Here is a 230,686-nt window from a genome sequence, read left to right as displayed (position 1 = left end):
AGTTTCATTCTCACAGGGCAACTCATTTTATCAAATGGCAACGAATATGTTTACAGTCAGCGGCCGGTAGATTTTGCACACTGGTTTTTATTAGTAGGCGTTGTGCTTATGATCCCGCAAGTACTCTCTTTCCCAAAAAAGATCTTTAGCTACATAGGCATCCCACTCACATTAATAGGCATTGTTTGCACCATCGGGATGTGCGTGCTAGACTTTATATTCTGGAGTTTCCCCACTGATGCAATGCGACAGGATTTTGCTAATCACATTACCCAAGTACCCGCCATCTGGAAGGTTTTTGTAACCATCGGGCCAAGTTCTAAAGTTTTTAATCTAGGGTTGCTCATCTTAAGCCTTAATCATTTTAAAACCAAAAAACCAGGCATCCTCCTCCTACTCATCGCCTCGCTGGTCTTATGGCACCTCATCCCACTACCCCACAGATTGATCACCGGGTATGCACTCACGCTTATCGCCTTTATCCTTATCCTGTTTAACATAGATGTTACGCTTTCGCGAAAAGCAAACACACATCCCCGCAACACTTAACTACACAGTGTCTTTCTATAATTTAGTTTAACTTGTACAGCAATAAACTAACCACCCATGATAGGCATTCTCGTAATCCTTGCGATCTCTTGGCTACTGTTGTACTTTATTGAAAAGAAGCACATCACAGCATTGGGATTATTGCCTGTGGGTAAACGGCTCAAACAGTTTGGCATCGGATTTTTGATCACCGCCGTGCTTTGTGTACTCACCCAAATCTTAGAAGCATTTTTAAGAGAAGCCTCGTGGAGGGTTAACGAAGCCATCACACCGCAAGCTGTTTTACAGTCTATCTGGTGGGATCTTAAATCTGTACTTACTGAAGAGCTTCTCTTTCGTGGTGCATTGCTTTATATCCTCATACACAGACTAGGCAGCAAAGCCGCCATTGCGATATCTGCTATTGCTTTTGGGGTTTATCACTGGTTCTCATATGGCATGTTCAGTGTGTCGCTGGGGATGATCGTTGTGTTTTTAGGCACGGGGCTTATGGGCTTTGCATGGGCTTGGGCATTTGCAAAAACCAGATCCATCTTCTTACCGCTAGGTCTTCATCTAGGGTGGAATGTGATCTACAACACCCTCTTCTCAAAAGGTCCTTTAGGCGAAAGTATCCTTAGCCCCACCACTGGCGAAGCATTAACCGGCTGGCCCTCCTTCTTTAATTTTATCACCGGCTTAGTGATCGTTCCCATAATCGTGCTCCTTTATGTGCGGTATGGTATCAAATCACAAACCGCCCAGTAGAACACCAATAGATCAATACCCTTTTTCTCGCTTTCGCGAAAAGAACGCTCATAGCATATATATTATCATATTTCTCTAAAAACTCTCACCACAAATAATATCTATATTTTACGTTCAATAAAATCGAGAAATCCCTTTGGGTATTTTAAGTAAAGCTCGAAAGAAATTAAAACATTAAATTTGTTTTAAGTAAGAATCGCTCAGAATGAAACTAAAATCTATAAAATATACTAATACCCACCAAGAATGGGGTTTTGAAAAAATAAACTTCTTTGACCTTACTCTTCTTGTTGGTGTTTCGGGTGTTGGAAAAACACAAATATTACGTTCTATTCACGCGTTAAAAATGATTGCAACTGGCAGTAATGAAAATGGTGTAAAATGGGAAGTTGAATTCGAAACTTTAAAAGGTAATATTTATCAATGGAAAGGTGAATTTGAAAACCTTAAATCGACTGATGAGTTAACAGACTTATTTGACGCAACTGACAGAGATGCAATAAAGCCAAAGCTTATATTCGAAGAATTATTCTTAAATAAGAAAAAAATTGTAGATAGAAATCAAGAAAAATTTATCTTCAATAATAAGGATATGCCGAAATTGATTTCAACAGAAAGCGCTATAAATATTTTAAAAGAAGAAGATTTAATTGCTGATCTCCACGATAGTTTTAAGCTAATTATTTACCGAGATCACACTCAAAAAGAAGGGGTTAGATATAGTAGATTTAGTATTGAAAAGCTAAAGAAAAAGTACACTACTTTTCAAGAAATAAAAGAAAGTGATTTAGAAACATTTGATAAGCTTGGATTAGTCTATGACTTTGACGAACCCGTATTCCAAGAAATTAAATCCCGATTTATAGATGTTTTCCCGCAAGTTGAAGATATCAAAGTAGAACCAATAAAGGATAATGAATTATCTAATTTTATTTTTGAAGCTACTATAATTCAGATTAAAGAAATTGGTGTTCAGAAATGGATACCTCATAATAGGATGTCATCTGGAATGCTAAGAACGCTTCTGCATATTGCCGAAATGTACCTATGGAATGAAGGAACTCTTATTTTAATAGATGAATTTGAAAATAGTCTTGGTCTAAACTGTATAGATGTTTTGACAGAAGACTTAATATATGACGACAATAACATTCAATTTATAGCTACAAGTCATCATCCTTACATTATAAATAAAATTCCATTTGATTATTGGAAAATTGTAACTAGAAAAGGTGGTACAATTAAGACTTTTGATGCCAAAGAATTTGATATGGGAAAATCTCATCATGATAGATTCATGAGTTTAATAAATCACCCATTTTACAAACAAGGTATCTCATAAATGAATTTGTATTTTATTTTGGAAGGTGAAAAAATCGAAGTCTTATTGTATCCCAAATGGATTGAGATTATACTTCCTAACTATACTCAGGTGGATTTTGAAAAAGACGCCACTGAAAATTCTTATTATATTTTTACAGGTGGTGGCATACCCTCTATATATAATCATACGGTCAATGCTATTAAAAACATAAACGAAAACCCTATTTATGATAAATTAATAATCTGTTTAGATGGAGAAGAAATAGGGGTTGATGCAAGATTGGAAGAAATTCAAAATTATATAAAAGAATCGGGGGAAAAACTTAATGACAATTGCGAGATACATTTTGTAATTCAAAATGTATGTATTGAAACATGGTTTTTAGGAAATCGAAAAATTGTAAAAAAGGTTCCCGAAGGATTAAAATTAAGAGAATTCTTGGAGTTTTATGATGTAACGAATGAAGATCCAGAATTAATGGATAAAATAGATTTATATCGGAATAAGGCTCATTTTCATTACAGCTACTTTAGGGAGATTTTAAAAGAACATAATCTCACCTATAAAAAATCGAAGCCTAACGTAGTTATGGATAAGTCATATTTCTTGCAATTAGAGCAAAGAATCATAGAAACAGAGCATCTTCAATCTTTCAGACAATTACATGCATTATTATACAGTATTGCTGAGGTATAGCTGTGTTTACACACTTCTCCTAATTATTTTCTGTGATATTCTATCAGCGACAGCGCGGGAAGCTTTTCTAGCTTCCAGATTCCATCAGCAACAGCGCGAGAAGCTTTTCTAGCTTCCAGATTCCATCAGCGGCAGTGCGAGAAGCTTTTCTAGCTTCCAGATTCCATCAGCGACAGCGCGAGAAGCTTTTCTGACTCCCAGATTCCGTCAGCGACAGCGCGGGAAGCTTTTCTGGCTTCCAGATTTCATCAGCGACAGCGCGAGAAGCTTTTCTGGCCTCCAGATTCCGTCAGCGACAGTGCGAGAGAACCCTTCCGTCAGCGCTATGCGCTGCCACCTTCCCTTAATAAGGGAAGGAGTTTTATTTCTAATTTTAATAAAATATGCCTCCAGATTCCATCAGCGACAGTGCGGGAAGCTTTTCTTGCTTCCAGATTACATCAGCGACAGTGCGGGGAACCCTTCCGCCAGCGCTATGCGCTGCCACTACGCCATGGGCGCACAAGCTTTCCCTTAGCAAGGGAAGGAGCTTATATAGTAAATCTAAAATATGTAGTGCTTACAGCTCCCCTCCTTATTCAAGGAGGGGTGGTCCGCCATAGGCGGAGCGGGGTGGTTTACACGCATGAGTGAGACTACTTTTCGCGGAAGCGAAAATAAAAAACGTTAAGAGCTAATTAATAAGTATATTAGAATCAAAGTTTTAACCTGATCAATCAAGAAACATGACAAAACCTAACCCATTTACCCTTATCTCAAAATGGTATACGCGAATTACCCTTATTCTTTTACTTTTTATGAGTCAGTATACGGCTTTTGCGCAAACCGAATTTGAAGTGCCAGATAATGTGCTCTTAAATTACAGCTTTGAATATTTAGACGTTTTTGCACGGCCTGTGAGTTGGCTTCCTCAAAACACAAAAGATCAATATGTGATCAAAACATACAAAGATCCTTTTACTAAATTATCCTCGCTTATGATCACGCCCAGACCTAACGCAGCGGCAGATCGTGGTGCAGGTTTATGCAATACTGTGATATCTGCATTAGTTTTAAAAGGCAAAAAGAAAATCACGGTAAAGGCTAATATTAAGACTAAAGACCTTGCAGATGGTGTTGCCAGTTTATGGATGCAACTTAATGGCAGTGTCTCTATTCTTGCTGATGTTAATAGTGATGCTAAGAGCGCAAAAGGCACAACAGACTGGCAAACGGTGACTATAGAATTGCCTATACCAGAGGATGCTGTGGTGCAAATGGCAGTTTTTGGCTGTAAGATGACGGGCACGGGTGTTGCTTATTTTGATGAGTTTGAGGTTTTTCTTGACGGCGAAAGGGTGCGAGATATTATGTAACCTAGATCTTTAAAATGGGATCCTGAGAAAACAAAAAAATAAGCGCTACACGCAACCTTTAGAACTATGCCTCGTCTATTAGAAAAAACCAACCATGAGAAAAATTGTAGTTCTGTTGCTTATAAGCCTTGTAACCTTAAGTTGTACTAAGGATGATGACAGCCCAGTTACTGCTAATCTTACTGGCGAGTGGACATGGGTAAAAGCAACCGGCGGACTTGCTGGTGATACGCACACACCGCAGAGTACTGGGGAAATCATCACTCTTGTGATCTCTAATAAACATGTGGCTAGGTATATTAATGGCGAACTAGATTATGACCTGTCGTATACGCTAGAGATTAAAAAAGAGGATGGTGCAACCTTTAGCGTGATGCACATAGAAGACGGGCAGATCTCAAAGGCTATTACATTGCTTGATGGTGACGCATTGCAATTATCAGATTACAATGTTGCTGATGGCTATAGATATGATTATGTGAGGAAGAGGTAGTGTTTTGGCTTAAAGCCAAAAAAGGTGAAAGATTACGTGCAATCTTTCACCTTAGTACAGAGTATTCAGTTATTATTTATGATCTTCTAGCCACTCTAATCTGCGTTGATCTGGCAGGTGCTTAACCTGAAAATGCTCAAATGTAGCTTGAAAGCCATCGCCATCTGGGCTGGCGGCCATAAGCCCCACTTTTACAGGAATATTATCCTGTAAGTACGCATTTCTCATCATTGTATAGTTCTTATCATCAAAAGAGTAGAAGATCTCAACAGCATCTAACCTTCTTATGGCTTTGATCCAGACAAAGTCAGGTTTATCTTTTAGCTCTATCACACTCCAGTCGCTCGTAGTATGCGTTACCACCGCGCTAAGATTATATTTACCATCTACATACTCTATCCCAAACTTTATATAATTCTCATGATCTATACGCAGCATGAGTCCCATTTGATCAAAGCGCGCTTTATATGCTCCTGTTATTTTTGCTTTAACCTCAAATTCTCCGCCATAGGTAGCATAGTAAAAAGGTGCGTCATCTACAGTAAAGCCATAATGAGAGATACGCCAGTAATCACTTTGTGGAGTAACTGACATCACAAGCTTGTCATTCTTTATTTCCCATTCTTGTGGTTCATTAAACCATGTCATTTTTTCTAACCGTTGTGCATTTACATTGTGAAATAAAAAGGTCATTAAAGCTAACCCTGCAATACGGGATAATTTTCTCATAAAACTGTTTTTAAGGTTTTTCATACTTTGATATTACCTGCTTTTAACCACTTTAATTTTCTAGCGATGCAGGCGATGTATGCTTTTAATGAATAGACTTTAAAAGCATAACTTTACAAAAGTAGATTGCCTTAAAACAGAATTCAATAGTCATAAATAACCATATTGTGAATATAAAAGCTAAACTAGATAAGGCTTTACTTACCCAAACTTTTGCACAAGACAACACCTCTGCCCTACTTCTTAAATATCAAGCAATAGCAAAGGTGTATGCAGAGGTTGAAAATGCAATTGCGGTTCTCTCTGACCTTAAGAACAAAAAAAGCTCGATCTATTATGGTGCTATAAGTACGAGTATTATTAAGAAACCCAGCTTAGCAGCTCAAGAGATCTCATCAATATGGGAAGATGAAATACTTGATAATTTTCATCCAGACGATCTGATAAAAAAACAGGTTTTAGAGTATCATTTCTTTTACTTCTTGAAAGACAAACCCATCACAGAATGGACAAATTATTATACCGCCATTAACCTAAGAACAAAATCAGGGTCTGGTGATCATAAGGTGTTACACCGCATGTTTTATGCAATAGAGGGAGATACTGTGAGACTAGCCCTCTGTATCTATAATCTGGCAGGAAAAAGTTTGAACACCCTTATACATGACACCGGTGTTATCATAAATTCTACTACCGGAACAACCCACTACTGCAATGATTTTAAGCACGATATGCCTATCTCTTCCAGAGAAAAAGAAGTGCTTCTATTGATAGATCATGGTAAGATGAGCAAAGAGATCGCTACACAGTTCAACATAAGTCTAAATACTGTGAATAGACATCGTCAAAATATTTTGAAGAAACTAAGAGTAACAAACTCTATGGAAGCCTGCAGATTAGCAAAAGCTTTACATATCATTTAGGCTCGCAAACAGAGTGAATTAATAGGCGAAGCACATTATTCTTTTGGCTTAAAGTCAAAAAACAACACTACTACCCTCTCAGATCGCATTAAAAAAATTCAGGTATATTTAAAGCATGCTAAAAAGACTAAACCTGCTCTTTCTTGTATTGTGCATTAGTATGCTTTCTTGTAAAATGGAAGCTCAGGAAAAAGGTCAATCATCAGCCTTTGATTTTTCTACAGTAAAAGCATATCGCGATACTAAGCAGAACGGTACCGTTGTTAATGACTATTATGATGTGCTTACCGCAACGCAGATGCAAGCGTTGAGTAGTCAGCTTGTAACCTATGCTGATGAGACTACCCGGCAGATCGTTATCGTTACTGTAAATGATATCGCGACGTATACAAATATTCAAGAATTTGGTTCTGATCTTGCTAACTATTGGGGCGTAGGCAATGCCGAAAAAGACAATGGTTTACTCATAGTCCTATGCAACCCCGAAAGGAAAATTGCAATCTGTACGGGATATGGCACTGAGCAAAAAATAAGCGATCCCTATTGCAAAGAAGTGATCGATTCTATCATGATACCACAGTTTAAAAACGGGGATTTCTATACGGGAATTCAAGAAGGTGTTAATGCATTGATCAAAAAATGGGATGAATAGAATCAAGTTACCTTACCTCTGCAAACCCTTAATTTTACTAGAAAAAGGCACAAATGCCGTAGAAATGCCGCATAGAAACCATAAGGATATGAGGGGTATCTAACTACTTTTGACCCTCAATCTTTAATTAAAAAATCAATGAGCCAACTAGGAGAAAAAATTAGCATTGCGCGCAAAGCAAAAGGACTAACGCAAGAGAAACTTGCAGACATGGCAGGCATCAATCTTAGAACATTGCAGCGCATAGAAAAAGGAAAGACCACACCACATGGCGACACCTTAAATCGCATCGCAACAGCCCTTGAAATTCCATTAGAAGAATTAATGAATTATGGCGCCATGGAAAACACAACATATATTAAAGGCATGCATTTTTCAGTACTTACCATGTGTTTTATTCCCTTAGGGCATATTTTGCTTCCTCTTATTCTCTGGATGTTTAAAAAGAATAGCGTGAAGAATCTGGACTTCTTTGCTAAGAAGCTGCTTAATTTTCAATTAACGTGGACGCTTGTCTTTGTTCTTCCTGTTATCTTCGTTATCACAGGATTATCAAGCTATATAGGTGCCAGAGTTACCATAACCCCATGGACTGTGATCGTATTCTGGTACTTCGGATTTATAGGCGTCAATGTCATTTACACCACGATCGTAGGCATTCTTATACGCAAAGAAGTTAAGAACTATTTTCCTGTAGCAATACCATTTATACGATAAGCCCAACTATAAAAATCCAAGACACTTCATGCAAAATCTGAGCATTCTTCAAAGCAAGCTTAAAAGACATAAGATCAATCATACGGTTGAGAACAATACTGTAACCATTGGGAGTGCTAAGAAAGACTATTTTACATTCTGGGTGCTTGGAGTTTTTCCTTTAGCGGTTGGAGTGCTATTCTTGATCTATACACTTTCTCAGGGTTTGCTCATTAGCTCCTTTGGGGCAAAAGTGGGTGTCGCTATAATAGGACTTGCGAGTATGGGCGTCTTTAATCTCAACCGATTAAAAAGCAAAAAAACATCTAATAACAATGAAAAAGTAATAAGCGATAATTGCATCATATTGCGAGATGCTTTTGGTGAACATACATTTACAGCTCAAGATATTTATGGCTTTCACTATCAAGTAGAACAGATCACAAATGAGGTGTATGAAGGCAATATGTATCTTATAGATTCACAAGAACGCGCACATCAACTTCTGGGATTTGATGACGAACACGAAAGTTACGTGATCAATGATCTTAAGTGGTTTGCTGACTATTTCTCAAGTCATTTTAATGTAGCTGCAAAAGACTATTAGTAAATCACTACTCATCAATATAAAAAAGCCCCTCTGCATAAGATGGGCTTTTATTTTTTGGCTTAAAGCCAAAAAACAACACTTTTAATCTGCCACAAGAGTATATGGCGCATGCTTATTGATAAGTCCCTCAATATACTTTATAAGCGCTTTTACCATCTCCTCTGCTGCGTTCTCTTCTGCGCTAAAGGGAGTGCCATCAAAGTAACGCGGACTAGTACCCTCGCCATCTGGTGAACCGTGATGTTCATCAATACTTTTGCGCCATCTTTCAGCATGGGTGCGCCACTCTTCCTGATCCACAAGCTCTGGAGAACGGAACCAAACATTCCACGCCAGAATATTACCTGCATGCAGCATATTACCAGAGCCCAGATTGAAAACTTCCATAACCATCTCGTTAAAATCGTCTACAACAGTATGGTTTATCTTTTTGGGATTCCCTATCTCTACTTCCAGATTTCCTACCGTCCACGCAACATCTTTGTGTAAAGCAAAATCCGGATTATCGAATTTAGGGCTCACACCTTTAAGCAATGGAAATATAGGCTGATCAGGATTACCAGGAGCATAGGTGTTTAAACGGATCGCTGTTTGTTTACTTAACGGAAAAGGCATATCTAGATATTCTAGAATGTGTAACAAGAATGCAAGTTTATCGCTCTGTGCTTCATCTATAGAGAACCATATCTTAGGTTCAACGGTAATATCTGCCGCAAGCGTTCGGTTATCTTCATCAGCCCAGCCTCGTTGACCAGTAACTGTCACCTCTACATTAAGACAAACAGCATCACCCAGCCATACACCTTGTTGCGGGCAGATTATAGAATATACTCTTCCTGTATCTGTATATCCCAATCTTGAGATATAAGGCGCAAACATCTGGTAGCAACGTGAAGATTCATCCCCTAGTTGTGTAAGCCAACTAAACTCTGGCCACTCAACTGCCTGTTGTCTTCTAAGCAGATCTATATTTGCTAGATTATCTAGCATGGGTAATGAAGTAAGGTTAGGATCTGGGTACTCAAAGGCTTCGTTAGATTGCGCAAAGCCTCCTATCCATCCCGGCGGGATGGGTGCATTTTCTTTGGTTGTCATACATTTTGGTTTTTTGATTAGTTTGTTGCTATAACAATTTAAAAAGCAAATACTTACCCTAAAAAAATCATAACTACAACAAGGTATCAAATTATCTATCCCAACGACAACTCACTTTAATAAATATCACAAAAACAGGTGTTTACACGGGTTAAATCACAACCTTAAGGTATAAGAAATTAATTCAATTTTAGAGGTTTTGGCTTTAAGCCAAAAAATAACCCCTGACAGTCAGACTATCAGGGGTTAGCAATTGTGTTAGATCGTTATTTTATTGCTCGAGTTCCTTAGGTTTCACCGGTCTAGGTAAATAGCTCAAGAGACTATCTCCGTTTTGTGTAACTATGAAGATTTCTTCGCCATTTTTATTTTTTACTTTGACTATAGCCTTCGCATCGCCAGAGGCTTTAAAACCGCTCTTGTAAGTAGGTATAGAAATGAAATTGCCATTTCCATCACCTTGTAAAACCACACCGTTGCTAGCATCTAAGCGCCCTACAAAGGTCTCATTACCATAATCGTTACCTACCATAAGCACATCCAGATTTCCATCTTGATTGTAGTCGGTTATGGCGATGTCGTTCATAGGAGCCATTTGCGCTTCTGGCGGTAGAGCGACCATTTTAAATGTGCCGTCACCCAGATTCTCAATATAGCTGCTGCGGTCATAATTACCTTGAAGTGTAGTTACCCCTTGAAGTTGCTCCTCAGTAAAAAGATCTTGCTGCGTCACATTACCATATTCTTTATACAGATTAAACTTCTGTCTAAAAATAGGACTTTGCTGATTCATCGTAGACCAGAAATGCACCGGCACCGACTCATATTTACCATCCTTATTCTTGAGATGAGCAAAGTAAATAGGATCTATCGTTCCGTTATTGTCAAAGTCTTTAGCAAGCACCGTTACAGGTCTTTCTTTGCTAGGCTGATACATATTGTTAGCGCCTAAATTACCCGCAAGAAGATCAAGATCGCCATCTCCATCAAAGTCTGATGCGGTAACACTCTCCCACCAGCCCAGATATTCATCCAGACCTGTGCCTTGCATTTTAGTAAAACTAGTACCACCATTTACAAAAATGGTAACCGGCATAAGTTCGCCTACAACAATAAGATCTGCTTTATTATCGCCATTCACATCAGCCCAGGTGGCATCAGTGACCATACCTACATTGCGTAGTGCGGCAGCATAAGAATCAGTTACATCTTCAAGTTTTCCGTTGTTATTTTTAAGCAAGAAACTTTTTTCAATAGTAGGAAAAGCACCCATAGGCGTACGACCACCCACAAAAAGATCTGTGAAGCCATCACTATCAAAATCCTGCGCAACCACAACAGATCCACTTGCATTAACCTCTGGCATACGCTCTGGCGCAGCAGTGAATTTACCTTTACCATTATTGATCAATAACACATCCATCTGCTCTGTGGTCATATCCATAAACTCATTACTTCCAGAAACCAGATACATATCAAGATCACCGTCATTATCTAGGTCAAAAAGCGCAATAGACTCTTCCTCATGCGTCATATCTTCTGTTTTCGTGTAGAGTTCGCTTTCGCGAAAAGTACCATCACTTTCCTGAAAAAATATCACAGGCGAATATCTCGAAGCACTTCCTATCACAAAATCTTCAAGTCCGTTACCATCAAGATCACCCACAGCAACACATGGTCCGTTTTGAGAGAACTTATGCTGAATGGTTCGTTGCATATTAAAGTCGATTATATCGCGCTCCTGGTGCACCCATTTTAGCTTTAAGCTATCTGAAACACTTGAGAAGTTTTGTTTTTGCTTAGGTACAACAAGCGGGAATTTTAATTCGGTTACCACAGCATCACGAGCTTCATTGTGAGCAATTGTGATCGTTTGATCTGCTGGTATTCCTTCTTTCTTTACATATTTACCATCAGGCCATAAAACCTCAACCGAAGCGATATCACTTTCACTTCCTGTACCAAAATGCACCACAGGATCTACTGACGACATATAGCCACGAGAAAGGTATTGCTCGTGATATTCTGTACGCCCGTCCTGATACGTAAGAACAACTTTAGCTCCCACGCCAAATGCGTTATTTTGTGGTCCTTTTAAAGCCACACGCAGATAGTGATTATCAGACTTTGTGTTTAATGTGTTCTCAAAAACAAAGGCTTTATCGTTGATGTTATTCACCACATAATCAAGATCGCCATCATTGTCAAGATCTGCATACACGGCGCCATTACTAAACGACGGAATGCTCAATCCCCAATCTTCTCCCACATCTTCAAAATCCATGTAACCCGTATTGCGATATGCGTAATTAGGAATCTTTACAACAGGAATAGAATCTAGAATTTGTCCTGGCGGTGTAAATCTGCTTACTTCTAGTCTGAAATCTCCAAAATCTCTATCGGTTATGTCACGAGGAAATCCGTTTGTGATAAGTAGATCACGCTGACCATCATTATCTACATCCATGAACAATGGCGACCAACTCCAGTCTGTTTTATCAACGCCAGTAAGCATCCCGATCTCACTATATGGCACATCTGGGCCGTTACCCATTTGTAGCATGTTTCGGATGTATTGATACTCATAATCAAAACGCTCATTTAAGGAATTAAAGATATATGGGTTATCAGAGATAGTAGTTTTTTGGCGAAAGCTAGATTCTCCTAGCATATCAAGCGTCACTATATCAAGAAAGCCATCGTTATTAAAATCTGAAATATCATTACCCATTGAGAATTTACTCTGGTGACGAATTCTTCCTTTTATATCATTTTTAAATGTGCCGTCTTTTTGATTGATGTACAGCAAATCGTTTGTTACATAATCGTTGCTTACATATAGATCAGGCCAGCCATCCATATTGATATCTCCCACGCCTATGCCTAGACCAAAACCTTCTAATAAAATCCCTGCTTCTTGAGTAGCATCAGTAAAGGTACCGTCGCCATTATTCTTAAAAAAGCGATCGTTACTCATCGCTGAACCATCAGTAACCTTAGGTCTATAATTCGTGGGTAAACCTTCTCCTAATTCATCATTAAGCACATAAAGATCTAGATCTCCATCTAGGTCATAATCAAAGAACGTGGCGTGCATACTATTGCTGTTGTCATTAATGCCGTATTGAGTAGCCATTTCCTTAAATATTGGGATACCATCAGCGTTATTCCCTTGATTCACAAAAAGCATATTAGAGCGCTCATATCCACCTGTGCTTGCTGCACAGATATAAACATCGGGCAGTGCATCATTATTGATATCAACAATGGTTACGCCTGTGCTCCATTTGGCGGAAGCCTCAATACCTGCAACGGCAGAAATATCATTGAATTTAAAATTTCCTTTATTAAGGTAAAGCCTGTTTGCAACTTCATTACCTGTAAAAAACAGATCTGAGAGTCCGTCATTATTAAAATCTGCCACAGCTACACCACCACCGTTAAAGATATATTCGTCTGTAAGAATATTGAAGGTATCAGTCTCAATGATCCTATTTTCAAACTCGATGCCTGTATCGCTTGCAGGGTGCAGTTTAAAAAGTGTTTCTGGCTTTTCTTCTTCTCCACAAGAGACAAGAAATATAGTTATAAAAAGGGCAAATGGATACTTGATGAAACGCATGCTCATTTTCTTAAAATTTCTTTAAATGTATTTAAACTATACCATTTAACCACAACATTATCGTGGATGATATTAATTTTTTTTCGGCACAAAAAAGTAAAGGCCACAAGCAGTATAAAACTGCTCATGGCCTTAGATAAGCAAACTTGACTTAAACGTATTTTAGTATGCCGGATCCTGCGTTAGCGTTGGTGATCCATCTAAGAAAGATCTATCAATCGCCTCTGTAGGAATAGGATAGAATTCATTTTTATTTGCTGTAAATGTTTTACCTGCAAGATATGTTCTATGCTCAGCCTCACTTTGTAAGTAAGCATTAAGTACCTGTGCAGAAACACCCCATCTTTGAAGATCAAAGAATCTGTGACCTTCCATTGCAAACTCTAAACGAGTTTCAAAACGTACCGCTTTACGTGCCTCTGCAGGGTCTGTCCAAGGTGTATCATACGTATCGATAACATAATTAGCTGCAGGAGTATTAGGATTTACAGTAAAATCATTTCTTTCTGCACCTTGCGTAGCATCAGGAACAAAACCATCAGGATTAGCCGCTCTAGTTCTGATCTCGTTAACATAACCTCTTGCAAGATCTGGATCACCTACTTCAACTTCACATTCTGCTAACCAAAGTAAGATCATACCATATCTCATGATGCGGTAATTGTTTGCCGAAAGGTTACCCCATCCACCTACACCAAATGCCTCAACTTCGGCAACGTGCTTTTTAGATGAATAAGGACCTGCGTATGATACGTCACGAATAAAATCTGTATCGTGAATTTTAAATCCTTTAAAAAGAATTCCTGGACGTCCTAATGTGTGATCAATTCTAGGATCTAGCGGACCTGTATACTCAGTTTGCCAAGTAACATCAGAATCATCAAATGTGTCAGGCATTGGTAAACCATCTGCAGTAGTTTTGTAGGCATTCACAAGGTTTTGCGAAGCTTGGTAAAATCCGCAGCATCCCCAAGGATCAATATATGGGTGTGCAAGACCAACATCCTGATTAGAAGCATCACCATTAGAACTACTTATAGAATACTGGATCTCAAAGATCGATTCTTTGTTGTTTCTGGTTGCCACCAAAAAGTTATCCTCAAATTTATCTGCTAATTCAAAAGGTCCATTTTGAACGATATCAAGCAAGATCGTTCTAGCTTCGCTCAATACAGCTGCATTTGCGTTACCAGAATCATCCCATCCTTGATACATTTTGGCTTTAGCCAAAAAAGCTTTTGCAGCCCAGCTCGTAGGACGACCTACTTCTGTTTGAGTATCTGGAAGCATTGAAGCTGCTGCCTCAAAATCTGCCTCAATAAGTGGCCATATCTCACGATCATTAGGCACGAGCGTACTGGTTACATCATTAAGATTGAAATTCTCATCCGAAACGAACGGAGGCATACGCCACATTTTACGTGCTTCCATATGGAAAAATGCTCTTAGAAAAGTGGCCTCTGCAATAATCTGCTCTCTATCATCAGCGCTTATCTGATCATCAGTTAGGGCTTGAGCTGAAGTAATCGCATCATTTGCTCTAGCCACACCTTTAAAAAGTCCACGCCATTTATTTCTAATATGGTTATTAAAAGGCTGAAAATCGTAAGCCTCAATAAAGGATTGCTCTGGCTGGTCACCGGCATCTGTACCCTTCAAACCGTCATCTGAAGCCACACCACCAAAAACCCAGTTTTGTGCACCACTATTCCAAGCATCCTGACCGTCCAGACCAAGACCATTTAACATCTTATAAGCTCCAAGAAGAATACCTTCCACACCTTCTTGATTTGCCAAAGATGCGGTACTAAACTGCCCTTCTGGTTCTTTTGTCAAAAACTCATCGCTACATCCTGATAATACCAGAAGTACCGATAACATTACTATTATACTTTTTGTTCTTTTCATATTATCTTTTTTTAAAATAAGTCAATATTAAGTCCCAAAGTGAATATTCTGGATACTGGCATGTAACCACCATCAAAACCTAGAGTTGCATCAGCTCCTGTCTGGATCTCCGGGTTAAGTCCAGAATACTTTGTCCATGTAACAAGGTTTTGACCTTGAACGTAGATCTGACCTCCATTAAGACCTATAGTATCCATCCATGAGCTTGGGAAATTGTATGTAAGCTGGATATTCTTTAATCTTAAATAGCTACCGTCTTCAATAAAATAAGATGATGGCTGACTACTTTGTTGATCATTTGCATCCATTATAGGGCTAGTAGCTCCTGGATTTGCAGCTGTCCATTGAGACATTGGCGCCTCAGGGTTAGCCGGTTGCCATGCATCATACAATGCTCTAGTAGATTTGTTACCTTGGAAGGTGTTGAAATCTGCAAAATATCTAGTATAGTTGTAGATGTCATTACCATGCTGACCGTTAAAGAATACATTTAAACTCCAGTTTTTGTATGACATGTCAATGTTAAGGCCATAGGTGAAATCTGGGTGAGGACTTCCAATGATCGTTCTGTCATCACTTGAAATCTCTCCATCTCCATCAACATCAGTATACTTAAACTTACCAGGAGCATTATAAGATCCAAATGCTGGCCAAGCATCAGCTTCTGCCTGATTCTGGAAAATACCTTCTACCTGATACCCAAAGAATGAAGAAATAGGGAAGCCTGCTTGTGTAAGTGTAAGTGCAGTTACACGAGAAGCCGCTCCTAAGAAACGAGTATTCTCACCTGCATCAAGCTTATTTACTTCGTTCACATAACGAGAAAGGTTTCCATTTACGCTATAGCTAAAGTCACCAATATCGTCTGCCCATCCCAACTGAATATCAAAACCATTGTTTGTCATTTCACCTACGTTAAAAGAAGGAGGTGAAGCATCACCAGCCGTGAAGGTAATTGGTGTAGCGAAAAGCATATCAGTTGTTTTTCGCGTATAAGCGTCAAAACTAAACGTAAGACGATTATCTAGCATTGCTAAATCAATACCGAAGTTATGCGAAGTTGTTGTTTCCCACTTTGCGTTTGGATTACCAAATGATTGTGCATCATAACCTATAGTTGCATTATCTGGTGAACCATTGATAGGATAACCTGCATTAAATACATTATAACGGTATGTTGTATATGGGTTGTAATCTCCAATAGATTGGTTACCTGTCTGACCATAACCGTATCTTAGTTTTAGGTCGTCAATAATATCAACAGAATCCATAAAGCTTTCTTCAGACATTCTCCATCCTAAGCTCAACGCAGGGAACCATGCACTCTGTGAAGCTTGTAAGAATCTTGAAGATTCATCATTACGTATAGTTACTTTAAATAAGTACTTATCGTCATAAGAATAATCAAAGTTTCCGAATACTGAGAATAAAGCATAGTCATCAAAAGGATAACCATAGTTTGTAGCTGTTGCAGGATCACCAAGATTTAAATATCCTAGAATCTCATTTTCAAGAGATGTAAATCCATTTCTTGTCGCTCCAAATTCTTCACCAAATGATTCGATCGCTTCTGTACCTACGTACGCATTAAGCTTATGCTTTTCACCGAAAGTGTGATCCCAAGTCAATACATTACTCCAAACCCACTGGTAGTTATATCTATTACGTGCTGTAGAACCGTTTATAAAGTTACCCTCAACATATTCTGGTTGTGGTCTTCCTAATTCGCGGTTTCTTACGTTGCTATAATCAATACCTAAACTGGTTCTGATCTCAAGATCATCAAGGATATCAAATGCTGCGTATGCGTTACCAAAAGCACGCAGTCTATATCTTCTATTATCCTGACCTCTTGAAAGAAAAGCATATGGATTATAGTTATTACCTAGGTTAGCACCACGGCTACCGGCAAAATTTCCTGCGATATCATAAACCGGTAATAATGGGTGATGTTTATACGCACCTGATACGGCGTTTTGCTCATCGTTGTTGTTGAAAACACCTTTTCTGTTATCAAATGAAACTGTGAAGTTTTCACCGATAGTAAGTCTATCTTCAAGTGTTCTAAACTCTGTGTTTACACGAAGTGAAAGACGATCATATCCCACGAATTTAGTAATCGCATCCTGAGAGAAGTAACGTGCGTTCATCGCATAACGAGCACTCTCTGAAGCTCCTGAAGCTGTGATCTGGTGACTCTTCATTGGTGCGGTGCGTGTAACCTCATCCCACCAATATGTATCAGCACTTCTTGTGATCGCATAAATATTTGTAGGTGTTAATGAGTAAAGCGATGGGTCTGTACCCGCATCACCTTCATTTGCTCCACTAGGAAAAACATAATCAGGAATTGTTACTTCACCATTAGGTCCATAAGTATACTGCCCATGTGATGGAGTCTTACCTGCATAAAGATCAGAAAGGTATAAGTATTGTCCTAATTCGCGCGCGTTTAAAACTTCTACATCCTCTGCAGCTGATTGAATTCCATAAAATGTTTGATATCTAATGGTTGGTTTACCCAGTTTACCTTTTTTAGTAGTGATAATAATCACACCGTTTGCTGCTCTTGATCCGTAGATAGAAGCTGCAGATGCATCCTTTAACACTTGTAAAGACTCAATATCACCCGGGTTTAAGTTAGATTGTGATTGTGATGGCACTCCATCAATAATATAAAGTGGATTGTTATTACCGATAGTACCAAAACCACGAATCCTCACGGTAGCTTCACCACCAGGAGTTGCGTCGTTTACAATAGAGATACCCGAAGCTCTACCTTGCAGCTGTTGCGCAAACGTTGTAGCTGGCACCGCAAGTAATTCTTCTGTATCTACTGTAGATACCGCACCGGTAAGGTCTCTTTTAGATTGAGAACCATAACCTGTTACTACAACTTCATCTAGCGCTGCAGCATCTTCTTCCATTGTTAGGTTAATTTGAGTCTTCCCGCCTACTGCGATCTCAGACGTTTGAAAGCCAACGTAACTAAAAACTAAAGTAGCTCCATTTGCTACTTCTAATGTATACTTCCCGTCAAAGTCAGTTTGAGTTCCATTATTAGTTCCTTTTTCTAAAACATTTGCTCCTACAAGCGGCACGCCACCATTATCTGTAACGGTACCACTTACGGTTGTCTGAGCCCAGGCCGCACTTGACATGCATATAAAACCCAGGATCATTGATAATACTGTAAGTTTTTGTTTCATAATTTAGTTTATTGATTGGTATGATGATTTAGTTTTCTGTAATCCTGTAGCGGTTTTTCTTATGCTTTTCAGCGAAAGCCCAACCCATTTTCACAAGATCTATACATCTCATCTGCTTAATCAGGATAGAGGTAGTTTCTCTTCATGCTTTTTCCGTTTTTAATTAGTTTTCAATATGTTAACAAAAGTCTAATTTATCAATTAAAACGTTAAACCAAAAAGCTTTCAAATAATTTTTATAAAAAAACTTCAATCAATTAACTTAAAAAATGACATAAGTGTAAAATTTACTAGTCATTTTTAATAATGCTTAAAAAAGAATCAATTATTGATCATATGCGTGGATGTCAGTATTAGCAAGGCTTCGCAAACGTTGTAATTAAAAAAAGAAAAGAGAATTTTAAACAAGATCTTAAAGCTGATCTATATAATTCTTGATGTTAACAACTTGTGGATAGACAGCAATTTTATGTGTTCTGATTTTTACAGAATTACTGTTTTGAGATCCTTCTAATTGTATTTTCATGCTTTCAGAAGGAAATAAAGGCATGTGGCAAGCGATGCAATTTTCAGTATCACCGTTTACATTTTGATGAGCTTGTGTGAGCGTATTTTTGGCGGAAGCGTGACAAGAAATACAAACCGCATTAAAGGAAGATACGTCACCTCGCTGATCTTTGTGAGGATCGTGGCAAGTGATACAATCCATTGTCTCTGTAGCTTTAAAACAGGCGCTTTCTTGTAGTAACCCCACCTGATTACCATGCACATCAAGCGCAGCGTTGCTGGCAACTTGCTGATAATTTTTAGAATACTGTGCTAGATCATCGCCTATTTGATACTCAAACGGACTACCCTGAAGTTGGCGTACGCGTAAACCAGAATGGCACTGCGCACAGGCATCTACTCGCCTATCTCTAGCCATATTTGCATATCTAGTGATGAATTTGCCTATGTTTTCTTCTGGGTTTTCTTGATGAAAAGTAACATGTTCTTGCGCAGGATTGTGGCAACGTTCGCATTGCACGCCAAGAAATAATTGTCTACCCGTATAGCTATTGCTCATCCCGTTTTCGCGATCGTTTGTGGCGTAGGTTACATGACATTTTAAGCACTGATCTGTTACAGCACGCTCGTCTTTAATATAGAATTTAGAATAATTGGGGCTGTTGATCCACGCATGTTCTGGGACGTAGTACGAGGTTTGTAGCTGATAAAGTTTATCGCCATCCCAGCTTAAAAAAGATTGTCCTTTAACTCCAGAACCTATTGTGATCTGCATGGTATCTACAGACAGTTTTTCTCCTTCAGGAAAGCTATATGCTGTCTGGATCAAATGATCATCTTCCTCAGTAATAAAAAGCCTAGCGTCATAAAGTTTTAAAACATTATCCTCAATTGATGCGCCTGGCACGTTATCAGCATTTGCTAAATAAGATGTTTTAAAATGGGCATTTTTAATGTGCTGTTCATAAATATCTTCATGACATTCTGCACAGACCCTACTGCCCGCATACTGCTTACCATTATTATGTACCGGTAACGGCTGGATCTCTTCATAGCCAGAATTTTTATCCTTGCATGAAGTAAAACTCACAATAAGTAAAGCGATAAGTAAAAGTCTCAAAATGGTTGATTGATGTCCTTAAATATACACTTAATTAACAGGTAGCAAAATATTTAGGTCTAGAGGAAGGTTAATTTGGCTGTAGCCGAAAGAAATAAATTAATCACTCTTTAATGATTTGAACACAAATTAAAATGACTAGTTTTAATTCATAATCATTTATCAACCAAAACATTACCAATGACCGAAACAATCAACACACCGTTTCCTAAAGCATATCACGCAATTGACGAAGCCACAAAAGAAAATGGCTTCACCATGCCATCTGTACCGCTTGCGTGCTCGCTACTAGAAACCTTAGCCGCATCAAAGCCTGGCGGAAAATTGCTAGAATTAGGAACCGGCACAGGACTGTCTACTGCGTGGATCCTTCAAGGAATGGATAAAAATTCAACTTTAACCTCGCTAGATCATGATGAAGCTCTCCTAAAGATCGCAGAAGAATACCTAGGTCATGACGATAGATTAGAGTTGGTTTTACAAGACGGCGAAGCTTGGGTCAAAGCCAATCTAGATAAGCGTTACGACTTTATTTTTGCAGATACATGGCATGGCAAATACCTATTGCTAGACGAGGTTTTAAACATGCTTAATCCCGGCGGACTGTATATCATTGACGATATGTTACCGCAAGAAAATTGGCCAGAAGGTCACACCGAAAAAGCGATCAAACTAGAAGAATATTTAGAATCACGAGAAGATCTGGTGTTGACAAAATTAAAATGGTCTACCGGTATTATGATCGCTACAAAGAAAGAGAGTTTAGCGCTATAAATATCCTAAATTAATCATTCTCTATTCTTATACCTTTTATCAAGGTTAAAATTATATAGATAAATGAGAATATTCTTCATACAAACGGTTTTTTAATGTTCTACCTTCGCCTACTTAAATTAAGGTATGACATTTAAAAAGAGTTTGCTCTCGCTTGCTGTTGGTGGCTTCGGCATTGGTATGACAGAATTTGTGATGATGGGTATTTTACCTGATGTCGCTCAAGATCTTAGTATATCGATTCCAACTGCTGGGCATTTAATTTCGGCGTATGCCTTAGGTGTGGTGATAGGTGCTCCTATTCTAATCATGTTTGCCGGAAATTACCCTCCCAAAAAACTACTGCTCGTCTTGATGGCGGCATTTACAGTTTTTAATAGCTTATCCATTTTTGCCGCGAGTTATGAGATCATGCTACTTTCTCGTTTACTTTCGGGGTTACCACATGGAGCGTTTTTTGGCGTGGGAGCTGTTGTTGCTAGTAGGCTTGTGCCAAAAGAAAAAGAAGCAAGCGCTGTAGCTGTGATGTTCGGTGGACTCACGGTCGCTAATATTATCGGGATACCATTGGGAACCTATGTAGGACATAACATTTCTTGGCGGATCACCTTTATGATGGTTGTAGCAATTGGTATTTGTGCCGTTCTCGCAATCGCATTCTGGATGCCAGCATTGGAGAAAAGAGAAGCAAAAAGTCCTTTTGAAGAACTTAAAGTATTCACACATCTTGAGCCGTGGCTTGTACTTCTTGTTACGGCAATAGGTACTGGTGGCTTCTTTGCATGGTACAGTTATATCACGCCTTTGCTTACAGACGTGAGCAACTTCAGCGATAATGCGGTTACATTTATACTTATGCTTGCCGGTATAGGTATGACTTGCGGAAATTTCATAGGCGGGAAACTAGCAGATAAATTTTCGCCTGTAAAGGCATCAGGTATTTTACTTACAGTAATGACCATAAGTTTGCTTCTAGTCACACAGCTGGCCTCAACACAATGGACATCGCTGATCATGACTTTTATAACAGGAGCCGTGGCTTTCTCACTTGCCGCGCCCATACAGATGCTAATGATAAAAGCAGCAAAAGGTTCTGAAATGCTCGCCTCTGGAGTTAATCAAGCAGGGTTTAATATTGGTAACGCTCTGGGTGCATTTCTTGGCGGATTGCCAATTGCCGCTGGCTATGGCTTTACCTCGCCGCCATTTGTAGGTGCTGGTCTGGCGATCATAGGCGTTATACTTTCTTGCAGTATTATACTCTTGCGAAAAAAGAGAAAACAAACCGTATAAAAAAAGCAGCCATTGGCTGCTTTTTTAGTTTTTGATAGTTGTTTCGCTTACGCGGAAACTTTGCTTAAGGCCTCGCCTATCAATATGTTTCCTTCTAAGATCTCGAAGGTTTCATTGTTTGCGGTGTCGTCATTAAGCGCTGCGACAATTACTCTTGCCACATCTTCGCGAGTGATCTCTCCGGTTTCAATAAGTTTTTCAGCTATTTTGATCTTCCCACTTCCTGGATCATTTTTTAGTGTTCCGGGGCGTACGATCGCATGGATCAATCCGCTTTCTTGAAGATGTTTATCTGCTACTTGTTTTGCTTTAAGATAATGCTCTAAACTTTCAGAGCTGCTAGGATCATCTGCATTTATTGCGCTTAACATTACAAACTTCTTGATTCCGGCTTTAACCGAAGCGTCAATAAGATTGATCGCTCCGTTTTGATCAACTGCCGTTGTTTCTTCTTTTGGCGTATGCCCACCAGAACCCGCAGCAAATACTACTTTATCAATTTCTTTGTTAACCGCAGCATCTAGATTTTCTTCAAGATCTGCTAGTACGGTTTCAACACCTTTAATTTTAAATTGTTCTATTTGTTCTTCTTTTCGCACCATAGCGACAGGCTCAAAATACTGTGACTCCTGAAGAAATTGAACAATTATTTTACCCGTTGTACCGTTTGCTCCGGCTATTAAAACTCTTTCTTTATCTGTATTCATAACTTATTTTTCTTCTTACAATTTACAAATACACTAGCGGTAAAGCTGCTGGATTAACAGGGTTTAACTGCGTTTTTGTAATACTTTAAAGTATGGATGCTGTAAATGAATTATCGTATCTTACCAGTTCAATACTTTTGTGCTATGATCTATAGATTGCTGCTTTTTATCTGTACCGGTTTTCTTCTTTTTTCTTGTGATGAACCCAAAGAAATAAGCTCAATTAACCGTGTGAATTGGGAAAAAAGAACAGCGACACTTCCTAGTGATTCTTTAGCGCTAGGCAGTTCTTACCTATCAGTATATTCAGAGATCTATAGTCTTGATGAGCATGAAACGCACGATCTAACAGCCACAGTGAGCATGCGCAACATCAATAGTAAAGACACCATCTATTTAACTGATGCCAGTTATTACAATACGCATGGCGAATTGATAAGAAGCTATTTTGATCATCCTATTTTTATCGCTCCGCTTGAAACTGTAGAGATTGTGATCGATAAAATTGACAGAGAAGGTGGCACGGGAGCCAACTTCTTATTCACTTGGGCAACCGCTCCAAAAAGTGCAGAACCCTATTTTGAAGCTGTAATGATCTCAACTTCAAATCAACAGGGAATTTCATTTACTACACAAGGAATTAAGGTTGAGTGATTTTCGCTTTAAGCGAAAAAAAGATTTTGTTGTTTTACAAAATGTAAAGTATATTTGTCATTATAGAAAATAAACTTAACATTCATCATCATGAAAAAATTATTAGAATGCGAACAGCGCTCCCTTTCAAAATTTAAACTACTTCCCTACTCGTATAAGATCGTGGGTTTTATCGCCGCAGGTTTGAGCATCGTAAGCTTTATTGCAATCGCTCTATTAGACATAGACAATATGGTGAACACCATCACGTGGTCTGTGCTATTAATGGCGATGCTTTTGATCTCGGTTTCCCGCGAAAAAGAAGAAGATGAATACACACTGAGCTTGCGCAATAAATCATACATGATGGCCTTTATTGCAGGCGTGCTTTTTGCAGTGATACAACCGTATATAAACTTTGGCGTATCTAGTGTGGTTGATGGTAATGAAGCGACGTTTAGCGAGATGCCAAGCTATGTGATCGTGTGGTATATGCTGTTTGTGCAACTAGGATTTTATTATCTACTTAGAGCCGTGAGATAATGAAAAATACACTTAAAGTACAACGCGCCATTATGGATCTCACGCAGGATGATCTGGCAAAAAAAATAGGTGTTTCTCGTCAAACGATCAACTCTATTGAAAAAAACAGATATGTGCCGTCTACTGTGCTGGCGCTCAAAATGGCTAAGATATTCAACAAGCCGGTAGAAGATTTTTTTGAATTGGAAGACGGAGATTAGATAATTTTTGGTTTACATTTATATCCACATAAAAATTTAGTCCTTCATGGATCTCGAATATTTTGTGGATCAAGAATATGATTCACAAGACTATACAGCAACAGGCTTTACTCGCGGCGAGTATGAAGATTGCATATTTACAAACTGTAAATTTCAAGACACCTCATTTGCGCACTGCCGTTTTATAAATTGTGAGTTTCACTTTTGTAACATCAGCAATGTAAATTTCACTCACACTGCACTGCAAACTATCACATTTGACACTTGCAAAATGATGGGCGTGAATCTAGAAAAATGCGATCCACTTGCGCTTGAAGCTATCTTTCATGATTGCAAGCTTAACCACGCATCTTTTTATCACCTCAATCTCACAAATTGCGCTTTTGACGAGTGTATGCTAGAAGGTGCAGACTTTGTTGAAGCAGATCTATCAGGCATTAATCTTATAGATTGTAATCTGCGTGAAGCCATTTTTGAAAACACAAATCTGGAGCGCGCAGATCTCACTAATTCTCACGGATATTCTTTAGACCCTGAGCAAAACAAGATCAAAGGTGCATCTTTCTCCATGCCAGAAGTTCTTGGCCTATTACATAAATACAAGATCAAAGTAGATCAATCTGATGACTAACAAAGAGATCGCGATCACGTTTCTTAAACAATGCGCTGCTGGTGATTCTTTTGAGGCTTTCGCCAAATTTACTTCGCCTGCATTTAAGCACCACAATGCTCACTTTAAAGGCGATGCCAACACGCTTAAAACCGCAATGGCCGAAGCTGCAAAGCAACATCCCGATAAAGTTTTTGATATAAAAATGGCTTTAGAAGATGGAGAACTTGTCTCTATCCACTCACACGTGATCTTGAAAGATGATCATCCTGGTTATGCCGTTTCACACATTCTCAAATTTGAAAATAATGAGATCATCGAGATGTGGGATTTTGGTCAAGAGATCCCTGAAAACTCTGTTAACGAGAATGGGGTCTTTTAAAACAAAAAAGCGGAACTAAATATTTAGCTCCGCTTTCTTCTCTATAACTATTGTTTCGCTATTGCGAAAGCTTCTCTGCCGCCGCTTCGTCCATAAACCAATATAGATTCTGACTTGGTGGATTTACCAATGCTGCTGGATATTTTTTATATCCTTCCTTTTTATTAAGGATTTCGTCAACTTTCTCAGCCTTACCTGCTCCCGTTACAAGAAATGCAACCGCAGAAGCATTGTTGATCACTTTCCCCGTAAGAGAAACTCGTTTTTGCCCACTTTGTGGATGAGAAGCTACGATACAATTTTCATCTGCATCCCACATCTCAATATTCTCAGGAAAAATCGAAGCCGTATGCCCGTCATCTCCCATTCCTAATATCACAAGATCAAAACGCGGTGTATCACCTGCAACTGGCAGTGTTTCATTAAGCACTTTGCCATATCGCACAGCTTCCTCAGCAGGATCATTCTCACCTAGCACTCTATAGATATTTTCTTCAGGCACATTGATCTTAGAAAAAAGATGATCTACCGTCATTTTATAATTGCTCTCGCTATCTGTGGGCGGCACACAACGCTCATCGCCCCAGTAAAATTTAATTTTAGACCATTGCGCTTCCGCGAAAAGTTCTGCGAGATGATCAAACACGATCTTAGGCGTACTACCGCCAGAAAGTGCCACGGTCAATTCTTCTTTTTCCTTAAGCTGATCCATTAAGAACTCGCTGAATTCTTTGGCTACAGCCTGCTTATCTTTATATATGTTTAATTTCATAGCATTATGTTAGATGATACAAAAACCTGACTCATCTGTGAGGTGCTCACCAGGATTGCGCCAGCCATAGCTGTCTTCTATAAGATCGTCGCTATTGCGTGGTCCCCATGTACCAGCGGCATAACCATATGTATTTACCTTCTCGTTATTTTCCCAGTAATTAAGAATAGGATCTACAAAAGCCCATGCAGCCTCAACTTCATCAGCTCGAGCATAAAGCGTTGCATCGCCTTGCATCACATCAAGTAAAAGGCGCTCGTAAGCATCCATGATGTTACTTTCGGCAAGACTTGAGTAGTAAAAGTCCATATTCGCACGTTCTACTTTAAAGCCTTGTCCGGGAACTTTTACACCAAACTTTATCAAAATCCCTTCATCTGGCTGAATTCTGATAATCAACTTATTGTCTTTATTAAGATCTGTATTACCAAAAACCGCATGCGGCGGAGTCTTAAAGTGTATTACAACTTCAGTCACTTTTGTAGGCATACGCTTCGCGGTACGCACATAAAATGGTGTGTCTTTCCAGCGCCAGTTATCTACATAGAATTTTATCGCAGCGTACGTTTCGGTTTTTGATTCAGGATTTACTCCTTCTTCTTGACGGTAACCACTTACCTTCTTACCATCTATCGTGCTTGTCATATATTGACCTCTCAGCGTGTGCTTAAATAAGGTCTCATCATCGTTCATGATTCGCAAAGACTTCAAGGCTTTTACCTTCTCGTTACGAATTTCTTGAGCAGTGTTATTAATAGGCGGTTCCATTGCGATCAAAGAAACGATCTGCAATAAGTGACTTTGAAACATATCACGCAGCGCACCAGATTTGTCATAATATCCACCACGTTTTTCTACACCTACGGTCTCAGCATTTGTGATCTCAATATGATGAATGTAGTTACGATTCCATAGCGGCTCAAAGATCGAGTTGCTAAAGCGCGTTACTAGCAAGTTCTGTACAGTTTCTTTACCTAAATAATGGTCTATCCTGTAAATCTGTGATTCTTTAAAATACTTCTGTAATCCTGCATTAAGCTCTTGAGCGGTATTAAGGCTGTAGCCAAAAGGTTTCTCAACCACAATGCGCTTAAAGCCATCTTCTTCATCTGTTAACCCAAGATTATACAGATGTTTTGCAATGGTTTCATAAAGACTAGGCGGCGTAGATAGATAGAAAATAAAATTATTTTCAGTTCCGTGCTCTTCATTAAGCGCCATTATACGCTTATGCAAACCCTTATAATCAGTATCATAAGAGTCGCCTATATCTTCATAAAAGATCTGATCTGCAAACTTGCTAATGTAATCCTGATCTTCTTTCTCTAAAGAATCTTTAAGGTGATCACTCTCTGTAACCACTTGTTTTCTAAAATCTTCATCGCTAAAATTGCTTCGGCTTGCGCCCAAAACAACCAGATTTTCAGGTAAATGGTTTCCTTTATAAAGATTAAACAAAGCAGGAACAAGTTTTCTTGCGGTAAGATCACCTGACGCTCCAAAGATCACGAGCATCTGCTTTTTGGTTTTTTGATTTCGGTTTTGTGTTGGCTTTTTATCCTCCTGGTTGGCCATAAGTCGATGTTATCGATTAATTTTGAAGTATGAGGTAAAGTTAAGGCATAAAATATTGAATATGCCTTATCATATTCTTAACCTCTTTAAAAATTAATGCTAAGGTAAAACACAGTTATGCAAAATAAAGATTTTGACTTCGGGCTTATCGGGCTTGGAGTAATGGGACGCAATTTCATTTTAAATGTTGCCGATAATGGTTTTAGCGCTTTTGGCTACGACCTAGATAAAGAAAAAGTTGATGCTCTTAAAGAAGAAGGTAGCGCAGATCATGTGGTAGATGCTTCAACAGACATTGAGACTTTTGTTTCGGCTTTAGCTCAACCCAGAAAAATCATGCTTCTTGTTCCTGCAGGAAAAATTGTGGATGCCGTGATAGAAAATTTACTTCCGCATCTTGATAAAGGTGATATCATCATCGATGGCGGTAACTCATTCTATACAGATACAGATCGTCGTGAGGCTTACCTGCAAGAAAAGGGAATTAACTTCTTTGGTAGCGGAGTGTCTGGCGGTGCAAAAGGCGCTCGCCGTGGACCCAGCATTATGCCGGGAGGAAATGAAGAAGCGTATCAACACGTAAAACCCATTTTTGAAGCTGTTGCCGCAAAATATAATGGCGAACCTTGTGTTGCATATCTAGGGCCTAAATCTGCTGGTAACTATGTGAAAATGGTTCACAATGGTATTGAGTATGGTATGATGCAACTATCTTCAGAGATCTATGATATTTTGCGTAAAACTTGTGACATCAGCAATGCAGAGTTCCATGAGATCTTCTCAAAATGGAATCAAGGTCGTTTGCAATCTTTTATCGTTGAGATCACATCTGAGATCTTCACCCAAAAGGATGATCTTACAGACAAAGATCTTGTAGATATGATCCTTGACAAAGCAAAACAAAAAGGTACCGGTAAATGGACGTCGCAAAATGCGATGGATCTTGGTATTCCTGTGCCAACTATTGATATCGCGGTGAGCATGCGCGAGATCAGCGCACTTAAAGATGAGCGCGTAAAAGCTGACGAGATCTACGATCGTCCTTCTCCTGTAAAAATGAAAAAGGAAGATATGATCGAGCTTTGTGAAGACGCACTTTACTTTAGTTTTATCATGGCTTATGCGCAGGGATTACATCAACTTGCAGAGGCTTCTAAAGAATACGAGTACAACTTAAATATGGAGACTATCGCTAAGATCTGGCGTGCAGGATGTATCATCCGTGCGGCGATGTTAGAAGATATTTCACAGGCATTCAAGAAAGATCCAGATATGATCAATCTTCTTTTTGCTCCGGCTTTCGCCGAAAAGATCAAAGGCTCAGTTGCATCTGTACGCAAACTTGCGGCGCATTGTGCTGCTAGCGGTATTCCGGCGCCGGGAGTGTATAACTCATTGAACTATTTTGACGCCTACACTTCTAGTCATTTACCATTGAATTTGATCCAGGCGCAGCGTGACCTTTTTGGTTCACACACTTACGAAAGAATTGACAGAGAAGGAATTTTCCACACAGAGTGGAATGATGTTCTTTAGGCTTTCGCCAAAAAAATAAACACACAATAAAGCCGGTCAAGTTAGACCGGCTTTTTTTTATGCGACTTCTTTTCTTAAGACCTTCAACGGTGGACTTTTAATAACTTCCCAACTGTTACTCAACCCGATTGCCAATACCAAGATCACAATCGCCGGAAGCAATACAAAAAACGGAAAAAGCGATGGTGTAAAAGCACTGTCAAAAACAAGCCAAGCCAGCAACAAACTTCCCACAAGTGAAAGTAAAATTCCCGTAAGCGCTCCTAATATTCCTAGATAGGTATATTCTAATGCGAGTATTTTAAGTATTTGAGAACTTTTCGCGCCAAGCGTACGCAAAAGCACGCTCTCTTTTATACGTTGATACTTGCTCGTTCGTACGGCGCCTAGCAAAACGATAATACCTGTGAGAATGCTGAAGAACGCCATAAAATTGATGATGTAGCTTATCTTGGTCAAAATATCTTCGATAACGCTAAGCACTTGTCGCAGATCTAAAATTGAAAGATTAGGAAATGCGCTAACCAGTTTTCTTTGTAAGTCGGCAGAGACTTCTGAATTGGGCACTTTTGTAGTGATTACACCAAATTGCGGTGCTTTTTCCAAAACACCTTTTGGGAAAACCAAAGAAAAATTAAGCTGCATACGGCTCCAATCTACCATACGAATGCTTGTCACTTGTGTTTCCATGAGGCGGCCCTGCACATTAAAAACAACCTTGTCGCCTATTCCCACTTGAGCGTCATTCGCAAAATCACGACTCACAGACACCGGTATCACGCCATCACCATCAGAAGTTGCGATCCACTCGCCTTCTTCTAGACTTTCACTCTCTATCAAAGAATCGCGATACGTCACCCTAAATTCATGATTTAAGATCCAGCGGTGAATTGAATTTGTGGTGTCCTTTCTTATCTCATTTACAGATTTGCCTTTTAACTCCTGCACGCGCATGGTCACGATCGGGATCTCATTTAAAACCGGCAGATTCTCATCTGCAACAGTAGCGGCAACATCATCAATCTGATCGCGTTGCACGTCTAGCAAAATAATATTTGGGCTGTTTGCTTGTGAGTCTAATGAGGCTTGCGCCAAAAGCATATCCTTGGTAAAATATAGCGTGCTGATAAGAAAAGTTCCCACGCCAATTGCAAGCGTTAAAATAAGCGTTTGATTCTGCGGCCTGAATAAGTTCAAAAGACTTTGACGAGCCACAAAACCCCAATTCTTAGGAAAAAACCGCTGAATCATTTTGATAAACAATGAAGCGATCCCCGTTAGGATCAAGAATGTAACTATAATTCCTAACGTGAAATACAGCGAATATTCTAGATCTTCTAGCAACCACAAACTGAACAAAAAGATAAAAGCGACGATCCCTAATAAAACGAAAGTTGTTGCGCGTTTACTTTTTACAGAAGCCTGTTCTTTCACACGAAGTGCTTGCAAAGGCGAAATATATAAAGTGCTGATCAATGGGTGTAAGCCAAAAAGAACAGACATCAACAATCCTAGCACTATACCCACAAAAACACTTTGAAAAGAAAGCGTCACCTCAACGTCAATAGGCAAAAACTCAGCTAACAAATATGGAAAAGCTTGCTGCAAAACCAATCCTAGAGCAGAACCTATCAATCCTCCTATGATGCCCATCATAGCGATCTGAATAAGATAGATTTGAAATGTCTGTTTTTGCGTGGTGCCAAGGCATTTTAAAATTGCGATGTCTTTTAATTTACCTTTTATATAAATATTGATCGCGCTTGCGATCCCAACGCAGCCCAGAAGCAATGCGATAAAAGCAACTAGATTTAAGAATCTACCAAAATTCTCATAGCGTCTTCCTAGCCTTTCGCTGGTTGAAACATGCGTGTCAAGATCGGCTTCCTCATTATCTAGAATAGGATCAACGATTTCATCAAGTTGACGCATATCTTGATCTGGCTTAGCCAGAAAATAATATTTATAATCCACACGGCTTCCGCGCTGAACGAGTCCGCTTTGATCTACGTATTTTAATGGGATCATCACCGGCGGAGCGATAGAACTGAACATAGATGAACTCCCAGGTACTTCTTCTAATTCGCCTAAAATAGGCAAGGTAACTTCGCCAACTTTTATACTATCTCCAGCCTCAAGCCCTAGTTGCAACATCACCGTCGCATCTACTAATGCACCGTCATTTGCAAGATAACTTTTCGCGGCAGCGGAAGGCGTAGTAACAAGAGCTCCATAAAACGGAAAACCACCTTCCATCCCACGTACTTGCACTAGCTTTGTCGCCTCATTTTTAGGAAAAAGAGCCATAGACGGGAAACTGATCTCTCGTGCCTCTGCCCCACCCAGCGAGTCCATTATTTGCGTCACACGCTCATTTACCGGCTTGTCGCTATCAATGATATAATCTGACCCCATGAGCGATTTAGACTGTAACGCGATATTTTCTTTAAGGGTGTCCCCAAAAGAATCAATACTCACTACAGCTGCGATCCCCAGAACGATTGACGCCATAAAAAGCATCAATTTACCTTTACTCGCCCGCGCATCGCGCAAAGCCATTTTAACTAACCAAGAAAATCCTGCTTTACTCATCTACGCCTCTTGAAGGTTTACAATTCTGCCACCTTTAAGATTGAGAATTCGGTTTGTTTTCTTAGCTAATTCTGGGTCGTGCGTCACAATTATAAGCGTTGTTCCCATTTCTTTATTAAGGTCAAAAAGCAATTTCTCTATCTTTTCTCCTGTCTCAGCGTCTAGATTTCCTGTAGGCTCATCTGCAAAAAGGATTGTGGGATTGTTTGAGAAGGCTCTTGCCAAAGCTACGCGTTGCTGTTCACCGCCTGAGAGTTGGCTAGGATAATGATCAAAACGATCACCAAGCTCAACTTTCTCTAAAAGTTCACGAGCAATCTTTGAGGCATTTTTATTTCCTTGAAGTTCGAGAGGCACCGCAACATTTTCAAGTGCTGTGAGCGTAGGCAACAATTGAAAGTTCTGAAATACAAAGCCTATCTTTTGATTGCGTAGCAAAGCTCTTTCATCTTCGGTTAAGGTATTTATAGAAGTGCCATCAATGATGATCTCGCCATCGTCTGTGCGGTCTAAGCCGGCACAAAGTCCCAGAAGCGTGGTCTTCCCACTACCTGAAGGTCCCACGATAGAGAACATTTCGCCTTGAGCGACGTTAAAATTAATGTCATGCAGCACGGTAAGTTGCTCTGAACCACTCGCATAACCTTTACTCAGGCTTTTAACCTCTAAAATTGTGGACATTGTGGTAACTTTAAAATTAATTTCAGGAAAAATTCAAAATATAAAATGATTGCTAGAAACGCCCAGATGAAGACGAAAATCACATTTTTAATTTGTTGTTTTCTCGCTGTGTTCCTTACAGCATGTAAAGAGAACACGCAGAAAAATGACGAGCAAACCAGTGATTCTGTTACAGCCGAAGAAGAAAAAAATGAAGATGGTGGCGATGTTATTCTGTTTTTTGGCGACAGCCTTACCGCAGGCTACGGTCTTGAGGATACGAATGACGCTTTCCCGGCATTGATACAGCAGCGTTTAGATAGTTTAGATATGAATTATGATGTGGTGAATGCTGGCCTTAGCGGCGAAACAACCTCTGGCGGAAGAAATAGACTAGAATGGGTTCTTGAGCCTAATGTGAAGATCTTTGTGCTAGAGCTAGGTGCAAATGATGGTTTACGCGGAGTGCCCGTGAATGAAACTCGCGAGAATCTACAGGCGATGATAGATGTGGTAAAAGAAAAAAATCCTGAAGCCACAATTATTCTTGCAGGAATGCAAATCCCGCCAAACCTGGGCCCAGAATATACAACCGAATTTAAAGCGATCTTCCCTGAACTGGCTGAGAGAAATGAGGTTGCTTTAATTCCGTTTTTACTGGAAGATGTTGCTGGCATCCCAGAGTTAAATCAAGGAGATGGAATACATCCCACAGTTGAAGGTCAAAAGATCGTTGCTGAGAATGTTTGGGAAGTGTTGAAGACAAAAATTAAGGCCTAATCCAGCGAAGGAAAAGGCCTTGATTAAGATTTGAAATCGGGATTTAACCCTAGTCTTAAACTCGCATTACGTTAAAAATGCGCTGATTAAAACAAATTTTGCCCAACGAGCGTAAAAGTATATTAACGCTTAGTTCTGACAACGGGTGAAAACCCCTGAATTATTTATTAAAATCATTTATTTCTCCCCAAAATTTTTCGCAATCCTACTAATCCTCCGGCAATTAAACCATAGAGAAGGAAACCGTCTATCGGTGAATCCAACACTTCTGTGTCAAAAGGATCGGGTCCTATCTGCGCAAAGCCTTGTTGGTGGGTGATTACACACAAAATTAGGGTTAGAAATAAGGTTTTATATATATTAGAGTTTTTCATTGGATAACTAGTTTAAGATGATTTTGAAGGTTGATTGACTTGAACTATCACTTATTTTAAGCATATACGTTCCGTTTTGCACTGCAGGTCTATCAATCAATACTCTATTATTTGATTGAGTCTTAAATCTGCTATCCAATATTTTTCTTCCAGTTAGATCAAACACTTGAACATTTACCTCTTCACTCTGAGATTTTAGATAAACTGAAATAGTATTACCTGTTACAGGGTTAGGGTAAACAATCGCATTATTTAAATTAAAATCTTCAATGCTTAGTGAGCTACTTCCAAATTTGACGCTAAATCTATCTACGGCTTTACTTTCTTCAATATTAGGATCTACACTAAAACTGATTGTATTAACTCCTGGTTGTAAAACAATTTCAGAGTTTAAATACGCATCTATCAATGTAACTTGATGATCAAACTGACCAACTTTTATTTCAAATTCATAATCTAGATTACGATATTTTGAGATATTAAGCTGCAGAACTTCTTCTTCTTGAGGAAGTGCTCTTTTCTCACTTGCTAGTAAAGCATCTCCACTCAATATGGCCATCGTTTCATCAAGGTTATTGAACTTATAACCATCATTGGCTAGAATTTCATTTGATCCTCCTTGATAATATTTGGCGAAAGCCATATCTGCTAAGATCCTCTCATTCTTATCAAAAGTATAAAGCTTAAACTCTAGATTCTCTGTTTGAATTTGTTGAGAAGCATTTGCTCTTGTAAATACTGGCGCTGCTTTATCGCTCTCAGAAAAATTAAGCGATGTAGATGCATTTGTCAGCGTTTGAACAAATCCTGCAACTCCTGGTTCTAGGTATGCATCAGATGCTGTTCCCGTAGCTCCAAAATCACGCAGAACATATGCCCCTCTCGTATTTAAGAATGGATCCCAAATGTAATACATCTCATCATTGAGGTTTGTAGACGCTACCAAAACTGTACTCATATCTACGATGCTTTGATATGGATTACCAAAGAAATTAAAGTCATTTGCTACATTGCTCAAATCTGTTATATCATGATCTCCTGTAAGCATGGTCCCAATACTACGAATGGTTGTAACAGTAGGATTTGTATTGTTATCTGCAAGAGATATAGATCTATCGCCTCTTACAAAAAGCCTATAAGCTTTACCGGCAATGATCATATTTGCATTTGTGTTAGAAACAGCTCCCCAAGATTGATTAATATTATCATAATCAAATAATGAGGGATTTCCTGTGTCTGACTCATCAAAACCATTATCTCCTGTTGATGAACCCGTTATATGAACTCCGTAAGTAGGTGTAGGATCTTGAGAGGCACTAGTAGCTCCTTCCTGCCAATTTGCGTTAATCGATGTTGATGATGTAACTGCAGAAGAAACAAACCTAAATGCCCTACGTGGCTCAAATGGTGATGATGGGGAATTCCCAAAATATTGCTGTACAGTAATATCGCCACTTATCGAAGATGTAGGATCTACTGCGGCAATAGTACCTGTATTAGTAGCATTGTCTAAGAATACAAAAGACCCATTATTAGATATATTTCCATTAAGAGTTAATCTACCTCCTATATTTAAAGCAGCTCCAGAAGAAACGGTTATATCGTTGATCTGAATATCATCATTGAGAACAGCTGTACCGTCCTGAACTACAATATTATCCTCAGGAAGAGCAACTCCTGAAGGAGCTTGCGGTAGCCAACTACCACTTGCATATATAAAGTCTTGAGATGTACAAAACTGTAAATTATCTAGTGCTATATATATAAAACTTCCTGAAAGAGTTACCTCAATTTCATCAACACGTATTGTGCTATAATCAGAAGCTCCATCTGTAGCAAAATCTACTGTGATAAAACCATTCTGAGTGCCTGAAGACGTGGTTAAGTATGATGATGGAGTTATGCTATACAGTTCACTACCATTTAATTTACCTTTTATAGTAACAGTACCATCATCTGTAGGATCTTCTCCTCCATCTGCTGCTGAAGAAAGATAAAGAGCTAATGAATTCACTAATATATCATCAGAAACATCTATCGAATAAATTTTACCAGTCCCTTGATCATTGATATTACTCAAAAATCTATTAGAATCTCCTGCACCACCAGCTAGCAATTCTTCTACAGAAAAATTCACGCTGCTTGTACTAAAGTTTAATGATGTATTTGTAAATGAATTTTGACCAGCAGTCACTGTTTCAAAGGTTTCAACGTAACAATCTGAAACTATATGCTCCTCCCCTGTATACGGATTAACATTACTATTTCCTGACAAGTCCTCTATATCAGTTCCGCTTTTTAGATTTACTCTTAGGGTACCTTCACCAGTAATTGAATTAACTGTTACAGTATAAGAAGAACCAGAGCCTGACAGAGATGCTAGGTTAGCAGTTACACTCCCTGTAGTTACTAGTTCAAGATCATCTAAAGAAACATTTACCGCATCTTCATTAAAACTTAAGCTATAGATAACCTGCGTTGCGCTAGCTTCAGGATCTCCCACTAGAGCAAGTTGCTGCACTAAAGGTGGATCTGAACTTAGGACCTGATAGCAATGCTGAAAATCATCTACTGCTATATATTGAAAACTTCCTCCTAAAGTGAATTGTATCTCATCAACATTGATATCACTGTAATCAGCGCTTGGTGCTGTAGAAAAATCAATATGATTAAATCCTTCATTAGAACTTAAAGATGTATTAAACCCGCTACTTATGGTAAAAGTATATGCAGTTACACCAGCTAGTTTTCCTACAAAGGTTATAGTACCATCATTCGTTGGAGTAGATCCACTAGCATTTGAAGACAGATAAACATACAGATCTGACACTGTAAATGTATCTGAAGAAACCGTTGAAATGCTATATGATTTTCCTGTTCCTGCATCTGATGAATTACTCAAGAAATAATCTGAAGATCCAGATCCAGACCCTGCAAGATTTTCAATAGCAAAATTTGAAGTTCCTGTCTCAAAGTCAACGCCATTACTAGTAAAACTAGAGGCTCCTGCCGAAAAACTTTCAAATGTCTCTACAAAACATCTCCCTACGGTATGCGTATCACCAGAAGTAAAAGCAGGTGCCGGTGAATTACCTACTGCATCCTCAATGTCATTGCCTGATTTAAGATCTATACTTAAAGTTCCTTCTCCACTTACACTAGATACAGTAACAGTATATAAACTTCCTGAACCAGATATAGCAGTGATCGACCCTGTAACGCTACCCGTGGCATCTACAACAAAATCATCAGTAGTTACATTTAGAGCATTTTCATCAAAATCAACCAAAAACTGAACGCTAGTTGCTGTTGTTGTAGGATTATTTAAAACACTTATAGTAGTTACACTAGGAGGATTTGTCTCTACATATGCAGGACCAAATTCAAAATCATCAATCCCCATATAAGCAAAAGCTCCTCCTAGAGTAACTTCTAATTGATCTATATTAGAAGAAGTAAGATCACTAGATGGGTCTGAAGAAAAATCTACAGTTACATACCCATTATTACTACCTAGATCATTATTTAAATAACCCGTACTCTTCGTATAAGTAAAAACAGTAGAACCATTGTTTTTACCAGTAAAAGTAACCGTACCATCATTTCCTGATGGCATATAATTACTTGTGTTACTAGTAATATAAAGTTCTAAAGAATGCATGGTAAACTCTGAGGCTCCAGAGCTCAAGTCTATGGAGTATGATTTACCAGTTCCCTTGTTAGTAAAATTATCTAGAAAAGTTCTTGAAAGACCTGATCCAAGCGGTGCAGCCGGCGGACCTATATATTCTACTAACAAGCTGTTTGTTAGTGAAAAACTGTAACCATTTTCTGAAAATGTAGTTCCTTCATCGGTTTCCCCCTCAAATGTTTCTGTAGTGTTTTGGCTGTAGCCAAAAAAAACAAAACAGAATAAGGAGAAGCAAGAGAGTATTTTTCGCTTCATAGACTAGTTTCGAGATGGAAAAATACCTTGCAGAGCAATCACATAGTTTATAACTATGTAGGGCGGCATGTTATTAAAAGGTAAACTACTACCTGTATTACCCACTGTAGCTGAATTTAAAGAGGTTGTGGGTGTACCTGGAGCATATCCATTTACATCCGTAACAGATCTACCATCTGGTATTACGGGACTTGTAAGCATTGCACCAATTGTTGCATCATTTTGCGAAGCATCTGCGGTTCCTACATTAAAAGTATGAGAGTGAGAAGGTAAATTACCTACTGTTATTGTTGTAGTCTCGCTACCAGATTTCTGACCTATCACGTGGGGAGAAAGACCAGGCCCTGTGCCATAATGAATCGGCGCCCTACCTCGAAGATCAGGCAAAGCAAAAGTCGTTCTACCATCACCTCCATACATTGTACCAAGAAGTGAGAAAAGAGCTGTATTTTGAGATATTGCTAAAAGTTGGCCATTACAAAGTGCCCATCCGCGTGGTGCAAAATTGAATCCTACAGCCATAATTTGTCCTAGAAATGGTTCCATAATTTAAAATTTGATTGGTTGTTATTTGGTTATATAGTTAAATTGAATTGTATTACTTCTTGCTCGTCCTGCTTAGGTAAAAGATCAGCTCCTAGTTTTTGATTTTTTTCCCAATGCTCATGATCAATATGAGGGCCTGAACTTAGCAAGGTGAGCTTTGTAGTATAGCTTCGCCCGGCATGTTTTAATGAGAAAATAAGAAACGATCGTTCCTTTTTATTAACATCTAAGGTTAGGCGATAATTACCAATATCATCCGTATTCAATTGCGCTTTACTTGCTGAAAACCAACTAAAGCCTTTAGCAGGAGTAATTTCTAGTTCGCAATTAGATAAAGGAGCTAAAGAAATACGGTCGAGTACCCGTCCTTTAATTGTAATTTTCTCTTTAAGACCAGAAGAAATGTCTATAAAAGAATTCTCAACGCTAGGTTTTTCATCTTTAGCGAGTACTGATGGTGCTATTCCTAGTCCTAAAGTAGATGTAGCAAAAATGCCGATGAATTTGCGGCGAGAGTCGTTTTGTTGCATAAGCTGGATACTTTATTATTAACCCTTTTTTGTAAACAGTATACGCCCATTAAATGAGCATTCATCCATTTTACGGTTTTCCTCAAAACTACAATTTATTATCCCCCAACCACATAGGGGTTTTCACCCTTTTTTTGATTTTTTTTAAGAAATAAAAAAACCACTACAATTATACATTGCAGTGGTTTTCTCACGCTTTTCAACCCATCCTTGATGGATCATCACGTCAACCTTACTTCTTCTTTTGAGGAGCAGCAGGAGCTTTTTTAGGAGCTTGCTTAGGCTGTTTTTTAGACTTATCTGTTGCCATTATATATGGTATTAAAACAGTACTAAAGTATGTGAATTTTTAATCGGTTTTACATTCTTGATCTTTTGACATAGTTAATTTTTTAGTTAAATTTTTCCCGTACATTTATTGAATTTAAAGTCACAGTTAATGAGCAAATCAGAGAAGATAGAATCCTATTTTGAAAATGAAAAAACCTTTAAAAAAGAGCTATTACGCTTACGCGAAATCGTCTCTGCTACAGCACTTGTAGAAGACTTTAAATGGAACTCACCCGTTTATACCATAAATGGTAAAAATGTGTTGGGATTGGGAAGTCACAAACATCATTATGGTGTTTGGTTTTTCAATGGAGCTTTGCTTGATGATAAAACTGGCGCGCTGCACAATGCACAAGAAGGAAAAACTAAGGCGCTTAGACAGTTGCGTTATGACGACGACAATCCTATAAATGAAAATGTGCTGAGAGATCTTTTGGCGCAAGCCATAGAAAACCAAAAGCAAGGACGAGAGATCAAATCTGCTAAACCTGTAAAAAAAGTAACTGACTTACCCACAGAACTTAAAACTGCAATGGCTGAAGATGACTCTTTAAACACCGCATTTAAAGCCTTAACGCCTGGCAGACAAAAAGAATATGCAGAACACATAGGCAGTGCAAAACAAGAAAAAACTAGGATCTCTCGTTTAGAAAAAGTGATCCCGCTTATTCTATCAGGAAAAGGATTACACGATAAATACAAAAATTGCTAAGATGGCAGAGAATAAAACTAAACCTACAACAGCCAGCGTGCTTGATTTTTTAAACAGCGTAGAGAATGAAAAACGCAGAGAAGATGGGCTGAAACTTTTTGAGATCTTTAATGAAGTTCTTGATGAACCGGCGGTGATGTGGGGAGAAAGCATTGTGGGTTATGGCGAGTACCATTATAAATACGATAGCGGTCGTGAGGGAGATTTTTTGCTTACCGGCTTTGCTCCGCGCAAGTCTAATCTATCGGTTTACATCATGCCTGGTTTTAAAAGATATGCAGAGCTTTTAGAAAAATTAGGCAAGCATAGAACGGGCGCTTCTTGTCTTTACATCAACAAATTAGAAAATATAGATCAGGAGGTTTTAAAAACGCTCATCGCAGAATCTGTGCAGTACATGAAAGATAAATATCATTAAAATATTCTTTTGGCTGCAGCCAAAAAACTACATTCACCACTCATAAATACCAATTTACTACATGGATAATTTTCCATTTTTTAATCATCCCAGAAGACGCCAACTTCTAAGACGCGGAATATTTATTCTGCTAGCTTGGGTGCTTGTCTCTAATGTGATGTTTTTTTATGAGTTCTTATTGCTAGTTTCAAATAATGCGCTTACCTCGAGATTTGATTTTCACTCCATGTTTACTGCAAATCTTATTGTTGGTATTTCTGCAGGAGTTTTAGGCGGATTTTTCACGATCAATCTTATGGAAAATTGGCTTCGCTCTAATCCTTATTGGAAGGCGCTGGTTTATATTTTTCTCTCGTATACCGGCACAGCTATTGTTGTAACGATTCTGGGCGTGGGATATTTAAGAGGCACAGAATTAGATATTACTCCGCTTAATCCCAGATTATGGGAAGAGATCTTGAATTTCTTCGGGACGATGATGTTTTGGCGGTATTACACGCTTTGGTTGATCATTGTTATCTCAACTTTAATCGTGCTCATGGTAAATGATAAATACGGCCCCGGAGTTTTTGCAGATTTCTTATTGGGCAAATACTTCAGGCCAAAAAAGGAACGCCGCGTTTTTATGTTTATCGATATACGAAGTGCAACCACAATCGCCGAAAAAATAGGCGAAGAGCGTTACTTTCACTTTCTTAAAGACTTTTTTAATGATATCACGCCAGCTGTTATTTTCACTCGTGGTGAAATTTACCAGTACGTAGGCGATGAGGTTGTTGTAAGTTGGAAAGAAAAGCGAGGGCTTTATAAGACCAATGTTTTGCGTTGCTTTTTTGAAATGAAAAAGATCATCAAACAACGTGGTCATTACTATTTGAGTCAGTATTATGCGGTGCCAGATTTTAAAGTGGGCATTCACCTAGGCAATGTTATGGCAGGCGAAGTGGGTGTTATAAAAAGAGAGATCGCATTTTCTGGCGACACCTTGAATACTGCCGCCAGAATACAGTCGCAATGTAATGACTGTGACGTAGATATTCTAGCCTCAGCCGATTATAAAAACGCCATGCCATACATTCCGAAAGAGATCAAAACCCGCAGTTTAGGCCACTACGAACTCAAAGGGAAATCAGAAGATATTGAGCTTTTTACCTTTTCGATAGGTGAAGATCAATCTTCCTGAGCGATGATCTTGTTCTTCTTAAATGGTCGCACAATAAGGCGAGCAGCTTTGTCATAATTCCAATAGCTGTACACCCAGTTTGCGAAGGTTACCAGACGGTTTCTAAATCCTACAAGAAACCAAAGGTGAATGAACATCCATATAAACCAAGCTATAAATCCACCAAAATGTAGCTTTTTAATATCTACAACGGCTTTGTTTCTTCCCACGGTTGCCATGTTACCTTTATCAAAATACTCAAAAGGTTTCATAGGCTTCTCTTTTGCGAGCAGCTTTAGATTTTCGGCAAGTTGTTTACCTTGTTGTATTGCGGGTTGAGCAACTTGTGGATGACCTTTAGGGAATTTTTCAGTTTCCATATACGCGATATCGCCTATGGCAAAAACGTCTTGAAATCCGTTTACTCTATTAAAGCGGTCTACTTTATATCTATTTAATTTTTCAATTAAAGCGCTTGCTTCAAAGCCGTCAACTTTTGCTCCGGTTACACCGGCAGACCAGATAAAAGTCGCCGTTTCAAAATCAGGGCCGTCTTTTGTTTTTACAACTTGATTCTCATAACTCTGCACCATGGTGTTGAGATGGATCTGAACTCCCATTTTTTCAAGAAACTTCTGGGCCTGCTGTTGAGACTTTTTGCCGAAAGGCGGAAGAACTTTATCAACGCCTTCTAGAAGGTGGATCTCAATTTCATCTGTATTCATGTCTGGATAATCCTTTTGCAGAACATGCGCTCTTAGTTCAGCCAGAGCACCAGATAATTCTACACCAGTAGGACCAGCACCAGCGATTACAAAACGGAGTAATTTTTTGCGCTCACGGTGGTCTTCTGTTCTGTTTGCTTTCTCAAGATTTTCAAACATTAGACTTCTAATGTTCAATGCCTGCGGCAAACTTTTCATCCACACGGCATTTTCTTCTATGCTTTCGTTACCAAAGAAATTAGTCTTAGTCCCAGTGGCAAGCACGAGATAGTCATAATGCAAATTCCCGATATCCATGATCACCTCTTTAGCAGCGGTGTCTATACGATGAACTTCGGCCATTCTAAAGTGCATGGTTTTACCTTTTTTAATGATCTTTCGCAAAGGATATGCGATAGAATCTGGCTCAAGACCCGAGGTAGAAACCTGATATAAAAGTGGTTGAAAAGTGTGGAAGTTTCTTTTATCGATGAGAACGGTTTGATAAGGAGCTTTTATCAATTTTTTTGCGAGATTCATACCTGCAAAACCGCCTCCTATTATTACTATTCTGGGTAGATTAGTATCTGGAATATTCATGACTAAGCATTTGTAGTAAAGGTACGCCACAGCTATACGTACCCGAAATCTTTATCATAATTTTATCATCACAATTGTAACATATTTTACTTTTATCATACTTATTGAGTAACTAAACCAATCAGAGATTTTGAATCAAGCGCTCGAGAACAAATTTGTAGAGCTTCTGGAAGAGAATCAAAATATTGTGCATAAGATCTGTAGACTGTATACGCATGATCAAGAATCGCACAATGACCTCTTTCAAGAAGTAACCATACAATTATGGAAGGCATATCCTAAGTTTAGAGGAGATTCAAAATTTAGCACTTGGATGTACAGAGTTGCGCTTAACACAGCCATCACTTTATATCGCAAATCAAAGAAACGGGTAAAAACGCAGGATTATGATAGCGTGATGTACAGAATACCCAGCACAGATTATGATGATACTGAAGAAGAGCAACTTAAATTAATGTACAGCGCGATCAAACAACTCAACGATATAGATAAAGCCCTTGTATTTCTCTATCTGGAAGACAAACCATATAGCGAAATAAGTGAAATGCTAGGAATTACAGAGGTTAACGCCCGCGTAAAAATGAACAGAGTAAAAGGGAAATTAAAAGAACTTCTAAACATGTAGTACAATGAAAGAACTTGAGCTACTTAAAAACGACTGGAAGAAGCAGGAAGTAAACCTGCCTAAACTAGATACGACCACCATTAAGAATATGGTGCAAAGCAGATCATCATCGCTTACAAAATGGCTTTTGATCATCGCTATCATTGAATTTATTTTCTGGACGGCTCTAGGCGTCGCTACCTATAATGAAGAGTATTTTCAAAAATTTAGAGAATTACACATCTACGAACTCAATATCGTTTTATCTATAATCCAATATTCAGTAACGCTAGGCTTTATCTATTTCTTCTATAAGAATTACAAATTGATAAGCACGCAAGACAGCACAAAATCTTTGATGAAAAATATCTTACGTGTGCGTCGCACTGTTAAAGCGTATGTGGTTTTCAACCTTGTATTGATCTTCGTGATCTCATGTATTGTGATCGCTTCAATGCTCATGTATCATCCAGCTTTTGATAGTTTCAGGAATCCTGCTGGTCCAGAAGACGATAGTTTCTGGATGGTCTTAGGAATTATGGTGGTACTTATTTTAGTCATCCTAGGCGTATTCTGGGCATTCTATAAAATCCTTTATGGAATTTTGCTTAGAAGACTGCGATTAAATTACAAAGAGCTTAGTAAGCTAGAGTTTAAAGAGTAATACTTCTGTTTTTATTTGCCTTTCGGCGAAAAGCACACTGATTTAATAACGATTCTTTAAGGAAACGCTAGAGTTTTTTTAGCATGCTTTAACACGGTTTGCGCTTACATTTGTCGCAAACCATTACACATGCAAAAACGGCTACTAACCTCGCTCTTAATAGTTTTATTCTTAAACATCGAGCTTAGCGCGCAGGAGCTTACCACCTCCCAGATCAAAAATCAAATTGAAGCTTTTAAAAAAGACCCTCGAGGTCCGTATCTACGCATCCGCTGGTTTTGTGATGATGGCACAATGCGCGAGCCTAAAGACCCTTGTCCAGATGCCATAGGCGGGATTCAACACGCCAGTTACAAAGAGATTACAAACCAACTCGCAGAAGACAACAGGCTTTATTTTGGTGAGATTTTGGCTGCAGCCAACAAATCAAACTTCTGGGATGAGTCGCATGAACAAGACAGAATAAAGCAATACCAACTAGGAAAATACCTTGCCAATGTAGATAACGGTTGGGTTCTAGAGCGCGCACAATATTACCGCGGCGCTATACAGAGTGAAGACGAGCAAGCGTGGGGAATTGAGTTTTATGAGTGGTTATTGCAGGATGATGCACGTTTAAATGAGCATTACTATTTAATAAGACAATCGCTTAGAGATATTCCGCACGCTGGCGATGGTAACCTTGCGCAGAAGGTAAGAAGTGAATCTAAAGTTTTAGCAGAAGATTTTCCTGAGTTTATGGATGTGCGGGTAAAAATTCACGGGCAACCAGATAAAGGCGATATTAAGCTAGTTCAGGATTTTAAGGAAGATCATAATGATGAGCTTTCGCAAGAGCTAAAAGAAGATTTTGACCAGCTTATCGCTTCTCTTAAAGAATACTACTCGCCTATCGATTATAAAGCCATTGCAGATCAAGTTAAAGCAATACGTAGCAATGCAGAGATCAAGACACAATTATTAGATTTTGCCGCAAATACATCTCAAGATATTACGCCAGAAGAGGTTATACCTCAACTTAGTGAGATGCTTTGCAACATCCGTATGCAGATCGATCAAGTTGCAAGCGCAAAAGACAGACTTGAGCTTCTAGATGTAAGCATCAAACTCGAGGATATTTTACTAAAGCAAAGTCAAGAATGGCAACCAGAAGACCTTGGCGGTTTGCTTGATAAGATCTATCATTTAAGTTATGCCGCTGCAGGCACAGGACTTCTTGAAGTTTGGGAATGGGAAGCTGTTGCTCCTATCCTGACACCCCGAAATTACACAGATATTTCGGTTAGTGAACTTAACCAAGTTCTAAATACAGCACGCAACGTTGTGCAATGGAGCGCAGCGATGACAAAAGCTACTTACGACGCAACCATAGAGCGCTATGAAGCTTTTGAACCATTAGCTAGCGGATTCATTGACGACCGTGTACGCTCTTCAATTTCGCTTCCTTTAGGACAAACGGTAAGCGAACTCGCTAATTTCACTTCACGTGAAAATGATATAGAGAATGACGTGATAGGCATCAGCGATGCTGGTACGATTCGCGGTCTTAACCCGGGATATGCCATGGGTGAACTTGTGGTGGTAGAAGGTAATCCTGAAACCGTGGAAGTAAGCAGCAACAAGATCTATGTATTTAAACGTCCGCCTAGTGATCTTAAACCCGTAGCTGGAATCGCAACAGTAGACGAAGGCAACCTTGTTTCTCACGTGCAATTATTAGCAAGAAACCTAGGAATCCCAAATGCCGCTTTAACAGACGAGCACCTTTCTAAGCTTGCAAAATATAACGGCAAGAAAGTATTTTATGCAGTTTCTAACGCCGGCACAGTGATCCTTAAAGAAGCTGATGATATGTCTTCTCAAGAAAAGAAACTCTTTGACGAAACAGAGCGTAGTCGCGAGAAGATCGCAGTGCCAATTGAACAAATACGCTTAGATAAAAAAGAGATTCTAAACATGCGAGATATCGACGCTTCGGCAAGCGGTAAACTCGCTGGTCCTAAAGCTGCAAACCTTGGCCAACTCAAAAAAATGTTCCCAGATGAGGTTGTAGAAGGCCTCGTGATTCCTTTTGGGATCTTTAGAGCACATATGGATCTTAACATGCCAGGCGAAGGAAAATCCTATTGGGAATTTTTAAAAGAGACTTTCGCTTCCGCGGAAAACATGCGCAGCAGTGGCAAAAGCGAAGCCGATGTTGAAGAATACCAGCTAGGCCGTTTGAAAAAACTTAGAGAAGCTATCAAAAACATTCAACTTGAAGAAAGTTTTGTACAAAGCCTGAAGAGTGAATTTCAAAGCGTTTTTGGAAAACCCATGGGAGAAACTCCGGTTTTCTTGCGCAGTGACACAAATATGGAAGACCTCAAAGAATTTACAGGTGCAGGTCTTAACTTAACGCTGTTTAATGTTGTAGATAGCAACATGATCTTAAAAGGAATTAAGGATGTTTGGGCCTCGCCATACACAGAGCGTAGCTTTAAATGGCGTCAAAAATACCTGAGCAATCCAGAGAATGTATTTCCTTCGATCCTAGTGATTCCTAGTGTGGATGTAGATTACAGTGGTGTGATGATCACAAAAGGTATTAATGAAGGTACAGATGAAGATCTTACTGTTGCCTTCAGTCGTGGTGCCGGTGGTGCCGTTGACGGTCAGGCTGCAGAAACAAGATTAGTAACTACCATTGATGCAAAACTTTTGGCTCCAGCCAGAGAACCAGATTACATCAGATTACCAGCCAGCGGCGGTGTGAAAAATTACAGTACGACCTTTCATCAACCCATCTTGAATGAGGAAAATATTAAAGCCCTGAGAGAGATCGCACAGCAGATAAGAACTAAAATTCCGCAAGAAACTGGCTCACATTATGACGGTGCTTATGATGTAGAATTAGGTTTTCAGGATAATAAACTTTACCTCTTCCAGATAAGACCTTTTGTTGAAAATAAAAATGCGCTTAGCTCAGACTATCTTGAGTCCATTTCGCCTAAGCGAGATAACACAAAATACATAGAACTTACCACTACACTTTAAACAACTAACATGAAGAAAAAAATTATATACCTCCCTTTTTTACTGCTCTTAACAGCCATCATTTCTACTGCCTTTTACCCCATTGATGGTTATGAAAGCACAGGAATAGACAGACTTGCTTACTTACAAAAGATCGTGAGAGATAGCATACCGTATAATCGTATTCCGGCTGGGGCTTACGCCAAAACAGAGGATATAAAATTACGCCTCACAGGTTTAAAAGATAGTGCTGTGACGTATATGCATGACGACCCAGCATTACAGGAAAAGATCTCTGGGCTTTTTTATGGTTTAGACCAAAGTTATTCTCTCTCTGTAATTGACATGACAGACTCACTAAACCTGAAATATGCATCCCGTAATGAAACTCGCGGTTATCAACCAGGAAGTGTAGGAAAACTTGCGATTCTTATCGCACTTTTTGATCAACTTGAAAAATTATGTCCAGACGATTGGGACGCGCGTCTTAATCTTTTGCGCTACAAGAATGTAAAAGGTGGACCATTTGCGGTGTATGATCATCATACTATCCCGCTTTATGATATTGAAAACGACAGATTGACTAAAAGACAAACCAGCACAGAAGATGTTTTTTCTCTTTATGAATGGGTGGATCACATGGTTTCTGTAAGTAATAATGGTGCGGCAAGTGTAGTATATCGTGAAGCTTTGTTGATGAAAGTTTTTGGTAATGATTATTTTGATCTTACTGATGAAGAAGCGATGAACTGGTTTAAAGAAACTGATCGTTCTGAAGTTACAGATCTTGCTCATGAAGTTGTGAATCAACCGCTGCGTGAACTTGGTATTACAGAAGATGAATGGAGACTGGGTGGATTTTTTACCAATGGTGGTGAGCGCTACGTGGGCCGTAAAGGTGGAAGTATTGGTTCTCCTAAAGGTTTGATGAAATTCCTTATTTCTCTTGAGCAGGGAAAAGTTGTTGACTCCCTGAGCAGTCTAGAGATGAAAAGATTAATGTATATGACAGACCGCCGTATTAGATACGCACACAGTAGCCGTCTAGACTCTGCCCGTGTGTATTTTAAATCTGGTAGTTTTTATAAATGCGATCCTTCTAAAGGTGCTTGTGGTGATTATGCTGGTAACGTGTTTAACTATATGAACAGTGTGATCATTGTAGAACATCCAGATGATGGCGCAAAATATATGGTTTGCCTGATGACTAATGTTCTAAGAAAGAACTCAGCATCTGACCACATGTATCTTGCCAGCCGCATTGATAAAGCCTTAAGCGAGTCTGCCGGCCAATAAAGGTTTAAGTTTTTTAAGGGCGTGATCTGTAAATGTGATCACGTCCTTATTTTTTGCAGTAGCTTTAAGTTTATGCAAAGGCTTCAAGAACGATTCATCGCCCAAATATTGGATCAAATAAATCACAGGAAGTCTCACCTTCGCATCTCCTTCTTTAAGCAAGTAAAGCAAAGCATCATTAAAAGAAACATTGCTAGGATTTAGCAACTCGTTTTGTGCTCGCTGCGCATCTTCTACAATATCTGTCTCTATAATTGATAGCAAAGAGATTTTAAGCTGTGGCGAAAGGATGTTATCCAGAAATTCTATCGCATTTTGCTTTGTATCGCTCACACTGCTTTTTATTCCCGCGTAAGCGATAGACATATCATTCTTACTATAAAATACCCCTAGAAGCTTAAAAATAGTTTCTAAACGTTGCGCTAATTGTTCATTAAGCACATCTAGTAAAGCCTCTCTTGCAAGGTTTAATTCGGTGAGATCATCTTGTGGCAATCCGTCGTATTTTTCACTATCAAAGTCATGCTGAATCACTTCGCGCATTTGCAACACTTCTTTGTACTCATCACAGTATTTAAGAATGATCTTGTAGATGTTTTTTGGGAAGAAATTGAGTTTTGGTGCTTTACCTCTAAGTTTATTAAGTGACTTAGAAACAGAAAGCCTGATCTGCACGTCTTTACTTTTAAGCAGTTTGATAAGTATTCGTACAGAAGGTTGTGTTCTGAATTTTTCGATCACACGCGGAATGTACTTCTTTACATTCCCTTTTAATTGTTTTTCCGCTTCGCGACGCAGGAGTTCTTTACTTATGGATTCACCATAGGCTTTGAGGGCAAGAATGGCTTCTGGGCGATACATTTTCACCGTAAGGAAATCTATAAGCGCATCGATAAACATAGGATCTTTTGTGATCCCAGCGGCCTTGATGGCATGTAGAACGATCTCATTATCGCGGTTATTAAAGTTGGCCGAAATAAAGGAATAAAACTGCGGCATACGCGCGTAACCAATGGTATCCAGCAAAAATGCCAACTCCTCTACTCTATGCTCGCTATCTGGTAATTCTAGTTCGGCGAGCCATAATTCTATACGCAACTCAAGGTTATATCTAGATGCCATTAATGGGTTATACGCTGCTTCTTTAGCCAAACATAACAACGCGGCATGCGCTATATAATCACTGCTGTGGTTAAGATAGGAGTCAAAGATCCTGTCATCACTCAAGTCTGTATGCACGATGAGATAATTCATCGCGGCATAAACCACATCGTCATCTTTTACATGCACTAGCCGGCGAACTTCATCAAGCGCAGTGCCTTTAGGGTAATGGTATAATTGGCCGATCGCAGCGACTTTAACCTCGTGAGATTGATGATCCAGAAGCGCAAGAACTTCGTTTCTGAGTGATTTTGCATGAACAGAGATCAGATTATCAAGATAACTCACGATCTCTTCAGATTTACCATGTTTTAATATCGTACGTCCAACTTGCAGGCTAGATTTTTTGCGCTTAATGGGCACACCTTCGTGATTCTCGATCGCGGCTTTAAGGCTTTCGCGAAAGCTTTTAAAATATGAATCCCTTACTTTAAAAATTCCCACTAGCCACACAAAGATCAACAACAGAATAATAACCGTAACATACGTACTAGGCAGATTAAGACCTTTGATCACGAAGATCAAAAGACACCCCGCAAAACCAGTCGCAACGCTATCTACAACAACGTCTATAAAAGATTTAGTTCTATTTTTTATTGCGAGCGGCACCGGCACCATGGCAAGTTCTGTAGCGGCTTTGTTTACAGATTGTTTAAGACTACCATCTACACCTTTAATGATCACAAGAACCCAAAGTTCTGGATAGGTTAAAAATAATAGTGAGCCTAATGCAATGCCTAATGGCAAAATGAGTAATGAACTGTTAACGCCTAGTTTCTCAACCACGCGATTAGTAAGAAATAGCTGAATGAACAGTGAGATGAGATTAAAGGTTGAAAACCAAAATCCGAAAAATGAGGCTAGGTTGTCTGAATCTGGTATCGCTCTACTGGCAAAATCACTAAACTGAAAATCTACCAATTTTGCAACGATAACACCTACACCAATGATAAGCGCAAGAAAAGTAAGGTGCTTAGATTTTATTAGGATCCTGAATGCTGGTTCGTCAAGAATACTCTCAGAACCAGAAAAACGCTGTGATCTGCTAACTTTTCCTTCTCCGTAGATTTTCAACAAAATGGGTATACAGCAAAGAATCAAGATCGCAGCAACTACCAGCAAATAAGCATTACCAATAACGGGCGCTAAAATATTTGTGAGATAACCGCCGAAAATTCCACCGGCGATACCGCCTGCGCCTATAAATCCAAAAAGGCGTTTTGCCTCTCTTGCGTTAAAGACCATATTGGCTAGAAGCCAAAATTGACTTGCCGTGAGCACAGCAAATATCCCTGCGATCACATAAAAAACATACAGAACCCAACTACCCAACCAACCCATAAGCAATAGCCCGCCCAAAAAGACAAATGCTGTTGAGAAGAATATAAGGGTACTGATTATAATTCGCTTAAGCGAAAAAGATCTTACTGCTTTATTGTAAAAATATGAGGAAACAATTGCCGTTGCGGCGATGAATATAAAACCAAAGGCCAGGTTATTTGCACCTAGCCTATTGAGAAATAATGCGTTTACTGTAGGTTTTACGATAAGAAGTACCGTAATTATTAAAAATACATACAGCTGCATGTAAAAAGAGATGGTTATTTCACCATCTCTTAAATTGAATGTCTTTTTTAGAAATGTCTTAATCACTTGATTTGCCAGCGTCGTCTATACTAGCAATCAAAGTACGAGAATTTTCTAAAGCTTTCTCTACAGGAAATACTAAATTTCTTATAATTTGTTCCCCATTAGGATCTTCTACAAGAGCTACAAGGATGTATTTTCTACCATCTTCTCCCCAAACTAAAATTGAGTCTGAGTGATAGTTACTCCATGATCCAGATTTACGGAATAAACGAGCGTCTGGCGCAATTCTATCAAGCGTATTTACAAACTTGTGGTGTAGTGAAGGATTCTCCATAATGCTAAGCATCTGGTTACTTCTTTTTACATTAACAAGTTGACCAGTTACCATCTTGAAGTAAAAGCGGCAAACTTGCTCTGCAGTAGCAGCATGGCTAAGACCTTTCATAGGATCAGGATTGCGCGCTCCACCTGCAGCGTAGCGTTTTCCTACCCATAGACCACCACCATGAGCTTTATCATATAGTTTATATTTCTTGTCTTGTAATACACTAGAGATCTTATCATATCCCAGACGATCTATCATGCGAGTAGCAGCGTGATTATTAGATTTACTAATCATCGCCCACATATCGTCTTTAACTTCTCTAGTTTCTTTAAGCTCTCCTTTATCAATAGCATCCATAGCCGCAAGTAAGATCGCGATCTTAGGAAGACTAGCCGCATACATCATGTTCTCGCCATTAATGTCTGCGTATTGAATATTATTAGGATCATCAAGGCTTACAAGACCTACAGAAAGTTTTTTGCTGTCCATCAAACGCTTAAGATGCGCATTTGATGCGATTTGCTTATAAAGTTGCTTCTGTAAAGTTGCGTTACTAAAATTTTGAAGAGGCACATCAGAGCATGCTAGCAAAGGTTTTTGCTTTTCTTGTGCAAAACTCTGTGATGATATAGTGAATGTGAAAAAGGTTAGAAAAATTAGGGCAAAATATCTTTTCATAGTCAGTCTTTATTTTTTGTTTGGTTAACTCAACCTTCACAATTTTATTATGCAAAGGTTAAGAAAATTTTGTGCTTTTTTAAACATTTAACGTTTCGCACTATATGGTGCAAAGCCCATGCCAAAAATTAACTGATTTTAACATTTAAAATGTTAAACCTAAGAATGTTAATACTCCCACTTTCGTGTTTTGTTCAGCTCTTCCATTGCAGTGATTTCTTCTGCTGGGATAACCTTTAAAAATGAAGGATGTTGCTCTATCGCATACTCGATTTTTTCAACGATATCTTCTACCGTTTCATTTTCATAATCGATATCAAGAGGCTCTTTGATCTCCATAGATTGTAGAATGCCTCTCTTTTTAATTCTTATACCTTTTTTATCAAAAGATCTTCTAAAACCATCGATCACAATAGGCACGACAATAGGTTTGTATTGTTTGATAATGTGAGCTGTTCCTTTACGAATAGGTTTCCAAGGTTTTGTAGTTCCTTGTGGAAATGTTATCACCCAACCATCGTGAAGCGCTATCCCAATATTTTCAGTATCGCTTAAGTTTACCGGGCGGTCCACCTCTTTACCCTTTTCACGCCAAGTGCGCTGTACAGATACGGCACCGGCATACGCCAAAATCCTAGGCAGAAGTCCGCTCTTCATAGTTTCGCTTGCCGCGACATAATAGACATTCAATTTAGGATCCCACAGGTAACCTACATTTTTAATACTGTCAATTCTACCACTTAAGCTAGCATTAAATACATGAAACATTGCAACAACATCAGCAAAATACGTTTGATGATTAGAGACAAATAAAACTCCAGAATCCGGAAGGTTTTTAATAACCTCAGATCCTTCTATCTGTAATTCATTAAATCCTCTATAACGCCTATGCGTCATCGTACCCATAATACGAATGAGCCATTTCTTTAAAAACAGATAATGACCAAAAGGATTTTTCTTAAACATATTTATAAAGTGCTATTGCGCTTGAACAAAGGATTTGCTCTATTTAGAGTGTTGCAAGATACAAAAATTTAAGGCTATTGTGCCGCCAGAACTAATCGCTTCACCTCGTTGAGCATCATCGCTGTGGCTCCCCAAACTACGTGTTCATTTAATAAAAATGCTGGCACATCTATTTCTTCAGCGTAGGAAGTAGTATGATTTTGAGTTATTGTCTCCGCAAAAAGTAAATCCTCAATTTTAGCTTCGATCATTGCGGCGACTTCTTCTTCCTGTGGGATGAAGTGCGGAGTATAATTTACATATCCCATAAACGGTTGCACATAGAAGTTACTAGGCGGGATATATGTTTTTGTAGTTTGTTTAAAAACTACAATATCATCTTCAGCAACGTTGATCTCTTCCATGGTTTCACGACGCGCGGTATACTCAAGGTTTTTATCTTCTCCCTCTACCTTTCCTCCCGGAAATCCCACTTGATTGCTGTGAACTCCTTTATAGGTCTTTCTTAAGATAAGGGCGATCCTGCAGTTTTCTTCAGCATCAGGATAGAACAAAGCCATCACTGCTGCCCATCGCGGATTGCGTTTTTCAATGTCCATTTCGCTTAAAGCGTTGACTCTTTCTAACGGAGCCATCTCTAGCTGTGCTTCTTTCCCCGGAAGGGTCAAATTGCTTATTTTTGGCACTAACTCAAGAAATTTTTTAAACTGCATGAAATCTAAGTTTTTCTACACCTTGCTTCTTCTTTGCGCACTTACTATCGCAAGTTGTGAAGATAAAAAATCTACTCAAAAAGTAACTACAGAAGAAAAAGTAGCTGTAAAAAAAGACAGCACTCCTGAAGAAAAAAGCAAAGCGCAGAACGATAAACTTAAGAAGAAATTAGGCTCTATTATTGAGGATCAAAGCGAATTGATCCCATTTCTCACAGAATACGGCAAGAATAATCCTGAGACGTTAGTACGCATCAAAACCTCAAAAGGCGATATAGATGTTGAACTTTATAAAGACACGCCGCTACATAGAGCAAACTTTATATTACTAGTAAAACAGGATTATTTTGACAAAACCATGTTTCACAGAGTTGCTAAAGGTTTTGTAGATCAAGGCGGAAATAGCGACGATTATGGAACACCCAGAAAACGCATGCGCATAGGAAATTATCTTGTACCCAATGAAGCAAAACCAAATCATCCGCACGTACGCGGAGCATTTTCTGCTGCAAAATATACAGAGCAAAATATAAGTGAAGCTTCATCTCCTTTTGAGTTCTTCATCGTGCAGGCAGAGCGCGGAGCACATCACCTTGATGGCAAGCATACCGTTTTTGGCCGCGTAATAAAAGGTATGGACGTCGTAGATAAGATCAACGAGGTACCCGTTGATAAAAGTGAATGGCCTTTGAGCAACATTTACATCAATGTTGAGCTTATAAAATAGATGATCTATAATGATTATTTTTTGGCTTTCGCCAAAAGAAATCACACCATCTAAAGTCTAATTGTATAAATGTATTTTTTACAAGTAAAAAATATTAAGAAAAAGACTACTTTACTTAAATGATTAGCAATTTTAAACGTCAATTTTTATCATTTTAAAAGAAAAATATGCCTTTTGCTAGAAGAATTTATCTTTTTAAGTGTTCCTAATACTCTTAAAAATTTCTTAAAGCGTCATCACTCCCAAAAATAGAATGCCCATAGTGCTTAGTTCCTAGGCATTACAATGCTTCATAAAAAACTATAAAACAGTTTTTTACAAAACAATTCCTTTATTTTTAAGAATAATAAATTATTTTTAAAAAAATTTGAACGGATATAAGGCAATATTATTTCCTGTAAACTAATTTTACGTTCACTCAAACAGCTGATATACAATACAAAACATAGTACTTGTACTTTTTAATGTATTCAGTACGTTTGATAAAATAAGTTTAAGACCATTGTATAATTCACCCCTAAAACACCCCTAATAACGATGTCTTACATTCCTGTAACTGCAATTGGTAAAATTGCAGAAGAAATTGCTCACGTACCTGAGTACAGCAAGTTCTATGAGTACTGCCAGATGAAAAATGGCGGTCTAGAAAAACTTGCGTCTGTACCACTTTCTCAATTTATTGAGCAGGCAAAAAAATGGACGTTTGAAGCAAAAAAGCGCTTCTTTATGACCATGCAAGAAATTTTCACCAGACATAATGGTTTTGAAGCTAGTCCGTATCAACTAGAGCAGGAACTAAAGATCCCTATGCTTAAAGAGTGGATAGAAAAAGAACCTGAAAATCCAGATCCTTTATGTTGGTATGGTAGTGAAACTGGTTCTGTTCCTCATATTAACAAAGCTCTTGAGCTAGACCCTAATCATCAGCAATCTATCTTAACCCTAGTTCAAAGATATTTAGATAGACTTTGGACCGGTGCTCACCGTTTGCCTAGTCACTACTTGGGTTGTCCTGATAAGGATTTGGCTATAGCCAAAAGAGCTCAATCGCTACTAAACAAGTTAGAGTTTACAGAGATCAAGAACGCAATACAAAGAGAATTGAATGAATGTCTTGCAATTCTTCAAAACTACCTAACCTGGAAAGAAACGTCTTACACAGACTTTATCACCTGGGGTAGAGCGAATAACAAGTTGATCGCTAGCGACCACTTTTATGGCGAATTGCAGAAATGCTACGCTTCTTGATATAGTAAATGATTGATGTAGTATTTTTAGCCTTAAACGAAACGTATACATCAACCATGAAGACTAAACTACTACCACTTGCACTGGGCCTTCTGAGCGTTACGCTCTCTCAGGCGCAAGATGACACTGTCATTCAAAACATTATTAAAGAAGAGACTGAGAATTCTCAGCTCAAGAACATTGCACACGAACTTATGGACGTTGTGGGACCACGCCTTGTGGGAACTCCGCAAATGAAGCAAGCGCACGACTGGGCCGTTGCAAAATATCAAAGCTGGGGTATCAGTGCCGAAAATCAACAATGGGGAACCTGGCGCGGCTGGGAACGCGGCATCACGCATATTGATATGCTTGAGCCACGTCTTAGAACGCTAGAAGGTCGCCAACTCGCTTGGAGCCCAAGCACAAAAGATAAAGGGATCACTGCAGAAGTTGTAACAATACCTGCAGCGAAAGATTCTGCTAGTTTTAGCGAAAGCTTAAAAAGTGTAAAAGGTAAATTCGTTCTTGTTAGTCAGCCAGAACTTACTGGTCGTCCAGACGCTAACTGGGAAGAATGGGCTACAGAAGCCTCTTTTGAAAAAATGAAAAAAGACCGTGATGAAGCTAGCAAAGCTTGGCGCTCACAAATGGAAAAAACAGGTCTTAATCGTCGCACACTTCCACAAGCGCTTGAAGAAGCTGGAGCTGCTGGTATCATTAGCTCATACTGGTCTAATGGTTTTGGTGTAAACAAAGTTTTCTCTGCATACACTAAAAAAATTCCTACCATTGATCTTTCTCTTGAAGATTATGGCATGGTATATCGCCTTGCCGAAAGTGGTCATACTCCAGAACTTAAAGTCGTGGCAACTTCTAAAGATCTAGGCGAAGTACCAACTTTCAACACAATTGCGCGCATTGAAGGAAGTGAAAAACCAGAAGAATATGTTATTCTTTCTGCGCATTTTGACTCTTGGGATGGCGGTACCGGCGCAACAGACAATGGTACAGGTACACTTGTAATGATGGAAGCTATGCGCGTTCTTAAAAAAGTATATCCTAACCCAAAAAGAACGATCATCGTAGGTCACTGGGGAAGCGAAGAGCAAGGTTTAAATGGTTCTCGCGCGTTCGTAAAAGATCACCCAGAGATCGTAGAAAACGTACAAGCGGTATTTAATCAAGATAACGGTACGGGTCGCATCGCAAATATTTCGGGTAACGGTTTCTTGCATGCTTATGATTATTTAGGAAGCTGGCTTAATGCAGTTCCTCGTGATGTGAAGGATGGTTTAGAAACACATTTTCCGGGAGCTCCTGGTCGTGGCGGTTCTGACTACGCTTCTTTTGTAGCTGCTGGCGCGCCTGCTTTTAATTTAAGTTCGCTAAGCTGGAATTACTGGAACTACACTTGGCACACAAACCGCGATACATACGACAAGATCGTTTTTGACGATGTACAGCAAAATGTGATGCTAACGGCGATCCTAGCTTACATGGCGAGTGAAGATCCAGACACGACTTCTAGAGAACAGATCGTACTTCCTGTGAATAGCAGAACAGGACAACAAGACACCTGGCCAGAACCTCGGGATGCAACGCGTCGCGGTGGTCTAGACAATGACTAAAAAATTTAGAAAAGCCTTCCTGATCAGGAAGGCTTTTTTATTTTTTATGTCCCGTCCTGAAATAAGTTGACACAAATTCGACTTATTTATGAAAGACTCAGAAGGAGCTGAGAAGAAACGTACTCAGCGTGATTACAATTTAGGCTTTAAATTGGCGGTTGTATCTCAGGTAGAAAAGGGCGAAATGACTTATAAGCAAGCCCAAAAAGCGTACGGTATTCAAGGAAGGAGTACTGTTTTGGTTTGGTTGCGCAAACACGGTACCTTAGACTGGAGTAAACCAAAGACAAGACTTAGCTGTAATACAATGAAAGAAACACCTGCTCAAAAGATCAAGAGGCTTGAAAAAGAGCTGTCAGATGAGAAGCTTAAGAATAAGATTCTCAACACGATGATCGATATCTCAGATCAGCAATACGGAACTTCTATTCGAAAAAAGTATTTGCCCAATCAATCCAACGAATCCGGCAAGAACACCGACTAAGCCTGTCACGTTGTTGCAGATTGTTTGGGATAAGCAGACAGGCTGTCTATCAAGCAGAAATGCGAGAAAGGACAAGAGCTGATGAACTTGCCTTGATCAAACCGCTGATTTTAAGGGTGCGCCAGCAAATGCCAAGACTAGGTACTCGTAAACTGTATTATTTACTCAACGTTGAGTTTGAAAAGATGAGAGTTAAAATAGGCAGGGACGCCTTATTTGATTATCTCAGGTCAGAATCAATGCTTATAAAACCAAGAAAGAATTACACAAGGACAACAGACTCTCGGCATTGGCTAAAAAAACACCCTAACCTAATGAAAGATGTTACACCCGTAAGACCAGAGCAATACTTTGTAAGCGATATTACTTACATCAAGAGTAGAGAAAGGACACATTATCTTTCCTTGGTGACAGACGCTTTTAGCAGAAAAATAATGGGCTATCATCTAAGTGATGACATGAGTGCAGAAAATGTAGTTAAAGCAATGAAAATGGCTAATAAGAGTAGAACCACATCAAGCGAGGTAATACATCATTCTGACAGAGGCTTGCAGTATTGTTCTTCGTTGTACCAAACTCAATTGAAGCGATCAAATGCGATCCCCTCAATGACAGATGGATATGACTGTTATCAAAATGCATTAGCAGAACGAATTAACGGGATATTGAAGGGAGAGTTCTTGATAAACAAATGCAATACAGGCAAAGAACTTAGCCTGCTAGTTCAGCAGTCTATTAAAACTTATAATAATCAAAGACCACATCTAAGCCTTAACTACAAAACACCTAATTTTATACACAACAAAAAATCCCTTGAAGCTAGCTCCAAGGGATTGATTTAAATTATTAAAAACTGTCAACCTATTTTAGGACGACTCATTAAGCCAAATAAAATCTATCGCACCGGAATGCGTTTTTTCATCTTCTCAACGATATTGAAAGCTGCCGGACAAATGGCTACATTCTTCAACGTAAGATTAGATATCTGCTGAAATTTCCTGCGATCCGTATGCGGAAATTCGGCGCAAGCCTTAGGTCTAACTTCGTAGATCAAACAGTAGTTATCTGCCGCTAGAAATGGACATGGAAGCTCCTGCAACACATAATCATTGTCTTCATCAACCCGCAAATATGTGTCAATGAATTGCGCATCTTTCATTTTAAAATGTTTTGCTATGCGCGAAATATCTTTATCTGTAAAAAGCGGTCCTGTTGTTTTACAGCAATTTGCGCATTCTAAACAATCAGTTTGTGCAAATTCTTCATCATGCAATTCTTGCATTTTGTAGTCTAGATCCTTAGGCGGCTTTTTACGCAACTTTTTAAAGTAGGCAGCGTTCTCCTTATGATTATCTTTGGCGAGCTGCGGAAGTTGCTTGATAAATTCTTCCATAATGCAAAATTACAACAATTGAAAACGGGTTAGATGAGCTTAGATACAGATATTTTTGGCATGGCAATGCAAGATTATCTCAACGATAATTATACTGCAGATATTAAGGTGATTTCTTCTATTGCAGATGAAGATATTATACCGGTTCCTTATCTCTTTAGATCGTATGAAGACATGCCAGATATTGAGCAAAAAGCGCTAGATCTTTGTAAGGGCAAAGTGCTGGATGTAGGCTGTGGCGCTGGGATCCACTCGTTGTATTTGCAAGAAAAAGGCATGGATGTTACCGCAATTGACACCTCTGCTGGAGCGATAGATATCTGTAAAAAACAAGGCGTTAAAAATGCTGAATGCACTGCGTTCTTAAATTTTAAGGAAGGTAAATATGATACCATTATTCTTTTAATGAATGGTACTGGGATTTTTGGGAATCTCAAAAAACTCACACAATACATTGATCATCTCAAAGAACTTCTTGCCGATGGTGGCCAGATCTTGCTCGATTCTTCAGATCTTATTTATATGTATGAGGAAGAAGATGGAAGTTTATTGATCCCGTCTGATTATTATTATGGCGAAGTCACCTACCGCACAAAATACAAGAACAAGAAATCAAAGGAGTTTGATTGGCTATATATTCATTATGGTTTGCTTAAAGATATTGCAACAAACCACGGCCTCACAGCAGAAAAAGTGATGGATGGCCCACATCATGATTATCTCGCAAGATTGACTAAAAACCAGTGATTCTAATCAATTTTGATCTGTTTTTGTTAAAAAACGGCTTCATTTTGTGAAAAAGAAGCATAAACCTACCTCAACACTTATTTTTACCACAAAACGATTATTGAATGAAAAAGAATTTTTTGAAGCTCATCTTTTTGAGCTTTGTTGTATTTGCCCTAAACTCATGTTCTCAAGATGGCGATGGCCCATCACCTTCTCCTGAGGATCCTAAAGCCGGTAATCAAAAACGCCTGGGCGCATCTGCTCACGATCTTTTATCTGCTGACACATATAATAGCATCACATTAGAATTAGGCTATGTTGCCGGTCACAAGCCTACAGAAAGCGCAATCAATAGATTGCTTCAAATGCTTACAGATCGCACCAATAAACCCTCTGGATTCTCAATTATAGAAACTGAGATTCCTGCTACGGATGTGGGAACATTTTCTATTGACGAAGTAAAAAAGATAGAAGATGATAACAGAACCATTTATAACACAGGCGATGATCTTGCTGTTTGGATATTTTTTGCTGATCAAAGCAGCGAGGATGACTCAGGCAACACTGCAAAGTTAGGAACCGCTTACCGCAACACTTCTTGTGTGATCTACGAGAAGACCATACAAGATATTTCTGAGCAGTTTACCGGCCCTAGCAGAGCCACGATGGAAGCTACGACAATGCTTCATGAATTTGGTCATCTTTTTGGTCTTGTTGATCTAGGATCTGAAATGGTAAATGATCATCACGATGATGAGAATTCTGGACACTGCACAGAAGATGATTGCTTGATGTACTTCCAGACCGTTGCGAATATTGGCAGCATGGTAGATCTTAATAGCGTACCAGATTTTGGTGAATTTTGTCTTCAAGACTTAAGAGCGAACGGCGGTAAGTAAATCGCCTTTGTCACAATATAAAAATGAGAAGCCGGGTGATCGCTCGGCTTTTCTTTTGGCTTAAAGCCAAAAAAAATTTCCGCCACTAGACATTGTCTAACAACGGAAATTTCAACCTACAAATGTATTGTAATTAGTCTAGCACAACGGTGGTTTGACCAATGAGGCGGCCACCATCATAAATATTTATTTTATAAACTCCTTCTGCAAACTTCTCACCTCTAGGAGGAATGTTCTCACAGATATCAAGTGCTGTATTGTCGTAATAGAATTTTGAGATCGTGCTGTAGTTTACACTTGTAACGCTGTCAATCGTCACGGTTTTATTCTCACCTAGAACGTTGTTTTGTGGATCTAGAACTTGAACATAAAGCTTTTTGTCTCCAGCCTCTGCAATAGGATTTTGAGGCACAGTGTAGCAAGCTCTAATGCGATCTACGCGATTTGCGTTGTCATTCTCTACCAGTCTACCGCTGCTTCTCACGATGACACCCGTTCCTGTAAGTTTACTCGCAGCAAGACTTGCTCCTAATTGAACTTTTTCAGATAGTCTTTGATTCTCGTTATTGATACTATCGCGCTTCATTTGAGAAACTTCTAGCTCATAAGTTGTGCTGTCCACACGCATTGAAAGTCTTTGGTTGCTTCCGCGTAAGCTATCATTCTGAGCAAAAAGGAATTCTCTTTCTCTCTGCAATTTGTAAACCTCATCACGGTAGCGACGCAAAACTGCCATATCAGCCTCCATCACTTGCACGCTATCAATAAGCTGCTGGATGCGATCACGAGCCGTGTTAAGCTCAGTATCTTTAAGATTATTCTCTTCTATAACAGCATCATATTTAGACACCATTTGTTTAAGATCTGTAAGCACAACCTCTTTTTCCTTAGTAAGTTCTGCCTTTGTATTTTTTTCTTGATTATAAAGTTTGATGGCAAAAGCACCAGCGACTACTAGTAATACTACCAGTATTCCCAAGACTACTTTTAAACCTGTGTTTTTATTTTCGTTTTCCATTGTTGATTAGATTTGGTTCTAAAAAATAATTCGTTTTGAGTGTTAATTCGGTAAACGTATTTACCGTATCAAAAGTGTATAGATGCTGAAACTCTGCAAAAAAATTAGCACTGTTTTAACATCACCAGTATAACTTCAATAAGATAATGATAATGCGAGATTTATTTCATTCCATGAAAATGATAAAAATTCAATTTCAATATACTTTTCAAAAACTAATTAACATCAGAAAATTCTCGCTAATTGTAACTTAAATAGTTCTTGCCTATTGATGACAAACTGAATTAATCTTTAAAAGTACAAGTATTATTTATCAAATTAACATTTTTTAACGAGTATAAACACGGGTTTTTATGTCTTATTCAAAACAGTGATATTCAAAATGTTAAATAAATTTTATATTTGTTAAACTTCAACTCTACCTAATTTATTATGAAAATCATTGGCACTAAGCAAGATGATATCTTATACAGAATGATAAGTGATCTAGAAGATTATGCCATTCTTACGCTAGACAATGATGGGATCGTAACTTCATGGAATAACGGCGCTCGCAAGATCAAAGGATATAATGAAGATCAAATAATAGGTAAAAGTTTTACTAATTTCTATACTGAAGAAGACCGCAAAGCAGGTAAGCCACAAACACTGCTGGCTCAAGCTCGCAAAGAGAGCAGAGCGCACGATGAAGGTTGGCGTGTAAGAAAAGATGGTTCATGTTTCTGGGCAAGTGTAACTATTACGGCAGTTCAAGATGACTTTGGTAATATTACTGGTTACGGTAAAGTGACACGCGATCTAACCGAAAAGAAACTCACTGAACAAGAACTTGAGCGCAAAGCCGCAGAACTTCAAGTAAAGAATAACCAACTTAATCAGTTTGCGTATATAGCAAGTCATGACCTTAATGAGCCACTTAACACTGTAAAAGGTGCTGTTGGTCTCATACGAGAAAAATACAATCATCAGCTGGATGACACCGCAGATCAGCTGTTAACGTATATGACAGATGCTACAGATCGTATGAGTGATTTGATCAAAGGTCTGTTGCAATATGCAAGCATAGGGCAAAAAACAGAACAAAAAGAGGTTGATGTTCAGAAGACTTTAGATGTTATTCAAGATGATCTGGATGATTTCATTCAGAAGAAGAACGCAACTATAGAAGTGGGAGAAATGCCTGTGATTAAAGGCTATCCCATGGAGTTAAGACTGCTCTTTCAAAATCTTATCACTAATGGGATTAAATTTCACCGTAAGGGAAAATCCCCTAAAATTGAAGTGAATTGCAAGAAGGAGTCCAAGAAATTTATCTTTAGCGTTAAAGATAATGGTATAGGTATCCCAAAAGTTGAGTTTGACAAACTCTTTCAAATCTTTGTTCGCCTACCTAATCAGAATAATTATGATGGCACTGGCATAGGTCTAGCGCACTGCAAAAAAGTAGTTGACATTCATAAGGGTAAGATCTGGATTGAAAGTCAAGAAAATATAGGTAGCACATTCTACTTTTCAATACCCGTAGTGTGATGAGCAAGTTAGGCTGTGTACTTCTTATAGATGATGACAAGGTTACCAATATTCTTAATACCATGGTGATCAACCTCACAGGTTACGTAGACAATGTTATAAGTGTAAAAAGCGGCGAAGAAGCATTAACGTATTTTGATGATACGCCAGAAAACGCGTCTCAACTTCCACAACTCGTTTTTCTAGATATAAATATGCCCAGAATGACCGGTTGGCAATTTCTAGAAAAATACCAATCTACAATTAGCAACATTTCGCATAAGGTCAAAATCTATATGTTAAGCACATCGCTTAATCCGCAAGATTGGACTATGCATAAAAATTATCCCGTAGTTTCTGGCTATTTACCCAAACCGCTTACCAAAGAGCGTTTTGCAAATCTTGTTGAGCAAAATTTCTTCAACGCATAGTGAATTTTAGCTTTCGCTAAAATTCTAGATCTGCAACCACCGGTAAATGATCTGAAGGATAATGCAGATCCCAGTTGTCACTCAACGTCGCTTGCTTTATTACATCAACTCCTTTAGATAGAAAGATATAATCAATTCTGTTTGTAACTGGCTCATTAAAATGAAAACCATTAAAAGTTCCCTCTGGGCCTAAATGCTTATCACCTATCAAAGCATAAGAATCTTTCATCTCTTTAGTGATCGCCTTGATACCCTCAGTTTCTGGAGTAAGATTAAAATCTCCTGTTAAGATCACAGGCAAATCTTTAGTATTGATCTCTTTCATCTTTTTCAAGATCAATTTTGCACTTTCTAAACGCGCAACATCACCTATGTGATCAAAGTGTGTATTAAACATATAAAATTCTTCACCTGTGCGCTTATCCATAAAATGGGCATACGTACAAATTCTTAAGATCGCCGCATCCCAACCTTTAGAAGGCACATCTGGCGTTGGCGAAAGCCAGAAAGTCTCACCATCAATAAATTTTAAATTCTTCTTATTATAAAAGATCGCAGAATATTCTCCCTTTTCCTTTCCGTTGTCGCGGCCCACACCTGTGTAATCATAATCTTCAAGACCATTATCTAGATCCTGCATTTGATTCACAAGGGCTTCTTGCACCCCAAAAACATCAGGAGCATGAAAACGCAACTGATTAAGCATAAAACTCTTGCGCTTTTGCCAGTTATTCTCAGTATCTCCAGGATTATCATATTTAATATTATATGTCATAACCCTCAAGTCTTGTGCGCTTGCAATGGTTACTAATAGAGATAAAATGAGAAAAAGTCTGAGTTTCATGATCGATAAATTTTCTTGAAAACTATCACTTTTTAATCACTTAAAACAGATTTAAAGGTTATAAAATAGATAATAAAACGTGTCTCTTTATATTTGCCTCATGCAAAAACATCTATACTCTGCGATCTTATTTGGCGTACTGGCAGTTATCGCTGTGGTGATCCATTTTTTTATTGACCCAAGTTTTGGCAAAGGGCTTCTTCTAGGTCTAGGCGTGGCGCTGATCGTGTATATCATCAGGCAGTTTTTACCCAAGCGTGAGCAATAATATCTTTGTCAATTTCGCTTTAAGCGAAAAAAACTACTGTTGCGTATAATAGTTAAAATCCTTGATCACTCTGTCTACAAAAGCGATAGGCGTTTCTTGCGGAGTGATTTGCATGGTTGTGCTTAGCTTTTCGCTTAATTTGATGATCACATTGTGATTACCATTTCGTTTTGCAGTGTTGTAAATGGTCTTAACCTTCTGAATGTCTTTATCTGAAAACACGGTAACTTGAGGATAAACCGGTATGTAATCGTCCGGGATGGTTTCTAGAATCGTATGACTTAATCCTACTTTTTTCTTTTCGCTAATTACAGTTGTTCCTGCAGCCATATCACCAAGTCTCTGACCTTTACCTGTAAAGAGTATTATGAACAAAGCAACACCACCAGAAGTTATAGAAATATCTATCAACCTCATGATCCAGCGTATGAAGAAACTTCCTAGACCTGGTTTAGAACCATCAAGTTTTACAACTCTAAGGTTCATCGCAGCTTTGCCAGGTGTTCTGCCACTCCACAACGTTTCCCAAAGCAAATAATACAGCAAAGTGGGCAATCCTAAAATGAGCATATACACCCACTCGCCACCAGCGCTTTCTAAACTGGTCATGCTTATGACAAAAAGAGATACAATGTAGTAAGCAACTAAAATAAGTAAGTCAACTAGAAAGGCTAGTATTCTATCTCCCACTCCTGCAACATTCTGTTGAATGCTTACATTTTGAGCTGTTTCAATTTGAAAATTATCCATGAATTCGTTTTCTTTACCGTTCTAAGCAGAAGAATATGCGCGAAGCGGCTTTCGTGAAGCAAAATAAGGATAAATGGGTAAGATTTGAAAAAGTTCTTGCAGACAAACAAAACAATTTGTCTCCAGATGAGCTATCAGCGCTTTATATAGAAGTTACTGATGATCTAAGCTACGCACAAACCTTCTACCCTAGCAGTAAAACAGCGCAATACCTTAATTATCTCGCTTCACAATCGCATCAAAAGATTTACAAAGCCAAGCGCGAATCTTCTCGCAGATTCATTACATTTTATACAAAAGAGTTCCCGCTAATGTTTTGCAAATACCAGAAGCAATTGCTTATTGCTTTTAGCGTGTTTTTGCTTTTTACCATCTTAGGAGCCTATAGCGCAGCTACTGATGCTGCTTATGTGAGAATGATACTGGGTGATATGTATGTAAACCAGACCTTAGAAAATATTGAGAGTAATGACCCGATGGCCGTTTATAAAAAAATGAATGAAACAGATATGTTTCTGGGCATAACGATCAATAACATAACTGTAGCCTTTATGGCATTTATTTATGGAATAATCTTTAGCATTGGATCTTTATATATCATGATGCGCAATGGCGTTATGCTGGGATCTTTTCAATACTTTTTTTATGATAAAGGCGTTTTCTGGGAATCTGCAAGAACGATCTGGATTCATGGAACTATCGAGATTTCTGTTATCATTATTGCTGGCTGCGCTGGTCTTGTTCTGGGAAATAGCATTTTGTTTCCTGGCACATATTCTAGATTAGAATCTTTTAAAAGAGGCATGAAAGACGGGCTAAAGGTCGTTGCCAGCACCGTACCTTTCTTTGTGATCGCCGGTTTCCTAGAAGGTTTTGTGACTCGTCATACCGAAATGCCAGACTGGCTTGCCATACTCATTATAAGCTGCTCACTCGCACTTATCTTGTTTTACTACGTGATTTATCCTATCAAACTAAATAAAAAACTTAAAGCTGAAGAAACACATGAAGCAGTTCATACAATTTAAAAAACAACGCTCACTGGGAGATATCCTTTCAGATTCTTTTGCGTTTGTTCGCAACGAGTACAAACCACTTTTTAAAGCATTAGTGCAAAATGCTGCTATACCTTTTGTTTTATTAATAGCGGCAACGGTGTATTACACAAACTCCATTGGTGATATTTCTTCTTTGTTTTTAGATTCTAGTGCTGCAAGTGGAGCAAATCTTGTGATCTCTGTACTTTTCTTTGCAGTTACAAACATGCTCTTTGTAGGTGTTTTTTACGGTACCATCTTAACGTATATCAAATCTTATACTGAGAATAACGGTATTGCAAATCATGAAGAAATAAGACAAATTGTAAAATCAAAATTTCTAAGTTTCTTAGGAGCATCTTGTCTAGTGTCTATTGTTACCGGTTTTGGATTAGCATTTTGCATCATTCCTGGTATTTATCTAGGCGTTGTACTATCAATGGTGTTCCCACTCATGATCTTTAACGATCGCAGCACGACCGATGCTTTTAGTGACGCATTTAAATTCATTAAAGAAGAATGGTGGATCACTTTTGCTACACTTGTAGTAATGTATCTCATCATCTATTTTGTAAATATGATCCTCGCATTACCTGCTGCTATTTATGGCATGACAAAATCTTTTACCGGTAATGACATTTATACACCAGGAGATCCTCTAGCTATGGTAGACTGGGTTTACCTTACACTTTCTACAATATCATCAGCAATTGGATATATTTTAATGTCTTTTTTAGTCATTGCAATTGCCTTTATTTATTTCAACATTAACGAGAAGAAAAATCAAACCGGAACTCTGGAAGAAATTGACTCAATAGGCAGCGATCTTTAATGTTTAAAAAAGTATTCTTCACATTACAACTTTGTTTAATTACACTTGTTTGCCTTTCGGCGAAAGCCCAAAACGAGCAATCGCAAAGTGTGACCGATACTGTCGTGAAAAAAGAACTGCAGTATGACGACAGCAAAGTCACACCCATACAGTTTGAAGAAAATCTAGTTGAAGAATATAAAAAAGATGACGCGTTTGAATATGTAGAATTTGATGCGCCAGACAACTGGTGGACGCGTTTTAACGACTGGCTTTCTGACCTTTGGAATAGCTTCAAAAGATGGCTCACCGGCGGTAAAGAAGTAGATGGATTTTTAGAATTCTTAATTGAGGCTTTACCTTACATTTTAATTCTTACGCTACTTATTTTCTTTATTTGGCTTTTCACAAAAGTGGATATTTCAGGATCACCATTACTGGGAAAAACACCTAGCAAAGTCATTTTAAGCGATGAACAAGAAATAATCGAAAATCAAAACATAGAGAAACTCATCGCAGCTGCGGTTGAAGAAAAAAACTATCGTCTCGCAGTGCGTTATTATTATCTACTGATCTTACAATCACTAAGCAAAAAAGAGATCATAGATTGGAAAAACGAAAAAACCAATCACGATTATATACAAGAGATCAACGAGGCATCGCTTAAAAAAGACTTTAGCAAAGTGACGCGCATCTATGACTTTATCTGGTATGGAAGTTTTGCTGTAGATGAGATCGCTTTCGCGAAAGCCGAAAAAGAATTTAAAAACCTAAACAGCAGCATATGAGCAAGCGCAACAAAATAATTTTGATCGCGCTAGGAGTTTTACTCACACTGCTGGTGCTTCTAGAAGCTTTTAAACCAAAGCCTATCAATTGGTTTGGTAGTTTTTCAAAAGAGGATAAAATTCCTTTTGGAACCTTTGTTTTTTACGACCAACTCAACAAAATTGTTGACGCAGACAGATTACAAGAAGTAAAGATCCCACCATATGAGTTCCTGATGGACTCAACCGAAACAGGCTCGACCTACTTTTTCTTAAATGGCTATATGCATTTTGGGGATGCAGAGGCAAAACGCATTCTCGATTGGGTAGATAATGGGAATACGATTTTCATATCCTCTTCTACTTTTGACATGCACGTTCTGGATACGATCAATGCATCTACACAGAACTATTACAAACTCAATGCTCAGAAAAATCCTCTAGTTAATCTTAGCAACCCTGAACTAAAAAGTAACAAAGCATACAAACTGCGCAAGGATGTTAATTTGAGTCATTTTATTAAGCTAGACACAACAAACGCGACCATTTTAGGCGTAGCAGATTTTGCTAGCGCAGAAGATTCTACAAAAATTAAAGATCCTAAGATCAATTTTATCAAGATGCCTTATGGCAAAGGTGAGATCATTTTGCACACCTTCCCGTATGCATTTACAAACTATTTTTTGCTTGACGAAAACAACGCAGAATACACCAGCAAAGTGTTAGGCTATTTGCCAAAAAGCGGCACCATTTATCTAGATCAACATTACAAAGCAGGCAAGGCAATAAACAGTTCGCCGCTGTACATTATCTTCAACAATCGCTACTTAAAATGGGCATATTATATCCTGCTGATCGGTGTGATGCTTTGGGTTTTCTTTAAAGGAAAAAGAGAACAACGCTACATCCCGATCATTAAAGCGCTTCCTAATCAGACGGTAGATTTCACTAAGACGATCGCGGGAATGTATCTAGAGAAAAAAGACAACAAATCAATCGCAGCGCATCTTATCAATCATTTTCTGGAGCATGTGAGACATTCGTACAACATCAGTACAGAGCGGTTAGACAAGGATTTTATAGATAGCCTTTCGGCGAAAGCCATAAAACCACAAGAGCAAGTAAAAAGAATAGTAGATACTATAATTTTAGTACGACAAAAAAACACAATTACAGAAGACGAGCTGATACGATTGAACGCTCTAATTGAAAAATTTAAAACACCAGCCTAATGGAAGAAAATATAAATCAGCCTGAAAGAGAAGAGAATCAAGACCTCACTCCTACTCCAGAAAACACTGAAGAATCTCTGGATTTTAAAAACAGGATCGCTCTTGAAGATCTGCACAATGCCGTTGAAAAATTAAAGTCTGAACTGGCAAAAGCGATCATAGGTCAACATGAGTTTATAGATCTGCTTATCGTTGCTTTGCTTGCAGATGGGCACGTTTTAATAGAAGGTGTTCCTGGGATTGCAAAAACCGTGACCGCAAAACTTTTTGCAAGAACGCTTAATACAGAATTTAGCAGGATTCAATTTACGCCAGATTTAATGCCAAGTGATGTTTTAGGAACCTCGATCCTCAACATGAAGAGCAGCGAATTTGAGTTTAAAAAAGGCCCTATTTTCAGCAATATTGTTTTGATCGATGAGATTAACAGAGCGCCGGCAAAAACGCAAGCTGCACTCTTTGAAGTTATGGAAGAACGCCAAGTGACAATTGACGGGACAAAATATAAAATGGAACCACCATTTATGGTTCTTGCTACTCAAAACCCTGTTGAACAAGAAGGAACATACGCGCTTCCAGAAGCACAATTGGATAGATTTCTATTTAAGATAAAGGTAGATTACCCTAATCTTGAAGACGAAGTAAAGATCTTAAAGTCGCATCATGAACGCAGAGAAGAAAATCCGGTAGCGCTTATCAATGCTATTTTAGAACCTTCGCAATTGCGTGAATTTAAAAAGCAGGTTCAAGAAATCATTATTGAAGAAAAGATCCTTCAATACATTGCAGAGATCAATATCAAGTCGCGCCAGCATCCACATTTGTATTTAGGTGGTTCGCCACGTGCATCACTTGCGATCATGAATGCTTCAAAGGCATTTGCTGCAATTTCAGGAAGAGACTTTGTCACTCCAGAAGATGTAAAACGTGCAACAAAACCTGTTTTGAGACACCGCGTAATCCTTTCCCCCGAAAGGGAAATGGAAGGCATGACGCCAGAAACGGTGATCGATATGATCGTGCAATCTGTTGAAATACCACGTTAGTGAGCATTATACGTTTCATACGGTCACTTTATTTGTCTACCAGGCTATTCTATGCGCTGGCGGTTGTTGCTGTGATCTTTATATTCTCTTACTGGATCAATGCATTTTATGCTGTGGGCTGGATAAGTTTATGGGGGCTTTTTTTACTTGTTCTCATAGATATTGTTTCGCTATTTCAAAAAAGCAACGGCATTATCGCTGAGCGTCACCTTCCTGAAAAATTCTCAAATAGTGATATCAATGATGTGCAGGTAAGCATAAAAAACAACTACGGTTTTACCATTAATGTTAAGACCATAGATGAGATCCCTGTGCAATTTCAAAAAAGAGATTTTCACAAAGAGATCAAGATTCCCGCAAAAACCAGAAAGAAATTCAGTTATGGTTTGCAACCTTATGAGCGCGGCGAGTATGTCTTTGGCAACTTAAATCTGTACGTTAATTCGCGAATTAATCTGGTTGCAAAACGCTATAAATTTGAGAAAGATCAGATGGTGAAGGTGTATCCATCTTTCATACAAATGAAAAAATATGCCTTTCTCGCTATTGATAATAAACTCTCGCAATTTGGCCTCAAGAAAATAAGACGTCTAGGCCACACGATGGAGTTTGAGCAGATCAAGGATTATGTTGCCGGTGATGACGTTCGTACGATTAATTGGAAGGCTACAGCCAAAAGAGCCAGCCTGATGATCAATCAATATCAGGATGAGAAGTCGCAGCCCATTTATTCTGTGATAGACGGCAGCCGCATTATGAAAATGCCGTTTGAAAATCTTACGCTTCTAGATTATGCGATAAACAGTACGCTTGCCTTTAGCAATGTAGCGCTAAAAAAAGGAGATAAAACCGGCATGCTAACCTTTAGCAACACGATCTTAAACCATCTTGCGCCGAGTAATAAAAAAACGCATCTCAACACCATTATGGAGGTGCTTTATAATATTGACACAAAATTTCTTGATAGTGATTTTGGTAGGCTTTACGCCGAAGTAAAAAGGAAGATCACCCATCGCAGTTTGCTTTTGTTATACACAAATTTTGAGCATATGTCTGGCTTGCAGCGACAATTACCGTATCTTAAAGGTATTGCTAGGCAACACGTTCTTGTTGTTATTTTCTTTGAAAACACAGAGTTGAGAGAACTTGTAGACGATAAAGCGGCAAACACTATTGAAATCTATAATAAAGCTATCGCACAGAAATTTGAGTATGATAAAAAACTGATGGTCAAAGAGCTTGAAAAGCACGGAATACAGACAATTCTTACACGACCAGAAAATCTTACCATAAACACGATAAACAAATATCTTGAGATAAAAGCAAGAGGTATTTTATAAGCGCATTATTTATAATATTTATGTGTGTTGAGCTTTGGATATCGTTGTCGTAAAACTTTATCTTTGCAACTTTAAATTTTAACTATGATCAAGGTTACCTTGCCAGACGGCAGTGTAAAGGAAATGGAAAATGGGTCAACTCCGCTGGATGTTGCTCAAAGTATAAGCTCAGGATTAGCGCGCAATGTTATTTCTGCAAAATACAACGGGACCACGTTAGAGGCTACAACGCCGCTTACAGAAGATGGTTCACTTATTCTTTATACGTGGAATGATGACGAAGGTAAACAAGCATTCTGGCATTCTTCTGCACACATTTTGGCGCAAGCCTTAGAAGAATTATATCCTGGAGTAAAACTTACCATAGGGCCAGCGATCGATAAAGGTTTTTACTATGACATTGATCTAGGCGAAGGCAGATCACTTAGTGAAAACGACTTTAAAAAGATAGAAGACAAGATGCTTGAGATCGCGCGCGGAAAGCACGATTTTAAAATGCGTAGCATTACAAAAGCTGAAGCTCTTGATTTCTATAAAGAAAAAAACAACGAATACAAGGTTGAACTTATTGAAAACCTTGAAGATGGCACCATAACCTTCTGTGATCATGACACATTTACAGATCTATGTCGTGGTGGCCACATCCCGAATACAAGTATCGTAAAAGCCGTAAAATTAATGAGCGTTGCCGGTGCATACTGGCGTGGAAACGAGAACAACCCACAGCTCACAAGGGTTTACGGGATTTCTTTTCCTAAGCAAAAAGATCTTAAAGAGTATCTTGAATTGCTAGAAGAGGCCAAAAAACGCGACCATAGAAAACTTGGCAAGGAACTTGAGTTATTTACATTCTCACAGCGCGTGGGTCAGGGCTTACCGCTCTGGTTGCCTAAGGGTGCCGCTTTACGCGAAAGGTTAGAAAATTTCCTTAAAGCTGCGCAGAAAAAGGCTGGTTATGAAATGGTGGTTTCTCCGCACATTGGGCAGAAAGAACTTTATGTTACTTCTGGTCACTATGCAAAATATGGAGAAGACAGCTTTCAACCCATAAATACTCCCGCTGAAGGTGAAGAGTTCTTGCTTAAACCAATGAACTGTCCTCACCACTGTGAGATCTATAATAGTCAACAATGGAGTTACCGCGACTTACCAAAACGCTTTGCAGAATTTGGTACAGTTTATCGCTACGAGCAAAGTGGCGAATTGCACGGATTAACCCGTGTACGTGGTTTTACTCAAGATGACGCCCATATTTTCTGTACTCCAGATCAACTGGATGACGAATTTATGAAAGTTATAGACCTTGTACTTTATGTTTTTGGATCTTTAGGATTTGAAAACTTTACCGCTCAGGTTTCTCTTCGTGATCCTGAGAATAAAGAGAAGTATATAGGCTCTGATGAAAACTGGGAAAAAGCTGAAAATGCTATCATTAATGCAGCTAAAGTTAAAGGTCTTAATTATGTGATCGAGACTGGTGAAGCAGCATTTTACGGTCCTAAACTAGACTTTATGGTTAAGGACGCATTAGGTCGTAGCTGGCAGCTTGGTACAATTCAGGTAGATTATAATTTACCTGAGCGTTTTGAACTTTCTTACAAAGGAAGTGACAATGAAGAGCACAGACCAGTGATGATTCACAGAGCTCCATTTGGTAGCATGGAACGTTTTGTAGCGATCTTACTTGAGCATACGGGAGGTAATTTCCCGCTTTGGTTAATGCCAGAACAAGCTATCGTACTCACGCTTAGCGAGAAGTATGAGAATTACGCTCAAAATGTTTTAAATTTGCTAGAAAATCACGAAATTCGCGCCCTCGTGGATTACCGTGGCGAGACCATGGGTAAAAAAATCCGTGAGGCTGAAATGAAAAAATTGCCTTACATGCTTATCGTTGGCGAAAAAGAAGCAAACGAAGGTGTGATCTCTGTGCGTAGGCATGGAGGTGAAGATCTAGGATCAATGACGGTAGAAGAATTTGCCGGCCTAGTAAAAAATCAAATAGGGCAAACATTGAAAAAATTTGAAGTTTAATTAAAACCATATAGCCATAGCAATACGTAGAAAAAGATCAAGAGGCCCAGCTAGGGTCGAGAAGAAGGACCAACATAGAATCAACGACAAGATTAGAGTGCCTGAGGTACGTCTTGTGGGTGATAATGTAGAAATGGGGGTTTACCCTACTAGAAAAGCTCTAGACATAGCTAATGATCTAGGTGTAGACCTTGTTGAGATATCTCCTAACGCGAAGCCACCCGTCTGTAAGGCGATGGATTATAAGAAATTTGTTTACGAACAAAAGAAGCGCGAAAAAGCCATGAAGGCAAAAGCGACTAAAGTTGTTGTAAAAGAAATTAGATTCGGTCCTAATACAGATGATCATGACTACGAGTTCAAAAAGAAACACGCACAGAAGTTTCTTGAGGACGGAGCAAAGCTTAAGGCATACGTATTCTTCAAAGGACGTTCTATCGTATTTAAGGATCAAGGACAGATCTTGCTTCTTAAATTAGCACAAGAACTAGAAGAATATGGTAAGGTAGAGCAAATGCCTAAGCTCGAAGGTAAGCGCATGATCATGTTCATGGCACCTAAGAAGACAAAGTAAATTTCGCTTAAAGCGAAATCTAATAATATAAGTGGATTAAAATAAAAAAAGAGGAAAGATGCCTAAGATGAAGACTAAATCCAGTGCTAAAAAGCGTTTTAAGCTTACAGGAACTGGTAAAATCAAAAGAAAGCACGCGTTTAAAAGCCACATTCTAACGAAGAAGTCTAAAAAACGTAAGCTTAAGTTAACTCATGACTCTCTTGTTCACAAGGCGGATGAGGATAACGTAAAAACAATGTTACGCCTTAAGTAATAACGTTTTTACCCGGTTAAAATTAATTATAAACCATGGAGCTGGGCCTTTAACAAACATTCGTAAAAACGGATTGCCCACTACAAAAAAATTTAAATTATGCCAAGATCAGTAAATGCAGTTGCTTCTAGAGCCAGAAGAAAAAAGGTGATGAAGCAAGCCAAAGGTTACTTTGGAAGACGTAAAAATGTTTATACAGTTGCGAAAAACGCGGTTGAAAAGGCTATGCTTTACGCATACCGTGACCGTCGTCAAAAGAAACGCAACTTCCGTTCACTATGGATCGCTCGTATCAACGCGGGTGCTCGTTTGCACGGAATGAGCTACTCACAATTCATGGGTGCGGTTAAAGCTAACAATATCGAATTGAACCGTAAGGTTCTTGCAGATCTAGCGATGAACCACCCTGAGGCGTTTGCAGCTATTATAAATAAAGTAAAATAAGGCTCAGGCCTAAATAATAATTTTTCTCCACTTACAAGAAAGCCTCGCAATTTGTGAGGCTTTTTTATTTTATGCCCTTACACAAATCACAATCACATAACTTTCAGATAATCAATTAGTACAAGTAAAATCTTTAGAAATATCGTTGTAGTGTTGCATTTCATCGATTAAAGTGTTAAATGCTTGGTTTTAAGCGTATTGATACGTTATTTTATAAGTAACAAAAAATCCCAAATCATGATCTTCAAACCTATAGCAGTATTGCTTCTACTTTTGTCGTACCCATTACTTTCGCAAACAGATGGCGTAGGCATCGGCACAGCAAACCCCAGAACCCTTCTTGAAGTCGCTGGCGACACAAAAATCACAAACACTATTGAGATTGGTGTAATAGAAAATCTAGAAGACGGCGACGAATCTACTTTCCTTATCCAAGAAAGCAATCAAGACATTAAAACCTTAGATGTAAGTAATCCCACAGGGGCAGCTCTAGGTTATATTCAAGAATACGAATTATACGACCCGCAAGAAGACTGGGTATACGAATTTGACACACAAATAAGCTCGACTGATTTTGTTGTAACTGCTATTTCTGCGCATTATGACCGTGAATTAGATATTCCCAGTTATGCAACCATACCTTATTACTCCTGCTATGAAAAAGATGGCACTTGGCGCATTACAGCAGATTTCCCAGTAGCAAATAATAGATATAGCTCAGAAATTGGCACATGGACGGTTACAACGCTGATCTACTCTCGTGACCTCTCAAAACAATTAGGAACCATTACCATCCCAATGGGTGGAAACTCTACTGCAAGCGCTTCAACTCCTATAATTGATTAACATGAGAAAATTTTTACTACTTATAACTTTACTGACTTATCTACCCACTTTTGCGCAAGTAGGAATTGGTACAACTTCTCCTGATACAGATCTTCATGTTGCTGGCTCTATGCTGGTACAAAAGGAATTTAATATCAATCAACTAGATACTGTCGCAAGCACTGACGAAGATTTTAAACTTCTTACACGTATTAAGAACTCTTCGCCTGTTGGCGAAATATCTAAACTGGATGTTGATAATCTTACAGTAGCTCCTATTAATCTTGTAAACTATCGCTTCCATAATCTTTTGGGTGACAACCTAACTGATGTAAATCTCCAGCTAGATACAGATAAATATATTGTAGGTATTGCAAATTTTAGATATATAGGAGACGCGGTACAAAAGCTTATCTTACCTGGTGATGACGGCTTTGGGAACTTCGTTTTACGCGTTTTTGAAAGCGGCGGAGAATGGCATCTAGAAATAGGCAACAGATTCTTAGATCCTCTTATCGGCGGCACGGTAGAATATCAACTTACCTTGATCATTTATGACAAATCCTATTATCGCAAATTAGACCCAATTTTCACAGATATGAATGGTTCTAATACAGGTGTGGCATCAAGTATTCCAGATATCAATTAAGATGGTAAGGATTATCCTATATATCGTCACTTTTCTCACTGGCTATTTAGCATTTGCTCAGGTAGGTATCAATACATCTACTCCATCTGCAATGCTAGAGGTAAATGGCGACACTAAACTAGATAAGAAACTCTATCTAGAAGATCCGGGAGATAATCTAGAAATTAGAGGTGCTAAATTACTTATAGAAAGATCTGACAATAGCATTGTGCAATATGATATTGATAAAAGTAAGTATGGCCCTATAAACTATGCCAAGCTTGTGTTTGAAAACACCTCAAAAAACGGAATAACAGACTACGATACAAAAATCTCGACAACAGATTATATCGTAGGGATTCAAGGATATTATTTTAGAGGTTACAGCGACGGTAACACCAGTATTGTGAGCCAAAGTAGCGTAAGCACAAATGACATTGAAGGCTTCCAGGTTTACGCTTATAAAAACCTTGTTACAAACACCTGGTTCATCAGAGCATTTGTAAACAACAGCATCTTCAGAAGGACAGACAATGCCAATATTACGGTAAACATCTACATGAATGTCTTTATCTTCAGAACAGGATTTATCTCAAAAGAGATCCCGTCATTAGATATTGACATGGGACTTCTCCCTATTAAGACAGCAAGCAAACCTACGGGATTTTAGTGTTACGCTTACGCGAAAACTACGCCCATTCAAAAGTGATGTCCTTCTCGATATCTGGATGCAAGCTGTGATGTACTGGGCAAGTTCTGGCTACATTTTCTAGAATCTTCTTCTCCTTATCAGAAACAGGATTAGGAAAACAGAAAGCGATGGCTATCTTAGAAATTCTTCTAGGATCGCTGGCCATTGTTTTAGTTATTTTGGCGGAAGCCCCATCAATATTAGCGTCCATGTCACGTGCTTTAATTCCCATCACGGTAAGAATACAACTAGCAAGCGCAGTCGCTACGGTATCTGTAGGTGAGAAAGCCTCGCCTTTACCATTATTATCTGTAGGCGCATCTGTAATAAAAGAATTCCCTGATTTTAAATGCGTGCAAGTGGTACGCAAATCACCTTCATAAACTACGGTACTTGTCATATTTTAATCTTGAATGGTTTTTATCGCAGATGGATCTGCCGGCATCGGCACAACTTCTAGATTAAGATCCTGAGCATATCTAATGATATAAACAGCCTCATTTGCGTAGCCAAAAGTCTCAGGAACATAATTAAATCTATTCTCAACATATTCTGTAACCTTACCTTCTAGATCTGCTGCATACAGATCATCTGCTGCAGCTAATCTTAAGATCGCATCATACGTTACATCAAAGGCTCTTGTTGCATATGTAGATGGCTCAACGCCGTATCTTTTAGCATAAGACTTTCTGAACTTTTGAGACATTGGTGTTAAGCTCTCATTAGATATTGATGGGAAATGAAAGTTAAGATTCATCAACACCATGTTAGAGATATCATCACTATCATACACACTATCCTTAAATGTGGTAAGAACAGTGATGTTGTATTTATCAACCTCAGTATTAAGATATGTGATCACGCTACTTATTAAAGGGATTTTGTCTGACTCAATAAAGATCCAGTTCTCTCTTCCCTCAACCAGTTTACTAGTAATATCATTTGCATACACGTAGTCATTACCACCTTCTCCACGAGGATTCACCACATGCGAAGCAGGATATAAAGACTTTATTTTCTCTTTTGTTTTGTAGTTTTTTGAGTCGGCTACAATGATGATATTCTTACCTGCTCCTGCTCTTTCTACAAACTGCATCATTGTTTTGCGCAACACATCTTCTGCAGGACGCGCTTTAAAAATATTACTACCCTGCTTCACTCTGTCTGATAATGGTGAGATCACAGGAATATTACTATTGCGCAACTGATCTGCAGCACGCTCTACGTTGCTTCCCATTAACGGTCCAACAACAACATCCATCTTCTGGAAATTGTTACTTCTAAGAATGTCATCTACCTTTCTAGCATTAGTTGCCGTACCATCCTTACCATTATAATTGGTATCATAGATGTATAAATTGGATGATATTCCTTGCGCTTTCGCGGAATCTACTGCCATTAAAGCTCCACTATAAAAGTCTAGCGAAATACGAGAAAGTCTATCTTCTTTAAGCACTTGCTTTCTTACATCGGCAGTATCTACTTCTGTTTGCTTCAAGTTAAACGGAAGCATAAGCGCAATATTCTTAACTGAAAAGTTTGTGATCTCGCTAGCAAGATTACTTTCAGTATTTGCAAGAACACCTTTTTCTTCAAGAATGGTTTTTGGTAGTTTAAGGATCATTCCTGCCTTAAGCCCATCCTTTAAAGAAGGGTTAAGTTGCATTAACTCATCTGCCGAAACCTCAAGCGTTCTTGTAAGACTATACATGGTTTCCTTTGGCTTAACCTCATAAAAACCATACGCTGAATCATCTATTGTAGCATCCTGCGTATATGATTTATCTGGCACACTAAGGATCATCCCTATTTGCAAACCATCTTTGATCTGTGGATTTAGTTCCTCAAGCTCTGCGATAGAAATACCATACATTGCCGCAAGACCAAATTTTGTCTCCTTTGCTTTTACCACATGCTTGCGCTGAGTATCCATAGGCTTATCTGTGCTTTCTGTCACAGCTTCATTTTGCTTATGAATCTTTACTGTTTCACCAGTTTCAAGCTCTTCAGAATATAAATGACGATTGTTCTTCTTTATCTCTTCTTGTGTAACGCCGTACTTTTTGCTTAAGCTAAAAAGCGTTTCACCCTTTCTCACCTTGTGATTGATGAACTGGTTATTTTCGTCGTAAGACTGATCCTCATTTACGATCGCGTGACCGCTAGGAAGTATTAAAACTAGCCCTGGATAAATACCTTTTTTAGCCTCTGGATTAAGCTTATAGATCTCGTATTCTGTGAGATTATATTTTTTAGCTATGGCATATACGGTCTCTCCCTCTTCTACTCTATGGCTATTAAACGACTGTTGACCAATGGTCGCACAGCTAAATGCCACTAGTGTGAAAAGGAAAAGTATTACTACTTTTCTCATGTATTTTTCAGATTTTTTTGTCCTACTCCCACTCAATGGTTGCAGGTGGCTTGCTACTAATATCATATACTACCCTATTAACGCCTTTAACACGGTTTATTATATCATTAGAAACCTTTTGTAAAAAAGCATAAGGTAGATTTACCCAATCTGCGGTCATACCATCTGTACTTTCTACCGCGCGAAGGGCTACACATTTTTCATAAGTGCGCTCATCTCCCATAACTCCTACTGAGTCTACAGGAAGCAACATCGCACCTGCTTGCCAAACTTTATCATAAAGTCCCCATTCGCGAAGACCATTTATAAAGATCGCATCTACTTCTTGTAAGATACGCACTTTTTCTTTAGTGATGTCTCCTAGTATTCTAATACCAAGTCCTGGTCCAGGAAATGGATGTCTTCCTAAAAGGTTAGGATGCATATCCATACTTGCTCCTACACGACGCACTTCGTCTTTAAAAAGCATGCGTAAAGGCTCTACAACCTTAAGCTTCATATAATCAGGAAGTCCACCTACGTTGTGGTGAGATTTAATAGTTGCAGATGGCCCACCGGTAGCAGAAACTGACTCGATCACATCTGGATAGATCGTTCCCTGACCTAGCCATTTTGCATCCTCAACTTTGTGCGACTCATCATCAAAAACCTCGATGAACACTCGACCTATGGCCTTACGTTTTAATTCTGGATCTGTGATTCCCGCAAGAGCATCCATAAAACGATCTGTTGCGTCAACGCCTTTAACGTTAAGTCCCATGCCCTCATATTGCTTAAGAACATCTTCAAACTCATTCTTACGTAGAAGTCCGTTGTTTACAAAAATACAGTGCAGGTGATCGCCTATCGCTTTGTGCAATAACATTGCCGCTACAGAAGAGTCAACACCACCAGAGAGACCCAAGATCACTTTATCAGTTCCTACGGTTTCTTTAAGTTTTTCTACAGTTGCTTCTACAAAGCTATCTGGAGTCCAAGTTTGTTCAAGACCGGCAATATTGATCAAGAAGTTGCTTAAGATCGTTTTACCATCAGTACTGTGGTAAACTTCTGGGTGAAACTGAATCGCATATGTTTCTTCACCCTCTATTCTATAAGCCGCATTAAGTACATCTGTAGTACTTGCAAGTCTTACAGAACCTGCTGGCAATTCTTTAATTGTGTCACTATGACTCATCCACACCTGGCTACCTTCTTCAACGCCTTCAAAGAAAGCCTCTCCAGATTTAACCATATTAAGATTAGCACGGCCGTATTCTCTAGTATTAGACTGGCCAACTTCACCTCCGTGAAAATGTGCCAAATACTGCGCACCATAACAAACGCCTAGCAAAGGTTTCTTACCTCTTATTTCAGACAAGTCTGGATGCGGCGCATCTTCACTACGCACAGAATGTGGCGAACCTGATAGGATCACAGCTTTGTACTTAGAAAGATCTTCTGGTAGATGGTTGTACGGTTTAATCTCGCAAAAAATGTTTAATTCCCTCACACGACGTGCGATTAACTGGGTGTACTGCGAGCCAAAATCAAGGATGAGAACATTATTTTCCATGCCCAAAAATACCACTAAAATGATTCTCCTAGAAACCTTTTTTAGCTCATTTTACCTGTGATTTATCAAATGGATTTCCACAATTTCAGGAGTAGCATTATTAGGCTTATTAAAATCTTGCCAATGATTGTTCAATTACACTTAAACTATTGTGAAAAATTAACCTGTAAATTTTAAATAATTTATTTTGGCTTTAAGCCAAAAAATAGCTTACCGGATTAATTAGATCTCTACGCATTAGTAAAGTTCATTTTTTATAAAATTCAGATCTAAAATCGACCAAATCTCGTAGATAAGATTTTGAAAAAGAAATGCTTCGATTACGAATATTTTAAAAAGAAGCAATGACAACACATTGATAAATCGATTAAATTATCAGAAATCTGTTATAATTGATAATTTTACACCCAAATGTCAGATTTTTAATACTTTGAAGCGAAAATATTTTTTATAATTGTACTTTATTAGTAGCATAGCACCCCTATCATGAAAAACAGTATCGTTTCCGTACAACTCAAAGCGCTTAGAGAAGGCTCTGGCTTTTCTCAAAAAAAGATCGCTGGTGAGTTAGGCATTACCCAAGGAGCATATTCTCTTATCGAGAATGGACAAAACTCAATTACAACTGAGCATTTGCTTACTTTAAGTAGGATTTATAGCGTGCCGACAGATAGAATTCTGCGCGGTTCTAAACACGCTATATTTATGACAAACAATAATGGTTTTGTACCATTGATCAATGTTGAAGCAAGAGCTGGTTTTATCAACAACTTAAATAATCCTGAGTGGCTTGATGAACTTAATATGTTCAAGATACCAGGATATGAGCCTTCTACGGGTCAAAAACTTTTTGAAGTAGAAGGAGACAGTATGATGCCCACACTTATGCATGGCGACGTATTGATATCTCAAAAAGTTGAAGATCTTACAGACATTTTAGATGGCTCTGTAGGCGTTATCATAACAGATAAATCTGTTATGACAAAGAGAATCAAAAAAGACCTGAACAACAATGCGATCATTCTTATAAGTGATAATAGCAAGTATGAGACGGTAAGTTACTCTCTTAACAATATTGTAGAAATACTTATTGTACGTGGTAAGATCACCAGCGCATTTAATGTTACAGACCTTGACGCAAACAAGCGTGTACAAGGCTTGGAAGCCAAAATACAAATGCTTCAAGATGACATTACAGAAATAAAAAAGAGGCTTTTAGAATAAAGCCTCTTTCTTCATTTTTTATTTACCGAGTATTTTATTCTACCGTCACAACTCCTTGCGGGAATGACGCAGAGTTCACAGTCATAGTATTCATTGCAGGTTTTAATTCATTACCTGTAAGGTTGTTTACTAATGGCTGAATATAAAAAGGTGTTAGATCATCAGGATCATCAGATGGCTCTACTGAAACAAAAACCTTTTTACCTCTAATATCAACTGGAGTACTCACTCCTTGCAAAGACAAGAATTGTGAATTCAAGAAATCTTCACCAGGAAATGATGGAGAATTATTGATGTTAGAACTGTAACCGTCTGCTTCATCTCTTCCTTCTGCCGAAGTAAATTTACCTGTACTAAGATTCACAGTTCCACCGCCTTGTTTTGGCACAACAACCCATCCTTCATATTTCCATCCTGCAGGAAGATCTGGAAGATTAAGTCCTTTAACACCAGTATTAGGATTATAAAAGTAAAAACCAGATTGATCATTACCAGAATTATCATCTGTTGGAGTCATTAAAGTATATTCCCCTGAAATGCTAGTAAAATTTGCAATCGCAGTATTAATGGTTAGTGACGCACTGTTTCCAGAAAAAGGTCCAGAAAGAACCACTGTGTTTGATATTTCACCACTAGGATCATTACCTGGCTCAATACTTACCATGAATCTTGTTGCAGCATCGGCTTTCGCCAAACTTACTCTGAAGTCATGACTATCTCTGCCGTCATTGAATTTACCAAGAGAAATATTTTGACCATCGCTCACGATCCAAGCTTGATACTCTGCATTAGCTGAAAGCTTTGCAAGGTTTATGGTTTTTAAAGTAATAGTTGTCTGCACTTCCCTATCGTCATCATTCCCGCTACAAGAAAATAAAACAAGCCCTGAGAGAAACAGCGCAGATAATCGAAAAATTGATTTCATAGATTTTGTATTCATTTGTTTAGTTGGATAACGCAAATGTAGCTATGGTATTTTACTAAAACGAAAAACCAGGTCCAAAGGACCTGGTTTTTGTATATAATTTAACAGCTCTAGCTATTAAGCGTTCTGCTTCTTGATCAAGTTAAGTGCAGACCCTTCTCTATACCATGCAATTTGCGCATTGTTATAAGTATGGTTTGTCACTATTGTATCAGTACTTCCATCAGCGTGAGTTACCTCGAGCGTTAACGGCTTATCTGGAGCAAACTCCTCAATATCTACAAAGTTGAAAGTATCATCTTCTTGAATAAGATCATAGTCATTTTCGTTTGCAAACGTAAGCGCTAGCATACCTTGTTTCTTAAGGTTTGTTTCGTGAATACGAGCAAAAGACTTAACTAATACTGCCGCAACACCTAAGTGACGTGGCTCCATTGCTGCGTGCTCACGAGAAGAACCCTCACCATAGTTATGGTCACCTACAACAATAGTTTTGATACCTTTAGCTTTATATTCACGTTGCGTATCAGGAACACCACCATACTCACCAGATAACTGACTTTTTACAAAGTTTGTTTTCTTATTGTAAGCATTTACAGCACCTATCAAACAGTTATTTGAAATATTATCAAGGTGACCACGGTAACGTAACCAAGGTCCCGCCATTGAGATGTGGTCTGTAGTACACTTACCAAAAGCTTTGATAAGCAACTTCACATTTTTCAACTCTGAATCTTGAATAGGCTCAAAAGGAGTTAAAAGTTGAAGACGCTCGCTATCTGAAGCTACTTTTACTTCTACAGAACTACCATCTTCAGTAGGCGCTAGATATCCGTTTTCATCTACAGCAAATCCTTTTGGCGGAAGCTCAAGACCTACAGGAACATCTAATTTAACCTCTTCTCCATCTTCATTAAGAAGAACATCATTTAATGGATCAAAATCTAAACGACCAGAGATCGCTATAGCTGCAACCATTTCTGGAGAACCTACAAATGCGTGTGTATTTGGGTTACCATCTGCACGCTTAGAGAAGTTACGGTTAAATGAGTGAACAATTGTGTTCTTCTCTTCACCCTTACGGTCGCTACGATCCCACTGACCGATACATGGACCACAAGCGTTTGTAAATACCGTTGCTCCTAAGTTTTCAAAAACCTGTAGAAGTCCGTCGCGTTCTGCAGTAAAGCGTATTTGCTCTGAACCTGGGTTGATACCAAAATCACTCTTTGGCTTTAATTTTTTATCAATAGCCTGTTGTGCAATTGAAGCCGCTCTTGATAGATCTTCATAAGAAGAGTTTGTACAAGAACCGATCAATCCCCAATCAACTTTAATTGGCCAATCGTTTTTAGCAGCCTTCTCTCCTAGCTCACCTACTGGCGTAGCAAGGTCTGGAGTAAAAGGACCGTTAAGGTGAGGACGTAGTTCTGAAAGGTTGATTTCAATAACCTCATCAAAGTACTGCTCTGGGTTAGCATATACTTCATCATCACCCGTTAAATATTCTTTGATCTCATTTGCCGCATCAGCAACATCTGCACGGTCTGTAGCACGTAAGAAACGCTCCATAGACTCATCGTAACCAAATGTAGAAGTAGTAGCACCAATCTCCGCACCCATGTTACAGATCGTACCTTTACCAGTTGCTGAAAGGTTTTTGGCTCCAGGGCCAAAATATTCTACGATCGCACCAGTACCACCTTTTACAGTAAGAATTCCTGCTACCTTAAGAATAACATCTTTAGAAGCCGTCCATCCATTCAATTCACCAGTTAACTTAACACCGATCAATTTAGGAAACTTAAGCTCCCATGCCATTCCTGCCATTACATCCACAGCATCAGCACCACCTACACCTATCGCTACCATACCTAGACCACCAGCATTTACTGTGTGACTATCAGTACCGATCATCATACCACCTGGGAATGCATAGTTCTCAAGAACCACCTGGTGAATAATACCTGCACCCGGCTTCCAGAAACCAATACCATATTTATTAGAAACAGACTCTAAGAAGTCAAAAACTTCATTACTTGTTTCATTAGCTCTTTTTAAATCTTTTTGCGCTCCTTGCTTTGCCTGGATAAGGTGATCACAGTGTACCGTAGTAGGCACAGCAACCTCTTTCTTACCTGCTTGCATAAATTGTAGCAAAGCCATTTGAGCTGTAGCATCCTGACAAGCGATACGATCTGGAGCAAAGTCTACATAGTCCTTTCCTCTTACAAAAGCTTTATCAGTCTTACCGTCCCACAGGTGGGAATACAGAATTTTTTCTGCAAGGGTCAACGGCTTTCCGGTGAGTTCTCGTGCAGCATCTACACGCTCAGCCATATTGCTGTAAACCTCTTTGATCATATCTATATCAAATGCCATGATTTAATGTTTATTTTTAATTGTTAAAAAAGCGGTACGAAATTACGAAAAACCGCGTAAAATCTAAACTTTTAATTGTTCAGAAAAACGTTTTAGACAAGAATTTAGAAAGATTTAAGATAGTAGCAACAATACCTTAAAAGAAATTGGATTTTTATGGCTTTCGCCGAAAGGCAAACTAGTGAAGTTCTCGTATAATTCCTTCAATAGTTAGACCTTCTGCCTCGGCTTTGTAGTTCTTAATAAGACGATGGCGCAAAATCCCTTCTGAAACCGCTTGAACATCCTCAATATCTGGAGAATATTTACCGTTTAAAACAGCATGTGTTTTTGCCGCAAGGATAAGGTTTTGAGAAGCACGTGGCCCAGCACCCCAATCTAGATAATCTTTTACGATCTGTGGTGCAGCCGCTGAAGCAGGTCTTGTTTTACCCACCAACTTCACCGCATATTCAATCACATTATCTGCAACAGGAACTCTGCGAATAAGCTGCTGATATTCTACGATCTCATTTGCTGTAAATAGTGCATTTACTTTATTTACACTTTCAGTCGTGGTAGCCTTAACGATATTCACCTCTTCTTCATGAGATGGATATGTAAGGTTTATCGCAAACATAAAGCGGTCTAATTGTGCTTCTGGTAATGGATAGGTTCCCTCCTGCTCTATCGGGTTTTGAGTAGCGAGAACAAAATATGGTTTACCTAGGTCATACCTTTTCCCGGCAACGGTAACCGCTTTTTCCTGCATGGCTTCTAGAAGCGCTGCTTGTGTTTTAGGCGGCGTACGGTTTATCTCATCTGCAAGGATAATATTTGCAAAAACGGGCCCAGGAAGAAATTTGAAATTTCTGGTTTCGTCTAATATCTCAGAACCTAGAATATCACTAGGCATTAGGTCTGGCGTAAACTGAATGCGTTTAAAATCCAGACCTAATGCTTGTGAAATTGTATTAACTAATAATGTTTTGGCAAGACCAGGCACACCAATAAGAAGTGCGTGCCCACCACTAAAAATAGATAAAATGACTTCGTTAACTACGGCCTCCTGACCTATGATAACTTTAGCGATTTCAGATTTTAGCGAACCGTATTTTTTTACCAGTCCGTCGATTGCCGCAACATCAGACATATTATTTTATTCGTTTATCCAGTTATTAGAAAAGTCACAAGAGCGATGATCACGGTTTATTTTAATGTACGTTTCATCTATTTTCTCGTTCTGCCATTTCTTAACAGCCTCGATACTTTTGTCTTGTAACGCAAGGTCTTTGATCTTTAAATAATCTACAGCAAAATCTGCTTTGTGCTCATTTACACGTTTAGAAACTGTGTAAATCTCAAAACGTGTTCTACCCGTTCTTGTTGGATTATTAAACACTTCACTAATATCATCCACTTGTAAATCTCTAACTTTAGGATAGATCTCTGGAGGAAGGTTTTTAACCTCAAACATTCTGTCTTGTGTAGTAGGGTTAAAAAGCACACCACCATCACTCGCAGTTTCCTTCTCATCAGAGAATTCTTTTGCAGCGTCAGAGAAGGTAAGTTCACCTTCCTCAATACTTTTCTTGATCTTCTCTATCTTTTCTTTAGCCGCTTTTTCAGATGCATCTGTGATCTTAGGAATTCTAAGAATATGACGAAGATCGATCTGTTGACCTTTGATCTTCACTACCTGAATAATATGAAAACCAAATTCTGTCTCAAAAGGCTTACTGATCTCACCTTCTTGTAGACTAAAAGCAACATCTCTAAATTCTTTTACAAACTGCGCCTTACGGTCTACACCTTCTATCAATCCACCTTTACCACGCGTTGACTCATCTTCTGACCAAAGCACAGCCTTTGTAGCAAAGCTGCTTCCGTTAAGAAGAATATCTGTGCGGTAACCATTAAGTTCATCGATTACCTTTTGCTTTTCCTCCTGCGGAATTTCTGGCTCGACCATGATCTTAGAGATCTCAACTTCATCACCAAAGATTGGCAAACCGCCTTCACTATCTTTTAACTCATTAAAATACGCTCTGATCTCTTCTGGAGTTACCTCAAGATCTGCAACGATCTTTTGTTGCATCATTTGCGCTAACTGGTTATTCTTATTGATCTCAAAAAGTTCTTTCTCAAGATCAGCCATAGTTTCTTTGCGATAAAATTTAAGAACGCGTTCTTCGCTTCCGCCAAAGCGCTCCTTAAAATAACCTATCTGCTGGTTCGTATAGCTTCTGATCTCTGCTTCAGGAACCGTAATACTATCTACAATTGCCTGATGCGCATAAAGCTTAGTCTCCATAAGCTTATCTAGCAAATCACAATCGCTCACACCAGCATCAGCATTTTGTTGTTTTAAACCTTCTCTCGCCTGAAAAATATCACTATCAAGAATAACAAAATCTCCTACTACCGCAGCAACACCATCTACTTTAAAAGATTTAAGTTGTGTGGTTTGCACTGTATCTGTAGCAACTGCAACGTCTTGCCCGCCTTCACTAATTACCTCTTGCGCATTTACTGTAATCGCCACAAAACAGCACGCCGCCAGCAAACTACTCTTTATCATAAACTTCAAACTGATTGTTTTTAATCGCATCTTTAATTATATCCTTTTCTAATTTCTTGATCAAATCCAGCTTCTTCCTGTTTACAAGCACCTGTTTTACCGTAGGTATCACATAATCAAGAGGTGCTTCTTCATTTCGCGAAAGCTTTTCTTCAATCGCGATCAAATATAAACCTAATGAATCACGCAGTTGCAGGAAACTGGTATTTTTTAAATATTCGTCTTTGTTTTCTGGAGTTATTGCAGGTATGGTTTTTACCACCTGATCTGCACTTATCCAGATACTATCATTAAGTGACTGCGCCTTAAACTGTACCGAAATACTATCAAGATAGCGTTTATCTTCATTATTAAAACGTGTGAACTTCTTCTTCACATCATCCAGATTATACGCATTCTCGCTTATCTGAATATATCTCAATCGCAACAGATCTTCGTTGAGCTTAAAGTTCTCCTTATTATTCTCATAAAAACTTTTAACCTCAGCATTTGTTACCGCGCTATCCAGACCTTTTGCCACCATCACATCCTTATACGCCTGCGCATAAAGATCTGCACGATATTGCTCCACAAGATTCTCCATACGCTCTTGATCATTTATGGCGATGTTACGCTTAGCGCCATCCAGCAACAATTGCTGTCTTGCCCAGCGCTCCACAAAACCATTAACCACAAGCGCACTATCTTCTGGAGACATATTAGGCGTCACCAGATCTTCAATATCACTTTTATATAAGAACGAATTATTTACTCTAGCTACGGGAATTCCCTCTTGCTCATTCTCAAAAAATGAGCAGGAAGAAATCACTATTACTACTAAAACTGCTAAAAAGACCTTCTTTTTCATCTAGTGTGACAATTCTTTTTTCAACTTCATTAAAACCGGTTCATTCACGATCACTTCATAATTCTTTTGCAGTTCTTCTAGCCATTGTTTTTCTAGCAGATCTTGATAATCATTGATCACTCTTCCCTTTACTTCGTTTAATTTTTTGGCTTGCGCCAAAAGCTTTTCTTCCAGCTTAACGATGGTGTAATCTTCACCTTCATAGATCTTGCTCAAACCCATCGCCGGAATATAACCATCTGGAAGCAATTTATCATCTTTTGCAACCGTAGCATTTGTGAAAAACACATTCACTAAACCATCTTTATTCAATTGCTCTTTAATTACGTCTTGTGATTTGCCTTGTTGCAAAAGTTTTAAAACCTCTTGAGCCGACTTCTTATTAGGCGAACTTGCGACCAAAACCTTAAACCTTTCTGGCCATTGATAATCCTTTTGATTTGCTTCAAAGAAATTCTTCAACCCTACTGAATCCTGCTGAGCTTTATTCCAGATCTTTTCTTCCATTAAAGCAAAAAGCAAAATACCTTCTTTATATTCTTTTACGATCTGCGCATATTCTTCATTGATCTCTGCTAGATGTTCTCGATGATATCGCTTCAATAAATAGTTTACAAATTGAAAATATGTAGCTTTTAAAAATGATTCGGCATCCTTAAATGCGGGAGCGCCGCGCTGGGCTTGCTTTACAAAACCCGCAAAATCATTATACGTGAATTTCTCATCCTCTATGATCAAAGCGATTTTGTTTTTTTCTTCCTCAGTGAGTTGCACTTGCCATTTGCCTTGCATCAAACTTTCAGGATTCTTTTTGGCGAAAGCCGAAACAACTTCCTCAAATCTTTGAACAGCATGCTGATCATTCAATTTTACCAAAAGTGCTTCTTCAACTAACGAAGACCTAGCATCACTTTTGATCTTATTTTCTAGAACGGGTCGCAATTCTTGAATCGATGGCACTGGGATTTTATGAAGCAGCTTCACAATATGCCATCCTAATTCGGTTTTAAAAGGCTCTGTGTAATCGCCAGTATTTTGAAGCGCAAATGCTTTTTCTTCAAAAACCAAACTACGCAACTGCCCCGCAGAAAATGCATTGAGTTCACCTCCTTTTACAGCGCTCTGGCGATCGTCGCTATACTTCATCGCTAGGCTTTCAAAACTTTCGCCTTGCTTGAGCTTTTGATAGATCTCTTTAATACGTGTTTCTGGGTTGACATTTGCATCTTGATCTGTCACGATAATATGCGCAACCTTTATTTCACCTCGATTTTTACGCTTACCAAGAATATTCAAAATATGGTAACCATATTTAGACCGAACGATTTTAGAAACTTTGCCTACGGGAGTTTCATAAGCTGCTTTCTCAAATGGATACACCATTTTAAATGCGTGAAACCAACCTAAATATCCAGCGTTCTCTCTTGCCGAAGGATCTTCACTTTCTTGTTTTGCGGTAGCTGTAAAGTCGGCGCCATTAATAATTTGCTCTCGTATCTTAGAAATTTTGGCGAAAGCCGCAACCGTATCTTCTGGAGTTTGCGCCTCTTGCAGACTGATCATAATATGACTCGCCTCAACTTCCTCAATGGTGTGCGCATATGCCTCATTGATCAGCACCTCCGTTACCGGAGCGTCTGTCATATAATTTTCGGCAAGCTGCCTGCTGTATCCTTCAAGTTCGTTTTGCAGATCAGTCTTTTTATCAAGCTCCAGAGAATATGCCTGCGCTAGTTTTAGTCTGTATTTTTTAAAAAGCTCTAGATAGGTGTCAATATCCTTTTGCGACTCGTCTTCTACGAGGTCAAGATTTTTGAGATACACGCGCTTAAAATCTTCAACATACACCGGCGCATCATTAATTGTCATGAGCACTTCGGTGTCATTTTGGCCATAGCCAGAAAATAATGTTGCTAGAAAGAGCGTTAAGAATATTTTTTTTACTGAAACCATATACGTAAAAGGTGAGCAAAAATATGAATAATAAGCCTGTTTTCAATTGTATTTGCGAAACGAAAACAAGCGCCAGTTATTGCAATATGGCTTTCGCCAAAAATTTAAATTCACAATTACCATGCTCACATTAAAGTGTGATTTTTTAATTTGGCACACTAATTGACTTTAGACCACTACATGGCAAAACTTATAAAACTTATTTGGGATTTTAGAGGAGCGACCGCCCAACACATTGCTACACATCATGCGATCCACCTTGCAGATTATGCAAAAACAGCAGGCTTGGAAGATTTACCTATAGGACACGAAGCTGTTGTACCAGGTGCGCATCACATTGCGTATATGGTTGTAAATGAGGAAAACATGATCACAACTCGCGATGCTTTAAAACCAAACAGAGGAACGTTCTACAACCCAATAAGCTGATTGAGTTTAAATTATATAAAAAACCTTTGTTCGTAAAAAGGCTTTTATATCTTTGCCAAGTTTTTTGAGAACCCTAAACAGAAAATTTTAAACGTAAGGATGACACGTATCATCAACTAAAAAGGAAAATTATGAGAAACGTATTAGCAGCATTAGCATTTTTATTTGTAGCTGCAACCGGATTTGCACAAGGTAAAGTAGGAACTGTAAATAGTGAGCTTCTTGTGGCAAGTATGCCAACGATGGATTCTGTACAGAAGAGTCTACAAGAATATGGAGCTGGCCTTGATAAGCAATATCAGGAACTTATTGGTGAGTATCAAAAAGCCGCTGCAGATTACCAAAGAATCGACAGCCTTCCTACTACTACTGACGCAGTACGTAAGTCTAAAGGACAAACTGTAGGATTGATCCAACAGAGAATTCAACAATTTGAGCAAAACTCTCAACAAATGATAGGTCTTAAGAGAAATGAACTTATGGGACCTCTTTACCAAAAAATAGGTGAAGCTGTTGATGCAGTTTCTGAAGCTCAAGGGTATTCTCAGGTTTTCTCAACTACAGGAAGTGGCCTTGCATACGCTGATCCTAAGCACGACATCACACAAGCCGTTGCAGATAAGCTAAAGATCAAACTTCTTACTGAAGATGACATCAGAAAGATGCAAGAAGAAAGACAAAAATTAATGCAACAGCAACAACAAATGGGTCAGCAATAATCTGATTCATTTATTGAAAAAAAGTAAGGGTCGCAAATGCGACCCTTTTTTATTGCTTTATGTTTTATTTGGCTTTAAGCCAAAACATATTATCTGCTATAGTTAGGAGCTTCTTTAGTGATCGTTACATCATGCGGATGACTCTCGTGAATACCACTAGAAGTGATCTTAACAAATCTACCCGAAGCTTTAAGTGTCTCAACATCTTTAGCTCCGCAATATCCCATACCAGCACGAAGACCACCGATAAATTGGTGAACGCTTTCAAAAAGCTCTCCTTTATAAGGAACACGACCTACGATACCTTCTGGAACTAATTTCTTGATATCATCTTCCACATCTTGGAAGTAACGATCTTTAGAACCTTGCTTCATCGCTTCTACAGACCCCATACCACGATAGGTTTTATATTTACGACCTTCATAAATAATTGTTTCACCAGGAGACTCTTTAGTTCCTGCAAGTAGTGATCCAAGCATTACACAGTCGGCTCCTGCGGCGATAGCCTTAGGAATATCACCTGTATATCTAATACCTCCATCTGCGATCACTGGCACACCAGTTCCTTTTAGCGCAGCTGCGACTTCTAGCACAGCGCTAAACTGAGGAAAACCAACACCCGCAACAACACGAGTTGTACAAATAGAACCAGGACCAATACCCACTTTTATAGCATCTGCTCCAGCTTCTACAAGATATTTTGCAGCTTCTGGCGTAGCGATATTACCTACCACAACGTCAAGCTCAGGAAATTTACTTTTTACTTCTTTAAGTACAGAAACCACGCCTTTAGTATGACCGTGTGCTGTATCTATCACCACCGCGTCAACACCCGCATTAACCAACGCCTCAACACGATCTACTGCATCACCGGTAACTCCTACAGCTGCTGCTACACGAAGTCTACCATATTGATCTTTGTTTGCGATTGGTTTTTGCGTAAGCTTAGTAATATCTCTAAAGGTGATAAGACCTATAAGTTTATTATCATCTGTTACAACAGGTAATTTCTCGATCTTATGACTTTGTAAAATTACCTCAGCATCCTTAAGAGAAGTACCTTCTGAAGTTGTTACCAGGTTTTCACCGGTCATTACTTCTACGATCGCTCGATTCTCGTTTTTCTCAAATCTTAGATCACGGTTTGTAACAATACCTTTAAGTCTACCTTCATCATCTACGATCGGGATACCGCCAATGCTATGCTCTGCCATGCTACGCTTTGCATCTTTTACAGTTGCTGTAAGCGGCAAAGTAACTGGATCAAGGATCATCCCACTTTCTGCACGTTTTACGCGACGCACTTTAAGCGCTTGCTGATCTATGGTCATGTTTTTATGCAAAACACCTATACCTCCTTCTTGTGCAATAGCGATCGCCATGCGAGATTCGGTAACAGTATCCATAGCCGCAGAAACGATAGGAACGTTAAGCGAAATGTTACGCGAGAATTTTGATTTGATACTTACTTCTCTAGGAAGTATTTCAGAATAATTGGGAACTAGGAGTACATCGTCGTAAGTAAGACCTTCTCCTAAGATTTTTGATTCGTGAGCAGTCATCGCAATTAAGATTTAATTGCGTGCAAATATACGGTGAATTATTGAACCATTTGTTGCCAGAACGTTATTAATGGAAAATCAAGCCCTATAAAACAGCATTTGCCATAGCACAAGCAAAACTGAAAACACAAAAGACAGCGTCATCAATATACCCGAAATCATAACAATACAGGTAAACCAATAACTACCAGACCAAATCATATAGATACCACCAAATGTCAGTAACACAGATAGCAGTGGTTCAAACATTAAATTTTTTTTTAGCCATTGTGGTAAGCTTGTCAGCGAAACGAAAAAACCCAGAATCAAAAAGATAATTGACATACTCAGAATATGGGTATGAATGATATTGAGCATTTCGCGTTCACTTTTCTTAAATTTCATTTCTTCTGCCTCCAGGTCATCTTCATTACCCACATAATTCTCCTCAATCCCGACGGGATTCATTCCTGATGTTTCTTTTACAAATGAAAGACCAGTAAAATACCCCACACTAAGAACTACGAGAAAAATAGCAATAAACCATTTTATATTTGGCGAAAGCCTATGAATCACTCCAGATAGATCTATCATAAAGCGCCCTCAGCATTTAGTATATTGACAGATTCTAAAACCTGAGAAACTGCATTTGTCATTGATTTAGCAGAAATCGTAGCGCCAGAAATGGCATCTACATCCTCGCCATAGGTTATTGTACTTTGTGGAGTAAGACCTATAAATTGCACCAGCCAGCGCTGAGATCCCACCTGCCTACCGTAATCTTCACGATAAATTAGAATTTTTGCTTTTTTAATAGTCCAATCTGGCTCAAAAAGCACGATGTAGTCAAAAACGTTTTTCTTGCTAGGCGCCTCTCCTAAATATAGATATCCTATAAGATCATTTTTCGCTTTAAGCGAAAAGAAATGCTCACCACTTACAGCCACCGGAGTTTTATTGTCTAACGCAGGCTCAATGTTTATAGCTTCTAGCTTAAAATCCTCTACTATATAGGTCTCTTTTACTGCTCTTTCTATCTTCTGTAAAATTCGTTCAGGAATATTATCTGTTGAAGGTTTAAAAGCAAAAAGCAGGAAAAACATCATTAACATGATGCAAATCCTGCTTGATAGATATAATTTTTTATACATTTTATTTTTTCACAAAAGATTGAATCACCTCACCATAGGCATCTTTGCCGGCATCGTCTTCCATAGAAAAAAGATGCATAAATAAAGGCTGTTCATCAATAGACTTTTCAAGCGTCAATTTACCTTCCATATCATAAACTGTAGTCCATACGTCACGTATTTCAGCCCATTTCTGTTCATGTTCATTCCACCAATTTTTAGCTGCTTTACAACGTTCATCAGGCACCTTTGTATACACATTAAATCCCTTTTCTTGCGCTAACAATTGATCGCCATTCTCATCGCGTATAATTTTGTCATTATCCTGCTCATGCACCCAGCCAGTATTTGTAATCTCTACATGATTACCGCGCTTCATAACATTATAGTCATCTCGCTTGCTATATTCACGACGAGGAAGTGGCGAATATGTATAATTCTCCCAATAGTCACGACCATCTGCATGAACCCATGTTGCCACACCACTGTATCGCGGACTATCATCTACTTGATATACCTTTTGCGTCCAGGCTCCTGCAACCTCTTCTTTTGCTAATTCTTGAAAATCCCAAGCATTGTCTTTATTATAATAAAAAACTTTAGGGTCTTCGTACGTCCAGTCTTGACGCCAGTGCTTAATAACCATAGTATCTTGCACAACTAGTAGATGCTGAATAGAGATCTTATCATCCTCTTCTTCTACCAACTCTGCCCACTCAAGAGCCGCCGCCGTGTAGTCTAGATGCTTTTCATAATCAATTTCTGGAGAGAAGGTCTCAGTATACTTAAAAGTAACTTCATAGCATCCACACATATTCTTGATGCTCTCGATATCCTTTTCTTTTTTATCGCTTTGCGCGAAAGCTACTATGCCGCAGCCCATCATGATTATAGTTAACAGTGTTTTCATTTGTGTTGTATTGTTTGAGTGCCAAAAATAAAAAAAAACTTATTTAATCTTATTTAGATTGAATTAAAATAATATTCTATGTTTGCATCGCTAATTAGAATAATTCTAAATTGTGAAATTAATATTTCTCTTTCTCCTTTTTAGTTGCTATTACATCAGCGCTCAAGACCACGCTGTAGATTCTACGCATGTCAACACTTTAGATGATGTTGTGATCACTGGGCAAATCAATAAGCAAAGTGTAGATAAATCTGTCTTTGAGGTCAAGGTCATTAAACGTGAAATGATGGAAAACCTTGCAGCAAATACGCTTGCAGATGTTCTCAATCAAAGCCTCAATATAACCATACAACCCAATGCTGCTACGGGAAAAAGCAGCGTACAGCTCTTTGGTCTGGATGGTCAATATTTTAAAATCCTTATTGACAATATCCCGCTGATCAACGATGAAGGACTGGGCAATAATACAGACCTAACCCAGATCAACCTAGATGATATAGAACAAATAGAAATTGTTGAAGGAAGCATGGGTGTTCAATATGGCTCAAATGCAGTAACGGGAATCATAAATATCATCACAAAAAAATCATCCCGCTATGAGTGGGAAATCACACCATACCTTCAAGAAGAAACCATAAGTGATGAATATGCTTTATTTGATCAAGGACGACACATACAGTCAATAAAAATAGGTCATCAGCTAAACAATAAAATATATGCCAACGCAAGTTTTACGCGCAATGATTTTAAAGGTTTTGCAAATGGACGTCAAGGCAAAGACCATCCATTTAACGATGGCCTTCGTGGTTTTGAGTGGTTGCCAAAAAACCAATACACAGGCAAAGCGCTCATTAAATATTCTAGTAAGGATTTTAATGCTTTTTACCGTTTTGAATACTTTGATGAGCAAGTTTCTAGATATGATTCATTAGTGCGAGAAAACTACAATCCATCTACGCAAACCAGCAGACCCACCGCTTCAGATGAGATATTTTATTCTCATAGAATGTACCATCACCTCAACCTCAATGGTAAATTCATAAACCGTATATCCTATGATGTTTCCTTATCACATCAGCAACAATCTAGAGACATTGAACGATACAATTACCGTATCAATACAGGAGGAAAAACAAATATTGAAGAAGGAGAATATCAATCAAGAAAAGGTATCTATTCACGCGGCACATTTACCGGTTTCTTAACCTCAAAGAGAACTGATTTACAAATAGGCTATGAACTAAGCAATATAAACGGCTTTTCATCAGCCATTGCGGGAGATTTTGATGGTGAAAATATAGAACGCAGACTGGCAAGCTATGATCTATTCACTACGATGGAATTACCTGTTCTTAACAGATTTTCAATACAGCCGGGAGTACGCGCAATGTTCTCGTCACAATTTGACACCCAACTCGCATATTCCCTTAGCGCTAAATATGATTTTAAGAATGACTATCAATTACGCGCCGTTGTAGGGAGCTCTCCTCGCAACCCCAACTACGATGAACTTTTCACCTACTTTGTAGATATTAACCATGATGTTCAAGGTAATGCAAGTCTTAATCCAGAACGAGGTTTCTCAACCTTCTTGCATTTAAAAAAGAGTTTTGACCTCAATAATTCTGGTATAAGGCTTTCGCCAAAAATATCTGCATGGTACTTAGATGTAGAAGACCGCATTGAACTTACGGTAGTTAATCAAAGTCCGCTGGCGTTTCAATACAACAACCTTGATGTTTACCGCACCCACGGAGCGTCTTTTACAAATAGCCTAATGTTCAAGAATATAAAATTAGATGCTGGTGTAGCATATTCTGGACAGAGTAAAGTCTTAAATAGTGATGGTGAGTATAATGATGATTACCTCTACGCGCTTCAAGCAAACGGAAACATTTCATACACTATCCAAAAATGGGATCTCACAACATCATTATTCTACAAATACAACGGACCACAATATCAATTTCTGTTAGACACCTCTGGTGAGGATTCTCAATTTATCCGCGCAGAACAGCAAGGATATAGCTGGATGGACGGATCTATAAAGAAGCGTTTTTTTGGCGAAAGCCTAGAACTCACACTAGGTGCACGTAATATATTTAACATTACGCGCATTGCAAATCAAACGGTCTCTGGAGGTGTGCACAGCACGCCTAATCAAGGCATACTTATAGGGTATGGCTGTAGTTATTTTCTGAAAATTTTATACAACCTTAATATTTAAATATCAACCTATGAAAAAAGTAATATTACATACAATTATGAGTCTTGTGCTACTTATATTTTATGGCTGTAGCAATGAAGATGAGACAGTGATCACTGAAGACTTAGTGGTCGCATTTGAGAATCCTGCACTAAGTTTTGACAGTGTTGACAGCAGTAAAGAAGTAAAGATCATTTTCTCCACTGAAGCAACCGAAAGTGGAACATTGACATTAACCTACACTGCAGAAAATGCAGTTTATGGTGAGGATTTCACAACAACTCCTACTGCAAATAATGGCAACTTAACGCTAGATTTTGAAGCCGGAGCAAATGGTGTATCCTTTACTTTCAACAAGCTTAAAGATGCCATTGAGGGAACATCAAAAAATGTAAGTTTTGAAATAAGTAGCATCACAACTGCTAACGCTTATGCAAACGGCAACACCGCTTTAGTGGTGAGCTTTACTGAGATCGCAGCTCCTGCTGGTACCTTCTCTCCAGAAGTGGGCGGCCCAAATGAACCAAACCAAGTTTATGTGGATCTTAGTTCGCTTACAGAAACAGCTGTTAAAAGAGATTCTTGGGATCTAGCGTTTTATAGTGGTAGCGAGTTTCGGGTGAAGATCAATGGTTCGATCTTTATGGCAGCCGCAGAGCTTGACGCTACAGATATTGATGCCGTAACCCCAGAAGATGTTGCAGACATACAAGCGGGAGTTGCCGTGGGAACTTTCAATCCCGCTAATACCGCTTACATTGATGGCGTTGAAGGAGACATCACCACTACAGCTATTGCAGAAATTTCAGAGACTGATGATGACAACAAAGTATATCTTGTTAATCTAGGTAATGAGATAGGCACAGAAACTCCTGATGTGGGTAGAGAAAATATCAATGGCGAAGCCCGAGGATGGATGAAAATTAGAATTCTTAAAGACGGTAATGATTACAAATTACACTACGCCGCTTTAGATGCTACCACTCATAATGAAGCTACAATTAGTAAAGCCAGTAATAATGACTTTACGTTTTTTAGCCTTATAGACGGGAACACTGTAGATGTTGCTCCTGCAAAAGGTAAATGGGATTTTCAGTTCACGCCTTTCACTAACGTAATCACAGGTTTTGGTTCATATGGCTACGCAGATTTTATTATAACCAATAGCCTCAACAATGTGCAAGCCTATGAGGTAGAAACTAGCATAAAAGCGTACGCCGATTTTACCGCTGCGGATGTGGATGAAACATCCTTTATTGCAGAACAAAGAGCTATAGGAGCTAATTGGCGCAACGGTGGTGGGCCTAATTCGTTACCGTCATTAAGGGATGATGTCTATTTTATTGTAAAAGATGCTGATGAGAATGTTTACAAAGTAAGATTTACAGCTTTTACAAGCGAAAGCGGTGTGCGTGGTAATCCTGCATTTGAGTTTGAATTGCTTTAAATAACCATACTTAGTTTGAGTGAATCCAAGTTTTGTTAATGTTTATCTTGGGTAAATCAGGGAGTCCTTACCATACGGTAAGGACTCTTATTTTTAGTCAATCTTAATACAAACAATTCAAAACTAGCTATTTATATTGTTTCTACTCTGTAACCTCATTACTTTTAATAAAATTAAAAAACAAAAAAGATGGCTATTAGACTAGGAAACAGTTGTATTAATTGCGAGAACCTCCTTGAAGGCGAGTATTGCAAAGTGCACGAAATAAACGTAAGTGAAAGACATACATGTGACAGTTTTGAAATGAGAGCTGCACTTAAAGATGATCCTAACTGTAGCACTTGCTCCAGATTTGAAGGTCCTACTTGTGCTCACCCACAAAAAGCTGATCCAGGTATGCTTTGCAATCACTGGGCACCTCAAAGAGCAAATGCATAGTATTGGTTAAATAATAATTTTTTTACCAAAAGCGTCAACCTTACCGTTGGCGCTTTTTTAATGATAGGTAGAGAAGATCTTTGTCGCCTCGTTGTGCGCAGACTCAAAACTCATTGTTTTTACTCCGGTATTCGCTTTCGCGGAAGCGAAATAAGAAAGCATTTTCTCCGTAGGCATATTGCCGGTAAGCTCATCTTTTGCCATGGGACAACCTCCAAAACCTTGAATTGCACCATCAAATCTTCTACAACCCGCATTATAAGCAGCATCAACTTTTTCAAACCACTTTGCCGGTGTCGTGTGTAAATGCGCACCAAATTCAACTGCTGGATATTGTGGTATTAACCCTTTAAAAAGATATTCGATCACATCTGGAGTTGAGCTTCCCACGGTGTCTGATAGCGACAAAATATTCACGCCCATCGCTGCAAGTTTTTCTGTCCATTCTGCAACGATCTCAACACTCCAAGGATCACCGTAAGGATTACCAAAACCCATACTTATGTAGACCACTACTTGCTTGTTATGTTTTTTGGCTAAAGCCAAAATCTCCTTTAGCACATCTACGCTTTGCGCGATAGTTTTGTGCGTATTACGCATCTGGAAGTTCTCTGAAATACTGAAAGGATAACCTAAGAAATCGATTTCAGGAAATTGACAAGCGTCTTGAGCTCCGCGGGCATTTGCCACAATTGCCAGCAACTTTGTATCTGTTTTTGAAAGGTCTAACTGACTTAAAACATCTGCCGTGTCTGCCATCTGCGGAATGGCTCTGGGAGAAACAAAACTGCCAAAATCCAATGTATCAAAACCGCAACGCAATAATGATTGCAAGTATTGCACTTTTGATTTTGTGGGAATAAAATCCTTGATACCTTGCATGGCATCTCGGGGACATTCTACGATTTTGACGTTTGAATTCATAGGGTTTCTCTACCCCAAATATACGATAAGTAAAAGCTCTTACGCTATTGTTTTGGTATGCTTAACGTAAATGTTGAGCCTACTCCTAATTCACTATCTACGGTTATCATTCCTCCCATTTTACGTGCGATCTCTGAGCAAAGAATAAGTCCAATGCCATTACCAGACTCATTTGCAGTACCTTTAATAGTTACACGTTGTTTTTTCTTAAAGATCTTCTCAATGTTTTCTTGAGAGATCCCGATTCCAGAATCGTTGATATGAATGTGCGCAAATTTTTCATCTTCACTGTAAGCATATTCAATCTTACCGCGAGCATCAGTGAATTTAATGGCGTTGTAAATTAAATTACGCACGATAACTTCAATTGCCTTCTCATCACCATTAATATAAACATCCTTAGGGATTGTACAGGTGATCGCGATATTCTTCTTCTCTATTTCTAAGGTATAAATATCATCTACCTTCTCAAGTAGGTGGCTTACATTGAAGTGCTTATTACTAAACGTATAACCATCCATTTGAGATCTTGCCCAAGTAAGCACACTTTCAATAAGGTCATAAAGATTCTCGGCTTGCTTGCCTAACTCAACAATAAGATAATCTATATCTCGATCGCTTAGTTTGTCTCGGCTGGTTCTAAGTAAATTTACAGACGCCATGATCGCAGATACGGGGCTCTTCACATCATGAGCAACAATACTAAAGAGATTGTTTTTCTGCTCATTTATAGAAGCTAGATTTCGGTTATTCTCGTTTAGGATACGCTGATTGTTTCTCAGGTTAATATTAGACTTCCTCTTACGCTTATAAAGATCATAGGTTACCCAAAGCAACCACAAGATCACCAATACAAGAAAGCTACTAACCCAAATAAATATCTGCTGATTTCTAAGTTTAGAATCTCTTACAATAGCTTCATTACGCAAGATGATGTTTTCTTTCTCTCTAAACTCTATCTCATACTTGTCTCTAATATTAACAAGCTGCTCCTGATCGTGACTGTATTTATAATGTTCTTTAAGATCTATAAATTGATTGGCATACTTCCAGGCTTCTTCATAATTTCCTTTTTTAGAATAGAATTCTGACACAGCCTTGAATTCGAGAAACTGCCTGTAAGAATCTTTCTCTTTAAGCAAGTCTATTAAGATCTCATCTACATAAACCTCTGCTTTATCAAGGTCATCTTTTTCTATGTAGCATAAGATCAACTTAGCTTGCGAGAGCTCTTTAAACCATGGTGAATTGTTTTCATTTTGCAACGAGCGATTAAAAGCTACGATGGCATCATCGTAATTTTTCACACCTAACAAAGCACTTCCTAGAAAATAATTTGCTGCCTGAATTCTTGTAGTATCCTTATTCTTTTCAAAAAGATCTATTGCCTTTCCTGAAAGTTCAAAGGCTTTTAAAGGTTGGCCTAACTCAGTAAGCACCGCACTGGTGTTAAGCAACAAATCACCTATAAAAGGATAATTTGTTTTTGAGTTTATGTATTGCTCCGCTCGCTCAAAGTTTGTTCTTGAAGATTGAAAATCCCTAATGTAAAAATCTATGATCCCTATAGATTTATACACATTGCTCAAGCCAACGCTATCTTCTAAACCTTCATAATAAGGTATAGAACCTATTAATGCATCAGCACTTAAGGCGTATTCTTCATTTATGAAATAATATTGACCTTTATTGCTTTTGGCATCAGCCAAACCCTTATCATAATTCAATTGTTGAGCAATACGCTCTGCTCTATTGAGATATGATTTTGCTTTGGGATTATTGTTCTCTGTATAAATGAAGCCAAGCTCATTAAGAAGGTCTACTTGTTCACGGCCTTTACCTACACCGGTGAGCTCTTGTTCTAGAGAATCTTTTATTTTTTGGCTGTAGCCAAAAGAAAAAACAAACAGCATAGCCACAAGCAAGCATAAATGCTGTAATCTTAAAGATCTGAAAAGGGATATTTTATATTTTAAAACAGTCAAGCGCTCATTCTCTAGGCGACGAATATATAAATAAAACAGAGGTAATGCGTAATAATAACTTGATGCTAAGTTATTCTTTTACATATTTTTAACTAAATGCTTATTTATCTTCTTGATCATCGCCGGCCCTTCGTAGATAAATCCTGTATAAACCTGAACAAGATCTGCTCCTGCTTGTAGTTTTTCTAAAGCATCTTCTGGAGTGAAGATCCCGCCCACAGCAATTACAGGGAATTTGGCCGCGCTGTTAGATTTAATGAATTTAATGACTTCTGTTGCGCGTTTTGTAAGTGGTTTACCGCTCAATCCTCCAGTCTCATTTTTATTTTCGCTTACAAGTCCGTCGCGACTTATAGTTGTATTTGTTGCGATAAGACCCGCGATCTTGCTTTCATTAATAATATCAATTATATCTAGCAATTGATCATCTGTAAGATCTGGAGCGATCTTTAGCAGAATAGGCTTTTGAGTTTCTTTCTCAAGATTAAGCGTCTGTAATTTAAGAAGCAACTTTGTTAAAGGCTCCTTATCCTGAAGCTCTCTTAAACCAGGCGTGTTAGGCGAGCTCACATTCACCACAAAGTAATCTACATGCGGAAAAAGTGCATTAAAACAATACACATAATCATCTACCGCATTTTCATTAGGCGTTACTTTATTCTTGCCGATGTTTCCGCCTATCAATACGTTTTTATTCTTCTTTAAGCGCTCAACAGCTTCATCTACCCCACCATTATTAAAACCCATGCGGTTAATGATCGCTTGATCTGCCTTAAGGCGAAAAAGTCGCTTCTTAGGATTACCGGGTTGTGGTTTTGGCGTAAGCGTACCAATCTCAATAAACCCAAATCCAAATCCCGAAAGCTCTTTAAATAACTTCGCATCTTTATCAAAACCTGCCGCAAGACCTACCGGATTTTTAAATTTCAGGCCAAAAACCTCACGTTCTAGCGATTTGTCTTCTACCGCATACATAGATCGTATCACACCGCCTAAGCCAATTTTGTGCGCGATCTTAATTGCTTTAAAACTAAAATGATGAACAGCCTCTGGATCAAATTGAAATAATAAAGGCCTGATGAAAGATTTATACATGCTGCAGAAAATGAGCGTCAAAAATAATTTAAACCGCACACAAAAACACAAATTTTACCCAAAATGAGACTTCTGCTTCAACACCTTAAAGCAATCATTTAATTTTACAACAAAAACTAACCATGATCTATAAACAATCTTTGATAGATCGTTTTGTAAGCTACGTAACTATTGACACGCAGAGCGATCCTAATAGCGATACCACACCCAGCACAGATAAACAATGGGATCTTGCACGTAAGTTAGAATACGAGTTGCAAGGCTTAGGACTTGAAGACATCTCTCTTGATGAAAACGGCTACATAATGGCCACCTTACCATCTAATATTGAGAGCGACAAGACGCCTACAATAGGTTTTATCGCCCATTATGATACCACGCCAGATTTTAGCGGAACCAATGTAAAGCCACAGATCATAAATAATTATGACGGCAAAGACATTATTCTTAATGCAGAAAAAGGGATCAAGCTTTCGCCAGAAGAGTTTGAAAGTTTGCTAGACTATAAAGGCCAAACCCTTATCACGACAGACGGTACAACCTTGCTTGGCGCTGATGATAAAGCGGGTATCACAGAGATCATGGAAGCCATAAAATACCTCAAAGAAAATCCTGAGATCAAGCACGGTAAAATTCGAGTAGGATTCACTCCAGATGAAGAAATAGGAAGAGGCGCTCATAAATTTGATGTAGCAAAGTTTGGTGCGCAGTGGGCATACACTTTAGACGGAAGTCAAATAGGCGAATTAGAATATGAGAACTTCAATGCCGCGGGCGCTGTTGTTACCATTAAAGGAAAAAGCGTACATCCAGGTTATGCAAAAGGTAAACTGGTAAACAGTATTTTTATAGCGCAAGATTTTATCAATTCGCTTCCTCCATTAGAAAGACCAGAACACACATCAGAGCGAGAAGGTTTTTTCCATTTACATGGAATAGAAGGTGACGTGGAAGAAACACGCCTCGAACTTATAGTTCGTGACCACGACAAAGAGCACTTTGAAGCTAGAAAAGAGTTTTTACAAAATCTTACTGAAGAACTCAATACTCAATATCAAAGAGAAGTGATCACCATAGAAATAAAAGATCAATACTTCAACATGCGTGAAAAGATCGAACCAGTGATGCACATTGTCGAGATCGCTAAAATCGCAATGGAAGAAGTAGGTGTAGAACCTATCATCAAACCTATTCGCGGTGGTACAGATGGAAGTCAGTTATCTTTTATGGGATTACCTTGTCCTAACATCTTTGCTGGCGGGCATAACTTTCACGGCAGATTTGAATATGTACCTGTAGAAAGTATGATGAAAGCTGTAGAAGTGATCGTGCAAATCGCACAAAACACAGCAAAAGCATAATCATAAAATAGAAGCAATAAAAAAGCCGCTGAAAAATTCAGCGGCTTTTTTATTTGAAATATGTTCTGGTAAATTATTTCTTTTTCTCTTCTGGTGCATTCAATTTTGCACTCATTTCCATAGAGATCGCGCTTCTTTCAAACTTTAATTTACCGGCACCGCTTTCAATAACGCAGGTACCATCATTATTTAATTCAAGCACTTTACCATGCAGACCACTTTTAGTAATAACTCTATCACCTTTTTTAAGTGCTTCTGCGAACTTTTTTTCCTTTTTTTGACGTTGCATTTGTGGTCTTATCATAAATAAGTAAACCACAGCGATCATTGCCAATAAGGGTAAAAACCCCGTAATATTATCCATATTCATTATCCTTGTACGGCTCCAGCTGGCTTAACGAACGCATTGATCGTTACTACCTCGCTACCTTTTTCTGTATTAGATTTAATTGTCACTTTCTTAGTAACCGCGTTAGAACCGCTACCGTTGTATTTTACAACAAGCTCACCTGTATCTCCTGGTTGGATAGGATCTTTAGTCCAAGTAGGAACTGTACAACCACAAGTACTTGTAGCGTTTGTGATCACAAGTGGAGCTTTACCTGTATTCTTAAAAGTGAATGTGTGTTCTACATTCTCTCCTCTATTTATTGTACCAAAGTCAAAAGCAGTTTCTTCAAACTCCATTACCGGGAAAACAGTCGCGTTAGCATCACGGCTAGCTGCCATTTCTACATTTTCGTCTTTTACTTTGTTAGATGCATCATCCTTGCAAGATGTAAATGCAAGTGCGCAAACAGCTGCTAATGCAATAATTCCTTTTTTCATTATTTCTTGATTTTTAAGTATTGTCAAAAATACAATTTATCACATAAAATTCTAGCGACAGCACGGTTATTCTATAAGTCCGCGGCCACTTTTATTGAGTTCGCCGTTGTTTTTATATTGCTTAACAAGGCGGTCTAGAACTCCGTTTACAAAAATGCTACTCTTAGGAGTAGAATATTCTTTTGCAAGTTCTAGATATTCATTGATAGTTACTTTTACAGGAATAGATGGGAATTTTAAAAATTCGCAGATCGCCATATGCAGTAACACTCTGTCTATCATTGCAATTCTATCCTGATCCCAGTTTGGCGTGTTTCCTTTAATCGCATCATCAAAGAAGGTGAAATTCGCCACTGTGCGTTTAAAAAGGTCTTTCGCAAATTGTTCATCCTCCTCATCTTTGTACAATTTTGGTAAGATCGTACTTTCAGGTGAGTTAGGTTTAATCTTTTGCAAACGCATAAGAATTGTAGTATTGATCACTGGTAGATCATCTAGCCAAGTCAATCTATAATCTTCTAGGTAGTCGTACAATTTGTCGTTTGGCGCTACGATTTGCTTAAAGAAGTCTAAGACAAAGTTTTTATCTTCTTTAAAATCTGTTTTGGCTACAGCCAAATAATCTTTATAAAGATCGCTCTCGCGCAACTCATCAAAAATAAGATGCACATACTCATTGTCTAGCCTCCAGTTTTTAAGCTTTCTGCGCTCTAACTCCTTCTGAAGCGTTTCGTTCTCAGCAAGCTTTACTAAGAGCGCGTTATTTACAAAATTAAGACTGGGATTTTTATCCTCTTCTGTAGCAAGGATCTTGTTCTGGGATAATTCTAAATACTCCTTAGAATGTGCATGAATCTCTATGATGAGATCTAATAGAATAAGATATAGATCATACATCTGTGCGATACTAAGTTGTAAGAACTTAGCTTCTTTATGCAAATCTTGCTCTTCACTTTGATGAAGCGCGTAAACGGCCTGCATTACTTTAATCCTGATATGCCTTCTATTGAGCATTTTACAAAGAACTGAAAAGGTTAAAAACTTACGATTGAAAAAGAGAATGAACACACGCTCCTTTTGCGCTGCAAAAATATATCATTTGCTAAAGGTGGCTAAATGATTTTTATCTTTTTATTGATAAGATTTACATCTCGCTGCGCATTTAAGGTTCATCTTATTACTTTATCTTTGCTCTCTCCTTTTTAAGCATGAAAGAACTACAACACCTCAACAAATATTTCAATAAGTATAAATGGCGATTGATCCTCGGTTTCTTTATCGTGATCATTGCCCGTGTTTTTGCGATTCTTACGCCTAAGTTCTCCGGAGATATGATTCAATCTATTGAAGAGTATCTTAAGAATGGTGGTGATTATGAAGCGTTTAAACATGATCTTTTAATGACACTGCTGCTTCTTGTAGGCGCAGCTTTATTATCAGGATTCTTTACTTTCCTAATGCGACAAATGTTTATCGTGGTTTCTCGCTACATGGAAGCTGATCTTAAGGATGAAGTGTATGATCAATACCAGGCGCTTTCACTAAGTTTTTACAAAAGAAATCGCACCGGCGACTTGATGAACCGTATTAGTGAAGATGTCTCTAAAGTGAGAATGTATCTAGGCCCAGCGATCATGTATGGTGTAACTACATTAGTACTTTTTGCAACTGTAATACCTTATATGTATTACACGGCTCCTTCGCTCACACTTTATGTTTTGATTCCGTTGCCTATTCTTAGTGTGGCGATCTATAAGTTAAGCAGGCTAATTCATAAAAGAAGTACAGTTGTACAGCAATATTTGTCACATCTTAGCACTTTTACACAAGAATCATTTAGCGGTATCGGTGTTATTAAAGCTTATGGTTTAGAACCACAAACGGGATTAAAGTTCGCCGATCTTTCAGAAGAGAATCGTAATAAAAACCTTGATCTGGTAAAAGTTCAAGCGTTTTTCTTCCCACTAATGGTTGCATTGATAGGCGCTAGTAACCTGCTTGTAATTTATATTGGAGGAAGACAATACTTAGACGGCACTATTCCTGATCTAGGTGTTATCGTCGAGTTTCTCATCTATGTAAACATGTTAACTTGGCCTGTGGCATCTGTGGGATGGATCACCTCATTAGTTCAACAAGCCGAAGCTTCACAAAAGCGCATCAATGAGTTTCTTAAAGAGAAACCAGAGATTAAAAACCCTACACAAAAGCTTACTCCTATTACCGGCGAGATAGAATTTAAAAATGTTACTTTCACATATAGCGACACTAATATCACAGCGCTTAAAGATGTAAGCTTTAAAGTAAAAGTAGGTGAAACGCTTGCGGTGATCGGTAAAACAGGTTCGGGTAAATCTACGGTTCTTGAATTGCTCACTAGACTTTATGATGTTACTGGCGGCGAGATCTTGATAGATGGTAGACCGATAAACATACTCAATCTTGACAATCTTCGTGATAGCATCGGTTATGTGCCACAAGATGCTTTCTTGTTTAGCGACACGATCAAGGAGAATATAAAATTTGGCAAGTTTAAAGCAAGTGATGAGGAGGTTATCGCTTCCGCGAAAGCGGCTGCCGTACATACAAACATTGAAGGCTTTAGCAAAGGATATGAGACTATTCTAGGCGAACGTGGTATCACATTATCTGGTGGCCAGAAACAGCGTGTAAGCATTGCCCGTGCGTTGATAAAGGATCCTAAGATTTTACTTTTTGACGACAGTCTAAGCGCCGTAGATACAGAAACCGAAGAAGAAATACTCTCTAATATAAACAGTGTTTCTCAAGAAAAAACCACCATTCTTGTAAGCCACAGGATATCTTCTGCGAAGAATGCAGACAATATTATTATTCTTGAAGATGGTAAAATCATTCAGCAGGGTAAACATGAAGAACTCATTAAGCTAGAAGGGTATTACAAAGAGCTTTATGAAAAGCAATTGGAAGAAAAGAAATAGAATAAAAATTTTGGCACAATAAGAATTTTTATCATTTTTGACGTTAACAAGACCTTAACTATAAAATGTAATTATGAGTAACGGAACGCAGGGGAATGATGAAATATTCTCAAAAGTACTAAGAGCAGGAAGAAGAACTTATTTCTTTGATGTAAGGGCAACTCGTGCTGGTGATTATTACTTAACCATTACAGAAAGCAAGAAATTTACTAACGACGACGGTTCTTTTCATTACAAGAAACACAAGATCTATTTATATAAAGAAGATTTTGATGGTTTCAATGAGATCTTAAACGAGATGACTTCTTATATCCTTAATGAAAAAGGAGAAGAAGTGATCAGCGAGCGTCACCAGAGTGATTTCTCTAAAGAGAGCAACACCACAGAAGAAGTTGAAGAGTTTGCAGATGCTTCTACTAAAACTTTTACTGATGTAAGTTTTGATGATATCTAAAAATTAGACACATCAATTATAATATTCTTAAAAAAGCCGACAGTATTTACACTGTCGGCTTTTTTTATGCTGTGTTGTTTTACCGCTTTACCTTAATCCATATATTTAAAAAATCACTAAACAACCACACCCCTTTTATGAGATTAAAATTTACACTATTCATTTTTTCAATGATCTGCTTTACCGCAGTTGCGCAAGATCATTATCCCAAATTAGAATATTATTTACCAGACGATGTCACTTATGATGAGTCGATACCAAAACCGCAAGATATCTTAGGCTGGGTTCCGGGAACTTGGCACGTAAGCCACGACAAACTTGCTGACTATATGCGCCAGATGGCCGATGCTTCTCCACGTATAAAATTGGTAAACCGAGGCACTACCTTTGAAGGCAGACCTATTCTTCTACTTATAATCACATCTCCGGAGAATCATGCAAACCTTGAAGAAATAAGAAAAGCACACGTCGCCCTTAACACTGGCGAGGGTACAAATGCAGATTTAAGCCAGATGCCTGTTGTGACCTATCAAGGGATGTCAATTCACGGTAACGAACCCAGTGGCTCTAACGCCGGTTTACTCGCAGCATATTATTTGGCTGCAGCCAAAGGACCAAAAATCGAAGCTATTCTTAAAAATACAGTTATTCTATTTGACCCAAGTTTTAACCCTGACGGATTGCAACGCTTTGCGCACTGGGCAAATTCTAACAAAGCGATCAATGTAAATACAGATCCTCAAGATCGTGAATATGATGAGACATGGCCCGGCGGAAGAACAAATCACTACTGGTTTGACCTCAACAGAGATTGGCTGCCTGTGCAGTTACCAGAATCACGAGCACGCATTAAAACCTTTCATGAATGGTATCCTAACATCTTGACAGATCATCACGAGATGGGAAGCAATAGTTCATTTTTCTTCCAACCAGGAATTCCCTCAAGAACACACCCGCTTACGCCAAAATTAAACCAACAACTCACCCAAGAGATCGGTACATATCATGCAAAGGCGCTAGATAAAATCGGTTCGCTGTATTACACAGAGGAAGACTATGATGACTTTTATTATGGCAAAGGTTCAACCTTCCCTGATATTAACGGAAGCATAGGTATTCTCTTTGAGCAAGCCAGTTCACGTGGTCACGCACAAGAAACAGATAATGGCGTACTTACTTTTCCTTTTACAATAAGAAATCAGTTTGCCACTTTCCTTTCAACCATTGAAGCCGCGAATAGCATGCGTGAAAAACTGCTGAACTATCAGCGTGATTTTTATAGTGATGAGAGAAATGCTGCGGGTAAAGATGCTTATGTTTTTGGGTCAAAAGATGATCCTGCCAGAGCGTATCATCTAGCCGAGATCTTAGATAGACAAGGAATAGAAATTCAGAAACCTTCAAAAGATTTCAAGATCAACGGTAAAGAATTTGACGCAAATGCTTCTTATGTTGTTCCTAAAGATCAAATGCATTCTACCATTTTAAAAGCAATGTTTGAGACCAGAACTACGTTTCAAGACAGTCTTTTTTACGACATCAGCGCATGGAGCTTCCCGATGGCTTTTGACCTTGATTTCGCAGACAATGCATCTACCAGTTTAGGAGGTGAAACTATTGAGAATCTTGCAATACCAGAAGGTCAGCTTTCTGGAAAAAGTAATTATGCGTATTTACTTCACTGGGAAGATTATTATGCACCAAAGGCATTAAGCAAACTTCTTAACGCGGGCATCAGAGCAAAAGTCGCTATGCAACCGTTTACTTCTGGCGGTAAAGAATATGATTATGGTACGATCATGTTTACTGTTCAAAATCAAAACCTGAATCCAGATGAGATCTATTCTCTTGTTCAGGAGATCACAAATGAAACTCCGGTTAAGATCGATGCAGCTTCTACTGGGCTTACGCCAAATGGAATCGACTTTGGTAGTCGCCAATTTGAACCAGTTAAACCTGTTAAAGTAGGTCTTATTGTCGGCGAAGGAATCACTTATGCTGATGCAGGTGAGATCTGGCATCTATTTGACACGCGCTATGACATGGTCATCACAAAGCTTGATACAAAGAACTTAGGTAGAGATGATCTAAGTAAATACACAGACATCATTTTACCAAACGCCTGGGGAAGCGCAATAGACGACAACGCTTCTGAAGCTTTAAAGACTTGGGTAAAACTTGGCGGTAATCTTATTGGCTATCGCAATGCAGCTAGATGGTTAAGCAGTAATAACATGATCAATGTAGATTTTGTTCCTACCAGCAATCCTGCAAAGAACATATCTTTTGAACAACGTGATGAGTTTAGCGGGGCACAGGTAATAGGTGGAGCGATTTTTAAGGCTAAACTAGATAGATCACATCCTGTCAATTTTGGGATGGGTGATGATAATCTATTCTTGTTTAGAAACACAACTCTTTTTATTGAAGCAGATGATACTAGCTATAAAAATCCTATTCAATACACGGAAGATCCATTAGCCAGTGGATATATAAGCAAGATCAACCTTGAAGCAATAAAGAACACAAGACCATTTGTTCAACAACGCTATGGTAGAGGAAGCGTGATCATCATGACAGACAACACAAATTTCAGATCATTTTGGTACGGGACGAACAAGCTACTAATGAACGCTATTTTCTTTGATAAAGCGATGTAATAAAAAAGAAACCCCAATCTATTTTAAAATAGATTGGGGTAATCCCATTGGCTAGTTTAGAAGAGAAAACAATTAAATTGTTTCATCGGTATAAAGATTGCAAAAATATCTGTATTAAAAAAGGGTAAAAAACCCCTATTTCGCAAGTTTTCACCCTTTTACATAAATTATTTTCAATTTTACTTCAATTTCGATTCATTTTATTCAAAATTTTAAGTAAAAAACAACCGCTTTAACACAACGCAAACGTTTGATTACTAAACAATTATTCACAAACTCTCTCTTTTGTTGTCAAATCCATAAAAGACTAATAATCAGTTGTGTTAAAATTTCAAGTTTAATGTGTGATCTTTAGTTTCTCTATCATTTCTTTAGAAATTTGTCCGCTGTAAGCGCCATAGGCATCTACCAGCTGACCTTTAATTCCGTCTTTTGTGTTGATCAAATAAAGCACACTATTGTCATCAGGATTTGACATTCCTTCAAAACGCATAGCCTCTTCTACTTCTATTTCTTCGGCTTTCCAAATACGTTTTAAATGCTTTGATTCTATGCCATCATCTATAAGATTAAAATCTGTATCATAACCTTTCTTCTTCAAGTCTTCAATGGCTACACTAAGTGATGAATATGTATTTTTCATGATTCTGTTTTTCTTAAAATTACAAAGCGCCTTCTCCCATGACAAAACTTTAAAACAACTTTAGTATTTGTAACTTTAGCGCAGTTCTAACGACACATCAGCAAACTCAATACAATGGCAAACACTCCATCTAATATGATCCCGCTAGGGACAAAAGCTCCTGACTTCACTCTTCTTGATACAGTAACAAAAAAACCAGTTTCACTAGAGGATGTAAGAGGTGAGCGCGGCACTGTGGTGATGTTCATATGCAATCATTGCCCTTTTGTAAAGCATATTAATGACGAGATGGTGCGCATTGCAAATGATTATCGAGTGCTTGGCTTTGGCTTTGTCGCCATTAGCAGTAATGATGTAGAGAACTACCCACAAGATGGCCCTGAGCTAATGCATCAAAATGCACGCAAACACAATTTCACTTTCCCTTATCTGTATGATGAGACTCAGGCTGTCGCCAAAGAATATGACGCGGCATGCACGCCAGACTTCTATCTTTTTGACGATGCGCTAGAGCTAGTATATCGCGGACAATTAGATGATTCTCGCCCCGGTAATGGCATCCCAGTAAACGGAAGAGACCTACGCGAAGCTTTAGACAATGTCCTGAATAGCAGACCTCAAAATCAGCATCAAAAGCCTAGCATAGGCTGTAATATTAAATGGAAGCCGAATTCTTAAACTGGTCTTTACCATTATCTTATTATGAGTAAAGACTTCAAAGAACAGCTCATCCTGCATTTGCATAGCATTCTTGATGAAAAGATAAATGGCTTTAAAGCTAACATCGCATCAATACAAGAATCTCGTGACAATGATACTAAGAGCAGCGCGGGTGATAAGTTTGAAACAGGCAGAGCAATGGCAGATATTGAACTTGCCAATGTTGAACGCCAACTCAATCAAACCCTTAATCAAAAGCAGGAATTAAACAGGCTTTCGCCAAATGCTGATCACAACAATGCACACTACGGTAGCTTAGTTTATACCACCGCCGGACTTTACTTTCTGGCAATAAGCCTTGGCCCTGTAAAATTTGATAAGGAAGAAGTGTTCTGTATTTCCTTATCATCGCCCATTGGGGAAGCTATTAAAGGAAAGAAAGCTGGTGAAGATTTTTCCTTTAGAGGACGAAGCATTTTTATAAAAGACATTCAATAAAAAACCCCGCATCGCTGCGGGGTTGTTCTTTTCGCCGAAAGGCTAATATTACATTACAAACAAAGGTCTGTCTTGCATCATCTCGTTTACCTTCTCTCCTATTGACTCTAGCTTCTCATCATTGTCGTGATTTGCGATAGCCTCATCTATAAGTTCTACGATCGCTCCCATATCGTCTTCTTTAAGTCCGCGGGTGGTTACTGCTGCAACACCTATACGAATACCAGAAGTTACAAATGGAGAACGTGTATCAAACGGTACCATGTTCTTGTTCACAGTGATATCTGCTTTACCTAGCGCCTCTTCTGCTTCTTTACCAGATACATCTTTGTTGCGAAGATCGATAAGCATCATGTGGTTGTCTGTACCGCCAGAGATAATATCATATCCTTTATCAACAAATGCTTTTGCCATAACAGCTGCATTTTTCTTTACCTGCACTGCGTAGTGTAAGAACTCATCTGTTAGTGCTTCACCAAAAGCAATAGCTTTTGCAGCGATGATGTGCTCTAATGGTCCTCCTTGATTACCTGGGAAGATCCCACTATCTAATAAAGAAGACATCATACGCAGGTTGCCATTCTTCAATTTGATACCAAATGGGTTCTCAAAATCTTTACCCATAAGGATCATACCTCCACGAGGTCCACGTAAGGTTTTGTGCGTTGTAGTGGTACAAATATGACAGTGTGGCACTGGATCTCCTATCACTCCTTTAGCGATAAGACCTGCAGGGTGCGCCATATCACAAAAAAGGATAGCGCCCACTTTGTCAGCTATTTCGCGGAAGCGTGCATAATCTATCTCACGGCTGTAAGCAGATGCACCTGCGATTATCATTTTTGGTTTAGTCTCTAGTGCGATCTCTTCTATCTTATCATAGTTAAGACGGCCAGTTTCTTTCTCAACACCATAAAAGACAGCGTTATAAAGTTTACCAGAGAAGTTTACTGGAGAACCATGAGTAAGGTGACCACCGTGTGATAAGTCAAAACCTAAAAAGGTATCTCCTGCATTAAGACAAGTATGAAACACCGCAGCGTTAGCTTGCGAGCCAGAGTGTGGCTGTACATTTACATATTCTGCATCAAATAATTCTTTTGCGCGATCACGAGCGATATCTTCTATTACATCTACAACCTCGCACCCACCATAATATCGCTTACCAGGATACCCCTCAGCATATTTGTTAGTTAGTACAGATCCTGCCGCTGCCATCACTTCTTCACTTACAAAATTCTCAGACGCAATAAGCTCTAAACCATTTAATTGCCTTTGTTTTTCCTGTTCTATCAGGTCAAAGATTTCGGTATCCTTTAGCATTGTATTAAAGTTTGTTAAATTAGGTTCAAAAGTAATGATAACAATTGGTCAGTACTATATAAATTCTATATTTGAGCAAACTAATTACTAACAGATTATTAAAAATATGTCTTCACAAGCGAACGATCCTAAACGTAAAACCTGGCTCGAAATACCTAAGAATTCTGATTTCCCCATTCAGAACATTCCTTTTGGTGTTTTCTTAACCCGTGATGACATTATCACTATAGGTACGAGAATAGGAGACCACGCCATAGATCTTGGGGCATTACATCAGTTAGGATATTTTGAAGGCATCCCGCTTACAGATGATATCTTCTTGCAGGATACTCTTAACGACTTTATCGCAGACGGCCGCAAAACATGGCGACTAGTGCGCGACCGTATTTCTGATATTTTTGAAGAAAGCAACACAAGCCTTAAGGATAATAAAGAGCATCTAGACCGTGTGATCTTTAGCATGGATGAGATAGAGATGCAACTTCCTGTGCAAATAGGCGATTATACAGACTTTTATAGTAGTAAAGAACATGCCACTAATGTGGGCACAATGTTTAGAGATCCAGAAAATGCACTGCTGCCTAACTGGCTTCACCTGCCAGTAGCATACCATGGGCGTAGCAGTAGTATTATTCCATCAGGCATCCCTATTCACAGACCACAAGGGCAAAAATTACCCAACGGTGCCACAAAACCTATTTTTGGCCCCAGCCGCCTTGTAGACTTTGAACTCGAGATGGCATTTATCACAACAGACGCAAATGAACTAGGCCAGCCTATCCCGGTTGACGAAGCTGAGGATTACATCTTTGGTCTAGTATTATTTAACGACTGGAGCGCGCGCGACATCCAGAAATGGGAATACGTGCCACTAGGGCCATTCCTTGCAAAAAACTTTGCATCTACCATTTCTTGCTGGATCGTTACTCTAGATGCGCTAGAGCCATTCCGCGTAGAAAGCCCAGAACCAGAGCAGGAGTTATTACCATATTTACAGTATAGCGGTAAGAAAAGCTTTGATATCAATCTAGAAGTTGCCCTTAAGCCTGATGGCAAAAAGGAAACAGTTGTATCAAAATCAAACTTTAAACATCTGTACTGGAATATGAGTCAGCAGCTGGCTCACCACACCATTAACGGTTGCCCGGTGAATAGCGGCGACATGATGGGAAGCGGTACCATAAGCGGGCCTACGCCAAAATCTTATGGATCTATGCTAGAACTTAGCTGGAAGGGTAGCAAGCCTGTAAAACTTAAAGAGGGCGGCGATAGAAAATTCATAGAAGACAACGACACCGTGATCATGCGTGGCTATTGCGAGAAAGACAATGTGCGCATCGGTTTTGGCGAATGTTCTACTAAGCTACTACCGGTTTTTGAACCTAAAAAGAAGTAAAACCTCATGTACAAACCACGCGAATACAACGACCTCTCTGCCTACCTCATCGTAGATGGCGCGCAGCAAATGATCGATCTACTGGTAACGATCTTTGATGCAAAACCCTTGAGAAGGTACGACCGTGGTGACAAGATAGGCCATGCCGAGGTGCAAATAGGCGACACCGTGCTTATGCTCGCAGACGCTAATGAGCACTACCCGGCAAACAGCACCGTATTGCACGTGTATGTAGAAGACGCCATTGCCGTTTACAACAAGGCGATCGCTGCCGGTTGCAAGGGCATTAAAGAGCCCACACAGCTTAGCGAAGACGATGATAAACGCGGTACTATCTCAGACTTTAGCGGTAATATGTGGTCTATCGCAACCCAGGTTTCATAAAGCAATAAGCAGTATATACTTTTTTATTGCGCTGGGGCGCGAAAAATACTGCGCAACGATCAAAAGAGAGTTGCGCAACTCTTTATCAAATCATAAGCATGATCTGGTAGAAAGTTGCGCAACTCTTTTTTATTTCTTGGTATAGTCTAGCGTGAGTAAGCGTTGCTTGATGTCTTTTGCTGGGCTATAAACGATCTTGTTGCCAGTGATGTTTTCTTTGCTTACTGCTGCAACACTTTCTTCGCCGGTGCCTTTGAGACTTAACCGCATTGAGCCTAGTTCGCCCAGCTCTACAATATGATTTGTAGCGAGCTTCTGCGGGATGATGTCTACTAGTGCGGTAAGCACACCCACAACATCTGCCCTACCCATTGTACTTCTGCGGCTTATCTCGATCGCTAGTTGCGAGAGATCTATGCGGTTGTGGTTATCTGCTACGGGATAGTACTTGATGTTTCCGCCGCCGGTTACGCCGGGTTCGCCGCGAGAGACTACTTTATATTTAAAAGCCATGGGTATGCGTATTGAGAGTTCTAACTATGTTTTGACAGGCCACAAAGCAACAAACCGCTGATTGTGTGCATGCTAAAGATAGTTAAATCGCATGAGGCTACTTTTGGCGAAAGCCAAAAAAGGATAATTATACGTGTGGTGTGGGGTGGTTAAAGGTCGTCTGCGTTTGCGATCATCTCTGCTACATCTAGCACTTCTATCTCGCTTTCTTTGTGCTTTGCCTTAACGCCGTCTGTCATCATGGTGTTGCAAAATGGGCATCCTGCGGCGATGACGTCTGGTTTTACCTCTAGCGCTTCTTCTGTGCGGGCTACGTTTACATCTTTGTTGCCCTTCTCTGGTTCTTTAAACATCTGTGCGCCGCCGGCTCCACAGCAGAAGCCTTTAGTTTTGCAGCGTTTCATTTCTACCAGTTCTACTTCTAATTTTTCTAGGAGTTCGCGGGGTGCTTCATAGATCCTGTTTGCTCTTGCGAGGTAGCATGGGTCATGAAAGGTGATGCGTTTGCCTTTAAATTTACCGCCTTGTACGGTGAGGCGCCCCTCTGCTATGAGGGATTTGAGGAACTGGGTGTGGTGCAATACTTGGTAGTTGCCGCCCAGGCCGGGATATTCGTTTGCAATGGTATTAAAGCAGTGCGGGCATGCGGTAACGATCTTCTTTACTTCATAGCCGTTTAATACTTCAATATTGGTGACTGCTTGCATCTGGAACAGGAATTCGTTACCTGCTCTTTTTGCGGGGTCACCTGTACAGCTCTCTTCGGTTCCCAGAACGGCAAAGTCTACATTGGCTTTGTTAAGTAGTTTTACAAAGGCTTTTGTGATCTTTTTTGCTCTATCATCAAAGCTGCCAGCGCAGCCTACCCAGAACAAGACTTCTGGAGTCTTGCCTTCTGCCATGCATTGAGCCATTGTGGGAACTGTGAGAGTCTGTGACATGTATGCTTAATCTTTAAATACTTCTATTGTAGTTTCTTTTTCTACAAGGTCTGTGAATTTTCCTTTATAACGGGTAGCGCGCACTAGGTGATTGTCTATCCAGTGGTAGTTACCCCCGCGTGGTTTGCCCATAAGTAGGCTGTGGTATTTAAAACCGTTTTTATCTAACCAGGTTTCTGTAACTTCGCGGTGTTCTTCTGTTCTGGATGTGAAGAAGCAGATCATATGCCCTTCATCATACCATTTGTTTAATGTTTCGAGCGCATCTGGAAACGGCTCGCAGGTTACCATGCGCTCCGGCTCTTCGTTAGGCACGTCTTCTGTGATGGTTCCATCAATATCAATAAGATAATTCTTGATACCTTCTGGCAATACAGGGCTTACGTGTTCTCCTCCTTCTACTTTGTCGTGCAACATTTTCTCTACCTCTTCTTTTTTCATTACTGAAATATTTATTGGTTTTTGGTTTGTTGATTTTAGTTTTCGTTAACCCAGTTTGCTCTGTCCATCTGGTTGTAAGGCCATGGTGCAGCGTTGTTCTCAATATTACTCATAGCGTTGTTAAGCTCATTAGGCGCAGCACTCTGCTCCATAACAAGGTACTGACGCATACTCATAATAATAGACAACGGATTGATGCTTACCGGGCAGGCTTCTACACACGCGTTACAAGTTGTACACGCCCACAGCTCTTCTCTAGTGATATAATCGTCTAGAAGTTGCTTGCCATCATCTTCAAATTTGCCGTTATTTTTATCAATATTTTTACCTATCTCTTCTATTCGGTCGCGTGTATCCATCATTATCTTACGCGGACTGAGAAGTTTTCCTGTTCTGTTTGCGGGGCATTCATTAGTACAACGGCCACACTCTGTACAGGTGTAAGCATTCATAAGTTGTACCCACGATAGATCTGTTGCATCGCTTGCGCCAAATTTCTCTGGCTCTGCGGCCTCTTCTGCAGGAGCAGCATAAGGATCTGCCTCAGGGTCCATCATGAGTTTTACCTCTTGTGTCACTGCATCTAGATTATCAAACTGACCTTGTGGCTTCATACGTCCGTAATATGTATTAGGGAATGCTAGAAGAATATGCAAATGCTTTGAATAGTATAGATAATTAAGGAATACTAATATCCCTAATATATGCAACCACCATGCGGCACGCTCTATAATGATAAGCGTTGCAGTGGCTGTGTTTTCAAAAATAGGTGCGATAAACTGACTCACCGGGAAAGAACCAATAATACCAGCCTCGCTAGCATAATGCTCTGCTCCTCGCAATTGCAGCTGCAAGTCTGCGGCATTCATCGTTAAGAACACCAGCATCAATACAAACTCAAAATACAAGATAAGGTTTGCGTCTAGCTTAGGCCAGCCCTTAAGTTCACCTTGCGAGAAACGCCAGATGTGCATGATGTTTCGGCGTAGCCAGAAGATAATTACCCCAACGAATACGAGCAATGCAAAAACTTCAAACACCGCGATAAGAAAATCATAGAAGCCACCCATAAATGAGAAAACGCGGTGTGTACCAGCCACACCGTCTATGATAATCTCTAATACCTCTATATTAATGATGATAAAACCAAGATATACAAGAACGTGTATGATCCCCGAAACAGGGCGGCGCACCATCTTGTATTGTCCTAGCGCGATCTTTGCCATATTCTTAAAACGAATGGCCTTGTTATCGCTGCGATCTTCATCTTTACCTAACTTGATGTTACGTATAAGCTTCTTAACGTTTAACGCAAAAAAACCTCCCCCTGCAATAAGGGCCAGTGCAAAAAGTATATTAGGTAAGTACTGCATGAATATTATCTAAGAGAATCTAATGGCGGTTGATAGTCGCCAGGTCTTTTACCAAAAACAGAGAAATGAATATAACGTTTTGGGTTGAGTTTTATGTCTTGTAGTAGTTGTTCTAACTGTCGCGTAGCACCTTCAAGATTATCGTACATCTTCTCATCCTTAAGAAGTTTACCAGCGGTTCCTTCACCGTTCTCAAGACGAGCAGCAATAGACTCAAAGTCTGTGATCGCGTTCTCTAACTTAGCCACCAGCGGACTCAACTCTAACTGAGCCAATGAGTCGCTTAACTTATTAAAGTTAGTAGACATTTCATCAAGATTCGTAAAAGTACGATCAAGCTTAGAACTGTTATTTGAGATCAAACCGTTAAGCTCTTGAGAAGCATTCTTAAACTCTGATGCCATGATACTAAGATCTGCAACAGCTACACGCAAGTTTCTACGAGTATCTTTATCAAGAACATCTACAACTGCTGTTAATACCGAGTCTGCATCTGTTATTGCGCTTTCTACTTTTCGCTGTAGCGGGGTAAGACGCTCATTCACGAGCTCCATGATCCCTTCCTCAACATTACTAGGAAGTGTATCACCATCCTTTGCCATCATGCCTTGCTCATAATCTGGTAAAACCGCAAGCGATTTACCACCTATAAGACCACCACCATAGATCTGTGCGGTACTGTTTTTAGAAAATTCAAAGTCATTATTGACCTTAAACGTAACAAGTAGTTTTCCTTCTCTACCTAGAAAATCAATAGACACTACCTTACCCACTTCAAGACCATTAATGGTAACGCTAGACGAAGGCGCAAGTCCCTCAACATTATCATATACAGCATAAAATGTACGGTCGTTATCTAATAAATTGCGCCCTTTTAAAAAGCTATAACCAAATATTAGCAGAATAATAGCAACAACGGCAAGAAGACCAGTTTTAACCTCTTTAGAAAATTTCAAAGTAATTTTTTTGATATAGAAACAAATTTAGGAATTAATTTTGGTTACCCTTGTCGCCTAAACTTTAATTTAAGATATTCTTTACAGGCACTTTAATTCCGTTTTGAAAAGACACTATATATGCGGTTTTATAGCCCTTTCTTTTGGCTTCCGCCAAATGTTCTGTGATCTGTGTATAGTTTGAAGTGGCACCATAATAGTATTTATACAAATTGCCTTCCTTCGCCTTTGAAATATTGCGTAAACCTTTAAAATTATATGGCTTGATATCAAGGTTTTTACTACTAGCAGCGATCTGCACTTTAAAGACCACATCCTTATATACTTTATCATCCACTTTTGCCGCTGGTACGATGTCCTTAATATGTATAAAGTCGTTTGTATCTACGTTTTGTTTATACTCTTTTACCGCATTTGCAATAGAAGTTGCGATCGCTGTTTGCCCTTTAGAAGAATTAAGATACTTACCTTCTTCCACATTAGTAACAAATCCTGTTTCAATTAGTACGCTAGGCATCACCGTTTGATGCAATACAATAAAACCCGCCTGCTTCACACTGCGATCTTTTCTTTTTAGCTTTTCGCGAAAATTAGTCTGAATCAAATCTGCCAGCTGTATGCTCTGATCTAAGAACTCTTCTTGCATCATGGTCAAACCAATTAATGACTCTGGAGAATTGATATCATACTGACCGTATTTTTCTTCATAATTCTCTTCCAGAAAGATCACCTCGTTCTCTGCTTTTGCAACTTCAAAGTTGGTTTTATTCCTATGTAAACCCAGAACATAGGTCTCTGCTCCACTTGCCTGCGAACTATGCGCATTACAGTGAACAGAAACAAAAAGATCTGCTTCTGCTTTATTAGCGATCTTCCCACGATCAAAAAGCTCTACAAACACATCAGTTTTACGTGTGTAAACAACTTTGATGTCTTTGTTTTTCTCTAGCTCTTTTCCTACTTGAAGAACGATCTTTAAAGCAATATCCTTCTCAATCCCGTATTTTGAATTCTTCCCAGGGTCATGACCACCGTGACCGGCGTCTAGAACCACCACAAACTTCTTACCTTCTTGAGCGTGCATTTCTTTTGGCGAAAGCCCGCTAAAAAGAAAGATTAAACATACTAGGATATAAAGTATTCTCGTTTTCATATGCATCTTAACGTAGATCAATAGATTTTGGTACATGGCATTTTTGCTCAATCGGAACTCGCCTTTGAAAAAATGATGTACTTTTGGCACTTTAATTGAGGCACAAAATTCACACAAAAATAGCACTAATCGATTTGCAAACAAACCGTCTGAAAATCCTTATCGCTTTAAGCCTTTTCATGCTTTGCAACGTTGCTGTTTTTGGGCAGGATATACCTGTTAAGGCAACCTCCATAGAACCAGTGGATTCTATTTCAAACGGTGTGCCAAATGTGATGGAAGGCAATACGCTTACTGATCAACCTCTTGTAAATACTGCGCAACAAGATTCTACAAAAACAGATTCAATTCCTGGTCCGCGTGAGCCACTTTCTGACATTGTGAAGTATAACGCGACGGATTATACGCATTTTGAGAGAAAAACGCAGCGACTTTATTTATACAATGAAGCACAGATCGCCTATCAAGATATGACGATAAATGCCGGCGAGATCATACTAGATAACAAAACGAATACTGTTTTTGCTCGAGGTATTGTTGATACTAGCGGCACGTATACTCAAATCCCGGTTTTTGTACAGGCAGAAAATGAGGTAAAGCCAGATAGTATCGTATTTAACTTTAAGACTGAAAAGGCGATCATATACGGTTCACGCACGCAACAGCAGGAGTTTTTCATTAAAAACGAAGTAAGTAAACGCGTAAATGACAGTGTTGTTTTTATGCGTAATGTGCGCTTCACCACGAGTGCAAACGAAGAAGATCCTGAATATTATTTTTATGCGCGTAAGGTAAAATTCATACCAGGTAAGAAGATCGTTACTGGTCTTGTAAATATGTTTATCGCTGATGTTCCTACTCCTATCGGGATTCCTTTTTCTTATTTCCCTATGGAGAAAAAACGTGCGGTTTCTGGGTTTATACTGCCTTCTCCTGGAGAGTCTAACAGGCGCGGTTATTACTTGCAGAATGGAGGTTACTATTTCGCTTTAAGCGATTACTTTGATCTTACCCTTACCGGAGATTATTATACTAATGGTAGTTATGGTTTGCGCGCTGCAACTTCTTATAAAAAGAGATACAAGTACAGCGGTAACGTGAATATTAGATACGAACGGCAAATTACTAGCGAATTAGGTTTACCAGATTACAGCCGTACGAATATTTATAACATCCAGTGGTCGCATCAACAAGATTCTAAATCTAGCCCGAACTCTAGATTCTCAGCTTCGGTTAACTTGGGAAGTAGCGATTACTACAACCAAAGTATAAACATCAACAACATAGGTAACCGTTTACAGAACAACTTTAGCTCATCGGTTTCTTATTCTAAGACTTTTCAAACCATCCCGCAGGTTAATTTATCCTTAACCGGTACGCACTCGCAGAACTCAAGAACTGGCGTGATCAATATGACATTGCCTACGATGCAACTTAACGTAGATCGTATTTATCCTTTTGCGCCAAGCAGCGGGACGAAAAAAGGGATTATTCAAAACATTAACTTGAACTATTCTGGACGTGGCGAAAACAGGTTTGTAACCACAGACGAAGAATTCTTTACCGCTAAGATGTTTAGAGAAGGTGAAATGGGAATTCGCCATAGCATCCCGATCACGACCAACTTTAAAATGTTCAAACATTTTAGTGTTTCGGCGAGTACTAATTATACAGAGAACTGGGTTTTTGAAACTATTGACCGCAGATTTGATGAGATAGAACGCGAGGTCGTTACTGACACAGTTCAAGGTTTTGATGCTTTTAGAACCTACAACTTCAGTACAAGTGTGGGAACCACGATTTATGGTACAATTCCCTTTGGCGAAGACAAAAAAATACAAGCTATACGCCACGTGATCAAGCCTAGCATCTCATATAGCTACAACCCGGCGTTTGATCAATATTACGAGACTTATTTAGCGCCTGAGGCTAATAATCCTAATGGTCCGCTTACGCGCGAAATAGAATACTCTAGATTTCAAGGTGGTTTTTATGGCGCGCCTAGTAACTTTAAATCTAGCGGCTTAAGCATTAATATTAACCAAAGTATTGAAGCAAAAGTGCGCGATAAAGATAGTACGGCTTTAGAGCCAAAAAAGATCTCACTGCTAGACAACTTTGCGATATCTACTAATTACAACTTTGCTGCAGACAGTTTAAAGTTAAGCCCAGTTCAAATGCGAGGTTCGATCCCGATCGTTCAAAGAAAACTGAATGTGAATTTTGGGATGACTTTAGATCCTTATGCGCTTAACAACAACAACCGAAGAATCGATAAATGGAATATTGACAACGGTGGTAGTTTGTTTAGATTAACAAATGCTTTTGCAAGTTTTGGGTATTCCTTCTCCAGCAAGGATTTTGATAAAGAAACTGAAAATGATGATCCTTTAGAAAATCAAACGTATCGCAATGGTGGTAGGCAGGATAATCTTTTTGGCGCATCACCAGACGAGATCAACGGCGAATTTTATGCAGACTCTCAAGTTCCTGAAGAGAAAGAAGAAGAAAAAGAAGAACAGCCGTTTTATCGCTTTAAAATTCCGTGGACGTTGCGTGCCAACTACAATATAAATTATGGTAATGCAACACGTCAAAACAGTATAACATCACACGCTTTAAACTTTAGTGGTGATGTAGAGCTTGGCGAACGCTGGTTTGTGGGCGCATCTTCTGGTGTAGATTTTACAAACATGCGCTTTACTCCTACGCAGTTACGCTTTAGACGTGATCTAGAGAGTTTCAACATGACATTTACATGGACGCCTTTTGGGTCTTATGCATCTTGGAACTTTTTCATAGGCATTAAGTCTAGCGTGCTAAGTGACCTTAAGTACGAGAAACGTAGATCTCCTGACGAACGTCTTTAAGTAGTTTGATATCTTTTGGCGAAAGCCACCCTCAAAAAATACAGATGGTTTAATTTAGCATTCTTAATCTAATGCTAACTAATAACCATGAAACGAATAATAAGCACTCCGCTAGCTCCGGCACCTATAGGCCCATATAATCAGGCCATTTTCTCTGGAGACACACTTTACATAAGCGGGCAGATCCCAATGAATCCTGAAACCGGCAAACTTGTAAGTGGTGATATACAAGAAGAGACGCGTATGGTGATGAGTAATCTTAAGGCTATTCTTGCTGCTGCAGATCTTACCTTTGAGCATGTTGTAAAAAGCTCGATCTTTTTAAGCGACATGAACAGTTTTGCTAAGGTAAATGAAGTTTATGGTGAGTTCTTTAACGAAAAAACCGCCCCTGCAAGAGAGACGGTTGAAGTGGCGAATTTGCCAAAATTTGTGAATGTAGAAATATCTATGATCGCAGTAGTTTAGACAGTAATAAAACTACGGTGATATGCTACAAGGCCTTCAATAGGACGTTTTAAAATTCTTCCTATTGTAAGGTCGTATTCTTTAAGCAATCTCTTAAGCTCATCTTGAAGATAGAAGGCGATAGATCCTACAAAATGTACAGGAGCTGTTTTTGCCTCTTCTTCAAACTGAAGAATTTGATTTTCTATAAATAACCTAAGCCCTTTTTCTATCAAGCGCTGGCTGTACTCGTGTTCTTTATTTGTAATAAGAAAACGTGCAAACTGTGCAAGATAAGTATTAGGGTTTGGCATTTTATAAAGCTGATTCTTGATCGTCTCCGCAGTAAGGTCAAACTCTTTTGCAAATTCGTAAGCAAGATCTTTAGGTATTTTATTGAAATGGAAATCACGTAGAAGTTGTCTCCCGTAGTAATTACCACTACCATCATCCATAAGAATGTATCCTAGAGAAGTTACCTTCTGTACGATCTCGTTACCATCATACATGCTACAGTTAGAACCTGTACCTATGATACAAACAATTCCTGATTCAGCTTTTTTAGTAGTAGCATAAAGTGCCGCGTGGGTATCTTCTTTAATCTCAATGTTTGTGGCCTTGTCAAAAAAGTCATTAAATACTTCTCTTATAAGTTCACGAGGTTTGATAGTACCGCAACCTGCGCCATAAAAATAGACGTGAGTTACTTCATGGCGATGTTTATAGAGCTCATAATTATTTATGATTCGCTCTGTAAGGATTTCTGCCGAAAGTACTTGAGGGTTAAGTCCAAACGTTTGTGTCTGGAACATCTGATCCCCTTCTTCATTAAGTGCGATCCAGTCTGTCTTTGTAGAACCGCTATCTACTACTAAAATCATATAATCCTGTTAATTTAGAGAAATGACCCCTTTCAAAGTTGATTGAAAAGGGTCTATTAAATTTCTTCAAGAAAGTGTAAACTATAGAGAAGTTACGTACTCAGCAAGGTCTACAAGTTTGTTTGAGTAACCAAACTCGTTATCATACCATGATACAACCTTGAAGAATTTTGAGTTTAACTCAATACCAGCACCTGCATCAAAGATACTTGTGCGTGCATCACCTACAAAATCCTGAGATACTACAGCCTCATCAGTGTATCCTAATATTCCTTTTAGTTCACCTTCTGCAGCTGCTTTAAATGTTTTCTTGATATCCTCGTAGCTAGTTTCTTTTTCAAGACGTACAGTTAAATCTACAACAGAAACATCTGTAGTAGGAACTCTAAATGCCATACCTGTTAATTTACCTTCTAGAGCTGGGATAACTTTAGTTACTGCTTTTGCAGCACCAGTAGATGCAGGGATGATGTTTGCCATCGCGCTACGACCACCGCGGTAATCTTTCTTTGAAGGACCATCTACTGTAAGCTGAGTAGCTGTAGTAGCGTGAACTGTAGTCATAAGACCTTCTTCAATACCGTAAGCATCATCTAATACTTTAGCGATAGGTGCAAGACAGTTTGTAGTACAAGAAGCGTTAGAAACGATGTTTTGATCAGCAGTAGCTTCTTTGTGGTTTACACCCATTACATACATAGGAGCATCTTTAGAAGGAGCTGAAATCACAACCTTCTTAGCACCAGCATCAAGGTGATATTGTGCAGTATCAAGTGTAGTGAAGATACCTGTACACTCTGCTACAACGTCTACACCAGCTTCATCCCACTTAAGCGCCTTAGGATCACGCTCTGCAGTAACACGCACGGTCTTACCGTTAACGATAAGGTTACCATCTTTAACTTCTACGGTTCCATCAAACTGACCGTGTACAGAGTCATATTTAAGTAGGTATGCTAAGTGCTCTACATCTAGTAGGTCATTAATTGCAACTACATCTACATTATCTCTCTTCACAGTAGCTCTAAACACAATTCTTCCAATGCGTCCAAAACCGTTGATTCCTAATTTTAAATTTGCCATTCTTTTGGTTTGTTTTGATTATTAAAATTTAGGTGGTCATTATTTCAGACACCCGTATTAATTCTTTGTTGATTTTTGATTCTCCGTGCAAAGCATCTTCTATGGGACACAGCGTCATTTTATCATGCACTGTACCTACCATAAAGTTGCTTTTTCCTTCCATAAGACTTTCTACAGCCTTAACGCCCATTCTACTTGCAAGAACTCTGTCAAAACAAGTAGGAGAACCACCACGTTGCATATGCCCTAACACCATTACACGCACATCATAACCTTCGTTAAGATCATCGATGTAATCTTTAAGTTCAAAAACGTTCTTACCCGTTTTATCACCCTCTGCAACGATCACGATACTACTAAGCTTTCCGCTTTTGCGACTACGCTCTAGAGACTCAAGCAATCTTGCGATCCCAATACTTTCTTCTGGGATCATGATCTGCTCTGCTCCTGCTCCAATACCCGCATTAAGCGCAATATGACCTACATCACGTCCCATAACCTCAATAAAGAAAAGTCGGTTATGTGAACTTGCTGTATCACGTATTTTATCAATAGCTTCTACAGCTGTATTAAGCGCAGTATCGTATCCTAGCGTAAAGTCCGTACCAGCGATATCATTATCAATGGTTCCTGGAATACCAATTACAGGAAAATCATACTCTTTATTAAAAACAAGCCCTCCAGTAAAAGTTCCGTCACCGCCAATAAGAACCATGGCATCAACACCTTCTTTTACAAGATTATCATACGCTTGCTTTCTTCCTTCTGGGGTTTTAAACCTCATCGAGCGAGCAGACTTTAATATAGTTCCTCCTCTGTTAATGATGTCTCTTACGCTTCTCGCGTTCATAGGTTCAAAGTCTGCTTCAATAAGACCTTCATACCCACGATAGACACCCAGACATTCTATATTATGATATGCGCATGTACGCACAACAGATCTAACCGCTGCATTCATTCCAGGAGAATCTCCCCCAGAGGTCAAAACCGCTATTTTGTTAATTTTTTTACTCATTTTTTGAAATAAGGCAGGTAAAAATAGTAATTGAATTGAATTTTCAATGATGTTAAGCGTCCAATTTCTAACTATTGATAAAATCAATCGTTTTCGTTAACAAATATTTTTTTCAATGTTTAAAAATTCATGATTTCTTAATCTGAATATGGCCATTTTACGGTATCAAGAAAATAGATAGCCCTAAATTATGAATGTGGAAATGAAGAGATTTTTTTTGGCTGCAGCCAAAAGAACGCAACCCAAAGAAATTTAATCGTAGTTTTCTGGACCCTCATACGGGATTTCTGAATCTGCAGGAACAAACTCAAGCTCCTCCTCTTTTACGCGCACTGCTTTACCTTGAAGAATTTTCTGGAAGAGATCTTTAAGACTATTAAAATCTACCGAATATGTGAGTCCTGCGCCTTGTGTATATCCTATTTGCTCACCTATGAATTGAAAATCTGTTTGGCGATTGAAAATTGTAGCTCTTAATGTTCCGTCTTCGTTAAGCAAGAAACTTATCTCTACATCACCCACCACCGCAGATTCTGTAACGCCGCCCGTGGGAACACCCACTTTACCGTTAATGATAACTTTGTTTGAGATCTGTGTTGAAAGTGTAAAACCAAATCTTCCTGAAGTCTGCAGATCTGGCGACCTATCTGCCTGAACATAATCAAGCCCAACCGTGAATTTACCATCTTCATCAGACAATATCTGATTAAAAATACCCGAAGCTGTCTCGATCAAATTCCCGGTTGCAACGGTTGCAGCATCAATGTTTTGTGTGTAGAAACTATTTTGTGTTATCAGCGAGAATGCTTGATATTCTCTTGTAGCGCGATCATCAAGTCTATACTCTAGCTCTGCGGTTACCGTAGAACTTGCATTGGGAAAATTAAAGTCGAACGTGATATCTGGCTGGATCAAATTACCATCCAGATTAATGATCACATCCACTGGGATCTTTCGGTTGATCGATGGATTCTCAAGAAGTACTGCTGGATTGGCTTGCGCACGATAAGCCGCACTAATATCTAGCAAGGCTTGTTCTGGATCTCCATCCCAAACAATGCTTCCTTCAGGCAAAATATCAAACTGCTTTTGCACCACTCCGCTATAGCGAAAGTTAAAACTTCCCTCGTATGGCGTGAAGTCACCAAACATATTAAACTTACCATTAGTGTTGATCTGTATCAATAGGAAACCAGCTCCTCTTCCACGCAAAGTGGAACCGTTAATAGGATCAACCACAATTTCTACCAGCGCATCTCTTGTAACTTCTAGATCAAAATTAAGCTCTAGACCTTTTACCTCATTGATCTCGATCTCTTCGCCAGCAAGGCGTGCGGCCTTTTCTTCTGGACTCAAGAAGTAAATCACACTATCATCACCAAAGGACTCTGTATCATCTAGCGGAACATTAAAAACTGTACCTTTTTCTGTGGTGGCGATAACATCTATAACTAATTCATCTGCAGGACCTGCGATTTGCGCTTCACCGCTAATAAAGGCTGTACCATAATACAAAGCAAACTCGTCTTTCTCCGTATCAAGCACAAGCATTCTATCTGTGTTGATGTCTAGATCAAGGTTCCAATCTTGAAATGCGTTGTGGCTTATCGTTCCTGAGAATGTTCCTCTGGTGTTGTATTTTGTATCTTCTAATTCTATGGGCACAAACCTAAATTGCCTCTCGTTCAATTCTACTCTTGCGGTGCCTCTAAAGTCATAATCTGTATTGAGATAAGGGACTTTTAAGCCAGCATTGCGCAAAAGCAGTTCTCCTCCAATACTTGGGTTGCGATAATCTCCTGTAACTTTTGCCCTACCACTTGCAAGACCACGAATATCGCTCAGCACAATTCCTCCTAGCGGACTAAAAGCTGCCATGTTCAATCTGCGTAAATTGACATCCATATCAATACTAGGCGCATCTTGAGTAACATTAATAGTTCCAGTTGCGTATAGGGATTCAAAATCTTCATTTACTAATCGCGTATCGATCGTATAATTCGTGAGATCTTCATTTCCTTCAACTTTGAGATCTAGCCTTCCCAAAACAATATCATTAACTTCAAAACTATCTATCGCTAGATTACTCACCGGCAGATAAGCACCATTTTCTTGAAGAAGATCCAGATCACCATTGATCTCGCCGCGTAGATCCAGACTATCTATATATGGTGTAATGTGCGAAAGTCGCACCTTGTTGAAGTTGGCTTTAATATCCTTATACGTAGAATCTCTAATAAGACCTTTTAAACTGATTTCTTCATTGTCATGCGTAAGTCTGAATTCTTCAATATCAAACTCTTCAAAGTTGTTATCAAATACAATTCTGTTACGGTTATTGTTCTCTTCATTAAGATACCACTGGTTCTTTTTAAAGTTTAAGCCTGAGCGGCGAAAACCTACCACAGACTGGTTATCTTCATTGATCGTATGGTAAAAACTAAGGTCGTAGTGATCTTCTTTTTCGGGGCCACCCACAAATTCAGAACGCATAAAGAGCGTATCTTTTAAGGTAACATTGATGAGATTAAAATCTGAAACTCCATAGAAACCACTACCGATGCTATCAGCTTCCACGAAAGTGTTAAAAAGAGGGTTTTTATTATCTACCTGAATGTTGATCTTTTGCGCTAAAACACCAAAAGCCTCTATCTGTGGTGATCTAAAATTCAATTTAAATTCTGAATCATCAGAAACCACCTTACCTCTAATGAATGTTTCTGGTTCTAACTTTACTTGCGGCACAAGAACCTCAACGATCTTGCTGTAAATATTAAAATCAAACTCCATAAACTGATCTGTGGTGATCACCTCTGGTTCATAGTTTGTGTAGAGACTTCCTATGGCGTTTCTAAAAAGCGAACCCAGATCGCCGATCTTAAAATTACCGCGCATCTCGCCGCTTATAATGTCTGGCGAATTGATCTCAATGGTTCTGATGTTATTCTCATCAAATGTAGAAACAACCCTAAAATCTGTAAACTCATACAGCTCATTATCATTCTTAAAACTCGCATTGTCAAACTGAATTCTACCAGCGGCATCATCAATATTCTTACCGGTAATATTCATCACCACGCGACCCTTAAGCACCGCCGTGCTATCGCTTAAGAAATTAAGTTTAGCAAGATCTAAATAATCAATATATGCTGTAAAATCATAATTATTGACCTCACTAGATAAGTCTGCAATACCGTTAAAATCTGCCTTAGCATTAGGATCGCTTATCTGTATTCTACCATCAAAAACCGGACTTTTAAAATTCCCAGAAACAGAAATATCCTTGTAATTGTATTTATTATACATCACGCTAGAGATGTTTCCGCGAATGCGAGTGTTAAGATTATCCTGCTCAAAACCAGAACCATTAAACTCCAGATTAAAACTGGTTTTACTCAGCTTATTTACCTTAAGTAATTTACCCACATTAAACCCAAACGCCTGAATCTTTCCTCTATAGGTCACATCCCGAGAATTGCTGGTATTATCCATTTGCATATCTGCAGCCAGCCTTCCCATTGATGTATTTACATCTGCATTTATATAAACCGAGTTGTTAGTCACAACACCTCTTCCGCGCATATTCGCCACGCCCACGTCTTTAAGTTCTACCGGGAGCGAAGGGCGAAGAATATTTGGCAACAGCCGTATTAGATCATCATAACTGGTTTGCAACTGCGTGTAATCTCCTGCGATCCTGAACGATGCATAATCTTCAAGCAAGTTTTGAAAACGCACCGTACCATCTACTCTACTTGCGGCCAAGCCTTGCATATCAAGATCTGTAACGGTAAAATCATTTAGCGTACCGTTAAGTTGCCCAGAGAATTTAATTCTTTGGCTTCCGCCAAATTCTTCATAAAGCGTCTTCAAGTCGTTTGTCGCGACATCGGCTTCGTCTATCCTGAAGTCAAAGACCACTCTGTTATTGAAATCTGCGAAAGCCTCGTCTGCGATGTTAAGATTCACAGCACCTTTGATCACACTTTCTGGCGCTTTAAGTGTCATATCATCCAGAATAAGCGCTTCTGAGGTGTAAGAAAATTTGGCTTCAAGCCCACGTAAATTATATCCTCTACCAGAATCAAATTGAAGATCATGAATCTGAGTATACACATCTACATCTATCAATTTAAAATCTTCTGCCTCCAGTTTTAGATTACGATAATCTACAACATTTGGATTATCCAGATTTTCATCAGAATATTTAAAATGGGCATTTTCCATTTTAATATAATCTGCATAAAGCTTGAAGATCTCTCCACTAGCATTCTCGCTTTTGAATTTTTGAGAGAAAACATACAGGTTATCGTTTTCTTCGTCTTTGTAGCGCTTGATGTAAAATTTAGAATCTTTGAAACTTACAGGGCCAAGATCTAAAGTGTTATTTGCTAAAATAGAGCGAAGACTTAGTAAACTTGTTTCGGTAGTTTGAGAGAAGATCAACGTATCTTGATGATGATCTTTTATAAAAACATCATACAATGCAACGTTACCATTGTATTTTAACCGCACACGATCAACGTTTATAGAGATGTCGTATTTCGCGTTAAGCGAACCAGTAATACGCTTAGCTACAAAAGTTTGAACCGCGGGAATAGAAAACAAAATAACCAGCAAAACAAAAAATCCTATCAGGAACAATAGGACCCGCTTTAGTATTTTACCGAATTTTTTGATACGCTTTTTAGTTTTAACTTTGCTCTCCGACCGTAAAAGTACATAACTACGGCCTATTTTATGTCAGAAAAAAACACCTACATACTTGCTATAGAATCTTCTTGTGATGACACCTCTGCTGCTGTGCTTCATAACGACACAAAGTTGAGTAATGTTGTGGCAGGTCAGGAAGTTCATCGCAAATATGGCGGCGTTGTTCCTGAGCTTGCTTCACGCGCCCATCAACAAAATATCGTACCGGTAGTTCATGAGGCTTTAAAAGAGGCAGGAATCAATAAAGAACAGCTAAGCGCAGTCGCATTTACAAGTGGCCCCGGACTTATGGGAAGTCTGCTTGTGGGAACAAGTTTTGCAAAATCGCTAGCCATGGGATTAGACATCCCCTTGATAGATGTAAATCACATGCAGGCGCATATTCTTGCACATTTTATTTCTGAAGAAGGTTTTGACAAACCTACTTTTCCATTTTTGGCAATGACAATTTCTGGCGGGCATACGCAAATCGTTAGGGTAGATGATCATTTTAAGATGGAAGTAATTGGCCAGACACTAGATGATGCCATTGGCGAGGCGTATGATAAGAGTGCAAAGATCTTAGGGATGCCTTATCCTGGTGGTCCGCTGGTTGATAAATATGCTCAAGAAGGAAATCCTAAGGCATTTAAATTCCCTAAACCTAAAATTGACGGTCTGGATTTTAGCTTTAGCGGATTCAAAACTTCGGTGCTTTATTTTGTGCAGCGTGAGACACAAAAAGACCCTGACTTTGTTGAGAAAAATCTTAAAGACATTTGTGCGTCCATTCAATATACGATTATCAATATCGTGATGGATAAGCTGAAGAAAGCTGTAAAACAAACTGGGATAAATCAAGTTGCCATTGGCGGCGGAGTTTCCGCTAATAGCGGCATAAGAAAAGCCCTTAAAGATGCTGAATCAAAATGGGGCTGGAAGACGTATATTCCAAAATTTGAATATACCACAGACAACGCGGCGATGATCGGGATCGTAGGTTATTTAAAATATATTCAGGCAGATTTTTCTAAAGAAGGATATACTGATAATAATGTGATCGCAACTGCCCGACTTAAAATCTAAGCATGCAACTTTTTTACCATCCAGAAATCGAAGCAAACGACCAGGAAGTCATTTTCCCAAAGGACGAAAGCAAGCATATTGTTAAAGTACTGCGCAAAAAAGCCGGCGACGTTCTGGATGTAACAAATGGTAAAGGACATTTTTTTCAAGTTGAGATTACCGTACCAAGTCCTAGCAAATGTGCGGGTAAGATCATTTCTGCAGAAGCGCAAAAAAAACATGATTACTTCATTCACATGGCGGTTGCTCCCACAAAACTCAATGATCGCTACGAGTGGTTTCTTGAAAAAGCCACTGAAATTGGCCTAGACCAAGTCACGCCTATAATCTGTGATCACAGCGAGCGCAAGGTCATCAAGAATGATCGTTATGACCGCATCCTTCAAAGCGCCATGAAGCAATCGCTTAAAGCTCACATGCCGCAACTGGATGAAGAAATCTCATTTAAGGAATTTTGTGCTCAGGATTTTAGCAATTATGACCAGAAGTTTATCGCGCATTGTGAAGAAGACCAGCAACGCTTTTCTTTAAAAAATAGGCTTTCGCCAAAAAACAAAACGCTTATTCTAATAGGTCCTGAAGGGGATTTTTCTCCTGAAGAAATCAATCTGGCTAAAGCCAAAGGTTTTGAACCGGTAACTCTAGGCGAATCAAGATTACGCACAGAAACCGCAGCGGTGGTCGCTACTAGTTATGCGGCATTTGTGAATGAAGATTAGTTAATTGGTTAATTAGCCAATTCGATAATTAGCAAATAAATCCCTACTGTCAGTTTGAGTGATTCTCAAGATTGTATTCTCGGAAATTGCTCTTTGTCAGTTCGAGTGATTTTTCAGATTGTAAATCTGGGAAATTGTATCGAGAACTGAATAATTACTCCATGAGTCAATGAGTTGATGCGTCAATTAGCAAATGGAATAAGAAAACTCGTCTATTGTCATTCATAATTTGAAAATTTCAATCTGGTGCGTTTTTGGTGTATATTTACATCAAATGATTTCTTATGGCACGACAAAGTATTTCAATTTCAGAACCTAATGATGCTTGGTTAAAAGAACAACTGGACAGCAAAGAATATTCTAGCAAGAGCGAACTTGTCAATGACCTCATTAGACAAGCAAGAAAACAGCAAGCTGAAGTAGACTGGTTGAGAGCAAAACTCGCAAAAGCAGAAGCTAGCGGTTTTACTACTGATTCTAAAGAAGAAATATTAGCACAGTCAAAAGCATTACTTAATGACTAATTATATTCTGAGCAATGTCGCTAAAAAAGACTTGATCAGGATTCATCAGTACGGCATTCAAAGGTTTGGAATGCAACAAGCCGACAAGTATTTCTATAGCTTCTTTGATTATTTTGAAGCTATTGCTAAAAATCCTTTTTCGTTTGAATCAATAGATCATATTCGCAAAGGATACCGGCGATGCGTATGCGGCGTGGATAGTATTTACTTTAAAATAGGCGAAGAGAAAATTGAAATAATGACGATTGTAGGCAGACAAGATTTAAATGAAATTTTATAGCTTTTTGATTATCGATTGAATCTCTACTGTCAGTTCGAGTGATTTTTCAGATTGAAAATCTGGAAAATTGTATCGAGAACTAATCAATGAGTTAATGTGTCGATTAGCAAATAGAATTACAAAACTCGTCAATCGTCACTCGCAAATCAAAAATTTCTACTTTCTACTTTCGAGATTTCCGTTTTCTTTTAATTCATAATCCTCACGAGCAACTCTTTCAACAAATCTCCTTGCGCTAGATTTGCTGCGCCTACTCCTTTACTTTTTACGTCAGCTTCACGAAGTAGATTGATAATTTGACTCACCTTTTTCATGGGATAATGTTTTGCGGCTGTCACATATTCACCCACAAAAAACGGATTTATTTTTAAAGCTTTGGCCACCGAGCCTTTATCCTTACTAGGCAAACCGTGATAGGTCATCACGTTTTGAAAAAAACTAAACAATAACGCAATCGTAACAACCATAGGATTATCCTTAGGATTCTGCGCAAAGTAATTGATAATACGATGTGCTTTAACAACATCACGTTCACCTACGGCTTTACGCAACTCAAAATTGTTGAAGTCTTTACTGATCCCAATGTTTTCTTCAATGGCAAGCGGAGTTATTGTTGAACCTTTTGGCAGGATAAGCATTAACTTTTCTAGTTCGTTATTGATCTTGGCAAGATCTGTACCCAAAAACTCTACGAGCATATACGCCGCTTTAGGTTCAACTTTATACCCTTTACCGCTCATCACTCGCCGAATCCAATCACCAACTTGATTATCGTACAGCTTTTTACTCTCGAAGACCAAACCATTTTTACGAATATGCTTCAGGACTTTTTTACGGCCATCAACCTTCTTGTATTTGTAGCAAATCACGAGAACCGTTGTAGGCTGCGGGTTTTCGGCGTAAGCCTCTAGTTTATCAATCTGGCGAGAGAGGTCTTGTGCTTCTTTCACGATCACCACCTGGCGCTCTGCCATCATGGGATATCTTTTAGCCTGAGCCACAACATCCTCCATACTTACATCGCGGCCGTACAGCGTCATCTGGTTAAAGCCTTTCTCCTCTTCGCTCAGCAAATTATCATCAATATAATCAGCGATCTTATCAATAAAATACGCCTCCTCGCCCATTAAAAGATAAATGGGTTTGATATTTCCTTTCTTGATGTCGTTAACTATCTGTGCGGCTTCTTCCAAAACTTCTGTACTTTTGAAACGATGCAGAAACTCAATTTTCCTGCCTATTCGTTTAGGCTCAAAAATAGCGAAAATAAAACCCTCATCTTTGACACGATCCGTAAAAAGTTTGTGCGGCTTACGCCGGAAGAATGGGTGCGCGCACATACGGTAAAGTATCTTAATGAAAGTCTGGGATATCCGCTTTCGCTGATCAATGTTGAGAAAGAAATTCTGCTTAACGGAACCAAAAAGCGCTACGACATTGTTGTTTTTAACAGCAACGGAAACATTCACCTTATAGTGGAATGCAAAGCGCCAAAAGTGAAAATAACGCAAGAAACCTTTGATCAGATCGCGCGTTACAATTTAAAGACTAATGCTACTTACCTCATGATCACAAACGGACTAGAGCATTACTTTTGCCAAATGGATTATGAGAACGGCAAATACAATTTCTTACGTGAAATTCCCGCTTATTCCCTGTAAATTGCGCCTGTGAAAACCGCTATCGTCATACTCAACTGGAACGGAAAATCACTGCTAGAAAAATTTCTTCCTAGCGTAGTGAACAATAGTCCAGATGCTAAAATCTATGTTGCAGACAATGCTTCTACAGACGATTCTGTTGCTTATGTAAAAAGTAATTTCCCTGAAGTTGGCGTGATTCAAAACACAGTGAATGGCGGTTATGCAAAAGGCTACAATGACGCTCTTCAAAATCTAACCGAAGATCTCTTTATCCTGCTTAACAGCGACATTGAGACGCCAGCGGGTTGGCTTTCGCCAATTGTACAAGCCTTTATAAAAGACAAAAATTTAGGGGCGGCACAACCCAAAATCTTAGATTATAAAAACAAGGAATATTTTGAATATGCGGGTGCTGCCGGTGGATATTTGGACAAATTGGGTTATCCTTTTTGCCGTGGTCGAATTTTTCAAGAGTTAGAAAAAGATAAAGGTCAGTATGATAAAGATGCTGAGATTTTCTGGGCGAGCGGCGCTTGTCTTGCGGTTACAAGAGACGCTTTCGCGAAAGCGGGAAAACTAGACGAACTCTATTTTGCGCATCAGGAAGAGATCGATCTTTGCTGGCGCATCAAGAACTTGGGCTACTCGATAAAATGCATTGGCGCTTCACAAGTTTATCATGTGGGCGGCGCGACTTTGCAAACGATGAACCCGAAGAAGACATTTTACAACTTCAGGAATTCGCTATTCTCTTTGCTTAAAAATGTTGCTGGTTTTAAGGCTTACGCCAGAATTTTTAAAAGAATGGTTCTTGATGGCGTTGCTGCTTTTCAGTTTTTGCTTCAGGGTAAACCAAGTCATTTTCTTGCGATCTTTAAAGCGCACATGAGTTTTTATACGCACTTTTATAGCATTAGAAAAAAGCGAAAAATTCATGCTAGCGATAAGAAATATTACATTCTTAATTCTATCATTTGGGAGCATTTTGCTCAAGGCAAAAAGAAGTTCTCGCAGCTGAGTAGCTTTGGCGAAAGCCAGAAGAAAAATTAACAGATAGTCTTAAAAAATAGGGCTTTTGGTCTAAAAACTTTACATTCGTTTAATAATTAAAAAATGCCCTTGAAGAGTTTTTTTCTTTTCATTTTGATCACCCTAAGCTGCACTGCTATCAGCGCTCAAGAAATCGCTCTTTTGCAATATGAAGGCGGTGGCGACTGGTATGCAAATCCTACTGCGTTGCCTAATCTTGTGAAGTTCTGTAACGCGAATATTAGCACAGATATCAAGGCAAAGCCTGCAACGGTTTCTAGCACAGATGTGGGAATTATGCAATATCCATTTGTACATATGACGGGGCATGGCAATGTTTTTTTCTCGCCAGATGCAGTGAATAATTTGCGTAATTATCTAGAGAGCGGCGGTTTTTTGTACATCGATGATAATTATGGGATGGATAAGTTTATACGCACTGAGTTAAAAAAGATCTTCCCAAACGAAGATCTGCAACAATTGCCGTCTGATCATCCTGTTTTTTCTAACGCTTTTAATTTCCCAAACGGTCTACCTAAAATTCATGAGCACGATGGCTTGCGCGCCGAGGCTTATGGTATTTTTAAAAACGGCCGCATGGTTGTTATGTACACCACTGAGAGTGATATAGGTGATGGTTGGGAAAGTGCAGAAGTGCACAACGATCCAGAAGAAGTGCGGCAAAAAGCGCTAAAAATGGGCGCGAATATTATTAAATATGCTTTTGAAAATTAAGGTACATGCTTAACCCAAAATCTAAGATTATTGCAAACGGAATTCTACGCGCTGTGGGTATCATGGCTGGTGTGATCCTGTTGCTCTGGTTAATTTATGAACTGCAAGCTGTTATCGCATTTGTGGTTATAGCAGCTGTTATTTCTTTAATAGGCAGACCTATCGTTAACTTCTTAAAAAACAGATTTAAGTTTAGCGATGCCGCAGCCGCCATCTCAACGATCTTGATCGTAATTCTTGTAATTGCAGGGATCTTAAGTCTTTTTATCCCTATTCTCATTGATCAAGGAGAACATCTTAGTCACATAAATTTTGAGGAAGTAAAGCACAATATAAACAGATTGAATGTTGAACTTTCGCGCTCATTGGGCGTGGATCAAGTTACACTTATAGAAGGCTTGCGCCAAAGTGAATTTATCCGAAATTTCGACATTTCCTTCATTCCTACGGCGATCAACAGTCTGCTAGGAAACATGAGCTCAATGGTTATTGGTTTGCTGTCTGTGATCTTTATTTCGTTCTTTTTCTTGAAGGATAGCAGACTACTTCTTGACACGGTTCTTGCGTTTGCAAATAAAGGTGAAGAAGCCCGTTTTAAAGGTGTTTTCAACAAAACAAAACACCTGCTTTCACGCTATTTTATTGGTATTTTCTGCCAGTTGCTAATACTGTTTATTCTTTATAGTATTTTGCTTTTTAGCTTTCAGATACCAAATGCTTTTGCCATTGCATTATTCTGTGCGATGCTTAATGTCGTGCCATATATTGGGCCAACCGTTGGTGGATTTTTAATGATGATCCTGGTGATCTCAGGTTATTTTATGGAAGATTGGGAAGCTGTGATCTTACCAAAATTGATCTACGTTTTCATAGGTTACATGATCGCGCAACTTATTGATAATTTCATCTTGCAGCCACTGATCTTTGGTAACAGCGTAAAATCGCATCCGCTTGAGATCTTTCTTGTTATTATTATTGCTGGGACGCTTTTTGGCATTTTAGGAATGGTGATCGCCGTGCCTTGCTACACTGCGTTAAAGGTGATCTCATCAGAGTTTTTATCAGAATATAAGATCGTGCGCAAGCTCACAAAAAACCTCTAAACCGGTTTGAACAAAGCAATTCTAGATCCCGAAGTTCAGGAGTTTATTACTGCAAATGAAAAAGCAGATCTTACACGCTTGATCCTTTCTGGAAGTCCGTTTGAGCATATTACCGCACAAGAAATCGCCCAACAGATCTTTGGCAAAAAAAAGGCTAAAATCAAACTTCCTGAATGGTATGAAAATGCTGTTTTCTATCCACCAAAGATCAATCTAGAGCAATGCTCATCTTCGGCGACAGCTAGATTAAAAAGTACATTTGTAAAAGGCAAATCACTTATTGATCTCACGGGTGGTTTTGGGGTGGACGATTACTTTTTCTCACAGCAATTTAGCGAGGTCACTTACTGCGAGATCAACCCAGAACTTTATGAGATCACGCAACATAATCTGCAACGTTTAGGCGCAAAAAACATCACTTTTCATCAAGGTGACGGTATGCAATATATCGCTCAAGGCGAAAAGAACTATGATGTAATTTACCTTGACCCCTCCCGCCGCAATGACAGTAAAGGCAAGGTTTTTATACTTGCCTACTGTGAACCCAACCTTCCTGAAAATCTTGATCTTTTACTGAGTAAAGCGAAGAATATTCTGGTAAAAGCGAGTCCTATTCTGGATATATCAAATGCGCTTAACGAACTAGACCATGTTAAAAAAGTGATTATTGTTGCTCTGAATAATGAAGTAAAAGAGTTGCTTTTTTTGATCAATAAAGAAGACGCCGAACTTTCAATTGAAACGTATAATATCACAAATTCTGAAGTTGAAGAACTGCATTTAAATTATACCGAAGCTTCTTTAGCTAATGCAAGATTTGAACTTCCGCAAGCGTATTTATATGAACCCAACGCCGCACTTATGAAAAGCGGAATGTTCAATGCGATAGGAAATGCTTTCATCCTCAACAAACTTCACCAGAATTCGCATCTATACACCAGTGAATCATTAATTGAATTCCCCGGCAGAAGATTTAAAGTCTCTGAAGTTGTTCCCTTTTCGGCGAAAGCCATATCAAAAAAATTAAAACAGCAAAAGGCGAATATCACCACTCGCAACTTCAAACAAAGCGTTTACCAATTAAGGAAAAAATATAAAGTGAAAGATGGCGGTGATCTGTATGTATTTTTCACAACAGACATGAATAATGCGTCTGTAGTTTTATTCTGTGAAAAGGTCTAAGCACCGCTACCTAAAGCGTATGTTTTATTGAAGTAAGCAAAAGCATCTTTTGCACCAGCAACCGCAGATCTTGTTTCTTCTTCACTAAAGTCTATTGTGCTCATCGCTTCTTTAAATTGCTTCCATCTTAGGGTTTTTGGCGAAGGATCTGCAGAGAAAAAATGCTGCTCCTCTATTTCGCTTAAAGCGTCACATTTCTTGATGTTTTTTGCCATCATCATACCGCCCAGCATACTACCTTCCATCACGTAGATCATACCGGCAAGCGCTGGCCAAGATTCATCTACTGGGTCAAATGGATAATTTTCTGGAAGAACCTCGTGCAGATTATTAAGATCGTGCATAAGGGCTGTAGATTTATCATCGCCCACAAACTGTTTTAATGCTTCTGGAAGTTTGTTTTGATTTGCGATCACAAAATTCTCTAGCGTAGAATATGCGATGTAATTATCTACTAGAAGTTTAGAATATTGATAAAGTGATATGCTGTGATCCATGATCCTCGATGCGATATTCTCATTCTCAACGTTCTCATGAATTTCCCTTGTTTCTTCAGCTAGGGTTTTTAGAATCATTTTGCTGTCTTATGCGTTCAATCTCTTTTTTAATTCGCTCTATACCTTCACGATGCGCAAGATTCTCTTTTGAGAAATTCTCTAGAAACAATTCTATATCGCTCACTAAGCGACGGCTTCTTGTAATTTTCTCGCGTATGGGATGCATGATCTTTGTGTGTCGTGCAATCGCCTCAAAATGCGGCTTCAATTTTACATGAAGGTTATTGATATTGTTCTTAAGTATGTAGCCAGATGCACCGTTAAGAATGGTGTCTGCCGCAAGTTCTTCATCCTGGATGGTTCCTGTGACAAAGATAAATGTGGTTTGTGAAGAAATCTCTTTCACAAGCTCAAGAACATCAAGCCCAGTACATGTAGGAAGATTATAATCTGATATTACAATATCGATCTCCTCGCTTTCTAAAATACGCTTGATATCCTCAAGGTCTTTTACAACCGTGATAGAAGTCTGAAAATCTAATTTTGAAATTTGCCTTTTGATCAGCACCTCATCTGTTGGGCTGTCTTCAACAAGCAAAATCTTGATCAGGTCTGCGCTCATTCAATATATTTATTAACGTAGATCCAGTAATTTACTATTTCTGGAAGTACTTTCTTTAATTCTAAAAAGTCTTTAGGCTTTTCTACAAAACTATTTGCTCCAAGCTCAAATGTCGTTTTAATTTCCTTTTCGTCCTTAGACGAACTAAATACCACCACAGGAATAGACTGCATGTGTTTAAGATTCCTAATATACTTTAAAATTTCTAAGCCATTATACACTGGCATTTTAATATCTAAAAGTATCAATCTAGGAGTAGGCGCTGCGGGATTGCGGTCATTAAGATATGCAAGAACGCTATCGCCATTATTAAGGTTCTCAAAAGTACAGCCCGGGCATTCGCTACGGATCACTCTCTCAAAAAGAGCTTTGTCATTAGCGTCATCATCTATACTTAAAATGTGCATCGTTATGCCGTTAGCGTAAAGTAAAATGTGGTTCCTACACCTTCTTCGCTCTCTACCCAGATCTTACCATTGTGTTTTTCTACCACACGATGTGCTATTGCAAGACCTATACCAGAGCCAGGATATTCTGCACCTACTAATCTATTAAAAACTCCGAATATTTTATCAGCATGTTCATTTTTAAATCCTATGCCGTTATCTTTTACAAAATAAACACCATCTGCATATCCTACTTCTATCAACGGATTTTCTTTCTTAGAAGTATACTTTAATGCATTGCCTAATAGATTTGCCATAAGTTGTATTACAAGAGATTTATCTCCTTGAAATAATGGCATTTCTTCTTGCACTTTAATTTCAGTATCTGGATAATCATTTTGCAAATGTAGTAGGCTTAACGCTTCTTTAATGATCACATTCATTTGCAAAGTGATGCGTTGTGGTCTTTTTTGGCTTAAGCCAGAAAAGGCTAAAATATCATCTATAAGTTCATTCATTTTTTTTGTTGAACTTATGATGGTCTCAATAGCGCTTTTACCATATTCATCTAACGAAGTAAAATAATCTTCTTTGATTATCTGAGCAAAACCGTCAATACCTCGTAACGGCGCGCGCAGATCATGAGAAATACTGTAACTGAAAGTTTCTAACTCGTCATACGCTTCTTTGAGCTTATTGTTGAGTTCTCTAACTTCTTCATACTTCTCAATTATAATATCTGAAAGGCTTTTTTTCAACGCCGCAGCGGCTGCGATCTCGTGATCTTCCCAAGGCAAAGATTTACCTGATTGCTCAACAGACCATTTTTCAAAAGACTTTCGGGGAGACAAACGCTCACCTTGTACATCTACTGGTTTATCGGGATTTCCCGCCCAGGTTACTGTTTGTAGAACTTCTGGTTTAAACCAAAGAATAGCATCTCCTCTTTTTCGATCAACCCCCATAAGAACAGACATAACACCAGAGGCTTGTTCTTTATATTCTTTAGCTTCTGGTAGTGTTTTTGAGATCTCTGAAGTATAAAAAACATCATCACTTATATCATTTTCAATATGATTGATAAGTGTTTTGATCTGTTTTTTAGTTGGCGTTGTGCCTACCAGACTTATTTTATTTTCAAGAATTAATGCTGCACCATGAGCATCACAAATTCCCAGAATATTTAGATTATCTTCTATAAGACCACCATGAAGATCCCAGTTATTGCTTACCTGCTCAATAAGTTTACTTCTTACATCGCTACTCTTATTGATCTTTTGTAGCGTAGTGTTAGATTGTCTCAAAACTAATTGCGCCGAAAAAACCTGTGTTAGGAATTTTACATAAAGGCGTTTGTAATAGTTAAGAAATTTTGAAGAATAGTGATGACAGGCGATCAATCCCCAAAGCGTTCCATTTGCGACAATGGCTGCGGTGAAAGTTCCGCCAACGCCCATGTTTTTTAAATATTCAATATGAATGGGTGAAACCGCTCGCAACTCGCTATTAGAAAGATCTACCGGACCATTAGTTACCGGAGAAAGCTCTGGCGAAATAGGTACTGGCGTGCTATTTACATCTACAATAATGCGCTCTCCTTGTTTTAAAAAAAGCTTGCGTGCCTGCTGCGGAATATCTGTAGAAGGATAATGTAAGCCTAACCAACTTTCAAGATGTTCTTCGCGCTCTTCCGCGACCACAGTACCATTCCAATCTGCATCAAATTGATACACCATCACACGATCATAACCCATAAATTGCTTTATGAGTTTTGCCGTTATCTGGCACATTTCGTCTTCGTTCTCAGCAGCAGAAAGTCCGGTTACAACAGTAGATAATTCTTGTTGTTGCACCAGCGCACTTGTAGTCTCATCTAGCGGTTCAAATTCTAGCAAACAAAGTCCTTGACTATTTTTATGATAGATCAATAGCCATTTAGAATTCTCAATATTTAATTCTACCGGCGTTGGATTACTTTCAGCAAAGCAATTCTCAAGTTTCGCGGCAAGTTCTGGATGCACAAGATCTGTGATCTTTTTGCCTATAATACTTTCGTCGCTGCTAAAGAGCTTACCAATATTGTCGCTATGTTGGGTTATCGCTTTCGCGGAATCGCAAACCAAAAGAACACCATGATCCTGAACTTTACCCAGAATATGTATAGGTTCTTTATCGCAATTTGTGAGGTCTACCTTCTTGGGGTATAACTCTGATGGGCTAGACATTAATTATTCTTTTAATTTAAAATAAAAAGTACTTCCTACTCCGTATTGCGAATCAACCCAGATCTTACCTTCATGTAATTTCACGATCTTTTCGCAATGTGCCAGACCTACACCTGTACCTTCATATTTATCTGAATCTGATGATCTACTGAATATATGGAAAATTTGAGAAAGGTCTTCTTCCATAATTCCTTTACCATTATCTGTAATGGCAAACGTCCAGTAACCATCATCTTGAAATGCAGAGATCCTAACCACTGGCGGTACTCCTTCTCTAGAATACTTAATGGCGTTACTTATCAAGTTTTGAAAAAGTAAACGCAGCTCTGTTTGGTAAGCATCTATCGTAGGCATACTACCCACAGTGATCGTAGCATTTCTATCTTTTGCACTCTTGCTAAGATCATACTTCACAACCTCAACAAGTTCTTGTATATCAACTTTAGTTTTATCTAGATCTCTACCTATACGGCTATGCTCTAGCAAAGCTTTGATCTGATCTGCCATACGACCTGCAGCATTATGAATGTATCCCAGATACTCCATCGCCTTCTCATTGAGATTCTCGCTATACTTTTTAGCAATAAAATCACTACTGAATCTTATTGTAGAAAGTGGCTCTTGTAAATCATGCGAACAGATAGAAACAAACTGCTCAAGGTCTGTATTTATGCGCTCAAGATCTTCTTTTTGTTGTTTAAGAATTTCTTGCGCTTGTTTAAGCTCTGTAATGTCCATCATCGTAGATCTAGATCTCACGACGTTACCATCTGCATCTTCAACACCTTCAGAATTCAGGATCACGCAGATCTTCTCACCGCTTTTACTCACGATGAACATTTCTTCATTCTTAATAGAATTTTTAGCCTTTAAAACATCGATGAATTCGGCAGATTTAATCTTACTTTCTTCATCATAAAAATCAAAAATAGATCTATCAAGAACTTCCTTCTTGTCATCATATCCCAGTGTCTCTGCAAAAAGTCTGTTACAATCTACAACCTTGGCATTGTCTAGATCAACACTAATGTGCATCACGGGATCATCTTCATAGAATGATCTAAATTTTTCTTCGCTTACGCGTAATTGCTCCTGACTCTTGTGAACCTTGGTAATATCAACAAAGGTGATCACTGTACCATCTATTTTACCATTTGCGGCAATAAATGGAGTAATTCTTTGAATGTAGTGTTTACCACTTTTACTTACGATGCGCTTCTCAAAAGGATTGCCGGTAGCCATTACTTTTTTGGCATTATCCATCAATGTACGACGACGTCTTATCCCAAAGTTTGAAATGAAATTCTCAATACTTCTTCCTATATCTTGACGCATCAAGTTAAAGTGCTCTTTGATCGCTGGCGTAAACTTGCGAATAATAAGGTCTTTATCAAGAAATACGGTTCCGATCTTAGAACTATCTAGAAGATTCTCCATATCTGCGTTAAGCAAAGCAAGATCTTCCATCTTCTGGATATGTTCTGTATTTACCGTATGAAGTTCTTCGTTTACACTTTGAAGTTCCTCATTTGTACTTTGTAACTCTTCGTTTGAAGCGAGTAATTCTTCGTTAGAAGCTTGTAGTTCTTCATTACTGGTCTCGGCCTCTTCAAGCGCTTGACTAAGTTCAAACTGTGTGGCTTTTAGCTCTTCCTCAAGATCTTTAATTCTGTTTTGAGCTGTCTTATCATAATCTTCATGCTCCACGATCACATTTGCTTTTTCAAGCGGCTCACCATCCATAATGGTAAGTATGTAATTGCTGGCTCCAGATTTATTTCTTTTTAATGGTTTAACCAAAATATCTACCACACTCGCATCGTCTTCATCTTTTGCAAGCGAGACATTTTTGGTGAAAACCGTACTACCAGATCTTGAAGCTCTTCTCACTGCATTGATCAAAACCGGCTCCATAGACTTAGGCAACATCTCTAGCAAGTTTGTAGTAAAACCAGAAGTAGGCAAAGAAGCATATTTAGAAAAAGATCCCATCGCTTCTACTACATTATACTCATCGTCAATCACAACGCTTGTTGCGCCAAACTGCTCAATTACCGCCTGCCCTATTTGCTCTCGCAAGCCATCTTTAAATGTTTTGTGTTCTGTGTTTTTATTAGATCCTACTATTCTGGATCTAGTAGTTGTGGAGTTACCCATTGTTTCAAAAAAATCTGATCGTAATCTATTGACCGGATGTGTGTTTTTAAATATTTTCCACTTACGGTCTATCAGTTCAAAATTATCGTTGTTTACACCTATATTCTCGCTTGCGCCAAGCACAAGATAGCCTTGATCGCCTAAGCCATGATGCAATATTTGCATGACCTTATCTTGCAGATCTGGCTGCAGATAAATAAGCAAATTGCGACACATCACAAGGTCCATATTTCTAAAAGGTGGATCATTGATGATGTTATGTGGTGAGAATATGATGCATTGCCTTAACTCATCAGTAACCTGAAGTCCTTTCTTTACTTCTTTAAAGTATTTCTTATACTTCTCTTCAGGAAAGTCTTCAATAATCGTTCGTGGGTATTTACCCTTACTTCCTTTTTCTAGGCTTTTTTTAGCAATATCTGTAGCAAAGATCTTAAGCGATACATTTTTGTTTTGCTTATCGATCTCTTCAAGGATCATCATCGCTAGAGAATATGGTTCTTCGCCAGAGCAGCATCCCACATCCCACATTTTGATATGCCCGCCATCTTTCTTTCTACGTACGATAGATGGTATCACCTTGCGTTGAAGAATTTCCCACAGTTTTTTATCTCTAAAGAATCGAGTTACTCCTATAAGTAGTTCTTCATAAAGGCTTTCACCTTCTTCTGGGTGTTTATCAAGATGCTCAATATACCCTTCAATTGTTTTGATCTTAAGCACATTTAGCCTTCTTGCTATTCTTCTAAAAAGAGTCGCTCTTTTATACTGACTAAAATCCATCGCCGTGATGGTTTTTAGCTTGCCTAATAAACGCTCAAGTTTTTCTTCATCGATCTGAAAATCGCTACCAAAAACATTTTGATCTTTTACATCAACATAATTTCTGATCTCATCATACATGTGCTCTACTTTAAGCACTTTATCAACGTTAGTCGTATCGATCGCACTTTGAGGCATACCATTAAACTTGGCCTGCTCAGGATCTTGTACAAGAACCAGACCGCCATTTGCTTTAATAGACTTTATACCTTTAGAGCCGTCACTGCCTGTACCGCTTAGTACAATAGCAACGCAGTTGTCCTCACAGTTTGTAGCAAGTGAGTTAAAGAAAATATCAATGGGAAGAGAAAGTTGTTTGTCTTTTGGCTTATCCTCAAGAACAAACTTACCCTCTTTTATTGTCAACAATTTGCTAGGAGGAATCAAGTATACTTGATTACCGTGCAGTTCTTCTCCTTCTTCTACGACCTTAATTGGTATATTAGTATTCTTAGCAAGCAACTCACCCATCAGACTTTTATGGTCTGGGGATAAATGTTGAACAACAACATAAGAATAATTAGATATAGAAGGGACATTATCAAAGAAATCACTCAAGGCTTGTAACCCACCGGCACTAGCCCCAATACCTACAATGACATGTTGTTGCATATAATTTATTGGTTGTATTGTAATATGCCCAACGAATTACTTTTTTTATTATCAGTAATAATATTAGGCTATATCAGTTAGGATAAGAACCAAAATATAACTTTTTGTAGGATTTTACAGAATGTTAAAATTCTTTATGATAAATTTAAGAAAAATAGACTCGACTTATTATTTAGGGTAATAATTACCGCTGTAAACTTAGAACATGAGCCAGTGATTTTATTGCTCGATCATGTTTCAGGACAAAGGGATTTGAGGTATCCCAGACGTATCCCGCAAGCACTGCACATATCTGTTCTTTCACGCTATCGTTGATGTTTGGTGCAAAAAATAACTCTTGTAAATTTCCTGTGTACCATTCTTTCACATAAGATGAAAACACATTTACACCATAAGAAATATGATCTGCGTAGTCCGTTTGCCAGTCAACATCGACTCCTTTTAATTGCTTCGAAATTAATTTCGCGGCAAGCAAACCACTCTCTGTAGCAAACGTAACACCAGATGAAAAAACCGGATCTAAAAATTCGGCACTGTTACCCGTTAAAGCAAAACCACGGCCATAAAGTTGGCTTACAGACTTAGCTACATTTCTTAAAATAATAGGCTCAAAAAGCAGGTCTAAGTCAATAAATCGATCTTTATACCTTGGAAAAAGCTTTAAGATCTCTATAAATTTTTCTTTTTGGCTTCCGCCAAAAGACTCAACAAACTCAGTCGTACTCACTAATCCTAAACTCGTAACTCCATTAGAAAAAGGAATCACCCAGAGCCAAGTGTTGTTATCTAAAATATCAAAGGAGATTCTGGTTCCTTCAAAACCATCTGGGCGTCTCTCGTCTTTAATATGTGTAAAAATAGAACTGTGCTTAGGTAATGCCGAAGGTTTATCAAGACCGAGCAACCTGGGCAAAACGCGTCCCCAGCCACTACTATCTATAATAAACTTTGCATGTATAGTTTCCTCATCACCATTCTCGTGCTTCACTAGAGTTGTAGAACTTCCATCTTCAGCAAAATCTACAGCAACAACTTCAGCACCAAAGGTAAGATCAACACCCTTCCTTATCACTTCCTGCGCAAGCACATTGTCAAAATCTGCACGCGGCAGTTGCCAGGTCCAATCCCATCCTTCTCCGTACTTTTCATCAAAATGGAATTCACATATTTCATCTTTTCGCGTAAAGCGAGCACCTCTTTTTACCTCAAAATTCTGCGCTTGCAAAGCTTCTAACAAACCAGCTTCCTCAAAATGCTCCATACATCGCGGCAACAGACTCTCACCAATCACAAATCGCGGAAAATGATTTTTCTCAACCACTTTTACTCGCACATCATTTTTATGCAAATATGCCGACGCAACGCAGCCAGAAGGCCCAGCGCCTATAACAAGAACATCAGTATGAGATTCTATTTTCTTCAAAGATTATAGCTGATAAAAATTATTTAAATACCAAAATAATTACTTTGCGCAAAAATATACCTTTGAAACCCCAAAACTTTCAATAAAGCACATCAATCAATGCCAATCCTCACCGGTAATTTAAGCGCAAGCGATTTTGAGAAGATCGTTTTTCATAATGCTCAGATCTCTCTTGATCCCGCTATCGTCTCAAAAGCTGAAAAAAGCTTTGATTTTCTTTCAAAATTTGCTCAAGACAAGGTGATTTATGGCGTTAACACAGGTTTTGGCCCCATGGCGCAATACCGCATCAATGATGAGAAGCGACAAGAATTACAGTATAATTTAATTCGCAGTCACGCTACAGGTATGGGCGCGACTTTTTCTGCGCTTTACGCGAAAGCTACGCTGCTAGCACGCCTTAATTCGCTTTCTCTGGGAAAGAGCGGTATTCATCCGGATGCGTTGCAAATAATGACACAAATGCTGAATAACGGCATTTCGCCTGTAATTTTTGAGCATGGCGGCGTGGGCGCAAGCGGTGATCTTGTGCAACTCGCACATCTCGCGCTTGGACTTATAGGTGAAGGTGATCTTCTTGTTAATGATCAAAAAAAGCCAGCACAAGAGGCTTTTAAAGATCTAGAAATTCAGCCTTTAAAAATGCATTTACGTGAAGGCCTAGCGATTATGAATGGCACTAGCGCCATGAGCGGCATAGGGATGATCAATCTTATCTTAGGTAAAAAATTACTCAATTGGATCGTCGCTGCTTCTGCGATGATCACAGAGATCGTTAAGGCATACGACGATCACCTTTCTGTGCCTTTAAATGATGCCAAAAAACACGCTGGCCAGCAAGAAATTGCAACCGCTATGCGCGCTCATCTTGAAGACAGCTCGCTTTCGCGAAAGCGAGAGCATCATCTTTATAACGGCAAGAATAACGAAAGTATTTTTAAAGAAAAAGTGCAGGAATATTATTCTATTCGCTGTGTGCCACAAATTCTGGGGCCTGTGCTAGACACCATTAAAAATGCCGAAAAAGTTCTGGTCGAAGAGATCAATTCTGCTAACGACAATCCTATTGTTGATGTGGAACAAAAACAGGTCTTTCATGGCGGAAATTTTCATGGGGATTATGTTTCTCTAGAGATGGACAAGCTCAAACTTGTCACGACCAAAATGACGATGCTCGCTGAGCGCCAACTCAATTATTTGCTCAATCCACGACTTAATGAGATTCTTCCGCCGTTTGTAAATATGGGCAAGCTTGGTCTTAACTTTGGTATGCAAGGCGCCCAATTCACCGCAACTTCTACCACTGCCGAAAGTCAGACACTTTCTAACTCAATGTATGTACACAGCATCCCGAACAACAACGATAATCAAGACATCGTCAGCATGGGTACAAATGCCTCTTTGATGACAAAAAAGGTCATTGACAATGGTTTTGACGTCGTTGCTATACAGATGGTAACTTTGGCGCAAGCCATAGATTACCTTGAGATAAGCGATAAAATATCCTCGCGTTCTAAAGAGATCTATCAAAATATCAGAGCGATTTTCCCTGCCTTTAAAGAAGATGAACCCATGTTCAAAAAACTTGCTGCAGTTAAAGAATTTCTCATGAAAATTGAAGAATAATGAAACAGCCTAAAGAAAAATTTGCGCTCATCACAGGTGCTTCTCGCGGCATCGGTAAAGCGATCGCCATGCAAATTGCAAAGGAGCTAAACTATCACGTACTCATTAATTTTAATAGTAATGAGGCTGCTGCCAAAAGTGTTCAAAACAAAATTATCGAACATGGCGGTAAGGCTAGTATTTTACCATTTAATGTAGGCGATGCTGAGGCTGTAAAAACTGCTATTAAAAATTGGCAAACTGAAAACCCAAACGGCATTATTGAAGTGATCGTGAACAATGCCGGCATCACTCGCGACGGCCTCTTCATGTGGATGAAACCTGAAGATTGGCACAACGTGATCAACACTAGTCTTAACGGTTTTTACAATGTCACAAATACGCTGATCAAAGATATTTTGCGCAATCGCTACGGCAGAGTGATCAATATTGTTTCGCTGGCAGGTTTAAAAGGTAATCCAGGACAAGTGAATTATTCTGCGGCAAAAGCTGCGATGATAGGCGCTACAAAGGCGCTGGCTCAAGAAGTTGCTAAGCGAAATATCACAGTAAACGCGATCGCACCCGGTTTTATCGAGACTGATATGACTGAAGATATTGACGAGAATGCATGGAAAAAGATCATACCCGCAGGCCGCTTTGGCAAAGCTCAGGAGATTGCAGATCTTGCTTGTTTTCTAGCTTCAGAGCGTGCTTCTTACATCACTGGCGAGGTCATAAATATCAACGGCGGTCTTTATACGTAGCGATAGTTCTTTTGGCTACAGCCAAATCAAAAAACCACAATCTCTAATTGAAAAATCCCCTAACGATTGCAACAAAAGAGTACAAAAGAGAAATCTACAGCAAACTGGGAAGGTAAATCCAGAGGATCTGTTTTAGGGTATAAGATCTACATTTTCTTGCTGCATAAACTTGGTTTGCGATTTGCGTATGCATTGCTATATCCTGTGGTTTTGTATTTCTGTTTTACCTCATGGAAGAACGTTAAGGCTTTGTACTACTATTTGCATCACCGTCAGAATTATTCTGTTGTAAAAAGTGTGATCAATATTTACAAGGCGTATTATGTTTTTGGGCAATCTATAATTGACAAATTTGCCATCGCTTCTGGTAAAAAACATTGGTATTCATTTCAATTTGATGGTAGAGAAGCGATAGAAAGTGTGCTAAATGAACAAAAAGGAGCACTTTTGATCAGTGCACACGTAGGAAATTTTCAATTAGCAGAATTTTTCTTTTCAGACCTTAAAAATACACCGGGCGTAAATCTCATTGTTACAGATAGAGAACATCGCGAGATCAAAGAATTTTTAGACAATTATTTACAAACAACATCAGTAAATTTCATCACTGTTGAGAATGATATTTCTCACATTTTTGAGATCAATGCTGCGCTTACGCGAAATGAAATCGTCTGTATTTCAGGCGATAGATTCATAAATCAGGCAAAACGTTTTGAAACAGAATTCTTAGGAGAAAAAGCAGAATTCCCTGCGGGACCTTTTATACTTGGAGCAAAATTAAAAGTGCCCGTTCTATTTGTTTATGTAATGCGAGATGGCTTTAAAAAGTATCATCTTTATGCCCGTAAATCGCTACATACCGTTGGCGACGAAAACGATATTTTTGACAAATACAAGACCCATTTAGAGCAAATTTTGCAAAAATACCCTTTGCAATGGTTTAATTATTACGATTTTTGGAAAACAAACCAATAACTGATTTATGAACCAAACCATCAAAACGATCACAGATTCTGCAGAAATTAAAAAACTTCTACCCCAAAGCGAACCTATGATAATGGTGGATAGACTCGACTATTACAACCAGAAAAAAATTAGAACTGGACTTACCATTAGACATGAAAATATCTTTGTAGAAAAGGGAGTACTCTCTGAAGCTGGTATCATTGAACACATCGCACAAAGCATCGCGTTGCTCACCGGTCACGTTAAAAAAACCGACAATAAACCCACCGTGGGTTACATAGGCGGGATGAAAGACTTTGAGATCTACGAACTGCCAAAAATGGGTAAAAGCCTTGAAACAAAAGTTGAAGTTGTTCAAGAATTCATGGGCATGAGACTCTCGCAAGCAGATGTATTTTTAGGAAGTAAAAAAATTGCTTCTGGCCAACTTAAAACCGCAACAAAACCATAATGAAGATCAAGGTCAATAAAGATTTACACCCATCAGCCTTGACCTGTGAACATACCACCAGGATACGTTTTAACGAATGTGATTCTCTGGGAATAGTCTGGCACGGCCATTATCTCAAATATTTTGAGGATGGCCGTGAGGCTTTTGGTCGCCAGTATGGCATCTCATACCTCGATGTAGAAAATCATGGTTTTTTTACGCCCATCACACAATCTATCCTCGAGCATCAGGCACCTTTAAAATATGGTGACGTGGCAACTATAAAAACCACTTTTCTACAAACCAGAGCGGCAAAATTGATTTTTGAGTATGAAATCAAGAATCAAAACGACCAACTCGTTTGTACGGGTCAAACCACGCAGGTTTTTATGGATAAAGACCACAAACTTTCTATACTTGCGCCACCCTTTTTTAAAAACTGGAAAGCGCAACACAATCTACAATAGCACAATTTGAAGCACGTTTACGCTACATCTGGCAATATCATTTCTCCGCTGGGCTTTGATACGGCAAGTAATTATATCGCTTCCGCGAAAGCGACTACCGCTATACAAATGCATGACGACAAGTCTATGCTTCCTGTGCCATTTTACGCCTCGCTGCTTCAAACTGAAAAACTCACGGAAGCATTTTCAAAAATTGGGAATCCTGCAAATTTCACCCGATTAGAGCAAATGATGTTACTATCTGTTCAAGATTCAATAACACAAGAAAACCTTGGGATCACAGAAAAAACAGCATTAATTGTCGCCACCACAAAAGGAAATATTGATGCGCTTGAAGAAAACAGCAACTTTGATAAAAACCGAGCATATTTACCCGTTTTAGGAAAGTCAATTAAAGATTTTTTCGGTTTTAAGAAAGAAGCGATTGTTGTTTCAAATGCATGTGTTTCTGGGATTCTTGCCGTGGCGGTTGCTAAGAGATTGATTCAGGTGGGAGTTTATGATGACGCGGTAATTGTTGCTGGCGATATTATTTCAAAATTCACCTTATCTGGTTTTCATTCTTTTCAAGCGTTGAGTGAAGGTCCTTGCAAACCGTATTCAAAATTCCGTAATGGTGTTTCCCTTGGCGAAGGTGCTGCTTCGCTTATCATTTCCGCGAAAGCGAAATCAATTATCAAAATCACGGGCGAAGCTTCCTGCAACGATGCAAACCATATCTCTGGACCTTCTCGCACCGGCGCTGGGCTTTTTAAAAGTATTACCGCAGCGATGCATGAATCTGGGCTTTCGCCAAATGAACTCGACTATATTTCTGCGCATGGCACAGCCACGATTTACAACGACGAGATGGAAAGTATCGCGCTTAACCGAAGTAACATGCTGCACGTTCCCATAAACAGTTTTAAAGGAATTTACGGCCACACGCTAGGCGCGTCAGGTCTGCTTGAAACGGTTTTAGGTCTTGAAAGCATGAAGCGAAATGAACTTTTACAATCGGTAGGATTTGATGAACTTGGGGTTTCAAAATCCATTAATGTGATAAAACAGTTTAAATCTGCCACGGTCAATAATTTCTTAAAAACCGCGTCTGGTTTTGGAGGTTGTAACACTGCTGTAATTTTTCAGAAGGATGAGTAAAGCTACTTTCATATCGCATTTTTGCAGCATTGAGAATGATTCAATGATTGTCGATGGAACTGAAATTTTCAGGCAGCGAGATAGTGGCTTCGTAGATTTCGCGAAAGCGCTATACAAAGAATTTGACCTCTCTTATCCCAAGTTTCACAAAATGGACGGCTTGAGTAAATTGATGTTCCTTTCGGCGGAAGCTTTATCTCAAAAAACCGATTTTCAGGAAAACATGGCGATCGTAATTGCTAATCGTAGCAGCAGTATAGAAATTGACCGCAAGCATCAAGAAACCATCGCAGACCCAAATAATTTTTACCCCAGCCCGGCAAACTTTGTTTACACCTTGCCTAACATTGGGATTGGTGAAATTAGCATAAGACATAAAATTCAGGGTGAAAACGCCTTTTTTGTGTCAGAAAAGTTTGACGCTCAACTTTTGCACAGTTATTGCGAAAGCCTAATTCAAACCGGTAAATGTAAACAAGTGCTTTGCGGTTGGGCAGATTTTGACCACTTAAACGCAAAATCCTTTTTATATTTGCTCTCCCGTTCTGGCCCGCTAGAACACACCGTTGAGAATTTAGACTACCTACACGCATGCAACACATGGAAGAATTGAAGCGCGAGCTTAAAGAGAATATCATCGAGCAACTGAGCCTGGAAGAATTTACCGTTGAAGAAATCGCTGATGATGATGCACTTTTTGGCGAAGGTCTGGGTCTCGATTCTATTGATGCGCTTGAGCTTATCGTGATGCTCGACAAAGATTATGGCATCAAACTTACTGACCCAGAAAAGGGCAAGGAAATCTTTGAATCCGTTAACGTATTAGCAGCTTATATTGCCGAAAACCGCACAAAATAAAGCGTCACGAGGAGTTGCCATCACCGGGATGGGAATTGCATCGGCGCTGGGTATCGGCCTCTCGCCCACACTTTCTGCATTAAAAAATAGCAAAACGGGTATCGCAAGACCGCACCTTTTGCAAACTAATCATGCTAGCGAAATTTTTGTAGGCGAAGTAAAATGCACAAATCAAGAAATTGCTGCTCAACTCAATCTTACAGCAAGTCATAATTATACACGCACCGCGCTTTTAGGTTGCCTTGCGGCGAAAGAAGCTACTACTGGATTTAACCTCAATGATGGTTACAAAACCGGTCTCATCTCTAGCACCACCGTGGGCGGAATGGACATGACGGAACAATTTCTCAAAACATATTCCGCGTCACCTGAATACCGAAAATACATCAACAGTCACAACGCTGGCGACAGTTCGCAGAAAATCGCAGAGCAGTTGGGCTTAACTGATTTTGTTTCCACAATCAGCACGGCATGCTCATCTGCAGTGAATGCGATTATGCTGGGCGCTCGCATGATTAAAGCAGGCAAACTAGACCGCGTGATTGTGGGCGGAGTTGACGCCTTGTCAAAATTCACGCTTAACGGTTTTAAATCGCTGATGATTATGAGCGATGCACATTGCAAACCGTTTGACCAGTCCCGCAACGGACTCAATCTGGGCGAAGCCGCTGCATTTTTGGTTCTAGAATCTGAAGAAGTGGTTCAAAAAGAAAACCGCGAAGTCATTGCTTATCTTTCTGGCTATGGAAATGCAAACGATGCGCATCATCAAACAGCTTCGTCTCCAGAAGGTGAAGGCGCATTTCTCGCCATGCAAAAAGCACTGGAAATTGCTGGGCTTTCGCCAAAAGAAATAAGCTATATCAACGCGCACGGCACTGCAACGCCAAACAATGATTTGTCTGAAAGTGTTGCTTTAAAACGCATTTTTGGCGTACAAATGCCCGCCTTTAGTTCTACCAAACCTTTTACGGGACACACGCTGGCTCCGGCCGGCGCTGTAGAAGCTGTGTTCTCTATTTTGGCATTACAAAACAACCTGATTTTCCCAAATCTCAATTTTGAGAATCCCATTGAAGAAACAGGTCTTATCCCACAAACCGAACTCAAATCACAAAAATTAGAACACGTACTTTCTAATTCATTTGGCTTCGGTGGTAATTGTTCAACGCTCATTTTCTCACGCGCATGAAGCCCATTTTTATACATAGCGCAGCGTTGATTTCGGCACAGGATACTTTTGGCGAAAGCCAGATTCTAAACAAGCTTAACGTAACAGATAAAAAGGTTGAATCAATTCATCCAAATTACCGCGAATTCATTACACCGGGGCAAGCGCGTCGTATGGCAACGGGCGTTAAAATGGGTTTCGCTGCTGCGAAAAAATCGCTAGCGCAAGCCAATATCGAAATCCCAGATGCCATCATCACCGGCACGGGAATGGGTTGTAACGAGGATACTGAGAAATTTCTCAACAAACTCATCGCGGATGATGAGCAATACCTCACGCCTACCGCTTTTATTCAAAGCACGCATAACACCGTGGCTGCGCAAATTGCGCTTGCTTTAAAATGCCATGGTTACAACAACAATCATGTGCACGGCGCGGCTTCTTTTGAGTCGGCGGTGATAGATGCGCAATTGCTGATTCTTGCTGAAGAAGCTCAAAATATTTTAGTGGGCGGCGTAGACGAATTGGGCGACGAATTCATTGATTATGTGATTTTGCAAAACGAGGAGCAACAGGAAAAAATCAAAGTGCCATTTAGTGAAGGTGCCGGTTTTTTTATGCTTGGCAGCGAAAAGGAAAACGCCATTGCTCAGCTCACAGATGTAGCGATTTATAGTAAAATCAAACCTGAAGAAGTTGAAGAAAAACTGAATGAGTTCTTAACTGAAAATAGTATTTTAGCTGGGGAAATCGACCTTCTTCTCACTGGAAATAACGGTGATGAATTTGATGTTTTCTTTGATAAAGTTTCAGAACAACTTTCTTCTGCAAAGCGATTGAATTTTAAAGAATACAGCGGTGAATTTCACACAGCTTCAGTAGTGGCTTTCTGGATGGCAGTTGAAAAATTGAAGGCTAAAGAAGCAAATACAGTTTTAATTTACAATCAATTTAAAGGCGAGAATCACACCTTCACGCTACTGAAATCATGCTAAGGCCTAACAAACAAATCTGGCTCATTTTGATTTTTGCCGCTATCGTGGCAATGGGTTTGATCCTTGGATTATCTATCTGGTTTGCGGTTTTTTCTTTTTTAGTACTTCCATTGGTTTTCTTTGTGATTTCGTTTCAAATACAATGGAACTTCTTCCTAGAAGCTTTCAATTACAAGAGAACTTCACAGAAGGTTCTTGCACTCACTTTTGATGACGGTCCACATCCTGAAATCACACCGCAAATTCTTGATTTGCTCAAAAAATATAATGCAAAAGCGACCTTCTTCTGCATCGGTCAACATGCTGAAAAAAATCCCAAAATTCTAAAGCGTATTCTTGAAGAAGGACACGAAGTGGGAAGTCACAGCTACTCGCATAAAAATACGTTTCCTCTTTTTGGCGAAAGCCAAATAAAAGATGAGCTTCAAAAAACGGACCTCGTTCTAAAACAAGAAAATAAATTGTTTAGACCGCCTTTTGGGGTAACAAATCCTACAATTGCAAAAGTTATAAAAGAAACCGGTCATCAGGTAATTGGGTGGAATGTGAGAAGTTTTGACACTGTGACTAAAGATCCTCAAACCATCGCAAAACGGGTTTTAAAAAAGATAAAACCGGGAAGCATAATTTTGATGCACGACACGCAGCCACAAACGCTGGAGGCTTTAAAAATCATGTTGCCAAAGCTTAAAGATCATACGTTTGTAACCATAACACAACTTCAACGTTTATGAGAATTCTTGTGCTATTTCTGTTTTTTGCAGCCTCTGTCTTTGCGCAAGAAGAGCTTAATTTCTGGGAGCGCCGTGATCTTGCCCGCATTTTAGGAACGATCTCTGTTAAGCCGGAAACGGTAACGGCAAACTTCACTATTTATAAATTCTCAGACACAGACACGCTCTCGCAAGACGGACTTTTATTATACAAAGCCCCAGACAAATTAAAGTGTGAGATCACTGATGATCCGCGCTCGCAATGGGCAATTGACGGCAACATTTTAACCACTGAAAAAGATCTAAAACAAACCAATTACGACCTGCAAAAAAGCTCTGCTATTTATCCTTCTATCAATTTATTGATGGATATTATCAACGGTGAATATCTTGACGAAGATCGCTATGAATTGCAGTATGCTAGTGATAATTTGAGTCATATTTTTGGCATTAAGCCAAAAGAAGGCAGTTATAAAGACACAATTTTATACCTTTATTTTGACAAAGGAATTGCCACTTTATCTAATATAAAAATGTTTGAAAATGGCAAAAACGTCCTAACTATAGAACTAATCGCACCCTTTTATAATACCCCCATTCACGACAGTACGTTTAGATTATAAATAACCATGTTACTCAATTCTTTTTATAAAATAATAGGGCTCGAAGCCAAAGAAGATCAGATCAAAACTCAATTACAGTTAAATCCTGAGCATCCTATTTTTAAGGGTCATTTTCCTGAAAACCCAATCGTTCCGGGAGTTTGTTTTATTCAGATCATTAAAGAAATTCTTCAGGATTTTTATGCGGCAACTATTCTCATCGCAAAGATCACAAACTTAAAATTTCTCTTTCCTGTAGATCCTAGAGAGCATCGTGAGATTGAAATTTTATTAGGTTTGGAAGATTTTGGCGAAAGCCAAAAAGTAAGAGTTATTGCCTCTTTACCAGACGAAACGCCCGTTCTTAAGGGTATAATGCTGTGCGAGAAAAAATAATGCAGTAACTTGTGCACGCAAAAAATTGCACATGCCCCAAGAGACAATTCAAGAAAAAATAAAGCGCTTAAACTGCTGCATCATCCTACCCACGTTTAACAACGCGGCAACGCTGAAGCGAGTGATAGATGGTGTTTTGGAGTATTCAGCTGAGCTTATTGTAGTCAATGACGGTTCAACTGATGGCACTTCATCCATTCTTGATTCTTATAAAAATCTTACCCGCATTGACCTCGCAAAAAACGCAGGAAAGGGAAATGCGCTTCGGCTAGGTTTTAAAAAAGCGCTTGATCTTGGCTTTGATTATGCAATTACGTTAGACAGCGACGGGCAACATTATCCTGACGATATTCCGCTGTTTATTGAGGATTTGGCTGCAGCCAAAAACAAAAATCTATTATTAATAGGCGCCCGAAACTTGCAAACTACTGATGGTGTTCCTGGCAAAAATGGTTTTGGAAACAAAGTCTCAAACTTCTGGTATCGCATGGAAACCGGAATTCGCCTGACCGATACGCAAAGCGGTTTTAGATTGTATCCTTTGCAGGAATTGGCGAAGTGGGATTTGCACACAGATCTGTATGTTCTAGAAATTGAGGTCATCGTCAAAGCCGACTGGAATGGTACCGAAGTACGTAATATTCCCATCCGAGTTTTGTATGACCCAGATGAGCGCGTATCGCATTTTAGACCGTTTACAGATGTGATGCTCATCATAAAATACCGCTGCTACACGGTCATCAAAGGTTTTTGGTTTGTGCGCCCCACGCGCTACCTAAAAAGCCTAAAAAAAAAAGGAATCAAGAAAGCCTTCCTCAACGGATTTCTAGGCGTTAATGATTCTCCGCATAAAAAGGCATTAAGCGTTGCACTTGGCGTTTTCATTGGGCTCACGCCACTTTATGGTTTTCACACCGTTATAGTTTTGGCACTTGCAATCGTCTTAAAACTCAACAAAATCATCTCGGTTACTTTTAGTCATGTGAGCTTGCCGCCATTCATCCCGTTTGTGCTTTTTGCGAGCATACAAACAGGAAATATGCTGCTAGGTCACGACTTCTCATTCGATTTTAGCAATACAGAGATCATTGGCGAAATAGGCGACCAATTGCAATCCTACATCATCGGGAGTCTTTTTCTGTCCACCTTTGGGGCGCTTTTCATGTATTTGCTCTCGCTTTTAATTTTCTCGCTTTTGCAGCGAAAAAAACTCGCCTATGCCTAGGTTTTTCTTCAAAACGCATCAATGGCTGAGCCAACGCAAAATCCCCGCATTAATTGGGCTAATCGTTGTTTTTGCTTTGATGATTTTGGGCGTGACCCAAATAGAATTTGAAGAAGACATCTCCCGACTTGTTCCTGTGAATGAGCAGAACAAGACAAAACAAGAAGTGCTGCAAAACATGAATTTTGCGGATAAAGTTATCGTTACTATTCAGGCAGATTCTGTGGCAAATAGTGAAAATCTTATCGCTTACGCGGAAAGCTTTATCGACAGTCTCAACACAAACGCCAGCGATTATTTCACCGAAATTCAAGGCAAAGTGGGTAATCGTTCTGCCTTTGAAGCTATTGATTTTGTGTATGAAAATCTACCCGTTTTTCTGGATAGCTCAGACTATCAAACCATTGAAAACAAACTGCAACCCGATAGTTTAAAATTGCAGCTAGAGTCCAGTTACAAAAACTTGAATTCACCGTTTGGGATGATTTCTCGCAGGACGATTTTGCAAGACCCGCTGGGCATTTCTTTTTTAGGGATGGAAGAGCTGCAAAAGTTCGGGAAGCAAGACCAGTTTAAATTGGTCGACGGTTTTCTCGTAACTAAAAACGATAAAAATCTGCTGCTTTTTATCTCGCCTAAATACCCAACAAGCGAAACGGGTAAAAACAACATTTTCTCAGATTATCTCTACCAACTCAAAACTGAATTGGATACTAAATTTGAGGGTCAAGCGAACATTTCGTATTTCGGCGGGATGATGATAAGCGTCGCCAATGCTGAGCAAATTCAGAGCGATATTAAGTACACAGTTACCATTGCTCTTGCCGTGTTGCTGCTCATTTTCATCTTGTTTTACCGCAAACTTTCAGTACCTCTTATTTTATTTATTCCCACACTTTTTGCGGGATTATTGGCCATCGTCATCCTAGGATTTGTTAGAGAAAGCATTTCTGCGATTTCATTAGGTATCGGCTCTGTTTTACTGGGAATCACGCTTGATTATGCGCTGCATATTCTCACACATTTACGCAATAACGCATCGGTAAAAGCGATGTTTGAGCATGTCACAAAACCGCTTTTAATGAGCAGTCTTACGACCGCTTTAGCGTTTTTCTGCTTGCTATTTTTAGACAGTCCAGCGTTGCAGGACTTGGGGATTTTTGCAGGTTTAAGTGTTCTTATCGCATCGATTTTTGCATTGATTTTTATTCCGCAGGCGTATCGTGGCGGTCTCAAACCGGCAAAAAAACGAACCTTGTTAGACCGCATTTCTGCATACCAATTTCATAAAAACAAAATCCTGATAGCCGGTCTCGCATTGCTCGTTTTGGTTTCGATTTTCACATTCAACAAAGTGAAATTTGAGAAAGACCTCTCTGCGCTCAACTTTATGCCAGAGGATATCGCTTCCACGGAAAAAAATCTGGAACAAATCACTCAGATGGGCGACAAGTCGGTTTACATCGCCAGTTATGGAACTACCGAAGAGGAAGCGCTAAAAGCAAATGATTTAGTAAAAACTAAACTTGAAAAACTTAAGGCGAACCAACAAATCCTCAGCTACAATTCAATCGCTGGACTCGTTCCTTCCGCTGAAAAGCAACAAGAAAAAATCAACACTTGGAACACCTTCTGGACTCACGAGAAGATTCAAAGCACTGAACAAAACCTTGAAAGTTTTGGAACAACAATAGGTTTTAGAACAAAGGATTTTGATGCGTTCAATGCGCTATTGGCAAAAGATTTCAAACCACTACAGCTTAGTGATTACAGCAAGTTAGAAACGCTGCCTGTCAAAGATTTTGTTTCGCCAAAAAACGGACTTACCATCATCACGACTTTGGTGAAAACCAAGGAAGAAAATGCGAAACTTCTCGCAAGTACTTTTGGCGCCATGCCTGATGCACGGCAGGCAAACCAAAACATACTTGTGGTAGACCGCGAAAACCTCAATGAGACATTCTTGAGTTCGCTCACCACAGACTTCAATAAGCTAATTCTCTACTCGCTCATTACGGTCGTCCTCATCCTGCTCCTCGCCTACCGCAATATCGCTGTGACTCTTGTAACACTTGTTCCCATTGGGATCACTTGGTTTTTAACCCTGGGGATCATGGGCATTTTTGACCTGCATTTTAATGTTTTCAATATCATTATCACCACGTTCATTTTTGGTTTGGGGATTGATTATGCCATTTTTATGACAAACGGTCTGATGCTGAAAAATAAAGAAAATGCGGAGCTGACTACCTATAAATCGAGCATTTTGCTTTCTATGCTGACGACGATTCTGGGGATTGGGGTTTTGGCTTTCGCCAAACATCCTGCGCTGCAAAGTATCTCGCTAATATCAGTAATTGGGATTTTTTCGGCGGTACTTGTGGTATTTGTTGTGCAACCGATTTTATACCAATTAGCGAATAAGCTAATGAAAAAATTAGCGAATTAACTCATTTGCTAATCTGCTAATTTTTAATTTTAAAACATGGGACAAATCAAAACGCAACCTGTAGAAATCGTTACTGATATTACGGCTGAGGAGTTTGTAGAAAAGTACTACAAACCTAGAAAACCGGTGCTTATCAAGAACCTGACAAAGGATTGGCCGGCGGTAAAAAAATGGAATCTCGATTATATCCAAGAGCGTGCTGGTGAGCAAATTGTTCCGCTGTATGACAGCAAACCCGTGGGTGGCAAAAAGACTTCGCATGCGCCTGCGCAAAAGATGAAATTATACGATTATATCGAACTGCTAAAAAGCGGTCCCACAGACCTGCGCATGTTCTTTTATAATGTGTTGAGCAAAATGCCCGAGCTCACAAAGGATTTTGATTATCCAGAGATTGGGATGCCGTTTTTTAAGAAATTACCGGTGATGTTTTTTGGCGGTGCGGGAAGTAAAGTTTTGACGCATTATGACATGGATGTGGCGCACAATATGCACTTTCATTTTCATGGTCATAAACGCGTGATGCTCTTTGAACCTGAGCAAACCAGATACCTATACAAAATCCCGTTTAGCGTGCATAATCACGAAAGCATTGACATGGATGATGTGGATTTTGACATCTATCCCATGTTGCAAAATGCTGTTGCTACAGAAGCCTTTATGGAACACGGCGACGCACTCTACATGCCCAGCGGTTACTGGCATTACATTAAATATCTGGACGCTGGTTTTTCGCTCACGCTGCGCTCTTTTCCCAGACATGGCAAAGGAGTCGCAAAGTTGCTTAGCAACCTTGTCGTGATGCGTAATTTTGAAAATCTCATGCGCAAGATAATGGGTCAGAAATGGGTGGATTATAAAGATGAACTGGCGGTGAGAAGGACAAATAAAAAGTATGCTGAAGAAATATAGCTTTCGCTGGAACATCCTCCTTTTACTGAGCTTTCTCTTGCTGCTGTCTTCATGCGGAGTCAAAAAATCGCTGGAAGACAAGCCTGATTTATCTGCATATTCTGAGGCAGTTCCACAGCGAGAAAAAATCAACGACTCCACCTATTTTGCGGGTGATAATTTCCTTACCAAAAACAAATATGGTCTCTGGGAATTATATGTGGAGGGCGACCCTTTACAACGCGGCTTGCTCACCGGAAGCCTTACCGAAGAAATTTTCAATTATCAAGAACAGGTGTTTCTCGACAAGATTTATGACCTCGTTCCTTCCGAAGGGCAGCGCAACTTTTTGACCAAGTTCATCCGCTGGTTCAACCGAAAAATGTACACCTATATTCCCAATGAGTACAAGGCTGAGATTTTTGGCGTAAGCCAGTTTGCTGACCCCACTTACAATCATTTTGCGCCACAATATCTGCGCGTTTTGTATATGCACGGCGCGCACGACATAGGTCATGCGCTGCAGGATTTGATGCTCGTGGGCTGTTCTTCGTTTGCGGTTTGGGACGATAAAACCGCTGATGGCGAGTTATTGCTTGCGCGAAATTTTGACTTCTACGCTGGCGATGAATTCGCAAAAAATAAGATTATCGCATTCTATGCACCAGACGAGGGCAACAAGTTTATGCAAATCACTTGGGGCGGATTTCTGGGTGTGGTGAGCGGCATGAACGATGCCGGCCTCACCGTGACCATCAATGCTGGGAAGTCCAAGATTCCGCTTATCGCAAAAACGCCTATCACGCTTGTTACCCGCGAAATTCTGCAACATGCAAGCACCATTGATGAGGCTATCGCTATTGCGAAAAAACGTGAGGTTTTTGTCTCAGAATCTATCATGGTGGGCAGCGCAGATGAGCGCCGCGCGGTGTTGATAGAAGTTTCTCCGAAGAATTTTGGCGTGTATGAAGTGCCGAATAACGATGAATTGTTGTGCACCAATCACTTTCAGAGCGAGGCGTATAAAGACGACCGCCGCAACCAGAAAACCATCGCAGAAAGCCACACCGAATATCGTTTTGAACGTTTGACCCAGTTAGTTGACAAAGAAAATAAAATGACCCCCGAAAAAGCCGTTGCCATATTAAGAGACACAAAGGGCATTGACGGCGAACCGCTGGGATACGGCAATGAGAAGGCGCTTAACCAACTCCTCGCCCACCACGGCATTGTGTTCAAACCTGAGGAGCGCAAGGTTTGGGTTTCGGCAAATCCGTATCAATTGGGTGCGTTTGTGTGCTATGATTTGGATACTGTATTTGCTAATCGGGCGGGCAATCCATCTGCGACCTCACTCGCTGATGATGCACTTACAATCGCCAGAGAGCCTTTCGTAGAAACACGAGAATTTAAAGATTATGAAGCTTACCGAAAGCTAGAACGTGAGGTAGAGCAAGCGCTGGAGCAGGATAAAGAAGTTGAGAAAAATGTGGTTTTGGCTCTAGCCAAAAAAAATCCAGAGTACTGGAAGGCCTATTTTTTAACCGGAAAATATTACTTTGAGCGCGGTTGGTATGCAGCGGCTTTAAAGCAGTTTGAAATTGCAAATACCAAAGTCGTCACTACCGTACCAGACCAAGAAATGCTGGACAAATACATCAAAAAATCTAAACGCAGGTCAGGAAAATGATTCCCGAAATCGAGTTACAATCCCCACAGGAAATCAAAAAATATCAGGAAAAACGCCTGCGTGAGCTCCTGCCCTATCTTCAGGAAAATTCTGCGTTTTACAAGAGACATTTTGAGCAACATAGGATTGATATTTCACAAATCCAGACGCTAGAAGATTTGCAGCAAATCCCCGCGGTGAGCAAAGATGATTTGCAAAAATACAACGAAGATTTTCTCTGTGTTCCGCGCAGCAAAGTGATTGACCACGTGACCACAAGTGGCACACTGGGCGACCCGGTAAGCTTTTATCTTACTGATAAAGACCTTGACCGCCTAGCGTATAACGAGGCTATTTCTTTTGCGTGCAGCGGTGTGACGGCAAATGACACCATCCAACTCATGACCACGATGGACCGCCGTTTTATGGCGGGCATGGCCTATTTTCTGGGTGCACGCCAGTTGGGAGCCGGCATCATCCGCACGGGTTCTGGGATACCTGAGTTGCAATGGGACAGCATTGAGAAATTCAATCCTACGTATTTAATTGCCGTGCCGTCGTTCTTGGTAAAGCTTATCGCTTTCGCGGAAAAGAACGGTCATGACCTCAACGCAACCAGTGTAAAAGCTGCGATTTGCATTGGTGAACCCATCCGCGAGCCAAATTTTAGACTGAATACGTTAGGCAAAAAAATCAAAGAGCATTGGGATATTGATTTGTACAGCACCTACGCCGCTACCGAAATGGCAACAGCTTTTAACGAATGCTCAGCACAGCAGGGCGGCCACCTGCATCCTGAACTTATCATTGCCGAGATCCTTGATGAAAACGAGCAGCCCGTGAATGCTGGGGAAGTTGGTGAACTTATAGTTACCACACTGGGCGTGGAAGGCATGCCGCTACTTCGTTTTAAAACCGGCGACATGGTACAGGCTCACGATGAATCCTGCACTTGCGGTAGAAATAGTTTGCGCTTAGGTCCCGTGGTGGGCCGTAAAAAGCAAATGATAAAATACAAAGGCACCACGCTGTATCCGCCCGCGATGATCAACCTGCTGAATGACTTTAGCGGCATTGATGGCTATGTTATTGAGTTGCGCCATAACGAACTAGGAACAGACGAGATCCTTTTGCGCATTCATGCTCCAGCCGCAAACGACACTTTATTACATGAAGTAAAAGACCATTTTAGGGCCAAGCTACGCGTACGCCCCAATGTAGTTTTTGAAACAAAAGAAACGCTGGATGCGATTCGTTTTCCTAAGACGAGTAGGAAGCCGGTGGTGGTTGTGGATTACAGGTGATGGTAGTCTTACCTTAGAAATTAAAATACAATAGCGTTAAACTATATTCATTTCTTCTTAGGAGGCGGTGGTGGAGGGCCTTGGTATCTTGGCAAGTTATTTCCTTTTGGTTTAGGTCTATCCGGATTTGTTCTTGGCAAACCGGAAGGGGTTGTTCTTGGTCTATCTTGTTTTGCCATTTCTCTAAGTATTAAGAATTAAAAACTTCGCTAAAATAATTATCACTGTATATTTTTGCCTTTCTTATAAGGTTTTTTGGTTTGGAACGAATGTTTTGCGAAATCATTTTATTGTATTCTGTTTCTTGTTCTTTTAATCTGTAAAAGGTCTTTTTACATTTTCTTTCGTCAAATTCTTCTGATTCGTGTGAAAACCATAATTCTTCTATTTTATTGAAATAGGTTGTATAAAACCTTTGTATTTCATCAATATCATTGATCTGTTTCATACCTCCTATCAAATGAGGTTGTAATAATTTCAACAAGGAAATTCCAGATATTATGATACATGAGATTAAAGGTAAATTATCCCAAAACTTCCAGCCCATTATACCAGTACTAGAGAATACCAGTATAAGTATATTGAAATACTTCACGACCTTTCTTTGCCTCTCACAATAGAGTGTTACAAATTCAAGGTTATGTCTTGACTGGGTTAACTCATTCCACAATCTATTTCTCATATTGACATAAAAAGCTGAAAACCAGAATAAAGTTACACATGAAACTATAATGATTAAAAAATACTTATCCAGACTTTTCAACAACGTATGACCATATAAAATGATGCGATGCTGAATCAAGTTCAGCATGACGTTCCTTCTTATCTCCCCCGGCTCCCGGGAAACCATAAAATTTACCCAGGGCGTATCAAAATTAGCCGGGAGTAATAATTTAATTTCCGGGGATAATAAAAAGTGCCCCGGGACGGGTCCTAAGTCTCCCGGGGAGGGTAAAAACGGTGCGGGGAGCACTCCAAGTCATGCGGGGAGCATAAAAAGTCACGCAGGACGCCTAAAAATTAAGCAGGAATAATACATATATATGCAGGAATAATAAAAAATGGTGCAGGAAGGGTGCAAAGTCATGCAGGAAGCATTTTTAGGACCTAATGGCTGAGATGCTGAATCAAGTTAAGCATGACGCTTTTTATACTTAATACTTTTACTCACTACTCAATACTAACTTCTAAACAAATAGAATCCACCCCAGAACGCACAGCACAAGGACTAGTAACCCTTGCACGCCGGTAAGCAAGGTATAGCTCCGCGAAGTATCCCTGGCACTCATGCCGCTAAACTGCGAAACTACCCAAAAATAACTGTCGTTAAAGTGCGATACCGTCATGGCCCCGCCGCCTATCGCCATCACGGCAAAGGCAAATTGCAACGGATTTTCCCAGCCCAACGTGGGGATAATTGACGCCAGTAATGACGAGGTTATCACCATTGCACTGGTGGATGATCCTTGCGCCGACTTTAATATCGCCGAAATCACAAAAATGCTCACAATGACCATCAGGTCGCCGGTTCCTTCAGACAACCATTGTGCGATAAAGTCCTGTAATGGCGTTGCTTTTAAAACGCCGCCAAAAGCCCCTCCAGCACCCGTGATTATCAAGATAGGCCCAGAAATCTTTATGGCTTCCACAAACCAGTTTCCGGCCGCTTTGTTTTCCTTTGGCTTAAGCCAAAACATCGCTGATAAGGCTCCGATGAAAATAGCGACCATGGGGTTGCTGATAAATTCGATAATGGCATTTTCTATTTCGAGAAATCGAAAAACCGTTCCCACCGCGATTAGCAAAATGGGCAGAACTACAGGTGTTATCGCTTTGGCGAAAGAGGGAAGTTCGCGTGGTTTATGCGTTTCAGCATTATCCAGCACATCTTCCGTATGGATGTTTTTACCTAGTTTTTTAGAAAGCCATTGCGTAACAAGCAGAATAGGGATTGAAAAACAAATTCCCGTGATGATAATCGTTCCCAGATATTCTGATGCGCCGATGTTTCCTGCTGCCGCAATAGGCCCAGGCGTAGGCGGAATCAACGTGTGCGAAGTATATAAGCCAGAAGCAAGCGCCAGGCTCAAACTAGCCTTGTTGACCTTGCCCAACTTACCCAATTTATCGGCTAGCCCAGAAAGCAGGATAAATCCGCTGTCGCAATACACCGGTACACTCACCACGGCCCCAATAATGGATAGAGCTGGGATGGTTTTTCCTTTCCCCGTAAGGGAAATAATTTGTTGCGCAATACGCATCGCCCCACCAGATTTTTCTAAGAAAACCCCTATCACACTCCCAAAAATCACGATAATCCCGATGTATTGCATCAGGCTCCCAAAACCACTTTGTATGGAATTTATCATCAGGTCAAGCGGCATCCCACTGGCGATTCCCACAAAAAAGCAGGCGATGATGAGAGCGAGAAATGGGTGTGCTTTGAATCGTGAAGTCAGCACCACAATAAGCACAATAGATAGCGCGATGACGAGTAAAAGTGGAATTCCTGTGAGCATTTGCGTAAAATATGTAGTAAATTAACTAAAATGTGGAAAGTAGAAATGAGAAAATAGAAATTAGAAAATAGAAATTAGAAAAAAGACGAGTGATGAAGTACGAGCGACGAGCGACAAAAAAACATCACCCAATTCGCTAATTTGCTAATCAACACATTGACCAATTAATTCACTTCTCGATACAATTCGCCCCGGCGAATTACTCGAAGTGACATGAAAGATTTAAATACGAAAATAGAGAAGATAATCTAGCAGTCCACTGTTGCAGTGAGCAGTTTAGATGCTTTGTCAGTTCGAGTGGCGGCGCAGCCTGCCGTATCGAGAACTAGATAAAGAGTGATAAAGTACGAACGACAAATGACAAAATACGAACAAACACTTCTCGATACAATTCGCCGCGGCGAATCACTCGAAGTGACATGAAAGATTTAAATACGAAAATAGAGAAGATAATCTAGCAGTCCACAGTTACAGTTAGCAGTTTGGATGCTTTGTCAGTTCGAGTGGCGGCGCAGCCTGCCGTATCGAGAACTAGATAAAGAGTGATGAAGTACGAGCGACGAGCGACAAAAAAACATCACCCAATTCGCTAATTTGCTAATCAACACATTGACAAATTGACTCATTGGCAAATCAACCCATTATGAAAATCCTCCTCGCTCCAGATAAATTTAAAGGTTCGCTTAGCGCAAAGGGCGTTTGTGATGCGCTTGAATCTGGCTTGAGCCAAAATTATCCTGATGCAGAAATCATCCAATTTCCGCTGGCGGATGGCGGTGAGGGCTCGCTTGCGGTAATCGCAAATCATCTTGATGGTAAATGGATAGTGACAAAAGTGAACGACCCGCTTTTTCGAGAAATCGAGGCCAAATATTTTTTATCTGGCGACGCGGCTTATATAGAAATGGCGGAAGCTTCGGGCTTTGACCTGTTGTCTAAAGAAGAACGCAACTGCCTGTACACAACAACGCTGGGCACTGGCGAACTCATAAAAAATGCGCTCAATCGGGGTGCGAAAGAGGTGTATTTATTTATTGGCGGTTCGGCGACTTGCGATGGTGGGATGGGCGTTGCGGCGGCTTTGGGCTATCAATTTCTGGATGATAATGGCAAGGATTTAAAGCCTTTCGGCGAAAATATGCTTGCCGTAAAAAAGATAATTCCACCAGAAGAAAAGATAAAAGCAACCTTTATTACCCTTTGCGATGTGAACAATCCTTTTTATGGTAAAAATGGGGCAGCGCATGTTTTTGGTCCGCAGAAAGGTGCTGATGAAAAAGCCGTAAAGCAATTGGATGCCGGACTAAAAAATCTCGCTGAAATCGTTGAACGCGATTTAGGTAAGTCAATCGCCGAAATTCCCGGTGCTGGTGCTGCAGGTGGTTTGGGCGGAGGTTCGGTGGCGTTTCTGGATGCCAACTTGCAATCTGGATTACAAACTATAATGCAATTGGTCAATTTTGAAAAAGTAGCTTCAACCGCCGATGTTATCTTAACAGGCGAAGGCAAAATCGACGGACAAACGCTGCAAGGAAAGGTTGTGCAGGGCGTAGTAGCTTTGGCGAAAGCCAAAAAAATACCCGTACACGCCGTTTGCGGAATTACAGATTTATCCCAAAAAGCAATACAGGAATTGGGCTTACACTCCTGCCATCAAGTTATGGAAGTCGCAAAATCTGAGGAAGAAGCGTTTTCTCAAGCGGCAAGAATACTCAACGAAATAGCAACCAAATTCAACTTCTAATGAGAAAAATATCCTTAATAACGCTAGCAATAATTCTAGTTACTCTAGCACAAACGCATGCCCAAGAACATATCATTCCGCTTTGGGAAACGGTTCCTAATCAGAAAGAATCCAGCGAAAAAGAAGTGCAACAGCAGAATGATATTTTGCTTGTGAGCAATGTGCAAGAACCTTTGATAGAAGTTTTTTTGCCTAATGGCAGAGCGCAAACCGGCGAGGCTGTGCTTATTTTTCCGGGCGGCGGTTATCATGTTTTGGCGTATGATTGGGAAGGTCGCGACTTAGCAAAATACCTGAGCAGCCAAGGCATTGTGGGGATTGTGGTAAAATACCGTTTACCTATTTCAAAGTCGATTATAAATCCGTCAATCGCGCCTTTGCAAGATGCTCAACGCGCCATGCGCATCGTGCGCAGCAAGGCTAAAGAATGGCATATTGATGAAAATAAAATAGGGATTATGGGCTTTTCTGCGGGTGGACATCTAGCCTCAACTTTAGGAACGCTATATGACGAAAAAGTCTACGAGCCCACCGATGATGCTGATAAACTAAGTGCTCGTCCTGATTTTATGGCGCTCATTTATCCCGTAATCACAATGACAGATTTAACGCATGGCGGTTCTAAAGAAGCGCTGATAGGTAAAAATCCCACTGCCGAAATGGTAAAAAAATACAGTGGCGAACTCAATGTAAATGCAGAAACCCCATCCACTTTTATCGTGCATTCTATGGATGATGATGCGGTGCCTGTGGAAAACAGTTTGCAATTTCTGGACGCGCTTGCAAAAAATAAAATCTACACTGAAGCTCACATTTATCCTACCGGCGGTCACGGTTATTCCATGGGAATAGGCAATGCGCAACTAAGCAGCTGGCCAGGATTATTTGTCACTTGGGTAAAAACACTTCTGTAGATGTTCTTTTGGCTTTAAGCCAAAAAAATAAAAACCTAATTAAACGAATGCCTGAACTGCACCGGCGAAAGATTTGTCTTTTTCTTGAACAAAGTGCTGAATGACTGCGCGTGCTCAAAACCCAGCGCATACGCAATCTCACTCACAGAAAGATTGGTGGTTGACAGTTGCTCCTTTGCCTTTTCTATCAACTTATCGTGCAGGTGTTGTTGCGTGTTTTGCCCTGTGTGCATTCTCAGCAAATCGCTGAGATAATTGGGCGACAAATTCATGAGTTGGGCAACATGCTGCACGGTGAGCAGTTTTTGTTCTGCTGTATTCTCATTGTAATATTGCTCTAAAATGCTTTCAAACTTCTCCAGCAATTGATGATTATGACTCTTTCTGGTGATGAATTGCCGCTCGTAAAATCGGTTAGAATATGTGAGGAGCAGCTCAATTTGCGACAGGATAATCTCCTGCGTGTGCTTATCAATATGCTGATATTCTTTTTCGATTTTTTCTAGGATTGAAATGAGATAATCCTCTTCTTCGGCAGAGAGATGCAGCGCTTCATGAACGGCATACGAGAAAAAAGTATAGCTATTTATCTTGCCCGCCAGCGGATGACCCAACAGAAAATCCTGATGAAAAATCAATAAAACGCCAGAGCCACACTCGGTATTTTTAAGGTCCAGATGCTGCACTTGATTAGGCGCAGTGAAACTCAAAACACCTTTGTCATAATCATAATGCTGCTGACCGTATCTAATTTTTCCTTTTGCATTTCGCTTAAGCGCAACACAATAAAATTTATTTACAAAATGCTCCCAGATCTCATCTTCCAGAAAAATACTTTCTTCAAGATCAATGACACTTACCAGCGGATGTTTAGGTTCTGGCAGCGATAATAATCTGTGAAATTGCGAAATGGTTTCTATTGCGTTCATGCTATAATTTAATTTAAAAAGCCTTTGTACAAAAAGGACAAAGGCTCCTAATTTTTTAATCTAATAATCCCATACTGAATTCATCATAAGGCTCGCCAGTATCAGTCCCCAGAGGCACAATACTTTCTAACCTTGACAGGTCTTCACTGGTCAATTCTATTTGCGTAGCGTTAATATTCTGCTCCACATATTTTCTGCGTTTTGTTCCTGGAATTGGCAAAATCCCCTTTGCCATGATCCACGCTAGAGCCAGTTGAGACGGTGTGATATTTTTTTCTCCGGCCATGGTTTCAATTGCATTTACAAGCTCTATATTCTTATAAAAATGCCCTTCCTGAAAACGCGGTATCGCACGACGAAAATCATTCTCTGGCAAATCATCTATACTTTTAATTTGCCCAGATAGAAAGCCACGACCCAAAGGTGAATATGCCACAAAACCAATTCCCAACTCATTCAACGTTTGTATAACCCCGCGCTCCTCAACTGTACGTTCAAAAAGTGAATACTCACTCTGAACAGCCGTGATAGGATGCACAGCGTGTGCGCGCTTCACAGTCTCAGATGAAACTTCAGACAATCCTAGATAACCTACTTTTCCTTCCTTTACCAGTTCGCTCATCGCTTCAACGGTTTCTTCAATAGGTGTATTTTTATCAAGGCGGTGCATGTAATACAGGTCGATATAATCTGTTTTCAGATTTTTTAGCGAACGCTCAACCGACTTTTTCACATATTCCTTCTTGCCGTTTATCGCCCAGGTAACTTTGTCATTATCTTCAATCTCCCAGCCAAATTTCGTCGCAATGATGTATTTGTCTCGATTCTCGCCAATAGCTTTCGCGATAAGCTGTTCATTTTTAAAAGGTCCGTACAGATCTGCGGTATCCAAGAAATTCCCGCCCATTTCAAAAGATTTATGAATGGTGGCAATTGCTTCCTTTTCATCAGCTGGTCCATACATATTTGCATCTTCAAAGCCGGTCATTCCCATACAGCCTAGACCTATTTTGGGCACAACGAGACCTTCACTTCCTAACTTGATTTTTTTAATTTCCATTTCATTGATTTTAATGATACAAAGGTCTGTATCAACCCACTTCTGCATGTATGCAAATCACAGAATCACATAAGCAAATCAAGAATAGAGATGTTTTTTTGGCTTAAAGCCAAAAGAAAAATCACGCAGTTATATAAAAGGAGTAGAATAAAATAGCGCAGAAATAAACCTGTGAATCAATGTGATAAACCGGAAAACGAAATTTTATATGTAAAAAATAACGATGAAAATGAAAAAATTAACCAAAAACAGTATATTTGCACCCGCAAAATTAAGGTCGCGTAGCTCAGCTGGATAGAGCATCTGCCTTCTAAGCAGACGGTCAGGGGTTCGAATCCCTTCGCGATCACAGAAAGCCTCACACTAGTGAGGCTTTTTTGTTTGTCGCTACGGGATTCGAAACCCCGCGCGGCAAGCCCGCACCTCATTATAAATCTCCGCAGGAGATTTCATTAACATTCGGTCGTCTTCGCGATCACAGAAAGCCTCACACTTATGGAACTTTTTTGTTTGTCGCTACGGGATTCGAAAGCCCACGCGGCAAGCTCGCACCTCATTATAAATCTCCGCAGGTGATTTCATTAACATTCGGTCGTCTTCGTGATCACAGAAAGCCTCACATTAGTGGGGCTTTTTTGTTTACGAGGGTTACAGGTTTGAATCCTGCCGAGGTCATTAAAAAAAAAAATCCCTCACAAAACAGCAAGGGATCTTTATTAATTAATAAAATTTCTATCTATCGTCGCTCGTTGTAAACGCCAACTTCAAGCACCACTGGTGGACTATCTGCTTTATCAAAATTAATTCTCACCTTCTCACCATAAACTCTTTCAAAACGATGAATTTTGATCTTATCCTTCTTGCTACCTTTTAAAAGTTCATGCCATTGGTTGTTTTTAAAATACTTTATGGTATAAGACGATATATTAGGATTATTCTCTGTGATCACGATCATATTAAAGCTACGCTCTTCATTAAGATCAACTTCCCACCACGCATTCTCAACAGCTTTATTAGAAACCCATGCTGTCCCAAAATCATCATCGTTTGCAAAATCCATAATGTTCATGTCATTACTCCAGCTACTGTTTGACGGTTTAAACTTTGCGATATTTGAGGAGATTATTGGCGCATCATAATTTCCTTTAAGCGCGGGCATCGGTCCTTTGTGCTGCCATAACTTTCCTATTTCTTTTAAAGCTTTCATGGCATTATCATCGATCTTGCCATCTCTATTTGGTGCCACATTAAGAATATAATTACAGTAAGCTTCATTAAAAGGAATCAAATTCTCATTTACCAATTGCTTAGGATCCTTTACCGGATTCTCAGGAAACCAAGGTTTCCAAAACCAATTTTGCTGTAAAGGATAACATGACAGTGCTGGCAGAATATTAGCATCCTTTTCTATGTGTTGACCCGCATTTTGCTCATAAGATTTTATGTCTGTGTAGAATAAAGCCTCTGCTGGATATTTCGCTGCATTAAGATCCATCACAAGGCAATCTGGCTGGATGGATTTTATCAAATTATAGATCTCTTCAAATGGTACATCATCATAAGAAATTCTAGACCATGGTGCATCCCAGCCGTCAATGATCATTGCGTCAATTTCTCCATAATTAGTGAGTAATTCTGTAAGTTGATCTTTTATAAATTGAATTTTATCCTCAGTGATCATTCCTGGTCTGATCTTATGATGCGTATCAAGAATAGAATAATACAGCATCACCTTAAGATCATTTTTTCTAAAAGCATCCACATATCCTTTCACCACATCTTTACCATAAGGACTACTCATCACGCTATATTCAGTTGTTTTTGTGTCCCAAATAGAAAAACCGCTATGATGTTTTGTAGTTAACGCCCCATACGTCATATTCGCAGATTTTGCAGCTTTGGCCCATTGATCAAAGTCTATCTGCTTAGGATTAAAAATAGAAGGATCAGCGTCTGGATCAGCCCAATCATCTTCCATATACGTAGGGATATTATAATGAATGAACATCCCAAATCTTAGATCAATAAAATCCTGCTGGCGCTTTAGCAATTGCGGTGAGACTTGTGCCTTTATAGTATTTTGGCTTAAAGCCAAAACAAGAAAAACTGCCGCGATATTTATAAAATTTCTCATGTGTAAACCGTAATTATGATTGAGACAAATTTGAAAGATTTAATTATTTAAGTCTTGAACCTTTAGGGCAAATAATTGCACTTTTCCGATATTTGATGTTTTAGCATTGATATGAAAACAGGACAGACTTTTGATCTTTCGTCAGAGATCATTCATGTAGACAACATCAGGTTTGAAGAAGACACGGTGCATGAAAATATAATCAGTCCGTTCTCTAGGCTTTACTACATTGAAAGTGGCGTAAGCCAGGTAATGATACGCGGTGTAAAAACCGAATTAAAAGCTCACAATCTATACCTCATCCCCGGTTTCACACCTTGTAGTTACTATTTTAAAAAGGGGATGAACCACTATTTCATTCATTGTATTTTTTCGCTAAAAAAGAGTCTAAATCCGTTTCCTTACATCAATATTTTAAAGGAGGTAAAAGCGATAGAAATTGATTTTTCACTCTTTAAAAGAATCTTTCAATTACATCCAGATAAGCGTTTACCCCATTACAATCCTCATGTGTATCACAAAACCATGTGGCAGCATAAAGACGATTATTACAAAGACATTAAATTAAAATGGGAGTCTGAAGGTATAGTACAACAACTTTTCTCAAGATTCATTACACAAGACAGCATGCAACTCATTCAAGGCATGTCTAGATACAAGATCGAGGATGTACTATTTTATATAAAAGAGAATCTTCAAGAAGATATTTTTATCACAGATCTTGCTCAATTATGTCATCTTTCGCCAGATCATTTTACCCGAGTTTTTAAAAGCATAATCGGCATAGGTCCTAAAGAATATATAATCCGCGAGCGACTGCAGCAAGCCCAACTTTTACTACTCACCACAGACCTAAACGTCAATGAGATCTTAAGTTTAGTCAACTTCAAGTCTGCTGCATATTTTTCAAGAATTTTTAAAAAGTACACTTTGTTATCGCCATTAGAATATCGCAAAAGAAGAAGCCTCGCAACGTAGACCTTTAATTTCTTTAGAGGTAAAATTGCTCATTTTAAAGGTGCATTTTGATTTTTGGCTTAAAGCCAAAAAAACCACTACCCTTTCTCATAAATCATGATATATTTGCACGCCCTTAATGACGAAAAGCCCTATGGAAAAATCCCGCCAAATTGAATGTATCAGCGTTTTTGACATGCTAAAAATAGGCGTTGGCCCTTCTAGCTCTCACACGCTGGGACCATGGCGCGCAGCCCAGCGCTGGATTGAAAAGTTGAAACGCAGAGAGAAATTTGAACACGTGGTTCACGTACAGGTCGATCTTTATGGTTCGCTAAGTCTTACCGGCAAAGGTCACGCTACAGACATCGCTGCGGTTCTGGGATTGATGGGTTTTGATCCAGTCACGATGGATACTTCCATTATTGGCGACGAGATCGAAAAACTTAAAAATAATGGGGTTCTTAGCCTTAACGGCGAAAAGAATATCGCTTTCTCTTTTTCTGATGATGTTTGCTTTAACCGCAAGTTTCTTGAGTTTCACCCTAACGGCATAAAGTTTAGAGCTACGCTTGAAAATGGCAAGAAAATAAGCGAATCTTATTACTCTATAGGCGGTGGATTTGTAGTTCAAAAAGAGCGTAAGAATGCGAGCAGAAAACTGCAAAAATTCAACACCTTCCCTTACCCTGTTGAAAGCGGCAACCAGTTGCTAGAATATTGTAAAAACGAGAACAAACAGATTTCTGAGATCGTTCTTGAAAACGAACTTTCGCTGCGAAGCGAGGAAGAAATTGACAATGGATTAAAGCAAATCTGGCAGGTAATGCAAGAGTCAATGTACGAAGGTTGCCACAGCGAGGGCAATCTCCCTGGCGGACTCAACGTTAAACGCCGCGCCAAGGAAATTCATGATCGTCTCATTGGCGAAACACAATATAACGGCATAGAAGATTGGATTCCGGCGATTCGAAATACGGAGGTAAAATTTCGTCAAATCCTTAAGTGGGTTAGCTGTTTCGCTTTAAGCGTAAACGAAGTTAATGCCTCGCTAGGCCGTGTCGTTACTGCGCCCACTAACGGTAGTGCCGGTACAGTTCCTGCGGTTTTGATGTATTATCTGGTTATCGAGAACCACAACGCAGGCTTTGAAGATATCAAAAAATTCATGCTTGTCGCTGGCGAAATAGGAAGCTTATTTAAAAAAGGTGCGACAATTTCTGCTGCGATGGGCGGTTGTCAGGCAGAGATCGGAGTTTCTTCTGCGATGGCAGCTGGCGCGCTTGCCGAACTGCTGGGCGGCACTCCAGAACAAGTTTTAATGGCTAGTGAAATCGCCATGGAACATCACCTGGGCCTTACCTGCGACCCGATTGGCGGTCTTGTGCAAATTCCATGTATTGAGCGCAACGCAATGGGCGCGATAAAAGCGATCAATGCCGCAGAGATCGCTCTAGAAAGTGACGCAAGCAAAGCAAAAGTGCCACTAGACAAGGTCATCGAGACCATGTGGGAAACCGCAAAAGACATGAACAAGAAGTACAAAGAAACTTCTGAGGGCGGTCTTGCCGTTAAGGTGAGCCTTAGCGATTGCTAGTACATTTAATCATAAAATAACCTTTGGCGCAAGCCACAAATCCCTGATTTTGCATAAGATTGCTCCATGAAAAAATGGATGCTTTTTTGCGCTTTTTTGTCGCTTGCGGTTTTGGCTCAAGGCCAAAAGAAAACTCAAATCGCCTTTCTTGCAGATGTGCATTTGCAAGTTCCTTTCACTAAGTTAGAAGGCACAGATTATCGCGGAATCATAAATCCCAAAACTGGGAAGCCCACGCTCATCCGCACTATGGAAGCGCAGCTGCATTCTACCCGCATTTTTAACGAGAACTATTTTGCCTTCCTCACTGCATTAGGAGATTTAGCAAATCGCGGAATCAAGTTGGTCGCGCTTCCCGGCGATTATACCGATGATGGTCAGCCGGTTCACCTACGTGGATTAAAGAAAATCCTTGAAAAATATGAGCAGGAATATGACATGCAATTTTTCATCACAACGGGAAATCATGACCCGGTAAGACCTTTCCGTACGGGGGCTGGCAAATCAGATTTTTTGGGTAAAAATGGAATGGAGCAAAGCATTGTAAGTCATCCGGATTTAGCTAAGCCTGAGACAAATCTTCCTGCTATCATCACTCAAGATATTGCAAAAATGGGATATGACGGCGTGACGTCCATCCTTCAGAATTTTGGCTTTAAGCCAGAGAAAAATCAGCTTTTTTGGACAACTCCTTTTGCTCAATATGATATTAAGAATTACACTTTCGCGAAAGCAAAACAAGCATCAGAACTCAGCAATAGAATGTATGAAGTTGCGCCTGGCTATGCCGTTCCTGATGTGAGTTATGTGGTAGAACCAGTGAACGGAATCTGGCTAATGGCGATTGATGGCGATGTTTTCATTCCGCGTGATGGTGCGCCTGAAAATGGCGAAAATTACAGCAGCGCAAGCACAGGCTATAACAATGTGTTGACGCATAAGAAGCACTTGATTGCTTGGGCAAAGAAAATGGCAGAAATGGCTCAGAAAAATGGAAAAACATTGATTGCTTTTTCACACTTCCCGATGCTAGATTTTAATGATAACGCTTCCGCGGAAATTGAACAGCTCATGGGCAATAACAAATGGCAACTAGAGCGCGTTCCTGATGCGGAAGTCGCTAAAGCATTTGCCGATGCAGGCATAAAAATCCATTTTGCTGGACACATGCACATCAATGATTCTAACATCACAACTTCAGGAAACAATAGGCTGTTGAACGTGCAAGTTCCTTCGCTGGCGGCATATCCTGCTGCATACAAACTACTCACCATTGATGGGCAGCAATTAGAAATTGAAACCGTAGAAGTGAACACAAAAGCTTTTTCTGAGCATTTTCCACTATATGAAATGGAATACGAATATTTGCAAAACACAGCACCAGAGAAGCTATGGAATCATGAAATCTTGAATTCTGAAGATTACGCGGCATTCACTCAATTTCATTTAAAAGAATTGGTACGATTGAGATTCATTCCTCAAGATTGGCCGGAAGATTTGAGTTCGTTTTTGGCGAAAGCCAACGCTCAGGATATCTTAAAAAAGATAAACGGTAAACAATCAAAACTTCTATCTAGTTGGCAAGGAACCGACCTTATCGAGGACTTTCACAAAATACGTTCGGCTGATGTGTTGGCGTTTGACGATATCCCAAAATCCCGAATTCACGATTACAAATTGCTTATTAAAGCAAGTGAAAAATCAGAGCAAAAATCGCAGGATGTTGTAAAAACGCAACTCCAACTGATGCTGAAAATCCTAGATAAATTCATGCACGGCACACCGGCTGACCATTATATCTACAACCTAAAAACCGGAAAAATCAAGCAAAAGTAATTTTGGCTTTAAGCCAAAAACTATTCTTTAATTTCTAGCGCTTTCATGATTTTATGGAAAATCTCTGTGTTCTCAAAAACACCTGTGAAATGCTGAGATTGCGGGCCATAAGCAAAAATAGGAACCATCGTCGCCGTGTGGTCGTTAGATAAAAATCCGGCTTCAACTTCGCCATTTTCAAGACTTCCTTGCATAATACCCAGCCCAGAAGTTTCGTGGTCTGCCGTGATAATCACCAGTGTATTTTTATTTTCATCGGCCATCTCGAGCGCTTTACGCACGGTCAAATCAAAATCGAGCATTTCTGTAACGATGCCCTTAATATTATTCGTGTGGCCGTTGCTGTCAATCTTCGCGCCCTCTACCATCATGAAGTATGGTTTTTCCTGTTTCTTTAGTTCGCCAAGAATTTTCTCAAAAAACCCCGGGAAAATCGCTCCACGTTCAGCGGCAGGCAAGAATTCTTCTCGCTCCAGATAGTCTTTTGCGTTTTTTCCGTATTCCTTCGGAGGAATGTTTAGCATCGGGAGTTTAATCGCTTTTGATGAAACGTAAAAGTTTATTTGGCTTAAAGCCAAATCTTCTAAAATCGCATCGCTGTTATCACGTTCTGGCTCATGCGCGTAGAAGGCAGAAGGCGTCGCGCCCGTGATTTCATCTGTGGTCATGAGGCCGGTAATAAAACCTTTTGAGCTTAAGATTTCGGTGATATTTTTAAGCGGTTTTTCGTCAGAATTTGTCCCAATAGCACGATTATTTGTCTTCACACCAGTTGCCATTGCTGTCGCTCCCGCAGCAGAATCTGTGATCAAATCATCGTATGAAGATGTCTTTACCAAGCCGATATTTTGCAGTTGTGTTAAGTTCAATTCACCGCCATTTGCAATCATCCCCGCAGTAATCTGACTCAGGCCATTACCGTCGCCGATAAGCAGAATCACATTTTTAGGTTTTGAGTTGGGGTCGTATGAGAATTCTGGTTCATACGCCTCTGTCATTTGTGGATTTTGATAGGTTCTAGCATCTAGCGTTTTTAAGAAAAGTTCAACCTCATCCGGATGGTCTGTGTTCACAAAATCAACGCCCATTTTTGCAAATTTGCTCCATGCCGTTTTTGTGTCTGGCGTTCCCCAGAAACGAAATGGTTTCCCATATTCATGAGCTTTTGCGATAACGGCTTCCATCTTTTTCATATCTGCAGTAACGGGTCGCCCTAGGCCATTCCAATGGGAATAGTTAGAAAAACCTTTGCTGATCATCGCGACTTTGCTCAAATCTATCGTATCAATATCCTCAAGACTTTGATGGTCAAACCAGATATAATCAGGATAATTACCATATTCAGCCGTCGGTGGACGATTGCCCGAAATCGCGATTACTAGCTTTTTGTTTTGGCGAATGCCAGGATAATCTTCTAGCACTTCGATGATTTTTGACAAGGTCTTTTTTGCATCAGATTTTAAATCTACCAGCAATTGCAATTCTCTAAAATCTCCTTTTTTGATCAATTCTTCAATCGGGTCGAAATACAATTTTTGCAATGTATTTGCTTCCTTGATCTCAGATTCTGCGTGAGTGACGTAGAGCTTTCCATTTTTTAGAAAAACATCTGCCTCAATAGAATTTGCTCCATGAATATAGGCCTTCCAGAAAGGGAAATCTTGCTCATAATCGTTGTGCGAATGGAACTTATATTTTGATTCGGTTTGTTCCGCTTTCGCCGAAAGGCAAATGGTAAAAAATGCAATTAGGAAATAGATTCTAGGCATTTGAATTTTAATTAAAAGCTTACTTAAAATGGCTGCGTTATAAATATTAATCTGGTGCAATGTCATCAAATAATTATCAATATCAGCGCAAAGGTAAACCGATTTAATACAAAGGTAACCTTGAGTTAAATTTTGTTAAAAACCGATGCAGTTATTTAGCTCCTGCAAACCACTACCAACCACTCTTCATGAAAACCGCTGCTGAATTTGAAGCTGTTTACCGTCAAAACTGGGAGAAGCTGTATGCTTTTTCTTTTAATGTTTCTCGCGATGAGAATCTGGCACAAAATGTTGTTCAGGATATTTTTGTAAACCTTTGGGAACGCAGAGATAACATCGAGATTGACGCTATTGAGAACTACCTTTTTAGAGCTGCGAAAAATCAGATTTACAAGGCTTATCGCGACCATAAATTTGAAACCGAATTTCTAGAAGAAAAGTTTGCTGCGCACATTATTGAACAAGAACAAGAAGCCGAAAATTCTAAGGAAGAAATTGAACCTTTGCTAGAAGTTTTGCCAGAACGCCGCAAAGAAATTCTTTATATGAATAAAGTGCAAGGCATGGATCTAGACCAGATCGCTGCAGAACTTAACATCTCAAAACAAACGGTAAAAAACCAACTGACCACTGCGATGCGCCAACTTAAAGTGGTGTATAAAGGTGTAGGAATTCTAGCTGTTTTTGCAAAAATTTGCCTCGTTACGTTTTCATAACATTGCGGTAAGATATCAATAACTTCAAGGCGTAGTACTTTTTTACCACTCGCGGTACTTATAGGCAAATAACCCGATCAATGCCTAAGCGCGAGACACAGACACATTACCAAAAGCGCATCAAAAATGATGTGCAGTGGGAGAACTTCTTACAATCAGAATTTGATAACGCCACCTGGGATCACAAAACCATGGGCGATGCTGATGCAAAGTCGCGCGAACTTTATAAAACAATTGCAAGTAGATCTGGCTTAAAGCCAAAAAGAACCCGATTCTATGCTTTTGCAGCTGCTGCAACGGTTGCTGTCCTAATAGGATTAGTTGCCTTCTTTAACACAACAAATCCTGCAATTAATACAATAGCAATCAACACAACATCGCCTGAGGTTGTAAAACTTGAAGATGGATCTTTGATCTATCTAGCGGCAAATACAAGTTTTGAATATCCGGCACATTTTGACGATGAAACAAGACCGGTAAAACTCATAAAAGGCAATGCGTTTTTTGACATTGCAAGAGATGAGAGCAGACCATTTACAATCACTTCTGGGAAGCTAAAAACCCAAGTTCTGGGAACTTCATTTTACATAGATCATCGCGACGAGCAATCTCAAGTAAGTGTAAAAACAGGAAGCGTGAAAGTCACTGCTGAAGATGCCGAACTTATTCTTAAACCACACGACATAGTTACCTTAACAGGAAGTCACCTCAGCAAAAGCAAGACAGATGATTACATGATGCACAATTGGTATACAGAAGATGTGCAAATGAAAAATGTATCGCTACAAAAGATCACTGAAGTGCTCAAACATAAATACGGTGTTCATTTTTCTACAGAAGATCAGCGCGTGCTAGATACTAGATTAACGATCGTCGTAAAAGTAAATGCAAACATCAAAGACCTTATAAACGAAATCAATTTTATAACAGACCTAAACTTGACACTTAATGACAAACAACTAACAGTAGAAGACTCTTAAAAACAAAAAAACCGCAGCTGCGGCAACAGCTACGGCGATTTAATAAGCATTGAATGACAATTCCAATCACTTAATTAAATGAATTACAAAACTATTTCTTTAAAACTTAAAACAGTCCTGTTAACAGGATTACTTGCCTTGTCTAGCTTTTTTGCGACAGCGGCAAACAACGGTAACGAGCCTGCAAAGATCAATCTGGCTACCCGTGGATCTCTTTTAAAAGACATTTTCTCACAGCTATCTGATCAATCTAAATATCAATTTAGCTATGGCGAAAAGATCATAAACGACACACAGTCATACGCAGTAAAATACAACGACATCTCGTTTACAGCTGTAATGAATGACCTTTCAAGAAGAGCGAACTTTAAATATTCTATCAAAGAAGATGTTGTTCTTGTAAAGAAAACGGCGATCGCAGTTGCTGTAGATCAACAAACCGTAACTGGAACTGTACTTGATAACAACGGCACTCCACTTCCTGGAGCTTCTGTACAAGTTGTAGGTAGCAGTAAAGGAACCACTACAGACTTTGATGGTAAATTCTCTATTGAAGTTTCAAGCGGACAAATGCTTAAGATCTCTTACGTAGGTTTTGCTCCTCAAGAAGTTTCAGCACAAAATGGTATTTCTGTTCAGCTGGAGCCTGATGCGGCAGAACTTAATGAAGTACTCGTTGTAGGTTATGGTAGCCAGACAAGAAAAGACGTAACAGGAGCCGTTTCGCAGGTAACTGCAGAAAACTTTAAGCAAGGTGTAAACATCTCTCCAGATAATCTTATTCAAGGTAAAGTGGCGGGTGTTCGTGTGGTGAACACAAGTGGTGAACCTGGTGCTGGTGTTAATGTAAATATTCGTGGTGTAGGTTCTATTCGTAGTGGTAGCACGCCGCTTTTTGTAGTAGATGGTGTTCCACTTTCTAATGAAGATGTGAGCCCTTCAGGAACTAATGTTGGTTTTGGTGCTTCGCAGGCAAAAAACCCACTTAACTTCTTAAACACAAGCGATATTGAAAGCATCAACATTCTTAAGGATGCTTCCGCGGCAGCGATATATGGAGCCAGAGGTTCTAACGGTGTTGTGATCATTACCACAAAAAAAGGTAAACTAGGTAAAGCTGGTCTTACGCTTGACAATTACATGGGTGTAAGCACTGTGGCAAGAAAACTTGACTTACTGGATGCTAGCGAATATCGTAGCGCGATCACTAATGAATCTTACGATCACGGTGGCAATACAGATTGGCAAGATGAGATCTACCGCACGGCAATTACAAGAAATCACAATATCGCTTACGCGAAATCTACTGATTCTGGAAACTACTACGTTTCATTAAGCAACATGGATCAAGAAGGTATTGTGAATACCAGTAGCTTTCAAAGAACTACAGGTCGTATCAATGCAGCTGAATCATTTTTTTATAACAAAAGACTACGTCTTAAAGTAAATCTTACTGCGAGTGAAACTGTAGACAACGGTGTTCCTAACAGTGATGACGGTGGTTCTAACGGTCAGTTGATCATTCACACCCTGATGGCAAACCCTACATGGTCTGTTAAAGATGAGAATGGCGATTTTACAAACTTCAACCTTAATGCGCATTACAACCCGGCATATTTGTTAAGCATTTATGAAGATCAATCAAGAACGTTAAGAGTGCTTGGTAATTTTGAAGCGGCTTTTAGAATCGTAGATGGCTTAGAATACAAAATGAACTTAGGTGTAGACCGCAGTTCTGCTGAGCGTAACACTACAATTTATCCTAACCTTACAGACCTTAATCCACTAGGACGCTATGTGCAAAACAATGTGGAGTCTAAAAGTGCTTTGATAGAACATTATCTTACGTATAAAGGATATTTTGGTGCGCATGAGTTAGAAGTTCTTGGTGGTTTCTCTTATCAGAAATTTGAAAATTCAGGAAGTTCTTTTCAATATGATGATATCGCAGATCAAGAAACAGGAATTCCGCCAAGCAACAATCCTGGGTATGCTGGTGTAAATACAGCTACAAGCGGTTTTGCTCAAGAAAATGAATTACAGTCATTCTTTGGTAGAGTAAATTATTCTTTTGATGACAAATATTTATTGACGGCTTCATTGCGTGCAGATGGTTCTACTCGCTTTGGCGAAAACAACAAATATGGATATTTCCCATCATTCGCTGCAGGTTGGAATCTTGACAGAGAAGCTTTCCTTAAAGAGAATGACATCATAGATAATTTGAAACTTCGTGCAAGCTGGGGACAAACAGGTAACCAGGAAGTTCAAAATAAGATTACGCAAGCAAGTTATTCTTTAAGTCCTAATGAAGGATATTACCTATATCCAGATTATGCGTTGATCAACGGAGTTTCGGTTGCAAGAACGCCTAACCCTAACCTTAAATGGGAAGTTGTAACTCAGCTTAACGTAGGTACAGATTTTACGCTCTTCGGCGGAAAGCTGTATGGAACATTAGATTACTATAACAAGACCACTACAGATGCGATCTTGTTCATCCCATCGCCAGCATTGAGTCCTACTGATAACATCTGGACAAACATAGATGGTAAGATCGTGAACAAAGGTTTTGAATTCATGTTAGGAACAGAGGTCATCAACAAAGATGGTTTTACTTGGGATGTTGATGTAAACGGAGCAACGCTTAACAATGAGATCAAAGACCTTCCAGTTTCTGAAATCCTTTCGGGAGTTATCTCTGGACCTGGTCAGTCTGGCGTTTTGGCAAACATTTACAAAAGCGGTTATGCAGCTGGTTCTTTTTACTTGTTTGAGCATGATGGTTTTGATGCGCAAGGTTTTGACAAATTCAAAGATCAAAACGGCGACGGAATCATAAGCAGCGATGATCGCGTGATCATAGAAGGTGCTTTGCCTAAATTCTCTTACGGTCTTAACAGTAGCATGAGATTAAACAATTTTGATTTCTCGTTCTCTATCATCGGTCAGACAGGTGGATATCTTATTAATAACACCGGTTTAAATGCGCTTAACATCAATAACCTTGCATCAGACAGAAACGTTGCACAGCGTTATTTAGACAGCGGAGCAAATCCTGCTAACGCACCTCAACTCTCAACATACTATCTAGAGAAATCAGACTTCCTTAGACTTAACACAGCAAGATTAGGATACACTTGGAGTCCTGAAAACATAAACTGGATCAACAGTATCAACCTTTATGTTACAGGTCAAAATATCTTAACCCTTACAGATTATAGCGGTTACGATCCATTAATTGATAGTCCTAAAAACAGTAATGGTAACCAATCTATTGGTATTGATTACACAAGTTACCCTACTGCAAGTACATACATCTTAGGTGCAACAATAAAACTATAAACATGAAATTAAAGAATCTTAAAATAGAATTTATTTCGGCACTTCTTCTGGCGTTCACTTTGGTAAACTGTACAGATCTTGAAGAAGTAGTGCTAGACGAAAATCTTGGCGATGAGGTTGGTAGTGTAGACGCAGCTTTGGCGGCAGCCTATGAGCGTTTATCAGACGGTCTTATGGTAGACAACAGCGGGTTTATCGCGCTACAAGAATATACCACAGATGAGGCTTTACTTCCTACTCGTGGTAGCGACTGGGGTGACGGTGGTAAATGGAGATCTATGCATGAGTTTACATGGAATCCTTCAAACGCCATCATTACAGATAATTTTAACCGTCTTACAAATGGTATTGTAAGAGCCATCACAGCGATCCAGACCATAGACGGTAGCGGTGATGCTAATGAGGCTTTATTTTTGGCTGAAGCCAAAGCATTACTTGCGTATTATACCTATGAAACGTTAGAACTTTATGGCCAAGCGCCATACAGAGATCCACTAGGAGAAAATCAGGAATTGCAGATCCTTAAGGCAGAAACTGCGATCGATGATCTTATCGCAGACGTTGAAGCTTTGCTACCGCAACTTGCGCCTTCTGGTGAGCAAAATACATTTGCAGGTCGTTTTACACGTGAAGCTGGTTACGCATTTCTAGCAGAAATGTACTTAAACCGTGCTACGCTTAAAGACAAGTACAATGCTTCTTCTAGCTTTGATTTTAATGAGACTTCTGTAGACGGAAATTCTACTGACATGCAAAAAGTGATCGAGTACACTTCTAATCTTATCAATTCTGGAAAGTACAGCTTAGAAGCAAATTACTTTGACAACTTTAGCCGTGGTAACGAGAATTCTTCTGAGATGATCTTTGCGGTGATCCAGCAGATCACAGATCTTAAAAAAGGTGACAATGACCTCGGTTATGTTAACCAAGCGAGAAACCAAAGACCTACTCCTAACGAGCGCGGAACGAACGCTACTTGTACAACTCCAGAGTTTTTTCACTCGTGGGATAATGATATGGATGATCCACGCTTAACGCGAAAATACCAATACGACGATGGCACATGGTTTATGAATGATGGTACAGACACCAGCGTTCCTGCGACTAGCACCATAAATGGCGATCTTTGGTTTCACTTTAACCGCGGTATTCTTTATGGTCAGCAATACGGACCTAAACTTGACGGAAACGGTGGTTTTATCATGACAAGTGATGGTCGCATCGAAGTTTTTCAACTGTTTATGGAAAAGAGCGAAGGCACACCTATGGACTTTACTCCTGAGCTAAGCTTTGACGATCCTAATGTTGCTGTTTTTGCTCAAAACCAGATCAATCAAGGTGCGCGTATCTTTAAATATGAATTTGATGCCGAATTCAACAACGGCGCCAGCGGTATTGATGTACCCGTTTACAGACTAGGCGGCATGTATGCTATGCGTGCAGAGGCTTATTTAAGATCTGGTCAAAACGCTCTTGCGCTTAACGACATCAATAAACTTCGTACAAGCAGAACACGCGAAGCACTTTATGGCAATGCACCAGGAACAGCACTTCCTGCGATAGATGCAGAGATTCTTTACAGAGAATTAGGTCATGAGATGTACTGGGAGTACAAGCGCAGAAAACAAATGATCCGTTTCGGGAAATTTGATCTACCATACACAGCAAAACCCCAATCACAACCATATAGAAGAGTGTTTCCTATACCTCAGGAAACCATTGACGTGACACCACAGTTCACACAAAACCAGGGTTACTAGAATTAGATTAGTCATCGTGAACCCGGAAGCCCGCTATTGCTAGCGGGCTTTTTTTTATGCTAAATTCTTAAAGTACATCCTCGCTTCACGCATTACTCGCGGAGCCAACATCAAGGTAGAGATCATTGTAGGATATGCCATAATTGCAAAAAATCCGTCAATTAGGTTTATCATCATGCGCAAGTCTGTTGTTGCGCCCAGCATGATACTTATGATAAAAAAGTAGTTGTAAATATGTTTATGGCTTGCGCCAAAAAGAAATGCAAGGCACTTACTACCATAATAACTATAGCTGAATAATGAACTTAAACTAAACACGGCAATACACAACAAAAGAATATATTTTCCATACACCGGAAATGAATCTGCAAACGCTTTCGCCGTAAGGCTAACACCATTTGCATCACTAGTTTTCCAGACGTCTGTAACTAAGATCGCAAGAGCCGTAAGTGTACACACGATAATCGTATCTATAAAAGGTCCTAGCATTGCAACAAGACCTTCACGAGTAGGAATCGCTGTCTTTGCTGCACCATGCGCCATGGGCGCTGTACCCACGCCAGCTTCGTTAGAAAAAGCTCCTCGTCGCACTCCCAGAATGATCAATCCGCCGAGAACTCCTCCTAAAAATGGATCACCTGAATAATTTTCTGCATTAAAGGCATTGACAAAGATCAAATTGAAATATTCAAGTATTCTATCTGCGTGAAGTATTAAAATTCCGGCGACTGCCAGAAAATAAATAAGTACCATTGCGGGAACTAATTTTGCCGCTGTATTACTGATGCGCTTTAATCCTCCTAAGATGACAACACTTGTGATCACCACGAGAATCAAGCCGATAGTAACTTTGGCTCCCAAGCCAGCTTCAAAACCATTAGGAATTAAAACAATATCTGTAATGGCTTGCGTGAGTTGATTTACATTAAAAACCGGCAGCGCTCCCACGAGACCTGCGATGCTAAAGATCACAGCAAAAATTTTAAATTTTTTGCCCAGACCTTCAGTGATAAAATACATCGGGCCGCCTTGTAGCTCACCATTACTGTCTTTGCCACGATACATGATCGCTAGACTTCCTGTGAAGAATTTGGTCGCCATACCCACAATTGCGCTCACCCACATCCAGAAAACCGCACCTGGGCCACCCACGGCGATCGCGACAGCAACACCAGCGATATTGCCCATTCCCACAGTGGCAGAAAGCGCGGTAGTTAATGCCTGAAAATGTGAAATTTCACCAGGATCATTAGGATCGTCGTATTTACCGCGAAGTACATTAACGGCATGACCCAGATACCGAAACGGCAAAAATCTAGAGTAGATCATGAGGAACAGTCCGCCGCCTATGAGCAAGATCAATAGCGGCAGTCCCCACATGGCGGATGCAAACTCCGCAATTAGATCATTGAGTGCATCCATCTGAGTAAGTAAATTTTAAGATTTAAGATACGCGAGCACGTTATCTTCTATGCGTTTTTGAATATCACTTAGATCTGCTTTCGCGAAAGTTTCTCCTGTAATATTCTCATACAATTCAATATATCTTTCTGAAACGGTCTGGATGTAGCTGTCGCTCATCTCTGGCACTTGTTGTCCTTCTTTACCTTGAAAACCGTTGCTAATTAACCATTGACGCACAAACTCTTTACTAAGTTGTTTTTGCGGCTCGCCTTTCTTTTGGCGTTCAGCATAGCCATCTGCATAAAAATAACGCGAACTATCTGGTGTGTGGATCTCATCGATGAGAACGATCTTACCATCAGCGGTCTTCCCGAATTCATATTTGGTGTCAACCAAAATAAGACCACGCTCTGCTGCGATCTGTGTACCGCGTTCAAAAAGTTTATAAGTGTAGTCTTCAAGAACTTCATAATCTTCTTTAGAAACGATACCACGTTTTAAGATATCTTCTTTAGAGATATCTTCATCATGATCACCCATTTCTGCTTTAGTTGCAGGAGTGATAATTGGCTCAGGAAATTTGTCATTCTCTTTCATCCCTTCTGCCATGCGCACGCCACAAAGCATACGTTTACCCGCTTTATACTCACGAGCAGCATGACCAGAAAGATACCCACGAATTACCATTTCTACCTTAAAAGGTTCGCATTGCGCGCCCACCGCCACATTAGGATCTGGTGTAGCTTCAAGCCAGTTAGGAACGATATCCTCAGTGGCCTTCATCATTTTTGTTGCGATCTGATTGAGGATCTGGCCTTTGTATGGGATTCCCTTTGGCATAACCACATCAAAGGCGCTAAGCCTGTCTGTTGCGATCATTACCAGTTTATCATCTTCTAAAGTATATACTTCGCGAACCTTCCCTTTATAAACATTTTTCTGACCTGGGAAGTTGTAATTTGTATCAATAATAGTATTCATGGCAGTTGTGTACTGTGTAGAATCAATTTCTGTTTTCAATTTCTTTATATGCGGCGATCACCTTTTTAACTAGTGGGTGACGTATTACATCTTTATCATCTAAAAATATCATACCTACTCCTTTTACATCTTTAAGAATAAGAAGTACTTCTTTAAGACCACTTGTCACACGTCTAGGTAGGTCAATCTGTCCCGGATCTCCTGTGATCATGAATTTTGCATTGCGCCCCATACGCGTAAGGAACATTTTCATCTGCGCATGTGTGGTATTCTGAGCTTCGTCAAGAATCACATAGGCATTATCTAGTGTTCTACCACGCATAAACGCCATAGGCGCAATTTGAATCGTTCCATTCTCAATAAGCGTTTCAAGCTTCTCATGTGGGATCATATCACGCAAAGCATCATAAAGCGGTTGCATGTAAGGGTCTAATTTTTCCTTAAGATCACCCGGTAAGAAACCTAGATTTTCACCAGCTTCTACAGCCGGTCTTGTAAGAATGATGCGCTTAACTTGCTTTTCTTTTAAGGCTTTTACCGCAAGGGCAACACCGGTATACGTTTTACCAGTTCCTGCGGGGCCAATGGCAAAGACCATATCATTTTTTGCGGCAAGCTCTACTAATTTACGCTGGTTTGCAGTTTGCGCTTTTATGAGCCTTCCTCCTACGCCATGCACGAGTACTTCACCACTTTTAGAAGAAGTTTCATAATCCTCTTTACTTTCGCTGGTAAGCACGCGCTCTATTGAATTTTCGTCTATCTTATTGTATTTGGCAAAATGATCAAGCAACATGGTAAGTCGCTTATCAAATTCCTCGAGTTCTTCTTCTCCTCCGTAAGCTTTGATACTTGTACCTCGTGCTACTATTTTTAGCTTCGGGAAATATCTTTTTAAAAGCTCAATGTTTGCATTGCGTTGCCCAAAGAATTCACGTGGAGCAATTTCTGAAAGTTCAATATTAAGTTCGTTCAAAAGCGCATGGATTTATGTATGGATATAGGTAAATATAGTTAGTTTTGTGCTAAACAAATGTAACTAATTTTAACCGTTAATTTCTTTAAAAATATCAACAATACCCGCTTATGCCTATCATTACCTTAACTACCGATTTTGGTCTTAAAGACCACTTTGCAGGAGCAGTCAAGGGTGCGATATACAGTGAGCTTGACAGCGTGAATATTGTTGATATCTCGCATGGTGTTTCTCCGTTTCATATTATGGAGGCGGCATACATCATTCAAAATGCGTATAAAAATTTCCCCGAAGGAACCATTCACATCATAGGTATTGACAGTGAAGAAAATCCAGAAAATAAACACATTGCTGTAAAACTGGACGGGCATTTTTTTATCTGCGCAAACAACGGTATCATTTCTTTGATCACAAAAAACTTCAGACCTGAAGAAATGGTAGAGATCAATATTCATGATCGTATTACCACAAACTTTACTGTGCTTGACGTTTTTGTAAAAGTAGCTTGCCATATCGCTCGTGGCGGAACGCTAGGCGTTATAGGAAAACCAATCACCGAAGTTAAAGAGACAACAGGCATTCACCCTGTGGTAAATAGCGATCAGAAGACCATCATTGGCAACGTGATCTATGTAGATAATTATGGTAATGTAGTTACAAACATCAGCAAAACTCTGTTTGAAGATGTAGGCAAAGGCAGACCGTTTGAAATTAAAATGCGACGTGTAACCTTTAACAAGATCTACAAGAAATACAGCGACGCGATCAATTTTAATATCGAAAAAAGCAAACGCATAGAAGAAGACGGTAAAAAACTAGCTATTTTCAACTCGGCAGGATATATAGAACTGGCCCTTTATAAAAGCAATCCCAGCTCTGTAGGAAGTGCCTCTACGCTCTTTGGTGTAGATTATCTAGACACTGTTACTGTAAATTTCTTTGACGAAAATCGCATTTAAACAATACTAAATCTATAATTTCAGCGCTTAAAGCAAAAGCTACTCAGACGCATGATCCCAATATTTAAAAGAGAAATAACATCATTTTTTGCCTCTACCACAGGCTATCTTGTTGTTGGACTTTTTCTTATACTCAACGGATTGTTCCTTTGGATCTTTCAGGGAGATTTTAATATCCTGGATTATGGCTACGCAGATCTCACTCCGTTTTTTCAATTAGCACCGTGGATCTTTCTTTTGCTTATTCCTGCAGTGACCATGCGCAGTTTTAGTGACGAGATCAAACAAGGCACTTTAGAGTTGCTTCTCACAAAACCTATCACGCTATTTCAGTTAGTCATGGGTAAATTTCTTGGCGCTTTTGCTCTTATCATTATTGCGCTGCTTCCCACTTTATTGTATATCTGGGCGATTTCAGCATTAGGCAACCCACCAGGAAATGTAGACAGCGGTATTCTTATAGGCAGTTATTTAGGGTTATTGTTTTTGGCGGCAGCCTACACTTCAATAGGCATTTTTATGAGCAGCCTCACAACAAACCAGATCACCGCATTTATCTTAAGTGTTGCGACATGCTTTTTACTGTATTTTGGCTTGGACGGCTTGGCAGGTTTCACCGGAATAAGATTTCTGGGCGCACTCAGCATGAGTTCACATTTTGACAGCATCGCACGCGGCGTTATTGATACGCGAGACCTAATCTATTTCATTTCGGTGGCGGGATTGTTCTTCTATTTTTCAACCTTAAGACTCACTACAAAGCGATGAAAAAGGTTCTAAAAAATAGCATTGTTGCCATTATCGTGGTTTTGGCGATCAATTATCTTGCGGGTCTCGCGTTCACCCGTTTTGACCTTACACAAGACCAGCGATACACGCTTAGCGATACCTCTAAGGAGATTTTGGCTGCAGCCAAAAATACGCTCATGGTAGATATTTTTCTAGCCGGCAATTTTCCTGATGAGTTCAACAAACTGCAGGAAGAGACCAGGCAGTTGCTAGAAGAATATGAAGCGGTAAATAACAATATCAACTTCAATTTTATAAATCCTGTAGTAGATGGTAAAACCACCGAAAGTGTTGCGCAAGAATTTGTGCAGCGCGGTATGCGACCAGAGCAGGTGCAGGTAAGAGATAACGGTAAAACCACGCAAGAGATATTCTTCCCTTGGGCAGTGGCACGTTATCAAAACAAAACAGTAAGAATCCCATTGCTCAAGAAAACGCTAGGAGCTTCGCCAGACGAATTAGTAAGCCGCAGTGTTCAAAATCTTGAATATGCCTTTAGTGATGGTTTTTATAAAGTTCTTAATCCTAAAAGCAAACGCGTTGCGGTTTTAAAAGGAAATGGCGAATTACAAGACGGCTACATCGCCGACTTTTTTGCCACGCTTCGGGAGAGTTACTTTATCGCTCCTTTTCCGTTAGACTCTATTGCAGAAAAGCCAGAAACGGTTCTTAACGCTCTGCAGAAGTTTGACCTCATCGTAGCCGCAAAACCCACAAAACCTTTTACAGACGCACAGAAGTTGGCTCTAGATCAATACACCATGAACGGCGGTAAATCGCTCTGGTTGCTTGATGCTGTAAATATGGAAACTGACAGTTTGTATAACGAAACGGGCACGACACTGGCTTTTCCGCGCGAGTTGAATTTAAGAGATATGTTCTTTCAATATGGTGTGCGTATCAATCCTTCGCTGGTTGAAGATCTGTATGCGGCGCCTATTGTGCTTGCTACAGGTGAAGCTAACGAGAGTTCTTACAGTCAGCTGCCATGGTTTTATTACCCCAGAGTTACCAGCGACGAGAATCACCCGATCAATACGAATATTGACAATCCCATACGGCTGCGCTATGCAAGCCCGATGGATACTTTAAATAATGGTATTGATAAAACTGTGCTTTTACACACTTCGCAATTAAGCAAAGTAGACGGCACGCCAAAGGTCATTTCGCTAGAAGAGGTCACCGCAGAGCCTAATCCGCAGGAATATGGTCAGGGACCGCAAATTCTATCTGTATTGCTAGAAGGTAAATTCACCTCGGTTTACAAAGATCGCATCAGGCCTGAGGGGATGGATGAGATTCCTTTTCGCGAAAGCGCTATAAAAGACACTAAAATGATCGTTGTGGCAGATGGCGATATCATTAAAAATGACTTGGGGCAAAACGGTCAACCGCTAGAAACCGGGTTTGATAGATTTACTTATACGCAGTACGGCAACAAGGAGTTTTTGCTCAATGCGGTGAACTACCTGCTAGACGATTCTGGGCTTATCAACATTAGAAGTAAAGGCATCGCGTTGCCTGCACTAGATCCACAACGCGCGATCGAAGAACGCAGCACTTGGCAAGCCTTGATGTTAGGGCTTCCGCTGGCGTTGCTGGCGATTTTCGCAACCGTTTTCATACTCCTTAGAAAACGCCGCTACAACTAGTTTCTGTTAATAAGTTTGTTTCGGGAAAAACGGCTATTACGATATATTTGTAACACTGCCATACGGCGGTAATTCTGTATTTTAGAATATAACAATCAAAGCATAATTTTGGCTTAAAGCCAAAGATTTCAAAAGGCAAATCCTATGAAATTTATCGTATCGAGTTCCTACCTTTTAAAGCAATTACAAGTATTGGGTGGTGTGATCAATAATAGTAATACACTTCCTATTCTTGACAATTTTTTGTTTGAACTTGACGGAAACTCTCTTAAAGTTTCGGCGTCAGACCTTGAAACTACAATGATCGCCACACTAGATGTGGAAAGTGAAGATGAAGGAAGTATCGCAGTGCCTGCACGCCTGCTTCTTGACACGCTTAAAACCTTCCCAGAGCAACCGCTTACTTTTGTGGTAGAAGATAACAGCACAATAGAAATTAGCAGCAGCCATGGTAAATATGCGCTTGCTTACTCGCCAGGAGACGAATTTCCTAACGCAGTAGAGCTTGACGATCCTAGCACGGTAACCATCCCTGCAGAGATCCTGGCAACTGCGATCAGCAACACAATTTTTGCTACAGGTAACGATGACCTTCGTCCTGTGATGAGTGGTGTTTTCTTTCAATTTACTACAGACGGTTTAACCTTTGTGGCTACTGATGCTCACAAACTGGTAAAATATAACCGCAGCGATGTTACCGCTACGCAAACGGCAGAGTTTATCATGCCAAAGAAACCTCTTAACCAACTTAAGGGTATTCTTGCGAGCAGCGACAGCGACATTAATGTTGAGTATAACGAGAGCAACGCGAAGTTCACTTTTGATAACGTAGAGATGATCTGCCGCCTTATTGACGGTAAGTATCCAAACTATGAGGCAGTAATCCCAAAAGAGAACCCTAACAAATTGATAATTGATCGCAATCAATTTTTAAATTCTGTGCGAAGAGTTTCGATCTTCTCAAACAAGACTACGCATCAGATACGTTTAAAGATCGCTGGAGCAGAGCTTAACATCTCTGCAGAAGATATAGATTACAGCAACAAAGCAGAAGAACGTCTTACTTGCGACTACCAAGGTGACGATATGCAAATAGGGTTTAACAGCCGTTTCTTGATAGAAATGCTTAACAACCTTAATGCAAATGATGTTTCTCTTGAGATGTCTTTACCTAACCGCGCAGGTATCTTAACTCCGGTAGATGGTGTAGATGAAGGAGAAAATGTTACTATGCTTGTAATGCCAGTAATGCTTAATAACTAGGAGCAACAATCCCTATTGTTATTTTTATTGAAATTATTTTTAAACCCTGCTCTTTGAGTGGGGTTTATTGTTTTGCGTCACTCTGAACTGGATTCAGAGTCTTTTCAATTTTTATTGTCAATATAGATGTTGAATCAATTTTAGCCTAACAAGGAGTTTGCTTCACTCTCTTTCACTCATTCGGAATAAAAAAAAACCCACCAGCCGAAGCCAGTGGGTTTCACCCCTAATTCAAACTAAAATTACACCCTTGGGAGATCGCCGTCTCCTTTGAGTGGAAGATTACTCTTACCCATGAGATATGCATCTACATGGTGAGCCGCTTGACGGCCTTCGCTGATCGCCCATACAATAAGAGATTGCCCTCTACGCTGGTCGCCCGAGACAAAAACGCCTGGCACATTGCTCATATAATTTTCATTGGTTGCCTTAAAATTAGTACGGGCATCCATCTGTAGTCCTAATTGTTCTGCAATCGTAGGCTCACTACCGGTAAAACCTAAAGCAAGTAACACAAGATCACACTCCCATTCTTTTTCGGTTCCTGGGATTTCCTTAAGTTGTGGTCGCTCTCCTGGTTTGTGCGTCCACTCTACTTCAGCGGTTTTTAAACCTTTAAGGTTACCATTCTCATCACCCACAAATTCTTTTGTAGTAATTGCAAAGTGACGGTCTGCACCTTCCTTATGCGATGTACTCGTTCTTAAACGCATAGGCCAGTATGGCCAAGGTTGGTTTTCTGGTCTATCTGTTGTGCCTTTGCTCATGATCTCAAAGTTCTGAACACTTTCAGCGCCTTGGCGAATAGATGTACCTATACAGTCACTTCCTGTATCACCACCACCTATGACGATTACTTTTTTGGCTGTAGCCAAAATATCTTCGCCCTTATAGCTAATACCATCTACACGGCGGTTGTTTTGTGGAAGAAAATCCATCGCTTGATGCACACCTTTAAGATCAGCTCCCGGAATAGGAAGCGGTCTTCTCACAGTAGCGCCACCGCACAATACAACAGCATCAAAATCTGCTTTTAACTTGTCTGCCGGGATATCTTTACCTATTGCAGTATTTGTAACAAACTTGATCCCTTCTTCCTCTAGAATGGTAAGTCTGCGGTCTATCACAGATTTCTCCATTTTAAAATCTGGAATACCATAACGTAGAAGTCCACCTGGTTTTTCATCACGCTCATACACTGTTACATCGTGACCTGCACGATTTAACTGCTGAGCAGTAGCAAGTCCCGCAGGACCAGAACCTACAACGGCAATTTTTTTACCGGTGCGCTCTGCTGGTGGATTTGCTTTGATCCAACCTTTTTCAAAAGCGACCTCAGCAATATTCTTCTCTATATTCTCAATAGTTACGGGCGGCTCGTTGATACCAAGCACACAAGCTTCTTCACAAGGCGCTGGGCACAATCTTCCTGTAAACTCTGGGAAGTTGTTAGTACCATGTAAAATAGATGCTGCCTTTTCCCATTTACCGCGATAAACCGCGTCATTAAAATCTGGAATTAAGTTACCCAGTGGGCAACCGCTATGGCAAAACGGAATTCCGCAATCCATACAGCGCGCACCTTGATCTTTTAATTCTTCCTTTTTTAAGGGAACCGTAAACTCTTTATATTCCTTAATTCGTTCTTCAACCGGCTGGTAGGGTTCCGTCTTTCTTTCGTATTCTAAAAATCCTGTTGGTTTTCCCATTTGTTATTCGGTTAAATCAGTTAATTTTTCTTCTTCCTCTAGTCTTATCAATGCCTGACGGTATTCTTCTGGCAATACTTTGATGAATTTTGGCAACATTGTTTCCCAGTTCTCTAGGATGTTTTGTGCCTTCTGACTTTGAGTATAGTTATAATGATTTGTGATCAACTCTTTTAATTGATCAACATCTTCTTGCTCTGTCACTGGATCAAGGTTTAGCGCCTCACCGTTACAGTTTTGTTTAAATTCTTGATTTTCATCAAAAACATAAGCAATACCGCCACTCATACCAGCACCAAAGTTTCTACCTGTTCTGCCAAGTACTACTGCAACACCACCTGTCATGTATTCGCAACCATGATCGCCAATACCTTCTACAACAGCTGTTGCTCCACTATTTCTCACACAGAAACGCTCACCAGCAATACCATTAAAATATGCTTCACCACTAGTAGCTCCATAAAGCGCCACGTTACCGATGATGATATTTTCATCTGCTTTAAGCGTTGACTTTTCTGGGAGTTTAACGATGATACGCGCTCCAGAAAGTCCTTTACCCACATAATCATTTGAGTTACCATCTATTTTAAGCGTAAGACCTTTAGTAGCAAATGCACCAAAACTCTGCCCAGCCGAACCTTTAAAGTTCACTTTTAAAGTATTTTCTGGCAGGCCTTGTTCGCCGTAGATCTTAGAGATCTCGTTACTCAATATAGCTCCCACTGCACGATCTGTGTTGTGGATCTCCATATCAAGTACTGTTTTCTCTTTACGGAAAAGTGCTGTATGTGCAAGTTCTACGATCTCAAAATCTAATGAGTTATGCAGACCGTGATTTTGCTCTTGAGTATTGTAAATATCAACACCAGCTGGCTTATCAATAGTATGCAGAATAGGAGTAAGATCTATTCCTTGAGATTTAAAGTGCTCAATTGCTTTATTTCTATCTAGCTTTTGAACTTGCCCTACCATCTCTTCTACCGTACGGAAACCAAGTTTTGCCATGATCTCACGCAATTCTTCTGCGATGAAGTACATATAGTTTACTACATGCTCTGGCTTTCCTTTAAACTTCTTGCGCAGTTCTGGGTTTTGCGTTGCAATTCCCACAGGGCAAGTATTTAAGTGACAAACACGCATCATGATACAACCTGATGCCACTAGCGGTGCAGTAGCAAAACCAAACTCTTCCGCGCCAAGCAAACAAGCGATAGCAACATCACGACCGGTTTTTAACTGACCATCACACTCTAGACGTATTCTACTTCTAAGGTCATTCAATACAAGTGTTTGTTGTGCTTCAGCAATACCAAGTTCCCAAGGTAAACCTGCGTGACGCAGCGATGTAAGCGGTGATGCACCTGTACCTCCATCATATCCAGAGATCAAGATCACATCTGCTTTGGCTTTAGCCACACCAGCAGCAACAGTACCCACACCTACTTCTGAAACAAGCTTCACATTTATTCTTGCTTGACGGTTAGCCGATTTAAGATCATAGATCAACTGCGCTAAATCTTCAATAGAATAAATATCGTGGTGTGGTGGTGGTGAGATCAAACCTACGTAAGGCGTACTTTTTCTGGTCTTAGCGATAAATTTGTTCACCTTCTCTCCAGGAAGTTGACCACCTTCTCCAGGCTTCGCACCTTGCGCCATCTTGATCTGGATCTCTTGAGCACTGGTCAAGTAGTTACTTGTTACACCAAAACGCCCAGAAGCAACCTGCTTAATCGCGCTGTTCTTCCAGTCTCCATTAGGACTTTTGTAAAAACGCTCTGCATCTTCACCTCCTTCTCCACTGTTACTTTTACCGCCTATACGGTTCATAGCAACAGCTAGATTCTCATGCGCTTCTTTACTTATTGACCCATAAGACATCGCTCCCGTTTTAAAACGTTTCACGATCTCTGTCCATGGTTCAACTTCTTCGATCGGGATAGGATCATAATTACTGAACTCAAATAAACCACGAATGGTCATCAGCTTTTTAGACTGTTCATTTACAAGTTCAGCGTATTCTTTATATGTAGTTGGATTGTTGCGACGCACAGACTCTTGCAGTTTTGCAATCGTCAAAGGGTTGAACATATGACGCTCACCATTTCGGCGCCAGCGATATTCTCCACCCATTTCTAGATCTAGGTTACCCGCGATCTGTTGCTTATCAAAAGCCTTATCATGACGGCGAGAAACTTCACGCTCTATTTCATAAAGACCTATACCTTCAATACGGCTAGGAGTATTAGGGAAATATTTCACGATAAGCTTAGAATTAAGACCTAATGCCTCAAATATTTGCGAACCTCTGTATGAGTTAAGCGTTGAGATACCGATTTTATTCATCACCTTCACAACACCTTTACCTATGGCTTTGTTGTAATTTTTTACCGCTTCCACGAAAGTGATATCGCCTAGATTACCTTCGTTAACCTGCTGTTCTAGAATCTCGTTTACTAAGTATGGATTGATCGCACTAGCGCCATAACCAAACAATAAAGCAAAATGATGTACTTCACGAGGTTCTGCAGACTCAATGATAAAACTCATTTTAGAACGCTTGCCTAAAGCAAAAAGTCCACTATTAAGGTATGAACAAGCAAGAAGCGCAGGAATTGGCGCCATCTCATCATTTACACCACGATCTGAAAGTATTAGGATCTTTGTACCATTATCAATAGCAGCAGAAGCATCAGCGATCATTTTATCAAGCGCTTGCTCTAAACCATTAAGACCACGTTTTGCCTCATATAGAATTGGGATGCTAGTCGCCTTAAAGTTGATGTCGTCAAAATTCTTGATCTTATCTAAATCTTCCTTAGAGATCACAGGATTCTGAATTCTTATCTTACGTGCATAATCTGGTGTGATGTTCATCAAGTTAACATCAGAACCTAGTGTAAGACTAAGGTCTGTAATTAACTCTTCACGAATACCATCAAGCGGTGGGTTTGTTACCTGCGCAAACAATTGCTTGAAATAATTATAAAGCAACTGCGGTCTATCAGACAATACAGCTAGTGGCATATCTGCACCCATTGAGCCTATAGGCTCTTTGGCTTTTCCTGCCATTGGCAGAATAATAGTATTTATATCTTCTTGTGTGTAACCATACGCGTTAAGACGCTGCTGTATAGGAGCAGAATCAAAACTCACATCTACATCACGGTAAGGGATTTCACGTAAGTGTACACGATTCTCATCTAGCCATTTTTGATATGGCTGCTGCGAAACGATTAAATTCTTGATCTCTTCATCATTCACGATACGACCTTCCTTCATATTCACGAGGAACATCTTACCTGGCTCAAGACGCCCGTGGAAAGCAATATTCTCTGGCTCAAGTTCAAGAACTCCAGTTTCCGAAGACATGATCACATAACCCGTCTTTGTAACCGAATATCGAGATGGGCGCAAACCGTTACGGTCTAATACCGCACCGATGTAATCTCCATCTGTAAAAGGAATAGATGCAGGACCATCCCAAGGCTCCATTACACAACTATTAAATTCATAGAATGCCTTTTTCTCAGCACTCATAGTTGCATGCTTTTCCCAAGCTTCTGGCACAAGCATCATCATGATCTCTGGTAAAGAGCGGCCAGACATAAGCAATAATTCTACAACCATATCCATAGAAGCAGAATCAGACTTACCTTTTATTATAATAGGGAATAGTTCTTTTAGGTCTTCGCCAAAAAGATCACTATTCAATAATTCTTCTCTTGCGTTCATACGAGAGATATTTCCACGCAAAGTGTTAATCTCACCATTATGACACATATATCTAAACGGTTGCGCAAGATCCCAAGTAGGGAATGTGTTTGTTGAGAAACGCTGATGCACAAGCGCAAGACGTGTAGTAAGTTCTGGATCCAGAAGATCTACATAGTAGAATTTAATATCCTCTGGCATCAACAGTCCTTTAAATATCACTGTCTTTGTTGAAAGACTAGGAAGATAGAATTTATAACGCTCAGATAGTTTACTCTCTCCTATAGTATGTTCTGCGATCTTGCGAGCAGTAAATAGTTTGATCTGAAAAAGCTGATCATCCATATCAGCATCAGCCTTACCTATAAATATTTGCTCTATATGCGGCTCTGTATCTGCTGCGATCGCCCCCAGGTAACCATGATCTACAGGAACTTTTCTCCAACCTAGAAGTTTAAGACCTTTATCTTTTATCTGTTTTTCAAAGACATCCTTACAGTATTGTCTTTGATTTTCCTTTTTAGGTAAAAAGACATTACCCATAGCATATTGACGCGCTTCTGGAAGTTCAAAATCACAACGATCTTGAAAGAACTCGTGTGGTATATCTATAAGGATACCTGCACCATCCCCTGTTTTTCCATCAGAACTAACAGCCCCTCTATGTTCTAGTTTATCCAGAATTTCAAGAGCCTTATGAATTATGTCATTAGATTTTTTTCCTTCTAAGCTACATATAAAGCCCGCCCCGCAATTCTCATGTTCAAATTCTGGAGAGTATAATCCTTGTTTTGGTTTCATAAATTCTAATTTTTAGTAGCCTTCACTATCAAAGCTATTTAATATTGATATTCACTAACAAGTAAATTGTTCTATTTCAGGCATTATTTCGTAATTGATAAAATAGATCTATATAAATAAGATATTCGAAAAAATCCCCCCTTTAGATTATGAGATACTAATTCTCTTCTGCTCAATAAATGCTAAGAAATTGTTTCTTTTTTGTTAAGCTCAACTTAAAATTGGCGTTTTTTTAAGTGAATTTTTGGGTTTTTAACAGTTTTTCAACAAAAAATCAAGGGTTTACTGCCAGAAACTTTACAATTTACATTCAACTACAACGACAATAAATTAATACCCCTAAAAAAAAGGGGGGTATATTTGAATATATTACAAAAATTTACAGATACCCCTAAATTTTTGAGGGGTAAGTGGATTTTATATCTAGTTTAGCAATTCACCAATAACTAATATTTTAGATATGAAAAGACTTACCTTACCAATCATGATGCTTTTTGCCATAGTGGCATTTGGACAAGAAGAAACTCCTTCATGGCTAGATGGTTTTACACTATCAGGATCTGCTGATGCTTATTTTAGAGCAAACTTAAATGCAGCTAATAAATACATGCCAAGTGAATCAGGAGATGAAGTCCTTGACTATTATGCTACTCCTGGATCTTCTTTTGCTAATCAACCAGGATTTGCTATCGGTATGGCAAACCTTGTGTTTGGTTACGAAAGCGGAAATGTAGGAGCCGTTGCAGACCTTGTTTTTGGTCCACGTGGAGAAGATGCTGTTTTCCTTTCAGGTCCTAGCTCAAACATCGTGAATCAATTATATGTTTACTGGAATGCTAGCGAAAGCGTAACATTCACTTTCGGTAACTGGAATACCTTCCTTGGGTATGAGGTTATTTCGCCAGCAGCGAACTTCAACTACTCTACATCATACATGTTCTCTTACGGGCCATTCTCTCATACTGGTCTTAAAGCAGACTTTGCAATTGATGATAGCTGGAGTGCAATGCTTGCGATCATGAACGCTACAGATTATACAGAGTTTAACCCATTTGGCGGATATAGCTTAGGTGCTCAATTAGGATATAGTGCAGGAAGCGGTAGCGCATTCCTTAATATTCTATACGGAGACCAAGATGGAAATTATGAAGATCAAGGTCTTGGAGAGGGTTTTGGATCAACATTCCAAGTAGACCTTACTACTGGATGGGACCTTTCAGACAGCTTCTACTTAGGTCTTAACACAACTTATAATACAACAGACGGCGCTGACGCAGGAGAAGATTATGGCTTCTACGGTGCTGCACTATATGCTCAATTAGCAGTAAGCGAAAGTTTTGCAATTGGAGTTCGTCCTGAATACTTCAGCGAGTTTGGAGAGTTTGGTGCTATAGGTGGATTTGATGAAAATGGAGATGCTGATGTTTTTGCTTTTACCCTTTCGGGGAATGCAAAAGTTGGTCCTTTAACATTTATTCCCGAATTTAGAATCGACTCAGCAAGTGAAGAGGTTTTCATGAACCAAGACTTCGAAACACAAAAAGGTCTTACTTCTTTCTTGCTAGCAGCAGTATATAGTTTCTAAATCAAAACCTTTTTTACAATGAAAAAAATTGAAGCAATTATCAGAAAATCAAAATTTACAGCAGTTAAAGAAGCTTTGCACGCTAAAGGCATAAACTTCTTTTCTTACTGGGATGTTACCGGTCTAGGTAACGAAAAAGTAGGTGCTGTATACCGTGGTGTTTCTTATAGCACAAGCGATATTCAAAGACGTTACCTAAGCATTGTGGTAAACGATGAATTTGAAAAAGCTACTATAGACGCCATCATCTCTGCCGGTAAAACGGGCGAAGTAGGAGACGGTAAAATCTTTGTTTCTGATATTAAAGAAGCATACCGTATAAGAACGGGAGTAAAAGGAGGAGAAACCCTTAATTAACAATAACGATACTAAAAAACAATCAAATGAATTTTACACTAATACAAGAACCAACAGATGCAGTGCAAGCAGCCGTTGACGCGGTAAATGCAGATCTTGGTATCCTATGGATCATTATTGCTGCCATTCTGGTATTTTTTATGCAAGCCGGATTCACCCTTGTAGAAACCGGATTTACCAGCGCTAAGAATGCTGGTAATATAATCATGAAAAACTTTATGGACCTTGCCGTAGGATCACTTATGTTCTGGGCGGTAGGATACTCTATCATGTATGGTGGTGAGACAATACTTGGCGGATTTATGAGAGATCCATTCGATCTTGCATTCTTTAGCGAGGATGACTGGCACAACCTGTTTTTCCAAACAGTATTCTGTGCTACTGCAGCTACAATCGTTTCAGGAGCAGTTGCAGGTAGATTTAAATTCTCATCTTACCTTATCATCTCTGCAGTACTAACAACGATCATCTACCCTATTTCTGGTAGCTGGTTATGGCCATTTGATGATCAAGCTTGGCTTAATAACTTAGGATTTATTGACTTTGCAGGTTCTACTATTGTACATGCTGTAGGTGGATTTGCTGCCTTAGTTGCCGCTATCTTAGTTGGCCCTAGAATTGGTAAATATGGTCCTGATGGTAAAGTAAATGTCATCAAAGGTCACAATCTTGTATTAGGAGCGCTTGGTGTATTTATCCTTTGGTTAGGATGGTTCGGATTTAATGGTGGTTCTCAGCTTGCTTTTGGTGGAGACGATTCTATCGCAGTAGGTAGTGTGATCATAAACACTAACCTTGCTGCAGCGCTAGGTGCTATCACTGCATTATTCTTTACTTGGGCAAAATATGGTAAGCCAGATATTTCTATGACATTAAACGGTGCTCTTGCAGGTCTTGTAGGTATTACCGCAGGATGTGGTAATGTAGATGCATTTGGTTCTGTAGCAATAGGTGCTATTTGTGGTATTATTGTAGTACTTTCAATTGAAGTGATCGACAAGAAATTAAAAATTGATGATCCAGTAGGTGCTATCTCTGTACACGGTGTATGTGGATTCTTAGGAACTGTTCTTGTAGGTGTATTCGCTACAGAAGGCGGTGTTCTTTACGGAGGCGGATTTGGCCAACTTGGAGTTCAATTCTTAGGTTCTATCTCAATGATCGCTTGGGCAATCGTAGCAACCTTTATCGTTCTTATTATTGTTAAGAAAACAATAGGAATCAGAGTTTCTGAAAAAGAAGAACTAGAAGGTCTTGATTATCACGAGCACGGTATCACAGCATACCACTACGAAGACGAAGAATAAAAATTAAGTTTTCTATAAAATGAAAAAGCCATGGTTTAAAAACCATGGCTTTTTTTTATTTAATAAAATTGATATTTAAAGGATAATAAGGTAAATCACCATTTGAAGCCTTGATAGCATTCACGATAGGAAATATCAATGTGATGATTCCGATACCTATTAAACCTAGAATTCCTAAACCAAATAACAGTATTAAAGGGATACAGATAATACAATACAAAAACATACTTATCTGAAAATTAATAATACTCTTACCGTGCGCATCCATCGCAAGCACTCTATCACGCTGCGTTAACCACAAAACCAGCGGCACAATAAAACCACCTACCACCGTTATAAGATCAAGCAACTGCGATAAATGAGCGATAGCTAATAAAGATCTGTCTTCTCTCATCATAATTATATTTGTTTTTTGATTGATTGATACTTATTGGTATGCCTTTCGGCGAAAATGTTACACCTAAAAATTAAATACATTTTTAGCTAATAAAATTTTTGGCACGCTCATTGATTTATATAAGTCGTACCATCCAAAAGAACTGAGTACAACTTTTAAAAAACGAACACCATGAAAAAATTTATATTACTTTTTGTTTCACTTTTTAGTGCGATAACATTGGCTAAAGCTGATGACTTGGATGGTAATTACAGATACGATGGTAGCCGTTACATCTTTATGGAAGGCGGCATCGAATTCTCTATCTATCCTGACGGCGAGTTTGATTTTGTAATGCCACAAGTTATTAATGGCTTAAGCGTTAATCTTAATACAGGCCCAGTAAACATTAGTTTTAACTCTGGTTACAACTACGATCCATTTGTACAATATGACCAGTATGGCGCTGTAATTCAAGTTGAGAACACACCTATTTATTATGATAACTGGGGAAGGATAATTCAAGCAGGTAATGTCTACATTTCTTATGACAATAATAGAATTGTAAGAGTCGGCGGAATGCAAGTTTACTATAACGGCCCTCGTTTTTCACACGTAGTGGGATACATCAACGTCTACAACCGCGGATATGTTTACAGACCGTATCACGATTACTTTTACAGACCTTATTTTGATAGATGTCTTGTATTCACCACTCCATACCGTAGATTTTACAGACCTGTAAGATATAGTTACAACTACCACAGATCTCATTATGATCTAGGATATGCAAGAGGTTATGCAAATGCTTATCACGACTTTAAACGTCCTAGTGGTAGAATCGCTCACAACAGCGGTCGCCGCGGAAGCTATGAAGAAGCTCGCGTAAGCACCTCAAGACAATACTCTAGAAGTAACAATAGCAGAAGTAGCATTTCTCGTAGTGACAACTCAAGAAGCTCTGATGCTATTAGAAGAAGTTCAGATAGCAGAAGCAGTGTTTCAAGAAGCTCAAGCACTACTCCTAATAGAAGTTCTACAAATAGAACATACAGCTCAACTAGAAATTCTAGTTCACCAGTTGTAAACAGTAGAGCTAATAGTACACGCTCTTCATCTTCTTCAAGAAATTCGTCACCAGCGGTGATCAATAGAAGTTCTCAAAGAAATGAAACAAGCCGTAGCTCACAGAGAAGTCAATCTTCTAGCCCCGCGAATAGTAGAGTGCAGCGCACAAGTCCTTCTAACAGCTCACAAAGAGCAACTAGAAGTACACAAACGCAAAGCACAAGAACAAGCAACGCTGCAAGATCTACTAGATCAAGCAGTAACAATACAGCAAGAGCATCACAATCTCAAAGTAGCAGCAGATCTTCCCATAGAACTGTACAGCCATCAACGAGACAAAGTGCAAACCGCGCTCCTACTACAAGAACAAGTAGCGCAAGAAGCGCGACTAGATCAACAAGTCGTCCTTCTACCGCAACAAGATCTTCTTCTTCAAACCGTTCATCTGGACGTAGCACAGGAGGAAGCTCTCGATCTAGAGGAGGTCGCAATAATATTTAAGATGATTTTTTGGTTGGTTAGTTGAAGATCCCGTCTCAGATTTATTCTGGGCGGGATTTTCCGATTTTAAGGAACTTGTATAGCATCTCATTTACCTCTGTAGAGATCTTTAATTTATAAATGATCAAAACATAAAGCAAGGTCATTATACTTGCCTTTATAGCAATTGAGACAACAGGATGTAAAGAGAAATCCCAAAAGAAAAAGAGCCCAAAACCAACTGCAAGAATCGCTGTTACAATTAGAGAATCTTGAGTAAATGGCTGCAGACCAAATTTCTTATACACAACAAAAATTTTAGCTCCACAATACCCTACAGAAGCTATAAATGTCGCTATCGCCGCACCATTAATTCCTAACCATGGTATAAAAATAGTATTAAGCGCAACTGCAAGAATCACCATTCCTACACCCAGCACGAGCACTAATCTATAATAATCGCTGTTATAAATTATGGCGTTGTTATTGCCCATAATGTTGTCTAGCAACTTAGCTAAAGAAATAAGAAGAACGACATATAATCCTTTGGCATAGTTAGGATCAAGCATTAAATACAATTGCTTGATATTACACAAGATCAAAAGAAATATCAATCCTGAAACTATAAAAAGTGTCAACGAACTTTTCTTATACAAATCCTCTAAAGCAATGTGATCTTTTGCGTTTAGCAATTTCGCGGTAAGCGGATAAGTTATCTGATGCATTGCTCGCGAAGGAACCGCAATAACCGTGGCGATGTAAATTGCAACCGCATAAAACGCCACATTCTCAATAGGCACCATTTTACCTATCATAAACATATCGATCTCAAGAATCATCACGGCGACAGACCCAGCGATAATTATTAGGGCGCTATATTTTATGATTCGGCTAAGATCTTTGGGGAGCGTAAAAACTATTTTAGGTCGTTTAAGTTTAAACGCATAAAACATCATGACAACAGTACGTAAAACATAACTAATTCCCAGTCCAGCCAAGAATGTCTCAAAATCAAGCCAATTTATCGCAAATGCCAAAAGCAAAAAGGTTACCGCCAGCCTATGAAAAACTTCTTTCATAAAGTTACCTAATACACTTTGTAGCTGAATACGCGCCCAGGCATAAAAGATTTCAAAATATGCCATCGCAACGCCAATGAAGAAAATAAGCCAAATGTATGGACCTACAATTTCATTTTCAGAGGTTAGAAACTGATCTATTTTATCAAAGAAGAAATACAATATGGCTGTCGCCGGAAGTATCACTAGCACCGGTAGAACAAGCATCAACGTTAGGAATGAATCCTGATCTTTTTTGGCGTAAGCCGTATAAAATTTAACGATTGTACTATGAACCCCAAAAGCCAAAACAGGCATCAAAATAGATGCTGTGCTCAGCAAAAATGAGACTAAACCGTAGTTCTCATCCTTAAAAAAATGCACATAAAGCACCAGCGTATTTACCGCGCCGATCCCAAAACCCAGATAGGTCGTGATCATGTTTTTAAGCGACTGGCTAGCGACGATCCCCATTAATTTGTGATGATTTTATTGATGGTTTCAGCGAGTTGACCTGTAAGATTTTTGCGCGTAAACTTCTCAATATTCCCTTCGCATTTCAAATTTTTTCCGGCTTTGAAAGATTCAAAAAGTTCTAGAATATAGCGCTCTAACCGTTCTGCTTCATGATAATTAAAACACTTGCCCGCACCGTTATTTTCAATAAGTTCAAAGAAATCTGAATCTTCTGGACCTATACCCACAACCGGCCTTCGCGCAGCAAGATATTCAAAAACTTTACCTGGAATGATCACCTGCGTTTCTGGCGAATCGATCTCGAGAAGCAGCAACGCAAACGTACTTCGCTGCGCGCGCAACGCATCTTGATGCGATAAATACCCCAGCATATCAACATTTGGCTTTAAGCCAAATTCTTCCAGTGATTGCAGCACCGCATCACTCACTTTGCCGGCGAGTTTTATTTTTAGCCTTTCGGCGAAATCTACGCGTTCTTGTTTAAGCTTGGCTAAAATCTCCCACAACATTACTGGGTTACGTTCTGAAAGAAGCGACCCTATATGCGAAAGTGTAAAATCTCTATCAAGCTCTACAGCATCTAATTCTACCTCATCAAAGCCATTTGTGATGCAAGTAACAGGAACATTTGTTTTTTGCTCAAAATCGCGCTGCGTTGAGGGACTCGTCACCAGCAAATGATCTGCTGTATTTAAAACTTTTGCCTCGAGGTTTTGATGCTTTTTTTGTGATTTTGGCGAAAGCCGTAACTTCTCATGATAGCCTATCGTCGTCCATGGATCTCTAAAATCTGCGATCCATTTTACTCCTAATTTTTGCTTAAGCGCAAGGCCTATTAAATGCAAACTATGTGGTGGACCTGTAGTTATGATCGCGTCAACTGGATTATCAGTTATGTAATTCTCTAGAAAATTCACCGACGGTTTTACCCAAAATTTACGCGCATCAGGAATAAAAAAATTCCCGCGAATGTAGAGCATCACTTTTTGTAAAAAGCTTTGTTTCTTCTCTTCAGAGATTATCCCAGCGCTAAGATCCTTAGTGTGCTTTTTTGAAAAGATATTCGCCAAAGAATACGGCTCAAAAATGGGTTGTGAAATTACCTCAACATCTTCTGGAATCTCATTAACGAGACTCTCATCTTGCAATGGATAGCTAGGATTCTTTGGAATATAAACTACTGGCTCAATACCAAATTGCGGCAAATATTTGACAAATTTTAACCAGCGCTGCACCCCGGGACCTCCAGCCGGCGGCCAATAGTAACAGATGATCAAAATTCTAGTCACACAAAATGTTTTTGTAATGATTACGCTTTATCAGCTTGATTGTTTTCTTTTCGTGTAAACGCAAAGAAAATGCCGCCAATGATGATAAGCACTAACACGATGTTAGAAGCTAAACTTATTGTGCCACCAGTTTTTACCACTTGTGGCTCAAACTTAAATTCTACCACGTGATCCCCGGCAGGAACAAGCATCGCACGCAACATGTAATCTGCTCTAAAATAATCTGCTTTGTTACCGTCTATGTAAGCATTCCAACCGTTAGGATAATAAACTTCGCTGAAAACAGCCAGTTTTTCATCAGGTGTTGATGATGCATACTTAAGATAATTAGGCTCATGCTTCACAAGCTTAATGGTCGCTGTAGAATCTTGCGGATATATTTTCGCCGGAAGGCGCTCCTCAAATTCTTCGTGAATGATCGCGGTTTGTGCAGTATTTAGACTATCTATCGCCAATAACTCTGCATTTGCATCAGGAACGATCTTTACATTTTGCACAAACCATGCGTTACCATTTGCAGATGGATTGCGTTGCACATTTTGACCTTCATCGTTTTGCTGCACAACGTATTTTACGTTAAGCATATTTAGCGGTTCGGTTTTACCCTGATAGATATAAAAATCTGCGATATCCTGAATTTTAGCAGGTTTTGCTCCGTGATAACCACCTATACTATTAAAAAAATAAGCAGCTCTACCCCCGCCGTTAAATTCGCTATAAGGATTACCTGCAAGCACTCTATAATGTGTAGTATCCTGCAAGATCTGTTTCTCGATCGTTGATGCAGAATATGGATCTTCAACCATTCTTGCAGAAACAAAATTCTCTGTATTTACATATCTTCTATCTACTTGCACAAGATCAAAAAGAATCAAAACACCAACAATTACAAGAACAGCATTTTCTGACAACTTCTTCTTTAAATACATGAACAGCGCACCTGCAACAAGAAGCGCAAGAATAAGCGTTTTTAAAGTGTCTGCCGAGTATAATGCGCGACGATCATCACGAATTGCGCTCATCATTTCCATCCCAAAATTCTGAATGTAATACGCATCATTACCTCCCGCAAAATTGAAAAGTGTATTCTTGAATAATAAGAGAATTAATGCAAGTCCGCCAGTGATGATTGTTGTCCATTTTAAGGCGTTCAACTTCTTCTCGTCTTTATCAAAATTCTGCAGCATTTTCATCAAACCGAAAACCGCAAGAGTAGGCACACAAAGTTCTGTAATGACTTGTATGGATGTAACCGCTCTAAACCTGTTATATAGTGGAAAATATTTGATCCATAAATCTGTGAACCAACTCAAATTGCTACCGTAACTCAATAAAAGTGATAATACAGCTCCGCCTACAAGCCACCATTTTAATCTTCCTTTTACAAGAAAAAGTGCCAATACAAAAAGGAATATAACAACTGCACCTATGTACGCCGGCCCAGAAACACCAGGCTGCGCCCCCCAATAGTACAAACCAAATTGTCCATAAATATCTTCGATCTGGTTTGCAGGGACATTTTGCTTGCGCAAAAAGTCTACAAATTCACTATCTGGGTTAAATGGTTCTGAGTTTGACCCACCAAAAAGCCCAGCAACATAAAGATCAAGCGTTTCTGAAATTCCGTAGCTGTATTGATTGATATATTCTGTGTCAAGACCGGCTGCTTTTTCAGCCTTTTCTGTACCGTCAGGATTTATCGTGATCTCACTTTTACCGCGTGTACTAAAGGCCGTATATTCACTTGTAGCCATTAAACTGGCTGCGTTTGTACCTAATGCTAAAATCCCGGCAAGCGCAAGAATACCAATACTCACAAAGTAATGTTTCAGCTCTTTTTTTCTAACTGCATCAATGAGATATGCAATTCCCATGACAAGAATCAGCAAGAAAAGATAATAGGTCATTTGCACGTGATTTGCCACGATCTCTAACGACGCTCCCAGGGCAGCGACGATAAAACCTAAGATATATTTTCGCCGAAAGGTTAAAACTATACCGCTTAAAACCAGCGGGAAATAAGCAACCGCATGGGCTTTACTGTTATGGCCTACGCCCAAAATCACAATGAGATACGTAGACAGACCAAAGGCTATCGCTCCTAAACCGGCATAACGCCAGTCTAATTTTAGTGAAAGCAAAAGAATATAAAAGCAAATGAAACTGAGAAAAACATAGTCGGCTGGTCTGGGCAAAAACCTTATGCTAAGATCTAATTTCTTGATCCAGTTATGCGGATATTTTGCGCCTAATTGATACGTTGGCATACCGCCAAAGGCAGAATCCGTCCAGTAAGGTTCTTCTCCCGTAGCTTCTCTAAAATCAGTTTGTTGCTTTGCCATCCCGGCATATTGAACAATATCGCTCTGAAAGATCTTCTTGCCTTGCAGTACCGGACTAAAATATACTAGAGTAATAATGACAAAAACTGCCAACATCCCGATGTGAGGCAGTAATCGCTTTACTGAAAACGTCATAAATATTGTCTAAAAAAGAGGTCGAAAATTAGTCAATTTCTTCGTAATCGATATACTCGCCCACCTTTTTGTTTGAGCTCTTTTCTGGTTTAGGAGCGCTGTAGATAGAAGTCTCGCCTTCTTTAGAAGTTTCGCGACGCGGTTGCTCTGCAGACTGGTATGCCGCTCTCCCAAAACGCTCTTGCACTTTGCGCGACAAATAACGCATGATATATGGAGATAACAGTTTGAATAAAAACCTTAATGCCATAAGCACAAGGAGAATAATTAATAACGTCTGTAAAAATTTCATCGCTTTAAGATTGAGTAACAAAGTTAACAATTCTCGCCCCCTTAGAAACCTAAAAAAACAATAAAAACGTGGTGTAAATAGGTGTTTGGCTTTGCGCCAAAAGTTCAAAACGGCGATCTAAAATGAAATGAATACAATTGAAAAAACAGCAAAAGTCTTGCAATTAACTGGCATTGAATATCGTTTGAGCAAGTGAATTACTTTAGGGAATCTGTTAAATTTATATTATGTTTGTCTCTAGGGTCTTGGAGAATGTTGAACCCCATAAATGATGCCTGTATGAACCTTGCGAGAATCCTCACTTTATCTACTGTCTTTACGCTTTTTTTGAGCTTCTCTGCATTTTCACAATACACCGAAACTATTAACAGCAACCGTCCTGGTCAATCTCAGGGAGCATTTGCTGTAGGAAGTGGTGTGCTTCAGGCAGAAATTGGCGCTTTTCAATTAGAAGAAGAACATAATATTCTTAACTACAAGATGGAAGGTTGGGGAACTGATTTTGCCATTCGGTATGGACTTCTCATGGAGCAACTAGAGATCAATCTAGAAGGAACGTATCTTAGTGATGACATCACATTTACATCTGGCAACGCTGCTCCTTTTAGCGAAAGCGGTTTTCCTAAACTTACTCTGGGAGCAAAATATCTTATTTTCGACCCTTATAAAAACCCCGAAAAGGTAAACGTTTATAGCTATCACGCTAATCACGGTATCAAGCTGCGTCATTTTATACCGGCAGTTTCAGTTTATGCGGGTGCTAACTATATTTATACAGACAATCCATATTTGCCTGCAAGTCAAGAAGGCTTTAGCCCAAAGGTTATGGCGATCACGCAACATAACTGGGGCAGATTTGTATGGACAAACAATTTTATAGGCGACCAGATAATTATGACAGATTATCCTACGTATGCCTGGATCACAACAATGACACACAGCTTCACATCAAGATTTGCTGGCTTTGTAGAATATCAAATGATAAAGAGTGATATTTATGCTGATGATATCTTTAGAGTGGGTGGAGCTTATCTTATTACAAAAGACTTACAAGTTGATATAAACGCACTAACCAATTTTAAAGACACACCTTCTAGATTACAGTTTGGATTAGGTGTATCTTACCGTCTGGATTTTCATAACCACGACGAGTTGCTTCCCACAGAGGGCAGCGGTTTATAATAAAGTAAGTATTTTTTTTGCCATCTTAACCCATTTATGATTACGATAAAGGAAATGACCACAAAGAAGGATATGACAAATTTTGTCAAATTCCCTTTTGTGCTATACAAGAATGAAAAAAACTGGGTACCACCACTTATCAATGATGAGCTGGCCAGTATGGATAAAGACAAAAACCCAGTATTTAAAAATGCTGAGGCACGATTTTTTATGGCCTTTGACGGCAAAAAACCTGTCGGCAGGATTGCAGGGATCGTTAACCATACTGAGATCAACGAGCAAGGCAAGTCTAAAATGCGATTTGGCTGGTATGATGCTATTGATGATGTAGAAGTTACAAAAGCGCTGCTTAATAAAGTTAAAGAAATAGGCGCTGAGCATGGCCTAGAATGGATGGAAGGTCCTGTAGGTTTCAGTAATATGGAAAAGGCAGGATTGCTGATCCAAGGGTTTGAGTATATGAATACGATGATCACTTGGTACAACTTCCCGTATTATCAAAGACACTTTGAAGAACTAGGCTTCACCAAAGCTGAAGAATGGGTAGAATATATTATCAACATTCCAGAAACGCTTCCTGAAAAAGTACACAAGTTCAGCCAGATCATTAAAGAGCGTTACAAGCTTAAGATCGTTGCTTTTAAAAATACTAAGGAGATCTTACCTTATGTTGATGGCATGTTTGACTTGCTTAACAAAACATACGGATCGCTTAGCACCTTTGTACCTATCAAGCAATATCAAATAGATCATTATAAAGAGAAGTATATAAAATACATTCATCCGTCGTACATTAAATGTATCGCTGATGAAAATGATAAACTCATCGCTTTTGCCATTACAATGCCTTCTTTTAGCAAAGCATTGAAAAAAGCGAATGGTAAACTTTTACCATTAGGCTTTTACCACTTGCTTAAAGCAAGAAAGTATAATGACATGGCGGCTTTTTACCTTATAGGTATTGATCCAGAATATCAAGGAAAAGGTGTAACCGCCCTGGTTTTTGAAGAAATGCATAATCTCTTTAAACAAAACGGTATCACAAAGGTTGAAACCAATCCTGAGCTTGAAGATAACAAAGCAATACAGCAATTATGGAAGCATTATGAATACAACCTCCATAAACGCAGAAGAACCTATAAGAAGGACTTATAATAAAAAAGCATCAGTTAAACCTGATGCTTTTTTTAGTTTATGATAATTTCAATACTCTAGTCTAAAAGAACAAAACTTACAGACACAGTAGAAGTTATTGTCATCTCACCAGGAGCAAGCGTTTCTTGAACATCAGATTCCATCATTTTTGACATTCTCATCACTGGCATAGGTTGCGGTGCAGATGCTCCGTTTTCAGTAATTTGTATTGCTGGACCTATATTTTGACCCAAAGCGCTAACATACTCTTCTGCTTTTTTCTTAGCATCAGCAATTGCCTTTTTTCTAGCTTGACTTTCATATTCGTCTTGCTTAGAAGAAGAAAAAGAAACGCCTTGAATGCCGTTTACTCCGCTTTCTAAAAGCTGAGACATCACAGCATCATACTTTTTTAAGTCTCTTAATTTTACAGCAATGGTTTGCGTCGCTCTATACGTCGCAACTTTAGTTTTATAATCTACAGACTTGTACAAACGCACATATTGACTTTGTACATCATTCTGCTTTATGCCTAGTTTCTTAGTAAGATCTAGCACATCATCCACAACTGCATCATTTTCTTTTTTTGCAGCTTCTGCGGTTTTGGCTTCGTTTTCTACGCTTAGTGTTACGGTAACTTCATCTGGCACTACAACAACTTCACCCACTCCGTTTACATTTACAGAAGGTTTTTGTTGCGCGATCGCTGAAGTCATAACAAGCATTAAAATTGGTAAAACAAGTTTTTTCATAATAGCTTTTTTTTGTTGTACCAATAATAAGACAAAACACATACCAGAATTTTCATCTGGATGCATTTAATAGAATTTTAGGATTTTGGCTTTAAGCCAAAAAAACTTAGATCTTACCCGTTTTGTGAAGAATAAAGAGCACAATAATGGGGATTGCGAGTAAAATAACCATCAATGTACTACTAAACAATAAAGCCGGAACCATAAGAAGTGTGATCACATAACCACCTATCGCACCGCCAAAATGTGCATCATGACCTATATTATCATTGCGGCTACGCATACCATAAATAGAATATAGCAAATAGCCTATCCCAAAAATATAAGCAGGAATAGGAACAGGAATAAAAAACATATACAAACTCATATCTGGGTGCAACAAGATCGCCGAATATAAAATCCCAGACACCGCGCCACTCGCTCCCACAGCAGAATAATGATATTCATCTTTATGAAAGTAAAACGAAAGCAAATTACCCAGAACAAGACTTCCCAGATAGATAATTAAAAAATTCACGCTTCCTAGATATGCAATAACCACGTATGCAAAAAAGTATAGCGTTAACATGTTAAACAATAAATGTGGCACGCTCACATGCAAGAAACCAGAAGTAAAAACCCGGATCTGCTCACCTCTGCGTATACCACCGATATTGAACTTATATCGCTCAAAAAAAGAATAATCATTAAAACCTTTGATAGACACGAGCACATTTGCCGCGATCACCACAATAGTCACCAGATCTAAATCTCCCATAGAAAGCATAAAGTTTAGCCTCAAATATACCTATATTTGGCCAAAATTGACGGCTGATGCAGTGGCTAATATTCTGGCTTACCTATCCATTTTTAAGGTTGGTTTCACTCCTACCCTTTCCTGTATTTTATAAATTTTCAGACTTTATCTGTTTCTTAGTTTACCGCGTAATTGGGTATCGCAAAAAGGTGGTGAGATATAATCTTGAGATGGCTTTTCCTGGGCTTTCGCCAAAAGAAAAAAAACGCATCGAAAAGAAATTCTACAGCCACATGTGTGACATGTTTCTTGAGATGCTAAAGTCAATGACCATCTCTGAAGAAGAACTGAAAAAACGCTTTGTTTTTAAAGACCTTACTTTAATAAATGAATTTCAAGAAAAAAACCAGAGCTTCTTAATGATGATGGGGCATTATGCTAGTTATGAATGGCTTTCTGCTTTACAGTTTTATTTTGACACAACCGGCTACGGAATTTACAAGAAGATCAAAAATCCATATTTTGACAAACTTGTAAGAGACATTCGCGGAAGATTCAACTCTAAACTTATACAGAATAAAGAAGCCATTTTTACTGTGAGAAAACAGCAACAAGAAGGCTTAATGACTACCTATGCTTTTATTGCAGACCAATCTCCCCGCAGAAGTAGCTCTCATCATTACAGCGAATTCTTTGGGATGCAAGTACCCACATTTACTGGCGTTGAACGATTAGCAAAATCTACTAACATGCCCGTAGTTCATGTAAATGTGCAAAAATTAAAAAGAGGCCATTATGAAGCCTCTTTTAAAGTTCTTGCGGAGAATCCTAATGATTTTCCTGATTTTGAGATCACAGATATATTTATGAAGGAGCTAGAAAAACAAATAAAGCAAGCTCCAGAATATTATCTATGGACGCATAAACGCTTTAAACACGTTAAAGAAAATTAAGCTATAATTTTCTTGATCTCTGCGATCATATCGTCTGCCACAGTATCTGCATTTTCTTGAGATCCTGCTTCGGTATAAATTCTTATTATAGGTTCCGTATTTGATTTACGAAGATGCACCCAGTGATTTTCAAAATCGATCTTCACACCATCTAAAGTGCTTAGCTCTTCGTTCTCATATTTTTTGGCTACAGCCAAAAGAATCTTATCTACATCAATTTCTGGTGTAAGCTCTATCTTTTTCTTACTCATAAAGTAAGCAGGATATTCTGCTTTAAGCGCGCTAACGCTGATCTTCTTTTTTGCCAGATGTGTTAAAAATAAAGCGATACCCAGCAAAGCATCCCGACCGTAATGTAACTCTGGCAAGATCACTCCGCCATTACCTTCTCCACCTATAATTGCATTTACTTCTTTCATTTTTGTGGTAACGTTCACTTCACCCACTGCTGCTGCAAAATATTCTCTACCGTGTTTTAAAGTAATATCTCTCAAGGCGCGCGAAGAAGAAAGGTTAGAAACCGTGTTTCCCTTTTGTTCACTCAAAACATAATCTGCACACGCAACGATGGTGTATTCTTCACCAAACATCTGCCCTTTTTCATCCACAAAAGCAAGGCGGTCTACATCAGGATCAACAGTGATACCAAGGTCTGCATTTTCATCCACAACGGTTTTGCACAGATCGCCAAGGTGTTCTTTAAGTGGCTCTGGATTATGCGGAAAATGCCCTGTAGGATCACAATATAACTTCACGGTGTGAACACCTAACTGATCTAAGAGCATCGGCACGGCAATACCGCCAGTACTATTAACTGCATCTACAACAACCTTAAAGCTTGCTTTTTTGATCGCATCAGCATCTACAAGATCTAGCGCTAAAATTTCTTCTATATGGATATCAAAATATGCATCATTGCTAGTGATCTTGCCCAGATCGTCCACTTCTGCAAAGTTATAATCGTCAGACTCTGCTAATGCTAATATTTCTTTACCTGCTTCTGCATCTAGAAATTCACCTTTTGCGTTAAGCAATTTTAGCGCGTTCCATTGTTTAGGATTGTGCGAAGCTGTCAAGATTATTCCGCCGTCTGCATGCTCCATAGGCACTGCAACTTCTACGGTAGGCGTGGTAGAAAGATCAAGATCGATCACGTGAATGCCTAATCCTACTAGCGTATTCATCACCAATTCTTGGATCATTTTTCCGCTTAAGCGCGCATCTCGCCCCACAACTACACGATAATCTTCTTTGTTGCGTTGTCTTTTTATATATGTTCCATAAGCTGCAGCAAATTTCACCGCATCTATGGGCGTGAGATTATCTCCAGTGCTTCCGCCAATCGTTCCTCTAATCCCCGAAATTGATTTTATAAGTGTCATAACAATTCAAATTTTTGGTTTTTGGCTTAAAGCCAAATCTTCTCTTGCAAATATACCATTTAGCACCGCCACCGCTATCGCCTTAATTTGTAAATTGACGTCGTGAATTTTTTAGCTCATATTTATCTTTCTGGCAAAGATCCGCTAGTAACACTTGGCAACTTTATGGCAGATGGCATTAAAGGCTCAAGTTATATGGATTTTGCGCCGGCCATACGCCGCGGAATTTTATTGCACCGCGAGATCGATACATTTACAGATGCGCATCCCATCGTGCGCCAAAGCACAAAACGGCTCCACAAAAAATACGGCCATTACAGCGGTGTGATCGTAGATATTCTTTACGATCATTTCTTGGCAAAAAACTGGTCGCATTATCACAGCAAGCCACTGGCAACTTATGTAGATGAATTTTACAAAATGCTACATGAAAATTGGGATAGGCTTACGCCAAAGATCCAACGCATGGTTCCTTTTATGATAGAAGATAACTGGCTACTAAGCTATGCCGAGATTGACGGGATCGCCACTGTTTTGTACAATATGAACAGACGTACAAAAAACAGAAGCGGCATGGATCGCGCCATTGAAGACCTGAAAGAATTTTACACAGAATTTGAAGAAGAATTCACCACATATTTTGCCGAACTTATTCAATTTTCGGCAGATAAACTTGAGGAATTAAACATTGATATTAAAGATCAACCCGATGCATAAACCTTTACTTTTCGCCTTTTCAATTTCATTTTTTCTACTTACTTCTTGTAAAAAAGAACAACCAGTAGAAAAGCATCACGGCCTCATTGCTGATAAAGCGATGGTCGTTTCGGCACGTGAGGAAGCTTCAAAAATCGGTAGTGAGATCATGAAAAAAGGCGGTAACGCTTTTGACGCACTTATTGCGACAGACATGGCGTTGAATCTTACATTTCCGTTTGCTGGTAGTATTGGCGGCGGCGGATTTATGGTTTACCGTAAAGCAGATGGCGAGATCGGCGCGCTAGATTATCGTGAGAAAGCTCCGCTTGCCGCAACTCGAGATATGTATCTGGACGAAGCTGGCAATCCTATTGATTCCTTGAGTCGCGAAGGCGGTCTCGCCGTTGGGATCCCAGGAAGTATCGCTGGCATGTTTGCGATTCATGAAAAATTAGGATCTCTTCCTATGGAAGAAATTCTAGAACCTGTAATTGCGCTTGCGCGAAAAGGGTTCCCAATCACCGAAAATCAGCTTAACAGATTTAAAAACTATGCTGAAACCTTTGAAAAAGTAAACGGCAAAACCACTATTTTCTCTGAAGGATTTATGCCAAACGATAGCCTTACGGCGAAAAGCGTTGGGTATACTTTTAAGAATCCAGAACTAGCCGAAACTCTAGAGCGTATTGCAAAAAATGGTAAATCTGAATTTTATGAAGGTGAAACCGGGCAAAAACTTGTTGCATTTATGCAAGCACACGGCGGCCTCATGACTATGGAAGACTTGGGCAGGTATGAGGCTATTTGGCGAAAGCCAATCGTATCTCAATACAAAGGTTTAAAGATCATTGGCATGCCGCCACCATCTAGCGGCGGAGTTTGCTTGGCGCAAATCTTAAAAATGGTCGAGCCTTATGATTTACATGAATACGGTCACAACACCGCTGAAACTATACAGATCATCACAGAAGCTGAGCGCCGTGCGTATGCTGATCGCAGTTTTTATCTGGGCGACCCAGACTTTAATGATATCCCAGTAGACAAACTCACCAGCGCTGCATATGCTAAAGAAAGAATGGAGAGTTTTTCTTTAGAAAAAGCTACACCATCAGTAAGCATTGAGCACGGCAGCATCCCGGGTTATGAAAGTATGGAAACTACGCATTACAGCATTATTGATCAATTTGGTAATGCCATCGCAGTTACGACTACTTTAAATGGCGCTTACGGTTCAAAACTTTATGCTGATGAATTGGGATTTTTCCTAAACAATGAGATGGATGATTTTAGCGTAAAACCCGGTAGTCCTAATATGTTTGGTCTTGTAGGCGCAGAAGCAAACGCGGTTGAACCAGAAAAACGCATGCTGAGTAGCATGACTCCCACTATCGTTGAGAAAGATGGCAAGTTATGGATGAGCGTTGGCACTCCGGGCGGTTCTACGATCATCACGTCGGTTTTACAGACGATTCTCAATGTGCATGAGTTTGATATGACAATGCAAGAAGCTGTTGACGCACCTAGATTTCATCATCAGTGGTTGCCAGACAATGTGGTTTTTGAACCCCAATCTTTCAGTAAAGAATTGCTAGATAGCCTTACGGCGAAAGGATATCAAACCGTTCAGGAGAATAGCGTAATTCTTGGAAAAGTTGACGGTATCATGGTTACCGAAGACGGAAAATTAGAAGGCGGCGCAGATCATCGCGGTGATGATACGGCGGTAGGTTTTTAAACTTTCCGCGAAAGCGAAAGAATTATTCTGGATATTCTATTCTTAAGTGATAGATATTGTTAAGCTTAGATTTAAGCACTTTCTTGATGGTCTGTATTTCTTTAAACGTAATGTTTGCATTGAGAAATTGACCTTCGTCCATTTGCTTATTAATGATCTTTTCTACAAAACTGTCTATCAAAACCGAGGTTGGGTTCTTTAAACTTTTGCTGGCAGCCTCCACACTGTCTGACATCATGAGAATCGCTGTTTCTTTACTAAATGGTAGCGGCCCCGGATATTGAAAGTCTTTAATACTCACATCTTCGTCTTGCTCTTGGGCTTTCTTAAAGAAGAAATACACCTTACTCGTTCCGTGATGTGTTCTTATAAAATCGATCACACGATCTGGCAGATTGTTTTTACGAGCGATCTCAATACCGTTGATCACGTGATCAATAATAATTCGCGCGCTTTCTTTAGGCGAAAGGTCTTCGTGCGTATTGATCCCCGTCATTTGATTCTCAGTAAAATCTGTAGGATTCAGCATTTTACCGATGTCGTGATACAGCGCTCCCACACGCACAAGCATTGAGTTTGCGCCAATTTCGTTTGCTGCGGCTTCCGCCAAATTTGCTACGTTAAGACTATGGTGAAATGTTCCCGGAGCTTTATTCGCTAGATCCTTAAGAAGTTTAGAATTTGTGTCGCTTAGCTCAAGTAAAGAAAGATCACTCACAAGACCAAAGATTTTCTCATAAGCATAGATCAACGGCTGTACAAAAAGTGTCGCTAAACCACCGAGGAAGAAAATCCCAAACGTATCCCACTCAAGATTATTGATCGTGCCTTCGTGAATTATGTGAAACGCAAAATAGGCCAGAATATAGATAAAGGTGATCTGCCCCACAGAGATAAATAGATTCGCTCGCTTGTAAAGTTCGCTTCCTGTAAGAATCGTTACAATACCCGCAATAACCTGCAAGAACATATATTCAGACGTGTTAGGAACTATAAATCCTAAAAGTAATATGGTTATCACATGCGTGAAAAGACCTAATCTCGCATCAAAAAACGCCTTGATAACAAGCGGTAAAATACACAGCGGAACAACATAAACATACTTAGAATCATATTTTACCACCACGGTAGTAAGCAACACCATAAGAATGATGTTGAAGAATATGAAAGTGATCTTTGTGTTGTTTTCAAAAACTTCTTCTCTATATGTTCTTATGAAGAATAACAACATAGACAACGCTACAGAAACTAGAAGCACATAACCCAGAACGACCCAATTATATTGACTGTCCGTCCAGGATTGCGATTCATATTCCGCTTTAAGCGAATTAAGTATTTGATAGGTTCGCTCTTCTACGATCTCACCTTTTGCTACAATACGGCTTCCGCGCGAAATGATCCCTCGTGTAGGAGAGATTTTTGCTAATTCGGCATCAAGTTCTTTATCTGTAAGTCGATCGTCAAAAACAACATTAGGCTGAATAACGTCAAAGAAAAGTTCTTTAAATCTATTAGAAGCCTCAGTAAAATTACTGTTGCTGATCTTGCGATTAATTACACCTACAACTTCTTCTGTTGTTTTTAAATTCTCAAATATCGTCTCTTCTATCTCATTACCGCGACGCAGATAAATAGGAGAATCTGGCTCAAAATTACTGTTATCACTAGTAACACCATATTTGTAAATGGCTTCTAATGTTTTTTGACCAAATTCCTGCAGGGCTTTCTTCCTGCCGGCATACATACTATCTGTAAAAACAAGTGAGAACTGATCGTTATAATCTGCCATGACCTGCTCTGCAACTTCAGAATCATATGTGAAATAAGGAATGATATTGTTGCGCACCACAGCGCGCTCTTCTTCTAATTGCTCCTCACTTTTTAAAATAGAAAAATCTACCGGAGCATAAAGATTATCATATTGCCAAGGCTTGTTCTGCTGAAAATCAAACTGAAACTTCCCACTCTTAGGAAAAAGATAAACGATCAAAATCGTGCTCGCAATACAAAGCAACACTTTGTAAAGCAATCCTTGATTTTTATAAAATGTATTTAGAAGGTCTTTCATACCGCAGTTACAGCGTAAAAGTACTAAAAAAATAGTGCCAAAGTAGCAAACCACTACTGCTGTTTGATGAGCCTTTTCGGTTTAATTTGATTAAATTCGCACTCAACATTTTATTAAAGTTATGAGCAACGAAGTCGTTATTGTATCAGCCGCACGCACGCCCATAGGAAGTTTTATGGGGAGTCTTTCAACAGTATCTGCCACAGCCTTAGGGAGTGTAGCGATTAAAGGCGCCCTAGAAAAAATCAATCTTGATCCATCATTAGTTCAAGAAGTCTACATGGGTAACGTAGTGCAGGCAGGTGTTGGTCAGGCGCCAGCAAGACAAGCTGCTTTGGGAGCTGGTATTCCAGATAGCGTACCGTGTACAACGGTTAATAAGGTTTGTTCTTCTGGTCTCAAATCTGTTATGATGGCTGCACAAGCGGTGGCTTTAGGAGATGCAGAGATCGTTGTTGCCGGCGGTATGGAAAACATGAGCCAAATTCCTCATTATGTGCATTTTAGAAATGGGAAGAAATTTGGTCCAGAAACACTTGTTGATGGTATGCAGCGAGATGGTCTTGTAGATGCCTATGACGGTAATGCTATGGGTGTTTGTGCTGACGCTTGCGCGGAAGAATATTCTTTCAGTCGTGAAGAGCAAGATGCTTTTGCTTTGCAAAGTTATGCACGTTCTGCCGCAGCCTGGGAAGCAGGAAAATTTAATGATGAAGTTGTACCTGTTGAAGTTCCGCAGCGTCGAGGAGAACCTGTGATCATCAACGAGGATGAAGAATACAAAAACATAAGAACTGAAAAAGTAGCAAGTTTGCGCCCGGCATTCTCAAAAACCGGAACGGTAACTGCTGCAAATGCTTCTACTATAAACGACGGCGCAGGTGCTGTGATCGTTATGAGCAAACAAAAAGCCGAAGAGTTAGGTCTTGAACCACTTTGCACAATTTTAAGCTATGCTGATGCTGCTCAAGAGCCAAAATGGTTTACAACTGCTCCAGCTAAAGCGTTGCCAAAGGCTTTGGCGAAAGCCAAAGTAGACATCAATGATGTAGACTTCTTTGAATTCAACGAAGCTTTTTCTGTTGTGGGCCTTGCAAACATGAAAATCTTAGGATTGTCTGACGACAAGGTAAATGTAAATGGCGGCGCAGTTTCACTGGGTCATCCGCTGGGATGTAGCGGTGTGCGCATTCTTATCACGCTTATCAACGTACTTAAACAAAACGACGCAAAACTAGGCGCTGCTGCAATTTGCAACGGTGGCGGTGGCGCTTCTTCAATGGTAATTTCGCGATAAGCTAATGAAGTACGGCATTTGTCAACTAAGCATCGTCCCAATGCGCCAGGAGCCTAGCGATAAGGGCGAGATGGTTAATCAGGTTTTATACGGCGAGATCTTTAAAATCCCCGAAAGACGGGCAAAATGGTCACGCATACGCCTTTCTCATGACAAATATGAGGGCTGGGTTGACAATAAGCAATTTGTAGAAATCAGCGAGGAGCAATATAATATGGCTTTCGCCAAAAGTCCTCAGCTTGCCGGAGACTTGCTTCAAATGGTTACTTGCAGCGACGACAATATTATGAGCATCCCGATGGGTTCTTGTGTATCGCATCAAGAAATTCTAGAGGACCATTTTGAAGGAAACATTTTGGGTACACCCAAAGACAAATCAGAATTTATAAATACTGCTTTGCTCTATCTTAAAAGTCCATATCTATGGGGCGGAAGAACTCCGTTTGGGATTGACTGTAGCGGTTTTACTCAAATGGTTTATAGACTTAACGGTCATAAACTTCTGCGCGATGCTTCACAACAAGCCACACAAGGAGAAGCACTAAGTTTTATAGAAGAGAGTGAACCTGGCGATCTTGCATTTTTTGACAACTCAGAGGGCGATATTACCCACGTAGGATTGATCATGCAGGATAATTACATCATTCATGCGCATGGTGAAGTGAGAATTGATCGCCTAGATCATTCTGGTATTTACAATGCAGAACGCAGAATGCACACTCATAAACTGCGTGTGATCAAAAAGGTGATCTAACTTCTTTTCTTACCTTTCTTACTGCCTTCATAAATATCATAACGCACAAGACGAGAGTCTAGTTTTGCGTTATACAATTTGATCTTTCTTGAAGTGCGTAAACCCACATGTTTTATTCCCTCAAGGTTAGAGGTGATAAACCAAGCTTCAGTATCTGGATAGCCTTTTTTAAGTGTATCTCCTATTCTTCCGTAGAAATCCTCAACATCAATTGATAGCCTTTCGCCGTAAGGCGGATTAAAAACCATCTGCAAGTGACGCTCTGTTTCTTTCTCAGACCTGAAGAAATCCTTTTGCTCAACTGTTATAAATTCGTCAAGCTTGGCATTTTTGATATTCTCATTAGTCTTGTAAACCGCAGAAGAGGCTTTGTCATAACCTTTGATCTTAAAATGAAATTCTTTGATCTTGTTAAGCGCTGCGCTCTCAATAGTATCATATAAATTCTCATCCCAATCGCTCCATCGCTCAAAGGCAAATTGCTTTCTATTCAAGTTAGGCGGAATGTTGCAAGCGATCATCGCCGCTTCGATAAGCAACGTACCACTACCGCACATAGGATCTAGAAAATCTGTGTGACCCTTCCAACCGCTTAACATCAAAACTCCGGCAGCAAGCACTTCATTTATAGGTGCAATATTCGTACTTGTACGGTAACCGCGGTGATGCAAAGAAGCACCTGAACTATCTAATGAAATGGTGCAACGATTATGCCTAATGTGTACATCGATCTCGAGGTCTGGAAATTTTAAGTCTACATTTGGCCTTGAGCCAAATTTCTCTCTAAATTGATCTGCAACGGCGTCTTTAGCTTTAAGCGCAGCATATTTACTGTGCGTAAATTTATCTCCTGATGTCGTAGCGTGAATCGCAAAAGTCTCGTTAGACTTTAAGTATTGATCCCAGCTGATGCTTTTTACTGCGTTATAAAGATCTTCCTCATTGTTTACAGTAACCGTCTTTATGGGCTTAAGAATTTTAATGGCTGTGCGGCAACAAAGGTTTGCTTTGTACATAAAACCTGTGTCTCCTTCAAAACGCACACTGCGCACGCCTGTTTTCACATTACTCGCACCAAGTAACCTAAGTTCTTGCGCCAAAATTTCTTCTAAACCAGCCAGCGTTTTTGCCAGCATACTAAAGTTCGCTTCCATCATCAAAAGTTAGGTGGCAAAAATACGCTAATTTTGACGGCTAGAATCAAGAGATCTTAATGAACCAGATTTTACTTTTTATACTTCCCATTCTGGCTGTTTTTTTAGGCTTAGGAGTTGCATATATTTTTAAACCTCAAGTTGCAAATGGCGTAAAGTTATTGCTTGCCTTTAGCGGTGCTTTTTTGCTTTCAGTTACTGTTTTAGAATTTTTACCTGAGATTTATAATGCTGAATTTGAGAAAATAGGCATTTTCATCATGCTAGGAATTTTGCTACAGATCTTGCTCGAGTTCTTATCTCGCGGTGCAGAGCACGGGCATTTACATCTAGATGAGAATTCTACGCAAATGCCTTGGGCATTGTTTGTGAGCCTCTGTATTCACTCAGCTTTTGAGGGTTTTCCCCTAAGCGGAAATCAAGATCTTCTCTATGGCGTAGTCATTCATAAAATCCCGGTTGCAGTGATCATCAGCACATTCTTGTTGATCTCAAATATTTCAAGAATAAAAGTTTTCACCTTTCTCTTGATCTTCGCACTTATGACGCCGCTAGGCTCGTTATTGGGGCAACAAGACATCTTTTCGACGACAGTCAAAACAGGAATCAATGCATTAGTAGTTGGTATTTTATTACACGTTTCAACCACGATTTTATTTGAGTCCTCAAAAAATCATCAGTTCAATGCACAGAAGTTTATAATCATCATCCTGGGCATTTTCATCGCATATTTATTGTAATGTTTAGCAGAGAAGAAGCAAAAGAAATTCGCCAGCAATTCTGGATATTTTTTGATAAACGCTTTACGCGAAAATGGCTCTTATACAACACCGGCGTTAAAGAGATCAATTTAAAATTTACTGCAGACAACAAGCGCGCGATGGTATCGTATGATATTGAAACTACCGATGAGCTTTTTAGACAATACTACTACGAGAAGTTTGAAAGTCTCAAAACCTTAATGAAATCTGAGGTAAGCGAAGAAATCAATTTTGAAGCAGATTACATTAGAGAAAGCGGGAAGATCATAAGCCGTATTTATGTGATTCTAGAAAATGTAAACATATATCGCAAAACAGACTGGCCACAGATGTTTGAGTTTCTTAATGAGAATATGAGCAAGTTTGAAGCCTTCTGGGTAGAATACAAAGATTTTATTGCGGCTTAGATTATATCTAAAAAAATAAACAAGAAGTGCGAAATACTTCCACCTAACACAAACAAGTGCCAGACAAAATGATTGTATGGTATTTTCTTGATCGCGTAAAAGATTATGCCTAGAGTATAAAAAGCACCGCCTAGCATCATTAAATTTAATCCGAGAGAAGTTGTATTCTCAACCACTTCATCGATATTAAAAACGATGAGCCATCCCATCACCAGATAAAGAATAAGTGATAGCGCCTCAAATCTTCCCGTGAAAAAGATTTTAAGTATAGTTCCTAAGATAGCTATACCCCAAACTACCCAAAATAT

201 protein-coding genes and 1 tRNA gene (2 of these 202 cut by a window edge) are annotated in these 230,686 nt (G+C 39.4%); 118 read left to right on the top strand and 84 right to left on the bottom strand.

Annotated features, from left to right (window positions below; all coding sequences use genetic code 11):
- The 6 genes from ACZ5L8_RS02680 to ACZ5L8_RS02655 all read left to right on the top strand — a co-directional run.
- On the top strand, window positions 1-549 hold the 3' portion of the coding sequence (locus ACZ5L8_RS02680; protein WP_464439579.1) for a hypothetical protein. Its footprint begins 33 nt before the window's first position; 549 of the gene's 582 nt are visible here — the last part of the coding sequence; the start codon falls outside the window, past its left edge; the stop codon is at window positions 547-549.
- Between the two features lie 57 nt (window positions 550-606).
- Complete coding sequence (locus tag ACZ5L8_RS02675; RefSeq protein WP_464439576.1) at window positions 607-1,296, top strand: CPBP family intramembrane glutamic endopeptidase; 690 nt, start codon at window positions 607-609, stop codon at window positions 1,294-1,296.
- A gap of 205 nt (window positions 1,297-1,501) precedes the next feature.
- Window positions 1,502-2,638 carry an AAA family ATPase gene (locus ACZ5L8_RS02670; protein WP_464439575.1) on the top strand — a complete coding sequence of 379 codons (1,137 nt, stop codon included), beginning with the start codon at window positions 1,502-1,504 and terminating at the stop codon, window positions 2,636-2,638.
- A complete protein-coding gene (locus ACZ5L8_RS02665; RefSeq protein WP_464439574.1) occupies window positions 2,639-3,316 on the top strand; it encodes a hypothetical protein in 678 nt (225 codons plus the stop codon). It abuts the gene before it with no gap.
- Window positions 3,317-4,041: 725 nt separating this feature from the next.
- Window positions 4,042-4,671 (top strand): hypothetical protein, encoded by a 630-nt coding sequence (locus ACZ5L8_RS02660; protein ID WP_464439572.1) that lies wholly within the window; start codon window positions 4,042-4,044, stop codon window positions 4,669-4,671.
- Window positions 4,672-4,765: 94 nt separating this feature from the next.
- A complete protein-coding gene (locus ACZ5L8_RS02655) occupies window positions 4,766-5,164 on the top strand; it encodes a hypothetical protein (RefSeq protein WP_464439571.1) in 399 nt (132 codons plus the stop codon).
- A gap of 72 nt (window positions 5,165-5,236) precedes the next feature.
- Here ACZ5L8_RS02655 and ACZ5L8_RS02650 read toward each other — a convergent pair whose 3' ends face one another.
- Complete coding sequence (locus ACZ5L8_RS02650; RefSeq protein WP_464439570.1) at window positions 5,237-5,893, bottom strand: DUF1349 domain-containing protein; 657 nt, start codon at window positions 5,891-5,893, stop codon at window positions 5,237-5,239.
- A 167-nt stretch (window positions 5,894-6,060) separates the two neighbouring features.
- Here ACZ5L8_RS02650 and ACZ5L8_RS02645 point away from each other — a divergent pair, with 167 nt between their 5' ends.
- The 4 genes from ACZ5L8_RS02645 (at window position 6,061) to ACZ5L8_RS02630 (ending at window position 8,771) form a co-directional block, all read left to right on the top strand.
- Window positions 6,061-6,816, top strand: a complete 756-nt coding sequence (locus ACZ5L8_RS02645; RefSeq protein WP_464439568.1) for a LuxR C-terminal-related transcriptional regulator — start codon at window positions 6,061-6,063, stop codon at window positions 6,814-6,816.
- Window positions 6,817-6,931: 115 nt separating this feature from the next.
- A complete protein-coding gene (locus ACZ5L8_RS02640; protein ID WP_464439566.1) occupies window positions 6,932-7,468 on the top strand; it encodes a TPM domain-containing protein in 537 nt (178 codons plus the stop codon).
- A gap of 138 nt (window positions 7,469-7,606) precedes the next feature.
- Window positions 7,607-8,185: a helix-turn-helix domain-containing protein gene (locus ACZ5L8_RS02635; protein WP_464439565.1), complete on the top strand. Its 579-nt coding sequence runs from the start codon at window positions 7,607-7,609 to the stop codon at window positions 8,183-8,185.
- A 28-nt stretch (window positions 8,186-8,213) separates the two neighbouring features.
- Window positions 8,214-8,771, top strand: coding sequence for a hypothetical protein (locus tag ACZ5L8_RS02630; protein WP_464439564.1), 558 nt, complete (start codon window positions 8,214-8,216; stop codon window positions 8,769-8,771).
- Window positions 8,772-8,855: 84 nt separating this feature from the next.
- Here ACZ5L8_RS02630 and ACZ5L8_RS02625 read toward each other — a convergent pair whose 3' ends face one another.
- The 5 genes from ACZ5L8_RS02625 to ACZ5L8_RS02605 all read right to left on the bottom strand — a co-directional run bounded on the left by ACZ5L8_RS02625 (window position 8,856) and on the right by ACZ5L8_RS02605 (window position 20,235).
- A complete protein-coding gene (locus ACZ5L8_RS02625) occupies window positions 8,856-9,869 on the bottom strand; it encodes a hypothetical protein (RefSeq protein ID WP_464439563.1) in 1,014 nt (337 codons plus the stop codon).
- Window positions 9,870-10,140: 271 nt separating this feature from the next.
- Window positions 10,141-13,491 (bottom strand): VCBS repeat-containing protein, encoded by a 3,351-nt coding sequence (locus ACZ5L8_RS02620; RefSeq protein ID WP_464439562.1) that lies wholly within the window; start codon window positions 13,489-13,491, stop codon window positions 10,141-10,143.
- Between the two features lie 162 nt (window positions 13,492-13,653).
- Window positions 13,654-15,399, bottom strand: a complete 1,746-nt coding sequence (locus ACZ5L8_RS02615) for a RagB/SusD family nutrient uptake outer membrane protein (protein WP_464439561.1) — start codon at window positions 15,397-15,399, stop codon at window positions 13,654-13,656.
- Between the two features lie 11 nt (window positions 15,400-15,410).
- A complete protein-coding gene (locus tag ACZ5L8_RS02610; protein ID WP_464439560.1) occupies window positions 15,411-18,608 on the bottom strand; it encodes a SusC/RagA family TonB-linked outer membrane protein in 3,198 nt (1,065 codons plus the stop codon).
- Window positions 18,609-19,020: 412 nt separating this feature from the next.
- Complete coding sequence (locus ACZ5L8_RS02605; RefSeq protein WP_464439559.1) at window positions 19,021-20,235, bottom strand: cytochrome c3 family protein; 1,215 nt, start codon at window positions 20,233-20,235, stop codon at window positions 19,021-19,023.
- Between the two features lie 180 nt (window positions 20,236-20,415).
- Here ACZ5L8_RS02605 and ACZ5L8_RS02600 point away from each other — a divergent pair, with 180 nt between their 5' ends.
- On the top strand, window positions 20,416-21,009 hold the full coding sequence (locus ACZ5L8_RS02600; RefSeq protein WP_464439557.1) for an O-methyltransferase: 594 nt from the start codon (window positions 20,416-20,418) through the stop codon (window positions 21,007-21,009).
- 126 nt (window positions 21,010-21,135) lie between these two features.
- Complete coding sequence (locus tag ACZ5L8_RS02595; RefSeq protein ID WP_464439556.1) at window positions 21,136-22,302, top strand: MFS transporter; 1,167 nt, start codon at window positions 21,136-21,138, stop codon at window positions 22,300-22,302.
- Between the two features lie 47 nt (window positions 22,303-22,349).
- Here ACZ5L8_RS02595 and ACZ5L8_RS02590 read toward each other — a convergent pair whose 3' ends face one another.
- Complete coding sequence (locus ACZ5L8_RS02590; protein WP_464439553.1) at window positions 22,350-23,009, bottom strand: SDR family oxidoreductase; 660 nt, start codon at window positions 23,007-23,009, stop codon at window positions 22,350-22,352.
- A 144-nt stretch (window positions 23,010-23,153) separates the two neighbouring features.
- Between ACZ5L8_RS02590 and ACZ5L8_RS02585 the strand changes: the two genes are divergently transcribed.
- The 5 genes from ACZ5L8_RS02585 (at window position 23,154) to ACZ5L8_RS02565 (ending at window position 25,377) form a co-directional block, all read left to right on the top strand.
- The gene (locus tag ACZ5L8_RS02585; RefSeq protein ID WP_464439551.1) at window positions 23,154-23,663 is read left to right on the top strand and encodes a DUF3124 domain-containing protein; all 510 of its coding nucleotides are present in this window, start codon (window positions 23,154-23,156) and stop codon (window positions 23,661-23,663) included.
- Window positions 23,664-23,753: 90 nt separating this feature from the next.
- Complete coding sequence (locus ACZ5L8_RS02580) at window positions 23,754-24,185, top strand: hypothetical protein (protein ID WP_464439550.1); 432 nt, start codon at window positions 23,754-23,756, stop codon at window positions 24,183-24,185.
- Entirely contained in the window at window positions 24,185-24,385 is a 201-nt protein-coding gene (locus ACZ5L8_RS02575; protein WP_462599035.1) for a helix-turn-helix transcriptional regulator, read from the top strand. The genes ACZ5L8_RS02580 and ACZ5L8_RS02575 overlap by 1 nt, the downstream gene beginning before the upstream one ends.
- A gap of 46 nt (window positions 24,386-24,431) precedes the next feature.
- On the top strand, window positions 24,432-25,016 hold the full coding sequence (locus ACZ5L8_RS02570) for a pentapeptide repeat-containing protein (RefSeq protein WP_464439548.1): 585 nt from the start codon (window positions 24,432-24,434) through the stop codon (window positions 25,014-25,016).
- Window positions 25,009-25,377, top strand: coding sequence for a nuclear transport factor 2 family protein (locus ACZ5L8_RS02565; protein WP_464439545.1), 369 nt, complete (start codon window positions 25,009-25,011; stop codon window positions 25,375-25,377). Before ACZ5L8_RS02570 ends, ACZ5L8_RS02565 begins: the two co-directional genes overlap by 8 nt.
- Before the next feature lie 58 nt (window positions 25,378-25,435).
- On the opposite strand, the gene pgl is transcribed toward ACZ5L8_RS02565, so the two are convergent.
- The gene (gene pgl / locus ACZ5L8_RS02560) at window positions 25,436-26,149 is read right to left on the bottom strand and encodes a 6-phosphogluconolactonase (protein ID WP_464439543.1); all 714 of its coding nucleotides are present in this window, start codon (window positions 26,147-26,149) and stop codon (window positions 25,436-25,438) included.
- Window positions 26,150-26,158: 9 nt separating this feature from the next.
- Window positions 26,159-27,724 (bottom strand): glucose-6-phosphate dehydrogenase, encoded by a 1,566-nt coding sequence (zwf, locus tag ACZ5L8_RS02555; RefSeq protein WP_464439541.1) that lies wholly within the window; start codon window positions 27,722-27,724, stop codon window positions 26,159-26,161.
- Between the two features lie 117 nt (window positions 27,725-27,841).
- Between zwf and gndA the strand changes: the two genes are divergently transcribed.
- Complete coding sequence (gene gndA / locus ACZ5L8_RS02550) at window positions 27,842-29,260, top strand: NADP-dependent phosphogluconate dehydrogenase (protein WP_464439540.1); 1,419 nt, start codon at window positions 27,842-27,844, stop codon at window positions 29,258-29,260.
- Window positions 29,261-29,317: 57 nt separating this feature from the next.
- On the opposite strand, the gene ACZ5L8_RS02545 is transcribed toward gndA, so the two are convergent.
- Together ACZ5L8_RS02545 and ACZ5L8_RS02540 are read right to left on the bottom strand one after the other, a co-directional pair.
- On the bottom strand, window positions 29,318-31,852 hold the full coding sequence (locus tag ACZ5L8_RS02545; RefSeq protein WP_464439539.1) for an ABC transporter permease: 2,535 nt from the start codon (window positions 31,850-31,852) through the stop codon (window positions 29,318-29,320).
- Window positions 31,853-32,533 (bottom strand): ABC transporter ATP-binding protein, encoded by a 681-nt coding sequence (locus tag ACZ5L8_RS02540; protein ID WP_464439537.1) that lies wholly within the window; start codon window positions 32,531-32,533, stop codon window positions 31,853-31,855.
- A 66-nt stretch (window positions 32,534-32,599) separates the two neighbouring features.
- On the opposite strand from ACZ5L8_RS02540, the gene ACZ5L8_RS02535 reads away from it, so the two are divergent.
- Window positions 32,600-33,292 carry an arylesterase gene (locus ACZ5L8_RS02535; RefSeq protein ID WP_464439535.1) on the top strand — a complete coding sequence of 231 codons (693 nt, stop codon included), beginning with the start codon at window positions 32,600-32,602 and terminating at the stop codon, window positions 33,290-33,292.
- Window positions 33,293-33,465: 173 nt separating this feature from the next.
- On the opposite strand, the gene ACZ5L8_RS02530 is transcribed toward ACZ5L8_RS02535, so the two are convergent.
- From ACZ5L8_RS02530 to ACZ5L8_RS02515, 4 genes are read right to left on the bottom strand one after another with little or no spacing between them, the layout of a single operon-like run.
- Window positions 33,466-33,666 (bottom strand): hypothetical protein, encoded by a 201-nt coding sequence (locus tag ACZ5L8_RS02530; RefSeq protein WP_464439534.1) that lies wholly within the window; start codon window positions 33,664-33,666, stop codon window positions 33,466-33,468.
- 7 nt (window positions 33,667-33,673) lie between these two features.
- Entirely contained in the window at window positions 33,674-37,612 is a 3,939-nt protein-coding gene (locus tag ACZ5L8_RS02525; RefSeq protein WP_464439532.1) for a T9SS type A sorting domain-containing protein, read from the bottom strand.
- A gap of 3 nt (window positions 37,613-37,615) precedes the next feature.
- Complete coding sequence (locus ACZ5L8_RS02520) at window positions 37,616-38,158, bottom strand: phage tail protein (RefSeq protein WP_464439530.1); 543 nt, start codon at window positions 38,156-38,158, stop codon at window positions 37,616-37,618.
- A 29-nt stretch (window positions 38,159-38,187) separates the two neighbouring features.
- The gene (locus ACZ5L8_RS02515) at window positions 38,188-38,688 is read right to left on the bottom strand and encodes a hypothetical protein (protein WP_464439528.1); all 501 of its coding nucleotides are present in this window, start codon (window positions 38,686-38,688) and stop codon (window positions 38,188-38,190) included.
- 439 nt (window positions 38,689-39,127) lie between these two features.
- Between ACZ5L8_RS02515 and ACZ5L8_RS02510 the strand changes: the two genes are divergently transcribed.
- The 3 genes from ACZ5L8_RS02510 (at window position 39,128) to ACZ5L8_RS02500 (ending at window position 41,331) form a co-directional block, all read left to right on the top strand.
- Window positions 39,128-39,730: a YdeI/OmpD-associated family protein gene (locus tag ACZ5L8_RS02510; protein WP_464439526.1), complete on the top strand. Its 603-nt coding sequence runs from the start codon at window positions 39,128-39,130 to the stop codon at window positions 39,728-39,730.
- A 1-nt stretch (window position 39,731) separates the two neighbouring features.
- Window positions 39,732-40,148, top strand: a complete 417-nt coding sequence (locus ACZ5L8_RS02505; protein WP_462599048.1) for a DUF1801 domain-containing protein — start codon at window positions 39,732-39,734, stop codon at window positions 40,146-40,148.
- 61 nt (window positions 40,149-40,209) lie between these two features.
- Window positions 40,210-41,331: an adenylate/guanylate cyclase domain-containing protein gene (locus ACZ5L8_RS02500; protein ID WP_464439525.1), complete on the top strand. Its 1,122-nt coding sequence runs from the start codon at window positions 40,210-40,212 to the stop codon at window positions 41,329-41,331.
- Here ACZ5L8_RS02500 and ACZ5L8_RS02495 read toward each other — a convergent pair.
- A complete protein-coding gene (locus tag ACZ5L8_RS02495; protein ID WP_464439523.1) occupies window positions 41,319-42,614 on the bottom strand; it encodes an NAD(P)/FAD-dependent oxidoreductase in 1,296 nt (431 codons plus the stop codon). The genes ACZ5L8_RS02500 and ACZ5L8_RS02495 overlap by 13 nt on opposite strands.
- A 130-nt stretch (window positions 42,615-42,744) precedes the next feature.
- Between ACZ5L8_RS02495 and ACZ5L8_RS02490 the strand changes: the two genes are divergently transcribed.
- From ACZ5L8_RS02490 to ACZ5L8_RS02475, 4 genes are all read left to right on the top strand, one after another.
- The gene (locus ACZ5L8_RS02490) at window positions 42,745-43,239 is read left to right on the top strand and encodes an RNA polymerase sigma factor (RefSeq protein ID WP_464439521.1); all 495 of its coding nucleotides are present in this window, start codon (window positions 42,745-42,747) and stop codon (window positions 43,237-43,239) included.
- 4 nt (window positions 43,240-43,243) lie between these two features.
- Window positions 43,244-43,882, top strand: coding sequence for a hypothetical protein (locus ACZ5L8_RS02485; protein WP_464439519.1), 639 nt, complete (start codon window positions 43,244-43,246; stop codon window positions 43,880-43,882).
- A 129-nt stretch (window positions 43,883-44,011) separates the two neighbouring features.
- Window positions 44,012-46,918: a PEP/pyruvate-binding domain-containing protein gene (locus ACZ5L8_RS02480; RefSeq protein ID WP_464439517.1), complete on the top strand. Its 2,907-nt coding sequence runs from the start codon at window positions 44,012-44,014 to the stop codon at window positions 46,916-46,918.
- A 9-nt stretch (window positions 46,919-46,927) separates the two neighbouring features.
- Window positions 46,928-48,193: a serine hydrolase gene (locus tag ACZ5L8_RS02475; protein ID WP_464439516.1), complete on the top strand. Its 1,266-nt coding sequence runs from the start codon at window positions 46,928-46,930 to the stop codon at window positions 48,191-48,193.
- Here the strand turns inward: ACZ5L8_RS02475 and ACZ5L8_RS02470 are convergent.
- The 4 genes from ACZ5L8_RS02470 to ACZ5L8_RS02455 form a co-directional block, all read right to left on the bottom strand.
- Window positions 48,170-50,941: an NTP/NDP exchange transporter gene (locus ACZ5L8_RS02470; protein WP_464439514.1), complete on the bottom strand. Its 2,772-nt coding sequence runs from the start codon at window positions 50,939-50,941 to the stop codon at window positions 48,170-48,172. The genes ACZ5L8_RS02475 and ACZ5L8_RS02470 overlap by 24 nt on opposite strands.
- A gap of 58 nt (window positions 50,942-50,999) precedes the next feature.
- The gene (locus tag ACZ5L8_RS02465; RefSeq protein ID WP_464439513.1) at window positions 51,000-51,947 is read right to left on the bottom strand and encodes a serine hydrolase; all 948 of its coding nucleotides are present in this window, start codon (window positions 51,945-51,947) and stop codon (window positions 51,000-51,002) included.
- Between the two features lie 168 nt (window positions 51,948-52,115).
- Window positions 52,116-52,919 carry a lysophospholipid acyltransferase family protein gene (locus ACZ5L8_RS02460; RefSeq protein WP_462600448.1) on the bottom strand — a complete coding sequence of 268 codons (804 nt, stop codon included), beginning with the start codon at window positions 52,917-52,919 and terminating at the stop codon, window positions 52,116-52,118.
- Window positions 52,920-52,987: 68 nt separating this feature from the next.
- Window positions 52,988-53,626 carry an NUDIX hydrolase gene (locus ACZ5L8_RS02455; protein WP_464439511.1) on the bottom strand — a complete coding sequence of 213 codons (639 nt, stop codon included), beginning with the start codon at window positions 53,624-53,626 and terminating at the stop codon, window positions 52,988-52,990.
- Here ACZ5L8_RS02455 and ACZ5L8_RS02450 point away from each other — a divergent pair.
- The 4 genes from ACZ5L8_RS02450 (at window position 53,625) to ACZ5L8_RS02435 (ending at window position 58,537) form a co-directional block, all read left to right on the top strand.
- On the top strand, window positions 53,625-54,353 hold the full coding sequence (locus tag ACZ5L8_RS02450; protein ID WP_464439510.1) for a peptidylprolyl isomerase: 729 nt from the start codon (window positions 53,625-53,627) through the stop codon (window positions 54,351-54,353). The genes ACZ5L8_RS02455 and ACZ5L8_RS02450 overlap by 2 nt on opposite strands.
- 537 nt (window positions 54,354-54,890) lie before the next feature.
- Window positions 54,891-55,601 (top strand): hypothetical protein, encoded by a 711-nt coding sequence (locus tag ACZ5L8_RS02445; protein ID WP_464439508.1) that lies wholly within the window; start codon window positions 54,891-54,893, stop codon window positions 55,599-55,601.
- A gap of 56 nt (window positions 55,602-55,657) precedes the next feature.
- Complete coding sequence (locus tag ACZ5L8_RS02440; protein ID WP_464439506.1) at window positions 55,658-57,211, top strand: M20/M25/M40 family metallo-hydrolase; 1,554 nt, start codon at window positions 55,658-55,660, stop codon at window positions 57,209-57,211.
- An 88-nt stretch (window positions 57,212-57,299) separates the two neighbouring features.
- Window positions 57,300-58,537, top strand: a protein-coding gene (locus tag ACZ5L8_RS02435) for an IS3 family transposase (protein WP_464439504.1) whose coding sequence is annotated in 2 segments (ribosomal slippage) — window positions 57,300-57,642 and window positions 57,642-58,537 — 1,239 coding nt in all. Because the reading frame shifts where the segments join, the coding sequence is not laid out codon by codon here.
- A 53-nt stretch (window positions 58,538-58,590) separates the two neighbouring features.
- Here the strand turns inward: ACZ5L8_RS02435 and ACZ5L8_RS02430 are convergent.
- Window positions 58,591-59,088: a YkgJ family cysteine cluster protein gene (locus ACZ5L8_RS02430; RefSeq protein ID WP_464439503.1), complete on the bottom strand. Its 498-nt coding sequence runs from the start codon at window positions 59,086-59,088 to the stop codon at window positions 58,591-58,593.
- Window positions 59,089-59,121: 33 nt separating this feature from the next.
- Between ACZ5L8_RS02430 and ACZ5L8_RS02425 the strand changes: the two genes are divergently transcribed.
- Both ACZ5L8_RS02425 and ACZ5L8_RS02420 read left to right on the top strand, forming a co-directional pair.
- On the top strand, window positions 59,122-59,835 hold the full coding sequence (locus tag ACZ5L8_RS02425) for a class I SAM-dependent methyltransferase (protein ID WP_464439502.1): 714 nt from the start codon (window positions 59,122-59,124) through the stop codon (window positions 59,833-59,835).
- A gap of 104 nt (window positions 59,836-59,939) precedes the next feature.
- Window positions 59,940-60,716, top strand: a complete 777-nt coding sequence (locus ACZ5L8_RS02420; protein WP_464439501.1) for a hypothetical protein — start codon at window positions 59,940-59,942, stop codon at window positions 60,714-60,716.
- 133 nt (window positions 60,717-60,849) lie between these two features.
- Here the strand turns inward: ACZ5L8_RS02420 and ACZ5L8_RS02415 are convergent, their stop codons facing one another.
- Window positions 60,850-61,734: a hypothetical protein gene (locus ACZ5L8_RS02415; protein ID WP_464439499.1), complete on the bottom strand. Its 885-nt coding sequence runs from the start codon at window positions 61,732-61,734 to the stop codon at window positions 60,850-60,852.
- A 432-nt stretch (window positions 61,735-62,166) separates the two neighbouring features.
- On the opposite strand from ACZ5L8_RS02415, the gene ACZ5L8_RS02410 reads away from it, so the two are divergent.
- Together ACZ5L8_RS02410 and ACZ5L8_RS02405 are read left to right on the top strand one after the other, a co-directional pair.
- Complete coding sequence (locus ACZ5L8_RS02410; protein WP_464439497.1) at window positions 62,167-63,264, top strand: sensor histidine kinase; 1,098 nt, start codon at window positions 62,167-62,169, stop codon at window positions 63,262-63,264.
- Entirely contained in the window at window positions 63,264-63,674 is a 411-nt protein-coding gene (locus tag ACZ5L8_RS02405) for a response regulator (RefSeq protein ID WP_464439496.1), read from the top strand. Before ACZ5L8_RS02410 ends, ACZ5L8_RS02405 begins: the two co-directional genes overlap by 1 nt.
- A 16-nt stretch (window positions 63,675-63,690) precedes the next feature.
- Here ACZ5L8_RS02405 and ACZ5L8_RS02400 read toward each other — a convergent pair whose 3' ends face one another.
- Window positions 63,691-64,518 (bottom strand): endonuclease/exonuclease/phosphatase family protein, encoded by an 828-nt coding sequence (locus ACZ5L8_RS02400; protein ID WP_464439494.1) that lies wholly within the window; start codon window positions 64,516-64,518, stop codon window positions 63,691-63,693.
- A 100-nt stretch (window positions 64,519-64,618) separates the two neighbouring features.
- On the opposite strand from ACZ5L8_RS02400, the gene ACZ5L8_RS02395 reads away from it, so the two are divergent.
- Window positions 64,619-64,786, top strand: coding sequence for a hypothetical protein (locus ACZ5L8_RS02395; RefSeq protein ID WP_464439492.1), 168 nt, complete (start codon window positions 64,619-64,621; stop codon window positions 64,784-64,786).
- A gap of 33 nt (window positions 64,787-64,819) precedes the next feature.
- Here ACZ5L8_RS02395 and ACZ5L8_RS02390 read toward each other — a convergent pair whose 3' ends face one another.
- Window positions 64,820-65,536, bottom strand: coding sequence for an RDD family protein (locus ACZ5L8_RS02390; RefSeq protein WP_464439490.1), 717 nt, complete (start codon window positions 65,534-65,536; stop codon window positions 64,820-64,822).
- Window positions 65,537-65,571: 35 nt separating this feature from the next.
- Between ACZ5L8_RS02390 and ACZ5L8_RS02385 the strand changes: the two genes are divergently transcribed.
- From ACZ5L8_RS02385 to ACZ5L8_RS02325, 13 genes are all read left to right on the top strand, one after another.
- Window positions 65,572-66,564, top strand: a complete 993-nt coding sequence (locus ACZ5L8_RS02385; protein WP_464439488.1) for a stage II sporulation protein M — start codon at window positions 65,572-65,574, stop codon at window positions 66,562-66,564.
- Window positions 66,542-67,405, top strand: a complete 864-nt coding sequence (locus tag ACZ5L8_RS02380; RefSeq protein WP_464439486.1) for a hypothetical protein — start codon at window positions 66,542-66,544, stop codon at window positions 67,403-67,405. Before ACZ5L8_RS02385 ends, ACZ5L8_RS02380 begins: the two co-directional genes overlap by 23 nt.
- Entirely contained in the window at window positions 67,405-68,172 is a 768-nt protein-coding gene (locus tag ACZ5L8_RS02375; RefSeq protein WP_464439484.1) for a DUF4129 domain-containing protein, read from the top strand. Before ACZ5L8_RS02380 ends, ACZ5L8_RS02375 begins: the two co-directional genes overlap by 1 nt.
- A complete protein-coding gene (locus ACZ5L8_RS02370) occupies window positions 68,169-69,383 on the top strand; it encodes a DUF4350 domain-containing protein (protein WP_464439482.1) in 1,215 nt (404 codons plus the stop codon). The genes ACZ5L8_RS02375 and ACZ5L8_RS02370 overlap by 4 nt, the downstream gene beginning before the upstream one ends.
- Window positions 69,383-70,429 carry an AAA family ATPase gene (locus tag ACZ5L8_RS02365; RefSeq protein ID WP_464439480.1) on the top strand — a complete coding sequence of 349 codons (1,047 nt, stop codon included), beginning with the start codon at window positions 69,383-69,385 and terminating at the stop codon, window positions 70,427-70,429. Before ACZ5L8_RS02370 ends, ACZ5L8_RS02365 begins: the two co-directional genes overlap by 1 nt.
- Before the next feature lie 32 nt (window positions 70,430-70,461).
- Complete coding sequence (locus ACZ5L8_RS02360) at window positions 70,462-71,769, top strand: DUF58 domain-containing protein (protein ID WP_464439478.1); 1,308 nt, start codon at window positions 70,462-70,464, stop codon at window positions 71,767-71,769.
- 84 nt (window positions 71,770-71,853) lie between these two features.
- Window positions 71,854-73,803, top strand: coding sequence for a threonine--tRNA ligase (thrS, locus tag ACZ5L8_RS02355; protein ID WP_462599076.1), 1,950 nt, complete (start codon window positions 71,854-71,856; stop codon window positions 73,801-73,803).
- A 22-nt stretch (window positions 73,804-73,825) separates the two neighbouring features.
- Window positions 73,826-74,377, top strand: a complete 552-nt coding sequence (gene infC / locus ACZ5L8_RS02350; protein ID WP_464440905.1) for a translation initiation factor IF-3 — start codon at window positions 73,826-73,828, stop codon at window positions 74,375-74,377.
- Window positions 74,378-74,435: 58 nt separating this feature from the next.
- The gene (gene rpmI, locus ACZ5L8_RS02345) at window positions 74,436-74,633 is read left to right on the top strand and encodes a 50S ribosomal protein L35 (RefSeq protein WP_462599077.1); all 198 of its coding nucleotides are present in this window, start codon (window positions 74,436-74,438) and stop codon (window positions 74,631-74,633) included.
- A gap of 99 nt (window positions 74,634-74,732) precedes the next feature.
- Window positions 74,733-75,077, top strand: coding sequence for a 50S ribosomal protein L20 (gene rplT / locus ACZ5L8_RS02340; protein ID WP_462599078.1), 345 nt, complete (start codon window positions 74,733-74,735; stop codon window positions 75,075-75,077).
- 237 nt (window positions 75,078-75,314) lie between these two features.
- Window positions 75,315-75,923: a hypothetical protein gene (locus ACZ5L8_RS02335; protein ID WP_464439476.1), complete on the top strand. Its 609-nt coding sequence runs from the start codon at window positions 75,315-75,317 to the stop codon at window positions 75,921-75,923.
- A gap of 1 nt (window position 75,924) precedes the next feature.
- Entirely contained in the window at window positions 75,925-76,551 is a 627-nt protein-coding gene (locus ACZ5L8_RS02330) for a hypothetical protein (RefSeq protein WP_464439475.1), read from the top strand.
- A 1-nt stretch (window position 76,552) separates the two neighbouring features.
- A complete protein-coding gene (locus ACZ5L8_RS02325) occupies window positions 76,553-77,200 on the top strand; it encodes a hypothetical protein (protein WP_464439474.1) in 648 nt (215 codons plus the stop codon).
- Window positions 77,201-77,219: 19 nt separating this feature from the next.
- Here ACZ5L8_RS02325 and ACZ5L8_RS02320 read toward each other — a convergent pair whose 3' ends face one another.
- From ACZ5L8_RS02320 to guaA, 3 genes are read right to left on the bottom strand one after another with little or no spacing between them, the layout of a single operon-like run.
- Entirely contained in the window at window positions 77,220-77,621 is a 402-nt protein-coding gene (locus tag ACZ5L8_RS02320) for an OsmC family protein (RefSeq protein ID WP_464439472.1), read from the bottom strand.
- A 3-nt stretch (window positions 77,622-77,624) separates the two neighbouring features.
- Window positions 77,625-79,595 (bottom strand): LysM peptidoglycan-binding domain-containing protein, encoded by a 1,971-nt coding sequence (locus tag ACZ5L8_RS02315; protein ID WP_464439471.1) that lies wholly within the window; start codon window positions 79,593-79,595, stop codon window positions 77,625-77,627.
- 22 nt (window positions 79,596-79,617) lie between these two features.
- The gene (gene guaA / locus ACZ5L8_RS02310; RefSeq protein ID WP_464439469.1) at window positions 79,618-81,150 is read right to left on the bottom strand and encodes a glutamine-hydrolyzing GMP synthase; all 1,533 of its coding nucleotides are present in this window, start codon (window positions 81,148-81,150) and stop codon (window positions 79,618-79,620) included.
- Between the two features lie 486 nt (window positions 81,151-81,636).
- Between guaA and ACZ5L8_RS02305 the strand changes: the two genes are divergently transcribed.
- Entirely contained in the window at window positions 81,637-82,374 is a 738-nt protein-coding gene (locus ACZ5L8_RS02305; protein ID WP_464439467.1) for an XRE family transcriptional regulator, read from the top strand.
- 34 nt (window positions 82,375-82,408) lie between these two features.
- On the opposite strand, the gene ACZ5L8_RS02300 is transcribed toward ACZ5L8_RS02305, so the two are convergent.
- The 6 genes from ACZ5L8_RS02300 to ACZ5L8_RS02275 all read right to left on the bottom strand — a co-directional run bounded on the left by ACZ5L8_RS02300 (window position 82,409) and on the right by ACZ5L8_RS02275 (window position 91,041).
- On the bottom strand, window positions 82,409-83,299 hold the full coding sequence (locus ACZ5L8_RS02300; protein WP_464439465.1) for an anti-sigma factor: 891 nt from the start codon (window positions 83,297-83,299) through the stop codon (window positions 82,409-82,411).
- Window positions 83,300-83,416: 117 nt separating this feature from the next.
- Window positions 83,417-85,681: an aconitate hydratase gene (locus tag ACZ5L8_RS02295; protein WP_464439463.1), complete on the bottom strand. Its 2,265-nt coding sequence runs from the start codon at window positions 85,679-85,681 to the stop codon at window positions 83,417-83,419.
- Window positions 85,682-85,859: 178 nt separating this feature from the next.
- Window positions 85,860-86,813: an AAA family ATPase gene (locus ACZ5L8_RS02290; protein WP_464439461.1), complete on the bottom strand. Its 954-nt coding sequence runs from the start codon at window positions 86,811-86,813 to the stop codon at window positions 85,860-85,862.
- Between the two features lie 6 nt (window positions 86,814-86,819).
- Complete coding sequence (locus ACZ5L8_RS02285) at window positions 86,820-88,241, bottom strand: peptidylprolyl isomerase (RefSeq protein WP_464440903.1); 1,422 nt, start codon at window positions 88,239-88,241, stop codon at window positions 86,820-86,822.
- The gene (locus ACZ5L8_RS02280; RefSeq protein ID WP_464439460.1) at window positions 88,228-89,088 is read right to left on the bottom strand and encodes a peptidyl-prolyl cis-trans isomerase; all 861 of its coding nucleotides are present in this window, start codon (window positions 89,086-89,088) and stop codon (window positions 88,228-88,230) included. The genes ACZ5L8_RS02285 and ACZ5L8_RS02280 overlap by 14 nt, the downstream gene beginning before the upstream one ends.
- Entirely contained in the window at window positions 89,089-91,041 is a 1,953-nt protein-coding gene (locus tag ACZ5L8_RS02275) for a peptidylprolyl isomerase (RefSeq protein WP_464439458.1), read from the bottom strand.
- A gap of 180 nt (window positions 91,042-91,221) precedes the next feature.
- Between ACZ5L8_RS02275 and ACZ5L8_RS02270 the strand changes: the two genes are divergently transcribed.
- The gene (locus ACZ5L8_RS02270; RefSeq protein ID WP_464439456.1) at window positions 91,222-91,470 is read left to right on the top strand and encodes a hypothetical protein; all 249 of its coding nucleotides are present in this window, start codon (window positions 91,222-91,224) and stop codon (window positions 91,468-91,470) included.
- A gap of 131 nt (window positions 91,471-91,601) precedes the next feature.
- Window positions 91,602-92,189, top strand: a complete 588-nt coding sequence (locus ACZ5L8_RS02265) for an OmpH/Skp family outer membrane protein (protein ID WP_464439455.1) — start codon at window positions 91,602-91,604, stop codon at window positions 92,187-92,189.
- Window positions 92,190-92,278: 89 nt separating this feature from the next.
- Here the strand turns inward: ACZ5L8_RS02265 and guaB are convergent, their stop codons facing one another.
- The 4 genes from guaB to ACZ5L8_RS02245 all read right to left on the bottom strand — a co-directional run bounded on the left by guaB (window position 92,279) and on the right by ACZ5L8_RS02245 (window position 95,770).
- Window positions 92,279-93,751, bottom strand: coding sequence for an IMP dehydrogenase (gene guaB / locus ACZ5L8_RS02260; protein WP_464439454.1), 1,473 nt, complete (start codon window positions 93,749-93,751; stop codon window positions 92,279-92,281).
- Between the two features lie 78 nt (window positions 93,752-93,829).
- Window positions 93,830-94,324, bottom strand: coding sequence for a hypothetical protein (locus ACZ5L8_RS02255; protein ID WP_464439453.1), 495 nt, complete (start codon window positions 94,322-94,324; stop codon window positions 93,830-93,832).
- Window positions 94,321-94,881: an FMN-binding protein gene (locus ACZ5L8_RS02250; RefSeq protein ID WP_464439452.1), complete on the bottom strand. Its 561-nt coding sequence runs from the start codon at window positions 94,879-94,881 to the stop codon at window positions 94,321-94,323. Before ACZ5L8_RS02250 ends, ACZ5L8_RS02255 begins: the two co-directional genes overlap by 4 nt.
- Before the next feature lies 1 nt (window position 94,882).
- The gene (locus ACZ5L8_RS02245) at window positions 94,883-95,770 is read right to left on the bottom strand and encodes a DUF6607 family protein (RefSeq protein WP_464439451.1); all 888 of its coding nucleotides are present in this window, start codon (window positions 95,768-95,770) and stop codon (window positions 94,883-94,885) included.
- A gap of 112 nt (window positions 95,771-95,882) precedes the next feature.
- Between ACZ5L8_RS02245 and ACZ5L8_RS02240 the strand changes: the two genes are divergently transcribed.
- The 3 genes from ACZ5L8_RS02240 to ACZ5L8_RS02230 all read left to right on the top strand — a co-directional run bounded on the left by ACZ5L8_RS02240 (window position 95,883) and on the right by ACZ5L8_RS02230 (window position 99,861).
- Window positions 95,883-97,997: a TonB-dependent receptor plug domain-containing protein gene (locus ACZ5L8_RS02240; RefSeq protein WP_464439449.1), complete on the top strand. Its 2,115-nt coding sequence runs from the start codon at window positions 95,883-95,885 to the stop codon at window positions 97,995-97,997.
- A gap of 10 nt (window positions 97,998-98,007) precedes the next feature.
- Entirely contained in the window at window positions 98,008-99,423 is a 1,416-nt protein-coding gene (locus tag ACZ5L8_RS02235) for an HmuY family protein (RefSeq protein ID WP_464439447.1), read from the top strand.
- A gap of 189 nt (window positions 99,424-99,612) precedes the next feature.
- Window positions 99,613-99,861 (top strand): hypothetical protein, encoded by a 249-nt coding sequence (locus ACZ5L8_RS02230; protein WP_464439445.1) that lies wholly within the window; start codon window positions 99,613-99,615, stop codon window positions 99,859-99,861.
- A gap of 57 nt (window positions 99,862-99,918) precedes the next feature.
- Here ACZ5L8_RS02230 and ACZ5L8_RS02225 read toward each other — a convergent pair whose 3' ends face one another.
- The 3 genes from ACZ5L8_RS02225 to ACZ5L8_RS02215 form a co-directional block, all read right to left on the bottom strand.
- Window positions 99,919-100,785 carry a hydroxymethylglutaryl-CoA lyase gene (locus tag ACZ5L8_RS02225; RefSeq protein WP_464439444.1) on the bottom strand — a complete coding sequence of 289 codons (867 nt, stop codon included), beginning with the start codon at window positions 100,783-100,785 and terminating at the stop codon, window positions 99,919-99,921.
- Between the two features lie 44 nt (window positions 100,786-100,829).
- Window positions 100,830-102,698 (bottom strand): tetratricopeptide repeat-containing sensor histidine kinase, encoded by a 1,869-nt coding sequence (locus ACZ5L8_RS02220; protein ID WP_464439442.1) that lies wholly within the window; start codon window positions 102,696-102,698, stop codon window positions 100,830-100,832.
- A gap of 150 nt (window positions 102,699-102,848) precedes the next feature.
- Window positions 102,849-103,865 (bottom strand): quinone-dependent dihydroorotate dehydrogenase, encoded by a 1,017-nt coding sequence (locus tag ACZ5L8_RS02215; RefSeq protein ID WP_464439441.1) that lies wholly within the window; start codon window positions 103,863-103,865, stop codon window positions 102,849-102,851.
- Between the two features lie 122 nt (window positions 103,866-103,987).
- On the opposite strand from ACZ5L8_RS02215, the gene pepT reads away from it, so the two are divergent.
- On the top strand, window positions 103,988-105,226 hold the full coding sequence (pepT, locus tag ACZ5L8_RS02210; RefSeq protein WP_464439439.1) for a peptidase T: 1,239 nt from the start codon (window positions 103,988-103,990) through the stop codon (window positions 105,224-105,226).
- Window positions 105,227-105,299: 73 nt separating this feature from the next.
- Here the strand turns inward: pepT and yajC are convergent, their stop codons facing one another.
- The 3 genes from yajC to nusB all read right to left on the bottom strand — a co-directional run bounded on the left by yajC (window position 105,300) and on the right by nusB (window position 107,068).
- A complete protein-coding gene (gene yajC / locus ACZ5L8_RS02205; protein WP_462599099.1) occupies window positions 105,300-105,590 on the bottom strand; it encodes a preprotein translocase subunit YajC in 291 nt (96 codons plus the stop codon).
- 5 nt (window positions 105,591-105,595) lie between these two features.
- Window positions 105,596-106,054, bottom strand: coding sequence for a DUF1573 domain-containing protein (locus ACZ5L8_RS02200; protein ID WP_462599100.1), 459 nt, complete (start codon window positions 106,052-106,054; stop codon window positions 105,596-105,598).
- A 66-nt stretch (window positions 106,055-106,120) separates the two neighbouring features.
- A complete protein-coding gene (gene nusB, locus ACZ5L8_RS02195; protein ID WP_462599101.1) occupies window positions 106,121-107,068 on the bottom strand; it encodes a transcription antitermination factor NusB in 948 nt (315 codons plus the stop codon).
- A gap of 194 nt (window positions 107,069-107,262) precedes the next feature.
- On the opposite strand from nusB, the gene ACZ5L8_RS02190 reads away from it, so the two are divergent.
- The 3 genes from ACZ5L8_RS02190 (at window position 107,263) to ACZ5L8_RS02180 (ending at window position 112,128) form a co-directional block, all read left to right on the top strand.
- Window positions 107,263-109,014 (top strand): ABC transporter ATP-binding protein, encoded by a 1,752-nt coding sequence (locus tag ACZ5L8_RS02190; RefSeq protein WP_464439436.1) that lies wholly within the window; start codon window positions 107,263-107,265, stop codon window positions 109,012-109,014.
- Window positions 109,015-109,087: 73 nt separating this feature from the next.
- Window positions 109,088-109,468 (top strand): PUR family DNA/RNA-binding protein, encoded by a 381-nt coding sequence (locus ACZ5L8_RS02185; protein ID WP_464439434.1) that lies wholly within the window; start codon window positions 109,088-109,090, stop codon window positions 109,466-109,468.
- Window positions 109,469-109,605: 137 nt separating this feature from the next.
- Window positions 109,606-112,128 carry a M14 family metallopeptidase gene (locus ACZ5L8_RS02180; protein ID WP_464439432.1) on the top strand — a complete coding sequence of 841 codons (2,523 nt, stop codon included), beginning with the start codon at window positions 109,606-109,608 and terminating at the stop codon, window positions 112,126-112,128.
- Between the two features lie 337 nt (window positions 112,129-112,465).
- On the opposite strand, the gene ACZ5L8_RS02175 is transcribed toward ACZ5L8_RS02180, so the two are convergent.
- A complete protein-coding gene (locus ACZ5L8_RS02175; protein WP_464439430.1) occupies window positions 112,466-112,771 on the bottom strand; it encodes a phosphoribosylpyrophosphate synthetase in 306 nt (101 codons plus the stop codon).
- Window positions 112,772-112,885: 114 nt separating this feature from the next.
- Here ACZ5L8_RS02175 and ACZ5L8_RS02170 point away from each other — a divergent pair, with 114 nt between their 5' ends.
- Both ACZ5L8_RS02170 and ACZ5L8_RS02165 read left to right on the top strand, forming a co-directional pair.
- Complete coding sequence (locus tag ACZ5L8_RS02170) at window positions 112,886-113,449, top strand: thioredoxin family protein (protein WP_464439429.1); 564 nt, start codon at window positions 112,886-112,888, stop codon at window positions 113,447-113,449.
- 24 nt (window positions 113,450-113,473) lie between these two features.
- Entirely contained in the window at window positions 113,474-113,929 is a 456-nt protein-coding gene (locus tag ACZ5L8_RS02165) for a hypothetical protein (RefSeq protein WP_464439427.1), read from the top strand.
- Window positions 113,930-113,977: 48 nt separating this feature from the next.
- Here ACZ5L8_RS02165 and glyA read toward each other — a convergent pair whose 3' ends face one another.
- Window positions 113,978-115,252 (bottom strand): serine hydroxymethyltransferase, encoded by a 1,275-nt coding sequence (gene glyA / locus ACZ5L8_RS02160; RefSeq protein ID WP_464439426.1) that lies wholly within the window; start codon window positions 115,250-115,252, stop codon window positions 113,978-113,980.
- Window positions 115,253-115,358: 106 nt separating this feature from the next.
- Here glyA and fahA point away from each other — a divergent pair, with 106 nt between their 5' ends.
- Together fahA and ACZ5L8_RS02150 are read left to right on the top strand one after the other, a co-directional pair.
- Window positions 115,359-116,648 carry a fumarylacetoacetase gene (fahA, locus tag ACZ5L8_RS02155; RefSeq protein WP_464439425.1) on the top strand — a complete coding sequence of 430 codons (1,290 nt, stop codon included), beginning with the start codon at window positions 115,359-115,361 and terminating at the stop codon, window positions 116,646-116,648.
- Window positions 116,649-116,654: 6 nt separating this feature from the next.
- Window positions 116,655-117,032: a VOC family protein gene (locus ACZ5L8_RS02150; RefSeq protein ID WP_464439424.1), complete on the top strand. Its 378-nt coding sequence runs from the start codon at window positions 116,655-116,657 to the stop codon at window positions 117,030-117,032.
- Window positions 117,033-117,161: 129 nt separating this feature from the next.
- Here the strand turns inward: ACZ5L8_RS02150 and ACZ5L8_RS02145 are convergent, their stop codons facing one another.
- The 6 genes from ACZ5L8_RS02145 to ACZ5L8_RS02120 form a co-directional block, all read right to left on the bottom strand.
- Window positions 117,162-117,545, bottom strand: a complete 384-nt coding sequence (locus tag ACZ5L8_RS02145) for an HU family DNA-binding protein (RefSeq protein WP_464439423.1) — start codon at window positions 117,543-117,545, stop codon at window positions 117,162-117,164.
- Between the two features lie 149 nt (window positions 117,546-117,694).
- Window positions 117,695-118,486: a (Fe-S)-binding protein gene (locus tag ACZ5L8_RS02140; protein ID WP_464439421.1), complete on the bottom strand. Its 792-nt coding sequence runs from the start codon at window positions 118,484-118,486 to the stop codon at window positions 117,695-117,697.
- 6 nt (window positions 118,487-118,492) lie between these two features.
- Window positions 118,493-118,927 (bottom strand): LNS2 domain-containing protein, encoded by a 435-nt coding sequence (locus ACZ5L8_RS02135; RefSeq protein ID WP_464439420.1) that lies wholly within the window; start codon window positions 118,925-118,927, stop codon window positions 118,493-118,495.
- A 35-nt stretch (window positions 118,928-118,962) separates the two neighbouring features.
- Window positions 118,963-120,300 (bottom strand): 4Fe-4S dicluster domain-containing protein, encoded by a 1,338-nt coding sequence (locus tag ACZ5L8_RS02130; RefSeq protein WP_464439418.1) that lies wholly within the window; start codon window positions 120,298-120,300, stop codon window positions 118,963-118,965.
- A 5-nt stretch (window positions 120,301-120,305) separates the two neighbouring features.
- The gene (locus ACZ5L8_RS02125) at window positions 120,306-121,256 is read right to left on the bottom strand and encodes an MlaD family protein (protein WP_464439416.1); all 951 of its coding nucleotides are present in this window, start codon (window positions 121,254-121,256) and stop codon (window positions 120,306-120,308) included.
- 64 nt (window positions 121,257-121,320) lie between these two features.
- Entirely contained in the window at window positions 121,321-122,409 is a 1,089-nt protein-coding gene (locus tag ACZ5L8_RS02120; protein WP_464440902.1) for an N-acetylmuramoyl-L-alanine amidase family protein, read from the bottom strand.
- Window positions 122,410-122,588: 179 nt separating this feature from the next.
- On the opposite strand from ACZ5L8_RS02120, the gene ACZ5L8_RS02115 reads away from it, so the two are divergent.
- Together ACZ5L8_RS02115 and ACZ5L8_RS02110 are read left to right on the top strand one after the other, a co-directional pair.
- Window positions 122,589-125,279 (top strand): putative LPS assembly protein LptD, encoded by a 2,691-nt coding sequence (locus tag ACZ5L8_RS02115; protein ID WP_464439414.1) that lies wholly within the window; start codon window positions 122,589-122,591, stop codon window positions 125,277-125,279.
- A gap of 87 nt (window positions 125,280-125,366) precedes the next feature.
- Window positions 125,367-125,747 (top strand): RidA family protein, encoded by a 381-nt coding sequence (locus ACZ5L8_RS02110; protein WP_464439412.1) that lies wholly within the window; start codon window positions 125,367-125,369, stop codon window positions 125,745-125,747.
- Here the strand turns inward: ACZ5L8_RS02110 and ACZ5L8_RS02105 are convergent.
- The 4 genes from ACZ5L8_RS02105 to ACZ5L8_RS02090 all read right to left on the bottom strand — a co-directional run bounded on the left by ACZ5L8_RS02105 (window position 125,744) and on the right by ACZ5L8_RS02090 (window position 133,313).
- Entirely contained in the window at window positions 125,744-126,607 is an 864-nt protein-coding gene (locus ACZ5L8_RS02105; protein WP_464439410.1) for a BadF/BadG/BcrA/BcrD ATPase family protein, read from the bottom strand. The genes ACZ5L8_RS02110 and ACZ5L8_RS02105 overlap by 4 nt on opposite strands.
- 81 nt (window positions 126,608-126,688) lie before the next feature.
- Entirely contained in the window at window positions 126,689-127,690 is a 1,002-nt protein-coding gene (gene gap, locus ACZ5L8_RS02100) for a type I glyceraldehyde-3-phosphate dehydrogenase (protein ID WP_464439408.1), read from the bottom strand.
- Window positions 127,691-127,718: 28 nt separating this feature from the next.
- Window positions 127,719-128,705, bottom strand: a complete 987-nt coding sequence (gene pfkA / locus ACZ5L8_RS02095; protein ID WP_464439406.1) for a 6-phosphofructokinase — start codon at window positions 128,703-128,705, stop codon at window positions 127,719-127,721.
- Between the two features lie 252 nt (window positions 128,706-128,957).
- Window positions 128,958-133,313 carry a translocation/assembly module TamB domain-containing protein gene (locus ACZ5L8_RS02090; protein ID WP_464439404.1) on the bottom strand — a complete coding sequence of 1,452 codons (4,356 nt, stop codon included), beginning with the start codon at window positions 133,311-133,313 and terminating at the stop codon, window positions 128,958-128,960.
- A gap of 132 nt (window positions 133,314-133,445) precedes the next feature.
- Between ACZ5L8_RS02090 and tsaD the strand changes: the two genes are divergently transcribed.
- The 4 genes from tsaD to ACZ5L8_RS02070 all read left to right on the top strand — a co-directional run bounded on the left by tsaD (window position 133,446) and on the right by ACZ5L8_RS02070 (window position 136,006).
- Window positions 133,446-134,483, top strand: coding sequence for a tRNA (adenosine(37)-N6)-threonylcarbamoyltransferase complex transferase subunit TsaD (gene tsaD / locus ACZ5L8_RS02085; RefSeq protein ID WP_464439402.1), 1,038 nt, complete (start codon window positions 133,446-133,448; stop codon window positions 134,481-134,483).
- Between the two features lie 2 nt (window positions 134,484-134,485).
- Entirely contained in the window at window positions 134,486-135,202 is a 717-nt protein-coding gene (locus ACZ5L8_RS02080; RefSeq protein ID WP_464439400.1) for a 16S rRNA (uracil(1498)-N(3))-methyltransferase, read from the top strand.
- 284 nt (window positions 135,203-135,486) lie between these two features.
- A complete protein-coding gene (locus ACZ5L8_RS02075; protein WP_464439398.1) occupies window positions 135,487-135,726 on the top strand; it encodes a ribbon-helix-helix domain-containing protein in 240 nt (79 codons plus the stop codon).
- Entirely contained in the window at window positions 135,719-136,006 is a 288-nt protein-coding gene (locus tag ACZ5L8_RS02070) for a type II toxin-antitoxin system RelE/ParE family toxin (RefSeq protein WP_464439396.1), read from the top strand. Before ACZ5L8_RS02075 ends, ACZ5L8_RS02070 begins: the two co-directional genes overlap by 8 nt.
- 188 nt (window positions 136,007-136,194) lie before the next feature.
- Here ACZ5L8_RS02070 and holA read toward each other — a convergent pair whose 3' ends face one another.
- A complete protein-coding gene (gene holA / locus ACZ5L8_RS02065) occupies window positions 136,195-137,199 on the bottom strand; it encodes a DNA polymerase III subunit delta (protein ID WP_464439394.1) in 1,005 nt (334 codons plus the stop codon).
- 21 nt (window positions 137,200-137,220) lie between these two features.
- Between holA and ACZ5L8_RS02060 the strand changes: the two genes are divergently transcribed.
- From ACZ5L8_RS02060 to ACZ5L8_RS02040, 5 genes are all read left to right on the top strand, one after another.
- Window positions 137,221-137,667, top strand: a complete 447-nt coding sequence (locus ACZ5L8_RS02060; RefSeq protein ID WP_464439392.1) for a type I restriction enzyme HsdR N-terminal domain-containing protein — start codon at window positions 137,221-137,223, stop codon at window positions 137,665-137,667.
- Window positions 137,668-137,676: 9 nt separating this feature from the next.
- Complete coding sequence (locus ACZ5L8_RS02055) at window positions 137,677-138,699, top strand: glycosyltransferase family 2 protein (RefSeq protein WP_464439390.1); 1,023 nt, start codon at window positions 137,677-137,679, stop codon at window positions 138,697-138,699.
- A gap of 69 nt (window positions 138,700-138,768) precedes the next feature.
- The gene (locus ACZ5L8_RS02050) at window positions 138,769-139,413 is read left to right on the top strand and encodes a DUF4159 domain-containing protein (protein WP_464439388.1); all 645 of its coding nucleotides are present in this window, start codon (window positions 138,769-138,771) and stop codon (window positions 139,411-139,413) included.
- Between the two features lie 5 nt (window positions 139,414-139,418).
- Window positions 139,419-140,516, top strand: coding sequence for an AI-2E family transporter (locus ACZ5L8_RS02045; RefSeq protein WP_464439386.1), 1,098 nt, complete (start codon window positions 139,419-139,421; stop codon window positions 140,514-140,516).
- Window positions 140,517-140,522: 6 nt separating this feature from the next.
- Entirely contained in the window at window positions 140,523-141,698 is a 1,176-nt protein-coding gene (locus ACZ5L8_RS02040; protein WP_464439384.1) for a class I SAM-dependent methyltransferase, read from the top strand.
- Here ACZ5L8_RS02040 and ACZ5L8_RS02035 read toward each other — a convergent pair.
- The 6 genes from ACZ5L8_RS02035 to ACZ5L8_RS02010 all read right to left on the bottom strand — a co-directional run bounded on the left by ACZ5L8_RS02035 (window position 141,695) and on the right by ACZ5L8_RS02010 (window position 150,442).
- Window positions 141,695-142,273 carry a biliverdin-producing heme oxygenase gene (locus ACZ5L8_RS02035; protein ID WP_464439382.1) on the bottom strand — a complete coding sequence of 193 codons (579 nt, stop codon included), beginning with the start codon at window positions 142,271-142,273 and terminating at the stop codon, window positions 141,695-141,697. The genes ACZ5L8_RS02040 and ACZ5L8_RS02035 overlap by 4 nt on opposite strands.
- Window positions 142,251-142,817, bottom strand: a complete 567-nt coding sequence (locus tag ACZ5L8_RS02030; RefSeq protein WP_464439380.1) for a response regulator — start codon at window positions 142,815-142,817, stop codon at window positions 142,251-142,253. The genes ACZ5L8_RS02035 and ACZ5L8_RS02030 overlap by 23 nt, the downstream gene beginning before the upstream one ends.
- A complete protein-coding gene (locus tag ACZ5L8_RS02025; protein ID WP_464439378.1) occupies window positions 142,814-143,224 on the bottom strand; it encodes a response regulator in 411 nt (136 codons plus the stop codon). Before ACZ5L8_RS02025 ends, ACZ5L8_RS02030 begins: the two co-directional genes overlap by 4 nt.
- Window positions 143,225-143,226: 2 nt before the next feature.
- A complete protein-coding gene (locus ACZ5L8_RS02020; protein ID WP_464439376.1) occupies window positions 143,227-145,428 on the bottom strand; it encodes an ATP-binding protein in 2,202 nt (733 codons plus the stop codon).
- A gap of 3 nt (window positions 145,429-145,431) precedes the next feature.
- A complete protein-coding gene (locus tag ACZ5L8_RS02015; RefSeq protein WP_464439374.1) occupies window positions 145,432-149,019 on the bottom strand; it encodes a CheR family methyltransferase in 3,588 nt (1,195 codons plus the stop codon).
- A gap of 184 nt (window positions 149,020-149,203) precedes the next feature.
- Window positions 149,204-150,442 (bottom strand): NAD(P)/FAD-dependent oxidoreductase, encoded by a 1,239-nt coding sequence (locus tag ACZ5L8_RS02010; RefSeq protein WP_464439372.1) that lies wholly within the window; start codon window positions 150,440-150,442, stop codon window positions 149,204-149,206.
- A 99-nt stretch (window positions 150,443-150,541) separates the two neighbouring features.
- On the opposite strand from ACZ5L8_RS02010, the gene flxA reads away from it, so the two are divergent.
- The 18 genes from flxA (at window position 150,542) to flxY (ending at window position 168,090) form a co-directional block, all read left to right on the top strand.
- Window positions 150,542-152,068 (top strand): flexirubin biosynthesis tyrosine ammonia-lyase FlxA, encoded by a 1,527-nt coding sequence (gene flxA / locus ACZ5L8_RS02005; RefSeq protein WP_464439370.1) that lies wholly within the window; start codon window positions 150,542-150,544, stop codon window positions 152,066-152,068.
- Window positions 152,068-152,814: a flexirubin biosynthesis SDR family reductase FlxB gene (gene flxB / locus ACZ5L8_RS02000; RefSeq protein WP_464439368.1), complete on the top strand. Its 747-nt coding sequence runs from the start codon at window positions 152,068-152,070 to the stop codon at window positions 152,812-152,814. Before flxA ends, flxB begins: the two co-directional genes overlap by 1 nt.
- 66 nt (window positions 152,815-152,880) lie before the next feature.
- A complete protein-coding gene (locus ACZ5L8_RS01995) occupies window positions 152,881-153,789 on the top strand; it encodes an LpxL/LpxP family acyltransferase (protein WP_464439366.1) in 909 nt (302 codons plus the stop codon).
- A 7-nt stretch (window positions 153,790-153,796) separates the two neighbouring features.
- On the top strand, window positions 153,797-154,231 hold the full coding sequence (locus ACZ5L8_RS01990) for a hotdog family protein (protein WP_464439364.1): 435 nt from the start codon (window positions 153,797-153,799) through the stop codon (window positions 154,229-154,231).
- Entirely contained in the window at window positions 154,231-154,677 is a 447-nt protein-coding gene (locus tag ACZ5L8_RS01985; RefSeq protein ID WP_464439362.1) for an acyl-CoA thioesterase, read from the top strand. The genes ACZ5L8_RS01990 and ACZ5L8_RS01985 overlap by 1 nt, the downstream gene beginning before the upstream one ends.
- Window positions 154,678-154,683: 6 nt before the next feature.
- Entirely contained in the window at window positions 154,684-155,817 is a 1,134-nt protein-coding gene (locus tag ACZ5L8_RS01980) for a beta-ketoacyl synthase N-terminal-like domain-containing protein (protein ID WP_464439360.1), read from the top strand.
- A complete protein-coding gene (locus tag ACZ5L8_RS01975) occupies window positions 155,810-156,430 on the top strand; it encodes a beta-ketoacyl-[acyl-carrier-protein] synthase family protein (RefSeq protein WP_464439358.1) in 621 nt (206 codons plus the stop codon). The genes ACZ5L8_RS01980 and ACZ5L8_RS01975 overlap by 8 nt, the downstream gene beginning before the upstream one ends.
- Complete coding sequence (locus tag ACZ5L8_RS01970) at window positions 156,418-156,675, top strand: phosphopantetheine-binding protein (RefSeq protein WP_462599143.1); 258 nt, start codon at window positions 156,418-156,420, stop codon at window positions 156,673-156,675. Before ACZ5L8_RS01975 ends, ACZ5L8_RS01970 begins: the two co-directional genes overlap by 13 nt.
- A complete protein-coding gene (locus ACZ5L8_RS01965; RefSeq protein ID WP_464439356.1) occupies window positions 156,653-157,867 on the top strand; it encodes a beta-ketoacyl-[acyl-carrier-protein] synthase family protein in 1,215 nt (404 codons plus the stop codon). The genes ACZ5L8_RS01970 and ACZ5L8_RS01965 overlap by 23 nt, the downstream gene beginning before the upstream one ends.
- The gene (locus tag ACZ5L8_RS01960; protein WP_464439354.1) at window positions 157,864-158,841 is read left to right on the top strand and encodes a beta-ketoacyl synthase chain length factor; all 978 of its coding nucleotides are present in this window, start codon (window positions 157,864-157,866) and stop codon (window positions 158,839-158,841) included. The genes ACZ5L8_RS01965 and ACZ5L8_RS01960 overlap by 4 nt, the downstream gene beginning before the upstream one ends.
- A gap of 26 nt (window positions 158,842-158,867) precedes the next feature.
- The gene (locus ACZ5L8_RS01955; RefSeq protein ID WP_464439352.1) at window positions 158,868-159,575 is read left to right on the top strand and encodes a polysaccharide deacetylase family protein; all 708 of its coding nucleotides are present in this window, start codon (window positions 158,868-158,870) and stop codon (window positions 159,573-159,575) included.
- Complete coding sequence (locus ACZ5L8_RS01950) at window positions 159,572-160,177, top strand: outer membrane lipoprotein carrier protein LolA (RefSeq protein ID WP_464439350.1); 606 nt, start codon at window positions 159,572-159,574, stop codon at window positions 160,175-160,177. The genes ACZ5L8_RS01955 and ACZ5L8_RS01950 overlap by 4 nt, the downstream gene beginning before the upstream one ends.
- A gap of 6 nt (window positions 160,178-160,183) precedes the next feature.
- Window positions 160,184-160,552 (top strand): ApeI family dehydratase, encoded by a 369-nt coding sequence (locus ACZ5L8_RS01945; protein WP_464439348.1) that lies wholly within the window; start codon window positions 160,184-160,186, stop codon window positions 160,550-160,552.
- Window positions 160,553-160,583: 31 nt separating this feature from the next.
- Entirely contained in the window at window positions 160,584-161,777 is a 1,194-nt protein-coding gene (locus tag ACZ5L8_RS01940; RefSeq protein ID WP_464439346.1) for a DUF2062 domain-containing protein, read from the top strand.
- A complete protein-coding gene (locus tag ACZ5L8_RS01935) occupies window positions 161,770-164,226 on the top strand; it encodes an MMPL family transporter (protein ID WP_464439344.1) in 2,457 nt (818 codons plus the stop codon). Before ACZ5L8_RS01940 ends, ACZ5L8_RS01935 begins: the two co-directional genes overlap by 8 nt.
- A gap of 36 nt (window positions 164,227-164,262) precedes the next feature.
- Window positions 164,263-165,138, top strand: coding sequence for a cupin-like domain-containing protein (locus tag ACZ5L8_RS01930; protein WP_464439342.1), 876 nt, complete (start codon window positions 164,263-164,265; stop codon window positions 165,136-165,138).
- Entirely contained in the window at window positions 165,122-166,807 is a 1,686-nt protein-coding gene (locus ACZ5L8_RS01925; protein ID WP_464439340.1) for a C45 family autoproteolytic acyltransferase/hydolase, read from the top strand. Before ACZ5L8_RS01930 ends, ACZ5L8_RS01925 begins: the two co-directional genes overlap by 17 nt.
- Window positions 166,804-168,090: a flexirubin biosynthesis putative acyl-CoA ligase FlxY gene (flxY, locus tag ACZ5L8_RS01920; RefSeq protein ID WP_464439338.1), complete on the top strand. Its 1,287-nt coding sequence runs from the start codon at window positions 166,804-166,806 to the stop codon at window positions 168,088-168,090. The genes ACZ5L8_RS01925 and flxY overlap by 4 nt, the downstream gene beginning before the upstream one ends.
- Before the next feature lie 190 nt (window positions 168,091-168,280).
- Here the strand turns inward: flxY and ACZ5L8_RS01915 are convergent, their stop codons facing one another.
- Entirely contained in the window at window positions 168,281-168,538 is a 258-nt protein-coding gene (locus ACZ5L8_RS01915) for a hypothetical protein (protein WP_464439336.1), read from the bottom strand.
- Between the two features lie 739 nt (window positions 168,539-169,277).
- On the bottom strand, window positions 169,278-170,609 hold the full coding sequence (locus ACZ5L8_RS01910; protein ID WP_464439334.1) for a GntP family permease: 1,332 nt from the start codon (window positions 170,607-170,609) through the stop codon (window positions 169,278-169,280).
- Window positions 170,610-171,252: 643 nt separating this feature from the next.
- On the opposite strand from ACZ5L8_RS01910, the gene ACZ5L8_RS01905 reads away from it, so the two are divergent.
- Complete coding sequence (locus ACZ5L8_RS01905; protein ID WP_464439332.1) at window positions 171,253-172,353, top strand: glycerate kinase; 1,101 nt, start codon at window positions 171,253-171,255, stop codon at window positions 172,351-172,353.
- Entirely contained in the window at window positions 172,353-173,267 is a 915-nt protein-coding gene (locus tag ACZ5L8_RS01900; RefSeq protein WP_464439330.1) for an alpha/beta hydrolase, read from the top strand. Before ACZ5L8_RS01905 ends, ACZ5L8_RS01900 begins: the two co-directional genes overlap by 1 nt.
- A gap of 35 nt (window positions 173,268-173,302) precedes the next feature.
- Here ACZ5L8_RS01900 and ACZ5L8_RS01895 read toward each other — a convergent pair whose 3' ends face one another.
- Both ACZ5L8_RS01895 and ACZ5L8_RS01890 read right to left on the bottom strand, forming a co-directional pair.
- A complete protein-coding gene (locus ACZ5L8_RS01895; protein WP_464439328.1) occupies window positions 173,303-174,196 on the bottom strand; it encodes a helix-turn-helix domain-containing protein in 894 nt (297 codons plus the stop codon).
- 55 nt (window positions 174,197-174,251) lie between these two features.
- Complete coding sequence (locus ACZ5L8_RS01890; RefSeq protein ID WP_464439327.1) at window positions 174,252-175,256, bottom strand: aldo/keto reductase; 1,005 nt, start codon at window positions 175,254-175,256, stop codon at window positions 174,252-174,254.
- Between the two features lie 275 nt (window positions 175,257-175,531).
- On the opposite strand from ACZ5L8_RS01890, the gene ACZ5L8_RS01885 reads away from it, so the two are divergent.
- A tRNA-Arg gene (locus ACZ5L8_RS01885) sits at window positions 175,532-175,605 on the top strand.
- A 387-nt stretch (window positions 175,606-175,992) separates the two neighbouring features.
- Here the strand turns inward: ACZ5L8_RS01885 and ACZ5L8_RS01880 are convergent.
- Window positions 175,993-177,390, bottom strand: a complete 1,398-nt coding sequence (locus ACZ5L8_RS01880; RefSeq protein WP_464439326.1) for an alpha-L-fucosidase — start codon at window positions 177,388-177,390, stop codon at window positions 175,993-175,995.
- Between the two features lie 111 nt (window positions 177,391-177,501).
- On the opposite strand from ACZ5L8_RS01880, the gene ACZ5L8_RS01875 reads away from it, so the two are divergent.
- The 3 genes from ACZ5L8_RS01875 (at window position 177,502) to ACZ5L8_RS01865 (ending at window position 181,780) form a co-directional block, all read left to right on the top strand.
- On the top strand, window positions 177,502-178,368 hold the full coding sequence (locus ACZ5L8_RS01875) for a helix-turn-helix domain-containing protein (protein WP_464439325.1): 867 nt from the start codon (window positions 177,502-177,504) through the stop codon (window positions 178,366-178,368).
- A gap of 133 nt (window positions 178,369-178,501) precedes the next feature.
- Entirely contained in the window at window positions 178,502-179,944 is a 1,443-nt protein-coding gene (locus tag ACZ5L8_RS01870; protein WP_464439323.1) for an L-serine ammonia-lyase, read from the top strand.
- Window positions 179,945-180,010: 66 nt separating this feature from the next.
- Entirely contained in the window at window positions 180,011-181,780 is a 1,770-nt protein-coding gene (locus ACZ5L8_RS01865; RefSeq protein WP_464439321.1) for a metallophosphoesterase, read from the top strand.
- Between the two features lie 20 nt (window positions 181,781-181,800).
- On the opposite strand, the gene ACZ5L8_RS01860 is transcribed toward ACZ5L8_RS01865, so the two are convergent.
- Window positions 181,801-183,549, bottom strand: a complete 1,749-nt coding sequence (locus tag ACZ5L8_RS01860) for an alkaline phosphatase (protein WP_464439319.1) — start codon at window positions 183,547-183,549, stop codon at window positions 181,801-181,803.
- Between the two features lie 188 nt (window positions 183,550-183,737).
- Here ACZ5L8_RS01860 and ACZ5L8_RS01855 point away from each other — a divergent pair, with 188 nt between their 5' ends.
- The 4 genes from ACZ5L8_RS01855 (at window position 183,738) to ACZ5L8_RS01840 (ending at window position 190,350) form a co-directional block, all read left to right on the top strand.
- On the top strand, window positions 183,738-184,265 hold the full coding sequence (locus ACZ5L8_RS01855; RefSeq protein ID WP_464439317.1) for an RNA polymerase sigma factor: 528 nt from the start codon (window positions 183,738-183,740) through the stop codon (window positions 184,263-184,265).
- An 80-nt stretch (window positions 184,266-184,345) separates the two neighbouring features.
- Window positions 184,346-185,245, top strand: a complete 900-nt coding sequence (locus tag ACZ5L8_RS01850; protein ID WP_464439316.1) for a FecR family protein — start codon at window positions 184,346-184,348, stop codon at window positions 185,243-185,245.
- A 78-nt stretch (window positions 185,246-185,323) separates the two neighbouring features.
- Complete coding sequence (locus tag ACZ5L8_RS01845; RefSeq protein WP_464439314.1) at window positions 185,324-188,590, top strand: SusC/RagA family TonB-linked outer membrane protein; 3,267 nt, start codon at window positions 185,324-185,326, stop codon at window positions 188,588-188,590.
- 2 nt (window positions 188,591-188,592) lie between these two features.
- Window positions 188,593-190,350 carry a RagB/SusD family nutrient uptake outer membrane protein gene (locus ACZ5L8_RS01840; RefSeq protein ID WP_464439312.1) on the top strand — a complete coding sequence of 586 codons (1,758 nt, stop codon included), beginning with the start codon at window positions 188,593-188,595 and terminating at the stop codon, window positions 190,348-190,350.
- A 54-nt stretch (window positions 190,351-190,404) separates the two neighbouring features.
- Here ACZ5L8_RS01840 and ACZ5L8_RS01835 read toward each other — a convergent pair whose 3' ends face one another.
- From ACZ5L8_RS01835 to ACZ5L8_RS01825, 3 genes are read right to left on the bottom strand one after another with little or no spacing between them, the layout of a single operon-like run.
- Window positions 190,405-191,772, bottom strand: coding sequence for an alanine/glycine:cation symporter family protein (locus ACZ5L8_RS01835; RefSeq protein WP_464439311.1), 1,368 nt, complete (start codon window positions 191,770-191,772; stop codon window positions 190,405-190,407).
- Between the two features lie 15 nt (window positions 191,773-191,787).
- On the bottom strand, window positions 191,788-192,735 hold the full coding sequence (locus ACZ5L8_RS01830) for a phosphoribosylaminoimidazolesuccinocarboxamide synthase (RefSeq protein ID WP_464440900.1): 948 nt from the start codon (window positions 192,733-192,735) through the stop codon (window positions 191,788-191,790).
- Window positions 192,736-192,757: 22 nt separating this feature from the next.
- Window positions 192,758-193,711, bottom strand: coding sequence for a PhoH family protein (locus ACZ5L8_RS01825; protein WP_464439309.1), 954 nt, complete (start codon window positions 193,709-193,711; stop codon window positions 192,758-192,760).
- Between the two features lie 110 nt (window positions 193,712-193,821).
- Between ACZ5L8_RS01825 and ACZ5L8_RS01820 the strand changes: the two genes are divergently transcribed.
- From ACZ5L8_RS01820 to dnaN, 4 genes are all read left to right on the top strand, one after another.
- The gene (locus ACZ5L8_RS01820) at window positions 193,822-194,670 is read left to right on the top strand and encodes an SAM hydrolase/SAM-dependent halogenase family protein (protein WP_464439308.1); all 849 of its coding nucleotides are present in this window, start codon (window positions 193,822-193,824) and stop codon (window positions 194,668-194,670) included.
- A gap of 51 nt (window positions 194,671-194,721) precedes the next feature.
- The gene (gldF, locus tag ACZ5L8_RS01815) at window positions 194,722-195,438 is read left to right on the top strand and encodes a gliding motility-associated ABC transporter permease subunit GldF (RefSeq protein WP_464439307.1); all 717 of its coding nucleotides are present in this window, start codon (window positions 194,722-194,724) and stop codon (window positions 195,436-195,438) included.
- Window positions 195,435-197,111, top strand: a complete 1,677-nt coding sequence (gene gldG, locus ACZ5L8_RS01810) for a gliding motility-associated ABC transporter substrate-binding protein GldG (RefSeq protein ID WP_464439305.1) — start codon at window positions 195,435-195,437, stop codon at window positions 197,109-197,111. Before gldF ends, gldG begins: the two co-directional genes overlap by 4 nt.
- 144 nt (window positions 197,112-197,255) lie before the next feature.
- Complete coding sequence (dnaN, locus tag ACZ5L8_RS01805) at window positions 197,256-198,374, top strand: DNA polymerase III subunit beta (protein WP_464439303.1); 1,119 nt, start codon at window positions 197,256-197,258, stop codon at window positions 198,372-198,374.
- A 242-nt stretch (window positions 198,375-198,616) separates the two neighbouring features.
- On the opposite strand, the gene ACZ5L8_RS01800 is transcribed toward dnaN, so the two are convergent.
- Both ACZ5L8_RS01800 and gltB read right to left on the bottom strand, forming a co-directional pair.
- Complete coding sequence (locus tag ACZ5L8_RS01800; RefSeq protein ID WP_464439302.1) at window positions 198,617-200,083, bottom strand: glutamate synthase subunit beta; 1,467 nt, start codon at window positions 200,081-200,083, stop codon at window positions 198,617-198,619.
- 3 nt (window positions 200,084-200,086) lie between these two features.
- Window positions 200,087-204,598, bottom strand: a complete 4,512-nt coding sequence (gene gltB, locus ACZ5L8_RS01795) for a glutamate synthase large subunit (protein WP_464439301.1) — start codon at window positions 204,596-204,598, stop codon at window positions 200,087-200,089.
- A 460-nt stretch (window positions 204,599-205,058) separates the two neighbouring features.
- On the opposite strand from gltB, the gene ACZ5L8_RS01790 reads away from it, so the two are divergent.
- From ACZ5L8_RS01790 to ACZ5L8_RS01780, 3 genes are read left to right on the top strand one after another with little or no spacing between them, the layout of a single operon-like run.
- Window positions 205,059-206,183 carry an outer membrane beta-barrel protein gene (locus tag ACZ5L8_RS01790; protein ID WP_464439300.1) on the top strand — a complete coding sequence of 375 codons (1,125 nt, stop codon included), beginning with the start codon at window positions 205,059-205,061 and terminating at the stop codon, window positions 206,181-206,183.
- Window positions 206,184-206,201: 18 nt separating this feature from the next.
- The gene (locus ACZ5L8_RS01785) at window positions 206,202-206,540 is read left to right on the top strand and encodes a P-II family nitrogen regulator (RefSeq protein ID WP_462599183.1); all 339 of its coding nucleotides are present in this window, start codon (window positions 206,202-206,204) and stop codon (window positions 206,538-206,540) included.
- Between the two features lie 26 nt (window positions 206,541-206,566).
- Window positions 206,567-207,847 carry an ammonium transporter gene (locus ACZ5L8_RS01780; RefSeq protein WP_464439298.1) on the top strand — a complete coding sequence of 427 codons (1,281 nt, stop codon included), beginning with the start codon at window positions 206,567-206,569 and terminating at the stop codon, window positions 207,845-207,847.
- A 55-nt stretch (window positions 207,848-207,902) separates the two neighbouring features.
- On the opposite strand, the gene ACZ5L8_RS01775 is transcribed toward ACZ5L8_RS01780, so the two are convergent.
- Entirely contained in the window at window positions 207,903-208,241 is a 339-nt protein-coding gene (locus ACZ5L8_RS01775) for a DUF4870 domain-containing protein (protein ID WP_462600453.1), read from the bottom strand.
- 174 nt (window positions 208,242-208,415) lie between these two features.
- On the opposite strand from ACZ5L8_RS01775, the gene ACZ5L8_RS01770 reads away from it, so the two are divergent.
- Window positions 208,416-209,792, top strand: a complete 1,377-nt coding sequence (locus ACZ5L8_RS01770; RefSeq protein ID WP_464439296.1) for a hypothetical protein — start codon at window positions 208,416-208,418, stop codon at window positions 209,790-209,792.
- A 41-nt stretch (window positions 209,793-209,833) separates the two neighbouring features.
- On the opposite strand, the gene ACZ5L8_RS01765 is transcribed toward ACZ5L8_RS01770, so the two are convergent.
- From ACZ5L8_RS01765 to ACZ5L8_RS01750, 4 genes are read right to left on the bottom strand one after another with little or no spacing between them, the layout of a single operon-like run.
- Window positions 209,834-211,270 carry a lipopolysaccharide biosynthesis protein gene (locus ACZ5L8_RS01765; protein ID WP_464439295.1) on the bottom strand — a complete coding sequence of 479 codons (1,437 nt, stop codon included), beginning with the start codon at window positions 211,268-211,270 and terminating at the stop codon, window positions 209,834-209,836.
- A 32-nt stretch (window positions 211,271-211,302) separates the two neighbouring features.
- Entirely contained in the window at window positions 211,303-212,595 is a 1,293-nt protein-coding gene (locus ACZ5L8_RS01760; protein WP_464439294.1) for a glycosyltransferase family 4 protein, read from the bottom strand.
- Between the two features lie 20 nt (window positions 212,596-212,615).
- Complete coding sequence (locus ACZ5L8_RS01755) at window positions 212,616-215,072, bottom strand: YfhO family protein (protein WP_464439292.1); 2,457 nt, start codon at window positions 215,070-215,072, stop codon at window positions 212,616-212,618.
- 28 nt (window positions 215,073-215,100) lie between these two features.
- Entirely contained in the window at window positions 215,101-215,364 is a 264-nt protein-coding gene (locus tag ACZ5L8_RS01750) for a DUF4834 family protein (RefSeq protein WP_462599189.1), read from the bottom strand.
- A 279-nt stretch (window positions 215,365-215,643) separates the two neighbouring features.
- On the opposite strand from ACZ5L8_RS01750, the gene ACZ5L8_RS01745 reads away from it, so the two are divergent.
- Both ACZ5L8_RS01745 and ACZ5L8_RS01740 read left to right on the top strand, forming a co-directional pair.
- Window positions 215,644-216,546, top strand: a complete 903-nt coding sequence (locus ACZ5L8_RS01745; protein ID WP_464439291.1) for a transporter — start codon at window positions 215,644-215,646, stop codon at window positions 216,544-216,546.
- Between the two features lie 36 nt (window positions 216,547-216,582).
- Window positions 216,583-217,701 carry a GNAT family N-acetyltransferase gene (locus tag ACZ5L8_RS01740; RefSeq protein WP_464439290.1) on the top strand — a complete coding sequence of 373 codons (1,119 nt, stop codon included), beginning with the start codon at window positions 216,583-216,585 and terminating at the stop codon, window positions 217,699-217,701.
- Window positions 217,702-217,757: 56 nt separating this feature from the next.
- On the opposite strand, the gene ACZ5L8_RS01735 is transcribed toward ACZ5L8_RS01740, so the two are convergent.
- Together ACZ5L8_RS01735 and ACZ5L8_RS01730 are read right to left on the bottom strand one after the other, a co-directional pair.
- Window positions 217,758-218,432, bottom strand: a complete 675-nt coding sequence (locus tag ACZ5L8_RS01735; protein WP_464439289.1) for an SIMPL domain-containing protein — start codon at window positions 218,430-218,432, stop codon at window positions 217,758-217,760.
- A 106-nt stretch (window positions 218,433-218,538) separates the two neighbouring features.
- Window positions 218,539-219,189, bottom strand: coding sequence for a rhomboid family intramembrane serine protease (locus tag ACZ5L8_RS01730; protein ID WP_464439287.1), 651 nt, complete (start codon window positions 219,187-219,189; stop codon window positions 218,539-218,541).
- A 56-nt stretch (window positions 219,190-219,245) separates the two neighbouring features.
- Here ACZ5L8_RS01730 and ACZ5L8_RS01725 point away from each other — a divergent pair, with 56 nt between their 5' ends.
- Window positions 219,246-220,121, top strand: a complete 876-nt coding sequence (locus ACZ5L8_RS01725) for a lysophospholipid acyltransferase family protein (protein WP_464439286.1) — start codon at window positions 219,246-219,248, stop codon at window positions 220,119-220,121.
- Here the strand turns inward: ACZ5L8_RS01725 and glmM are convergent.
- Window positions 220,118-221,503: a phosphoglucosamine mutase gene (gene glmM / locus ACZ5L8_RS01720; protein WP_464439285.1), complete on the bottom strand. Its 1,386-nt coding sequence runs from the start codon at window positions 221,501-221,503 to the stop codon at window positions 220,118-220,120. The genes ACZ5L8_RS01725 and glmM overlap by 4 nt on opposite strands.
- A 102-nt stretch (window positions 221,504-221,605) precedes the next feature.
- On the opposite strand from glmM, the gene ACZ5L8_RS01715 reads away from it, so the two are divergent.
- Entirely contained in the window at window positions 221,606-222,220 is a 615-nt protein-coding gene (locus ACZ5L8_RS01715; RefSeq protein WP_464439284.1) for an acyl carrier protein phosphodiesterase, read from the top strand.
- Window positions 222,213-223,937 (top strand): gamma-glutamyltransferase, encoded by a 1,725-nt coding sequence (ggt, locus tag ACZ5L8_RS01710; RefSeq protein WP_464439283.1) that lies wholly within the window; start codon window positions 222,213-222,215, stop codon window positions 223,935-223,937. Before ACZ5L8_RS01715 ends, ggt begins: the two co-directional genes overlap by 8 nt.
- A gap of 22 nt (window positions 223,938-223,959) precedes the next feature.
- Here ggt and ACZ5L8_RS01705 read toward each other — a convergent pair whose 3' ends face one another.
- Window positions 223,960-226,005, bottom strand: coding sequence for an HD family phosphohydrolase (locus ACZ5L8_RS01705; RefSeq protein WP_464439282.1), 2,046 nt, complete (start codon window positions 226,003-226,005; stop codon window positions 223,960-223,962).
- Between the two features lie 121 nt (window positions 226,006-226,126).
- On the opposite strand from ACZ5L8_RS01705, the gene ACZ5L8_RS01700 reads away from it, so the two are divergent.
- Both ACZ5L8_RS01700 and ACZ5L8_RS01695 read left to right on the top strand, forming a co-directional pair.
- Window positions 226,127-227,302 carry an acetyl-CoA C-acyltransferase gene (locus tag ACZ5L8_RS01700; RefSeq protein WP_464439281.1) on the top strand — a complete coding sequence of 392 codons (1,176 nt, stop codon included), beginning with the start codon at window positions 226,127-226,129 and terminating at the stop codon, window positions 227,300-227,302.
- 4 nt (window positions 227,303-227,306) lie between these two features.
- Window positions 227,307-228,056, top strand: coding sequence for a C40 family peptidase (locus ACZ5L8_RS01695; RefSeq protein WP_464439280.1), 750 nt, complete (start codon window positions 227,307-227,309; stop codon window positions 228,054-228,056).
- On the opposite strand, the gene ACZ5L8_RS01690 is transcribed toward ACZ5L8_RS01695, so the two are convergent.
- A complete protein-coding gene (locus ACZ5L8_RS01690) occupies window positions 228,053-229,210 on the bottom strand; it encodes a THUMP domain-containing class I SAM-dependent RNA methyltransferase (RefSeq protein WP_464439279.1) in 1,158 nt (385 codons plus the stop codon). The two genes, ACZ5L8_RS01695 and ACZ5L8_RS01690, sit on opposite strands and share 4 nt — an antisense overlap.
- 59 nt (window positions 229,211-229,269) lie before the next feature.
- Between ACZ5L8_RS01690 and ACZ5L8_RS01685 the strand changes: the two genes are divergently transcribed.
- Both ACZ5L8_RS01685 and ACZ5L8_RS01680 read left to right on the top strand, forming a co-directional pair.
- On the top strand, window positions 229,270-229,950 hold the full coding sequence (locus ACZ5L8_RS01685) for a ZIP family metal transporter (protein WP_462599201.1): 681 nt from the start codon (window positions 229,270-229,272) through the stop codon (window positions 229,948-229,950).
- Window positions 229,950-230,378 (top strand): DUF4268 domain-containing protein, encoded by a 429-nt coding sequence (locus ACZ5L8_RS01680; protein ID WP_464439277.1) that lies wholly within the window; start codon window positions 229,950-229,952, stop codon window positions 230,376-230,378. The genes ACZ5L8_RS01685 and ACZ5L8_RS01680 overlap by 1 nt, the downstream gene beginning before the upstream one ends.
- On the opposite strand, the gene trhA is transcribed toward ACZ5L8_RS01680, so the two are convergent.
- A protein-coding gene (gene trhA / locus ACZ5L8_RS01675; RefSeq protein WP_464439276.1) for a PAQR family membrane homeostasis protein TrhA crosses the window boundary here: on the bottom strand, window positions 230,375-230,686 show its 3' end. 327 nt of this gene lie beyond the right edge of the window; the window shows 312 of its 639 coding nt (coding positions 328-639); its start codon lies beyond the right edge, outside the window — the gene reads right to left on this strand; it ends in the stop codon at window positions 230,375-230,377. The genes ACZ5L8_RS01680 and trhA overlap by 4 nt on opposite strands.

Source organism: Leeuwenhoekiella obamensis, assembly GCF_055391795.1.
This window is presented reverse-complemented; position numbering and strand designations above follow the sequence as displayed.

What these genes read in the sequence shown, in the direction of transcription:
- ACZ5L8_RS02675 (WP_464439576.1), top strand. Translation starts at nt 607, where the DNA reads ATGATAGGCATTCTCGTAATCCTTGCGATCTCTTGGCTACTGTTGTAC.
- ACZ5L8_RS02670 (WP_464439575.1), top strand. Translation starts at nt 1,502, where the DNA reads ATGAAACTAAAATCTATAAAATATACTAATACCCACCAAGAATGGGGT.
- ACZ5L8_RS02665 (WP_464439574.1), top strand. Translation starts at nt 2,639, where the DNA reads ATGAATTTGTATTTTATTTTGGAAGGTGAAAAAATCGAAGTCTTATTG.
- ACZ5L8_RS02660 (WP_464439572.1), top strand. Translation starts at nt 4,042, where the DNA reads ATGACAAAACCTAACCCATTTACCCTTATCTCAAAATGGTATACGCGA.
- ACZ5L8_RS02655 (WP_464439571.1), top strand. Translation starts at nt 4,766, where the DNA reads ATGAGAAAAATTGTAGTTCTGTTGCTTATAAGCCTTGTAACCTTAAGT.
- ACZ5L8_RS02650 (WP_464439570.1), bottom strand. Translation starts at nt 5,893, where the DNA reads ATGAGAAAATTATCCCGTATTGCAGGGTTAGCTTTAATGACCTTTTTA.
- ACZ5L8_RS02640 (WP_464439566.1), top strand. Translation starts at nt 6,932, where the DNA reads ATGCTAAAAAGACTAAACCTGCTCTTTCTTGTATTGTGCATTAGTATG.
- ACZ5L8_RS02635 (WP_464439565.1), top strand. Translation starts at nt 7,607, where the DNA reads ATGAGCCAACTAGGAGAAAAAATTAGCATTGCGCGCAAAGCAAAAGGA.
- ACZ5L8_RS02630 (WP_464439564.1), top strand. Translation starts at nt 8,214, where the DNA reads ATGCAAAATCTGAGCATTCTTCAAAGCAAGCTTAAAAGACATAAGATC.
- ACZ5L8_RS02625 (WP_464439563.1), bottom strand. Translation starts at nt 9,869, where the DNA reads ATGACAACCAAAGAAAATGCACCCATCCCGCCGGGATGGATAGGAGGC.
- ACZ5L8_RS02620 (WP_464439562.1), bottom strand. Translation starts at nt 13,491, where the DNA reads ATGCGTTTCATCAAGTATCCATTTGCCCTTTTTATAACTATATTTCTT.
- ACZ5L8_RS02615 (WP_464439561.1), bottom strand. Translation starts at nt 15,399, where the DNA reads ATGAAAAGAACAAAAAGTATAATAGTAATGTTATCGGTACTTCTGGTA.
- ACZ5L8_RS02610 (WP_464439560.1), bottom strand. Translation starts at nt 18,608, where the DNA reads ATGAAACAAAAACTTACAGTATTATCAATGATCCTGGGTTTTATATGC.
- ACZ5L8_RS02600 (WP_464439557.1), top strand. Translation starts at nt 20,416, where the DNA reads ATGACCGAAACAATCAACACACCGTTTCCTAAAGCATATCACGCAATT.
- ACZ5L8_RS02595 (WP_464439556.1), top strand. Translation starts at nt 21,136, where the DNA reads ATGACATTTAAAAAGAGTTTGCTCTCGCTTGCTGTTGGTGGCTTCGGC.
- ACZ5L8_RS02590 (WP_464439553.1), bottom strand. Translation starts at nt 23,009, where the DNA reads ATGAATACAGATAAAGAAAGAGTTTTAATAGCCGGAGCAAACGGTACA.
- ACZ5L8_RS02585 (WP_464439551.1), top strand. Translation starts at nt 23,154, where the DNA reads ATGATCTATAGATTGCTGCTTTTTATCTGTACCGGTTTTCTTCTTTTT.
- ACZ5L8_RS02580 (WP_464439550.1), top strand. Translation starts at nt 23,754, where the DNA reads ATGAAAAAATTATTAGAATGCGAACAGCGCTCCCTTTCAAAATTTAAA.
- ACZ5L8_RS02575 (WP_462599035.1), top strand. Translation starts at nt 24,185, where the DNA reads ATGAAAAATACACTTAAAGTACAACGCGCCATTATGGATCTCACGCAG.
- ACZ5L8_RS02570 (WP_464439548.1), top strand. Translation starts at nt 24,432, where the DNA reads ATGGATCTCGAATATTTTGTGGATCAAGAATATGATTCACAAGACTAT.
- ACZ5L8_RS02565 (WP_464439545.1), top strand. Translation starts at nt 25,009, where the DNA reads ATGACTAACAAAGAGATCGCGATCACGTTTCTTAAACAATGCGCTGCT.
- pgl (WP_464439543.1), bottom strand. Translation starts at nt 26,149, where the DNA reads ATGAAATTAAACATATATAAAGATAAGCAGGCTGTAGCCAAAGAATTC.
- zwf (WP_464439541.1), bottom strand. Translation starts at nt 27,724, where the DNA reads ATGGCCAACCAGGAGGATAAAAAGCCAACACAAAACCGAAATCAAAAA.
- gndA (WP_464439540.1), top strand. Translation starts at nt 27,842, where the DNA reads ATGCAAAATAAAGATTTTGACTTCGGGCTTATCGGGCTTGGAGTAATG.
- ACZ5L8_RS02545 (WP_464439539.1), bottom strand. Translation starts at nt 31,852, where the DNA reads ATGAGTAAAGCAGGATTTTCTTGGTTAGTTAAAATGGCTTTGCGCGAT.
- ACZ5L8_RS02540 (WP_464439537.1), bottom strand. Translation starts at nt 32,533, where the DNA reads ATGTCCACAATTTTAGAGGTTAAAAGCCTGAGTAAAGGTTATGCGAGT.
- ACZ5L8_RS02535 (WP_464439535.1), top strand. Translation starts at nt 32,600, where the DNA reads ATGAAGACGAAAATCACATTTTTAATTTGTTGTTTTCTCGCTGTGTTC.
- ACZ5L8_RS02530 (WP_464439534.1), bottom strand. Translation starts at nt 33,666, where the DNA reads ATGAAAAACTCTAATATATATAAAACCTTATTTCTAACCCTAATTTTG.
- ACZ5L8_RS02525 (WP_464439532.1), bottom strand. Translation starts at nt 37,612, where the DNA reads ATGAAGCGAAAAATACTCTCTTGCTTCTCCTTATTCTGTTTTGTTTTT.
- ACZ5L8_RS02520 (WP_464439530.1), bottom strand. Translation starts at nt 38,158, where the DNA reads ATGGAACCATTTCTAGGACAAATTATGGCTGTAGGATTCAATTTTGCA.
- ACZ5L8_RS02515 (WP_464439528.1), bottom strand. Translation starts at nt 38,688, where the DNA reads ATGCAACAAAACGACTCTCGCCGCAAATTCATCGGCATTTTTGCTACA.
- ACZ5L8_RS02510 (WP_464439526.1), top strand. Translation starts at nt 39,128, where the DNA reads ATGAGCAAATCAGAGAAGATAGAATCCTATTTTGAAAATGAAAAAACC.
- ACZ5L8_RS02505 (WP_462599048.1), top strand. Translation starts at nt 39,732, where the DNA reads ATGGCAGAGAATAAAACTAAACCTACAACAGCCAGCGTGCTTGATTTT.
- ACZ5L8_RS02500 (WP_464439525.1), top strand. Translation starts at nt 40,210, where the DNA reads ATGGATAATTTTCCATTTTTTAATCATCCCAGAAGACGCCAACTTCTA.
- ACZ5L8_RS02495 (WP_464439523.1), bottom strand. Translation starts at nt 42,614, where the DNA reads ATGAATATTCCAGATACTAATCTACCCAGAATAGTAATAATAGGAGGC.
- ACZ5L8_RS02485 (WP_464439519.1), top strand. Translation starts at nt 43,244, where the DNA reads ATGAAAGAACTTGAGCTACTTAAAAACGACTGGAAGAAGCAGGAAGTA.
- ACZ5L8_RS02480 (WP_464439517.1), top strand. Translation starts at nt 44,012, where the DNA reads ATGCAAAAACGGCTACTAACCTCGCTCTTAATAGTTTTATTCTTAAAC.
- ACZ5L8_RS02475 (WP_464439516.1), top strand. Translation starts at nt 46,928, where the DNA reads ATGAAGAAAAAAATTATATACCTCCCTTTTTTACTGCTCTTAACAGCC.
- ACZ5L8_RS02470 (WP_464439514.1), bottom strand. Translation starts at nt 50,941, where the DNA reads ATGCAGCTGTATGTATTTTTAATAATTACGGTACTTCTTATCGTAAAA.
- ACZ5L8_RS02465 (WP_464439513.1), bottom strand. Translation starts at nt 51,947, where the DNA reads ATGAAAAGATATTTTGCCCTAATTTTTCTAACCTTTTTCACATTCACT.
- ACZ5L8_RS02450 (WP_464439510.1), top strand. Translation starts at nt 53,625, where the DNA reads ATGAAATCTAAGTTTTTCTACACCTTGCTTCTTCTTTGCGCACTTACT.
- ACZ5L8_RS02455 (WP_464439511.1), bottom strand. Translation starts at nt 53,626, where the DNA reads ATGCAGTTTAAAAAATTTCTTGAGTTAGTGCCAAAAATAAGCAATTTG.
- ACZ5L8_RS02445 (WP_464439508.1), top strand. Translation starts at nt 54,891, where the DNA reads ATGTCTTACATTCCTGTAACTGCAATTGGTAAAATTGCAGAAGAAATT.
- ACZ5L8_RS02440 (WP_464439506.1), top strand. Translation starts at nt 55,658, where the DNA reads ATGAAGACTAAACTACTACCACTTGCACTGGGCCTTCTGAGCGTTACG.
- ACZ5L8_RS02430 (WP_464439503.1), bottom strand. Translation starts at nt 59,088, where the DNA reads ATGGAAGAATTTATCAAGCAACTTCCGCAGCTCGCCAAAGATAATCAT.
- ACZ5L8_RS02425 (WP_464439502.1), top strand. Translation starts at nt 59,122, where the DNA reads ATGAGCTTAGATACAGATATTTTTGGCATGGCAATGCAAGATTATCTC.
- ACZ5L8_RS02420 (WP_464439501.1), top strand. Translation starts at nt 59,940, where the DNA reads ATGAAAAAGAATTTTTTGAAGCTCATCTTTTTGAGCTTTGTTGTATTT.
- ACZ5L8_RS02415 (WP_464439499.1), bottom strand. Translation starts at nt 61,734, where the DNA reads ATGGAAAACGAAAATAAAAACACAGGTTTAAAAGTAGTCTTGGGAATA.
- ACZ5L8_RS02410 (WP_464439497.1), top strand. Translation starts at nt 62,167, where the DNA reads ATGAAAATCATTGGCACTAAGCAAGATGATATCTTATACAGAATGATA.
- ACZ5L8_RS02405 (WP_464439496.1), top strand. Translation starts at nt 63,264, where the DNA reads ATGAGCAAGTTAGGCTGTGTACTTCTTATAGATGATGACAAGGTTACC.
- ACZ5L8_RS02400 (WP_464439494.1), bottom strand. Translation starts at nt 64,518, where the DNA reads ATGAAACTCAGACTTTTTCTCATTTTATCTCTATTAGTAACCATTGCA.
- ACZ5L8_RS02395 (WP_464439492.1), top strand. Translation starts at nt 64,619, where the DNA reads ATGCAAAAACATCTATACTCTGCGATCTTATTTGGCGTACTGGCAGTT.
- ACZ5L8_RS02390 (WP_464439490.1), bottom strand. Translation starts at nt 65,536, where the DNA reads ATGGATAATTTTCAAATTGAAACAGCTCAAAATGTAAGCATTCAACAG.
- ACZ5L8_RS02385 (WP_464439488.1), top strand. Translation starts at nt 65,572, where the DNA reads ATGCGCGAAGCGGCTTTCGTGAAGCAAAATAAGGATAAATGGGTAAGA.
- ACZ5L8_RS02380 (WP_464439486.1), top strand. Translation starts at nt 66,542, where the DNA reads ATGAAGCAGTTCATACAATTTAAAAAACAACGCTCACTGGGAGATATC.
- ACZ5L8_RS02375 (WP_464439484.1), top strand. Translation starts at nt 67,405, where the DNA reads ATGTTTAAAAAAGTATTCTTCACATTACAACTTTGTTTAATTACACTT.
- ACZ5L8_RS02370 (WP_464439482.1), top strand. Translation starts at nt 68,169, where the DNA reads ATGAGCAAGCGCAACAAAATAATTTTGATCGCGCTAGGAGTTTTACTC.
- ACZ5L8_RS02365 (WP_464439480.1), top strand. Translation starts at nt 69,383, where the DNA reads ATGGAAGAAAATATAAATCAGCCTGAAAGAGAAGAGAATCAAGACCTC.
- thrS (WP_462599076.1), top strand. Translation starts at nt 71,854, where the DNA reads ATGATCAAGGTTACCTTGCCAGACGGCAGTGTAAAGGAAATGGAAAAT.
- rpmI (WP_462599077.1), top strand. Translation starts at nt 74,436, where the DNA reads ATGCCTAAGATGAAGACTAAATCCAGTGCTAAAAAGCGTTTTAAGCTT.
- rplT (WP_462599078.1), top strand. Translation starts at nt 74,733, where the DNA reads ATGCCAAGATCAGTAAATGCAGTTGCTTCTAGAGCCAGAAGAAAAAAG.
- ACZ5L8_RS02335 (WP_464439476.1), top strand. Translation starts at nt 75,315, where the DNA reads ATGATCTTCAAACCTATAGCAGTATTGCTTCTACTTTTGTCGTACCCA.
- ACZ5L8_RS02330 (WP_464439475.1), top strand. Translation starts at nt 75,925, where the DNA reads ATGAGAAAATTTTTACTACTTATAACTTTACTGACTTATCTACCCACT.
- ACZ5L8_RS02325 (WP_464439474.1), top strand. Translation starts at nt 76,553, where the DNA reads ATGGTAAGGATTATCCTATATATCGTCACTTTTCTCACTGGCTATTTA.
- ACZ5L8_RS02320 (WP_464439472.1), bottom strand. Translation starts at nt 77,621, where the DNA reads ATGACAAGTACCGTAGTTTATGAAGGTGATTTGCGTACCACTTGCACG.
- ACZ5L8_RS02315 (WP_464439471.1), bottom strand. Translation starts at nt 79,595, where the DNA reads ATGAGAAAAGTAGTAATACTTTTCCTTTTCACACTAGTGGCATTTAGC.
- guaA (WP_464439469.1), bottom strand. Translation starts at nt 81,150, where the DNA reads ATGGAAAATAATGTTCTCATCCTTGATTTTGGCTCGCAGTACACCCAG.
- ACZ5L8_RS02305 (WP_464439467.1), top strand. Translation starts at nt 81,637, where the DNA reads ATGAAAAACAGTATCGTTTCCGTACAACTCAAAGCGCTTAGAGAAGGC.
- ACZ5L8_RS02300 (WP_464439465.1), bottom strand. Translation starts at nt 83,299, where the DNA reads ATGAAATCAATTTTTCGATTATCTGCGCTGTTTCTCTCAGGGCTTGTT.
- ACZ5L8_RS02295 (WP_464439463.1), bottom strand. Translation starts at nt 85,681, where the DNA reads ATGGCATTTGATATAGATATGATCAAAGAGGTTTACAGCAATATGGCT.
- ACZ5L8_RS02290 (WP_464439461.1), bottom strand. Translation starts at nt 86,813, where the DNA reads ATGTCTGATGTTGCGGCAATCGACGGACTGGTAAAAAAATACGGTTCG.
- ACZ5L8_RS02285 (WP_464440903.1), bottom strand. Translation starts at nt 88,241, where the DNA reads ATGATAAAGAGTAGTTTGCTGGCGGCGTGCTGTTTTGTGGCGATTACA.
- ACZ5L8_RS02280 (WP_464439460.1), bottom strand. Translation starts at nt 89,088, where the DNA reads ATGAAAAAGAAGGTCTTTTTAGCAGTTTTAGTAGTAATAGTGATTTCT.
- ACZ5L8_RS02275 (WP_464439458.1), bottom strand. Translation starts at nt 91,041, where the DNA reads ATGGTTTCAGTAAAAAAAATATTCTTAACGCTCTTTCTAGCAACATTA.
- ACZ5L8_RS02270 (WP_464439456.1), top strand. Translation starts at nt 91,222, where the DNA reads ATGGCAAAACTTATAAAACTTATTTGGGATTTTAGAGGAGCGACCGCC.
- ACZ5L8_RS02265 (WP_464439455.1), top strand. Translation starts at nt 91,602, where the DNA reads ATGAGAAACGTATTAGCAGCATTAGCATTTTTATTTGTAGCTGCAACC.
- guaB (WP_464439454.1), bottom strand. Translation starts at nt 93,751, where the DNA reads ATGACTGCTCACGAATCAAAAATCTTAGGAGAAGGTCTTACTTACGAC.
- ACZ5L8_RS02255 (WP_464439453.1), bottom strand. Translation starts at nt 94,324, where the DNA reads ATGATAGATCTATCTGGAGTGATTCATAGGCTTTCGCCAAATATAAAA.
- ACZ5L8_RS02250 (WP_464439452.1), bottom strand. Translation starts at nt 94,881, where the DNA reads ATGTATAAAAAATTATATCTATCAAGCAGGATTTGCATCATGTTAATG.
- ACZ5L8_RS02245 (WP_464439451.1), bottom strand. Translation starts at nt 95,770, where the DNA reads ATGAAAACACTGTTAACTATAATCATGATGGGCTGCGGCATAGTAGCT.
- ACZ5L8_RS02235 (WP_464439447.1), top strand. Translation starts at nt 98,008, where the DNA reads ATGAAAAAAGTAATATTACATACAATTATGAGTCTTGTGCTACTTATA.
- ACZ5L8_RS02230 (WP_464439445.1), top strand. Translation starts at nt 99,613, where the DNA reads ATGGCTATTAGACTAGGAAACAGTTGTATTAATTGCGAGAACCTCCTT.
- ACZ5L8_RS02225 (WP_464439444.1), bottom strand. Translation starts at nt 100,785, where the DNA reads ATGAATTCAAACGTCAAAATCGTAGAATGTCCCCGAGATGCCATGCAA.
- ACZ5L8_RS02220 (WP_464439442.1), bottom strand. Translation starts at nt 102,698, where the DNA reads ATGCTGTTTGTTTTTTCTTTTGGCTACAGCCAAAAAATAAAAGATTCT.
- ACZ5L8_RS02215 (WP_464439441.1), bottom strand. Translation starts at nt 103,865, where the DNA reads ATGTATAAATCTTTCATCAGGCCTTTATTATTTCAATTTGATCCAGAG.
- pepT (WP_464439439.1), top strand. Translation starts at nt 103,988, where the DNA reads ATGATCTATAAACAATCTTTGATAGATCGTTTTGTAAGCTACGTAACT.
- yajC (WP_462599099.1), bottom strand. Translation starts at nt 105,590, where the DNA reads ATGGATAATATTACGGGGTTTTTACCCTTATTGGCAATGATCGCTGTG.
- ACZ5L8_RS02200 (WP_462599100.1), bottom strand. Translation starts at nt 106,054, where the DNA reads ATGAAAAAAGGAATTATTGCATTAGCAGCTGTTTGCGCACTTGCATTT.
- nusB (WP_462599101.1), bottom strand. Translation starts at nt 107,068, where the DNA reads ATGCTCAATAGAAGGCATATCAGGATTAAAGTAATGCAGGCCGTTTAC.
- ACZ5L8_RS02190 (WP_464439436.1), top strand. Translation starts at nt 107,263, where the DNA reads ATGAAAGAACTACAACACCTCAACAAATATTTCAATAAGTATAAATGG.
- ACZ5L8_RS02185 (WP_464439434.1), top strand. Translation starts at nt 109,088, where the DNA reads ATGAGTAACGGAACGCAGGGGAATGATGAAATATTCTCAAAAGTACTA.
- ACZ5L8_RS02180 (WP_464439432.1), top strand. Translation starts at nt 109,606, where the DNA reads ATGAGATTAAAATTTACACTATTCATTTTTTCAATGATCTGCTTTACC.
- ACZ5L8_RS02175 (WP_464439430.1), bottom strand. Translation starts at nt 112,771, where the DNA reads ATGAAAAATACATATTCATCACTTAGTGTAGCCATTGAAGACTTGAAG.
- ACZ5L8_RS02170 (WP_464439429.1), top strand. Translation starts at nt 112,886, where the DNA reads ATGGCAAACACTCCATCTAATATGATCCCGCTAGGGACAAAAGCTCCT.
- ACZ5L8_RS02165 (WP_464439427.1), top strand. Translation starts at nt 113,474, where the DNA reads ATGAGTAAAGACTTCAAAGAACAGCTCATCCTGCATTTGCATAGCATT.
- glyA (WP_464439426.1), bottom strand. Translation starts at nt 115,252, where the DNA reads ATGCTAAAGGATACCGAAATCTTTGACCTGATAGAACAGGAAAAACAA.
- fahA (WP_464439425.1), top strand. Translation starts at nt 115,359, where the DNA reads ATGTCTTCACAAGCGAACGATCCTAAACGTAAAACCTGGCTCGAAATA.
- ACZ5L8_RS02150 (WP_464439424.1), top strand. Translation starts at nt 116,655, where the DNA reads ATGTACAAACCACGCGAATACAACGACCTCTCTGCCTACCTCATCGTA.
- ACZ5L8_RS02145 (WP_464439423.1), bottom strand. Translation starts at nt 117,545, where the DNA reads ATGGCTTTTAAATATAAAGTAGTCTCTCGCGGCGAACCCGGCGTAACC.
- ACZ5L8_RS02140 (WP_464439421.1), bottom strand. Translation starts at nt 118,486, where the DNA reads ATGTCACAGACTCTCACAGTTCCCACAATGGCTCAATGCATGGCAGAA.
- ACZ5L8_RS02135 (WP_464439420.1), bottom strand. Translation starts at nt 118,927, where the DNA reads ATGAAAAAAGAAGAGGTAGAGAAAATGTTGCACGACAAAGTAGAAGGA.
- ACZ5L8_RS02130 (WP_464439418.1), bottom strand. Translation starts at nt 120,300, where the DNA reads ATGCAGTACTTACCTAATATACTTTTTGCACTGGCCCTTATTGCAGGG.
- ACZ5L8_RS02120 (WP_464440902.1), bottom strand. Translation starts at nt 122,409, where the DNA reads ATGAAAACGAGAATACTTTATATCCTAGTATGTTTAATCTTTCTTTTT.
- ACZ5L8_RS02115 (WP_464439414.1), top strand. Translation starts at nt 122,589, where the DNA reads ATGCTTTGCAACGTTGCTGTTTTTGGGCAGGATATACCTGTTAAGGCA.
- ACZ5L8_RS02110 (WP_464439412.1), top strand. Translation starts at nt 125,367, where the DNA reads ATGAAACGAATAATAAGCACTCCGCTAGCTCCGGCACCTATAGGCCCA.
- ACZ5L8_RS02105 (WP_464439410.1), bottom strand. Translation starts at nt 126,607, where the DNA reads ATGATTTTAGTAGTAGATAGCGGTTCTACAAAGACAGACTGGATCGCA.
- gap (WP_464439408.1), bottom strand. Translation starts at nt 127,690, where the DNA reads ATGGCAAATTTAAAATTAGGAATCAACGGTTTTGGACGCATTGGAAGA.
- pfkA (WP_464439406.1), bottom strand. Translation starts at nt 128,705, where the DNA reads ATGAGTAAAAAAATTAACAAAATAGCGGTTTTGACCTCTGGGGGAGAT.
- tsaD (WP_464439402.1), top strand. Translation starts at nt 133,446, where the DNA reads ATGTCAGAAAAAAACACCTACATACTTGCTATAGAATCTTCTTGTGAT.
- ACZ5L8_RS02080 (WP_464439400.1), top strand. Translation starts at nt 134,486, where the DNA reads ATGCAACTTTTTTACCATCCAGAAATCGAAGCAAACGACCAGGAAGTC.
- ACZ5L8_RS02075 (WP_464439398.1), top strand. Translation starts at nt 135,487, where the DNA reads ATGGCACGACAAAGTATTTCAATTTCAGAACCTAATGATGCTTGGTTA.
- ACZ5L8_RS02070 (WP_464439396.1), top strand. Translation starts at nt 135,719, where the DNA reads ATGACTAATTATATTCTGAGCAATGTCGCTAAAAAAGACTTGATCAGG.
- ACZ5L8_RS02060 (WP_464439392.1), top strand. Translation starts at nt 137,221, where the DNA reads ATGCAGAAACTCAATTTTCCTGCCTATTCGTTTAGGCTCAAAAATAGC.
- ACZ5L8_RS02045 (WP_464439386.1), top strand. Translation starts at nt 139,419, where the DNA reads ATGCTTAACCCAAAATCTAAGATTATTGCAAACGGAATTCTACGCGCT.
- ACZ5L8_RS02035 (WP_464439382.1), bottom strand. Translation starts at nt 142,273, where the DNA reads ATGATTCTAAAAACCCTAGCTGAAGAAACAAGGGAAATTCATGAGAAC.
- ACZ5L8_RS02030 (WP_464439380.1), bottom strand. Translation starts at nt 142,817, where the DNA reads ATGAGCGCAGACCTGATCAAGATTTTGCTTGTTGAAGACAGCCCAACA.
- ACZ5L8_RS02025 (WP_464439378.1), bottom strand. Translation starts at nt 143,224, where the DNA reads ATGCACATTTTAAGTATAGATGATGACGCTAATGACAAAGCTCTTTTT.
- ACZ5L8_RS02020 (WP_464439376.1), bottom strand. Translation starts at nt 145,428, where the DNA reads ATGTCTAGCCCATCAGAGTTATACCCCAAGAAGGTAGACCTCACAAAT.
- ACZ5L8_RS02015 (WP_464439374.1), bottom strand. Translation starts at nt 149,019, where the DNA reads ATGCAACAACATGTCATTGTAGGTATTGGGGCTAGTGCCGGTGGGTTA.
- flxA (WP_464439370.1), top strand. Translation starts at nt 150,542, where the DNA reads ATGCCAATCCTCACCGGTAATTTAAGCGCAAGCGATTTTGAGAAGATC.
- flxB (WP_464439368.1), top strand. Translation starts at nt 152,068, where the DNA reads ATGAAACAGCCTAAAGAAAAATTTGCGCTCATCACAGGTGCTTCTCGC.
- ACZ5L8_RS01990 (WP_464439364.1), top strand. Translation starts at nt 153,797, where the DNA reads ATGAACCAAACCATCAAAACGATCACAGATTCTGCAGAAATTAAAAAA.
- ACZ5L8_RS01985 (WP_464439362.1), top strand. Translation starts at nt 154,231, where the DNA reads ATGAAGATCAAGGTCAATAAAGATTTACACCCATCAGCCTTGACCTGT.
- ACZ5L8_RS01975 (WP_464439358.1), top strand. Translation starts at nt 155,810, where the DNA reads ATGAGTAAAGCTACTTTCATATCGCATTTTTGCAGCATTGAGAATGAT.
- ACZ5L8_RS01970 (WP_462599143.1), top strand. Translation starts at nt 156,418, where the DNA reads ATGGAAGAATTGAAGCGCGAGCTTAAAGAGAATATCATCGAGCAACTG.
- ACZ5L8_RS01960 (WP_464439354.1), top strand. Translation starts at nt 157,864, where the DNA reads ATGAAGCCCATTTTTATACATAGCGCAGCGTTGATTTCGGCACAGGAT.
- ACZ5L8_RS01950 (WP_464439350.1), top strand. Translation starts at nt 159,572, where the DNA reads ATGAGAATTCTTGTGCTATTTCTGTTTTTTGCAGCCTCTGTCTTTGCG.
- ACZ5L8_RS01945 (WP_464439348.1), top strand. Translation starts at nt 160,184, where the DNA reads ATGTTACTCAATTCTTTTTATAAAATAATAGGGCTCGAAGCCAAAGAA.
- ACZ5L8_RS01940 (WP_464439346.1), top strand. Translation starts at nt 160,584, where the DNA reads ATGCCCCAAGAGACAATTCAAGAAAAAATAAAGCGCTTAAACTGCTGC.
- ACZ5L8_RS01935 (WP_464439344.1), top strand. Translation starts at nt 161,770, where the DNA reads ATGCCTAGGTTTTTCTTCAAAACGCATCAATGGCTGAGCCAACGCAAA.
- ACZ5L8_RS01930 (WP_464439342.1), top strand. Translation starts at nt 164,263, where the DNA reads ATGGGACAAATCAAAACGCAACCTGTAGAAATCGTTACTGATATTACG.
- ACZ5L8_RS01925 (WP_464439340.1), top strand. Translation starts at nt 165,122, where the DNA reads ATGCTGAAGAAATATAGCTTTCGCTGGAACATCCTCCTTTTACTGAGC.
- flxY (WP_464439338.1), top strand. Translation starts at nt 166,804, where the DNA reads ATGATTCCCGAAATCGAGTTACAATCCCCACAGGAAATCAAAAAATAT.
- ACZ5L8_RS01915 (WP_464439336.1), bottom strand. Translation starts at nt 168,538, where the DNA reads ATGAAACAGATCAATGATATTGATGAAATACAAAGGTTTTATACAACC.
- ACZ5L8_RS01910 (WP_464439334.1), bottom strand. Translation starts at nt 170,609, where the DNA reads ATGCTCACAGGAATTCCACTTTTACTCGTCATCGCGCTATCTATTGTG.
- ACZ5L8_RS01905 (WP_464439332.1), top strand. Translation starts at nt 171,253, where the DNA reads ATGAAAATCCTCCTCGCTCCAGATAAATTTAAAGGTTCGCTTAGCGCA.
- ACZ5L8_RS01900 (WP_464439330.1), top strand. Translation starts at nt 172,353, where the DNA reads ATGAGAAAAATATCCTTAATAACGCTAGCAATAATTCTAGTTACTCTA.
- ACZ5L8_RS01895 (WP_464439328.1), bottom strand. Translation starts at nt 174,196, where the DNA reads ATGAACGCAATAGAAACCATTTCGCAATTTCACAGATTATTATCGCTG.
- ACZ5L8_RS01890 (WP_464439327.1), bottom strand. Translation starts at nt 175,256, where the DNA reads ATGGAAATTAAAAAAATCAAGTTAGGAAGTGAAGGTCTCGTTGTGCCC.
- ACZ5L8_RS01880 (WP_464439326.1), bottom strand. Translation starts at nt 177,390, where the DNA reads ATGAGAAATTTTATAAATATCGCGGCAGTTTTTCTTGTTTTGGCTTTA.
- ACZ5L8_RS01875 (WP_464439325.1), top strand. Translation starts at nt 177,502, where the DNA reads ATGAAAACAGGACAGACTTTTGATCTTTCGTCAGAGATCATTCATGTA.
- ACZ5L8_RS01870 (WP_464439323.1), top strand. Translation starts at nt 178,502, where the DNA reads ATGGAAAAATCCCGCCAAATTGAATGTATCAGCGTTTTTGACATGCTA.
- ACZ5L8_RS01865 (WP_464439321.1), top strand. Translation starts at nt 180,011, where the DNA reads ATGAAAAAATGGATGCTTTTTTGCGCTTTTTTGTCGCTTGCGGTTTTG.
- ACZ5L8_RS01860 (WP_464439319.1), bottom strand. Translation starts at nt 183,549, where the DNA reads ATGCCTAGAATCTATTTCCTAATTGCATTTTTTACCATTTGCCTTTCG.
- ACZ5L8_RS01855 (WP_464439317.1), top strand. Translation starts at nt 183,738, where the DNA reads ATGAAAACCGCTGCTGAATTTGAAGCTGTTTACCGTCAAAACTGGGAG.
- ACZ5L8_RS01850 (WP_464439316.1), top strand. Translation starts at nt 184,346, where the DNA reads ATGCCTAAGCGCGAGACACAGACACATTACCAAAAGCGCATCAAAAAT.
- ACZ5L8_RS01845 (WP_464439314.1), top strand. Translation starts at nt 185,324, where the DNA reads ATGAATTACAAAACTATTTCTTTAAAACTTAAAACAGTCCTGTTAACA.
- ACZ5L8_RS01840 (WP_464439312.1), top strand. Translation starts at nt 188,593, where the DNA reads ATGAAATTAAAGAATCTTAAAATAGAATTTATTTCGGCACTTCTTCTG.
- ACZ5L8_RS01835 (WP_464439311.1), bottom strand. Translation starts at nt 191,772, where the DNA reads ATGGATGCACTCAATGATCTAATTGCGGAGTTTGCATCCGCCATGTGG.
- ACZ5L8_RS01830 (WP_464440900.1), bottom strand. Translation starts at nt 192,735, where the DNA reads ATGAATACTATTATTGATACAAATTACAACTTCCCAGGTCAGAAAAAT.
- ACZ5L8_RS01820 (WP_464439308.1), top strand. Translation starts at nt 193,822, where the DNA reads ATGCCTATCATTACCTTAACTACCGATTTTGGTCTTAAAGACCACTTT.
- gldF (WP_464439307.1), top strand. Translation starts at nt 194,722, where the DNA reads ATGATCCCAATATTTAAAAGAGAAATAACATCATTTTTTGCCTCTACC.
- gldG (WP_464439305.1), top strand. Translation starts at nt 195,435, where the DNA reads ATGAAAAAGGTTCTAAAAAATAGCATTGTTGCCATTATCGTGGTTTTG.
- dnaN (WP_464439303.1), top strand. Translation starts at nt 197,256, where the DNA reads ATGAAATTTATCGTATCGAGTTCCTACCTTTTAAAGCAATTACAAGTA.
- ACZ5L8_RS01800 (WP_464439302.1), bottom strand. Translation starts at nt 200,083, where the DNA reads ATGGGAAAACCAACAGGATTTTTAGAATACGAAAGAAAGACGGAACCC.
- gltB (WP_464439301.1), bottom strand. Translation starts at nt 204,598, where the DNA reads ATGAAACCAAAACAAGGATTATACTCTCCAGAATTTGAACATGAGAAT.
- ACZ5L8_RS01790 (WP_464439300.1), top strand. Translation starts at nt 205,059, where the DNA reads ATGAAAAGACTTACCTTACCAATCATGATGCTTTTTGCCATAGTGGCA.
- ACZ5L8_RS01785 (WP_462599183.1), top strand. Translation starts at nt 206,202, where the DNA reads ATGAAAAAAATTGAAGCAATTATCAGAAAATCAAAATTTACAGCAGTT.
- ACZ5L8_RS01780 (WP_464439298.1), top strand. Translation starts at nt 206,567, where the DNA reads ATGAATTTTACACTAATACAAGAACCAACAGATGCAGTGCAAGCAGCC.
- ACZ5L8_RS01775 (WP_462600453.1), bottom strand. Translation starts at nt 208,241, where the DNA reads ATGAGAGAAGACAGATCTTTATTAGCTATCGCTCATTTATCGCAGTTG.
- ACZ5L8_RS01770 (WP_464439296.1), top strand. Translation starts at nt 208,416, where the DNA reads ATGAAAAAATTTATATTACTTTTTGTTTCACTTTTTAGTGCGATAACA.
- ACZ5L8_RS01765 (WP_464439295.1), bottom strand. Translation starts at nt 211,270, where the DNA reads ATGATCACGACCTATCTGGGTTTTGGGATCGGCGCGGTAAATACGCTG.
- ACZ5L8_RS01755 (WP_464439292.1), bottom strand. Translation starts at nt 215,072, where the DNA reads ATGACGTTTTCAGTAAAGCGATTACTGCCTCACATCGGGATGTTGGCA.
- ACZ5L8_RS01750 (WP_462599189.1), bottom strand. Translation starts at nt 215,364, where the DNA reads ATGAAATTTTTACAGACGTTATTAATTATTCTCCTTGTGCTTATGGCA.
- ACZ5L8_RS01745 (WP_464439291.1), top strand. Translation starts at nt 215,644, where the DNA reads ATGAACCTTGCGAGAATCCTCACTTTATCTACTGTCTTTACGCTTTTT.
- ACZ5L8_RS01740 (WP_464439290.1), top strand. Translation starts at nt 216,583, where the DNA reads ATGATTACGATAAAGGAAATGACCACAAAGAAGGATATGACAAATTTT.
- ACZ5L8_RS01735 (WP_464439289.1), bottom strand. Translation starts at nt 218,432, where the DNA reads ATGAAAAAACTTGTTTTACCAATTTTAATGCTTGTTATGACTTCAGCG.
- ACZ5L8_RS01730 (WP_464439287.1), bottom strand. Translation starts at nt 219,189, where the DNA reads ATGGGAGATTTAGATCTGGTGACTATTGTGGTGATCGCGGCAAATGTG.
- ACZ5L8_RS01725 (WP_464439286.1), top strand. Translation starts at nt 219,246, where the DNA reads ATGCAGTGGCTAATATTCTGGCTTACCTATCCATTTTTAAGGTTGGTT.
- glmM (WP_464439285.1), bottom strand. Translation starts at nt 221,503, where the DNA reads ATGACACTTATAAAATCAATTTCGGGGATTAGAGGAACGATTGGCGGA.
- ggt (WP_464439283.1), top strand. Translation starts at nt 222,213, where the DNA reads ATGCATAAACCTTTACTTTTCGCCTTTTCAATTTCATTTTTTCTACTT.
- ACZ5L8_RS01705 (WP_464439282.1), bottom strand. Translation starts at nt 226,005, where the DNA reads ATGAAAGACCTTCTAAATACATTTTATAAAAATCAAGGATTGCTTTAC.
- ACZ5L8_RS01700 (WP_464439281.1), top strand. Translation starts at nt 226,127, where the DNA reads ATGAGCAACGAAGTCGTTATTGTATCAGCCGCACGCACGCCCATAGGA.
- ACZ5L8_RS01695 (WP_464439280.1), top strand. Translation starts at nt 227,307, where the DNA reads ATGAAGTACGGCATTTGTCAACTAAGCATCGTCCCAATGCGCCAGGAG.
- ACZ5L8_RS01690 (WP_464439279.1), bottom strand. Translation starts at nt 229,210, where the DNA reads ATGGAAGCGAACTTTAGTATGCTGGCAAAAACGCTGGCTGGTTTAGAA.
- ACZ5L8_RS01685 (WP_462599201.1), top strand. Translation starts at nt 229,270, where the DNA reads ATGAACCAGATTTTACTTTTTATACTTCCCATTCTGGCTGTTTTTTTA.
- ACZ5L8_RS01680 (WP_464439277.1), top strand. Translation starts at nt 229,950, where the DNA reads ATGTTTAGCAGAGAAGAAGCAAAAGAAATTCGCCAGCAATTCTGGATA.